We start from the raw sequence: 230,686 nt of genomic DNA, 5'->3' as shown, positions 1-230,686 counted from the left end.
TTTGTAACCACTTGTTCTGATTGATAGCATACCTAACGAAAGTTCTGGAATTGGTATAACACATGAATTGGTGTATTGTAACCATCTTGTCACGATTACCAAGATTTTCCATTGAGAAACAGGCGTTTTTTAGCGTCAATTAACTATCATGGACCCTCTTACAATAATAAGGATTTATCGCCGTGAACTACTCCGTTTCAGCTGATGCTCTAAAAGGTAAAGTCATTCTTGTTACTGGCGCTGGTAATGGCATCGGCCGTCAAGCCGCGCTTTCTTATGCCGAGCACGGTGCAACTGTTATTCTCTTGGGTAGAAATGTGCAAAACCTTGAATCTATCTATGATGAGATTGAAGCAGCTGGCTACCCACAAGCTGCTATCATTCCTCTGGATCTCAAGGGAGCAACTAAGCAAAATTACATTGATATGGCAGAGACAATCGAAGGACAGTTTGGTCGTTTGGATGGCCTATTACACAACGCAGGTGTCTTGAGTTCGCTGTGTCCATTTGATCAAATCAAAGAGGAAGACTTCGACGATATCATGCAGATCAACGTGAAAGCAGAAGTGTTAATGACTCAAGCACTACTGCCTGTGATGCGTAAATCAGAAGCTGGGCGTATTATCTTTACCTCTTCGACCGTCGGCCACTCTGGTCGCGCTTTCTGGGGGCCATACGCTATCTCTAAATTTGCCGTAGAAGGCATGATGCAAGTTTTGGCTGACGAGCTGAGTGATACACCGATCCGCGTTAATGCAATTAACCCTGGTGCCACTCGTACTCGCATGCGTGAAAAAGCATATCCGGGTGAAGATGCGAATACTCTCAAAACGCCATTGGATATCATGCCGCTATATTTGCACTTAATGGATCCAGCGGTTACCGATGTGAATGGTCAGTGCATCGACGCTCAACCGAAGCGTAAATAACGAATTCAGGTTACCTCACATAATCGATTGAAAAGGCAGCAAACGCTGCCTTTTTTCATTTCTCTCTTCATAAAAATCTTGCGACTTTCTGCCACAGAAATATACTGTATATATATACAGGTATTTATTATGCACGATATTATTCAGCACTTAAAAAGCCAGCACCTTGTTTGGCAAGCAAATTTAACGAAAACAGATCCTCAGCAGTTGCGGACTAGTTCCGGGTTTTCTGAATTAGATGATTTGCTCGGCGGAGGCTTTCCACCTCATGGCGTAGTGGAGATGGAATCTATTGGTAGTATTGGTGAATTGCGTTTGCTCGCTCCTTATTTAAAAGCCACCCAGACCAATGGTGTGACTGCATTTATTCAACCTCCCGCGTTAGTGAATTCTCTGTTCTTACACTACATCGGTTTGGATATAAACCAAGTGTGGGTCGTCACTCCAACTCACCCCAAAGATGCTCTTTGGGCTGCAGAGCAATGTCTGAAAAGTGGGGTATGCAGTAATGTTTTATTATGGCAAGAAGAGCTTGAAATACATCAAGTGAAACGCTTACAGGTAGCGAGTGAGCAAGGCACTTGTCCTCTATTTATGCTCAAGCCTAATATGACAAACCGCTTGTCTTTACCTGTGTCACTCAGTTTAAAACTAAAAGGCGACGAGCAAGGGATTAATGTTGAAGTGCTGAAAAGGAAAGGAGGCTGGAATAGAGGTAGCGTTAGTATCGGCTTCCAACACCATTACCCGCAACTGGTGAAACCATCATCTGAAACTCTGCACTCGACTGTGGTCAATTTCCCACTGGCGAACCAAGGTTAGTGATATGGCTTTGTGGATTTACTTGCACTTCCCTCGCCTACAGCTAGACGCACTCTTTGGTGATAACCAAGATCAACCCGTGGTGATTGTCGAAAGCCAACGTTGTCAGATCATTCAATACAACGAGATTGCCGAACAACAAGGTATTAAGCCTGGTATGGGCTTAGGCAGTGCTGCGTCCTTGTGTCGAGATTTACAAGTGCATCCTTATCATCCGCAAACCGAATTAAATAAATTACAAGAGGTAGCTCAGTGGTTGTATTTGATCACATCTGACGTTGTGTTGATGCCAAACCAAGGTATTTTGCTGCGTGCCACACCGATGCTCACCCTATATGGAGGGTTAGACAATTACTGGAATAAAGTCAGTAATCACTTAACTAAACTGCAGTTAAGCTTTCAATTTGGTTGTGGCTTTTCACCTCTGTCGGCCAAGTTAATGGCATTGGCAGGAGCGAACATGCTTAGTGACGATAAATATCTTATCGAACAAATGTTATTCCCATTACCGCTGCCTCTAACCGATTTATCGAGCTCTATGGTTGAAAAACTGCACCGCGTAGGCGTTACTTCCTTAAAAGGGTTACTTGAACTGCCGTTGCAAGACATCGCACGACGCTTTGATATCGATTTGGTGAACTACGTTGGTCGACTGACTGGGCAGTTCAAGCATCCTGTCGACTTTTATCACCCGACCGAATCCTTCCAAGTTTATTTAGAGCTGTTATTTGAGCTCGAAAACGTCCAGTGGATTGAAAAGCCGCTGGCCAAATTACTTCGTCAACTCGAAACCTTTCTTAAATTAAGAGATAAGGTCGCTTTTGAACTGTGTTTAACACTCCACCAGCGTGAGAAACAAGAGCAACACCTTCAACTCACTTCTGCGCAAGGTGATTACCTATGTCAGCGTTGGCAGCAGTTAGCGAGTTTAAGCTTAGAGTCACTCTCGCTCAATGGCCCAGTCACAGGGCTAACGTTAAAAGTCGTCCGTCAAGGTGAGCCTCTTAGTGCATCACGCGATCTCTTTGCTGGGCAAAAAGGGAACATGAATGCTTTAGAGCTGCTCTCTTTACTGCAAGCTAAATTGGGGAAAAGTGCTGTGTTAAAACCCAACATCGCTTGTGATCCTAGACCAGAAAAGGCCAGTCAATATCGCCCGGCGGATGCTCCAGATGAAAAGGATCACGCCATACCATCCATACTACGCCCCGCAATGCAATTGCCCACTCCCATTGCATTGCAAGAGCAAGTCTCTTTGGTCCACGGACCTGAGCGAATCGTTTCTGGATGGTGGGATGGTGATGAGATCATGCGTGATTACTACATTGCACACACCAAGCAAGGCCGCTGGTTATGGATATTTCGCGATCAGCACAAGCACTGGTTTCTTCATGGCTATTTTTGTTAAATCGACAGTTATTTTTGTTGGATCATTATGAGTTACGCGGAACTATTTTGTCAGTCTAACTTCTCTTTTTTGACTGGGGCTTCTCATGCAGAAGAGCTAGTACTCCAAGCTGCTTTCTATCGCTATCAAGCTCTAGCCATAACTGATGAATGTTCGGTCGCGGGCGTTGTCAAAGCCCATGCGACCATCGAACAACATAAACTCGATATCAAACAAATCGTTGGAAGTATGTTTTGGTTAAATGATGAATGCCAAATCGTACTGCTTTGCCCTTGTCGCAAGGCTTATGCCGAGTTGTGTCGTATCATCACAAACGCAAGAAGACGAAGTGAAAAAGGCAACTATCAACTGTTCGAATGGGATTTGATGTCGATTCGACATTGCTTGGTATTGTGGCTGCCCACACATCAAGAGAGTGACCACTATTGGGGACGCTGGCTCAATCAACACCACGCTAATCGTTTGTGGGTAGCGATTCAGCGCCATTTGAGTAACAACGATACTGAGTACATTGCGCACTGCGAGCAGTTAGCACATGAATTTCAATTACCTATAACTGCCTGCGGAGGCGTTCTCATGCATGATGTTGAACGCTTGCCATTACAGCATGTACTTACCGCTATAAAGCATCGGTGTAGCGTCGATAAACTCGGTTTTGATCGTATTTCGAATACAGAACGAGCGCTTCGTCCTTTTAAAAAATTGGTTCGGATTTACAAACCAGAATGGCTGGAAGAAAGTACCTACATCGCCGATTTATGCGAGTTTAAGCTCTCCGATTTAAAATACGAATATCCTACCGAGCTGATCCCAGATGGTTATACACCCGACTCTTACTTACGTATGTTAGTCGAGCGTGGTAAAAAGCTGCGTTTTCCTGAAGGCGTGCCAGCAGAAGTCAATCAAACCATCGAGAATGAACTTGCGCTTATTCAAGAGCTGAAATACCACTACTACTTCCTTACCATCCATGACATCGTAATGTTCGCGAAACAACAAGGCATTCTTTACCAAGGTCGAGGTTCCGCCGCAAACTCTGTGGTGTGCTATTGCCTGGAAATTACCGCCGTCGACCCTCGACAAATCGCAGTCTTATTCGAACGATTTATCAGTAAAGAACGTAAGGAACCGCCGGATATTGATGTGGACTTTGAACACGAGCGCCGTGAAGAGGTTATCCAATATATTTACAAAAAATATGGCCGTGAGCGTGCAGCACTTTCTGCAACAGTGATCAGCTATCGCTTTAAAAGTGCCGTGCGTGAAGTCGGTAAAGCGCTAGGGATTGAAGAGACCCAATTAGATTTTTTCATTAAGAACGTTAATCGCCGAGATCGCAGCCAAGGCTGGCAAGCTCAAATTATTGAACTTGGCTTACAACCAGAATCTCTCAAAGGGCAGCAGTTTATCCAATTGGTCAACGAGATAATTGGCTTCCCACGCCACTTATCTCAGCACGTGGGTGGTTTTGTAATTTCATCTGGCCCTTTATATGAGTTGGTACCTGTTGAAAATGCCTCGATGGAAGATCGCACTATCATTCAATGGGACAAAGACGATTTAGAAAGCTTGAAGCTATTAAAAGTCGATGTGCTCGCACTCGGCATGTTAAACGCCATCAGAAAGTGCTTTCAACTGGTCGAGAAACACCACCAGCGATCCCTCTCTATTTCTGAGATCACTCGCCGACAAGATGATCCACACGTGTACCGCATGATCCAAAAAGCCGACACGATAGGCGTATTCCAAATTGAATCTCGTGCACAAATGAGCATGCTCCCTCGCTTAAAGCCCGCTTGTTATTACGATTTAGTGATTCAAATTGCGATTGTTCGTCCAGGCCCTATTCAGGGTGATATGGTGCATCCTTTTTTAAAACGGCGTGCTCACAAAGAGCCTGTCAGTTATCCATCGGAAGAAGTAAAAAGCGTTCTTGAGCGGACTATGGGCGTCCCAATTTTCCAAGAGCAAGTCATCAAGCTAGCCATGGTAGCAGCTGGGTTTAGCGGCGGCGAGGCCGATCAACTCCGTCGAGCAATGGCATCATGGAAAAAGAATGGCGATCTCGCTAAATTCAGGCCAAAACTGATCAATGGTATGCAAGAGAGAGGTTATGACTTAGCGTTTGCTGAGCGCATTTTCGATCAGATTTGCGGCTTTGGTGAGTATGGCTTCCCTGAAAGCCATTCAGCGTCTTTCGCAGTGCTGGCATATTGTTCTGCATGGTTAAAATATTATTACCCAGCAGAATTTTACACTGCACTGTTGAACAGCCAACCAATGGGATTTTATAGCCCATCGCAATTAGTACAAGATGCCCGCCGACATGGAGTCGAAGTATTGCCGGTGTGCGTCAATCATTCAAAATATCAGCATCATCTCGTCTCACGCCCGAATGGCAGGCTAGGCGTGCAACTTGGTTTTCGCTTGGTGAAAGGCTTTAACGCAGAAAGTGCGCAAAGGCTTATTGAGCGCAAACCACTTAATGGTTACCGCTCGATTCAAGAAGTAAAGCAGATATTAAGAAGCCGAAGTGACATTGAATTATTGGCTTCAGCCAATGCATTTCAGATCCTATCGGGGAATCGTTATAACGCACGCTGGGCAGCAATGGATTCCTTATCTGACCTACCATTGTTTCACAAGGTCGAAGAACCCAGTGTTAGCTACCAAACTCAGCCCTCAGAATATGAAAATTTAATTGAGGATTACGCGAGCACGGGACTATCTCTTAGCCGCCACCCGATTAAATTATTAGAAGAAACGGGCAAACTCCCTCATTTTACCCGCATGAGGCAACTGGCAGAGAAACCGCATAGGTCATTGGTCACAGTGGTAGGCGTGGTAACGGGAAGACAATCTCCAGGCACCGCCGCTGGCGTGACATTTTTTACGTTAGAAGATGACACAGGCAACATTAATGTGGTCGTTTGGCAAGCGACAGCACGAGCCCAAAAGCAAGCGTATTTAGGCGCTAAAGTATTAATGGTGAAAGGCATTCTTGAAAGAGAGGGAGAAGTCACGCACGTTATTGCTGGCAAGTTGATTGATTGCACGCACTATTTGAATAATCTACAAAGTAAATCTCGCGACTTTCATTAGTACAGAGATATTAATAAGCGAGGCGTTAAAAACCAGAGGGAGAGCGGCTCCCCCTCTGATTTCACTATATCTAATCATGCACTTTTAGAAAGCATCTGGCGTAATCGTTCTTGAGCAACTTCAACCAACAGATCTGGTTGGAATTTAGAGATAAAACGATCACAGCCTACTTTTTGTACCATGGCTTCATTAAAGCTGCCGCTCAGAGAGGTGTTCAACGTAATAAACAACTTAGACATACGTGGATCTTGGCGCACTTCATGAGTCAGTTTATAACCATCCATTTCAGGCATTTCAGCATCCGTAATCATCATCAACAGCTCTTTTTCTACGTCTTTCCCTTCATCACACCAGCGTTTTAAAACCGTTAGCGCTTCTAGCCCGTCACGACACTCGATGATATTCATACCCAATTGAGAAAGCGTATCGCGAACTTGATTACGAGCTGTAGAGGAATCATCCACAATCAGAACATTACGCCCGACCATTGCTTGGGCAAGTTCTTGATCAAGAATGTCCGCTGAAATCGTTACATCGTAATGCACGATCTCTGCTAAAACTTTTTCAACGTCAATAATTTCGACAATTTGAGAGGCATCCCCCTCTTTGATTTGCGTGATAGCTGTGAGGTAATTCGAGCGACCAGACGTGGAAGGAGGCGGCTGAATTTCAGTCCATGCCGTATTAATAATATTCTTGACCGGACCGACTAAGAAGCCCTGCACCGTGCGGTTGTACTCTGTCACGATCAAATTTTCTTCTTCCGCTTCACCACGCAAAGCTGGGAAACCTATCGCGCCACGCAAATCAATCACTGGCACTGCTTCACCTCGTAGAGAAGCGACCCCACGAATGTTGTAGTGTGAGCCAGGAAGCTTGGTTAACGGTGGCAGCTTGATGACCTCTTTCACTTTGAACACATTAATCGCAAACAATTGGCGACTATTTAAAGTGAACAGCAGAAGCTCTAGTCGGTTTTCACCAACCAAGTTTGTACGCTGGTCAACCGTATTTAACACTCCGGACATACTACTACCTAAATTATGGATAATTCTTATTTTTACTCGAAATCAATACAGACACATCAATGTTCTAAACCCAAATAACCTTAAGATATTTGTTTTTCGAGCATGGCTTGAAAGTACAACGGTTTCAGCGCATTACTTCCCTTCTATTTGTATCAGACACAAAGTCACTCTACACATTGAAAGCCATTTGGGTTTATTTACTTGAGCTTTTTAGGAAATTACATGAATGGCGCAGATATAGCAATGCAGCACAACTCAAATTCACCTTCTAGTAATAGGCGATCAAAAAGGGTGAGCTGTTAAGCCTCACCCTAAATCATCTAAAAATGTATAGGCTCGACACCTAAGCACTTCATCATGTTTGAAGCAATTAGCCTTCCACAACCTTCATCAATAACTGACCATCGTACAACGCTTGCTTGATCAACGCGGCACCAGGCATTGTTGCTTGCTTATAGAAACGAGATTCCACCAGCTCAAGATCTTGGTGATAAACCGGTAAACTCTGCTCTTCGATACAGCGACGCACCGCAGGATAAAGTACATCTTTTGCTTGGTTAATCACACCACCGATCAAGATCTTCTCAGGGTTAAATAAGTTGATCACAATAGCTATTGCAGAGCCTAAATAGCGTCCAAGCTTTTCAATCACATCAACTGCCAACGGATCACCATTCGCTGCCGCTTCACAAATGCTCTCAATACTCATTTCTTCTTGCTCAGCAAGAATAGAGTCTTCGCCATCAGCAATTCGTCTTACGACTTCTTCACGAATTGCTTGAGAACTGGCAACGGTTTCCAAACAACCAATGTTGCCACAATGACAACGTTTTCCATTTGGATCGATTTGAATATGCCCAAGCTCACCAATGTTGCCGTGACGGCCTTGCAAAACGCGCCCATCCAGAATGATGCCGGCACCTAAACCATGGTGAATAGAGATAAGAACAGAGTTGTCATTGTCTTGAGAGTGGCCGAAAAGCTTTTCTGCTAATGCCCAAGCTCGCGTGTCATTGGCAATGAAAACTGGCAAGCCCGTTGCTTTATATATCTCTGGTCCAAGAGCAAGATTTTCGACATTGTAATGAGGCATTTGCAGCACGACACCTTGCTCTGAATTCACAAGGCCAGGCAGCGTAATTGCAATACTGGTAACACGGTCAAGTTGATCCGCGTAAGTTTGGAAGAATTCATCAATTTCGTAGAGCAGACGCTCAAGCACATCGTCTTGGTCACGTTCGTGTATCTCGATTTTAGTATCGATCAACACATCGCCACCTAGCTCATGCAGAGCAATAGTTAAATAACCTCGCCCCAAACGCATTGACAGAAATTGCCACCCTTCGTTGTTGACCTGCAAACCGACGGCAGGTCGACCACGACTCGTCGCTTCTTGTACTGTGGTTTCATGAATCAAGTGCGCTTCAATTAATTCTCGAGTGATTTTGGTGATACTGGCAGGAGCAAGCTCACTCTGCTTGGACAAATCAATTCGAGAAATAGGACCTTTTAGGTCAATTAGTTTATATACACGACCAGCATTGACCTGTTTGATATGATCAATATGGCCCGGTTGAGCCATGTACATCTTGCACTCCGAAATTCTATAACGAGACAATTTTTTTACTTTGCGAACTAATTGTGAAGTGAATTAATAAATCCCCGTGACAAGCATCACGTATAAACCTGTTTGTTTGTGTATTCAATCAAATAACGAAGAATCTACTCCTGTTAAATTGTTTGAAAAATAACTTATTTTTATTCACTAAATTATGAAGCAACTCCTGTTACAACAGCGCATTCTCTCCAATAGAGGCTGAAGCCTATGGAATATCTGTCTGTTTTACCGGGATTACTCTTAATGTAAACATTCTGTGCATATACTTATACTCAAGCAGCTTTAAGGTGTGGGCTCAGCAACGAGGCGGACCTTGAGAGCGATTGAGGAAAGTAAGGATAGAGTTCAAGTTACCTTTACACATACATTCATCGGAGAATCTATGACTTCCAAACTAAGACGAACAAAAATTGTCACCACGCTTGGTCCTTCAACGGATAAGGACAATGTACTTGAGGAGATCATCAAAGCCGGTGCAAACGTTGTCCGTATGAATTTCTCACATGGAACCAGTGAAGACCACATTCAACGCGCCAAAAAAGTCCGTACTATTGCGGCAAAGCTTGGGCGTCAAGTTGCTATCCTCGGCGACTTGCAAGGCCCTAAAATCCGCGTATCGACCTTTAAAGACGGCCAAGTCATGTTAAATGTGGGCGATAAATTCACATTAGACAGTGATTTACCAAAAGGTGAAGGCAACCAAGAGTCCGTAGGGCTAGATTATAAAGAACTGCCGCAAGATGTGTCACCAAACGACATTCTGTTACTCGATGATGGACGCGTTCAACTGCAAGTCACCAGCGTCGAAGGCAATAAAGTTCATACCCGTGTGATTGTTGGTGGTCCACTATCTAATAATAAAGGGATCAACAAAAAAGGCGGCGGATTGTCAGCCGATGCGCTCACAGAGAAAGATAAAGCCGACATTCTTACCGCCGCAGAAATTCAAGTGGACTACCTTGCTATTTCGTTCCCACGTAACGGCGAAGACATGCATTATGCTCGACGCCTAGCCAGAGATGCGGGCCTCGAAGCCATGCTGGTGGCCAAAGTCGAACGAGCAGAAACCGTCGCGACCAATGAGTCTATTGACGATATTATTCTCGCATCCGATGTGGTGATGGTAGCGCGTGGCGATCTGGGGGTAGAAATCGGCGATCCTGAACTTATTGGCGTCCAGAAAAAGCTGATTCGCCGCGCACGCAGCTTAAACCGCATCGTGATTACTGCGACACAAATGATGGAGTCCATGATTACTAGCCCGATGCCGACGCGTGCTGAAGTGATGGACGTGGCCAATGCGGTTCTAGACGGCACTGACGCCGTGATGCTATCTGGAGAGACCGCAGCAGGTAAATACCCTGTAGAAACGGTCAAATCCATGGCCGAGGTATGTGTGGGCGCAGAAAAAATGTCTGAGGCAAGCCTATCCACTTATCGCTTAGATCGCACCTTCGAAACCGCTGAAGAAACCATCGCAATGGCAACCATGTACTCTGCGAATCACATGGAAGGAATTAAAGCGATGATCTCGTTAACAGAATCTGGCAGGACTGCGTTGATGATGTCTCGCTTAAGCTCTGGCTTACCAATATTTGCCTTATCACGTAATGAATCAACGCTCAATCGAGCTGCACTATACCGAGGCGTGACACCGGTATATTTCGAGTCAAAAAGTGATGCAGGTTTACCGACAGCTCAAGCTGCGATTGCCAGCCTTAAAGAACAAGGGTTCTTGCACAAGGGTGATTTAGTCATGATCACTCAAGGCGATGTAATGGATGTCGTTGGTTCAACCAACTGCATGCGAATTCTGCAAGCATAACCTTTATACCTAACCCTATTAACCACAGAGATTAGGTACGCACACGAATGAGGCTCCGAAAACGGAGCCTCATTTATTTACACTTCACTTTGTATTTAGCTTATGTCGTTAATACAAAAGGTTATGCACTCTCTCTGCCATCAATTTCAATATTCAGTTGGTCATAGAGTTGAACCAGATTAAACCCCGCCTGAAGTCCGAGTTGATAATCATGCTCTAGTGATTCTTGGTCACTTAACAAAGAAGAAGAACGAAGCCCCTCTTTAGGCGCGATTTGTAAAATGAAAGTATCGTCAGGTGGAGCAGATATAAAGGCCTGAGTGAGCTCAAATGTTTGATAGTGAATCATCAGCATGTCGGCTAAACCTGAGTCAAAATTCTCACCGATTAAATGGCTTAAACGATACAAATTATCAGCACCGAACAACCAACGGCCTCCATTCAATAGCATTTTTCCGGCAAGCTTCGATTGATGGGCGGCATTAATTTTTTGTTGGAAGAACGAAGCCCAATCCAACTTCCATCGATTCACTTTTTGCTGCCATGATTGCTGCACCGAATTAATAGACTCTCGATACCACTCGACAGGCACATCCCCTACTTCACTTTGCGCTCTCGCTTCAATCTCCGAGAACGGTTCTGTTCGGATGACAATAATGTTGCGAGCATTCTGACGCCACGCTTCTTGAACAGGGATAGAAGCCGACACACCACCATCAACAAACTTATTGCCATTAACGTCGACAGGTCCGTGGTACAACTTAGGAATCGCGCATGTTGCTAACATGGTGTTAAACCACGTGTCACCCAAGATTGGTAAATATTGATCCGATAGCGTCTCTACATTTGTTACCGCTGCAAACGCACCTCGTCCTCCTAGTGCACTGCGGCCTAAATCAAGATCGAGCTTGTAAGGGAAATCTTGAATCCGCTCTAACGCCCACTCTAAACCCAAGTACTGCTGCTTTCGAATATAACGAAACAGATTAAAAAATTCGGGAGACGTTGTCAGCTCGGTAATAAAAGCTTTGCCCATACCGTGTTGACGACATAAGTAAGAACATAAATTGAGTGCCCCAGCAGAGGTACCGTAGAATTCATCGAAAGGATCAAAGTTGGAAAGTAAAAATGCGTCTAATACGCCAGCGGTAAAAATCCCTCTCTGCCCGCCACCTTGCGTGACTAAAGCAGTTTTTCCATGCCTGAAATGCTCATAAACTTTGACATCAAGCGCAGTGTGGCTTTCTGTGATTATACCGCTGTTACGTATCATAGGCTCACGCCATTTTGTTAAAACACTTAGTAAAAGTAGTTATCTTAAGCCGTTGTAATCGCAATGATGCCAAACGACAAAAGTACTGCAAAAACAGTCACCACGATGATTAACGCGGATTTTAGATCGTGTTCCATAAACACCTCCTTGATATGTAACAAATTAATAACACCAGTGTGAAATATGTTCAAGATTTGCTTAATTTAGTCGCGCAATTTTGACTAACCCATCACAATTAGCTTAGTCATAATAAGGAGATAGGACATGAACCAAAAACTCAGCTGGCTGGTAGGAAGCATACTGCTCAGCACCGCGGTAAGTGCACAAGCCAATATTATCGTTACTCCATTCATAGGCTATACAGGTGGCGGTCAAGTAGAAGACGAAGGTGGCAATACATACGACCTCGATCCCGCAGTGAACTACGCACTTTCAATCGAGACGCCTTTTGAGAAAGGAAGAATTGGATTATTTTACTCCAACCAATCAACAGAACTTGAAAAGTTATCAAATTCGGCAGACATCCATTACCTGCAATTTCAAAGCAGCATGTACTACCCTGTTGCAGAAAACTGGCAAACCTATATTGGTGTTGGCTTGGGAGCCTCTTACACCGATGTTGATTGGGTAGACAAAAAATACGGATTTTCGGCTAGCGCTTTTGCAGGGCTGGAATATGAGTTTTCAAAGAACTTTGCGTTGACAGCCCAATTGAGATGGTTGGGAACGGTCGTTGATAACGATACCTCTGGAGCCTGCACCCTACCTAATGACGGCTCAAACTGCATCATTAAGTTCGATACCGATTGGATGAACCAATTCCAATCAAATATTGGTTTTAGTTTCCGTTTCTAATTTTTTGTACACTTCACTTCGTAGGACTCGCCACAAAGAGTGCTGGGCGAGTCCTACACAAAGCAGATAGAAAATATCATCTAAACATCATCGCTTAGAAAAGTAACGAAGCATTCTCTAGCGGGGTGCGCAAAAGATAGCCGTACGCCCTAGTTCATCAAAATAGTTTTAAACACCAAGTCGATTATTGGATTCTAGTCATTTGTTCCATACAACCAACCAATCCCCCACACAAAACCATAATCAAACTCAAATTTAACAAGATTAAAACCAGACAACGCACCTGAGTTAACATTTAGATTCTATTGCGCTAAGTATTATTAGAAGTTAGTCTGATTAGTGAAAACAGATAAATATTTCAGTTTTATCAAACACACATCAAAACTTTAAGATTAATAATCTACTTTCTCTCACAGTAACCAGAATATAGCTCTATAAAATTATAATAAGCTAGAATTAAGGATAGAAAAGCTGATGGATAACAGCGGTCCTTTCTTCCAACGGTTTGCGCAAATATTACTGTGTTACGGAGAGAGCTTCATTCCTCAGGGAGTCGTATAGGAGTCAAATATGAAGCGAGAACAATGGGGATCCCGAGCGGGATTCATCTTAGCAGCAGTCGGGTCTGCTATCGGTTTGGGAAACATTTGGCGTTTTCCATACATGGCCTATGAAAACGGTGGCGGCGCATTTTTTATTCCTTACATTTTCGCCATGATCACGGCCGGTATTCCATTTATGATCCTTGAGTTCAGTATGGGACAAAAGTACCGAGGCTCAGCACCAAAAACGCTAGCGAAAATTCATTCTAAATTTGAATGGCTTGGCTGGTTCCAAGTTGGTGTTGCAGCAGTTATCGCCGTTTACTATGTTGCAGTTATCGGTTGGTCAATTTCTTACTTTGGGTTGTCGTTCACTCAAGGTTGGGGAACCGATACAAACGCATTTTTCTTTAGTGAGTACCTAAAGTTAGGTGATAACTCACCAACAGACTTAGGCAGTATTCAATGGAAAATTGCCTTATCTATGGTGATTGCTTGGGCTATTACTTACACCGCCATTGCCAAAGGCGTGAAATCAGGGATTGAGCGCGCATCTAAAATCATGATGCCAATACTATTTTTGATGGTGATTTTTTTAATCGGACGTATGGTTTTCTTGCCAGGAGCTTTGGATGGCGTTAACTACATGTTTGAACCCGATTTCAGCAAAATTTGGGATGTGAAAGTATGGGCAGCTGCGTACGGTCAGATCTTCTTTACCCTAAGCATCGGCTTCGCGATCATGCTGGCTTACTCTAGTTATCTGCCAGAAAAGTCAGACATCACGAATAACGCGTTTATGACCGTGTTGATCAACTGTGGCTTCTCCATCCTAGCTGGTATTATGATCTTCTCTGTCTTGGGTTACATGGCTCAAGAACAAGGTAAACCGCTAACAGAAGTGGTATCTGCAGGCGTTGGCCTTGCTTTTGTTACTTTACCTGCGGCAATTAACTTATTACCCGCACCATATATTCTTGGTCCTCTGTTCTTCTTTGCACTGGTGGTTGCTGGTCTAAGTTCGCACATTTCTATCATGGAAGCCGTAACATCCGCCATCATCGATAAGCTAAAGTGGAGCCGAAAAAAAGCTGCAAACGTTGTAATCGGAACTGGTTTTGTGGTTTCTATGGCGTTCGCGACAAATGGCGGTCTATTGCTGCTAGACCTAGTAGACCACTTTGCAAACAACGTTGGCATTATGGTAGGCGGCTTGGTTGAGATTGTATTGATGGCGTGGCTATTGAAACGCGTGCCTGAAGTACGTAATTACGTAAATGAGCGCTCTGATTTCTCTATTGGTCAATGGTTTGAGATCTGTTTACGCTTCGTAACACCGATTATGCTCGCCATTATCTTAGCGACTAAGCTTTATGCTTTATTTACTGAAGGCTACGGTGGTTATGATCTAACTGTAGGCTGGGCACTTATCGCCGCACTATTTATCTTTGGTCTAGTGATTAACGCAGTGAATCGCAAGGAGACAGCGAAATGACAATCAGCGCAATTATTATGATGGTTATTGGTTTAGGTATCACTTGGGGCGGCGCTGCCGTTTGTATCAAGCGAGCCATGGATAAGCAATAGCAGTATTGCATTCCAAACATAAAAAACGCCGGTATTTACCGGCGTTTTTTATGTTTCTTTTATTCTAGAAACTGTATTTGATGCCAACGGCACCACCAAGTTGTAAGTCAGCACCTTTGTAAAGATCTAGCTCTGGGTGTATTTGACCATAAAGATCCCAGCCGCGTGATAAATCCCAGTTCACACCGAGAGGTACACGCACGCCAAACTCATCATCCCATTCATACCAACCACCAACGCCAACATACCAAGTCACAGGCATGTTTTGATCGAATGTTCCACGTTTAGCGATGTAATCAAACGCCATACCATCGTTACCGATAATGCCGCGATACTTATTATCTAACTCAACAACAACACTCAACTGTTGATCGACAGCCATACCAACAGACAAGTTTGTTGGCTCATTTGCCGCCATTGCGGTACTAGAAACTAGTCCTGCTAATAAAATTAATTTGCTCTTCATACACGTTATCAATTATTAAAAAAACATCATGCGTTATTCAAACATAGTGGTGTTTCAATATGTCAACGATGAGTAAGCGCGATGTATGAAAAGACTGGCAAAAGTAAAGATGAGTTTAGGATCACACTCAGAAAGCACTTTTAGCAATGGGAGAGGAACTAAAAAAGGAGGCCGAAGCCTCCTTTTATTCATTGTTATGAATGACGGTGATTAGCCGTGGTTACGGATCCACTCATCCATTTCAGTTTTTAGGTTGTCAGACTTAGTACCGAAGATAGCCTGTACACCACCTGCAACAACTACAACACCAGCAGCGCCAAGTTGTTTCAGTTTGTCTTGGTCAACAGCTGCTGTATCTGCAACCGCGACACGTAGGCGAGTGATACATGCGTCTAGACCAGTAATGTTAGCTTTACCACCGAACGCTGCAACCAGTTCACCACCCATGTCAGAGCCAGAAGTTGCTGCCGCACTTTCTGTTTCATCTTCACGACCAGGAGTTTTTAGGTCAAGTGCTGTAATTACGCCACGGAACACTACGTAGTAAATCACTGCGTATACTAGACCAACAGCAATCATTAGACCCATCTTCTGAGCGTTACCAGATAGAACTAGGAAGTCGATCAGACCGTGAGAGAAAGAAGTACCGTGTACAAAGCCTAGAGTGTTAGAAACAATGTATGCAGAACCAGCTAGTAGAGCGTGGATACCGTATAGTAGTGGAGCAACGAATAGGAATGAGAATTCGATAGGCTCAGTAATACCAGTTAGGAATGAAGTCAGTGCAGCTGACGCCATGATACCCATTACTTTTGCGCGGTTTTCTGGTTTAGCACAGTGAGCAATTGCGATTGCTGCAGCTGGTAGACCAAACATCTTGAACATGTAACCACCCGCTAGCTGACCGAAGCCATTACCAGCAGCACGAGATGCTTCATCAGCAACTAGGTAACAAGTTAGTACGCCGTTTTGAGCTTCACCAGCAGCGTTAACACAAGAACCAGCTTCGAAGAAGAACGGTACGTTCCATACGTGGTGTAGGCCGAATGGGATTAGAGAACGCTCTACAACACCGTAGATACCGAATGCTAGTTGTGGGTTTTGGTGCGCAGCCCAATCAGAGAATGCAGAGATTGCACCGCCAATTGGTGGCCAAATTACAGAAAGGATAACACCAAGGATGATCGCTGCAAAACCAGTGATGATAGGCACTGCACGCTTACCAGCGAAGAAGCCAAGATACTCTGGAAGTTGAATTTTGAAGAAACGGTTGAATGCCCAAGCAGCCACACCACCGACAAGGATACCACCTAGTACACCTGTATCGATTTTCTCAACACCCATAACACCCGCCATTACACCTAGCGTTGCCGTCATGATGCCGTAACCAACGATTGCTGCAAGACCAGCAACACCGTCGTTATTAGTGAAGCCTAGAGCTACACCTACTGCAAATAGAAGTGCCATTTGGCCGAATACTGAGCCACCAGCTTGTTCCATAAGATTAGAAACGATCTCTGGAATAAAGCTTAGATGGGCAGCACCCACACCTAATAAAATACCTGCAACTGGTAAAACTGATACTGGAAGCATCAGCGCCTTACCAACTTTTTGCAGGTTAGCAAAAAGGTTCTTAAACATGTTTATGCTCCTGATAAATTTATAAGTATTATTTGGGCACTAACGGCACACCCCCGTAGCCTAAAGGTTAGCACCCAATGAAAATGTAACCACAACTGCATTATATTTTCCGGCTCTAAATATATATTGATGACCCTCAAACTTTCCACACAGTTACGAAATTTAGTTTCAAAACAAGTCTTGGATCACACCCAAAAACAGCTGATGAAAAGGTTTGCATTGCAGTTATATTACTGTTTTATAAAGAGTTTATTATTTATATAATTAATTTTAAGGCGTAAATAAAATACGCTACAATGTTATTTTTAGTAACAAAATTACATTTGTGATTTTTGAATGTTATTAAATCAACATTTTTAGTAAACATTAAACTCATGAGTATATCTGTTGTTTTTATCAACAAAAAAGGAGCATGCGCTCCTTTTTTATGCTCTTATTGATTTTTCATCGCAAAAAAAGATTTCGGAAATTTTCGGTGGTTTTTTGTGCCACTTCAGAAAGAGAGCACGATTTGAGTTGCGCAATATAAGAAGCCACCTCGACAACATAAGCAGGTTGATTCTCTTTACCTCGGTGAGGGACTGGAGCCAAGTAAGGAGAATCTGTCTCAATGAGAAGCTTCTCTAGAGGTAGAGTCTTCACCACTTCTTTCAACTCTGTAGCTTGACGGAAAGTGATAATCCCCGAGATAGAAATATAAAACCCCAGCTCAAGTGCAGCTTCAGCAAATGGAAGATCTTCTGTAAAACAGTGGATAACACCACCACATTTCTCCGCCCCACCCTTACGCAAAATATCTAGAGTATCCGCACGTGCGTTTCTGGTATGGATAATTAAAGGTTTGTTAAGCTCCACCGCAAGATCAACGTGTTGCTCAAAACGCTCTTTCTGTAACGCTGCCGTTTCTGGCTTATAATGATAATCCAAGCCTGTTTCACCAATGGCAACGACTTTTTCATTCGATGCGTGGTGACGTAGCACGTCCATCGAAAAGTCGCTTTCAACATCAAGTGGGTGTACACCGCACGAAGCATAAACATTCTCATAAGGCTCAATCATTTCCATCATTTTAGGGAAAGAATCCAGCGTAACTCCCACAGAAAGCAGCTCGGTTACCTTTGCTTGTTTAGCTTTGTTAATAACGTCTTCCACATTGATGTGGAGATCGTCGTAATTCAATTTGTCTAAATGACAATGAGAATCTACGAACATAATGCCTCTCGTGATTCAATTAACCAGTTCATTGATAGTAGCTCAAGGTTTAGACCAGGAAAGGCTTGCACCTGAGCTTTGAGGTCCATCAGCGCCTTCGCTGATGAGTACAAACCGTTGTAGTTGTTCGGCTGAAACTTTATAGCGCCAGGAAGCATTTGTGCTTCTGATACACCAAACTGCGCTTTCTGAGCGTCTGTCAGTAAATACCACGCCCAGTCTAGTGATTGCTCCGAGTGTTTAGCCATTAAAGAAGCACACTCAGAAATGTCTGAGGCAGGAGAAGACATCGCCTTAATAAAAGTGCGCTCAAAAGCCAAGTAAGCATCGAGATCGCCATTATTTAACGCATCCAATGTTTTTATAGGAGAGCCCATATTCAGTTTTAAGGCGTAAGCAGGAACTTGCTGCGCCCCTTGTTCGCGCATCCATTGCATCGCTTGTTCCGTTGACGGCGGCGCAACAACCCAGTGTTGGCAACGGCTACGAATCGTTGGAAGCAGGCGCTCCTGATTGTGGGTAACGAGCAAAAACAAGCACTTTGCCCCAGGCTCTTCTAGCGTTTTTAACAATGCATTCGATGCCGATTCATTCATAGAGTCTGCTGGCTCTATAACAAATAGGCGATAACCATTAAGCTGTGATGATTCCTGAGCAAGACGGTTGCAAGCTCGAACTTGGTCCACCGTTATCGCTTTTCCTTCTTTTTCTGGTTTGATCCAGTGTAAATCTGGGTGGTTGTGTGATTGATTTAATTGACAGCTATGACAAAAACCGCACGCTTCACTGGCGTAATTTTGGCAAAGAAGTGCTTGGCTAAAAAACTCGATAAGTTTTTCGATGCCTAAGCCTTGCTCGCTTTGCAATAAAAGCGCACCTGGTATTCTGTCCGACTCTAGCCCTACTTTGAGGTTATCCCATACTGGTTGCAACCATGGATAATCATTTAACATGAGTCACCTAAATTTAAGTTTCACTTATTATTGACGAGCTAACCACTCGTTAAGAGCGTCCCGAATATCACGCGACACGTCTTCGATCGCCTGCTCAGCGTTAATGATAATGATAGAAGGATCAGCATGAGCAATCTCCAAATAACGCTCTCGTGTACGTTCAAAGAAGCTGATATCCATCTTCTCGATACGATCGAGCTCACCACGCCCACGCGCACGCTCAAGCCCAACGCGAGGGTCGATATCCATATAGAGAGTGAAAGCAGGTTTAAAATCACCAAGCGTTGTGTCTCGAAGGTTTTTCATTAGCGACGCGTCAATCTGACGGCCACCACCTTGATAAGCCTGCGACGACATATCGTGGCGGTCACCCACCACCCACTGACCGTTCGCCAAAGCTGGTTTGATCACGTTCTCAACCAACTGGACACGTGCAGCATATAGAAGAAGCAACTCCGTCATGTCTTTAAGTTCTTCGCCTTCATGCTCTTCTTTCACCAGAGCGCGCATCTTTTCTGCTAGCGGCGTGCCTCCTGGCTCACGAGTATTTACGATATTTTCAATACCTGCCGCTTTTAGCGTATCTAAAACGGTTTTAATCGCAGTGCTTTTACCCGCGCCTTCTAGGCCTTCAACGACAATAAAGTTTGCTTTCATCATTTGTTCTTTCTTAGTTCTCTTAAATAGGCTCGAACAGCACGATTGTGCTCTGCAAGGGATTTCGAAAATACGTGTCCGCCCTTTCCACTTGCTACGAAATATAAATAGTTACTGCTTTCTGGATTCAAAGCCGCTTCAATAGAGGCTTCACCTGCCATCGCGATTGGGGTTGGAGGTAAGCCATTGATGGTATAGGTGTTATATGGTGTCGGCGTGCGCAAATCTTTCTTACGAATATTTCCGTCGTAAGCATCACCCATACCATAAATAACCGTCGGATCCGTTTGTAAACGCATGCGTTTGTTCAATCGGTTGATAAACACAGAAGCGACGCGCTCACGCTCAGAGTCAATAGCCGTCTCTTTCTCGATGATAGACGCCAGAATCAAGGCTTCATATTTGTCTTGCAATGGCAGCTTTTCTTGACGAGCTTCCCAGTTAGCATCCAGAATCTTATTGAGTTTTCGATGCGCTCGTTTTAATAACTGGCTTTCACTTGCACCCGCCGTGTAATGGTAGGTTTCTGCTAAAAACAGTCCTTCAAGCTTTTCTCGCTCTATACCCAACTTTGCTGCCATGTCTTTTTCTGATAGATCGGTTAAGTCATGCTCTAAATAAGGAGCACTTTTCAATTGCTCTACCCACTCAGAAAAGCGGCTGCCTTCAACAAAAGTGATCGCAAACTGGTATTCTTTTCCGGTATTCAGGTGCTCCAATGCTTGCGAAAGCGACATACCAGGCTCTAGTTGATAAGTACCCGCTCGCACTTGCAACAGTTCTGGATATAAGTGAGGTATTAAACGGATGTACTCCGACGTTTCAATTACCTCATCTTCAACTAAGGCGCGCATGACATGATGAAAGCTTGTACCACTTTCTACAGTAAACAGCTGAGGTTGTTCCAATAGAATAGGCTTTTCAACGTATTGTTTAGCCTGTGAAATTATATAAAAAACAGCTGCTGCGCCTATCACTGCGATCAGCACAACAAAAGCCAACAGTTTTTTAATCACGTAGTTAAATTCCCTTGCAGTCGTTGAGTCAATTTTCCTATCGGAAATATAGTCTTAGAGTTAGATGCCACTATGCTGCGAATTGGTGCGACACCTAATATTGAGTTACACATGAAAGCCTCGTCTGCGCTCAGCAAATCTGGAAGTATAAAACGCCCCTCGATGACTTCAATATGACTTACTTTTAGTAACTCAAGCACCTTACGACGCATTACGCCCGCAACGCCAGATAAGGTCAGCTCCGGTGTAAATACTTTATTACCTTTAACCCAAAAAAGGTTGGCCATTGTAGTTTCAATGACATGGTTTTGCACATTTAACGTTATTGCATCTGCAAACTCGGTATCGTCGATTTCAGCCTTGGCGAGAATCTGCTCTAAACGGTTGTTGTGCTTGTGTCCAGCAAGTAAAGGTTGAATCCCGAGACGAGTCTCACAAACGCCCAAATCCACGCCTTTTTCTTGCCAAGAAGAGTAATGAGAAGGAAACGCAAAATTGGAGATCGTCACGATAGGGCCTTCAATCCCATTAGGACTATACCCTCGCCCACCAATACCACGGCTAACGTGAATTTTCACCCCAGCTTGTGCGTCAGATAAAGCCGCTTTGCTTGCCCAATCATGCACAACTTGCCAGTCAGGGGAAGAGATCTTCAATGCGTCAAGGCAGGACTTCATACGCTCAATGTGTTCTTGCCAGTAAACCAACTCTCCGTTTTGGGTCAGGATGGTGGTAAAACCTCCATCACCGTATTGGAATGAGCGATCACCCAGTTCTACATGCGTTTGTGGAACTCCATTTACCCAAAACATTCGCGTACCTTCAAATTAGCAGACAACAAATAAAACAAAACGGCTCAATGCTAAGCATCGAGCCGTTAGAATACAAGTTTCGCTTACCTAAATAAGGTTAGATAGTGTTACTCAGCGAACTTTTTGAAGATCAAAGAACCGTTTGTACCACCAAAGCCAAACGAGTTACAGATAGCATATTCCATACCTTCAACTTTGCGCGCAGTGTGCGGCACAAGGTCGATGTCTAGACCTTCTTCTGGATCATCAAGGTTAATCGTTGGTGGAACGATTTGGTCAACCAAAGACATAACCGTGATAATTGCTTCAACAGAGCCTGCTGCACCTAATAGGTGACCAGTCATAGACTTAGTTGATGATACAAGTACTTGCTTCGCACCTTCTTCACCAAGAGCACGTTTCACGCCCTTGATTTCTGCAACGTCGCCAGCAGGAGTAGATGTACCGTGAGCATTCACATAACCTACTTGGGTACCTGTGATGTTCGCGTCACGCATTGCCGCTTCCATCGCAAGTGCACCACCAGAGCCATCTTCGCTTGGAGAAGTCATGTGGTAAGCATCACCAGACATACCAAAACCAACCAGTTCTGCGTAAATCTTCGCGCCACGTGCTTTCGCGTGTTCGTACTCTTCAAGCACCATCATGCCAGCACCATCACCTAGAACAAAACCATCACGGCCTTTATCCCATGGACGAGACGCTTTTTGAGGTTCGTCATTACGAGTAGATAGCGCTTTAGCTGCACCGAAGCCAGCCATGCCAAGAGGCGTAGACGCTTTTTCTGCGCCACCAGCAACCATCGCATCTGCATCGCCGTACGCAATCATTCGTGCAGCATGACCGATGTTATGTAGGCCAGTAGTACATGCTGTAGAAATCGCGATATTTGGACCACGAAGACCACGCATGATAGATAGGTTACCTGCAACCATATTTACGATGGTCGAAGGAACAAAAAATGGGCTAACTTTGCGAGGGCCTTTTTCTACTAATGCAGTGTGACCTGTTTCGATCAGATCTAGACCGCCAATGCCTGAGCCGATAGCAACACCAACTCGAGCCGCATTTTCTTCGGTAATTTGTAAGCCAGAGTTATCAAGAGCTTGAATACCCGCTGCAATGCCGTACTGGATGAAAAGATCCATCTTACGAGCATCTTTTTTAGACATGTACTCTGTGCAATCGAAATCTTTAACAAGACCTGCAAAACGAGTTGAGAAGTTCGTAGCATCAAAGTGCTCGATATTCACGATACCACTTTGACCTTCTAGCAGGGCTTTCCAAGATGATTCTACTGTGTTGCCTACCGGTGACAACATACCCATGCCAGTGACAACTACACGACGCTTGGACACGATATAATTCTCCGGGAATTGAATATTTCTATGAGAGGATAGAAGAAGTTAGAAAGAACACAGGCGGTCTAGGAGACCGCCTGGGAGAGCTAATTACTGAGCGCTGTTTACGTAGTCGATTGCAGCTTGAACAGTAGTGATCTTCTCAGCTTCTTCGTCAGGAATCTCAGTGTCGAATTCCTCTTCTAGAGCCATAACTAGTTCTACAGTGTCTAGAGAATCAGCACCTAGATCGTCAACGAAAGAAGCTTCGTTTTTAACTTCTGCTTCGTCTACACCTAGCTGTTCAACAATGATTTTCTTTACGCGTTCTTCGATGTTGCTCATTTTTCTTTTCCTTTACAGATTTCGCCTAATGCGATGATTCCGTAGTTTATTCGAACTATTGAAAGTTGCAAGGGGGTCCTTGCTGGTCAAACCACAAAATTAGCGAATTTAACCGAATTTCAATACATTTTTGACTTAAATCATGCACAAATCTTGCGCATAAGCATGACAAGTTCATGACAGTTAACTGCAACTATAGGCTATTTTTCACAATGTAAAATAGCTTATTTTGCACAAACTGTCTCATTAAACCATGTACATGCCACCATTTACATGCAAAGTTTCACCAGTAATGTACGCTGCTTCAGGCGAAGCAAGGAAAACTACTGCTGATGCAATTTCACGTGGGTCACCTAAACGACCAGCTGGCACGTTCGACAACGTTGCCGCACGTTGCTCATCATTTAGTGCCTTTGTCATGTCAGTTTCGATGAAACCAGGGGCAACAGTGTTCACTGTTACACCACGAGACGCAACTTCACGAGCCATTGATTTAGTAAAACCAATCACGCCCGCTTTCGCTGCTGCGTAGTTAGTTTGACCTGCGTTACCCATGGTACCAACAACAGAGCCTACGTTGATGATACGACCCGCACGTTTTTTCATCATGCCGCGTAAAACCGCTTTAGACATGCGGTAGATAGGCGTTAGGTTGGTATCGATGATGTCGTTCCACTCATCATCTTTCATACGCATCAATAGGTTGTCACGAGTAATACCAGCGTTATTCACCAGAATATCGATCACACCAAATTCTTCGTTGATCGTTTTTAGTGTCGCTTCGATAGACTCGACATCAGTCACGTTCAGTGCCAGACCTTTACCGTTATCACCAAGATACTCGCTGATAGCAGCAGCGCCACTTTCAGAAGTAGCCGTACCGATAACCGTCGCACCGCGCTCTACAAGAAGTTCCGCGATCGCGCGGCCAATACCACGGCTTGCGCCGGTAACTAGCGCGATCTTACCTTCTAGATTCATCATGTTGTGTTTCCTTTTCTTATCGCAAGTTTTATCGCTTGATGGATTACTTCGCCGCGTCTAGCGACGCAACATCATTCACTGCTGCTGCAGTTAGCGTTTTCACGATACGTTTTGTTAGACCTGTTAAAACCTTACCAGGACCAAGCTCAAGAAGCTGTTCTACCCCTTGCTCATGCATAAGCTCGACTGTTTCAGTCCAGCGAACTGGGCTATGTAGCTGACGAACAAGTGCATCTTTGATTTTTGCAGGATCTGTCTCAGCAACCACATCAACGTTGTTGATAACTGGCAGCTGTGGTGAGTTAAATTCGATAGACTCAAGAGCTACTGCAAGTTTTTCCGCTGCTGGCTTCATAAGCGCACAGTGTGATGGAACTGAAACAGGAAGAGGAAGCGCACGTTTCGCCCCAGCTTCTTTACATAGCGCTCCCGCACGCTCTACAGCGTCTTTGCTACCCGCGATAACTACCTGACCAGGCGAGTTAAAGTTTACTGGAGAAACCACTTCACCTTGCGCTGCGTCTTCACACGCTTTTGCAATCGCATCATCAGCCAAACCGATAATCGCGTACATAGCGCCAGTACCTGCTGGTACCGCCTCTTGCATTAGCTTACCGCGTAATTCAACCAGCTTGATTGCTTCTTTAAAGTCAATCACACCCGCACATACAAGTGCTGAATACTCACCTAGGCTGTGACCGGCTAGGTTTGCTGGTTGCTCTAAACCAAGCTCCTGCCATACACGCCAGATTGCAACAGATGAAGCTAGCAAAGCTGGTTGAGTGCGGAAAGTCTCGTTTAAATCTTCTGCAGGTCCATTTTGAACAAGCGCCCATAGATCGTAACCTAGTGCGTCAGATGCTTCTGCAAATGTTTGTTTTACTACGTCATATTGTTCGCCTAGTTCTGCAAGCATACCTACAGCTTGAGAACCTTGACCTGGAAATACGATAGCAAACTTGCTCATGTTGTTTTCCTTTAAGCAAAGTAAAAAGAAATAAGATGCACCAAGTGCACCTTAAATTTTGAATTCTCGTGAAACTTAGAACTTCACCAGAGCAGAGCCCCAAGTGAAACCGCCACCAAACGCCTCTAGCAATAAAGTCTGCCCGCGTTTAATGCGACCATCGCGCACAGCTTCATCCAGCGCAGACGGTACTGTCGCCGCAGAAGTGTTCCCGTGTCGGTCTAATGTCACTACGACTTGGTCCAAAGACATTGAAAGCTTTTTCGCTGTTGCCGAAATAATTCGATAGTTCGCTTGATGCGGTACTAGCCAGTCTAGTTCAGACTTATGCATGTTGTTGGCTTCAAGCGTATCTTTTACTAGTTTCGATAACTGAGTGACAGCGACTTTGAATACTTCGTTACCTGCCATATGAAGCCATTTGTCAGCATCTTGACCACGCTCAGGTACAGGTAGGCTTAGTAGCTCACCGAATTGACCATCCGAGTATATGTGGGTAGAAATAATACCTGGCTCTTGGCTAGCGCCTACGACAACGGCTCCAGCACCATCACCAAATAGGATAATGGTTGAACGGTCTGTCGGATCACACGTTTTAGACAAAGCATCTGAACCAATAACAAGTACGTTTTTACACATACCCGATTTAATATGTTGGTCTGCAACAGATAATGCGTACACAAAACCAGAACAAGCAGCGGCTAAGTCAAAAGCTGGACAACCTTTAATGCCAAGCTTTGCCTGCACCTGACACGCAGATGAAGGGAAAGTATGGCTACTGCTCGTTGTGGCTACGATAATCAGGTCGATATCGTTTTTATCAATACCCGCCATATCGATAGCGTTTTCAGCTGCGTAGAATGCCATGTCCGCTACAGTCTCATTTTCTGCAGCAATTCGACGCTCTTTAATACCCGTGCGAGCAACGATCCACTCATCACTTGTATCTACCATTTTCTCTAGATCTGCGTTTGTACGCACCTGAGATGGCAGGTAGCTGCCAGTACCTAAAATTTTGCTATACATGAAGACTAATAATGCCTCTCGAGTAAAACCGCTTCCAAACGATCGCTAATACGGCTTGGTACTTGTCGTTTGACCTCGTGTACTGCCTCGCCAAGTGCATTGACAATCGCAGATACATCCGCACTTCCATGGCTTTTTATGACAATGCCGCGCAATCCTAGCAAACTTGCGCCGTTATACTGGTCGGGGTTCAGTGTTTTTAGTTCATTAAATAGCCGAGAAAACAACTTTCTAGCAATCCAACCCTTTATCGTTGACGCCATCATACTGGTTTTAATTTTTTCGATAAAAAGTTGAGCTGTTCCCTCACTGGCTTTTAAGCATACGTTGCCGACAAACCCATCACATACAATGACGTCTGCAACATCATGCAAAATTTGATTACCTTCAATATAACCAACAAAGTTAATCGCGTCGGTCTGAGAAAGCATTTCTGCGCAACGTTTGACTAAATCGTTACCTTTAATCTCTTCTGCGCCAATATTGAGTACAGCAACGCGAGGAGGACAACCTAAGTGTTCTTCTGCTAGTGCACTGCCCATTACAGCAAATTGGAACAAACTATCAGCATCGCACGATACATTCGCACCTAGATCTAGCATCCAAGTACGCTTTCCAGTAATCGTCGGTAAAGCTGAAACTAAAGCAGGACGTTCAATACCAGGAAGTAACTTAAGAATGAAACGCGATAGTGCCATTAATGCACCGGTGTTGCCACCACTAACACAAGCATCCGCCTTCTGCTCAGAAACCAAATCGATAGCCATACGCATGGAACTATTTTGGCTATTACGTAGTGCCAATGAAGGTTTTTCTGAGTTCGAGATAACTTTCTCACTATGAAGAATAGTCAAGCGGGAACTGGTCGAGGTACCGAGTTGAGATAATTGAGACGTGATCAGAGATTGATCACCTATAAGAATCACTTTTAGCTCTGGGAAATGAGACAGTGCCTGCACGGCGGCAGGCACTGTTACGCGTGGACCGAAATCCCCGCCCATTGCATCAAGTGCAACGGTAATACTTTGCAAAGGTTCAACCTTACTTGTTGATAACCTTTTGACCACGGTAGTAACCTTCAGCAGTTACGTTGTGGCGTAGGTGAGTTTCACCAGAAGTCGCGTCTACAGATAGAGCAGCTGTAGTTAGCGCATCGTGTGAACGACGCATACCGCGCTTAGAACGAGTTTTACGGTTTTTCTGTACGGCCATTGACCCTACTCCTATACTATTGGGTTAAAAACCTGAAGAAGAATCGGTTACCACACCTATTACTTTTTCAGACTTTTCAAAACGTCGAATGGATTCGGTTTTTCTTCCTCAATTTCTTCAGGAATCTCACCAAAAACCATGTTATTTGAATCAACGCTACAATCCGCTTCATCGTGCATCGCAATTTGAGGTAATGCTAAGATGAACTCGTCTTCAACCAGTTGTATAAGGTCTAATTCACCATATTCATTTAGATCTACCAAATCATAAATTTCTGGTGCTTCCTGTTCCGTTTTCTCACCGTAGTAAGGAGTAGAAAGGAATTCAACTTCGCACTCATGTGCGAATACCTCATTACAACGCTGACACTCTAAATCGACTTCGATGTTAGCTTTACCAGAGATAACAACGAGTCGCTGTTCATCCATCCCAAATGACAATGAGACTTCTGCGTCGCGTTTTACGCCTTCAGTTGTTTCCGCTAAGCGCTTGAAAAGACTAGCTTGGATGATTCCATCGTAATCTAATCGTTTCTGTGCAGCTTTCGCTGGGTCAACCGTTCGCGGTATTTTTACCTTTTGCATAGGGCGCGAATATTATCTTCCAAATCAAAATTAGTCAAAGAAAAAGGCAAAAAAGTTGTACTTTTTTACGCTTAACATACAGAGCATTAGCCAGAATCATTTTTGATCGATTATCCTATCGGAAATGCTCCCACGAATTGTAATTCAAAATGAAAAATTACCAACTGGTTTTAGCTTCAACCTCCCCTTTTCGTAAACAACTGCTTGAAAAGCTTTCACTACCGTTCATTTGTTTATCACCTGATTGCGATGAAACACCGTTTGACCAGGAAACGCCTCTTGAACTGGTGCAAAGATTGGCCCAAGAGAAAGCAACATCTTGCCAGACGGATAAAGCAAGTTTAGTTATCGGCAGTGACCAGGTTTGTGTCATTAATGGTGAAATCGTTGGCAAACCTTTAAATAGAGACAACGCAATAAATCAACTTTTGTCTCAAAGTGGAAAAGTCATCACTTTCTATACTGGTCTTGCGGTACATAACACCGTCACAAACCATACAGAAGTCGGCTTTGATTCTTTCGAAGTACACTTTAGAGATTTGACGCTTGAACAAATCGAGCGCTACGTCGACAGGGAAGAACCTTTTTACTGCGCAGGCAGCTTTAAAAGCGAAGGAATGGGAATTTGTTTGTTTAACAAATTAGTGGGGAAAGACCCGAACACACTTGTCGGGCTACCACTGATTGATTTGATTGATATGTTGCATGTTCAAGGACTCGATGTCCTTTGATCAAAATTTGATCAAAATATGATAAAAGGGAGCCACAGGCTCCCTTCTTGCATCCGCGAGGAAAACATGGTTACGCGTTTCTTAAACCCGCCAACACTTTTTCTAGCTTCGGTTCCATCGGTGCGTTGATTTCCATCCACTCATCATTTGATGGGTGTTGGAACTTGATGTTTGCCGCGTGTAGGAACAAACGATCTAAACCAACTTGACCTGTGTAAGCATCAAAGCGGCGGTCACCGTAGCGATCATCCCAAGCGATTGGGTGGCCCGTATATTGTGTATGAACTCGGATTTGGTGAGTTCGACCAGTAATCGGACTCGCTTGAATCAATGTTGCTTGTTCAAACTTTTCCAAAATCTTAAAACGCGTTTCAGACGGCTTACCGTTAGGGTTAACACGAACAATACTGTTCACTTCGTTTTTAAGCAGTGGCGCGTTCACAACCTTACAACTGCTTTTCCATTGTCCCATGACAAGAGCTAAGTAAAACTTCTTCACTGTCTTTTCACGAAACTGGGCTTGCAAGTGACGAAGTGCAGAACGCTTCTTAGCAACCAGCAAGATACCTGAAGTATCACGGTCAATACGATGCACAAGTTCAAGAAAGCGAGCTTGAGGACGCAGAGCTCTAAGCGCTTCAATCGCGCCAAACTTTAAGCCACTGCCACCATGCACAGCGGTACCAGATGGTTTGTTTAGAATCAACATATGATCATCTTCGAAGATGATCATATCTTCCAACTCTGCGACTTTGTTTAGTTTCGTACTTGGCGCGACATCGCCATCTTTTTTCTCGACAGTCACCGGTGGAATACGAACGAGATCGCCTGCTTTTAACTTGTACTCTGCTTTTATACGCTTTTTATTTACACGTACTTCGCCCTTACGCACGATTCGGTAAATCATGCTTTTAGGGATGTCTTTTAATTGGTTGCGCAAAAAATTATCAATGCGCTGACCCGCCATATCTTCGTCAATGTCGACGAACTGGACTTTTGTTCTTATTTCGCTCATGGGCGGTATTGTAAACTCAATTTCGCGCGACTTCACATTATTCTTGTCGTAAAAGAAACACTTGATAGTACAAACTGGTCTAAATTTCGCCAAGCTTTTGTTTAAATTATTAAAACTCTCAATCGAGTTCTCAATTTGTTTTCTGTCTTGATCAGTTTACACATCTCAATTGCTTATGAAACAGCCAGTTATAAATTAGAAATTTTGAGTTTAGCGGCAAATTTTCTATCGTTTGCGTGAAAGCAGATTGCTGATAGCCACGCGCACTGCTATAGTTCACAGCTGCTAAGGAAGGTTTGGTTACATTTTATTCATTACCAATCATTTATCCTCAAGCAATGTGAGTAGATCGTTGAAGGTCGAGTGCAGCATTGGCGTGAGACACATCGAATTCAACACTCTTGCCACCCTACTCCTCGCATATTCACGTTGAGTACCTACCGCCCAAATAGCGGGTCACAAGTCTACGTTTCCAACAGAAACCACAAGAGGCTTGTGATGACTGAAGTGCCCGAGAGCATCCCCTTCCAGCCGGGAGGCTGCAAAATACAAGCCATGGGATCAGGCACCGTGAAAGAGCGAAAAAACAGTGGCAAGTCGACAAGAAAGATATAAAAGAAAAGACAACGAGAATTTTCAATGAAAAGAATGTTAATTAACGCAACTCAAAAAGAAGAGTTGCGTGTCGCTCTGGTTGATGGCCAGCGACTTTTCGATCTTGATATCGAGAGTCCAGGTCATGAATCTAAAAAAGCGAATATCTACAAAGGACGTATCACACGTATCGAACCAAGCTTAGAAGCCGCATTTGTTGATTACGGCGCCGAGCGTCACGGTTTCCTCCCTCTCAAAGAAATTGCCCGCGAATATTTCCCTGAAGGTTACACCTACCAAGGTCGTCCAAGCATTAAAGAAGTGCTAACGGAAGGCCAAGAAGTTATCGTTCAAGTGGAAAAAGAAGAACGTGGAAGCAAGGGCGCAGCTCTTACTACTTTCATTTCTCTTGCTGGTAGTTACCTTGTTCTGATGCCTAACAACCCTCGTGCTGGCGGTATTTCTCGTCGAATCGAAGGTGACGAGCGTACTCAACTAAAAGCCGCATTAAGTACTTTGGAACTGCCTCAGGGCATGGGCCTAATCGTACGTACTGCTGGCGTTGGCAAGAGTGCTGAAGAACTTGAGTGGGATTTGAATGTACTACTTAACCACTGGGGTGCAATCAAAGGTGCAGCGGACTCGAACCCTGCTCCATTCTTAATCCACCAAGAAAGTAACGTTATCGTTCGTGCAATCCGTGACTATTTGCGTCGTGATATTGGCGAAATCTTAATTGACAGCAACACCATCTACGAACGTGCAAAAGAGCACATTCAATTGGTGCGCCCTGATTTCCTTAACCGCGTTAAGAAATATGAAGGCGAAGTTCCACTATTCAGCCACTACCAAATCGAAAGCCAAATTGAATCAGCTTTCCAACGTGAAGTGCGTCTGCCATCTGGTGGTTCTATTGTTATTGACCCAACCGAAGCACTAACGTCTATCGATATCAACTCTGCTCGTGCAACCAAGGGCGGCGATATTGAAGAAACAGCCCTAAACACGAACCTAGAAGCAGCCGACGAAATTGCTCGCCAGTTACGTCTACGTGACTTGGGTGGCTTAGTGGTTATCGACTTTATCGATATGACACCTGTTCGCCACCAACGAGAAGTAGAAAACCGTCTACGTGAAGCCGTTCGTCTTGATCGCGCTCGTGTACAAATCGGTCGTATTTCTCGCTTTGGTTTGTTGGAGATGTCACGTCAACGTTTAAGCCCTTCTCTAGCAGAAGCAAGCCACCACATCTGTCCTCGCTGTAGCGGTACTGGAGTCGTTCGCGACAACGAATCTCTAGCACTTTCTGTACTTCGTTTAATCGAAGAGGAAGCACTGAAAGACAATACAGCGCAAGTTCTCGCAGTTGTACCTGTGCCAATCGCTTCTTACTTGTTGAACGAAAAACGTCGTTCAGTGAACCATATCGAACGCATTCAAGAAGTGAAGATTACGGTTGTTCCAAACTCTGACATGGAAACGCCGCACTTCGAAGTTATCCGTGTTCGTGAAGGTGAAGAGTTCGATCTGATTTCTTACCTACTTCCTAAAAAACTGGAAGCAATGAAAGAAGCGGAAGGTAAAGAGCCCGCGGAAGTTGACGTAAAACCTAAACGAATCGAAGAACCTGTTCTTAAAGGCTTTGCGGCTCCTTCTCAAACGGCACCTGCACCAGCAGCTAAACCTGCCCCAGAGGCGAAGAAGAAAGAAGAGAAAGTTGAACAAGAAGAAAAACCTGGACTGTTCAGCCGTTTGTTTAAAGCACTTGGTAGTTTCCTATTCGGCGGTTCTGAAGAGGTAAAAGAAGAACCGAAACCTCAGGAAGAGAAAAAGCCAAATCGCGATAATCGACGCAACAAACGTGATCGCAATGATCGTCGTCGCAATAACAACCAACGCGATAATCGTGAGAACCGCGACAATCGTGATAACCGTGATAACCGACGTCGTCGTAAGCCTCGTGATGAGCAAGCGAATGAGCAAAACGAAGCTCAACAACAAACCAATAAACAGCAAAACCGCAACCAAAAGCGTAAGCCTAAAACTCAACAAGCAGATAAAGCCCAAGAGCAAAAAGCAAATGCAAAAGTAGCGGAAAAAGGCCTGCAGCTAGCGGCAGAAGCTCGAACTGAAACAAAACCAGAAGAGAGCAAACCAAAGCAACAAAACGCGAAAGCAGAAAAAGTGAAGGAGCGTCGTCAACGTCGCAAACTGAACAAGTCTGTACGCGTTAAAGACCAAGAAGCGGTTGAGAAGAAAGCAGAAGAAACGGCGGTTAAGACTCAAGAAACGGTTGAAACCAAAGTTGAGAAGCAAACAGAAGCAGCGGTAGAAGCACAACAAGACAACAAGCAAGCAGAGTCTAAGCAACGTCGTAACCGTCGTTCGCCACGTCACCTGCGTGCAAGCGGCCAGCGCCGTCGCCGTGGTCGCGATCGCCGTCCTAACCCGTTCCGCCTGCGTAAAGGTGGTGTAGCTTCTCCTGAGATGGCTATGGGTAAAGTAATGCCACGCTACATTCCGAAACCAGCACCTAAGAAAGAAGAGCAAGTTAAGGAAGAAACAGTAGCAGCAGTACCTACAATGCAAGGTGGTTTTGCTTGTCCAGAGATGGCTATGGGTAAAGTGATTATTCGCCGCGAGCAACCTGTTGTAACAGAAGCGCCAGTTGTTGAATCAAAGATTCAAGAAACAGTTGAAGCGAAAGTGGAAGCTCCAGTAGTGGAAGCACCTGTTGTGGAAGCAGTAATCGCAGAAAAAACTGAATCGGCAGTAGTAGAAACAGCTTCGGTAGAGCCTATCGTTGAAACTCCCGCGACTGAACCGGTTGATGCCATTGTAGAAACGGCACCTGCTGAAGAGCCTGTGGTTGAAGCAGCAAAAGAGATTGCAGCCGAAGCGCCAGTAGCTAAACCAGAGCCTAAAGTCGAAGCCATTAAAGTTGCGGCTAAGCTAAACGCTAGCGCACCGATGACGAAAGCACCTGGCCCTCAAGAGCTACGCGAAATCACGGTTGCAGCAGCACCGTTCAAAACCGAACGTTACCAAGCTAAAGGTGCGGGTAGCCAAGTGGCTAAAAACCGCGCATCAGCAGAGATGACAAAGCCTAACTTTAACTAGGCTAAATCATTACGTTCAACTGCTTAACGGCATAAATAAATTAAAGGCTACCATCTGGTAGCCTTTTTTATCTTCATATTTGCCCAATAAATTGTTCATATAAATACCAATTCGTGATCACATTTGTACGCCATTATTCGTATCATTCTTGAACTTAATCACACTTTTCGGTAGCATGCGCCGACTCAAGTTTTCGACACCATTCTGATGCTGCTCTTTTAATACTACGGTTTACACTGCAATGTTTGATCAGAAATCAACCACTCAGTGGCTTGTGCAAATACGAATATGTGTCGGGTTTAACTCATTGCAAAGAGAACTTAAAAACAAACATGTTCGAATTTCCCCAATTTTCTAAGCACTCCGTAAAAAATGATGTGCTATCAGGCTTAACCGTTGCGCTAGCATTGGTTCCTGAAGCTGTCGCATTTGCGTTCGTCGCAGGCGTAGATCCGATGGTCGGTCTTTACGCTGCATTCATCGTTGGTCTTATTACTTCCATTTTCGGTGGTCGTCCCGGCATGATCTCTGGTGCAACAGGTGCCATGGCAGTCGTAATGGTTTCGCTTGTCGCGACTCACGGTGTCCAGTACCTATTCGCAGCCATCATGCTCGCTGGTATACTTCAAATTGCCGCTGGTATGTTTAAATTGGGTAAGTTCATCCGTATCGTGCCTCACCCTGTGATGATTGGTTTTGTGAACGGTCTGGCTATTGTTATCTTCCTAGCTCAGTTGGGTCAGTTTAAAGCGCCAGATATCAACGGCATGCTTACTTGGCTACCACAAGACCAAATGCTACTAATGCTTGGTTTGGTTGCGCTAACTATGGCAATCATTCACTTTCTACCAAAAATCACAACGGCTGTACCCTCTTCACTTGTTGCAATCGTAACGGTGACTGCTTTAGTGGTTGGTTTGGATCTGGAAACTCGCACTGTTGTTGACTTCTTGCGTACAATGTCTGGTGATGAAGCGGCAACACTCGCAGGTTCACTGCCGACCTTCTCTATTCCGGCGGTGCCATTTACGCTAGAAACTCTACAAATCATTCTTCCATACGCGATCATTCTAGCGGCCATTGGTCTAATTGAATCTCTGCTAACGCTGACAGTTTTAGATGAGATGACGAACACTCGTGGTCAATCTAACCGCGAATGTATCGGTCAAGGTATGGCAAACATGACTTGTTCTGTGTTTGGTGCTATGGGTGGTTGTGCAATGATTGGTCAGTCGATGATCAACGTAAACTCAGGTGGTCGCGGTCGTCTATCTGGTATCGTTGCTGCTATCGCTCTATTGATGTTTATCTTATTCGCTTCTTCGTTAATTGAAATGATCCCACTCGCTGCTCTGGTGGGTGTGATGTTCATGGTTGTAATTGGTACATTCGAATGGGCAACATTTAAACTAGCGCGTCGCGTACCGAAGCAAGACTTCTTCGTTATTGTTCTTGTGACCGTTGTTACTGTTCTTACTGACCTAGCCGTTGCCGTAGCGGTTGGTGTTATCGTTTCTGCATTAATGTTTGCATGGCAGCACGCTAAGCACATCTATGCTGACACGTGCTTAAACGAGGAAGGTTCAAAAGAGTACAAGATTCACGGTCCTATTTTCTTTGGTTCTGCCGCTAACTTCTTGGAGTTGTTTAACGCGCCTGAAGATCCAAAAGATGTGATTGTCGATTTTGCAGACTCTCGCGTGACTGATCACTCCGCAATTGAAGCGATTGAAACACTAGCAGAGCGTTACAACTCTCAAGGTAAAACACTACACCTTCGCCACCTAAGTCCAGATTGCCGCAAGCTTTTAGATAAAGCGGGTAGCTTGGTTGAAATTAACGTGAAGGAAGACCCAAGCTACAAAGTCGCAACCGACATTCTAGCGGGTTAACACGAATAAAAAAGGATGAGCTCAGCTCATCCTTTTTTCTATTGTCTTCAAGCCCGGCGATTATAGCTTCTTCAAAATCGCGTCTGATGCCTCTTCGATTAAATCAAGCACCAGTTCAAAGCCATCTTCTACACCATAATATGGATCAGGGACTTCGTCGTAACCTGACCCAGAATGACTTAAAAATAACGATACTTTGTGTCGATACTTCAACGGACAAATATCCAATAAATCGGCTAAATTTGCTTTATCTGCGGCTAATATCAGGTCAAACTTTTCAAAGTCATCAATGGTAACTTGACGCGCACGCATTCCTTTAAAAGAGTAACCTCGCTGCTTTCCTGCGGCCATTGCCCTTGAATCCGGTGGGTTTCCTGCGTGGTAGCCAATCGTACCTGCCGAATCAACCTCCACGGCAATACCCAACTCTTGAGCTTTCGCTCTTAACACTGCTTCTCCGGTTGGTGACCGACAAATGTTTCCCATACAAACAACAAGTATTTTCTTCATTTTATTCCCTGAATTATCGGTGGTTTTTCTTCACGATATGTTGGTCTATCATAGCGAGATAAATCAATGAACCCAAATTAGCTTGGGCACAGCACGAAAAGGAATTGAGGAAGTATTATGTCTATCGAAGAAAATAAAGAAGCACGCCATAAGGCTCGCCAACAAAAAGTCAAAGAACAGGTAGACGCAAAAATTGCTGCTGCTCAAGAGGAAAAAGGTCTGCTACTGATCATTACCGGAAATGGTAAAGGTAAATCGACATCAGGGTTCGGTACGATAGCACGCGCAGTAGGTCATGGTTTGAATTGTGCTGTCGCGCAGTTTATTAAAGGTACTTGGGATAATGGTGAGCGCAACCTACTTGAGAAACTCGGCGTTGAATTCCAAGTAATGGCGACCGGCTTTACATGGGAAACTCAAAACAAAGCCGCTGATACCGAAGCAGCGCAAGGCGTATGGCAAGAATGTAAGCGCATGCTCAAAGATGAATCTATCGATGTGGTTCTTTTTGACGAGCTGACGTACATGGTGAGCTACGGCTACATTGATTTAGACGAGGTCGTTGAAGCGCTGAACAACCGCCCTAAAATGCAGTCGGTTGTCATTACTGGTCGTGGCGCTCATCGCACTCTGATTGAAATGGCTGATACCGTTTCTGAAGTGAAGAATGTAAAGCATGCATTTGAGTCAGGCGTCAAAGCGCTGAAAGGTGTCGACTGGTAAAGCTCACCAGCAGAATTAAAAAAGGGTTGGCTAATGCCAACCCTTTTTGCTTTGGCTCGAATCTAATTGAATAGATTCTTTATCAAACCATCGACTGCTTCTTTGGTTTTTTCGTCTTTGATCTTGTCCGTTAGCTTCTCTACGCCACGATCGATTTCTTTCTGAGCTTTCTGCTTCAGAACATCATCGAATACGAGCTTGAATTTAGGATCCGCCCACTTACCAGACACATTGATTGGAATCGTGATATCTTTCAGCTCATCTATATCTTTGCCGCCTTGGCCTTCTAGGCTACCTACGACTGATGTGCTGATAGTAAAGTTAACAGTTTCATTGATGTAGTTTGCGGTGCCTTTACCACGAACACGGAGCAATGGAGACTGAGCTTGCATATTATCCGTTGATACGACACCTTTATTGAGCTTCAATGTCGCCGTCATCGCACTAAAATCTGTTTTCTTAACTTCATTAGTGCCTTCGACTTTTTGCCCTTTAAATTTCGCGTAGTTTTCACGAATCAATTGAGCAACGTTGATGCCATTTACCGCACCGTCAGCAAAATTGATAACAACCGTACCAGAAAGATTCTTCTTGATACCGGTAGGCGTTAGACTCTTACCGGTAACATTCACATCAATGTTACCCGTCCCTTCAAGCTTGTCGTTATCAGCGACATCAATAAGTAACGGTTGAACTTTCACGCCTTTGATTGACTTTTTCACACTGTAAGTCGCTGGTGACTTGCGTGCATCTAACTTCGCTGTCGCTGAGATTGTGCCTTGGTACAGCTTCGAACTAAATGAAGTAAGCTCAAATACGCCACGATTTACAGTGAAGCTCGTTTTTACCGCTTCCATCTTCGCATTTGCCGCTTTGAATTTGTCGATGGTAATGTCACCCTTTACATCTAACGTTTTCAACGCAGACAAATCAGGCTCAACCTCAGACCCAGCTGGAGCACTCTCGCCACCAGAAGCAGGCTTATTACCTTCGGAATCTTGCTGATCTAATCCTAAGAATTCATCAAGATCGATATTTGGGCTGTGGAGAGCAAATCGTACTTTAGGAATATCGCCAAGTGTCACATCTGCCTTACCATCTAAGGCGATAGCATTCGCTGTTAACTTCTCTAGGACAAAACTCAGGTGGTTTTTCGTTAGGTCGAAAGACAGATCAGACACCATGTCGACTTTCATCGGTGACTGAGGTAAAGCATCACCCTCAAAAGTCGATTTAAGAGTTAACTTATCCAACTGCACTTTGCTGATAGCCTTGTCCACGATAAGTTGACCAGCCCCCTGCATATCTAACTTCATACCACCAGCGTCGCCTTTCATGGCATAAGTCAGGTTATTTACTTTATCGAATTCAAACGAATCTAAACCGATCGTTGCCGATTCAATCTTATTGGCAGGGTCAGAGTATGTCGCATCAAAGTTGATGTTCTTTAGCGCGTAGTTTGTCAAACCTTTTTCTAGCTTAAAGTCGGCCTGACCTTTCGCTGTGAACTTTTGGTCATTCATTTCGCCCTTCACGCCAAAATCAGCCGTTGTCCAGTTGTCAAAAGCGAATTCGGAAAGGTTTAATGAGATATCATAAAGTTTGGTGTAACTACCGGCTTGCTTATCCTGCATTTCTAATGAGCCATTAGAAACCGTAACACCAGCAAGATTAATGCTCCAATCAGAGCCAGAAGGCTGCGTTTCACCATTTTGCGTAGGCGCAGTATCGCTCGCTTGCTCTGCTTGTTGTGTTTGGGCTTTCGTCAATGCATCAATATTCTTGCTGCCATCTTTCTTGGTTTCGATATAGAACTCAGCCCCATCAAGCGTGACATTTCCAATTTCAAGTTGTTGACTAAAAAGTGGCATGACAGAGATGTCTACACCAACGGTATCAACTTTGAATAAATTGGGCTTACTAAAGCCTTGTGGGTTTCGCAATTCTGTATATCCCAACTCAAAGCCGATCGATGGGAAAAATTGCCAACTGATATCCCCTTCAATCACCAATTCTAATCCCGTTTGCTTTTGCGCTTGCTCAACAATAATGGGCTTAAACTGGTTAGGATTGACGAAGATGGTTAACGCTAAAATTGCGACCAAAATGACCACAATAGGTATTGCTAGAATTAAGAGCAGTTTCTTCATTTGTTTTTCCTTGCTCGAGTGTTTTTACAATTATAAGCGCAGACTCAATTTACCGCTGACAGTTCCACAAAAGCGTGAAAAATGTCTGGTTTTAACCTGCAACTGACTAATTTAAAAACAAAAAAAGAAGTGGCACTTAAGGTGCCACTTCTTCTCTCAAAAATAAAGCGATATAGCCGTCTAAAGACTTAAGCTTTCAAAAGTCTTGCAATGTGAGCTTTTAATACATCGATTGCGATACGGTTTTTACCACCGCGAGGAACAATAATGTCCGCATATTGCTTAGAAGGTTCGATAAACTGCATGAACATCGGACGTACTGTTTGTTGGTACTGCTTGAGAACAGATTCCATAGTTCGGCCTCGTTCTTCCACGTCACGCTTAACACGACGAAGCAAACAAATATCTAACGGTGTATCCATAAATACTGTCGCGTGCATCAAATCACGAAGACGAGGGTCAGTAAGAAGAAGGATGCCTTCTAGAATGATCACCTTTTTAGGCGTCATTGTGGTCGTGTTACTTGTTCTTGTGTGCTCAGTGTAGCTGTACTCAGGTACTTCTACTGCTTCACCACGTACCAATTTTTCAAGGTGCTCACACAGTAGGTCGTGGTCCAACGCACTCGGGTGATCGTAGTTCGTCTTTACTCGCTCTTCCATGCTTAGGTGGCTTTGGTCGTTGTAGTAGCAATCTTCCGTGATGACACCGATTTGATGATCGCCTACTTTCGCGCGAAGCTCATTATAAATAGTGCTCGCGATCAGACTTTTTCCAGAAGCAGAAGCGCCAGCAATACCTACGATGACGCATTGATTATTATCAGACATTAGTTTGCACCCGATGATGATTTCTAGTCACATAAAAAGATAAACTGCCTGATTATAGGGAGTTCACCCCATAGTTACTAGCTGGAATTAGGGTTTAGTCATAAGTTTCTGCCTGCTCAGAGGATTAACCTCCGAGCAAACGTTAAAATGTGCAATTATCAACCAACAGGCATAGTAAACTTACTTCACCATTGTAAAGCTAATCGCATCTGGTTTTGCTTTGCCTTGCCAAAACATCGTGCTACATACGCGATCGGCAAGCTGCTTGTAATACCCTGCATGCTCACTTTCTGGACGCCTTGCTACTGTTGGCACGCCAGCGTCAATATCTTCTCGCATAGAAATATGAAGCGGAATTTGTCCTAGCAGTGCCAAGCCAAACTCTTGCGACATTTTTTCTGCACCACCCATGCCAAAAATATGCTCTTTCGCGCCACATTGGCTACAAATGTGATAACTCATGTTTTCCACAACACCAATAACCGGGACATGGACTTTGTTAAACATTGCCGCTCCCTTCCTTGCATCGGCAAGGGCTAGGTCTTGCGGTGTAGTGACTAACACACTACCTGTTACCGGAATCTGTTGTGACAACGTCAACTGTATATCACCCGTGCCTGGCGGCATATCAATCACCAAATAATCTAAATCTGGCCAGTCTGTCTCCGTTAATAACTGCGACAACGCTTTTGAAGCCATTGGCCCGCGCCATATTGCCGCTTCTGATTTGTCCACTAGATAGCCGATAGAATGAGTATAGATGCCGTGAGCAAAAATGGGCTCCATCCACTTGCCATCACGAACTTCTGGTTTTGCATCTTCTTGCCCCAACATCATAGGTACAGACGGGCCATAAATATCCGCATCCAACAATCCCACTTTCGCCCCAGATTGAGCAATCGCCAACGCTAAGTTAACCGCAGTCGTTGATTTACCGACCCCACCTTTCGCAGAACTAACGGCAATGATGTTCTTAACACCTTTAACCGGATTGGCCACTTGAGTTTCTAATGCTTTAACTCCAAGGCGAATATTGAATGGGAATTCAGCCACTTTATCTGCGGTTTGTTGCTGTTTAATCCAGTCATGCAATATGGTTTGAAGCTCATTACTTGCGAATGGCAACGTTATCTCAACAGAACCTTGTGCCGTAATCGAAATTGCGCCATGAATATCTGCCCAATTTTCCACCAACTGTGGATGCTGGAATTGGTTAAACCAGTGACAAAAATCTTGTTTTGAAGTGAACTGATGCATAAGTCCTCCTTTTAGATGTCATGCTAACACCGTCCTGCCTCAACCAGAACCCCAAAAAAACTAAGGCATTCCGCAGTTTGACACCTTGGAGTTAGTGAGTTCATGGGGTAGTATTATCCATCAAAATTTATTTATACCTATCAAGAAAAGCGAATATTAAGTATGGCAAACGATCCAAGAAACTTTCCGTCAAGGAAAATGCTGGTAACTTGTGCCCTTCCGTACGCTAACGGTTCGATCCACCTTGGTCATATGCTTGAGCATATCCAAGCGGACATTTGGGTTCGTTACCAACGCCTACGCGGCAACACTGTAAACTTCATCTGTGCTGACGATGCTCACGGCACGCCAATCATGCTTAAAGCGCAACAGATGGGTATTACTCCTGAAGAAATGATTGCCGCAGTTAGCGAAGAGCACCAGAAAGACTTTGCTGGCTTTGATATCAGCTTTGATAACTACCACAGCACACACTCAGATGAGAACCGTGAGCTAGCGTCACACATTTATCTTGAGCTGAAGAAAAACGGCTTTATCTCTAGCCGCACTATCTCTCAGCTGTTCGACCCAGAAAAAGAGATGTTCCTACCGGACCGTTTCGTAAAAGGTACGTGTCCAAAATGTAAGTCAGAAGACCAGTACGGTGACAACTGTGACAACTGTGGCGAGACTTACAGCCCAACAGAACTGATCAATCCTAAATCTGCGGTTTCTGGTGCGACGCCAGTAATGAAAGATTCTGAGCACTTCTTCTTCGACCTGCCTCAGTTTGAAAGCATGCTAAAAGAGTGGACTCGCTCTGGCTCGCTACAAGCTGAAACCGCGAACAAGATGCAAGAATGGTTCGAATCTGGTTTGCAGCAATGGGATATCTCACGTGATGCGCCATACTTTGGCTTCGAAATCCCAGGAGAGAAGAACAAATTCTTCTACGTATGGCTAGACGCACCTATCGGCTACATGGGCTCTTTCAAAAACCTATGTGACAAGCGCGACGATCTAGATTTCGACGAGTACTGGAAAAAAGACAGCTCAGCAGAGCTGTACCACTTCATCGGTAAAGACATCGTTTACTTCCACAGCCTATTTTGGCCAGCAATGCTAGAAGGTTCTGGCTTCCGCAAGCCTAACAACGTATTCGTACACGGTTACGTAACCGTAAACGGCGCGAAAATGTCGAAGTCTAAAGGTACCTTCGTCAAGGCGAGCACTTACCTAGAGCACCTAGACCCTGAGTGTCTGCGTTACTACTACGCGGCGAAGCTAAACAGCCGTATCGACGATCTAGATCTTAACCTTGAAGACTTCACTCAGCGCGTAAACGCTGATGTTGTTAACAAGATCGTTAACCTCGCATCGCGTAATGCAGGCTTCATCGCGAAACGTTTTGAAGGTAAACTGTCTGACAACTTTGCAGAGCCTGAGCTTTACAACGAATTTGTTGCTGCGGCTGACCGTATCGCTGAGCTTTACGAAACACGTGAATTTGGTCGTGCAATCCGTGAAATCACTGCACTGGCAGACAAAGCTAACCAATACGTTGATGAAAAAGCACCGTGGGTTGTAGCAAAAGAAGAAGGCAAAGATCAGGAGCTACAAGACATCTGTTCTGTCGGTATCAACCTGTTCCGTGTACTGATGACTTACCTGAAACCAGTGATGCCTGCACTTGCTGCACGTACTGAAGCATTCCTAAACCAAGAGCTGACTTGGGAAAACATCGCTGCGCCACTAACAGGCCACGAGATCACTAAGTTCAAAGCACTGTTCAACCGTATCGATCCGAAGAATGTTGAAGCGATGATCGAAGCATCTAAAGAAGATGCGGCGGCAGAAATGGCGGCGAAAGAGAAAGCAGAAGCGGAAAAGAACAAGGCTAGCCAAACTGAGCTAGACAAAGAGCCAATCGCTGAAGAGATTGAGTTCGACGCTTTTGCAGCAGTAGATATGCGTATCGCTCGTATCATCTCTTGTGAAGAAGTGCCAAAAGCAAACAAACTGCTTAAGTTCCAACTGGACATCGGTGGTGAAACTCGTCAAGTGTTCTCTGGCATCAAGTCAGCGTACAAACCTGAAGAGCTAGAAGGCAAACTAACGGTAATGGTAGCAAACCTAAAACCTCGTAAGATGAAGTTTGGTATGTCAGAAGGCATGATCCTAGCAGCGGGCCCTGGTGGCAGCGACTTATGGATTCTTGAGCCACACGAAGGCGCTCAACCTGGCATGCGCGTAATGTAAGTTGTAGCTTTACGATCAAATTTAAAAAGTCCTCGCCAGTTCAGCGGGGACTTTTTTTGACTGAATTCACACTTTTGGTGAGTTTGCGCACCAAACTTGTACAGCACCTTTCCCACCACAAGCCTAACTTACTGTTTTAATGGAAGTTAATTAGTGGCATCAAAACTGCAATCTTCCTTGCTAGGTCCAAACACTAACAAGGAGTTGGTTATGTTTGTTTTGATTTCCACATTATTATCTATCGCTATTTTAGCCGGAATATATCACTTATCTTCTAAACGAGAGCAGCAACACGCGCGTAAATATCAGCTGTTAACATTATTGAGAGATGTTGTTCATCTGCTGAGACGCCATCGAGCCGCGACGCACTACTCACTTCAATTTCAACAAAATAACGAACAAGAATTAGAAGTCCTTCATAACGATCTCACCAACAAACTGCATCTTTTGGTCGAAACCTCACGCTTTGAAAATAAACCCATGTATCGCGTGCTGCAGATCAAAGTAGGAAAACTGCTTGAACAATGGAACGATCACAGTGTTGCAAGGAACCAGATGGAGCATGGTAAGTTAATTCGTCATTGCTTGTTCTTGATGGATGAAGTCACGATTGCTTGGTTAGCGGTAGAACAACGAGATGATCTACATAATGAGTACCACATGAACTGGCAAAACATCATGGATAGCTTAGAAACCCTGACTCAATTGAGAATTAGCATTCAAGACTTGGGAGAGCAAGGGGGGAATGAGCGTTTCAAAAATTACGCATCGGTTATGACACGTAAGCTAAATCAATTAGCAGTTATCGCTCCGCTTAGTATCGTTTCTCCTGCTTCCACACGCTCAATACAGACATTAAATAACTATGTGACAGGAAGTCATGTCGATTTAACAGAAGCAGAGCTTTATGGAGTCACATCAGACTTATCATTGACCATCTTCAATACTTACGACCACGTACTTTCAGACATCGTTGAAGCATTGTATCTACCGTTGCCCAAACTCTCTGTAGCAAGATAAGCTCTATACAGTGCCGTGCCAATTGTCACAACAGGAACGTAACTGGTATTTATGGGTAAAAACAAAAAACCGCAGACCTTAGGTTCTGCGGTTTTTAATTCATCTAACTTCTCAGCGCTTAGCTGTCATCTTCTGTGAAGTTCGTTGGTAATTGCTTTTTCATCTCGTTCCAGATTAGCGCACTTTCCATACCATAGTGACGAATCACAACTGGCAGTTGTTCGCGCTGACCACTTTCACAAGTTTCTAGCAACTGATGGTAAAACTTCAGCGCTAGCTCACGGGAAGCTGGGTTTGAGAAGTAATAGCTACCAACGCGATCATAGAGCTTCTTCAAGCCATTAAAAATCAAACCGTAAATCTGATTCCCTGAATGGAATGCTAGGCGTTGGAACAACATGTAGTCGTAAAAGTTGAACGTTTTAGCAATCAAGATTTCTTGACGCTTCCCTTCATCTTTCTCGTTGTCTTCTTTCACGTTCTGTAAGACTTTCTCAGCATAAGGTGAAGAAGCGATGAAATCGTCCCAAGAAGCAGCATTCATTAAAGCTTCACAAGATTCAATTACATTCTTGATCGTGCGCTCAGAGTTCTCTTTATTTGCTTTAAATGCATAACGCATAAAGATAGGGCTGATGTTGGTACGTGCTGCAAGCAAATCTTCTACAATGTTTGTTGCGTTATCTACGTCCAACGTCATCAACGTATCCAAAATATGCAGACCAGAGGTCTCCATAAATTGGTTTACCTTCGTTGGTTTACCGTGTTGGATTGTTAACCAACCATCACGGGCTAGTCGTTGAAGAACCTCTCGTAAAGTCGTTCGAGTAACACCAATTAGCTCAGACAGCTCGCGTTCAGCAGGTAAAATAGAGCCAGGAGGAAAACGGCCGTTCCAAATGCTCTCGATAATATATTTTTCTGCGAATCCCGCAGGGCTTTTCGCCTTTATGACCATTCTACTTTTTATCCAATATTGATTTCTGAGGGTCGATACTACTCATCATACCACTACTTAACGGTTTGAGAAAATTTACGATCAATAATTGAAACGATTCCACAATATAGAGTTAATACTCTATATGTTATGTCAATCTAGGACGGTCTGACGTGCGAGTGAAAGCGGTAAAATCTGAATTTTCGTTTAATTAAACAGCTCACAAATTGCGGAGAAATAAAGACTACTGCGTCACAATTTTATATTCAAAATATGAAAAATTACTTTGTATATCACAGTTAATATTCTTTCTTAATTTGCCTTTTCTCGTCACTGACCGTCATTTAAAATCCAAGAGGATTTTTTTGAGCCTTTCATGATATAGTAACGCCGTTTTGATCGCGTTATTACATTTAAAAAGTCATTTTAGTCGGTAGCATCACGTTTTGTTATTGACTAATAAATGCCTGAGTGTAGAGTTTGCGGTCGAAAGTGAGCGGTGCTTGAGTTCAGGGGAAGTAACTTGGCAAGACTGCAATAAACAAAGGATTGTTGTTTTACTAAGTTATTGTTTTAAAAGACTAGTTAATAAGTCTAACAAACAGATACTTAAGCACTATTGTAGTGTCTATTCATAATTTTGTTATAAAGAGAATTATCATGCCGATATCGCTCGGAAACGCTTTTATCAAGAACTTTCTTGGTAAAGCGCCTGATTGGTACAAAGTTGCCATTATAGCCTTCTTAATAATTAACCCGATTGTATTCTTCCTAATAAACCCATTTGTTGCTGGGTGGTTGCTGGTTGCTGAATTTATTTTCACGCTTGCAATGGCATTAAAATGCTACCCATTACAACCTGGTGGTTTACTTGCTATTGAAGCCATCGCTATCGGCATGACTAGCCCTGCGCAAGTTAAGCACGAGTTGGTGGCAAATATTGAAGTATTACTGCTTCTGGTATTTATGGTTGCGGGTATCTACTTCATGAAGCATTTATTGCTGTTCATTTTTACCAAAATTTTACTTGGTATTCGCTCCAAAACCCTTCTATCACTTGCGTTTTGCTTTGCCGCTGCATTTTTATCTGCGTTTTTGGATGCTTTGACGGTTATCGCCGTTGTTATCAGTGTGGCGATCGGTTTCTACTCTATCTACCACAAAGTGGCGTCAGGTAATCCGATTGGTGACCATGACCACACACAAGATGACACGATCACTGAGCTAACGCGTGATGACTTAGAAAATTACCGCGCCTTTTTACGCTCATTGTTGATGCACGCTGGTGTAGGTACTGCGTTAGGTGGCGTAACCACTATGGTGGGTGAACCTCAGAACTTAATTATTGCAGACCAAGCGGGTTGGTTATTTGGTGAATTCCTAATCCGTATGTCTCCAGTGACGCTACCCGTATTTTTCTGCGGTCTCATCACTTGTGCTCTAGTCGAAAAGCTTAAAGTGTTTGGCTACGGTGCAAAACTTCCTAACAACGTTCGTCAAATCCTCGTTGACTTTGACAATGAAGAGCGCAAAACGCGTACCAATCAAGACGTTGCAAAGCTATGGGTTCAAGGGCTTATTGCTGTTTGGTTGATCGTGGCATTAGCCTTGCATTTGGCTGCGGTAGGCTTAATTGGTCTTTCAGTGATCATCTTAGCGACGGCTTTCACTGGCGTCATTGAAGAGCATTCCATGGGTAAAGCGTTTGAAGAGGCTCTGCCTTTCACTGCACTACTTGCGGTATTTTTCTCGATCGTTGCGGTAATCATCGACCAAGAGTTGTTTAAACCAGTTATCGACGCGGTGCTTGCCGTTGAAGATAAAGGCACTCAGTTAGCTTTGTTCTATGTCGCGAATGGCTTACTATCAATGGTGTCGGATAACGTATTCGTCGGTACGGTTTACATCAATGAAGTAAAAACAGCACTCATTGAGGGTCTCATTACTCGCGAGCAGTTCGACTTACTGGCAGTTGCTATCAACACTGGTACTAACCTACCATCTGTTGCCACGCCAAACGGTCAAGCAGCATTCCTATTCCTACTCACCTCGGCTCTCGCTCCATTAATTCGTCTGTCTTACGGTCGAATGGTTATCATGGCGCTGCCTTACACCATCGTTCTTGCGATTGTCGGGCTAATGGGCATTATGTTCTTCCTAGAGCCTGCAACGGCTTCTTTCTACGATGCAGGCTGGATTTTACCTCATAGTGGTGATCTGACTCCCGTAGTCTCTGGCGGTCACTAAAATTTGAGTTGATTAGGAAACTTATCCACGTTAAAAAGCTCTGAGTATTCAGAGCTTTTTCTATTTCAGACAGGAACAAAAACGTGACTATTTTAAATTCACTTAACCAGTTTTCGAAGGGACGCTTATCGTGGCTGCTGCTTCTGCTATTCGTCGTTTTCTTTGAAGCATGTGCCCTCTATTTTCAGCACGTCATGATGCTTGCACCATGTGTCATGTGTATCTACGAACGAGTCGCGATGATGGGAGTGGGTGTCGCTGCAATCGTTGGTCTTATGGCACCAAATAACCCAGTTTTCCGTTGGCTAGGTTTGATTGGCTGGGGATTAAGCTCTTACAAAGGACTGTTGCTTGCTCAGCAGCACGTTGATTATCAGTTTAACCCATCACCATTCGCGACTTGTGATTTATTCGTAACATTCCCTAGTTGGGCTCCGCTTAATCAGTGGGTTCCTTGGATGTTCGAAGCATACGGCGATTGCTCGAAGATTGTTTGGCAATTCCTCGATTTATCAATGCCACAATGGTTAGTAGTTATTTTCGCTGGCAATTTAATTGCTTTAGCATTAATTGTGATCGCACAATTCTTCCCAGCAAGACGCACTAATCCGATTCGTTAATCCTTCAGAGAAATGATAACGAAAAAAGCCGACCAGATGGTCGGCTTTTTACTGAGTAAACATCGCGGCTATTTAACTTAACCAAGTTAACTCAACCACGTGATTGACCACAACACTGCTTGAACTTTTTGCCGCTCTCACAAGGACAAGGATCATTGCGCCCGATACCTTTGAATGGGTTTAGGCTTTGAGCCTTATTGCCTACCATCAACTCATCCGCGCCTAACGCCACTTCACCAACCATCAAATCAAGCTGGTCGACCAAGTCTGCAAGAGCTGGAGGCGTTTTAATACCGGCGTCGCGCATCTGTTGCTGCGTTGCCGACTCATCGATAGCCAGCATCAAAGTGGTCAGTAATGCTTGTAGCATACGTTGCAATCCATCATTGAGCTCAACGCCTTGCCATTGTTCTTCAATCATTGGCCAAACAGACATAAAGCCTTCGGCAAAATCAGCAAGTTGTTCAGGTTCTTTGCCTGTTAGCTCTAGCACGGAATATTCGTTTCGTTGAATTCGGTTGTGCTGCTTGTGAATTTGCTCTTCTACTGCCGGTTGAATCGCTTTGAATCCTTCACCTAATAGCGGCTCTAACCACTTTTCAGGAGCGAGTGGTTTTGTCGTCAGATTAGCAGCGAGCACTGCGCCTTCGATAAATAGGCAAGATTCATCGATGTGAATTTCGCCTTTCTCAATCAATGTGTATTGCATGACATCTGGTTTCCCATAAATTTGGCGGCATTATACCTCAGAGCATAAAAGCACGTAACCGGGAGTTGCGAGTTTGACTGTATTGAGTGCTTTGAGTCTTTTAATGACAAACTTAGCTGACATCGCTACAATCGCCCTCCTTTTTATCACCAAACTGTATTAGGCAAACTATGCGAGTTGTACTAGGCCCAATGGAAGGCGTTTTAGACCATTTGATGCGCCAAATCCTGACCGAGATAAACGACTATGACCTATGTGTTACGGAATTTGTTCGAGTCATCGACCAGTTATTGCCCGATCATGTATTTCACCGTTTATGCCCGGAGCTGTTGCAAGGTTCTCAAACCGCATCAGGTGTGCCAGTACATGTGCAATTGTTAGGACAAGAACCAAACTGGATGGCTGAGAACGCAATTAAAGCGGCGAGCCTAGGCGCCAGAGGCATCGACATAAATTTTGGTTGCCCAGCCAAAATGGTCAATAAAAGTAAGGGTGGTGCTGCTCTACTTCAGCATCCTGAGCTAATTCACCGTGTGGTTAAAGCTTGTCGAGAAGCTGTTCCAGAGGCTATTCCTGTGACCGCAAAAATTCGTCTTGGCTGGGAAAACCCTGAAGATTGCTTTGAAATTGTTGATGCCATTCAATCTGCTGGTGCAAATGAACTCACCGTTCACGCTCGGACTAAGCAGGGTGGTTACAAAGCGTCTGAGATAAAATGGGATTACATCAACCAAATTCGCGAACGTTTTGATATTCCGCTTATTGCGAATGGCGAAATTTGGAATTATGAAGATGGTCAACGTTGCATTGAAACGACTGGCGTTGACTCTTTGATGGTGTGCCGCGGCGCTTTCAATATCCCTAACTTGGGCAACATGGTAAAACACAACCACCAGCCAATGTCATGGCCCGAGGTGGTTGAGCTACTGATCTACTACTCCAAGTTTGAGATGAAAGGCGACAAAGGCTTGTACTATCCAAACCGTGTAAAACAATGGTTCTCTTACTTACGTCAGGCCTATCCTGAAGCAAAAGATCTATTCAGAGAAATCCGAACGTTTAACAAAGCCGCGCCGATTGTTGAGCATATTCAACGTTATCGTGATGAGTTAAATTCTCAGATTGCATAAAATCTGAGCATTGCAAAGGGCGAACTGCTCGCCCTTTAAGCGCTTAGATCTTCGTAGCAAATCTTATTTTTGCCTGTACTCTTGGCTTGATATAACTTTTCATCCGCCGCTTTAAATAACTCATCAAAGCTTTCCACTCGGTTCTCTTTACTGAACACCACACCGCCAGAGATCGTAAAGCCTTCTTTAGTCACGCGTGTCGAGCGTTCGTCTATGGCTTTTTTTACCCGCTCTAAAATTAGCTTAATGCCTTCCGAGTCTTCGTCGTAAATCGCCAACACAAACTCTTCGCCACCAAATCTTGAGGCGACATCTGTGTGGCGAATATTTTCACGTATACATTTTGCAACTAGCTGAATCGCAGAATCGCCGACATCATGACCATAGGTATCATTGATCTTCTTGAAGTTATCAATATCGAACACTGCTAATGCAACCTGTTTTTTCGTCATCTTATTGCGCCACACGGTTTGCATTCCTCGACGGTTCAACAAGCTCGTCATCGGATCTCTGGCGGCGAGATCTTTAAAATAACGTCGCTCACTATGCATATTCACATAGAACAATACGACTGTGCTCAAAACGTAAATAGAGATCGCAACAATAAGGCTGTATTTTTCGAACACCGCTAGGTTCTTAGCTTCATCCCAAAGGTTGTACTCGTAGTACATGCTGTGATTCGCACTCAATCGATCTAACTCGACTGGTTTGATTCGTGTACTGTTTGAAGGAATGGATTGTAAATTGGAAACCAAATGAAACTTACCAACAAGACCTAACGACGAAGCCATCAACGCATTGACATCAAAATCAATGGACAGCACACCTTGATGCCTCCCTTTTTCGTAAATAGGCACCGTCATACTAATGATTTGACCTTCCATCGAATCCAACATCGGCCCAGGTCCGGCCAAGGTGATGTTCACTTTATCTTGTGCGGTTTTTTGCCAAAATGGGCGCGCTTTTAGCGTTGACCAAAGCTCTCTAGTGAAGTTTTTCGCGTATGTGTCAGGAGACGAAATGACGTAACCACGCTTATCGATGTAATGAATACCAACGATATGGGATTCAATATCGTGCAGAAAAGACAATGACGGTGCAAAACCCGCCTTTTGTTCAGCTAATTGGTTAAGCGTTGAACCTTGCTGACATAAACTTTCATCGCCCACAATCATGTAATCAAGATCAACCGCAGGTAACCCCTCACTGTAGACACTCTCTAGCAACAAGACGTCTATCGGCCAAATATAACAAAGCCCCTTTTTGACTAAAGAATTGTGCTCTTCAGACAATGGGTTAGCGTAATTCGTATAGTTAGTAAAACTATAATCTAAGGCGGTGAGGACTTTAATACCACGGGACATGGCACGATCAATGCGTGCATACTCAGAATCAATATAGCGGTTGAGCGCATCGTAGTAGTTTTTTGTCGTAACAAGCAAAACCACTATACATAATGCGAGAGGGAAAAAGATGACAAATGAGAGACTAAATCGCCTTGAGTTAACCATTGAGTACCATGTATGTGAAAGGTATATCGTCTCTATCAAATAACGCGATTACGCTGTCTTACCAACTGGCAATACATAACGCGCATCGCCAGAAAATCAGATAACCAACAAATGTGTACGTGTTGTAGGAGACTGTTTATATATTAAAGAAGTTTAATCAATATAGAACGTAGTGTCACTTCAGTTGCCACAATTTGAAGCTCTGCGCAGGCATATTGACAGAAAGATGACCCTTATAATTAATAAGTTCGCGTCCATCCAGCAGTGACGAAAGATGGGTAGCCTCCAAACCAAGTTGCCACAGAGGCAAGTCAATTGAACACTCATCGCCACTTAGATTCATCACAACAACGATCGCTTCACTTCCAAGTACGCGCGCATAAGCCAGCACGTTGGTATCGCAATGCAGCCATTGAATACTACCAGACTGTAAAGACTTGTACTGTTTACGTATCGAAATCCATTGCTTGTAAATCGACAGCCATGCTGAGTTTTCAATTTCATTCCAAGGGAAACTGCGACGATTATCTGGGTCCAGCCCTCCCTCTAGTCCGACTTCACTCCCATAGTAAATACAAGGTGTACCGACGTATGTCATGAGCAGAGCAAGTGCGATGTTCATTTTACGCTTATCACCATCAACCAGTGTGATAAAACGAGCAGTATCATGACTATCGAGTTGATTTAGCTGCGATAGCTGATTCGAAAATGGAATTTTTGCTCTGGCTTCGTCCAACCATGCTTTAAACTCCAAACCATCAATGTTGATTGGTTCATACATAATATCTTGCTGCGCGATAAAAGCTCGAACTGGATGAGCAAAACCGTAGTAGTTCATCGCCCCATCCTCTTGATCACCTTGCAGCCACTGTGTTGCTTCAAAAAAGTGCTCACCTAGCACATAGGCATTCGGATTGACTGACTTAGTCGCATGGCGAAACGCTTCAACATAATGAGCATTGTTTTTTGCTCCCTCTCCTTCGCCAAGCATATGAATGACATCAAACCGCCAGCCATCAACCAAGTACGGTGGCTTCAGCCAATACTTGATGACAGACTCTTCACTTTGGTAGATATAGTCACGCACATGTTCATTTTCAAAGTTCAGAACCGGTAAGTTACCAATGCCTTTCCAACCAATGTAGTGGTTGGTTTCGCCTTCGAAAAAGTAGTAATCGCGGAACTTTGACTGCGGATTGCCATACGCCCCTTCTCCTTTTTGTTGGATATCAAACCAAGGATGATGCACTGACGTGTGGTTAAACACCGCGTCTAAGACAATCTTCATATTCTTACCGCGAATCTTCTCACACAGTTCCGCAAACTGAGCATTAGTGCCGAGCATAGGATCAACAGTAAAGTAATCAGTAGTGTCGTATTTGTGGTTACTTGGTGAAGAAAAAATCGGATTGAAGTAAAGCGCTGTTACGCCGAGCTGCTCAAGGTAATCCAACCTCTGCTCTACACCTTTGAGGTCGCCGCCAAAGAATTCACGTGCCCCGGTATTTTGGTGAGAGCCTACCGCTTCTCCCCACGATTTAATGATCGCTTCTGAATCATGCTGAGCATAAGCTTTACGAATGTCAGATTCACTTTTACTAGCAGAAAAACGGTCAGGAAAGATTTGATAGAACACTTGCTCCTGGACCCAGCTTGGTGGTTGATGGTTTACATTCAACTTAAAGTGGAACTCTTTGGGTGGAATACGCTTTTGTACGCCTCGTGCATCGAGCCAGTATTGTTGTCCATCTTTGAGAAGCTTAAACACATAATGTGTTACATCTCGATCTCGATTTGGGCGGAACGATGCTTCCCATAGTAACAATTCCCCAGCAGTTCCTACTTGAGTCATGTCGACCAGACATTCTTCATTGTCCGGCTCAAGACGCACATATACGGAATCAAAATCCAATGTCTCGGTTTTCAGTCTGACTGTGACTTGCTCTTGATTAAAAGCTAAACCATCAATAGTTTGACTATGAAAAATAAATGGCAGGTTCATTATGGGCACTCCTCGTCATCGGATATGCCACTATGTTATTGAAGAATTAGAGACAAGAAATCCTCCTTGCGAGTTGACATATCAGCCAATTTTCCCAAGGAGGATCACACTTAGTAGGCGTAGTGACTTGTCGGATACCGCTTAGTTCAACAAGAGACTGTCATCTGCCAGCTCTTCACCACGCACTTTGGAGAACATATCCAACAAGTCTGGTACTTGCATGTTAGCGCGCTGCTCTCCAGCCACATCAAGCACAATTTCACCTTGGTGAAGCATTACGGTCCTATCGCCACATGCTAATGCGTCTTTCATCGAATGCGTCACCATCATCACGGTTAAATCGAACTCATCGACAATACGTTTAGTTAAGTCGATAACAAACGCCGCCATACGAGGATCAAGCGCAGCCGTGTGTTCATCAAGCAGTAACAACTTACTCTCCGATAACGTCGCCATCACAAGGCTAACGGCTTGTCGTTGTCCACCGGACAGTAAGCCAATGCTATCGCCCAGACGATCTTCTAAGCCAAGCCCTAGGATGCTAATTCGCTCTTGGAACAGCTTGCGACGTTTAGCTGAAAGCGCCAAACCCCAACTGCGTTTTTTACCACGCATGTACGCTAAAGCCATGTTCTCTTCTATCGTTAGCTCTCCACAGGTTCCGGCCAATGGATCTTGAAACACTCGTGCGCATTGCGTCGCACGCTGGGCTACCGTCTGCTTGGTGACGTCTTTGCCATCAATGATCACCTGACCACCTATCATCGGCGTCTCACCTGTTACCGCACCAAGCAACGTCGATTTTCCTGCGCCATTAGAACCAATCACAGTCAGAAACTGATGTTCTGGAACCTCTAAAGAGACACCTTTCAGTGCACGATTTTCCAAAATCGTCCCAGGGTTGAACGTGACCTGAATGTTATTAAGTTCAATCATAACGCCTCCCCAGAACCATTTTTTGATGCCGCTTGTTTAGCATCAGTAACGCGTTGTTTCGCTCTCATGCTCTGTTTTAGCTTTGGAGCAATAAGCGCCACAGCCACCAATACTGCGGTAACCAGGTTGAGGTCTGAAGCTTGTAAACCAAACATGCCAGAGCTCAAAGCGAAAGCCACAGCAAGACGATAAAGTACCGAACCGATGATGACAGCAAATACCGCAACCCAAATTTTTCGCCCGGGAATAAGGGTCTGGCCCAAAATCACAGCAGCCAAACCAACCACAATGGTGCCCACGCCAGAGGTCACATCTGCAAAGCTGTTCGTTTGTGCAAACAACGCGCCTGCGAATCCGACAAAACCGTTGGATAAAGCCAACCCAAAGTAGGTATAAAAACCAGTGCTCGCCCCTTGCGCAGAAACCATACGCGCATTCACGCCCGTGGCTCGTAAACCAAGACCAAAGTCGCTGTTGAGCAAGCGAATCACAAAGAAAGCGGACAAAAGAACTAAGACCCCAACAACCAGAGGACGAATGAACATCGGATCGCCCAAGGCTTCAAACGGCGTGAGAATCGTATCCTCTCCAAGCAACGCCATATTAGGTTTGCCCATAATACGAATATTGATTGAAAATGCCGCGATCATGGTAAGAATGGAAGCTAACAGGTGCAAAATACCACATCGAACAGCCAGAAAAGCGGTTATCCAACCCGTCATACTACCGGCTATCATCGCCATTATTGTCGCAAGCCAAGGATTAATACCTGCGACAATCGCCGTTGCAGCCACCGCCGCTCCCATTGGAAAGCTGCCATCCACACTCAAATCGGGGAAATCGAGAACACGAAATGTAAGATACACACCCAAGGCAACTAGGCCATAAATTAAGCCAATTTCGAGTGCGCCAAAAAAAGCAAATGCAGACATAACTGCTCCTTTCTGCATGTTCAGGCTGACGAATACCAACCTGAACTTAAGACTTCTAACGTATACTCCCATTCTTCTCTAGCAGAATGCTCTACACGAGAAGTCCGGCGAGTATCAATTTTGGGGCAAGCCTCTATCAACAGACGTGACGGCCCTAACCCCAAAAAAGAGCGTTACTTATTGCATGCTTGTCGCACGTTCAACCACAGAACTTGGCAGCTTGATACCGAGCTTAGATGCCGCGCTTTCATTAATTACGAGGTCAGAGCCCGTCGCGACTTTTACATCCAATTTGCCTGGTTCTTGACCATCAAGAATCGCCGCCACGTAATCAGCGGTTTGCACACCAACCTGGTAGTAGTCAAAACCTAAGCCTGCAATTGCTCCTTTTTCGACATATGACGTCGCACCACCAAAGACAGGTTTTTTCGCTTGATTCGCTGCCACAATCATCCCTTCAATCGCACTTGCAACTGTATTGTCTGTTGGGGCGTAAAGAATGTCTGATTTCGCTGCAATCGCTTGAGTCGCAGACTGAACATCAGCACTTTTTAGTGCGGTCGCTTCAACCACTTGTATGCCTTTTGCTTCTGCGCTTTCTTTTAGCAGTTCAACCAAAGTCACGGCATTAGCTTCACCGGGATTAAATACAACCCCGATGCTTTTCACCTGAGGGAGAATTTCTTGGATGAGGTCGACATGCTGAGCAACGGGTGAAAGATCAGACAGGCCAGTTACGTTTTTGCCTGGTTGTTCCATCGACTTAACCAATTTCGCACCGACCGGATCTGTTACCGCAGTAAAGACAACAGGAATAGAGCGCGTTGCCGACACCAAGGCTTGTGCCGAAGGCGTCGCGATACCCACTAACACATCAGGATTTTCGCCGACGTACTGACGGGCAATTTGCACTGCAATCGCAGGGTTACCCTGTGCGGTCTTATAATCAAATTCTAGATTTTTGCCTTCTTCGTAGCCTTTCGCTTTTAAACCATCAAGCAATCCTTGACGCGTCGCGTCTAACGCGGGGTGTTCGACAATTTGTGAAACTGCAACGGTTGCAGTGGCGGCCAGTACATTGGCAGAAGAGAAAATAGCAGTAGCAGATAGAACGGCAGTGGCTAATAAACGTTTCGTTTTCATCATAACTCCTTGATGTGACTTCGTCCTTGTTTCGCGAGCATTCAACATGAATATCGACTCGTGAATTCAAATGTTTGAAGGGGGTAATGTTGTGTTCGTATAACTGTGCACTTCTTGCGCATCTTGTTTTTATTATTACTACTAAGTCTTAGTAAAGAAAAGAAAGATTTAACACTAAAGCAACATTTGTGATCGGGGGACTTCTTCATCCGGAAAGAATCTTTGGTAAACAAAGCTTCGCTCGCTTCATCAACGACCGTCAAAGTAGGTAATAGAGGCAGGATCAAAAATGGAGCGGCTAGTGCACACTCCATTTCAAACAATTTAAATTAGAACCAACGCTCTAGTGACGATTTATCGAGCTGGCGAAACGCTCGGTTCAGTATTATCGCAAGCTCTTTATAACGAGGGCGAGCTTTAACAGGCTCTAGTGCAAAACCTGTTTCCACAATTTTTTGATGCAGCTCCCGATACCAAGATGCCAGAGAAGGCGGCAGTTTCGTGTTGGATCGAGCACCAAGCCACCAAATCCCTTGGAGTGGCAAGCTAATCGCAAACAAGGCGACAACAATAGACTGAGGTAACGCGTGGTAATTGTTGAATGCCATTTGAGTGAGTACGCTGATCGCAGCGACGGCTGGCATGACTTTAATGCCAAAGCGAGTCGCCTTAATGATACGCTGTTCCGGAAATATGGCGCTTAGCTCTTTACGAACCGGCCAGATCTCCATGTAATTCTGGCCATCTTTCAGGCTATGGATCAATCCGACTTTATTACTCATACCGCTCTCTCACTAAAAAATAGTTGAACATTTCAACTGAAGGTACAAAAAATTGATGAAAGTTAATATTCTTTCAAATTTTTTTTGTTATCATTGCTTATTATCGCTATCCTTTGCAGACCCTCAATCTCATTGTTGCTGTTATTTACAATTTAAGCAACTCCGAGATATCTATCTGCACGGATCGCATCATAGTGATGGATGGGTTCATCACTATTTCTTTATATGGAATTAGAACAATTTTTGACCAGGATTAGTACGCAGCCTTCTGGGTATCGGCTATTCTTGTGATTAATTTTTCATTCTTTAACTGATTTTTTATCAGACGAATAACAGGTAGTCATACATGTCTAAGCTAGTTTTAGTTTTAAACTGCGGTAGTTCTTCTCTTAAATTTGCCGTTGTTGATGCCGAGAACGGCGACGAGCACTTATCAGGTCTTGCTGAGTGTCTTCACCTTCCTGAAGCTCGCATCAAGTGGAAACTTGATGGCAAGCACGAAGCTCAACTAGGCAATGGTGCAGCTCACGAAGAAGCACTAGCGTTTATGGTAGAAACTATTCTTGCTTCTAAGCCAGAGCTTAAAGCTAACCTAGGCGCAATCGGTCACCGTATCGTTCACGGCGGCGAGCAGTTCACTCAATCTGCACTAATCACTGATGAAGTTCTAAAAGGTATTCAAGACGCTGCAACATTTGCACCTCTTCATAACCCTGCCCACATCATCGGTATCGAAGCGGCTAAGAAAAACTTCCCAGAGCTGAAAAACGTTGCTGTATTTGACACTGCGTTCCACCAAACTATGCCTGAAGAGTCTTACCTATACGCTCTTCCATACAACCTATACAAAGAACACGGTATCCGTCGTTACGGTATGCACGGTACTTCTCACTTGTTCATCACTCGTGAAGTTGCTGGCCTACTAAACAAACCAGTTGAAGAAGTAAACATCATCAACTGTCACCTAGGTAACGGCGCGTCTGTATGTGCAATCAAGAACGGTCAATCTGTAGACACTTCTATGGGTCTTACTCCACTTGAAGGTCTAGTAATGGGTACTCGCTGTGGCGACATCGACCCTGCGATCATCTTCCACCTGCACGACGCTCTAGGTTACTCTGTTGATCAAATCAACACGATGCTAACTAAAGAGTCTGGTCTTCAAGGTCTAACTGAAGTGACTTCTGATTGTCGTTTCGTTGAAGACAACTACGGTGAGAAAGAAGAAGCAACACGCGCAATGGACGTGTTCTGCCACCGTCTAGCTAAGTACGTAGCTGGCTACACGGCTTCAATGGACGGCCGTCTAGACGCAATCACTTTCACTGGCGGTATCGGCGAGAACTCTGGCCCTATCCGTGAAATGGTTCTAAACCGTCTTGGCATCTTCGGTATCGAAGTAGATAGCGAAGCTAACCTTAAAGCTCGCTTCGGCGGCGAAGGTGTTATCACGACTGAAAACAGCCGTATCCCTGCAATGGTTATCTCTACTAACGAAGAGCTAGTCATCGCTGAAGACACTGCACGCCTGACAGGTCTTTAATTGAATTACTGGCTAGCCACTCGGCTAGCCAGATTTTCATTCAAACGAATTTCTTAGGGGCTCAACTCCTATTCTTCGAGCTTCATGGAATAAGAGTTGAGCTTTTATCCCCCAAATAGCTAAAGGTACTCTACGAATGTCTCGTACTATTATGCTTATCCCTACTAGCGCAGGCGTTGGCCTAACAAGCGTTAGCATGGGTGTTCTTCGCGCTATGGAGCGTAAAGGCGTTAAAGTTTCTTTCTACAAGCCAATCTGTCAGCCACGTTCAGGTGGTGATCAGCCAGATCTGACTTCAACTATCGTTGGCCACAACAGCGATATGAAGATCGGTGAACCAATGGCGATGTCTGTTGCTGAAAGCCTAATCGGTAACGACAACATGGACGAGCTGCTAGAAACCGTTGTTGAACGTTACAACCAAATCAACAAAGACGCAGACGTTACGCTAATCGAAGGTCTTGTACCTACTCGTAAGCACCCATTTGCAAACCAAGTAAACGCGGAAATCGCGGCAACACTTGGTGCAGAAATCGTGCTAGTTGCGACTCCAGGTACTGATAACCCAGCGCAACTGAAAGAGCGTATCGAAGTAGCATGTTCTAACTTCGGCGGCACTAAGAACAAAAACATCTCTGGCGTTATCATCAACAAGCTAAACGCTCCTGTTGACGAAGCTGGCCGTACTCGCCCTGACCTATCTGAAATCTTTGACGATGCAGATAGCGCAAAACAAAACGAATTGAAAGTGATGGAAATCTTCAACACTTCTCCAATTCGTGTACTAGGTTGCGTGCCATGGAGCATTGATCTGATTGCGACTCGTGCAATCGACATGGCTAAGCACCTGAAAGCAGATATCATCAACGAAGGTGACATCAACACTCGTCGCATCAAGAGCATCACTTTCTGTGCACGTTCTCTGCCAAACATGATTGAGCATTTCAAACCTGGCTCTCTACTTGTTACTTCTGCAGACCGTCCTGATGTTATCGTTGCTGCTTCTCTTGCTGCAATGAACGGTGTGGATATTGGTGCTGTACTGCTAACTGGCGGTTACGACATCCCTCGCGAAATCGAAGGTCTATGTAAACCAGCGTTTGACACTGGTCTACCTATCTTCAAAGCACAAGGTAACACTTGGCAGACATCTCTAAACCTACAGAGCTTCAGCATCGAAGTACCTGCAGACGATAAAGAGCGTATCGAGTTCATCAACGAGCACGTTGCTGGTCACATCGACGGTAACTGGATCGAGTCAATGACTGAAGGTACTCAGAAGTCTCGTCGTCTAAGCCCACCAGCGTTCCGTTACCAACTAACTGAACTTGCTCGTAAAGCAGGCAAGCGTATCGTTCTTCCAGAAGGTGACGAACCACGTACTGTTAAAGCGGCAGCCATCTGTGCTGAACGCGGCATTGCAGACTGTGTGCTTCTAGGTAACCCAGATGAAATCCGTCGCGTAGCTGCTCAACAAGGCGTTGAGCTAGGTACTGGCGTAACCATCATCGATGCCGATGCTGTTCGTGAAAACTACGTTGCTCGTCTAGTTGAGCTGCGCGGTGCGAAAGGCATGACTGAAGTTGTGGCTCGTGAGAAGCTACAAGATTCAGTATTCCTAGGCACAATGATGCTTGAGAACGACGAAGTTGACGGACTAGTTTCTGGTGCTGTTCATACTACGGCGAACACTATCGTTCCTCCGTTCCAAATCATCAAGACTGCACCAAATGCGTCTATCGTATCTTCAGTATTCTTCATGCTTCTGCCTGATCAAGTACTGGTTTACGGTGACTGTGCGATCAACCCAGATCCAACCGCTGAACAGCTTGCTGAAATCGCTATCCAATCTGCTGACTCTGCAGCAGCATTCGGTATCGACCCTCGCGTTGCTATGATCTCTTACTCTACTGGTGAATCTGGTAAGGGTGCAGACGTTGATAAAGTACGTGAAGCAACTCGCATCGCGAAAGAGAAGCGTCCTGATCTAGTGATCGACGGTCCTCTGCAGTACGACGCAGCTATCATGGAAAACGTGGCAGCGTCTAAAGCGCCTAACTCTCCAGTGGCAGGTAAAGCGACAGTATTCGTATTCCCAGACCTAAACACGGGTAACACGACTTACAAAGCAGTACAACGTTCAGCTGACCTAGTTTCTATCGGTCCAATGCTGCAAGGTATGCGCAAGCCTGTAAACGACTTGTCTCGTGGCGCGCTAGTAGACGATATCGTGTACACAATCGCTCTAACAGCAATCCAAGCAGACCAAGAAGCTAAATAATCGCTTCTGACATCTAGTTGGACAACTATCCAAAGCCCTCGATTCGTCGAGGGCTTTTTCTATTGTTGGCCACACAGCAAAGAGGCTATGAGCAATAGCACTAATACGCTCTTATGAATATAGCGCCATAAATACCCCAGCCCCAACCACAACACAACCTGTCATCACGGGTGCGATTCGGCGCCAAAGCTTCTTATCCCCTATCGCGATAACCATCCCCATTTTCACAATGGTATTAACCGAAGCGGCAATCAAAATGCCTAACGCAGCAGTGGTCACGCTTAATGTTTGCGTACTTTGACGTCCGAGGGTTAACGAGATCGCATCAACGTCAGTAATCCCTGATAAAGCAGAAAGGATCAACACCCCCGCATTGCCAAACCAGTCAGACAAAGCGTGAGCAAGCAGCATAATCAACGCCAACACGAGGCCAAAGAACAGTGCCGACTGCAAAGCAAGAGGGTTCGTTTGCTTATTTGATTGCTCAATCTGCTCAACTTCACTTCTGCGCCAAATCCACCATGCCGGAATGTACAGCGCAACCATCATCGCCATCACAATTGGCCAAAGCAGTTTCACTAATTGTGGATTGATAACGGACAGTACGATAAGTAAACGAGGGAACATGGTTCCGCAGCTCAAAAGAATACCACTAGCGAGTAACGGGCTGATGCTCGCTTGCTCACGAGAAAGATGGGAAAACTGCAACGTTAATGCTGTCGAAGAGCTAAGCCCCGCAAATACAGACGTAAACAAAATACCTCGCTTCGCCCCGCCGATTTTTATCGCAAAATAACCGACAAAAGAGATACTAGCGATCAACACAACCATCCACCAAATCTCATACGGGTTAAGTGCATTCCAAGGGCCGTAAGATTGATTTGGTAACAGGGGTAACATGACTATCGAGATAAGTAATAAACGCAGTGCTGCGTCTAACTCATACTCTTGCAGTTTTTGTAGCGCTTGATGTAGCTCTCTTTTGTTATCAAGCACCACCGCGGTAATAACGGCCGCTGCTGCAGCCAAAACAGCCTCACCCGACACGGTAAGGTTACCCAGAACAAACACCACCATGATACTAACCACGCCAGTGATGCTCACATCTCCGCTCTTTTTCTGCTGTATAACAAAAGCGATGCAAGTGAGGATGACTAAAGCGATAAGCGCAAAACCAATGAGTAAAGGTGTATAGATGTTGGCGAGAATGCCAACTAAACCACCGAGTAAACCGACTAAAGAAAAAGTACGAATGCCTGCTACACGACTGCCTTCTACGCTATTGCGCATCACCCAGCCACGTTGGGTGCCAACAATTGCCCCTAGTAATAGAGCAATAAGCAGATTCCAAATTAGATGCTCGCCACTGACAAACTCATTGATATCCATGCATCACCCCGTTAAAAAGCGGTTGTTATATCATTAGTTTATTTGAATATGGGTAAGAAGCTGTGACGATGAGAGGATAATCAGAAAATGGCCCCGGTTCCCTGCTTACCATTGCGTCTTATAATTTCATTATTCTTTTATCTACCACCAAAACGTAATAGAACGAAGCGGCCCTCCCTGTTCAATTTATCAGCATTATTTACATTTCAACTGAACTTTCTTACTCGAACTACGTAACGAAGATGGACTGCTATTAAGCAAACTCACACATAAGTAAGGAATACATATGAACAACTCCATCAACAACTCACTGCTAAAGCTTGGTTTAGCTGCAATTCTGTTCAGTTTTTCTTCATTCAGCTTTTCTGCCCCAAGCATTAAAGGCGTTGATCAAGATATGTCCGGAGGAACGGTAACCGCAAAAATGGCTCATGCTGACGACAACGGATGGATGGTAGTCCACCGAACAGACGAATCAATGAAGCCTGGCCCTGTTATCGGCTATGCCCCACTAAAGATGGGACAGAATGAGAACGTGAATGCAATTTTGATGGAACCGGTTGAGTCTGGCGACATGCTGATGCTAATGGTCCACGGAGAAAACGGGGGAATGAAGACTGGCGTATTTGAATATACACTCGGAGCCAAAGAAGATGGACCTGTAAAAGTCGACGGAAAATTAGTGATGGACGTCGTGCGCGCTAAGTAAGACGAGCGCACACTTAAAAGTCACTCTCCTACTCCTAGTATTTAGTTGGCATAAAAGTACTTAACGACATTGCTTACCGTTAAGTACTTTTTCATTTCTGATGGAGGCAACAAACTAGCCAATTATTTCTCTTCCATGAGGAGAGTTTAAGTCTAAATCAGGCCCTTTGGGTACGACTTGCGTCGGGTTAATCCCGGTGTGGCTGAAATAGTAGTGACGTTTAATATGGTAGAAATCCGTGGTTTCTTCGACGCCTTCGACTTGATACAACTCTTTTAAGTATCCTTGAATATTCTCGTAGTCTGCGATGCGCTGCTTGTTACATTTGAAGTGGCCCACATACACGGCATCGAAACGGATCAGAGTCGTAAACAAACGCCAATCAGCCTCAGTAATAGTATTCCCCGCTAAATAACGATGCGTCGCTAGGTGCGAATCGATTTTATCTAGCGCAGAAAATAAAGAATCGAATGCTTCTTCATATGCCTCTTGCGTGGTCGCAAAACCACAGCGATACACTCCATTGTTGACGTTTGGATAAACAAAATCGTTCCACTCGTCAATAACATGCTTTAACTGTTCTGGATAATAGTCATCGTGGTTTCCTGTTAACTCATTGAACTCCGTGTTAAACATACGAATAATTTCTGACGACTCATTCGACACAATCGTATTGGTCTTTTTATCCCAAAGCACAGGCACAGTTACACGGCCTGTGTAATCTGGTTTGGCCTGCGTGTAGATTTGGTGCATACGAGTGTGACCAAATAGTGGCTCAGGAAGCCCCATTTGCCAGCCTTGGCTTAACATATCCGGGCAAACAACCGTGACATCAATATGGGGTTCTAAGCCTTTCAGCTTGCGGAAGATGAGCGTTCGGTGTGCCCAAGGACAAGCAAGAGAGACATACAAATGGTATCGACCAGACTCCGGTTTAAACTCCGCATCAGGTTCGTTTTTAACCCAGTTACGGAATCCGGCATCTTCACGCACAAATTTGCCACCATTTGATTTTGTGTCATACCAGACGTCATGCCAAACACCTTCGACCAACTTACCCATGATTGCGCTCCTCTCATTCTGTTTATGTCTATATTAGCGTTTCCTATCAAACAGAAAATCACTGAACTTAGGACATCATGTTCAAGAAATTCGAATGTATAAATCAGATGCATAAAAAAAGCGCGACCCGATGAAGGTGTCGCGCTTAAGCCCGTCACAGGCTGAATTTATACACTAACGTGCAAACAAGATACCGCGTGAACGTCGTTCCCTTGAATCGTTGGCTTCGTCTTCGCACACTCTTCGGTTGCTTGTGGGCAACGAGTGCGGAACACACAACCCGATGGTGGACTGATCGGCGAAGGAAGGTCGCCTTCCAGCATCTGGATTTTCTTACTGCGTTCAATGTTCGGGTCCGGAATCGGAACCGCTGACATCAATGCGCGTGTATATGGGTGCTTAGGATCAGCAAACAGCGCCTCCGCCTCACCGAGCTCGACAGCATTACCCAAGTACATGACCAAAACACGATCTGAGATGTGTTTAACCACTGACAAATCATGCGCAATGAATACCAGAGAAAGGCCTAGTTCTTTTTGAATCTCTTTAAGCAGATTAACAACCTGAGCTTGAATAGATACATCAAGCGCCGATACTGGCTCGTCACAAATGATCATCTTGGGCTTGAGGATAAGCGCACGCGCAATCCCGATACGCTGGCATTGACCACCCGAGAATTCGTGCGGATAACGGTTGATCACATTTGGTAGTAGACCCACTTTCGCCATCATCTCTTTAACGCGGTCTTTCACTTCCTGCTTAGACAGTTCTGGGTAGAACGTTTCAAGAGGCTCAGCAATAATGTCGCCAACCGTCATACGTGGGTTAAGAGAAGCCAAAGGATCTTGGAAAATCATCTGAATTTCTTTACGCGTTTCACGACGTTGGACGTCTTTCATCTTAGTTAGATCTTGACCCAACCAAACTACTTCGCCATCCGTCGCTTCAACAAGACCGATGATGGCGCGCGCAAACGTCGATTTACCACAACCTGACTCGCCCACTACACCAAGCGTTTCCCCTTCGTATAATCGAACGTTCACCCCATCAACCGCTTTTAGGCTTGAAGGCTTTGACCATGGCCATGCCGATTTTGACGCAATGCTGAAGTGAACTTTCAGCTCTGAAATGTCCAGAATTAGCTTTTTATCTACTGCGTTCATTTGTTCCAAGCCTCCCATTCAGAAAAACATGCGCGCTGACGGCCATCACCAAATGGAGTCAGAATTGGCGCTTCACGCTTACAACGATCCATCACTCGGTGACAACGCTCTTGATAAGGGCAGCCCGGTGGTAGACGAAGCAAGTTTGGTGGATTACCAGGGATGGTTGGCAGAATTTCACCTTCCGTATCAAGGCGAGGGATCGCTTTCAACAGACCCTCTGCATAAGGGTGGCTTGGATTATAGAAGATTTCGTTTACGTTGCCGTACTCCATCGTACGACCTGCATACATCACCAGCACTTTGTCACACGAACCTGCAACAACACCAAGGTCGTGCGTGATCATGATGATCGCCGTGTTGAACTCGTCTTTAAGCTCATTAAGCAGGTCCATGATCTGTGCTTGAACCGTCACATCAAGTGCTGTTGTTGGCTCATCGGCAATAAGCAGTTTAGGGCGACATAATAACGCCATCGCGATCATTACACGCTGACGCATACCGCCTGAAAACTCATGCGGGTACATCGTGATACGCTTACGCGCTTCAGGGATTTTCACCGCTTCCAGCATGCGTACTGATTCTTCAAATGCTTCCGCTTTGCCCATGCCTTTATGCAGCATAAGCACTTCCATCAACTGGTCACTTACCTTCATGTAAGGGTTCAGCGATGTCATTGGGTCTTGGAAGATCATGGCGATCTGTTCAGCGCGAACTTTGTTCAGTTCTTTTTCTGGTAAGTTTAGGATTTCTTTGCCTTCAAACTTTGCGCTACCAGAAATAATACCGTTCTTAGCCAACAGGCCCATGATTGCGAATACGGTTTGAGATTTACCTGATCCCGACTCTCCAACGATGCCTAAGGTTTCGCCTTGGTTGAGGGAGAAGTTCAAATCGTTTACTGCGGTTACGATACCATCTTGCGTGGTGAATTCGACGCGCAGATCTTTGACATCTAATAAGCTCATCATTGCTTCCTTAATCTTATCTTTTAATTATCTGTCTTTTGGATCCAGCGCATCGCGCAGGCCGTCACCAACGTAGTTGAAGCAGAATAGCGTCACAACCATGAACACGGCTGGGAATGCCAGCTGCCAGATTGCCACTTCCATTGTCTGTGCACCTTCTTGTAGAAGAGCGCCCCAACTTGTCATCGGTTCCTGAACACCAAGACCAAGGAATGATAGGAATGACTCCGTCAGGATCATGCTCGGGATAAGCAGCGTAGAGTAAACCGCTACGATGCCCAGTACGTTCGGCACGATATGACGAGTGATAATTTTCCAGTTGCTAACACCACACACATGTGCAGCTTCGATGAACTCTTTGCTACGTAAGCTGAGTGTCTGACCACGTACGATACGCGCCATATCTAGCCATGCGATAGCACCAATCGCGACAAAGATCAGCATGATGTTACGACCGAAGAATGTCACAAGTACGATAACTAGGAACATAAACGGTACCGCGTACAAAATCTCTAGAATACGCATCATCACACGGTCAACTTTACCACCGATAAAACCAGATGCTGCGCCATAGAGCGTACCAATCAGTACGGCTACAAAGGCACCCATGACCCCCACCATCAACGAAATACGACCGCCGATTAGCGTGCGCACGTATAAGTCACGGCCTAGGCTGTCAGTACCAAACCAATGGTCAGCATTCGGTGCAACGTGCATCGCGTACCAGTCAGTATCATCAAAGGTGTGCGGTGCGATCATTGGCAGAATAATCACCGCCAACGTCATTAGAACAAGAAGGAATAAGCTCACCATTGCCGCTTTGTTGCGCATAAAACGGATACGAGCATCTTGCCAAAGACTGCGACCTTCAATCTCCAAGTTTTCGGAGAACTTCTCAATCGCTTCTAGGTTTTCTTTTTTCGTTAACATAACCAAACGTCCCTGTTAGTAGCGAATTTTCGGGTCAATCATTGCAAGTAGAATATCTACAATCGCGTTGAATAAAATGAATAGGAAACCAATCAGGATGGTTACACCCATTACTAGCGAGTAGTCACGGTTAAACGCAGCGTTAACGAATAGCTTACCAATACCTGGTAGACCAAAAATGGTTTCGATAACAACAGAACCAGTGATGATACCTACGAAAGCAGGACCCATGTAAGAAACAACAGGGAGAAGTGCCGGCTTAAGAGCGTGCTTGATGATGATGTAACGGTAGCTTAGACCTTTAGCACGAGCCGTACGAATAAAGTTACTGTTCAGTGTCTCGATCATCGAACCACGCGTAATACGAGCGAAGGTTGCAACATACAGTAGTGACATACCAATGACAGGAAGCACTAAATACTGCCAGCTACCATCTTGCCAACCGCCCGCAGGGAAGATATTCCAGTGAAGCGAGAACAGATAGATAAGAGCAGGTGCCAATACAAAAGAAGGCATTACCACACCGAGCATCGCTGTCGACATGATGGTGTAATCAATCCAAGTATTCTGCTTGAGCGCAGCAATGGTACCGACGGTAACCCCCATAATCAGGGTAAAGATAAAGGCGATGAAGCCCACTTTAGCCGAAACAGGTAAGGCAACCGCGATCAGCTCGTTAACCGAGTAATCAAGGTATTTAAATGACGGCCCGAAATCCCCTTGGATAACATTGGTCAAATACGTAGTGTATTGTTCAAATACAGGTTTATCCAAGCCATATTTAGCTTCGATATTTGCCATTACTTCGGGTGGCAATGGACGCTCTGTCGAGAAAGGGTTTCCCGGTGCAAAGCGCATAAGAAAGAAAGATACGGTGATCAAAACCAACATTGTTGGGATCGCCTCAAATATCCTTTTTGCGATGAATTTAAGCATAAACTCACTCTTTCAGTCTGTGACAGTTAAATTAAAGAAGTCGTCCAATTCTTTTGGACTAAAGATAGGCGCTACATGCAATTTCTCACATGTAGAGCCTCATTTTTATAGTTCTATCGAGTTACGAATTACTCTGTGATGTAGAGATCTTTAGAGTAAATCTTGTCTTCCGCGTTATTTACTGGGAAGCCACCAACTTTCGGTGATAGTAGACGTGATTTCACGTACTGGTAGATAGGTGCGATTGGCATATCTTTTGCCATCAACTTCTCTGCTTCTAGGTAAAGCGCTTGACGCTCTTCGTCAGAAGTTGAAGCAAATGCTTTGTTCATGATTGCATCGTACTCTTTGCTGTCGTAGTGAATACCACCAGTAGTGTTATTACTCATCATCAGCGTTAGGAAAGATGAAGCTTCGTTGTAGTCGCCACACCAACCTGCACGAGCAACCTCAAAGTTGCCAGAATCTTTGGTAGATAGGTAAGTTTTCCACTCTTGGTTTTCTAGCGTAACGTCTAGACCAAGCGTCTTCTTCCACATTGAACCCAGTGCAACCGCAAGTTTCTTGTGGTTCTCTGACGTGTTGTATAGAAGGTTAAATTCAAGAGGGTTGTCTGCACCGTAGCCCGCCTCTTCCAGTAGACGCGCCGCTTCAGCATTACGCTCTTCTTGCGTCATTTTGCCGTATGCAGGAATTTCTGGGTTGAAACCCGCCGTGATTTCAGGCGTTAGGAAATAAGCTGGCTTTTGACCTTGTGCTAGGATCGCATCAGTCACGATATTACGGTCAATCGCATAAGAAATCGCTTTACGTACGCGAACATCATCAAACGGCTTTTTCTTCGTGTTGAAGATGTAGTAGTAAGTACACAAGTTACCCGACACAGACACGTCTTCTGGATGCTCTTGCTTCAAACGCTTGAAGTGCTCTGTAGGCAGTTCATTCGTGAAGTCGATTTCACCTGCTAGGAAGCGGTTCATTTCCGCTACTTGGTTTTCGATTGGCAAGAAAGTAACTTGATCAAGCGTCGTGTTTTCGTTGTCCCAGTATTGTTCGTTACGTTTTAGAACTAAACGCTCGTTTACAACCCAGTTGTCAACTACATAAGCACCGTTACCCACAAAGTTCTCAGGCTTCGTCCATTGATCACCGAACTTTTCAACGGTTGCTTGGTGAACAGGCTTCACTGTTGTGTGGCCCATCATCATCACAAAGTATGGTACAGCAGTGTCTAGCTCAACCACTAACGTGTGGTCGTCAACCGCTTTAACACCCAACTCACTCTTGTCTTTTTTACCCGCAACAATGTCTTTTGCGTTCTTCATCTTGGTGTATTCCATGTACCAAGCGTATGGAGAAGCGGTTGCTGGGTCGACTGCGCGTTGGAAGCTGTATACAAAATCACCTGCAGTAACAGGATCACCGTTAGACCATTTTGCGTCTTCACGTAGGTGGAAAGTGTATGTTTTGTTGTCTTCAGTTTCCCAAGATTCTGCAACACCAGGGATAGTGTTACCGTCCGCATCTTGGTTTACTAGGCCTTCAAGAAGATCGCGAATCACGTGGGATTCTGGAACACCTTGAGATTTATGAGGGTCTATTGTCGCAACTTCTGTACCGTTACCACGCACCAATTCTTGAACAGCAGCAAGTTTTGGCTCTTTAGAATCAGATTTAGCTTCAGGGGCTGGAGCCGGAGCAGGCTCAGCAGCTTGTTTCTCTGCAGGCTTTTCGCCACAACCAGCTAAAGCGAGAGAAAGACCAGCACCAATAAATAAAGCGCGCGTGATTTTATTCTTATACATGCGTAAAACTCCAAATTTTTTCGTTAGCATCCATGACTTCTTTGTAAGGGCCTGGAACGGTCAGAGTTTTAGATTTTTTTAGTGCATTTTCTGAGCACAAAAGCCTAAAACCTTACAAAGACTGCGGCACACATTAGCAATCATTGAAGTAATTTGCCATAAAAATGTAGCAAAAAAACCAATAATCCTGACTAAACCACACATATCTAGCAGTAAACTCTAATCAAAAAGTATTCACCAGCCAAATGGAGACCAGAAGCGACATTCCACAGACAAAACTTTCGATTAATCTATATTTAAACCATTTGATAGCATCTTATGCTAGATATTTACATATTATTTAACATTTATGACAAATGAAGTCTAACAAATAATTGTTTATATATTGGGCTAAAAACTTTTATTGTGAAGAATATCACCAGAGCGAGTACGGGTTGTGTTGAAGTCAAATGAGCAGAATTATGAAGATAAGTACAAAAAAAGCTAAGTGCCATTGACACTTAGCTTTTTTCACTAGAATGAGGAGTGGGTTCTATTTTTCCCAACGCTGTGCAGCTTGGTGATCAGTATCGCGCGAATCAATCCAACGATCTTCACTCGTCGTGCGTTCTTTCTTCCAAAATGGTGCTTTGGTTTTCAAGTAGTCCATAATGAACTCGCAAGCATCAAATGCTGCTCCGCGGTGTGCACTTGAAACACCAACAAAGACGATTTGATCACCGCTATCCATATCACCAACGCGATGAATCACGCGTACGCCCAATAATGGCCAACGTGATTCAGCTTGATCGCAAATGTAGCTCAAGCTCTTCTCAGTCATGCCTGGGTAATGTTCCAAGTGCAAACCAACAACATTATCGCCAAGGTTCATATCTCGAACTTTACCAATGAATGTTACGACAGCACCAGCAGCCGTACCTTCGGATAAACGTTGATATTCGTGATCAACGGAAAAGTCTTCAACTTGTACAGAGACGCGTGGGTCCATCTTAACCTCCGGTTACCGGTGGGAAAAATGCAACTTCATCCCCCGCTTTTACTTCGGTATCAAGTGGGACAATAGATTGATTAACAGCAGCAAGTAGCTTTCCTGGCTCTAAAGCCAAATCCCACTTACCATTTTTATCAGCGCCCTCTTCCACGAGATGTGCGCGAATCGCTTCAACCGTTTCAAATTGATCATCTAATTCGACACTGTCGATACCAATCAGCTCACGAGTCTGAGCAAAAAAAAGTACTTTAATCATGATTCCGCCTTGAAGTGTCCAGATTTTCCACCCGTCTTTTCTAGGAGACGAACTTGACCGATAACCATGTCTTTTTGCACCGCTTTACACATATCGTAAATCGTCAGTGCAGCAACAGAAGCCGCCGTGAGCGCTTCCATTTCTACGCCCGTTTTACCTGCAAGCTTACAAACAGATTCAATACGAACTTTGTTTTCTGACTCAATAGCCTCCAACTGAACTTCGACTTTAGAAAGCAACAGAGGATGACAAAGTGGAATCAAATCCCACGTTTTCTTTGCAGCTTGGATACCAGCAATTCGAGCCGTCGCGAACACATCACCTTTATGATGCTGCCCGGAAACAATCAGTTGCAAGGTTTCTGGGGCCATGTGAACAAATGCTTCCGCACGTGCTTCACGAACCGTTTCAGCTTTTGCAGACACGTCGACCATGTTAGCTTCGCCAGACGCGTTGATATGGGTAAATTGAGTCATTGTTTTTCCTTCGCTTTTAGGAAAGGTTATACAGATAGGTGCGGCATGAAGTTACAAGGGCGATGGCTTGCATCTAACTGCTGCTTGATGATCTTCGTCCAGCCAGTGCGGCACGCGCCTGTTGAACCAGGCATTGCGAAGATAACTGTATGGTTCGCAAAACCTGCAATTGCACGCGATTGGATCGTTGACGTACCAATTTCTTCGTAAGACACCATGCGGAATAACTCACCAAAACCTTCTACTTCTTTATCAAACAGAGGCTTCAGCGCTTCTGGCGTGCTGTCACGTGACGTGAACCCTGTACCACCAGTAATCATGATCGCTTGAACATTGTCGTCCGCAATCCACTGAGAAACAATTGCGCGAATTTTGTACATGTCATCAATAACAATTTGCTTATCGACAACATTGTGACCCGCTTCTTGAGCGTGTTCAACAAGGTAGCGACCAGAGGTATCGTTTTCTTCGGTACGAGTGTCAGATACCGTTAGAACGGCAATATTTGCAGGTTGAAATTTGCTTTCAGCGTGACCCATGTGTTCACCTATTCTCTTTTAACTTTGATACGTTTGGTATCGATTCTAGAAAAGCGAGGGAAAGCTAGCCTATAAATAAGCTTTCCCTACAAAATTTGAGTTGATTTAGCCGCCGATAGATGCCAGATGCGGCGTCATACCCGTATTACCATCGTGCAAGAAGTGACTTACCGACTTAGTTTGTAACTGCGCTTGGATGCGTTCAATAAGCTCGCTTTCTTGCTCGTCACGTTCCAATAGATCACGCAGTTCTACACCGTGGTCTCCAAACAAACACAGATGCAGCTTACCCATCGCAGAGACGCGTAGTCGGTTGCAGCTCTCACAAAAGTCTTTTTCATAAGGCATGATCAGGCCAATTTCACCCTTGTAATCTGGATGAACAAACACTTGCGCGGGGCCGTCATTATGAGAGCGCACTTTAAGCAGCCAACCGTTCGCAATCAACTGATTACGAATTGCTACGCCGGACACATGATGCTTATTGAATAAATCATCCATCTCACCCGTTTGCATCAACTCGATGAAGCGCAGTTGGATTGGACGATCTTTTATCCAGTTGAGAAATGCTGGCAGTTCTTGATGGTTAAGATCTTTCATCAAAACCACATTAACTTTGACTTGCTCATAACCAACTTCAAACGCACGCTCGATACCATTCATCACCTCAGTGAACTTATTTTCACCCGTGATTTGATGGAACATGCGCGGATCAAGGCTGTCCACGCTAACGTTGATGTGAGTTAAGCCCGCTTCACGCCAGTCTGCGACTTGCTTCGCCATGCGGTAACCATTGGTCGTCGTTGCAACTTTTTGGATACCAGGCGTCGTCGCCACTGAGTGGATAATGTCGGTAAAATCTTTGCGTAAACTTGGTTCACCGCCAGTAATGCGCACTTTTGACGTGCCACAATCAGCAAACGCTTTTACGACCCGTTTGATTTCAGGAAGAGATAAAAAAGACGAGTTTTTATTGCCCGAAGGCTTATAGCCATCAGGAAGGCAATAGGTACATTTGAAATTACATACGTCGGTCACAGACAGACGCAAGTAATAGAACTTACGATGAAATTTGTCTTCGAATTGTTGCGCCACGGAACACCTTTCCAAACACGGGAGGCATGGCCATTTCCAATCATGCCCTTGTGACAGTACGCCACTGGCTCAAAACGCTTATCCTCGGACTTAGCAATAGTGAGCTCGGAGTTATGGCAACCAGAGATATGAAACCTCTGATAGCTTTGCGGTGTAAAATACTTAATATTTGTACTGGAATCCAGACTTGAGTGATAAAAAACTCTCTAGAGACACAATTTACCGCTAAGTGAGTACCTTTCAAGCACTCCTTAAGATAAATTGTAGCCGTTTTTTACAAGATTATTAGAAGAACGTAATGAATATCTACACGGATAAAAAAGTGGTCGCTGTTGGCGGAGGTCATGGCTTAGGTCGAATGTTGGCCGCACTACGGGATTTTGGCGGCAATGCAACTGGCATTGTCGCCACAACAGACAATGGTGGCTCAACAGGAAGAATTCGTCACTGCCAAGGTGGAATTGCCTGGGGCGACACACGGAACTGCATTAATCAGCTGATTACAGAGCCGTCGATCAGTTCAATGATGTTTGAATATCGCTTCAAAGGTACTGGCGAGCTTGATGGTCATAACCTCGGTAACTTGATGCTCACAGCGCTCGATAACTTATCGGTCAGACCGTTAGATGCCATCAATCTGATTCGAAACATGTTAAAAGTCGACGTTAACATTCTTCCTATGTCTGAACACCCTTCCGATCTTTCCGCGTTATCCGTGGATGGAAAGTGGGTCACGGGAGAAACGAATGTAGACGAGATGGACACCGATTTACGCCGTCTCGATCTATCACCAGAAGTCCCTGCAACTAAAGAAGCAGTAACTGCACTGGCAGAGGCAGACGCTATTATTCTTGGTCCTGGCAGCTTTTTAACCAGCATCATGCCTCCTTTGCTGTTGCCTGAGCTCGGCAAAGCCATTGCCGCCAATGAGAAAGCAAAAGTCATTTTCGTTGCCAACTTGAGCCCAGAGTACGGCCCAGCCGGACGAATGACCATGGCACAAAAATTAGAATGGTGTGAGCGTGCCTGCCAAGGTAGGAAGATAGACGTGGTTCTAGCAGAGGAAACCGAGCAAGAAGTCTTGAGCCAGTGGAATGTAGTGACGGAATCGTTAGCTTCGTCGAACCGAGATTGGCGTCACGACCGAGATAAACTCAAGCTCGCTATTGAGAGCCAGCTAAGGCTTTCAATTTAAAAAACGCCCTCTAAAGCTAGGGGATGGCTTCAAGTTTACTCGCTGCCAGCAATGAAAAAACCCTTCACGTACGTGAAGGGTTTTGTGTAAGAGCCTCATCAGAACAACGCATTACTGCTGCCAATCCCGGTAAGCGTCGCGTGTTTCGTGCAAAAGATCGAACATCGTTTTTAACTCGTCTGACTCTTCAACTAACTCACCTGCTTTGGCTTTTTTATCTATCGACATCGCCAATTGACAAAGACGGTCTGCTCCAAAGCTCGCTGCGCTGCTTTTTAACGCGTGACTGATTTCTTTTAGGTAACGTAATCTCTCTGTCCCTTGAAACTGAGATAAATTCTCGATGTAGGTATCCATCTCCCCCAAGAAAATATCGAGTAAAACAGGAACATTGTCACTGCCAATCTCCATTGACAGTTCATCGATTTTTTGCTGATTTAATACATTCACACTCATACTTTTTGCCGCTCTTCCTTGCCATTCCAAGCCTGTAACTTGCGGTAAATCGTCGACGGACTGACATCAAGGTATCCCGCCGCTCGGGGGATATTGCCATCACACGCTTCAATCGCTTGCTCTATCGCCATTTTTTCTGTCATCCACAACGGCATAATCTCAGACGCAGTCATCACTTTCGGCTCAATGAATTTCGCCACAGAAGACGGACGGTCAAGCGGTTGATTCAGCGGTGGCGGTAACATATCCAACGTGATTTCTTTACCGTTGTTTAGAACAACGATATTGCGCAGCACGTTTTGTAACTGACGAACGTTGCCTGGCCACTCATAGCTATTAAATCGGTCGATTACATCAGGCGCAAAACGCACGAAGCTTTTTCCTTCTTCGTGCGACATATAGCCTAACAGTGAGTATGCAATTTCAATGACATCTTCACCTCGTTCACGTAAAGGTGGCAAATGCAAAGGAATGACATACAAACGATAGTACAAATCTTCACGGAATCGACCTTCTTGTACCTCTTTCCATGGGTCACGGTTAGTTGCACAAACAAAGCGAACATCCACGCTCTTCATTTTTGAAGAACCCACTTTTTGGAACGTGCCGGTTTGAATAAATCGTAGCAATTTGGTTTGCAAATCTAAGTCCATCTCACACAGTTCATCAAGGAAAAGTGTGCCACCATCCGCTAATTCCGCTGCACCCTGACGATCATTTGCTGCGCCGGTAAAAGCACCTTTCACGTGACCAAACAGTTCACTCTCAATCAAATCTTTTGGAATTGCAGCACAGTTAATCGCAATAAAAGGCTTGTCACCACGCTTGCTTGCCGCATGGATTGCCTCGGCGCATACCTCTTTCCCCGTACCACTTTCACCAGTGATGAAGATGCTCGCTTTACTGCTCGCTGCTGAATCAATCGTACGGTAGACCTGTTGCATAGTTTGGCTGCTGCCAATAAAGCCTTGATAACTTTGATTACCCGGGTTATCAGCCTCGTTTTTTAACTTAGTCGCTTTACGAATCGCATTGTTAACCGTGACACGTAAGCGGTCAGCTTCACACGGTTTGATCAAAAAGTCTTGAGAGCCATGACGCATTGCTTCTACCGCGGTATCGATAGAACCGTGAGCGGTCATAAAAATAATAGGTACGTCTGGATGACTCTTTTTTACAGCGTGTAAAACGTCCATCCCCGTCATATCTGGAAGACGAAGATCGAGCAGAATAAGATCTGGAATTCTATGGTTGAGACTTTCAATGGCATCCCTACCTGTACCGACAATATTGATATCTATACCAAGTGGTGTCAGGTATGAGCGGTACAGTGCCGCAACAGATGCGGTATCCTCAACCATTAAAAGGTAACGAGATTTAGGACCTTCAGATTTTTGTTGCATAACCTAGCTAATATTTTGTTGTGTTTTAAACAATAATCGCATTACGCTTTGCATTTTGCAAATAACATTAGCTAAATTATGGGTAAAAGAAAGGATTCAAAAATAATATCAATTATTTAAAAAATGGCATAAACCATGCTGATAGTTTAGTGACCCCTCGGGTCACCTAGCCAACTGACGTTGTTAGTGAACGTGATGTTCACAAAACAAGCCAATAGACCCGACTGCCTATTGGCTTCTTTTTTTCTGCAAGCAATCTAAAACACTTGGCTAAGCTAGATCATTAAGCTTATTTTTAACTATTTGCGATGAACTGCGCTCTTAGTTTTTCAATCTCGTCACGCTTTTGCGCCGCCAATTCAAACTCTAAATCTTGCGCGTGCTGATACATTGCCGCCTCAAGTCGACTGATTTCTTTTTCCAACTGTTGAGGAGACATGACCTCGTATGTTTGCGAAGGCTCTGCCACTTTCGACAACGGTACCTGTTTAGTATTACGCTGACGTTTAGACTTGGTAATATCGCCCAATTCCATAATATCTTTGATATTTCGTTTGAGCGCTTGCGGCGAAATGCCCATTTCTTCATTGTACGCTTTCTGCTTCTCGCGACGGCGGTTAGTTTCATCCATCGCCTTTTTCATGGAGTTGGTGATTCGGTCAGCATACAAGATCGCCTTACCTTCAAGATTTCGCGCAGCACGACCAATGGTCTGAATCAGTGAACGCTCGGAGCGCAAGAAGCCCTCTTTATCTGCATCCAATATTGCAACCAGCGAAACTTCAGGCATGTCCAAGCCTTCTCGTAGCAAGTTAATTCCCACCAGCACGTCAAACTCGCCAAGACGAAGATCGCGGATGATCTCCACACGTTCTACGGTATCAATATCTGAGTGTAAGTAACGTACCCTAACATCATGTTCGTGCAAGTACTCGGTGAGATCTTCGGCCATTCGTTTGGTCAATGTTGTCACTAGAACTCGCTCATCTTTAGCAGAACGGAGGCGAATTTCAGACAACAAGTCGTCTACTTGGGTCGCTACTGGGCGAACTTCCAATTCTGGGTCAAGCAAGCCTGTTGGACGAACAACTTGATCCGCCACATCGCCTGAAGATTTTTCTAGTTCATAATTTCCTGGCGTCGCAGAGACAAAAATCGTCTGCGGTGCTAACGCTTCAAACTCTTCAAACTTGAGCGGACGATTATCTAACGCAGAAGGTAAGCGAAAACCAAACTCCACCAGCGTTTCTTTACGAGAGCGGTCACCTTTATACATGGCACCAATCTGCGGCACCGTCACGTGAGATTCATCGATGATCAACAAGCCGTCATGAGGCAAGTAATCAAACAATGTCGGTGGCGGCTCGCCTTCCGATCGTCCGCTGAGATAGCGAGAATAGTTTTCGATACCTGAGCAAAAACCTAACTCATTCATCATCTCGATATCGAATTGAGTCCGCTGGCTAATACGCTGTTCTTCCAGTAGCTTGTTGTTGTCTAGAAGCTGTTTTTTGCGTACTTCTAATTCAACCTTAATATTTTCAATCGCTTCAAGAATGCGATCTCTTGGTGTCACGTAGTGCGTCTTAGGATAAATGGTGTAGCGTGGTAAATCTCGCTGTTTCACCACACCAGTCAATGGATCAAAAACACTGATGCAGTCAATTTCATCATCAAACATTTCGACACGAACTGCGTCTTGGTCAGATTCCGCTGGAAAGATATCAATCACTTCGCCACGAACCCGGAACTGTCCTCGCTCAAATGCCACGTCATTTCTTGAATATTGTAGCTCTGCCAAACGTCGTAGCATGTCCCGTTGATCAATCACGTCACCACGACGTAAATGCAACATCATTTGCAAGTAAGATTCTGGGTCACCCAAACCATAGATAGCAGAAACAGACGCAACGATAATCGCGTCTTTACGTTCCAATAGTGCTTTCGTTGCGGAAAGGCGCATTTGCTCTATGTGAGCGTTAACCGATGCGTCTTTTTCAATGAAAGTATCCGTCGTCGGGACATAAGCTTCAGGCTGGTAGTAATCGTAGTAGGAAACAAAGTACTCCACCGCATTATTGGGAAAGAATGATTTCATCTCGCCATATAATTGCGCTGCGAGCGTTTTGTTTGGAGCAAGTAATATTGCAGGTCGCTGGGCTTGAGCGATAACATTCGCTAGTGTGAACGTTTTACCCGATCCCGTTACCCCCAATAGTGTTTGATGTGCCAGTCCAGCATCGAGCCCCTCAAGCAGCTGCTTGATCGCTCCCGGCTGGTCACCCGATGGCTGATAATCGGAGACCAATTCATAGACTTTACTCATACCCTTCCTCAACTTTACTGCGCTTTGGCTGTATATATATACACCTTAGCCAATGAAATCTACGTCTATCGAAAATTTACCCACCATTGTTAATAAATTTTCTTGTTTGTCTAGAATGCTGTAGCCATACAAAACCTACTCTGATATAGTACTTCGCCCTAGCTGAAGAGCCACACCCATTCTTCACATTGCAGTTTCCACAACTTTTCCCCAAAAATTGGCCTAAACACTCTTTATCCCCAAAAGCTAGATTTTCATCCACCTTGAATACATTTTGCTTAACATCAATAAATCTATGTTTTAATTGCATATTCTCTGTATAACTCTGATTAAAAACTCACTAAATAAAAACCAGGTTGCATATAAAAGATCTTTACTCAGATCTCATCAACATAGTTATCCACAAAATTAGTGGATAACTAACCTCACACCTTTACGGACAAGCAGTACAGAAAAGTAAAGCCCTTCCCCCAATATTTTTTGCTAAAAATGTATTTTTTTACTGTTGACAGTAGTTTGGCTGCTCGGTAAGATTCGTTCCGCTTTCAAGCAAAGCAATTCCTCCTTAGCTCAGTTGGTAGAGCGACGGACTGTTAATCCGCAGGTCGCTGGTTCGAGCCCAGCAGGAGGAGCCAAATTCCAGAAAAGTCGTGTCGCAAGACACGGCTTTTTTCGTTTTGAAATCAAAAACTTCTTTCACCATCAATATCTCAAGTGACAACTTAAAATTACTCGCTAAATGTAATTCCCGCCTTCTGAGCAAAAGATTCTTTGAGGAAAGGCAGCACCAGCGTCTTTGTAAAATCCATTCAGCAAACTGTTCAATTTCTTATTAATTCATCAAAATACCTCACATAGACGACTATTTTTCCATCGTGTATGTAAAACCACATCGTTCACTGGTTGTTATTGGTGTCACAAAACACGATAATATCAAGATCGGATTTTAAGAACGTAATAACTATGACCGAATATGTTTTGTTGTTGGTCGGCACTGTGCTGGTGAACAACTTTGTACTGGTGAAGTTTTTGGGCCTATGTCCTTTTATGGGTGTGTCCAAAAAACTGGAAACAGCAATAGGTATGGGCTTAGCGACAACTTTTGTGCTAACGCTCGCGTCAGTGTGTGCGTATTTAGTGGAAAGCTACATTCTTCGTCCACTGGGTATTGAGTACCTTCGAACCATGAGTTTTATTTTGGTGATAGCCGTTGTGGTGCAGTTCACCGAAATGGTTGTGCACAAAACAAGTCCAACACTTTATCGCTTGCTTGGTATTTTCTTACCGCTGATCACTACAAACTGCGCGGTATTAGGCGTCGCGCTTCTTAATATTAATGAGAACCATAACTTTATCGAATCGATTATCTACGGCTTCGGCGCCGCTGTTGGTTTCTCATTGGTGTTGATACTTTTTGCATCCATGCGTGAGCGCATAGCTGCCGCCGACGTACCAGTGCCTTTTAAAGGTGCATCGATTGCAATGATTACAGCGGGTTTAATGTCACTAGCCTTTATGGGCTTTACAGGTTTGGTGAAGTAAACAATGAGTACGATTTTAATTGCGATCATCGCGTTAGCGGTTCTTGCTGCGATTTTCGGCGCGATACTTGGTTTTGCTTCTATTCGCTTCAAAGTCGAGGCAGACCCAATTGTGGATCAAATCGACGCAATCTTACCTCAAACTCAATGCGGTCAATGTGGCTATCCTGGTTGCCGCCCTTATGCTGAAGCGATTGCAAATGGCGACCACATCAACAAATGTCCGCCAGGCGGTCAGGCAACAATCGAAAAGCTCGCCGACTTAATGGGTGTTGAGCCAGAAGAATCTGCGCACGATCTCGACAGCAAAATTCCAACCGTTGCGTTTATCCATGAAGATATGTGCATTGGCTGTACTAAGTGTATTCAAGCGTGTCCAGTGGATGCAATTGTAGGCGGTACAAAAGCGGTTCATACCGTAATTAAAGACGAATGTACGGGGTGTGATTTATGTGTTGCACCATGTCCAACTGATTGTATTGAAATGATTCCTGTGGCAACCACCACGGAAAGCTGGAAGTGGCAACTTAACTCCATTCCAGTACTCAACATTACGGATGCTGCCGACGATGCAGCGAACGTGAAAGATTCAATTAAGTAAGGTTTCGCATGTTGTCTTTGATTGAACAAATTCGTACAGGCTCGCTTTGGGATTTCCCTGGTGGTGTGCATCCGGCAGAAAACAAAAAGCAGTCCAACAAAACTGAGCTCGTTCACGCGGCTATCCCATCAGAAATTGTATTACCGCTAAAACAGCACATTGGTAAGGCTGGTAACTTATTGGTTGCCGAAGGTGACCACGTATTAAAAGGTCAGCCATTAACGCAATCCGAAACTGGTTTTACCGTTCCAGTGCATGCTCCTACATCGGGTACGATCACCGCAATTGAGCCCAGAACCGTTGCTCACCCTTCAGGTCTGAGTGAACTCTGTGCGGTCATTACACCTGATGGTAACGATACATGGTGTGACAGAAAACCCGTCGCGGATTACAAACAAGAAACACCTGACGCTCTGATCGATATTATTCGTCTCGCAGGCATTTCTGGTATGGGTGGCGCAGGCTTCCCTACTGCAAAAAAAATCCAATCAGGTTTTGCTCGTACCGAGATTCTTATCGTTAATGCAGCAGAGTGCGAGCCATACATCACGTCTGATGACAAGCTCATGCAAGAACATGCCGAAGAGCTTATTCAAGGTATCGAAATTGTCGAACATATCCTGACACCAAAGCTCACGATTATTGGCATTGAAGACAACAAACCAGAGGCAATCAAAGCGTTAGAAGCTGCGGCTCTAAACAAAGATATCGTTATTCGCGTTATCCCGACTAAATACCCTTCTGGTGGCGAAAAACAGCTGATCAAAATTTTGACCAATAAAGAAGTACCAAGCGGCGCAATTCCAGCCGATATTGGTATTTTGGTTCAAAATGTCGGCTCTCTTTACTCAATCAAACGCGCAATCATCGATGGTGAACCGATGATAAAACGCGTGGTGACTCTCACCGGTAAAACATTCAAACAACCACGCAATGTTTGGGCATTATTAGGTACACCAGTACAGGCGTTATTGGATGAGTTTGGCTATAAAGCCGATAAGAAGTTACAACGTTTAATCATGGGTGGACCAATGATGGGCTTCACCCTTCCCCACTCTAAAGTGCCGATTACCAAGACAGCAAACTGTATCCTTGCTCCGACTCGTCGTGAGATCTCTCCGCACCAACATGAGATGGAATGTATTCGCTGTAGCCAATGTGCTGAAGCTTGCCCTGCTTCACTGCTACCTCAGCAACTGCAATGGCATGCAAAAGCTGAAGAGTATGACAAACTCGAAGAACTAAACTTAAAGGATTGTATCGAGTGCGGTGCTTGTGCGTTTGTGTGTCCAAGTGAAATTCCTCTAGTACAGTATTACCGCCAAGCAAAAGCGGAAATTCGCACCAGAACACAAGAAGCGGAAGCTGCGGAGCGAGCGAAGCTGCGTTTTGAAGAGAAGAAAGCGCGTATGGAACGCGAAAAAGCAGAACGTGAAAATCGCTTTAAGAAAGCAGCCGATCAGCGACGTAAAGACATGAAATCTTCTGGTGGTGATGATGCGATTGCAGCAGCGATCGCACGAGTGAAAGCTCAGAAGACAGAAACAACAGAAAAAGCAGAGCCAGCCGTTAAGCCTGCCGTCGCTGCAGCCATTGCCAAAGCGAAGGCAAAACAGGCCGCAGCCGCTAAAGCAGGCTCTAGTGAACCTGATAACTCAGAAATGGCAAAACTGCGCGAAGAACGCAAACGTCTAGCCCGCGAACGTAAAGCACAAAAAGAGCAAGGCGAAACGCCAGACAACAACGCTGATGATAAGAAATCGGCAGTTGCAGCAGCCATCGCCCGAGCTAAAGCGAAAAAAGCTCAACAAGAAGAACCAACCGAAACGTTAGAAGCTCAAGCACCTGCTGAGCAAACCGACGATCCGAAGAAAGCCGCGGTTGCTGCTGCCATTGCACGTGCCAAAGCACGTAAAGCGAAACAAGCAGACTCAACTGAAACTGAAGAAGCTGAAACGCCTACTGAGAAAACCGAAGATCCGAAGAAAGCCGCGGTTGCTGCTGCTATTGCTCGCGCTAAGGCTCGTAAAGCGAAACAAGCAGACTCAGCTGAAACGGTAGAAGCAGAAGCGCCTACTGAGCCAACCGACGATCCGAAGAAAGCCGCGGTTGCTGCTGCCATTGCGCGTGCCAAAGCGCGTAAAGCGAAACAAGCAGACTCAACTGAAACGGAAGAAACTGAAGCGCCTGCTGAGAAAGCTGAAGATCCGAAGAAAGCCGCGGTTGCAGCTGCCATTGCACGCGCTAAGGCTCGTAAAGCGAAACAAGCAGACTCAGCTGAAACGGTAGAAGCTGAAGCGCCTGCTGAGCAAGCTGAAGATCCGAAGAAAGCCGCGGTTGCTGCTGCCATTGCGCGTTCCAAAGCGCGTAAAGCTAAGCAAGAAGAACCAGCCGAAACGGTAGAAGCTGAAACGCCTGCTGAACAAGCTGAAGATCCGAAAAAAGCGGCTGTCGCTGCGGCTATTGCGCGTGCCAAAGCGCGTAAAGCTAAGCAAGAAGAACCAGCCGAAACGTTAGAAGCTGAAACGCCTGCTGAACAAACTGAAGATCCGAAAAAAGCGGCTGTCGCTGCTGCTATTGCGCGCGCGAAGGCTCGCAAAGCGCAGCAAGAAGCTAATAAAAATAATACTGAGGAGAACGAGTAGTGTCGTTTTTTATTGCCAGTTCACCGCATACCCACAGCCGTCGTAGTACACCTGACTTAATGAAATGGGTGGCACTTTGTGCTCTCCCAGGTTTAGCGGCTCAGACCTACTTCTTTGGGTGGGGAACGCTTATTCAGCTGATTTTTGCCATCGCAGTCGCTGTATCACTTGAAGCCTTAGTTATGGTCTTCCGTAAACGTTCGCCGATGCGAGCACTACGTGATAACAGTGCGATCGTTACCGCTTGGTTATTAGCCGTGGCTATCCCACCATGGTCTCCGTGGTGGATTATGGTGATCGGACTTATTTTCGCGATCGTAATCGCTAAACACCTATATGGTGGCCTTGGTCAAAACTTATTCAATCCTGCCATGGTCGCTTATGTGGTCTTGTTGATCTCATTCCCAGTGCAAATGACGAGTTGGAGTGCCCCGACGTCACTCATACCTGATCACGTAAATTTTGCAGATACACTCTCTTTAATTTTTACGGGCTATGATTACGACGGCTTATCGCTTCAGCAAGTTCGAACGGGGGTTGACGGCGTGACAATGGCGACGCCACTTGATGCATTTAAAACTGGTATTCATACAGGTGCAACCCCAAGCGAAGTACTGTCGCAGCCAATATTCGATGGCTTAGCTGGCATTGGTTGGCAATGGGTAAATCTTGCCTACTTACTTGGTGGTTTAGTGATGATCAAAAAACGCATCATCCAATGGTATATCCCCGTAGGTTTCCTAGTGAGCCTGACGCTATTTAGCCTCGTGTTCAGCTTACTGACCCCAGGGGAAACTGCGTCGCCAATCTTCCACTTGCTATCAGGTGCAACCATGCTTGGCGCATTCTTTATTGCAACCGATCCCGTGTCGGCGTCGACAACCGTTAAAGGACGTTTGATCTTTGGCGCGCTTATTGGTGCTTTGGTCTTTATCATTCGCAGTTGGGGAGGCTTCCCTGATGGTGTTGCATTCGCAGTGTTACTTGCAAATATGTGTGTGCCACTGATCGATTACTACACCAAACCTAGAACTTACGGTCACTGAGGTAAACATGTTAACCGCTATTAGAAAAAATGGTCTGACACTTGCGATCTTTGCCTGTGCAACAACCGGATTAGTCGCCTTTACTCAGTACCTAACAAAAGACCAAATCAAGATACAAGAACAACAACAATTGCTTTCTGTTTTGAATCAAGTCATTCCAGAAAACATGCATGACAACGCACTCACGCAAGCCTGCACTATGGTCACGTCACCAGAACTGGGGACATTACGTGCGATGCCAGCCTACCTCGCCACGAAGAATGGTGAACCGACAGCAATCGCAATAGAATCCATCGCGCCAGATGGCTACAATGGTGAGATAAAAGTTATTACTGGGATTGACAATCAGGGCAATATTTTGGGGACACGCGTCTTAAGCCATCAAGAAACCCCTGGCCTGGGCGATAAAATTGATCTTCGTGTCACCGACTGGATCCTGAGCTTTACGGGCAAACAAGTCACGGAAAGTAACTGGAACTCATGGAAAGTTCGTAAAGATGGTGGTGATTTCGATCAATTTACTGGTGCAACGATCACGCCTAGAGCCGTCGTAAAAGTGGTGCGAAATACCGTTAACTACGTAAACCAATCTCGTGAAGACATTCTTAGCCAGCCTTTGGGCTGTGAAGGAGAGCAGTAATGAATGAGAATAAATTGCTGATGAAAAACGGTATGTGGAGTAATAACCCTGCTCTCGTACAGCTGCTGGGTCTGTGTCCACTACTAGCGGTTTCTTCCACAATAACCAATGCCTTAGGTCTTGGTATTGCAACCTTACTAGTGCTGGTCGGCTCCAACGTCACGGTTTCTCTTATTCGTAATTACGTACCAAAAGAGATCCGCATTCCTGTATTCGTGATGATTATTGCCTCACTTGTTACCTGCGTTCAGTTATTGATGAATGCCTATGCGTATGGTTTATACCTGTCTCTTGGTATCTTTATTCCTCTGATTGTAACCAACTGCATCATTATTGGTCGAGCTGAAGCATACGCTTCAAAAAATGATGTTGCGCCTGCAGCATTAGACGGTTTATGGATGGGTCTTGGTATGACAAGCGTTTTGGTCGTGCTAGGTGCCATGCGTGAGTTAATTGGTAATGGTACGCTATTCGACGGGGCAGATCTGCTATTAGGAGACTGGGCATCCGCTCTCCGCATCCAAGTTTTCCAATTTGACAACAGCTTTTTGCTAGCGCTTCTTCCACCCGGTGCATTTATCGGTGTTGGTCTGTTGATAGCGCTTAAAAATGTCATCGATAATTCAGTCCAGGCACGTCAACCAAAAGAAGAAAAACCAACCATAGAACGTGCTCGCGTCACCAACGCATAACAAAATAAGGCTCTGTCATAGGAGCCTTTTTCATAAACCGCAGAGACGGTATTGGAAGTCAGCAATGAACAAAATAAAAAGAATCGAAATTCTTGAGCGATTACGAGAAAACAATCCGAATCCTCAAACTGAGCTTAACTGGAGCTCCCCTTTTGAGCTGCTAATCGCGGTATTATTATCAGCGCAAGCAACCGATGTAAGTGTCAATAAAGCCACCGACAAACTTTTCCCTGTCGCTAATACACCGCAAAGTATTCTCGATTTGGGAGTTGATGGCTTAAAAGAATACATAAAGACCATCGGTTTGTTTAACTCAAAGGCAGAAAACACTATCAAGACTTGTAAGATCTTGTTGGAAAAACACAATGGTGAAGTTCCTGAAGATCGTGCAGCGTTAGAAGCGCTACCAGGCGTAGGTCGCAAGACCGCAAACGTCGTGCTCAACACCGCTTTTGGTTGGCCAACCATTGCCGTCGATACGCACATTTATCGCGTGTCGAATCGTACTAAGTTTGCAATGGGCAAAACGGTTGATGATGTCGAGCAAAAGCTATTAAAAGTTGTGCCAAAAGAGTTCAAACTCGATGTGCACCACTGGCTCATTCTTCATGGCCGCTACACGTGCTTGGCGAGAAAGCCTCGCTGCGGTAGCTGCATTATTGAAGATTTGTGCGAATATAAAGAGAAAGTATATCCAGATAGCTAACGCTATTTGAAAATCAAAGCTAGGAGCAAAAAATGTCAAATGGTCGAATTCTCCACACTATGCTTCGCGTAGGTGATCTAGACAAATCCATCAAGTTTTACACTGAAGTTATGGGCATGCAGTTGCTTCGTACGAACGAGAATAAAGAGTACGAATACACACTGGCGTTTCTTGGCTACGGTGACGAATCCCAAGGTGCTGTGATCGAGCTAACTTACAACTGGGGTAAAACTGAATATGACCTAGGTACTGCTTTTGGTCATATCGCCATTGGTGTTGATGATATCTACACAACTTGCGACGCTATCAAAGCGGCGGGCGGTAATGTGACGCGTGAACCAGGTCCAGTAAAAGGCGGAAGCACGCACATTGCATTCGTAAAAGACCCAGATGGTTATATGATTGAGCTTATCCAAAACAAGCAAGCTTCAGCAGGTCTTGAAGGCTAAGCGGCACTTCTAATAATCACTTGTACTGCAAGTTGAACATCGATTACAGGCAGGTCTGCGATCTGCCTGTTCTTTTATAAACAAAACACTTTACTTGATAATAATTATCGTTTAGATTTATTCGCAACTTCGATATGCGGGATTACGATAATGATCAGTGAATGGGAAAAACACACACTTCTAGCCGATACGGCACTTCAACTAGATGACCCTGTTCGCAGCATTCTTCATTACCAGCAAGCCCTAAGCCTGAGTGAAGATATTAGCGAATGTGTGGAAATTGAAGCAGACGAGCGATTATTAATTTCTGTGATTTCTTGTCATAACTTAGCTCAGTTCTGGCGTTGGGCCGGAGACACTGACTATGAACTCAAATACCTTCAGCTGGCTTCAGAGAAAGTCTTAACACTCATCCCACAATGCCCAAATAAAGAATGTGCAAGCTTTATCGACTCAATAGGATGTTGCACTAAAGCATTAATAGACTTCATGAAACGTCACCCTAATCCGGCTATTGCCAAACAGGTTGAAAAAATCGATACCGCAACAAATTGCGAAGTCATTGCCAAATTCCGATTAAACTAACATCCAAATTATACAGCCGGAATCACCGAAAGGTACTTAGCAAAATCCCATTAAAATATTATTAACAACGTCAGTAAATTAAAAACGCCGAAGCTTTCAGCTTCGGCGTTTTTATATTCGTTACACTTGGGTTCGCCCGAGTGATATTACGACTCGGCGGTTTTTGTCTTTTCCTATTGGCGAGCCATTATCTGCAATAGGACGACGCTTGCCGTACCCTTGCACTTGAATTCGATCTTCCGGTAGCCCTAGAGACTGAAAATAATCACGAAGTGACTCTGCACGTCGCTCAGATAAACTTTGGCTCGCACTTTTGCCATCGGTTGAATCGGTGTACGTCGCCACCAGCACGAGATCGATATCTTGATTATGTCGGATATAATCTGCAATTTGTGATAAACGCTTTTTGGAAGCCTTGGTTAACTGATCACCTTGTCTTTCGTAGTGCAAAATCGTAAAGGCAATGTCTTCAAAACTGTATTTCAATAAATTGGAAATACAGTCGCTAAACGCGTTGTACTTATTTTGAAACAGCACGGATGACAATGCGACTTCAATTCTCTGATCTCGGCTCTGCCAATCCTGATAACTAAAGGTCGGATAACGCCCTTTTTCCAGCTCAGACAAAATGCCCCATGCTGTTTGCCCTCCGACATAACCATCAAACTGTTTAAAAAACTTTAGGTTTGTAATTCGATCGGCGTGTTCACCTGGTCGCCAAGGTGGCGGCATAGAAATGAGACTGACGTTACGTGTTTCTCCCATCGGACGACGCATTTTTAACTCAAAGTCTAAATTGATTTTTTTATTCGCACGAGATGAAAATACCGCATCTCCAAAACTTGGAATAGGGTGAACAAGTTGGCATTCTAACGGTGTGTTGACCACCATTTCCCATTGAGATTGCTGTGGAGTGGCAACATAACGTTTGCCCATCACAGCAAAACTGCTTGTGCTAAACAACGAAAATACAACGCCACTAGTAATCAGCCATTTCTTCATCTAAGTACTGTCTCTTAAACGGCAGTCTGTTGCCGTCAATTTGAATCAATAAAACCACTTCACCTGGCATGCAAAAACCTCGCCAACGTGCGAAATATCGTGATATTACAATTAACGTTAATCATGGTAACTCAATCACCCGAAATGCGATCGAGCGTATTGATGAGATGCAAAATAGAATTCCGTTTTTCTCCTAAATTGCGGTTTTTCTCGTCGGTATAATCTGCAATAATGCAGCCTTCGTCACACAAAAATAAGCCGACATGACAATAGAAAATGAAGCTCTGACCTTGAAAAAACGCTTTCGTGGTTATTTCCCTGTGGTAGTAGACGTTGAGACCGCAGGTTTCAATGCTCAAACTGATGCACTTTTAGAAATTTGCGCCGTTACGTTAAAAATGGACGAAGATGGCGTGTTGCATCCGGCATCCACCATTCATTTTCATGTTGAGCCATTTGAGGGCGCTAACTTAGAAAAAGAAGCGCTAGAATTCAATGGTATTCGTGACCCATATAGCCCTCTTCGTGGTGCAGTTTCTGAGCAAGAAGCGTTAAAAGAGATTTATAAGCTTATTCGCAAAGAACAAAAAGCCGCAGATTGCTCGCGCGCAATTATGGTTGCCCATAACGCAGCATTCGACTTAGGTTTTGTAAATGCAGCCAATGAGCGCTGTAAACTAAAAAGAGTCCCTTTTCATCCCTTTGCTACTTTTGACACGGCAACATTGAGTGGCCTTGCTTATGGTCAAACGGTTCTCGCGAAAGCATGCAAAACGGCCGGGATGGAATTCGATAATCGTGAAGCACACTCAGCGCTTTACGATACACAAAAAACAGCAGAATTATTCTGCGGCATTGTCAACAAATGGAAGGCCCTCGGCGGTTGGCCGCTTGTTGACGAAGAATAATAAGTAAACACAACATATTAGGAAAAGTATGAATCCTGTCGTTATATCAGTGTGCGTCATGCTCGTGTTAGCATTGATGCGCGTAAACGTGGTGGTTGCCCTCACGTTTAGTGCCATCGTTGGTGGCCTTGTCGCAGGCATGAGCCTTGGAGACACAGTTGCCGCGTTCGAAAGTGGTTTAGGTGGCGGTGCGACTATTGCTCTAAGCTACGCAATGTTAGGTACTTTCGCCGTTGCTATCTCTAAATCTGGCATCACGGACCTACTGGCAAAAAGTGTTATCAAGCGCTTAAATGGTAAAGAAAACTCGGCGTCAACTACCGGGTTAAAGTACGCGGTGTTAGTCGCGCTCGTTCTTGTCACTATGTCATCTCAGAACGTAATTCCGGTCCATATCGCCTTTATTCCAATTTTGATTCCACCTCTTTTGGGCGTATTCGCGAAACTTAAGCTCGATCGACGTTTGGTCGCGTGTGTTCTTACTTTTGGTTTGATCACACCTTACATGATCTTACCTGTTGGTTTCGGCGGTATTTTCTTAAACAACATTCTATTAAAGAACCTACATGACAACGGTTTGGAAAACGTGGTTGCAAGCCAAGTTCCAACGGCAATGTTACTGCCAGGTGCTGGTATGTTGTTTGGTCTATTGCTGGCGATCTTTGTTAGCTACCGTAAACCGCGCATCTACGAAGAAACGGAGTTGACTGTCGTTCACGAGACAGATCATGCTATCAATAAAAAGCACATCTTGGTGGCCGCTCTTGGCATTGTCGCCGCATTGGGTGTTCAGCTTTACACTGGCTCAATGATTATTGGTGCTCTAGCTGGCTTTATGGTGTTTACTTTTGGCGGTGTGATTGCTTGGAAAGAAACGCACGATGTCTTCACAAAAGGCGTGCATATGATGGCTATGATTGGTTTCATCATGATCGCTGCCGCAGGTTTTGCTGCGGTAATGAAGCAAACAGGTGGCGTTGAGACATTAGTACAGTCTCTCTCTACCAGCATTGGTGATAATAAGCCGCTTGCTGCGCTATTAATGCTAATTGTTGGTCTGTTGGTAACAATGGGTATCGGTTCATCGTTTTCAACCATTCCAATCTTGGCGACAATCTACGTTCCTCTCGCGTTGGCATTTGGTTTTTCGCCAATGGCAACAATCGCGCTAGTTGGTACTGCTGCCGCTTTGGGTGATGCTGGTTCTCCAGCGTCCGACTCTACGTTAGGCCCTACATCTGGTCTAAATGCCGACGGTCAGCATGAGCACATTTGGGAAACGGTTGTTCCAACCTTTATCCACTACAACATCCCACTGATCATCTTTGGTTGGATTGCTGCAATGGTGCTTTAGTACCGTTGTTTGATGGATATACTTAGTTACGAAAAAGCCGCTCATTGAGCGGCTTTTTGTTATTTGAAATCGCGATTATTGCGCTGGCATATTGTCAATAATACGCTCACGTATCAGTTTCAAGGTAGGCTCTGTTGACAGATAATCCACGGCAATCGGGAAATAAGCGTCGTTAATTTGAAGAACCAAGCTAGGGTAAGAATCCACGCCTAGGCTCTTTGCAAGACTCAGTTGATCTTGGAACACACCTTCTAAGAAAGAACCGTCCATATCGTTCTTGAACTGCTGAACATTCAAACCAATTTCTTTAGCTAGCTGCAAGTGAGTCGCTTCTTCATGAGGAGGCATCGCACGTAAGTAATACGCATGTTGAATCGCTTCTAGCATCTGCTCATAAGAATCTTGAAAGCCCGCTGCGATAACTGCGCGACAAGATTGGTAAGTGCTTCTTACTGGCGTACAAAGCTTCCAGAAATCGTAGTTAAACTTGGTGCCCAACTGACGCTCAATCTGCTTCCAAATACCTTCGAGTTTTTGTTGCATCTCTGGTGGCATCGGCAAACTAGTATCTGGCGCAAGACCACCCACCACATACTCAAACTGAATAACGCCTGGCAGTTGCTGTTTCAATTTATCAAGCGTCGGTTTGTAACCCCAACACCAACTGCACATTGGGTCATGCACGTAGTAAAGCTTTATATCCACTTTAATTTTTTAACCTATAAAATCAATTAGTTAAATGAAACAAGAATAATAAATGGCGATAAAGTGGCGACACATTTAAATCTTATTGCTTGGTTTCTGCTTAAGAGTTAACGAGTTTTGCTTGTAACCCTGATAACAATATAGGTCCAGCATTCACTCGTTCCCCTCTTCTTCATCAACACGTAAACAGCGGTTTTGTCCCGTTAACTGCACAGTGATTTTGACATCTGAGTTTAATTATACCGTCTCATAAATTGAAAAACTGCTTTATCTTAATAATTCGCTCTAAAGCCTTATAGAGTAAGGCTCTATGCCCTCTTAATCAGATCTTATCTTCGCTCACCTGATCATCTACATTTCTCACAAAATTCTGAACAATACTTATTTTTCATGCACTTACAAAAGTCACTTTGATCTTTCCAGATCATTAAAATTGGAATTTACTGAAAATATTTTCAATCTTTGAAATTTTCAAAACACTCTCAGTCTAGGCTCTAAGTAGCTCTATTCTCTCGCAAGCCCCGCTATATATATGGTTTCCCACGAGACACTCGAGGAACTCTCCCCACTAAATTTCAGTACACAAAAACTGAAAAAAAACTGTTCGAAAAACCTCGCAGGCGGGTGAGGAGAGTGCGGATTTTGTCATCCGCTCAGTGTATTCCGTGAGTCTATAGCTCTTCCCCGCGACGTATAGACTTCGTCCTGACTTAAACATAAAAAAACGCAGCCATATGGCTGCGTTGGTTGTAAGCTCTTACTACTGGGAGCGTCGTGACTCTTGACCGTCAGAAGTAAAGGGGAATTCAAAGCAAGAGAGAGTGTAAAGCCCTCAGCCGTAATGTCTCTCTCGATGACAGTTAGGACAAAGAGCAACTGCATTTTCAACAGTATCATCACCACCTTTAGCCAAAGCTATGTTGTGATGAACTTCGAGGTATGGTTCATTAGAAGTTCTTTTAATAAAAGGCGCTTTGGTACCACAGCCTTCACATATTCCCTTTGCTCGAAGAAGTACTTCTGCAACAACATCTGGGTTTCGATCGTAAACTACAGTTGTCACAACTCTTACTCTAGGCTTTTTAGGCGCTTTGCTAAGACGTTTCTTTCGTCTCTCTGAGGAGTCGTCCACTGAATCACGAACAGAGGCTTCAAAATGCTCAATATGCTCCTGCTGAGAATATATCGTAGACTCTCCAAATTTCTCTAGTTGAAACCATTTTTCGCCATTATCGTTAAAGTGCTTGATGTATTTGAATTGTCCTTTATAAGCAAACTTCTTTTGCTTATCATTTTGTCTAACAAAAACATGGATTGGTACATTTTGGGAGTTAATAATTGCAAAATTATCGCTGTATGACTCTTTAAAAACACCTTGAATACTCTTCATGTAATACTTAAGGAGCTTTCCAGGAATCAGCCACTCATTTAGGTACTTCCCGCCATTTAAGGTTACCTTGATAGCGATAGCATGCAATTCATCATTCACTTTATGTAACTGTATCCCTCCGCTTCGAGTGTCATACTGGCCGGTAATAGATAGGACTTCACGCCATGAATAATCTTGGTTCTCAATGAAGTCTGAAAAATCGGACACATCAAGTAACCCTGAGGAAAAGCGACTTTCAAACTCAGGAATAATGTCTTCATAAGTTCTTAATCCGGCCAGTTCCAACGCAACTACATTCTCGTCTTTTGTTTTAGTTGTACTAAGTAGGTACCTATAAACATCACCAACTCGTTTGAAGTTAGATACCCAAGGTATCTGGTTTTTCGTAATATCTTTTACTCTTTGAGAGACTAAATTCGATTCAATTGCTGGCTTAAGCACTTTATTAATAACAAAACTTTTTGCTTCTTCTATTTCTTTTTTCACGACTTCTGCCTTTATTATGATTACTTTTCACGATGCTATTAAGTTACGTATTCCGAATATGGTTCAGCTCTTAGGTTATTGTACAACTTAATAAAATTACAAAAATAGAGTCAAGCTATGAGGTGAATAAGTTAGTTGCTAGTCGCTCTAAGGCAACATGGTCCTGTAGTACTTTTAACTACTCTACAAATTTTTCCTCAGTATATTGGAGAGCTAGCTCACTTGTGTTATTTGATCGAGTCTTCCCTTCAACTTCTCACTATCCTCCCCATGACCAGTAATATCATTCGCTTGCACTGGTGTTTTGGTGCTTGCTCGTCCTGGTGCTACACCGCTGTGTGTATGCGTTGCTAAAGTGTCGGCCAATTCTTTAACCACCTGCATTAGCTCCGATAAAAGAATCAACACATTCTCTTGCTTAGAGCCTATCCAAGTCTTAGGTGATTGCAGCCATTGGTGCTCAGCGGCAATACTTCGGCGAAATTTTCCGATGGTCTCAATCAGTTCGCCAGCGGTAGCCGTTTGCATGTTACCCAAGCTTCCTAACACCAGATCATCTCCTGACAACAAATTAATAGCGCCAAGCGCTTCAATAAGCTTCTTACCATTCACTTCTTCAGTACTGTGCTCATTTACAAAAAGCTGATGCTGGCCAAACTCACCTTTATACCGTTCAAATTGGTCTAACTTATCAAACGCTCTCTGATTTTGAGTTTGGTCAGTCTGCAGTGTTGTATTTCCTACGGCATCGACTCGATAACTCACTTCTTCACGTTGCTGTTGTAGTTGTTCACCAGGCTCTATTGAGGGAAGCGCATATTCACGTCCATAAACGCCACGTATGATGGGTCTATCGCTTCGACCATAAGCGAAAGCAATTTCAACCAATGTCCCTTCTAATGGATACGCTAACAATCCGGACTCATGTCCGCTCATGTTAACCGGCAGTGGAATCGAGCGATAAACCGGTACGTTACTATCTGGTTGCAAATTCTCATCTAGAACTTGCACATCAACAGAGAGTCTTGGCCGAAATGGATCAGATATTTTACCCACCGTCGCACTGTCTCTGACCGATTCGACTCGCCCGAACTTTGGCAAGTGAAAGCCTGCTGCTAACTCAGGAAAATGCTGTAGTGTTTCTCGCTTTTTAGGTATGACTTCAGACTGCTCAGCTTTCCAATATGCGGTCATATCATCCTGTATTAAGTCAACCCGATTGACTCGCTTACCATTCACAACACGACCTGGTCTAAGCATAGGAAACGGAACAAAGGTGACACTGTTACCATTTTGACGACTCGTAAACTCTTCAGGTAGTGGCATTGGTTTGCCGTTGAAATGGCTATCTTGATAGGAGCCAAAGTAAACTACCTGGTCAGTATGTTGAAACCAAACACAGTCAGGAATAGAAAAAGCCTTAGCGACCTGATCTAAACATTGATAACCCGTTCCCTGGCAAACAAAGTTTGGGATCGCGGTCTTCATGTATTCTTTATTAGGCAGATTAAACTCGAGACCAGTAAGGTGAGAGAGCGCATCAATAACCTGCTCGGCATTTGGATGCTCTAAACTGAGAGACCAACGTTTACTCAAAATACCTGTCAGTTCTTTTACTGTGATTTTTTGGTAGCCATTAACTGTAGATTGGATTTTATCAACATAGCCCTCAAACCAAGGCGACGTTTTGTTTTCATATCCAATATCAAAACGCACCGGCTCGAATAATTTCAGGGGTTGTGTTGCTTCAATTTCAAAGATGGCCACACTACCCAAAGAAAGCTTTAAGCTCACCATGTTACTTGCCAATTTGACTTCTTCGCCGCTTATATACAAGCGCTTCTCTAACTTCATTGAGTCGCCTCCTCTGCGGTGATGAGTGCCTGTTTCAACCGAGTATTCTCTCGCTGCTCTGGCTTGCTTTGCGCTTTAATCCGCTGCTCTTTTTGCTCGGCGACACTGTTGTACTCCCGAAGCTCAAAAGAAACATTCCAAGCCTGTAGAGTTTCATGTTCTCTTGCTTGAATACGTCCAGTGAACTTCACATTGCGAATTTTAAGTGCAAGCGCAATGTCATTGCCGATTCGATAAATACGTCTAGCATTCGCCTCATCTTTGTCCGAAGCAAACGCATAAAGTTGGGTCAGTGTTTCTATACGAATGAATGGAACACGACCACTAAAGGTAAGCTTTTTGCCTTTGTCACCTTGCTCTGCCACCTCAGTACCAGAAGATTGCCCACTCATGTCCTGGTCTTTAAACTCCATGGACATTTCAACGGTCATCGAGTCTAAGCTAATTGGCACACCATCTAGAGCTAGCATAATAGCTCCTCAAAAAACGTCATAGGTTCATAGCTAAGCAATAAGCTTGCTAATGTAAATTGATAATTGTTGGGCGTTCCCGCTTGATTAAGTCGTGTTGCTATACTTTCCGCATTGCCCTCCACGGAGAACGCATAGATACTTCCTTTTAAGTTCTTCAGGGCGTTGAGCTGAGCCTTGATTTCTTCCATCTTTTTATTGCGTTTCGCTGCCAGTAACTGCAACTTGTCAATTACGTGATGGTCATCGTCTGCTAATGACTCTAGCGTAGCTACTTGGGCACCTTGCCAATGTAAAGCATCATGTAACGGATTAGCGTTGAGTAAAGCCATCGGCTTAAAGCGTGGTAGAGCGATCGCCGCAGGTTGATGGAACTTATCAACGTCATTGGTATTTAAAGCATGACTTTGCCTAGCTACTTGGCACCACTCAGGCATTGGAAACAATGATGTAAGCTCAATGAGCTGCCGAGAGAATTGATTCAATTGAGAGGCCGTTACCATTATCGCAATACCGTGAAGATGGCCATTTGGTCGGTGCCTATCAGCGTAATCCCGCAGCTTATTAGATAGCGTTTTAATTGCAGTACTAGGATTGAGGTAACACCCCGAGTCCAAACGGGTCCCCACTTGAAACTGATATGGCGACACTGTAAGTACGGTTCCTGAGACAAGTAAGGATTGAAGTTCACTACGCAGCTTAAGCAAAGCGCTCGCCTCTTCACTTAAAGAGTGACGCCCGTAATTGGCGTCACTTGTATGGCTGGTTAACCGGTTAATCGCCTCATTCATTGCGGCGCCGACTGCGTCTGTCACGCACTCAGCCTTGGTTTGAATGTTCTGCGAGTAACTTGGCCAATTTAATTGGGAAAGCTGCCACATCATAAACTATCTTCACTCATCAAAGAGTTATTAGTAGGTCGTTGAGGCCTCTCCACCATTGAAACAACATTATCTTTCACGTAATTACGCAGATCTCGACGGTAGACTCTCCAGTGCTCTATAGTTGCGCTTGCACGTGCGTCCGCATCTTCATGTAGTACTATCTGCCTATCTGCAAATAGCATTTCTTGTTCTACCCATAAATTTTCTTTCTCTGCAAAAATCTGAGCTTCTTCGTTAGGTGTATATTGGGGCTCTATATAACTTGAAATAGAGCCAAACTCCCCCTCTAGTGCTCTTCGATGCGCATCACGGCCATACTCCATGCAATCATTAGGGGACATAATAAAATCAACCCACTGTTGGCCAAATTTTGGGACACATTGCACCTGAGCGTGAATTGTCGTCTTATCGTGCGACGTATATTGTAAATTTCTTGCTGTTGTTATTTTCATCATAGTATTCGCTCATAATCCGCTGTAGCAGAAGCTGAAAGAGAGACAACCCCTCCTCTTTTCGCCCAAGTACCCGCTAATACTCTACCTTTCCCACCTCTAGGGTTTTGGTCACACCAGAAAATATTACCTCCCCATTGCGCATCCGTATTTATAGCCAATACAGCACGTGAGTTAACCTTTGTGTGAATAGTTGAGAATGCTTTCAATACTGTCCCAATCGGATAGTCCAGGTGATTAGGGTTGGTGCCCGTATAGACCTTAGGAGGGATTGAGTCACCGATATTCACTTTTTTATTCAGAGCGTTTTGTAATCCTGACACCGTAGAAATCGCTTGAGTGCCAGTATGATTAGCTCGGTTCTTTAAATGTGCATCTGTTTGATTTTTCGTAGCTTGAGTGGCAACTCCATCGAGCTTTTTCTTATCTGCTGCCGTCATTACCCCGGCATGAGATGCCGTCACCGCACTTAAAACCGCATCTTTACCCGTAGAACTCTTGATCGTTTGAGTTGTGGCGTTGCGAGATGCCGTCAAGTTAGTTGCGATATTCGCTTGCGCTCCAGCTTGTATGCCATCCAGCTTCTTCTTATCTGCTGCGGTCATCACCCCGGCGCTCGATGTTGTTGCGGCACTTAAAGTGGCATCTTTACCCGTAGAGCTATTAACCGTTTGAGAATTGGCGTTGCGAGACACGCTCAAGTTAGTTGCTACATTGACTTGAGCCCCACTCTGAATCCCGTCTAATTTTTTCTTATCGCTTGCACTCATCCAACCGGAGGCTGTTTTAGTGGCATTCTTCACATTCTTATTAATGTATGACGCGACAGACTGAAAAACTCGTTTTGCACTCCATAGACTACGGTGTTCATCCTCACCAGCTTCAGCTTGTTGCTGAGTGATAACATCCCACACGCGCCAATCAGTAACATTGCCATGGGAATCAATGCCAGCAAGTCGGGCGATGTAATGTTGTTGACCGTTTTCATCAACGTAATTATTGAGTTCCTTTTTTGAGCTTTTTATTGTCGCTATGTTTTCCCAACGAGAGAGTGCGCTGCCTTGGCGTACCACGTCTAAGTACAAGCCGCAGGGAACGCCATCACTGACCATCACCTCTTTTTTTGACAGCTCAACACGTAACCCTGAGACATAAACAACTCCGGGACTAACAACAAACGTGTTTGACTTTCCTTTAGCGACGACCGAGCAGCCACGAACAAAGGCCGAATGGCCATAATGGTCAAGATTCGCCAAACGTAAATCATCATCAATGCCCATTAAGCGCGCATGAAAATCTATCTGCCAAGTTCCTGGATCAACATGAATATTTGCTATCGCTGCAGCGCCACTGTACTCCTGCGCGACGGACTTAATAGTGGTCATGTTTTCTTCTTTAGTTTCCGTGTTCTTATACACGATCAAGCCACAGGAGTTCTCAACATGCTTGTCATGGAGGTAAATCGCATTGAACTTAAAACTCGGTGTGGTTGACTGAAGAATGACGGAATACACCAACGTATTACTATTAAGTCGCGCAGCCTGGTCTACTTTCTGACGATGCACGATATACGCTTCACTAGGCAGGCCTAGGGCACGGTCAATCGGTGATTCAGCGTCTAAGTTAGGAATATGAGCAAACACAAACTCGTTCATGTCTGTCGTACTACCCGCTGTAATTTTATCCACTAAATAGCGCTCAAACTGAGCAGGGATAATGGTTTGGCTCATACTGTATTATTCCTCTAGTTTTGCACTAAATAGCTGCTGACTTTGGCTGAAACAGGCCGTACGAATGTGCACCTGAATGGGATAAACAACTTCAAATCGATATCGACGGCAAGTTCTCCCATACTGCTCTATGAGCACTTGAACCAACTTGCTGTTTTGCGAGATATCGCCATCACTTAGCTCAATAGTACAAACGTCCCACTGAACTTCGCTTTGACGCTCTTTGAACTTAACGATGCCAATGCCTAACCTTTCAAAAATCCGCTTGAAGCCCGCTACGCTACCTGCGTCTTTGGCGTTCACTTCTGCGTATTTCACTCGCTTTCGAAACAGTGAAAGTGGCTCACTCTCAAACCTTTTGATATCTCTATCCCATGCCATTAATTCCAATGCTTTTTCGTTACAGGTCAACGCATCCATTTGGCGAAGCGGAAATAGCAGACTGCTCCAAACTATCTGGAAGAATGAAAAAACGCCTTTAGATAAAAAGTGAGGTTCTTTGACTTCATCCGCCGTCGTTCTTCCGTCCTGCCACCATGGGATCACAATTTCTGGTAAGCGAGGGGAATGTCGGCTTTGGTCGTAATTTCGAGACTCAAACATCCACGAGTTCCCTAACTGCGAGTGATTTCAATCGAGGCTGTTCTAGCTTGCTGATAATGTCTTTTTGGACTTTTCCGTCTACGGTAAACCTTACCGATTCAACTTCCGTCATGTTCGTATGTATCTCAGTACCAAGCAAAGATAAGCTAAAACGATGCTCAGGTTTCGCGCGTGTCATTTCTGGGTAAGCTGCTGTTTCTCGAAAAGCCGCTCTAATCCTCTCTTCCACTTCAAGAAGTTCATTCACTTTGGTGGCGCTGTCTAAGTTCTCAGCTAAGACGACATCCGCCGTGATCTCATGTTTCGTATCGGGAATGGCTTTACAGGTAAGTACATCACCGTGACCGTGATGCCCTTTAGACATTATGTGCTCATTTAGCTGTTCAAGAACGGTTAGCGGGGTTGGTCCCACTTCCATCAAAATCAATGCTTCTGCTGAACCAGGGGTTATGTCCCCTGTATTTCTAAAATAGATGTTATCACTTCGGATCCCCGCTACGCTGGCGATGATAGAGCGATACACATCATCGATGTGCCATTCACCAGAGCTAGTAAAGGCATTTTGAATACGAAGCGCTAACTCTTCATCAGTCTCTGCGTCAGCACCGAGTACAGAGAGCCAGTCAGGTTCATTCACCGCATCAACAATGCCCGGTATCGCTTCAGGAATAATGTTGAAATACCCCGCCGGCAAGTTAAACGCGGAGCCCGCTTCAAGTGCTTCGACAAGCACCTCACCCTTTAAGTGACCAGCCTCGATGATTCCAGGCTCAATAACTTGAACTTTATACATAACGCCATCTATAGGTAGCGTTTGAATAACCGCCCCTTTCTCAATCGTCACCGCATCAGCAGCATTTGCTTTAGTTAGTGTGATGTAGCCTTGTGCTCTTTGAGCTACTTTCGGCGCGATATTGTGCTCCCATGCTTTTAGGTCCAGAGCCCAACGCTCAGCGGTTGCCACGAACATATTGGGCATAACGTGCTGAGCCAATAGATGTCTAATCAGCCAAACACATGGCGTGACCACTGCAGCGCGAACCCAACGCCAAAACGGTGACATTTCGGAGTCATTCGAAACCTTACTACCAGCCCCCACGACTTCTTGTTTTAGTTTGGTTTCAAAGTCCTTTTCGGTAACTGGCACACCCGATTCACTTAGCACCTGAACAAAATCCGTACTTGGTCGTTTACTCATACTTTCACCTCAAGTTCCCCATATTCATAAGCCTTAGCGGTTAAGGTGATATCACCAGTTTCTGTTTCTCTTGCTGTCGCTGAACCCGGTACCACTCTTACATCTCTCTCAGAAAGTTGCTCAATTTGCACCATTACATCAGCGCGTAACGCTGGGTTTCTTTCAGCAACCAATTGGCGAGCCAATCCTGATTCCATGATCGCGTGCTTAATGTCCTGCGCGATGCTGTATAAATCACTGCACTCTTTAGGCTGTTGGCCTGCGTCCATATCCCAGCCACCCTCGACCACTTTGATATCGTTGTAGCGCTTGCGTTCTGTTAAGTCGTTATCCCACATTGAGCTCATCCCACTCTGCTAATTGGTCTGGTGTTATTCCGTTAGGGGCAGTGATATACACGTCGCCAAAAGAGCTAACTCGACTAGCATCACTGTGATTGGTTGTTTTCATATTGTTCACCACCTGAGGAGGCAATCGTGGCTCGTTGCTCTTCCCTTTATATTCGATAAACGGTTGAGGCGATTGAGTATCTAGATTTGGAGCTTCAACGTTGATGCTTGGCTGAGAAATAACCTGGCTTTCTGCAATTTTGAACGGCGCCATTTGCTCTGGCTTATATCCATAAACGTCTTGGTTCGTCGCTATCGCAGACTCGTAACTCATTTGAGGTTGAAGTAGTTCTAATTGCTTAACTTCTGACGCATCACCCGGAGTTAGGTTCTGTGATATAGGAGTACTGTGTTCAGCTTGGACGGCCGTTGTCATCTCTGGCGTTTCAATTTGGCTCCCCAGTTCAATATCAACACCTGGGATCATATTGAGTAAATCAACGAGCCCTTCGATAGCATGAGCAATAACATCAAACCAAGCCGTATCTTTAAACGCGGAGGTTAAGTCGTCCCACCAATAGATTGCCGCAGCAATACCACCTATAAGCAGCGCTATACCAGCGACAACCCAAGTTAACGGGTTGGCCCAAAGCGCGGCGTTAAATAGCCATGCAGCAGCAGTACTCGCCAGCGTACTAATACGCAGTAGTTTCATGATGCTATTTAAACTCGTCATGGTAACCGTCCAACCAGCAGACATCATTTGCCCGATCCCCATGGCAAGCGACAATGTTGCAATCACCCCGCCAAGAGACAGGCCTGCGATGGCGACATAGCCAAGAATTTCAGCAAGCCAAGGAAATTGGTCCGTCCAACCAACAAGCACCATTAAGCCGTCAGCCATGGTGCCTACAACCGAATTGATTGAAGGAAGAATCGCACCAAATACCGCTGCACGAACCGCAAACCATGCCGCTTCCAACCGTTCCCACTGATCTGTCATGGTGCTGGCCATTTGCTCGGCCTTCGACATTCCCTCGATTTGACCAAGTTGGTCAATACTGCCTGCGAGTCCTTCGGTATCAGCCATTAATAACTTAATCATGCTAACGGCTTCTTCTGAGCCGAATGCCTTTTTCAAATCAGCCGCTTCAGCAACACTTAAGGTGTCACCATATTTACCTTTCAATTGTTCAAGAATATCTAGCATAGGCAGCATCTGACCTTGGCTATCGGTAAACGACAAATTGAGCTTATCTTGAGCGTTGGCCACACCCGCTAAGAATGCTTTGTATTTGGTACCCGCTTCGCTGCCACTCATGGTTGATTGAAGAGTGCCTAAAATCGCCATCTGCTCTTCGATAGCAACGCCTGCACTGGTCGCATTCGCTCCGATGCTAGTAAAAGCACTACTCATGCCTGCGCCTGTAGTCTTAAACATTTCAACAGACTGCGCAGTCATGCCGGCAATCTGTTTGGACCAAATACCAACCCCAATTTCATCAGCTTGATTTTTGAAAACACCATACATGGTGCCCATATAATCCGTAATGGTTGCAGTATCAGCCTTAGTCGCAGCAGCTAAAACGGCAGAGCTTTTGGTGATGTCAGAAAGGCTGTCTCCATCAATATCACCAAATGCTGACTTGATATCATATGAGGCGCCGACAATATCTGTGGCGGACTTCCCGTACTGTACCGATGTCCAAAGTGCGGTCTTTGAAAGCTTCGTGAGATCCTCATCCAGAACCCCTAACGACTTCACTTCGCCTAGCTTTCTATCCATTTCAATCGCTGGCATCAGCGCATTTTGAATAGCAAAGCCCGTGGCGACTAAACCCGCACCACCTGCCGCCATGTTTTGCATGCCTTGCTTACCAGCGTCCATCGAAGCTTGTACTTCTTTAGTAATCCCCTGCAGCGGCTTGGTGACTTGATCAACCAACGCTATGTGCATTAACAATTTTTCCATGCTCATCGCGTAATACTCACTCGCTCTTTATGCCTGTTAATGACTAAACAGTCGGCTGATAGCACTCATTACCGCTCTTTCTTCGCGTTCGAACTGATGTTTGTCCAGCCAGATAGCGCGACTTAAACTTCTTTCGTCGTCTGGTTCACTCGGCAAAAAATGACGACGAAGGGCAAAGGCTTGTTCCAAAGGATTATCTTCAATCCGCTTTGCCCTATCTGTTATTTTTTTAGTGTGATTTCGATACCACCTTTAGAAGCGTTACTTACCGTGGCATAAAGCTCGATAGTTAAGCCGGGAACGCTATCAAGTAACTCAGTGAGCTCATCTTTTTGCTCTGGGTTCACAGTACGCGTTAAGTACGTATAGGCAGGCGCGACTTTGTTGTTAGGCATCATGTCATTGGTATAGTTATTTGCATCCTGTACCGTTGGCGTAAATACGAAGTCAGTGCCACCGATAGCGACTACGACAGGTTTTGATGTAAAGGTAGGTTTAGTCATTTTTACTTCTCTTCTTGTTTTCGTGCTTAGCACGCCATTGCAAATAATCTTCAATCTGGTTATCACACTCAGTCAGTGCGTTTTTCAGCTTGGGAATGTCGTCGGTAACCACTTCTGGCCATGTCCCTTGAACTTGTGGTTTTGAACAGGGCACCAACATTCCAGCAGGTGGCAATTTCATGAACACCTGCGTTGCGACGGTTTCAGTAGGGTTCGCGCAGGCGGTCAGTAACAGTGGCAGGGATATGGCACTGAACGTTTGCCAGCTCTGTTTTAAGTGCTGCCAGGTCTGCATTGAGTTTTTCCTCTGCTGCTATGTGTTGCCGTTGCCGCTGAACTAACATGTTGTTAGCTTGCTCACTTTCACCCTTCAAAAATTCAATGGTGGTTAAGTTGATTTGGTTGTCTGCTTCTGCCTTGGTGAGCTTTTCACTTAATGTGGTTTTCTCTGCTTTGACGGTATGAAGCTGCAGCTTCAGCACCGCGATGGTCGTCACCAACACCGCAAGACCAATCCACTTAATCCATTTCCATGCAGCGATCACGTTCTAATCCTCTTCGAGTGACGAGTCCTTTAAGTACAACGCCCTGACTCTTTACCCACTCCGTAATGTGACCGCAGGCTTTGGGATAATTGCCATGTTTGATTGCTGCGTAAATCCGAGTGTCAGAGCCGTCCTTATTTTTGCGAAACTTGGTACACCCGAAGTTGAAAACAAAGCTGGTAAATGCGTCAAATTGACCCGTGCTCATTTGCGCTCCTGAAATCCTTTCTGCATTGGTCACACATCGTTCGGCCGATTGAATATTTTTCACCCAGTCGATCGCGACTTGCTCCAATGTGATTGGCGTATCTGGCACACCATGAGTATTCCCAATTCCATTAGTAGGAATACCTCCCGGACAAACGTAAGGGTTCTGCCGGCATCCCTCTGCATCACCAATCAACTTCAGTCCTTTAGGGGTGATGCGCAGCGTTCCTAAGTCTCGTTCCGATACCACAACTTGCCCAATGGGCTGCGTCAATTCAGGTCCATAAACAGCCGTACCACCTGTTACCAAGCCGATCACAGCGACGACAGAACAAATGATGCGCTTAGTCAGTTTCACTCAGTGCTACTCCTTTTTCGCTAGCAATACGTTGCATTGCTCGCTTGTGCCAATAGTTCAATCCCAGTGCTGCAAGGCCAATCACTAGTGATAAAATGAAATACCACTGCTCAAATGTCAGCTTGCTGAAAGTCATTCCTGCCAATGACACAAGGTAAGCAACTCCACTGGTTAATTTGTCGAACCAATCTTTCATATCGTTACTCCAACTTAGCCTGGCAAGGTGCGCAAAACTGGCATCCCGCTATAGCTATCTGACGCCCTTCAGGGATAGGGTCACCACATTCAAGGCATTCTTTTGCACTCTCTTGTTCGCTTGTCTGCATAGACTGTTTAAGCTGGTTTGCGATTGCCATTTCAGTAAACTTGGTTTCGTTACTACTAGCATGGTCGATAAAGTCAGGCATTCGTTCTCTCTCTGATAGGCTTAAAGCAAACCGCGGGTATCATCATTACTTAGGTATGAGATGCCATTAATGCGAACAAAGTGAGGGCTCGTCACAAAGCCTTTAAGCTTGCGCTTGGTTTTATCACTGCTGTTTGGATCAACACTAAGTAAATCTGAGATTTGAAGCTTCACACCAAACAGCTCTACTTTGTCTTCATCATCGCCAGTATTTGCATAGAACATACAGTCGTGTGGCTTAATACCGCGCCAACTGCCAGCTTCGCGAGCTTTTTGTTGAAGCTTACGGAAGTTGTTCAAGTCCAGCTCATACTCAACATCACAACTCACAGCTCCATGAGTAAATCCAGTGGGAATGCCGCGCTCTTTATCAACAGCAGACTCATCATTGATGGTTGCTGTAGCCGACTCCACATGAACCAAAATCCCCAGCATGTTTATGTCGAAGCTTCGCCCTGTATAACGAGAATTCATTGTTTACTCCCCTAGTCGTTGATTGAGCATGATGCCGATGGTGATTTTCACTGGGCACTCGTAAGGTGTAACTGCGAGTAGAATTTCAACTTCTTCACTATTAACCCATGTAATGGTGATGTCATCGTCTTGAGGTGGTTTGATTTCACCAGGGAACTCGTAATCACCAATTTTTTTCACTACCGCCATTTCACGGAGGTCTTGAGTAAAATACAGCTTTGCGCTGGCTTCACTGCCTGGTGTGGAATTGAATTCTCGATCAGCAATTCGTGCAATTGCTCGTACCCGCACTTTACGTGCTGCTTTCATGGCGACACGAATGTGACGAATATCTTGATAATCACCACCAGGGACATCTAGCGTACGTCCAGTTGTCCAATATTGTCCCGGATAGTCTGGATACCACATCGGCACAGCGATTCGAGCAGCTTCTAGTGCTTTAAGTGTTGCTAGCTCTAATGGCTTTCCATCCTTATCTTTTGCTAATTTCATACTGCCCAGAATGCTGCCTGTTTTTACTCGTGCCGGTGAATCAGCAATAGATACTTCTTGATTGGCCAACCGACCTGCATAAATGCCAACTGTAGAGTTTCCTTCGTGTACTTGTGGCACTACGGTGATGTATTCACTTGCAATGCTCTTTGGCACATTCATCGTTTGCGCTAACCACTCGGCCCATGTTTCACCGTCCTCGGAATCATTAATTCCTGGTAAGGAACAGATCATGAAAACTTCTCGGCCAAGCTTGGCTTTAAGTTCATGGCGAAATGCGACTGCATCTTCAAGAGTGGACGCTCCAGTATTTGGCTTATCCAACACAACAGCTTCAAAGCTTGATGTCTCATTGGCTTTAAAAACCGCAGCCTGCCAACTATCTGATGGGTTTAAAACGATCACACCGGCAGTCCAGTTCTGTTTCCCATTTAACTGAGCAGCTTTTAGCGTGAGCATGTGTATAGGGTCGATGTTATCGAATGTGCTGTCTGAAAAATCCGTGGTGTTATCCACCATAATTAGGTTGCGCTCTGTTCCTGCAACTGTGCCGTACACAACAAACAGAAAGTGAAATTCAACGCCCGGGATCGGTCCGCGCATCATGTTCAGAATGTTAATAATGACGGTAGGCCATGCCATGTTTAGTTGCTCCTATTTCGATTCATTTCTCGCTTGATAATCATTGCTGCCCGTTTCGGACTAATGCCTATCAATCGGCGTTCTGGGCGATCTACTTCCCACTTACGTGATGGCGTTTTATTTTCCAGATCACTAATCAGTTTTGCGGCTTCAGCGACGGTCATATTCTGAGTAATGAATTTGAGCGTTGGCTTTTTGCCTCTCTTCTGCCTGCCTTGGGGCGGAAGTCTGTAACCTAAGTCGCGTAACTCTTTCGCTTGCTCTCTCGTTGCCGGGTCGGTTTTCTTTGGTTCTTTCGCTTTCTTGGCTTGCTTGAATCGCTGCTGTAATCCGCTTTCCTCTGCTTCACCTGTATGGTGAGCTAGTGCAACGGTTCCTCGTCTTGATGGCCAACCAACAACCAAAACCCGGTTATTGTCTTTTTGAAAATGCTTTAGCTTCTTAGTGAAACCTCTAAGCATTTTTCGCCTGCCGTTTTTGCGCTTTGACCACGCTTTACCGTCTGGGTCACGCTGTGCTCGAATGTTTTTTTTGGTCGTTTTGGTGATGTATTTACCAAGCTCTTTCAGCACTCGGGCTCTGGCTTTTTTCTCAAGCTTTAGCAGCTCGAATTGCTCTTTAACTCGCAAATAACTGCGCTTATCGGCCCGTATCTCATACATTGCGGAGAACTACATTTGATAGCCTTTCCGCCTGCCAAATCTCGTACTCTTCAATCTTCCAGCGTTGACCATTCCAATAGATTGGCCCGTCTGGGTCTGCAGCCACTTTGACGGGTTCTTCAAACATGACTGAGACCAACACTTCGGCGTTTTTCTCATCTTCCAGTACTACGTCTACGTCTGGGTCGTCTAAGTCTTCGATGCGGAAACGGTCAGAATCGTTGTCCATCAACCACGCTCCAACATTGGCGAACAGCACCGCTGGGTCGTATTCTTTGAAAGGGAATTTGTCGAAGTAGAAGTCAGCAACATAACGCTGATACAGCAGGTCAAAACCATGGCCCATGTACTTGGTTTCTAGTTTCAACTCAACCTTGCCCATTTCACATTCCATGCGCTTGGCTATCTTGTCGCCCACAACGCTGATTAAAAATGCGTTTAGATCACGCAGCTTGTAACCTGCTTGGTATTGCGTTCTCATAGCAAATCCACCGATGAACGGTTCAGCCCTTTCATATTTCGAATAATGCGCTGGCTTTCTGAAAGTAATTCAGTGCGCACCTCTACGCTTCTGTCTGCGATGTGATCGCCCTTGTCCTTGGTATGAACAGTTGCAATGTCCGGCAGCAAATCAGCTTTGGCTCTCGCAAATACTGCTGATTCGTATTGATATACAACACGGTTTTTATCATTCATTTTCGGAAAAGCAGGAACATCGCCAGCAGTTGCATACCCCTCTTCCTGATACTTAGCTTTTAAGTCTTCGAGTTGCTGATTAACTTCCGAAACAGCATGAACTAGAGCGATAGCAATACGTTCTGAGTCTTGAGCAGCAGGAATACCGCGACGCTTTTCAAAATCACCGGCATTGATGTTCGGCCAAAAACCGTCATTAGTGATTTCTGTCGCTTGATAATCCGAACCGGAAGATCCCGTAAACATCGTTATTCCTCTTTTAATAAGTGAGCCTCTAGCCACTGGGTCGACGGTATTGAGTTAGCCTATTGGCACTCTTACCTCACCAGCCGAGGCTCGGCGGCGTAGGAGCTGTTACAAGTTTTTGTTGTCTTTAATCGCTCGAATACGTTGTTCTACCTGACCAATTTTGGTTTTCACCCCAATTTTGGCGTACTTCTCATGAGCACACTGCAGTAGCAACAAGGCCTTTTCCAAGGTATCTAAACAACCGATAGACGTCGGTTGCGGTTGTCCTTCTTCATTTCGAAGTAAGTGCAACCCAGAAAATCGATACCACTTGGCATGCACTTCTTCGTGTAGTCGCCATTCGCTCTCAACCTTTTCAAAAACCGCGCTGAAATAAGGCTCGATAGAATGTCCTCTGCCAGACTCTTTTTCCGCCCAAGCTAAAACTTCATCGGCGCACACGGTTGGCCAGTCACGTCGGAAGTTATCTGGTGTAGGTAAATCAAGCGCTATGGCTTTCAAGCACCAATCAATCGCGGTTTCCATGTCGTTGACATCGAACAACCAGATAACCATATTGGTGAAAATTGGGTTCTCGAATACTTCGCCTTTTGCTAGGTAAGCTTCCACGTACGGTTTGTACTTGGGCACCAAAACATCACGCTTATGTTTCACCTTGTCTTCGATAGCATTGAGCTGTTTTAGATACTTGCGGTCTTCTTCAAAATCGATCAGCTTGATGTGCAGGCTTTCGGTATTTGCACTAGCACTCAACTTCGATGCAGAATGACTGACTTGATTTTCTAGAAGCTGACGACGCTGCCTTGCTAAAGGACTAGCCATTAATCACCCCTGCAACGGCTGATTCGACGACTGAAACAGATTCGATAGCAGCGAACTTTTTAAGATTTCCCACAGCGTAACCTTCCATACGGATATGGTTTTGCTTGAAACGAAGCTCATCTTCATCGTTTTTCTGCTTACGCCACTGAGTGCCTTCTTGCGTCAGAATCTGTAGGTTCTTGGTATTGGTAACCCAAAGTTGATCAGCCGGGAAAAATGGTGGTGTGTAAGCCTTTTTGCCAGCAATTGTCTTGGCTAGGCTTTGTGCCGCTTTATGCTCTGTTGGACTATCGGCAGCCTCAAGTAAGCGGTGCTGCTCAGCCGCGACTAGATTCGACCCAACTAAAACAACGAGATCTGGGTCTTGACGATGTTCGGGAGCAATCGTCGTGTTGATTAGATCTTGCGTAAGTGAATCAAGATTCTTGTATGAATCAGTCGCAGTGCCTGTTGGGTCAAGCTTTGCTGATGCGAGTACCTGGCTAGATCTCTTCTCTTTAACAATCGTGAGCCAGCCTTTATTTACATCCTGGCCTAATGGATTTTTAATCGGGTCCGTATTAGTTGCGATAGACGTACCGTTAAAACCGACACGCAACATATCCAATGCAAAACGACGAGAAATCGCGCTTTTCATCATGCTCAACCAGTGACCTTTAGAGCCAGAGTTTGCCCATTGCGTCATAGTTTCCCAAAGGATGTGTGCTCCTGAATCTGTCTTTGTAAGCTCGTAGGTATTACCACTTTGGCCCACTTCCACGCTAAAACGTCCCGAACCAGAGCGACCAGTCGAAAGGCCATCATCACCAACATCAACAACCTGACCTTTGATTTGCTGAACTGGCAGCAATGAAACCATGCCTAGGAAAGCATCCGATTCCATAATTGCTTGACGTAGCTTAGTTTCCATTGGGGGCGTCAAGTTAAACGACTGTGTACCTTGCGGAGCATTTGCGGCGGATAACGTCGCTGTACAAAACTCTTGTAAATAACTGGTAGATAGTGCGTTCAGCATTAAAACATCTCCTTAGATGAGAAAGATTCACTAGCACCTGATGGATCAGGTTCCTGGTCAGGGACTTCTTGTGATAGTTCAGCAAACTTAGTTTCTAGTCCGTTCACTTTCTCAAACAACGGATTTAGCTTTTCTTCCAGCGCAGCGGAAAACTGCTCGACCGTCGCATCTTTGGTTGCTACTTCTGGTGTTTCTGGTTGATCGGGTGTGTTTTGCAAATTGAACTCTTCTTTTAGTTCTTGCTTAAACTCACCTTTGAAAGCAGAAAACTGCTCTTTTAGTGCGACTTTTAATTGTTCTTCGGTCACGTTGGTGCCCTCTGCAGTTGATAGCGTTTCTGGCTCTTCATCGTCAGAAGAGAAAAATTCATTGAATGCCGCAAAAAAGCGGTCTTTGCGAGTAAAGCAATCTGAAAAGTCCACCTCTTCTAAATGGCTTGCTTTGATCTCGGTGGTTTCCCCATGAACACGAGAGAATTGAAGGAGCGATGTTCCTGTGGAGGCTGGGGAGTCAGTCGCAGCTAGGCCCATTAGATAGCAACGCCCTTCCCCCTTGTAGTCGGGATTTGGCTCAATAGATGTGAATAGTTTTTGTTTTTTACGGTTGGCTTCAAGCAGATAGTCATTCGGCTCTAGCTTGGCGAACAGACGTAATTTCCCGCCTTGTTCCTCCGCTTTTACTTCAACCACTCGGCCCCAGTTTTCACCGTAACCGTAAAATCGACGATGCTCAGGCCAAATTAGTGCGGTGTACTCATCCATCGAATAACTAGCGGCCATTTGCTCAATCCAATCACGGGTTATTTTACGCCCGTCGACGGTCGGTCCTTCTGTCGCGATGATTTTCCACTCACTAATCTTTGGCATTTTTGTACTCAAACTTGTCAATCACATACGGTTCGAGCAAACAATACGCCTTTGAATGTGTCGTTTCAGCTACTTCAATTCCTTGTAATTCGGATATATTTACTATCCGAATTCATCCGAACTTTGTTTAGTCATCTGCAAGTTTTCGGCGCGTATGATGCGCTTATGGCATATTCTCCCGAAATACGACAAGCCGCCCGAGCACTCTATTTGAAAGCTTGGACGCCACGTGAAATCGCTACCGAACTGAACCTGAATAATGAGCGCATCATTTATTACTGGGCAGACAAATTCGGTTGGCGCGATATGTTGCGTGAACAAACCATTGATGAAGCGATAGCAAATCGAATTCAAACACTGCTTGAACTTGTTGACCCCAGTAAAAACCAACTAGACATGCTCGATCGGCTTATCAAGCATCACGCTGCATTAAAGAAACAAAGGGCACAAGAAAAGCAGCAAGGTGAGCAACCTTTAAATACAGGGAATAAAAAGCATGACGGTACAAATAGCCGTAACAGCCAGAAATCTAGCAGTAATTCAAAATCGACCAAGAAACGTAAAAGTAAAAAGAATGACATCAGCGAACTGAGTGAAGAGGACTTTGTCACATGGCATGACTCCCTGTTTGCCTATCAGCATGTAATGCGCAACAACATAAAACAGCGTATTCGAAACATTCTTAAGTCCCGCCAGATTGGCGCAACTTACTACTTCAGTGGTGAAGCGTTAGAAGATGCGATTCTGACCGGCGATAACCAAATCTTTTTGTCAGCATCACGAGCTCAAGCGGAAGTTTTCCGCAGCTACATCATTGCTATTGCAAAAGAGTTCTTAGACATAGAGCTGACTGGAAACCCGATCATTCTCTCCAATGGTGCTGAACTTCGCTTTTTATCTACCAATAGCAAAACCGCGCAGAGTTACCACGGCCATGTTTATGTTGATGAGTATTTCTGGATACCGAAGTTTGACGAACTAAACAAACTCGCTTCGGCAATGGCTACCCATAAAAAATGGCGTAAAACCTACTTTTCAACACCATCATCGAAAATGCACCAGGCATATCCGTTTTGGACGGGGGACCAATGGCGAAAAGGCAGAGACTCACGCGCCAAAATTGAGTTTCCAACGTTCGATGAATATCGCGATGGTGGTGTACTTTGCCCTGATAAGCAGTGGCGATATGTCGTCACGATTGAAGACGCTGCAGCAGGCGGCTGTGAACTATTTGATATTGAAGAACTAAAGGACGAATACAGTAAAGACGATTTCGATAACCTGTTTATGTGTATCTTCGTCGACGGCTCTTTGTCTGTATTCAAATTCTCTGACCTCGAAAAAGGCATGGTTGACTCTGCCCACTGGCAGGACTTCAAGCCGAAAACAAAATCACCGTTTGCCGGGCGTGAAGTATGGTTGGGTTATGACCCTAGCCGAACGCGAGACAATGCTTGTTTGGTAGTAATAGCTCCACCGGCAGTTGCAGGTGAAAAGTTTCGTGTCTTAGAGAAGCACTACTGGAAAGGGCTTAACTTCCAGTACCACGTGAGTGAAATTGAAAAGGTATTTCAACGCTACAAAGTCACTTACATAGGCGTTGATACTACAGGCATTGGCGGCGGTGTTTGGGACTTAATTAAGAAAAAGTACCCTCGTGAAGCCCACGCCATACATTACAGCAACGAAAACAAGAATCGCCTAGTAATGAAGATGATCGATATCGTAGAAGCAAAACGACTGCAGTTTGATGCAGAACACAAAGACATTGCTATGGCATTCATGGCGATTAAACGAGTACCGACCAATAGCGGTAACGCTATGACCTTTAAAGCAGAGCGAAGTGAAACAACAGGTCACGCCGATGCGTTTTGGGCCATTTCACACGCCATTATCAATGAGCCGCTAGACCACAACACACCAACGAAATCAACCTGGGCGACTGCAGCATGATCAATCAAAAAGACAAACTAGTACAACAGGAGCAACATGCGGAATCTGTTTATCACATTGATTCAACGCCTGAGGCAATTGACTCAACCAGTTGGATGACTTCATATTCTGAACTTTTCTATAACGACACTGATGGTTACTGGGAACCTCCAATCTCACGCCAGGGCTTAGCAGAAACTTCACGTGCAAACGCCTATCACGGGTCTTTACTTAAAGCTCGAGCAAATTATGTTGCTGCCCGTTTTATTTCAGGTGGCGGTTCAAGACGTCGGCAGATTCAATCTTTTTGTAATAACTACTTCACGTTTGGTGATGCCGCATTTTTAAAAATCCGCGACCACTTCAAACGTGTTGTGCGCTTGTTTCCTCTACCGACCATGTATCTACGTAGACGTAAAAATGGGGACTTCATTTTGCTAGAGCGAGACAACAAGCAACGAGTATACAAAGAGAATGACATCATTTTTTTGCCTCAAGAAGATCTGCAGCAGCAAGTTTATGGACTACCTGACTATCTAGGTAGTTTACAAAGTAGCTTACTAAACCGTGATGCAACGTTATTTCGTCGTCGCTATTACAAGAACGGTGCACACATGGGATTCATTTTTTACGCCACGGATCCAAACCTTAGTGATGACGACGAACAAATGCTGAAGGAAAAAATCGCGAGCTCCAAAGGGGTGGGTAACTTTAGAAGTATGTTTGTTAATATTCCAGGCGGTGCAGAAAAAGGGATTCAGCTAATCCCGGTGGGCGATATAGCGACAAAAGATGAATTTGAGCGAATCAAAAACATCACTGCGCAAGACATTCTCGTAGGGCATCGCTTCCCTATAGGAAAAGCAGGAATCATTCCCCAGGGAACGACTAATCTGGGTGACCCCGTCAAAATTGGCAGTGAGTATGCCAAAGACGAAATCATCCCCGTATGCGAACTAATTATGGATGAAGTTAACAACGATCCCGAGATAAAAAATATCAAAAATCTACATTTAAAATTTGATACTACGTTTGGAGAAAGTCCATAAACCTGTACAAAAACACAGCCCTTTGACGTATCATTATTTGGTCAGTCAATAAGTTAGGTGCTTGTATGAGAGTATTGTGTCCGGAGTGTGGTTGTAAAAGCCGAATTCAAAAATCCAATCGACTATCCAATAGTCATGCCGATTTATATTGCAGTTGTAGTGACCCAGAATGCGGGCATAGTTTTGTGATGAACTTGTCTTATAGTCACACTTTGAGCCCATCGGCAAAAACAACTAGTCAAATGGCTTTTGATTTATGTAAGGCGTTGCCGCCAGAGGCACGACAACAGCTCAAACATCAACTCTCGATACTATAGTGAATCTTGTATAAACGCCGTGCTATCTACTTCAGAAGCCATCTCGACAATGCTCAAGATGGCTTTTTGTTTTTCGGAGTCCAACTGCCCTTTTGTATCAGCCAGTATTAAGCCAGCAATATATGCACCTGCCGCTCTAGTCCTCTCTGTTGCCTCACTATTAGCCACACCATCAATGACGATTTCTAAAGCAGACAACAAGATATCGTTTTGATTTTTATTCGACATATCAACACCCTTACCAATCATCAGTGAAATATACTGTATATCCATACAGTTTTCCACAGTGGTTTTTAGATACAATTCACTCATTAAAAAACTTTGTATCAATAGGCATATGCAAAGCTCTAATCAAAACCAGCAAAAATCATCATCGACCAGCGTCAAAATAGCTCTATTAGCACGCTCAATAGCTGACTAAAAAAATTGGCTTAAATTTAGCATATGAAATGCTGCAGTATAGATTTCTGATTCTTAAATATCTTTTTCAGTCATAAGAATTACAGCACTCGTACTGACGTCAGTACTCATGTTCAAACAAAATTTTAAGCATATTCGTGATAAAAATGCGGCATGAATCACAAATGCAATGAAACCAACATACAACAACAACAAAACAATGATAACTGGATCACTACTGCACAAAAAATAACCACAAAAATAAAACTACTAATGGATTAATCTCCAACTCAATACGAACCTGTTTGCATACCCAAATTGTTGGGGTGCAGTTTTGAAGTATTAGTTCTCCAGCTAACGGGTAGTCTTGGTATTCACCTAACAATAGGAAATATAGAAATGTCTAATCTATTAGAAAGAACTAATGCTTGGCTAGAGCACATCAATAGTGCGGAGAACATTTTGTTGCCGCAAACTATCTTTATGAGGCCCGGAGCTTTGGCTATGCTAGAAAGCGATAGCCTGATAGAAAACCCTGCCAATTCAGAGGCTGTTGGTGACTACAGAGCCCAAGCGGAAAAAGCATCAACACCAGGTACTGCTCCACAGAGCGTGTTTGACGGTATGCAGACAGCCGTTAACATGTGCCGAACGAAGGCTCAATACAATCCTTTAGATCCCGAAGGTAAAGGTAACAGAGCACGCTTCATAGAGTTTACTCAGAATATAAGTTCAATGCCTTTTGTGACTTTGGAATGGGCCACAACAACACAGATCAAACAAAAGAGTCGCAATGCAGATGTCTTAATAAACTCCTTTGTTGATGGTTTTTGGGGTATTACACAAGGAGATAAAGAGCAGATAGTCAAGTCTGTGCGAAATCTAGCATCAGCAGCATTATCTTATGCTGATCAGACAGAGAGGCTATCTAACTTTGCTCAAAATCTTTTACAAGTTGACTCTTCGGGCAATGTAGAGTTCTGCCTATATAGCAGTACTTTCCAAATTTCAGTTTCAGAACATAAAGGCATAATTACTTTTCATTCTGAATACGAACTGTCGCAAGCGATGTATTCTTTGTCACCATCCAACTGGGACTCGGTTAAAGAGCTTTTTGCCAAAGAGTATAAAGTCACCGTTGAGGACTGGATTAAAAATATGACAACCCCAGTGAAAGAAGGCAGCACTATAAGAGCACTCTGTCTAGAAGATAGATAATCCTAGTCTTACTATGTATTACTGATAAGAAGCCCACATCACGTGGGCTTCTTAAAGCTAAAGCCCCAACCACTTTTATAAGGGAATTTGTGTAAATGAAAACTTTATTAAGTGTATTAATAAGTGTACTAACTGTGGTTGGCTGCAGTTCACCAGAAGCCATAACTCAGCAACCTAGTGATATCGTCATTAAGTCAACTTTTAACAGTACAGCTACTTGGAACAAAGGGCAGAAGTTTTTAAACGTAATTGGATCAACTAAGGACCCCAAAGTGGATAATAAGTCTTGGATAGCCCTATACCGAGACAAGTGTGGCATAGACCCCGGGCACAGAAGTGCTACGGGTGCAATGTGTCCTCAAAATGCTCTTGGAGGACACATCGTCAAGTTTGGGCAATCACAACACCCAACAAAGAACTCTTTGGTTTATATAATTCCGATCTGCACAAGCGAAAACAACAAACCAAATGATGAAATGACGGTTGCTACTGATAATACATGCGTAGTTGTACTAAATTATTGGATGAAGTAGAGACTAAAGCCCTCCCAAAAGAGCGCTCTAAAATGGCCTCACTCTCATTTTCGTAATTCTACTTATATTGTGTAACTGCTATTAACTGAATGGATCTGTCAGATTAGATGAGAATACAACGCCACCTAGCTCATTTTGTTCGCACAAACTCTTAAAATGTTCAGTACAATACAGAAAGCTCGCTCCTAGCATCTTTGATTTAAAAACAACCTTTTCTGCAACGTCGCTTTCATTAAATACTAAAACCTCTACACCTGCTAAGCTGCCATATTCAATTTTTTGGATGCACTTATCTTCATCTTCTTGCCCAAACTCCAATGGTGTATACAGGTACCATTCCTCTCCTTTATAGCGAATCGATAAGAACTCGCCTACTTTGCTCAATGGCTCTTTTAAAGATGCATAAGCTTTAGGGGAAAGCACTAAGAAAACCCGTAACCATAAACTGATATCAGGAAGTAATGAGTCTTTCTTGAGAACATCTTCAAACTCAATATCTACTTCACCCCATATACTTTTTAAAGAAAAGTTTTCTAATGGCTGCACAACGATTTTTTCTATTAAATCTATGTCACCTAACTGCCTAGCTACAGAACTAGGCGTAGTGCTCACGATTTTATATTCATTGTGACAGTCGGAAATTTTATAAACCGTCATTAACCTCTCCAGTCCTCATTTTTACTTTCAAGTATGGTCTTAGGGTATGTTCCTTTTTTCAAATGGTTTTTTACTTGAAGGAGAGAGGCTTCAAAAAGCTGCTTATTAAGAGGTGTTAATGAAAATTTTGACGCGATCCAAGATTCATAGTTATAAGTATGTATTGAACGATGCGCTGGAGAGTCAGGGCTTTCCCAGTTTAGGTCTACGTTTTTAGCGTAATTCATCAACCAAACACCATTTTGGGGAGCATTAATACCTATCCTGTGCATATGCATATTGATTCTAGCTGTTTCTATATCAGCCTGACGATGTCGCCCTTTACCAGGTATGATATGGTGAGCTTCATGGCTTAAGGTAGGTTGAGGCTCTCCTGCAGCTGTTAGATTATTCGCAAGCTTTTTAGTCGGGTGGTGCTTCTCTGACAATAGTTCCGACGGTTTCTTATTTAAGTTCTTATCTGTGTAGCTCTTAAGCTTCTCTTCAAGGTCTCTAACTTGCGCATGGGCTATAAGCTCTCTTCTTTTAAGCTTCAAGAAGTCATAATCTCTCTGTTCATGAAAAAACCTTTTTGTTTTTTGCTCTTTAGTTTCTCCTGCTGGCGGAGACTTACGATACTTATCGTAAAAGTCCGTCACTAATTGGTCAAAACGATCAAAAGCTAACTCTGCTGCTGTTGGGTTACTAGGACGATTAGATTTTTTCCCAACACGACTCAAACTATTCTTCATGGCTGCCAACCTAGTCATTGTTTTAAAATGTGATTGGATATCACTTAGAGTAGAAGCGAGCGAATTATCAACACGTTATTCTAGAACTCGGTCATATAAAATATTTCAGCATTGCATTCATTTGCATATTTTAGGAACTGTACTACAAGTTCACATTGACCCGATGACACACTGGAAAAAGCCGCCCTTCGAGATAGTCTGCCGTAATGCTATACCAATAAGAAAGCTCACTTTCATCAACTTCCATGTGTGGTATAGATTCATGTAATAGTGATTGCCAATAGGACTGATTCTCCTTAAATCGCTGATATTCAGATTGATAGAAGTGGCTCGCGTCTTGTTTTATATCACTCAGGTCCAAATCCCTGCAATTCAATGACCACCCTCTTGCACCAGCAGCCCAAACCATAAACTTGTCTACTTTATCCTTAGCCAGTTCTCCCTCAAACGTAATGCAGAAGCGATTGCTCGTATTCACGTGTACTCCCCTGCTATGCAAATTCTGACTCAGCTTTTCGGCCTGCTTTTCCAAACGGATGATTCTCTGATAAAGCTTGTTCTGATACTCCTCAGATTTCTGCTGCTTTTTGGCGATCGCTTTGGCCTTGATGGTTTGCTCTTTGGCATTTCGTAGCTTGCGGATTTGCCGCTTAATTGGCTTTTTCCATTGCTCAAGTTTGTAGCCCAACTCCTTAATTATTGCGGTCATATTGCCAGCTTCAAACGAAGCAAGAGTTTCCCAGGCAGGAGCTCTTGAGCACTTCGCGATATTGTATCGATTTCCCTTGATTAGCCCTTGGTCAGCATTTTCACCTTTAGCGGCATAACCGACTGCTTTGATAATGTAAGAACCGGCGGCTTTGGGCTTTTTGATTCGCTCTAATTTAGCAAACCCGTGCCCCCATATTTTTTCAAGTCGCTTAGCCCAAGGACTAAAGAGATGCTCTGGTACTGTCCAACGTAGCAAAATATGAACGTGTGGATTAGGCTCTCCATCTTCATTGGCTGGACACTCGGCTACCCATATGTAATGGAAATCAGCAGGCAAGTTAGTCGGGCCAACATCGCTAGGCTGAACATGTTTAGCAACTTTCTCCTGAGATAAGTCGCAGTACTTTCGTCCACTATCTTTATCAACTTGGATGGTATGGTCCGCAACCCAGCCGCGTTGATACATTTTCTTTGCGCCATCAAGAAAACGAGAGACTTCTTTACCTATTGTTGTCTCTAAAGTTTTTTCCATCGAGAACTCTTGCTTGGGCTTTTGTTTAAGATCGCAATATGGGCCGACTATGACACTGCCCTGGTTCATAGCTTTAACACGCTTACTATCTAAGGTTGGAAACAGCCAGTATTCTCCACCAATATCCGTGATTGGTTGGTCAACTTTCTTTTCACCACGCTTAGGATGTACTGTCACCATGTTGCGCTTATAGTTTATTGGATGATGTGACCCCATACTGACACACTCACTTCCATCCAACATTCCACCGAATATGGCCATTCGTTGTGCCTTGGTGAAAGTCAGCGTGAGAAAAGTAGAGAAACCACCATGGCAAGCTGCAGTGTAAGCCCCTGCCTCAAAGATTTTAGAAACAGAACGGGACGTCAGCTTTTCCGAGAACCTCTCACCACTGTTTTCCGAAGGCGCAGCACTAGATGGCGTTTCGGTTACCGCCTGAAACTTATAAGTTTCATTCCAAGACCGGTGCATTAGCTGCATTGAAATAGGAATCTTTTTAGGTTCGCCTTGTCCTCGTTTTCCATTCTGATTGAGAATGGCTGGTTTGGAGCGCTCGTTCGTTTCATACAAAGCATCATGGCTAAAGTTGGCGTCGGCATTGCTGATGATATTTTTAGGGCGTAGAGACTTGCTCAGACTCATCAATTGCTTAATTTGCTTGTCTTTTCTGTGGCGAAATTTCTCTGTCGGACTTTTGCGCCCCTTGACTAGCCTATACTCTTCGGCGATTCTCGCCGCCGCTTCGCGGTCGTGTTCCGAGAGGTAATTGACAGATTTATAGAAGTCAGTTCGCTCTTGAAGATCTCGCTCACGCTTAGACTTTCGATTGGGAACGCGGTCATATATCGCTATTTTTTTGACCATTCCGCTATCCAGAAGCGCTTGTTCTTGGTCTGAGTAAATTTTGGAACCTAAAAAACCAGCATTATAGCTGGCGTCATTATTTTTGATTCGGTCCAGGGGCATCACTGCCCCACCGATATAGAGAAGGTCAGACTGGTTCATACTCTATCCCTAATTTTTCTTTCGAAAACTTAACGAATAGTCTCTGTGTATCAGGAGACTTCAGAAAACCTTCGACCTCTTCGAGTCGAATAGTCATAGTTATGCCCCATCCTTCCGGCCCAGCAAAATATGCAATAGCACACTTTTCATATGTCTTTGTTCGTCCTTCCAAAATTTGAATGACATCATCACCGACACTAACTGAAGTGATCCTTTTATTTTTCATACCGCCTCCAGTTCTTGGGTCGTTACCAACATAAAGCCGCCTTTCCCATTGCCTTTGCTCAAAACGCCTTTGGTTAAATGAGTGCAACTGAGGGATACACACGCTTGTTCGATCGCTTGGTCTAGCGAGTCGAAGTCGCCAACCATTACATTGGCAACTTCTTGAGTGTCTTCATGACGGATAACACCGCCAGCTGGACAAAGCATTATTGCGGCGTATTGCATGACTCGAACTCCTGTTCTTCTAAGTAGCGACTCGCCTCATCAATGAAAGAGCGCCCGCCTTCCACCGTTAACTCTGCATCGATAGTCGTGTATCCAGCAGAACGAGTGATCTCATAGCCAGCTTCAATGCAGTCACAACACTCTTCCAATCGATCTTTCAACATTTCAATTAACTGGTTGGCCTCGCTCGAACTAATACTCATGCTGCATCCTCCGATTCCATTTGGTCGCGGCGAACAGCAATAAGTTCAATCAGGTAATCTTCAATATTTAGTAGTTCTTCTAGCGCACGCTCTTTATCAATCAATACAACGTTGTGAGCGTGATTCGTTGTGTTCTCATCAAACACAATCACGTTGAGAAGACTCATTTTTGATGAGTACTCGATACGAATACTGATGACATCTGAGCTATCCAACGCCAAAGCGAACAGACTATTAATAGTTGTTTGGATCGCGAGTTTGTTTGCGACTTCATTTAGATTCATCTTTTATGCTCCTACGCTAAGACGAAAAAAAGCCCCCTGTTACAGGGGCAAAGGCTTGGAGAATTAATGGGTACTACTGAATTGGTAATGCTTGAGGCGTCGAACGTCACCAAGATTGCGATCGAACAACGTTGCGATTTCTTTAATCTGTTGCATGCCGTTCCGGATTTTTTGAAGCTCCAAATCATTAAAGCTTTCAAACTCTCGCACGTGCTCCGAGGCTTTCAGATCACCAGCGACTAAAACCATACCGCGAAAACGTGGTGGCATAGCGTCCCACAACTTTTTCAACTTGCCGCGTGTAGCAGAACCATTGAACAAAGCTTTACAAGCGGCAATGCTCTCGCTGGCGTTGGGTATTTTCTTTTGTTGTTCCTGTTGAATAGCTAACTGACTCATTGACTCTCCTTAGGCTAAGCCCGGAAGTGGCGCACCGTTGGCGAGGAAATCTGTGCCCATTTGCATGAGTGGCTGAAAGCCGGTGGTGCGGTTTTCTAAATCGTTGACGAACAAAACTAAGTTGCCGATGGCCGCTTGAACCTTGGCAATGGTTTTGCGCTTTTGACTGCGAGGTAAACGGTCTGCACTGCACATGTGCATTGCATCGCTAGACAGCTCACCTGAATATTGGTTGTTAAGTAGCGTGCGCTCTAAAAGGTTCTTCTCTTCCCCGTCTTGGGGTAACTGAACCGTCACGACACCTAGGTCAGCAAAGAGTGTGTTCACAATGGTGTAATCGCCGGATTCCTTGCTCAGCAATGCCAAATCCACTGGGTCCAGTTTGTGAGGCTGTTCTGGATTTAGCTTGTTACGCAGCATTCTCCCAGTTAGGCCGATGCGTTGAGCTAGCTTTTCCATATTATGATTGATAGCGAAGTCGCAGCATGCAGCGTTAAAAGATTGCTGTTTGCGTTCGCGGAATCCGCACATAGCGATATTTGCGTCCATGATCCACACTCTTACATGAAAGGCGGTACGAGAATGACAACCAACGAGAACACATTTAGCCACATTGGGCAGTGCGTTTTAGTTGGAATAAGAGAGGAAAAGCCCATTACTTACCCAAGCGCAGCAATGGCTTCGCGTGCCGCCATTTCGTGCATAGCAACCATGTTAATCAATGGCTTATCACGACGTTTGTCTTTTGGCTTGATGATCACGCGACCTTCAGTCACGTATTGTTTGATGGTGCCCATAGGCAAACCAGTAAGGCGGGAGTATTCTTCGTAAGTCACATATGGACTTAGTGGAGGTATCTTGTACGTTAACATGGTGATATCCTTGCATTTATGTCTATCTTCCTCGGTTGTCTCTTGCTTTGGTCGGCGTGACATCCGAAACATACAAGAATTATTGATCGTCATTTTCGAACTTTCAACAAAAAAATGACAATTTAATTCGAAAACGAGAACTTTTAGTCATGAGAATTCGTAAAATAGAACCTTTCGATTATTTGAAAGGCACTGATTTCACAGAAAATTTGAAGCGTTTGACAGGGTGTAAGAACTTTCAAGAAATGGCGTTCGTATATGGCGTACCGAAAAGCACTTTCAGCACTTGGAATACTCATAATCGAACTTCTCATGAACTCATGGTTAGAGCTCACTTAGCTTTGGGAATTCCAATGGTAGAGTTGGCGTTAAAGCCAGAAGATAGGCAGAAGGCTCACTCAGCAACAAAACATACTGCCGAAGACGCGAGCACTACACCTTCACCGCAATACAGCTCAGTCCAGATCAAAAGCTATTGTCTAACCAATGGGGAGCTGTTAGATACTGGTGAACTACCCTACGCTATCCGTAGACTTAACAGCTTTAACCTTAAGCCTGATTCGACGATTGAAATTGAAACTAATGAGGCTTTATACCTAGTTGATAAAGGCTCTACGAACCCAGCTTCAGGCAAATATTTAATAGATATTGACGATACTTTGTCGATCAACCATATCCAGCGCTTACCAGGTAAAAAACTGGCTGTTGTGTTTGGTGATAGCACCGTTGAAGTTTCAGAAAAAGATATAAAAGTAGTTGGCCGCGTAGCGGTAACATTAAGAAAAGAATAATTGTTAAATTGGCTAGGAATAAAAATATGAACTTAAAATTTGTAGCTTTAATCTCTGCACTGCTTATTATAGGGTGCGGAGCAAAAAAAGAATTTGCTGTAAACTCAACCACCGCTTCTGACTTTAGCTACACCATGGCGAACCAACCTGCTGTGTCTATAACAGTAATAAATGATGACAACAATTTTTGTGACTTAATAATCTTCAGAAGTAATGTTCGCGAAGGTTATTCTGTAACTTCAGCGCAGCAAAGTTCTGATGAGCTAAGTGCAAGCTGTAACTGGCAAGGTAACTACTTCGTTCAATCCTCCAAACATCCAACTAAAGCAAACTTAATTCTCCAATCCATTGATGATAAGTCACAAATTGCAACATTTAATGTGGATTTCAAGCTGGTAAACAACAAAACTCTTAAAGATTATTTTGAATTGGAAAACCTTCAGTTCACTGTTTCTGATTTAGAGTTTAAGAATTTAACTACTAAACCAGAAGAATAATCTTCTTAACAGATAAAATGATAGCGCTCTAGGCTAATGGGAGTGGAGTAGACTCGGAAACATGAATCCATTTCAGTTTCTATCTTTTAGCCAGAAGATCCAATGTTAAGCACAATTGGATTCTAGATCGAAGTATCAAAACGAGCACTTAACTTATATAACTAACACTTACAACGGCTAGTAAAACCATGGGCACACAAGCAAGAAACTATTCTCAACTAACGCTAAAAAAACTTTTTGCACTTTCGGGTAATGAATGTGCTTTCCCTGGATGTACTAAGCAGCTGGTAAATCAAACTAACGCAAAAGATTCAAATATCTGTCATATCGAAGCGGCAAATGACGATGGCGAACGCTATAGAGAGGATATGACTGATAAAGAACGCGCCGATTATGAAAATTTGATATTGTTGTGCGTCCAACATCATGATGAAACGAACGACGTTGAAAAATATACGGTAGAAGCTCTGAAACAGATGAAGGACAACCATGAGGCTAGTATTACAGCGAGAAATCTAGGCAAGTCCACCTCTATGCTACAGATTGCTATAAATAAAATAGCGGAACTAGGCTTAAGTTCTCTTAAAGACCGCCAAAGCACAACAGCGTTCAACATTACAAATAAATTAAATCATAACGCTGTAAAATCAAAAAGACGTGTAATCAACGAGCTAAGTGCTTACTACCATAAACTCAACATGCTTTATGATGAACTTGACAAGGCAGGATCTTTGAAAAAAGAGAGCTTATTAGATAATATCCACCACATTTACTTAGAAGCATCAGGAAAGTATGTAGGATGTAGTGATGATTACATGCCCATCATTCAACAAAACTCAGATGCTATCTATGAAGACGTTTTCGATGAGTTACTGAGCCTTATTGATTGCGAAAGTGTCAAGCTTGAAGACTTTGCTCCAGCACTGAGAGTCGTCATGGTAGATGCATTCATGCGCTGTAAGATTTTGGAAGAACCACCAGTCCCAAACGAGTCAAACAATGATTATTAGTAAAAATACTCACCCTGATAAAGACCTATATGTCATAGGTGCTCATATCATTAATGCCCTTAAAAAAATTGAAGGGCATTCTGTTGACTTTTTTAGACTTCACGAAAAAGTGTCTGACGAACACGAAGTATCTATACAATTATTTTCACTATCTGTCAGTTGGTTATATTTATTGGGTGTTATTGATAACGATAACTCGGGGAATATTCAGAAATGTTTTTAAAGTCTTTGGTTGTAAAAAATGGCGAAGAATTACTTAGAAATATCAACTTCCACAAAGGTATAAACCTTATTGTGGATAATACTCCACAAAACGTCATTAAAACAGACTCAGGAAATAGTGTTGGTAAAACGACGGTTCTACGCCTGATTGATTACTGTTTAGATGGTAATGCCAAGAACATATATCATGACCCTGAATTCAATGGTGCAAATGAAAAAGTTAAAGATTTTCTAACAAAAAACAATGTAACAATTACATTAACTTTGACAGAAAACATATTAGATGAACAAGCAAAAACACTGACTATTTGTCGTAATTTTTTACAAAGATCTAGTAAGATACAAACCATTGATGGCGAAAAATACACTAATGATAAATTTTCTTTAGAACTTAAAAAAAGAATATTTAAAACATCATCCGAAAAGCCAACATTTAAACAGTTAAAATCTAAAAATATTAGAGATGAAAAAAACAAACTCATAAATACAATTCGTGTTTTAAGTCCTTATGATACGGATGTAGCTTATGAAGCGTTACATTTATTTTGGTTTGGTGTCGGAACTAACCAAGATAAAGATCTTTTAGTAAGAGAAAAAAACCTTGAAGAACGACTACAAACACGCTTGAGGAAAGAAAACAATTTACCTCAAATTAATCAAAAATTATTAATTGTAGACGATGAAATAGAACAATTAACTGAGAAGAAAAACAACTTCAACCTTAACGAAAATTATGAAACCCAATTAAGTCGCTTAAATGAAGTCAAATCAAATATCAACTCATTGAGTGAAGAAATATCACGATTGGAGATGAGAAAAGAACTTATCGAAGAAAGTGTAGAAGATTTAAGCAAGGGTTTTTCTAAAGCTAACATTCAGTATATCAAAAAGATGTACGAGGATGCTAAGTCACTCATTCCTAATTTACAAAAAACCTTCGAGGATACTTTAAAGTTCCATAATGGGATGATTCAGGAAAAAATAGACTTCATTAGCAAAGACATACCCGCTATCCAAGAAAGCTTATTTTCTAATAAGCAGGAGCTTACAAAGCTATTATCCGAAGAAAAACTACTATCTCAAGCATTAAAAAAATCAGGTGCTGTAGACGAGTTACAAGAAATTATAACTCAACTAAACACATTCCATGAACAAAAAGGGAAGCTTGAAGAGCAAAAGTCAATTTGGGAAAATAGTAATAAAAAACTTGAAAATATCAATAGGAAGCTGGATGACATTTCCACTTCAATTGAATCAAAGGACAGCCTTATTCAAGAGCAAATTGCAAAATTTAATAAAATATTTTCTAGCTTTTCTAGTAGGCTCGATGGAGTACACTCTCTTTTAAGTGCGGAAGCAGATAGTGGTACCTATAGGTTTTCTATTACTAATATTGAAGGTAATCCCGGAACAGGAACAAAGAAAAGCCAAATGGCTTCATTTGATTTATCATACATTGCGTTTGCTGATGATAACGACATCCCTTGCCTTCACTTTGTTTTGCAAGACCAAATTGAGAATGTACATTCAAACCAAATAACCAACTTGTTCACAGAATTAGTCAATGAAGTGAACTGTCAATATGTTCTACCTGTCTTAAGAGACAAGCTACCGGCTTATTTGGATACAGCTCATTTAGAAGTATTATCATTATCTAAAACAGATAAATTCTTTAAGTTGAAATAAGTTCTGCTTTTCAAGTAATCATGTCGATCTGAAATCTAAAATACGACAGTAAAAGCCATCGCCTTGTGAATGTTATCCACAAGGCGATGTTAACCGCATGCGTAAATACTTTCTTGTAATGAAAGACATCCTCTTCAATCAGCATATCGATCACACGATAATTTATACCCACTTCTCGCCAAACCATTCAAGCAACTGTAAACACCATAGATAGTATCAGCCATCTTTTCGTCATTCTTGTTCGTTCATTATCATCTTAAACATTGCAAAAATTGCCACACATAAATACTGTATACAAAAACAGTTGTATTTATCTCATTATGACAATAAGAAACATTAAAGACGGCAGTAAAAAACCTTGGCTTTGCGAGTGCTATCCGCAAGGCCGCACTGGTAAACGCGTTCGTAAGCGCTTTGCGACCAAAGGTGAAGCTACAGCTTTTGAGTTGCATCTAATGAAAGAAGTGGATGATAAGCCATGGCTAGGTTCGAAACCTGACCACCGCAGATTATCTGATTTAGTCGAATTGTGGTTTAAGCTGCATGGTAAGAATCTCAAGTCAGGTGACCATACTCGCCAGCGCTTAGAAAGTATGGTTTTCGACTTGGGCAACCCTATAGGTTCACAGCTTAATTCAAAGCAACTTGCCACTTATCGAGCTAGCCGTGCCAACAAAGGCAGAGGCCAGCAACACAAAGAACTTTCTATCGCTTCGAATAACGTGGATTTTGGGCAGCTAAAAGCGATGTTCAATAAGTTAATAAAGCTTGGAGAGTGGAGACTACCTAATCCAGCTGATGGTATTGAGGCAATCAAAAAACCCGAGTCCGAACTAACGTTTCTGACTGAGCAGGAAATTCACCACTTGTTTGAAGTGGCTCAACAAAGCCCAGTTGGTGATGAACTAACGAAGATATACAAAGTATGCCTAGCGACGGGGGCACGCATTAGAGAAGCGATTTATCTTAAAGGCTCTAACCTGACGAAATATCGTATTACCTACAACAACACCAAAGGCAAACGGAACAGAACTGTACCGATCTCTGAGGAGTTGTATAACCAAATCTATAAGCCAACCAATGATCGCCTTTTCACTTGCGGTTATGGCGTAGCATACAAATGGTTAACTAAAGCCCTGCCCCACTTACCAGAAGGACAAGCGACTCACGTTTTACGCCATACTTTCGCAAGTCACTTCATGACCAATGGAGGCAACATTCTCGTACTGAAGGAAATCCTCGGCCATCAGCATATCGATCACACGATGATTTACGCCCACTTTTCACCAAACCATTTGAGTGATGCGGTGAGGTTTAATCCGCTTACAGCGCTAGATATCTAGTGCTGAGAACAAAAAGGCTTGTAGCGTTCTATTTGCAAGGATATGCTTCGCCAAAAGCGGCCATGGTCAAGAGCACCTCGTCATAATGCAATATCGCGGGGTTTCTCTTTAAATATGACACTACGATTCGCGTTGCTTGTCCGTTAGTAATACCATTCTTGGGAAGACATGCTTCTACTACTTTATTCTTCCCAAGAATACTCATAGTGTTCCTGACTCCTTGTACCATCCCGAAACAGACACCTATACCAAATGGATTGTTCATTTCTTGTGTGTCCATAAACTTCTCCGCTGCTAGGCAATTATCTAACAAGTCATTACCATCGGCATAAGAAGGAAATGAGAATGTTAATAGCATCGCAATACTTAACATGTAGGGGTTAATTCTTTTCATTACTCCTCCGCTAAACTGAGTAACTCAGTAATATTGTCAACATATATCGATAGATGTGTTCAGTATATAAAACCTTGCTCAATATGATCAGGTACCTTGAAAAAAAAACAACTGTATCCATAGATTTACATTAACAATGGGTAAACACCGAAACTAGTAATATGAGTCGTATCCACAAACAGTTAATGAAATACTTCATCATTCTTTTAGCATAGGCTTCAGAGAGCTCGCCCTCTTAGATTGCAGTAAGGCATTCGAATAAATGTATGGCGACAAAATGGCGGCACAAGTCAGATTTCTTCGTTATGCATAAGTCACCATCAGATTGGTGAGTTTCTTACACTCTATATATAGCAAGGGATAGCAGCGATTGGAGAGGTTAGGCAAGGTTACAACATATAATAAAGCTTTATGTTCATTCCACTAACCTAAAAAGAAAAAGGAGCCAGTACGGCTCCTTCGTATTCTATCGCTAAATGTGAGTATTTACGAATTACTCAGCTTGATCTTCAGCGCGCGCTGCAGCTTCTTTGATTAGAGGCTGAAGTTCACCTTTTTGGAACATTTCTAGAATGATATCGCAACCGCCGATAAGCTCGCCTTCAACCCATAGTTGAGGGAATGTTGGCCATTGTGCGTACTTTGGTAGCTCAGCACGGATATCTGGGTTTTGCAGAATGTCTACGTAAGCGAACTTCTCACCACATGCCATTAGAGCCTGTGACGCTTGAGAAGAGAAACCACAGCTTGGCAGTTTCGGTGATCCTTTCATGTACAGCAGGATTGAGTTTTCAGAGATCTGCTGTTTGATTTTGTCGATAGTTTCCATCGCTTCCTCATTCATGGGTTTGAACTTTGTTTATTTGCCACATTCTACTCAATAACGACAGAATAAAAACCATATAATTAATAAGGCTTAAATTCAGATTGCTTGATGGCGAACAATTCCGCACTTCACAGCCGCTAACCCCTTAAAATATTTTCATATCGGGGTTTTAATAAAGTAAAAACTTGCTAAAATACTTAGCAAGTCAGCCTTAAAGGCTACATAGCTATAAAAAACACTGGAAGCAATCGAAAGGTCATCCTTTCAAATCAATGGAGAATCGAGTAATGGCATTTGAACTACCAGCTCTTCCTTACGCGAAAGACGCACTAGAACCACACATCTCAGCAGAGACTCTAGACTACCACCACGGTAAGCACCACAACACTTACGTTGTTAAGCTAAATGGTCTTATCCCTGGCACTGAGTTCGAAGGCAAAACTCTAGAAGAGATCATCAAGACTTCTACTGGTGGCGTATTCAACAACGCAGCGCAAATCTGGAACCACACGTTCTACTGGCACTGTCTTGCTCCAAACGCGGGCGGCGAACCAACTGGCGCAGTTGCTGACGCAATCAACGCAGCATTCGGTTCTTTCGAAGAATTCAAAGCGAAGTTTACTGATTCAGCAATCAACAACTTCGGTTCTTCATGGACTTGGCTTGTTAAGAAAGCTGACGGCTCTCTAGAGATCGTTAACACTTCTAACGCTGCTACTCCTCTAACAGAAGAAGGTACAACACCACTTCTAACTGTTGACCTGTGGGAACACGCATACTACATCGATTACCGCAACGTACGTCCTGATTACATGAACGGCTTCTGGGCACTTGTAAACTGGGACTTCGTAGCTGAGAACCTAGCGAAGTAATTTTACTTCCCCCTAAGTTCAATTTAGTCTTATTTTAAAAGCTCGCTGAACCAGCGAGCTTTTTATTTTTCGCTTAAAAACTCCAATTTAATCTCTTCTTTTTCCTAAAGTTCTTCTCAGACACGCCGTTAAAATGGCATCGAGCGAGGAACATCATGCAAATTCATACTTTAGACAAAGCGGCAATTATTAACGAGCTTCAGTTCGGCAATGGTATCAACCATGCTGTCCACGAAGGACGTCGTGCCGATTTTGCACTGATTTTGTCGATGTTTTCTAGCGATGTACGCGACGTTGTACCTGTAGAGGAAATCAAAGAAGTAGCCACTAGCGAAGATATACTCCGTCAACAACTTGAATTGTCAACGCCTCAAGCTCTTCGTTCTGATAGCAGCAGCTATGAGCTAGCAGCACAGCAAGCAAAACAATTCCACGGTGCAGGTCTACCCTCAGCGAAACTGAGTCACTACTTGAAACCAGACGCCCTGACCTACTTGCCGGAAGATACGTTTAACCTTCCTGAAGACGTTTATCACAACCTATCCGGTCATGAGCGACGCAAATTGGGCGAGCGCAACAAAAACCTCATCCCAGATGCAGGGCTATACAGTCAACTAGTGACGGCTCAACGTCAGTATCAAATTCAACTGCAAGTATAGAGATCATTGTTCAACCAACAGCTTGCAGTATCCACAGTCAGAAATGTGACGCCTTACAAATTACCGCACAATAGTCCTCATCCAAAAGCGTTAGTTTGAAGTCTTTCACACTGAGCCTTTCTAATTTCAACCATGCTAATAGCACAAACCACTGGTGTATTTTTTTCACACAGGGATACAGTGAAGGTGTTATGGATATTAAAGAATCAATTATTCTCGTCACGTCTGCAGGTTCTGTTATAGGAAGGACTTGCGCTAGTCACTTTGCTCACCTTGGAGCGACGTTGATTCTTTGTGACCAAAACTCTAGCGCTCTAAAAGCGAGCTATGAGCAGATTAGTGCCTTCACAGATAAAGTCTATGCGATGAATGTGTGCAGTGATAACACAACGTCCATTAACTTACTGTTTGATCAAATAGAATCGCAGCTGCGTGCGACACCAGACGTGATAGTCAATTGCTGGACGAGCTCTCCCATGCCAGGCTTGATGGCTCCCGAACCTATGAGTACTTACATTGATCACTTGTCTTCTGCAGCACGTTTCCTCTACACCTATGGCCAGGTGGGAGCCGAACGATTTCGCGCTAGAAATAAGAAAGGGGTAATTGTTAACGTCATTTCCCATGACAGCCATGAAGATTTAACGGGAGTCGAAAGCATGGCTGCTTTGGTGTCAGGTTTTACTCACAGTTGGGCAAAAGAGCTCACTCCATTTAATATTCGGGTGGGTGGCGTCATTCCTTCGGTAAACCATACAAGAGAAGAACTTAACGAAAGACACTGGGCCGAGATCCAAGATGAATTGGTTCGCAATACCGCATATATCGTATCAAATGAGTATTTTAGTGGCAGAGTGGTTGCTACAGAAGTATGAATGGACAACGTGTTTGTTGCGTCAATGGATCGCTATTACTCAACTTTCTCAACAAAAAAGCCCCAGTCAAATGACTGGGGCTTTTACTTTTTCCCGGTTAAGGTTTCGTGCTAGCGAAAACCTTACTCACACGACTCTTGATTACGCGTCAGCTTTTTCTTTCTTTGCTTTAGGCGCCGCTTTCGCTGCTTCTTGGTCTGCTTTCTTCTTGATAACTGTTGTACCTTCGAAAGTTTCACCTTCAACGAATGCTTTACCGTAGTAAGAAGCCATTAACACATCTTTAAGTTCGCTAATTAGTGGGTAGCGAGGGTTCGCACCAGTACATTGGTCATCGAACGCTTCAACTGCTAGCTCATCAAGTTTCGCGATAAAGTCTGCTTCAGCTACGCCTGCCGCTTGGATAGACATTGGGATGTCTAGGTTCACTTTTAGCTCATCCAACCATGCTAGTAGACGTTCAATTTTCTGAGCAGTACGGTCACCAGCTTGGCTTAGACCTAAGTGGTCAGCAACTTCAGCGTAACGACGACGTGCTTGTGGGCGGTCGTATTGAGAGAACGCTGTTTGTTTAGTTGGGTTATCGTTCGCGTTGTAACGTACAACGTTAGAGATAAGTAGTGCGTTTGCTAGGCCATGTGGAATGTGGAACTCAGCACCTAGTTTGTGCGCCATTGAGTGACAAACACCTAGGAATGCGTTAGCAAATGCCACACCAGCGATAGTTGCTGCGTTGTGTACTTTCTCACGAGCGATTGGGTCGTTAGCGCCGTTCGCGTAGCTTGAAGGTAGGTATTCTTTTAGCATCTTAAGTGCTTGTAGAGCCTGACCGTCAGAGTATTCGTTCGCAAGAACAGATACGTAAGCTTCTAGAGCGTGAGTTACTGCATCGTAACCACCAAATGCTGTTAGAGACTTAGGCATGTTCATCACTAGGTTAGCATCAACGATAGCCATATTTGGCGTGATTTCGTAGTCAGCTAGTGGGTATTTAGCGCCAGTCTTGTCGTCAGTAACAACCGCAAATGGTGTAACTTCTGAACCAGTACCTGAAGTTGTAGTGATACATACAAGCTCAGCTTTTTGACCCATTTTAGGGAACTTGTAAATACGTTTACGGATGTCCATAAAGCGCATTGCTAGTTCTTCGAAGTGAGTTTCTGGGTGCTCATACATTACCCACATGATCTTCGCAGCATCCATTGGTGAACCACCACCTAACGCTAGGATAACATCTGGTTGGTAGCTAGCCATTTGAGCCGCACCTTTCTCTACAACAGAAAGCGTTGGGTCAGCTTCAACATCGAAGAATGTTTGAACTTCCATGCCTTGAGCTTTAAGTAGGCTTACTACGTCATCTGCGTAACCGTTGTTGAATAGGAAACGGTCAGTTACTAAGAATGCGCGTTTCTTACCTTCTAGGTCGCCTAGAGCAATTGGAAGGCTACCACGACGGAAGTAGATTGACTTAGGTAGTTTATGCCACAACATGTTTTCAGCTCGCTTCGCTACAGTTTTCTTGTTGATTAGGTGTTTAGGACCTACGTTCTCAGAGATAGAGTTACCACCCCATGAACCACAACCTAGAGTTAGAGAAGGCGCAACGTTGAAGTTGTACAAGTCACCGATACCACCGTGAGTAGTCGGGATGTTGATTAGGATACGAGCTGTCTTCATCTTGTCACCGAAGTAACGGATACGGTCAGCGTTAGTATCTTGGTTAGTGTAAAGACCAGATGTGTGGCCGATACCACCGATCTCAACCATAGTTACCGCTTGAGCAACCGCGTCTTCGAAGTTGTCAGCACGGAATAGACCTAGAGTTGGAGATAGTTTCTCGTGAGCAAATGCGTCATCGTAAGAAACTTTACCCAGACCTTCACCAACAAGAACTTTAGTATCTGCTGGAACTTTAACGCCTGCCATTTCAGCGATTGCCGCTGCTGGCTGACCTACGATTTTCGCGTTTAGCGCGCCATCGATAAGAAGAACTTTACGAACTTTTTCTGCTTCTGCTTTGCTTAGTACGTAAGCTTTGTGAGAAGCAAAACGCTCTTTTACTTCGTCGTACACTTCGTCAACGACGATTGCAGCCTGCTCAGAAGCACATACTACGCCGTTGTCGAAAGTCTTAGACATCAGGATAGAAGCCACTGCACGTTTGATGTCAGCAGTTTCGTCGATAACAACAGGAACGTTACCTGCACCTACACCGATTGCTGGTTTACCAGAAGAGTAAGCTGCTTTAACCATGCCTGGGCCACCAGTTGCAAGGATAAGAGCAATATCATCGTGTTTCATAAGAGCGTTAGAAAGCTCAACAGAAGGTTGGTCGATCCAACCGATGATGTCTTTTGGTGCACCCGCTGCTACTGCTGCATCTAGAACCAGTTTCGCTGCGTCGTTAGTCGAGTTTTTCGCACGTGGGTGTGGTGAGAAGATGATACCGTTACGAGTCTTCAGAGAGATTAGAGATTTGAAGATCGCTGTAGATGTAGGGTTAGTCGTTGGTACGATACCGCAGATGATACCTACAGGTTCAGCGATAGTCATAGTACCTAGGTTGTCATCCTCTTCTAGGATGCCACACGTTTGTTCGTCTTTGTATTTGTTGTAGATAAACTCAGAAGCGAAGTGGTTCTTGATTACTTTATCTTCAACAATACCCATACCAGATTCTTCAACCGCTTGTTGAGCTAGCGGGATACGGGCTTGGTTAGCTGCAAGAGACGCTGCACGGAAGATTTTGTCTACTTGCTCTTGAGAGTAAGTAGCGAACTCTTCTTGCGCTTTCTTAACGCGAGCGACCATTGCATCTAGTTCAGCCATATTAGTTACAGGCATAGGGAATCTCCTAAAATTAACAAATATTAAAAACTTTTTACTAAGGCTATTACTTATCGTTTTTACTGTTTATCAGTCACTTAGAAAACAAACGTCTTAGTAAATTGCTTTCAGGACTGAGTATAATATTTCAGAGTGTGAAAAAAATTGACTTGGATCAGTTCTCACGACCTAAATACCACCAAAGTGGTGCCCCATCACACTAAAACGACATAACTCACTGATAAACAAATAAATTAATCTTCACTTTTTATTGAACAAAAAAGAAGCAAATAGACAAATAAATAAAAGAAACTACAACAACCTGTAAAAAAGTTTCATTTTTAGCCAACAAAATTACATGTAGGCCCAATTCCTTGTGCTACTGAGAGTATATCGAACCGAATACATCTCTCTACAAACCACCTTAGTTTTTATCAAAAGTGTGCGAATGTTAACGTTTATGTAAAACAGCACGCTTTGACAGCAACTTTATACGCAACAATTCTTTTCCAGATTAGATACAGTTTATTAAAGAATTAGTTTTTCTCACTAAAACAGTAGGAAATGCGTTAGTTTTTTTCATTTCTTCCAACCCAACTTTTGCCTTACATTACGCCCAAATTACCCCTTCTCCTTTTCACTAATGTGAACTTTAATGAGTACGCAACATGCAAACTTTTGAACTTGCTATCTTCTTGCAGTTTTTTCTTGGTTTGGTCGCCGCAGTAAACCCTGTTGGTATCATGCCTGTGTTTGTGTCACTAACCGGACATATGACACCAGACGAAAAGCGCAATACGGCAACCACAGCGAACGTGGCTGTTGCGATCATCCTGATCATTTCGCTCTTTGCTGGCCAGTTACTATTAGATATGTTCAGCATTTCTCTGGATTCGTTTCGTGTTGCAGGTGGGCTACTGCTGCTTAGCATCGCGTTCTCGATGATGAGCGGTAAACTGGGGGAAGATAAACAAAACAAACAGGAAAAATCAGAATACGTGAGTCGCGAGCAGATCGGTGTTGTTCCTCTTGCGATGCCGCTAATGGCAGGACCAGGCGCAATCAGTTCGACTATTGTTTACGGTGCACGCTACCCAAGCATGTTTGATACGGTAGGCATCAGCATTACAATTGGCTTGTTCTGTCTATGCTCGTGGCTGTTGTTCCGCTCTGCCCCACTGATCGTGCGATTTTTGGGCCAAACTGGTATCAACGTCATTACCCGTATCATGGGTTTGATATTAGGCGCATTGGGTATTGAGTTTATCGCCAATGGTTTACGCAACTTATTTCCAGGATTAGCCTGAGTTTCTATAAAATTGTATGATAGAGCGATTCAACAATGGATCGCTTTGTCATGACGACTGACTCTCTCAAACATACTCTTTATGTCACCATTTTTGGTACTCATACCAAAGCTGGTCGAACCTTCGATATTGCACTCATTATCGCGATTATCAGTTCTCTAATCGTACTGGTCTTAGACTCAATACCATCCGTGCGCGCCGAGTGGGCAAAAGAGCTGAAATACTTGGAGTACTCTTTTACCGGTTTATTCACTATTGAGTATTTTCTCCGACTTTACTGCTCTCCAAAACCAGCGGCCTATGCGAAAAGCTTTTATGGCGTCGTTGATTTACTCGCGATTTTACCTACTTACTTAGCACTGTTTTTCCCTTCTGCCTCCTTTATGGGCGTAATAAGAGCACTGCGAGTAATGCGAATATTCCGCATACTCAAGTTGGTCCGCTATCTTCAAGAGTCCAACATCCTCTTACGTTCTCTACTGATGGCGCGCAGAAAGATTTTTATCTTCTTTAGCTCTGTCGCCATTATGGTCACGATCTTTGGGTCGCTGATTTTCGTCATTGAGGGGCCTGAAAACGGATTTACTAGCATTCCGAAAAGTATTTATTGGGCTATTGTGACCATCACAACGGTTGGATATGGTGACTTGGTACCTCAAACAGATCTCGGAAAAGGGCTTGCCTCACTCACCATGTTGTTGGGTTATTCAATTTTGGCGGTCCCTACTGGTATTTTCACAGCAGAGCTTCACCAAGAAATGCAATCGCACAAAGTATTAGTGAAGTGTCCGAACTGTTCTCACGCCGGGCACGACTCTGATGCGACTTACTGTAAACACTGTGGTAGTGAACTGGCCGATCCTGACAAACGCGTTGTTCGTGGAGAAGACGAAGCATAAAAAAGAGCTCCCTAGGGAGCTCTTTTATTTTGTCATCAAACAAAGGTTGATGTGATTATGCTTTCTCAGAAAGAATAATGCGTAACGTACGACGCAATGGTTCTGCTGCGCCCCAAAGTAGTTGATCACCAACAGTGAAAGCATTTAGGAAGTCATCACCCATTGCCATCTTACGTAGACGACCTACTGGTACGGACATAGTGCCTGTTACTTTTGCAGGTGTAAGTTCTTGCGCAGTAATGTCACGATCGTTAGGAATCACTTTAACCCAGTCATTATGAGTGGCGATGATTTCTTCGATTTCATCCATTGGGACATTTTGCTTAAGCTTGATAGTGAGTGCTTGAGAGTGACAGCGCATCGCACCAATACGGACACAAGTACCATCGATTGGCACAGGCGAGCTTTGTGAGCCCAAAATTTTGTTTGCCTCTGCGCCCGCTTTCCACTCTTCTTTACTCTGACCGTTATCACGTTTCACATCGATCCACGGAATAAGCGAGCCAGCTAGTGGTACACCGAATTTATCGGTAGGGAAAGAACCGCTGCGCATTGTGTCTGCAACTTTTTTATCAATATCTAGGATAGAGCTTGATGGGTTTGCAAGTTCGGAACTTACAGAGTCATTGATAACGCCCATTTGCGAGATCAGTTCACGCATGTTTTGCGCGCCAGCACCAGAAGCGGCTTGGTATGTCATTGCGCTTGTCCACTCAACAAGGCCTTTTTCGAATAAGCCACCTAGACCCATTAGCATTAAACTAACCGTACAGTTACCACCAACAAATGTGTTCGTGCCACCGTGGATGCCTTGTTGGATTTGCTTTAAGTTCACAGGATCAAGCGTGATGATGGAATCTTCCGCCATACGTAACGTAGATGCTGCGTCAATCCAGTAGCCTTTCCAACCGGCTTGTCGAAGTGCTGAGTAAACTTTTTCTGTGTAGCTACCACCTTGACATGTAATTACCGCATCAAGCTGTTTTAAGCTTTCAATATCATACGCGTCTTGCAGTAAGCCTGCGTCTTTTCCTAAGTTAGGAGCAGGAATACCAACTTGAGAAGTACTGTAGAATACTGGTTCGATTAGGTCGAAGTCTTTCTCTTCAACCATACGCTGCATAAGGACTGAACCAACCATACCGCGCCAACCAACTAAACCAACTCTCATCGTATTAACTCTCCATGTATTAAAAAACCTACCCCATAGTTAATTTTTCGCATCAAAATCTCAACCCTTATTTTGTAAATAAGCCTATTTTTTAACCTTTTCCTATGAAAATTCGTGTTAAACGAGATTTTTTAGTGTTTGGTTTGCGATTTCGGCCATTTTTCAAGTAGGGAAAGCCCTGTTACTCCAAATTGGTCTTACCACTCAGTGACAAAATAACACATGAAGCACAATAATTTCACATTACACAACATTTAAAACCAAAAAAGTTAAAACAAACTAACAGTTAATTTCACAAGCAAACGTTTTTGCCGACGAACATCAAGATAAAACACCAAATATTCGAAATATAATTTTTGTTAATGTATGTTATGCGCGATTACAACAAGGAGCGCCTTCCTCTATTGCTCCAAGATTGACAGAGGCACATATGAAGCAAGTTACACCACGCCTACCAAGCTTGATACAGGTATTTATCTCGCTCGGTTTATTTCTACTGCTGGCATTTTCGTTCACTGCCAAGCTAGACCTACCGATCCAGCTAGCGCTGTACATCGGTTGGTTCATTATCATGATATTAGGCATTAAGCTTGGTCATCAGTACAAAGATCTGGAAAAAGCTGCACTAAATGGCATTTCCAATGGACTTGGAGCCGTCTTAATTCTTCTTGCCGTTGGCGCGCTTGTTGGTACGTGGATCTCTGGTGGTATTGTTCCAACCATCATTTACTACGGCCTTAAAGCAATTCACCCTTCTATCTTTTTGCTCGCAACCATGATCATCTGTTCATTGACTGCGCTAGCGACTGGCACCTCTTGGGGCGCTGCAGGTACTGCTGGTATTGCGATGATGGGTATTGGCCAAGGCCTTGGCGTTCCTGCACCAATTACAGCTGGTGCGGTGCTTTCAGGTTGTTACTTTGGTGACAAAATGTCGCCTCTATCGGATTCCGTCATCCTTGCTTCATCTATGTCTAACGTTGAAGTAATGGAACATATTAAAGGCATGCTGCCGATCGCACTCATTAGCTACATTATTACAGGCATTATGTTTACTGCATTTGGTTTCCACTACGCAGGTCAAGTTGACATGAGCCAGGTAGACTCTGTAATTAAAGCGATGGAGCAGCAATTCTACATCACGCCTTACTCATTTGTTCCTGTGATCATCGTATTGTCACTTCTAGCAATGCGTATGCCTTCATTCCCAGTGATCAGTTTTGGTTCTCTGCTCGGTATTATTTGGGCAGTAATGATTCAAGATGTGGACTTCCTAACCGCGTTCAACACCGCTTGGGCTCCGTTTGCGATTTCTTCAGGCGTAGATTTCATTGACTCAATTCTTAACCGTGGCGGCATGTCTTCAATGCTTGGCTCGGTAGCAGTTATCGTATTCGGCCTTGGTTTTGGTGGTCTACTAGATAAAGTGGGGGTGTTAGAAACTATCGCTAAGCTGTTTGAAAAACGCGTTCAAAGTGCAGGTTCACTGGCAACAAGTACAATCGGTACAGCCTTTATGGGGAACGTATTTGGTTCAGCGATGTACGTTTCACTTATCCTGACACCAAAAATCTGTGCGAAGAACTACGATCGCCTAGGCTACAAACGTAAGAACTTGTCTCGTAACGCAGAGTTCGGCGGCACATTAACCTCAGGTATGGTTCCATGGAGTGACAATGGTATCTACATGGCAAGTATTCTGGGTGTTGCGACACTATCTTATGCACCGTTCATGTGGCTAAGCTTTGTATGTATCATCGTGACTATCATCAGCTCCTACATGGGTTGGTTTGTTGATAAATGCGAACCAACGGCGGAAGCAGTTGAACAAGCAGAAGGCGAACTGAAGCAGCAAACCGCTTAAGTTCGCATAGGTAGGAAGAATCTCTCTTTCCGAGTGAAAGACAAAGAAAAAGAGCGCGTGAGCGCTCTTTTTTATATCTCAACCAAACGTTAACTTTGTTTGGCTTGCGTTTTCACTGCTGCACGCTTACCAAACCAATAGCCCAAGCCAAGTGGTGCAAAGAATATAACGGCAATGAACAAGATGAAGTAGATAATGGTACTTTTAACGAGATCAATCAGCTTGGTCATCGCTAAACTGACCACTTCCTGCGAGACTCGGTCCATATCTTGAGCAAACTTCTCACGCTCATGGGTAATGATCTGCGCGATTTCTTGGCGCTCTCTGGCTACCATCAGCTCTAAAGCTTGGCGCTCCTCACCCAATTGAGATAAACGCGCTTGCGTTTTTTGGTCAATATCGTCAACCAAAGGTTGTAACTCTACCGCCATTTGCTCTGCCAAATAGCGCATGTACTCTGGATTGTTATCAATAAAGTCCTTCATCGAATCAGCCGTAACTTGTAAGCTATTTAGCGCAGCATTAACTTTTTCGATGCTGGCAGAGCTATTTAATGCTAATAACTGCGCCTTCCAAGTCATAATTTTGGGGGTCTGTTCTGATACAAGGCTTAGACGATCCGAGACATCCCCTAATGCTTCTGGCATTGTACCTAGCGTAGTCACTGCCTCTTCCTCGCTAATTTGATTCGCATCTAACCACCCACGGTAAGCTGGCGTCCTGATCATACTTAAGTCCGCGAATGGATGTTGCTTAACGAACTCTGCAACAAACGCTTGTGTCTTGATGTACGCTTCTTGTTTCAACAGAGATTGAGCCAGTTTATCCACCTCTTTCGCTAAGTGAGCAGAAACTAACTTTGCCTCATCTGTCGCAAATAGTTCATTACCAGGGCCAGTCGTAAAGAATTGATCCATCTGTAGCGTAAAAGTCCAAGTATCAATAAGTGCTGCCATTGGCGAGACTTGGTATGCTGCTGCTTGAAGACCTTCTTCAGCATTTATCTTCCAAAGCAAAATATAAGATTGATGGACTTTATCATGCGGCTCATATTGATCGTGCAATGCATCAGCAGCTTGCTCTACCTGAGCAAAAAACTGTTGCGCATACTCACGAGCCAGGAGACGCATATTAAGCTCTTGTTTGGTAAGAGGGACGGTTTGACTCTCGATTTTCACTTCTAACAGGGAGCACCCTGAAAGCATCACAACCAACCCTATCAACATCATTGAAGACAATCGACGAACGGACATGAAAGTACCTTTAACAAATTGTATGGAACAGGAATAAAGCGAACTAAGTCATATAGTTCGGGCCTTTAATACCCCAACTCTGATGATTGTAAGTCAGAGCAATATCAATCTGTTAGCGCTTCTTGTATCTTTTCACTATTGAGAACGTGGTTAGCGAAAAGTATGGTTTGCTTTAGGACATCATCTAAACGTGTCAGTTTCTCTTCCGGCACTTTTTGCCCTTGTTTAATCAACAGTTCAATATCACCCGAAATGCAGTGCAATGGCATTGCCCCTAAACTTCCCGAGACCCCTTTAAGACTATGAGCCGCTCTTTGCGCTTGCTCTTTATCCTCTTCTAATAGCCGATGCATTTTTGAACCATCGCCAGAGTGATCCTGAATAAAGACTTCAAGTAACATTCGCACCGCGCTTTCATCTCCCGATAGCGAGTCCAGCATCTTATTGATATCTATATACGGCTCACGTTCCACGACTTCCACTTGCGATATGTTCGGCTCATTAGGGCTCTGTTCGTTAACTTGGCTGCTTTGAGAGATTTCGGACTGAGCAGAAAAAACAACATAAGACCCACCAACTTGCTCAGACTCTTTATCCTCTGCTCTTGATGGTATTAGCGGCTGAACGGTTCTTTGGGAGAAAAGCCCCCATGAAATAAGAGAAAGAAATAAACCACTGATTACTGACAACCAAGTAACAAAGGTCATCAACTTTTGTTCCAACTGGTCATTTATCGAAGTTAACTGGTTCGGGAAATCAGGATTAAGCAGTTGATTAACTAGATAGCTGCCTTGCGCCTTGGCAGATAGCGCGCTTGAAGTCTGGGCTAGTTGACGCTGAAAAGCACTTCGCTCTTGAGGAGAAAGCGTGTCCGACTCGATAAAGAGTCGGTCTAAATCACGATAAGTATCGCTATTCGTTGCTGAGTCACTAAAAATAGACTCCAAAACAAGTGCGCCTAAGCGATAGTACATTGATTGAATTTGCTCAGAGTTTTCATCTCGGGCGCGGCTTGTTCGCAACTGCTCGGCTAATGAGACTAGCTCACTGTCACTTCCTACAAAGGCTCGAGCACTTTCTAAAAATCGATCGGTCGCATAAAGCAATTGAGTAATATCTGGTGTGATTTTTCCTTCAGAAAACTCACTTTCAAGCTGTAAACGAACTGCATAGGCTAACTGAAGTTTTAGTGAAACTTGGTCGACGTGCTTAACACGATAAGGCAGATCAAAGTTAAAAAAGTGTCTGACTTCTTCGACTTTGCTTCCTAGCTCATTCACTGTTGAAATGGTTTGAATCGTTTGTTTGGCTTGCAACCAAATCCCTAGCGCTAAAACACACCATAACACGAACCAGAACCAAACAAACCGCCCCATTCCTTCTTTTAGCTTCAGCAACACTCGCCCCTCGCGTATCTCCATTAATTACAAGCATATACTATGGATGTTTCTTATTCACATAAAAAAGAGAGCCATTGGCTCTCTTAATTTGACGATACGGTTTTAGTTGCGACTCAACTGATCTTTTAGATTTGGTGGCGTACCTTTAATCGTTAAGGTATCCGTCTCTGGGTCATAAAAAATACGCTCGCCAAGCAATAGGCTATCAAAGCTAATATTCAAGCCACCGCCAGCACCAACAAATTTAGTCAGTTTGCGAACCGTCGCACGGTCACCAGGGAAAGATTCTTCAAGCTCGTACCCTTGCTCTTTGGTAAAATCCATAAAGCTTGTGCCATCTTGGCTTGGAGGAAGCTCTCCAGAAAGCTCTGAGATTTGAACCTCATCACCAGATTTAATTTGCTCATTACAGTAGTCGTAAACTTGCTTTTTATACTCGTTCACTTCTTGCTTTTCTAGCTTCGAATCAGCACAAAAATCATCCACCGCCTGCATTAACACTAAGTTTTGTTGTTTAGTATCTAAGCCGATGTCCGCTTGCAGGAAATCTAGGAAGAAATCCGCTACTTTACGGCCGACGCGTCCCTTGATGTATTGCAAGTAACGATTAGATTCCTTGTCAGTGTCGTAGCTCGACAAGTCAATTCGTGCCGCAATATCCATTTTGGTGATATCTAGGTAATCCGTCGCACTGATGTCCAAACCTTCGGTCACTTTTAAACTTTGGTTCATTGGTAAGATACCGATGAACAAGTAGTCCGTTGCTAAACTCTGATACTCAGCGAAAACCAAAATACCTTCATCCGCAAATGGGTACTTAATCAACTCTTCTTTCAAGCGATTTGCACTAATTTGTGAGAAGTCGTAAAAATCTCGCTCTCCTTTGCGCATTTCTTGAAGCCAAAATTGAAATTCGCTGTCTGACTGGAAAGAGCCAAAACCTTTACCAGCTTTAGAATGGAATACTCGGTGAAGCTCAGCGACTAAGTTTTCAGTAGATGCATCGTTCTCTAATGATGCTGGACGAAAGTTTACAACTAGCTCGTCCTGATCGTTTTTGCACAGTTGATGCAGAATAACGTTTGAAAGATGAAGGCTCATAGTGATTTTATCTTGCTACAAGGTTTTAGTTGATGGGCATTGTAGGTTATCATAAGCCGCTTTTACTATCATTATTAGAGTCTTTATGCCGATTACATCTAAATATACTGACGAGCAAGTAGAGAAAATTCTTGCTGAAGTAGCAACAGTTCTTGAAAAACACGCTGCTTCTCCTGAGTTGACGCTAATGATTGCCGGAAATATCGCAACCAATGTCTTAAATCAACGTGTTGCTGCTTCACAACGTAAAGCGATTGCTGAAAAATTTGCTCAGGCGCTGATGTCTTCTTTAGAAACACCAAAAACACACTAATAACGGACAATAGAACACATACATGGTAGACAGCGGAAACTCATACGGCGAACGTGTATCTCGACTGGTTGGTTGGGGTCACTGGTTTGCATTCTTCAATATCGTTGCATCGATGTTGATAGGCACACGCTACATTGTTCAGTCTCCTTGGCCCGAGACGTTACTTGGTCAGTTTTATCTGGCGGTTTCTTGGGTTGGTCACTTTGGCTTTCTAGTTTTCGCGCTTTACTTGCTCGTTCTATTCCCGTTAACGTTTATCCTGCCATCGCGGAAATTGTTCCGTTTGGTGGCAGTGATTTTCGCGACCGTTGGGCAAACCATATTATTGATTGATACCCAAGCGTATCAGTCGATCAATTTGCACTTAACTCCTGTCGTTTGGGAGTTACTATTCAGCGAAGATAAAAGTGCACTCAGCACTGATCTACAACATCTGTTTGTTGTAATGCCGCTGATCTTCCTTATTCAGCTCGCTCTATCCGAATGGGTATGGCGAAAACAGCGCAAACTATCTCATAAGCACGTAGGACGTCCTCTAGCAGCTGTATTTTTCCTCAGCTTTATGACCAGCCATTTGGTTTATATTTGGGCAGATGCATACTTCTACAATCCAATTACCAGTCAGCGTTCAAACTTCCCATTGTCTTATCCGATGACGGCGAAGAGTTTTATGGAAAAACATGGTCTACTTGACCGTGAGGAATACCTAAAACGCTTAGCGGAAAATGAAGGCAACGTAGAGTTAGTCAATTACCCTCTGGAAAAGCTAGAGTTTAACCGTCGAGTCAATAAGCTCAACGTGTTGATGATCAGCGTAAACAACCTGCGTGCAGACGCGCTGAATCCAGAAGAGATGCCTAACCTCTATGAGTTTGCCGAAAACAATCAGAACTTCCGTAATCATTACAGTTCAAGTAATGATACTTACGGGGCTTTTGGTTTGTTCTACGGCTTACCAACCAGTTACGCCTCAAGCATCAAGGCGCAAGGTGCTTCGCCAGTGTTACTCGATGTACTGAAAGATCAGGGTTACAACTTCGGCCTATTCAGTGGCAGCGGGTTTGAAGATGATCTCTACTCAGAGATTATTTTCCGCGACTTAAAACTAGCGGAAGACCTCGATGGCACACAAGCTCATACCGATAAGCAATCTATCGCGAACTGGAATACATGGTTAACAGAGAAAGCGAGTCAACCATGGTTTAGTTACATCGAAGTCACCACCGTTGATAATTTTGAATCGATCCCTTCAAATAATGACGAAGAAATGTCCGCAAGTGATCGCTTCAAAAAAGCTTATGAATATGCGGTGAAATCAGCGGATAAAACCGTCGCTAGCATTATTGATGAGCTTGAAAAAAATGGACTATTGACAAACACCATCGTGATTATCACTTCTAATCACGGTAGTGAGTTTAACGAAACCAATACGAACAGCTGGGGCGCAAACAGCAACTACAGCCGTTATCAGTTACAAGTTCCTATGGTAATCCAATGGCCAGGAATGTTGGCTGGTGAATTTAATCACAGCACAAGCCACTTGGACCTTTCGGTCACGTTGTTGCAGGATATGCTCGGCGTATCTTCCAACCCATATGATTACAGTAGTGGTCGTAACCTATTTGACGAAAGTCGTCGCCGTTGGATCCTAGCGGGTGACACTCGTGAGCTTGCCTTAATTACTAGCTCACAAACCACAGTGATCGATAAGTTTGGCAACTACAAGTTGTATGACAAAAATTACAAACGACTTCGAGATGATGCACCGAAGTTGCCAGTTTTGATGCAAGGTTTAACTGAGTTACAGCGTTTTTATTCTAAAAACGATTAATACCTAGCAATCCATATACTATTCAAACTCCCCTTTTTGGGGAGTTTGTGTTTATTTAAACAACACAAACCACAAATTTGCGCAGTAAACATCCAATCAGTTCAACTAGGGGTTTACAACATTTTCAAAGCCTTATATTATGCGCCTCAACAACGGAGAGATGGCTGAGTGGTTGAAAGCACCGGTCTTGAAAACCGGCATACGTTAATAGCGTATCTAGGGTTCAAATCCCTATCTCTCCGCCACATTTAGAAAAAGCCCGCTAAGAAATTAGCGGGCTTTTTCGTATATCCAGATTTGAAAAGATTTGTACAAATCCCTCCTTGAATACAAGCTAAGCAATCGCCACATTCAGAAAGAACCCACTAGAAAATTAGCGCCCTTTTCGTTCCAGTGTCCCGTTCTGAATCAGGTTGATACTCACGTCTAGTTGTATTTACTTACCAACAAAAACTTCTTTAGCGGCATTAATGAGCTGCAAATGGATTGGGACGAGGTCTCCATGATTCGTTCGATATCCACCTCCGACGACAGCTGCGACAGGGATACCTCGCGATTTCATTGTTTGCATTAAAAATCTATCACGCTCTAAAATCCCTTGCGTCGACACATCAAAATATCCAAGCTCATCGTCTTGATGTATATCAACACCAGCATCGTAGATAACTAAATCAGGGCGATGAAGATTAAGTGCCATATCGACCACTTCTTTAAACGCCATTAAAAAATCCTCATCACCTGTTCCTCGCACCAAAGGCACATCTAGATCAGACTGAGGCTTCCTAGCCGGGAAGTTTTTGTCACAGTGGAAAGAAAGCGTGATGATATCTGGCTCATCGTGACACAAAGTTGCTGTTCCATCCCCATGGTGAACATCACTATCAATGATCAATACTTTATCGACATGCTCGACTTCGAGCGCTTGCCTGGCCGCGATCACTAAGTCATTAAATAAACAAAAACCACTGCCAAACTCTTTGTGTGCGTGGTGATACCCGCCACTCAAATGAATGGCCACACCATACTCAAGTGCTTTATTTGCGGTCAAAGCCGTGCCCGCCGCTGAAGTTAGCGTTCTGGTAATGAGAGACTCACTCCAAGGAAAACCTATTCGGCGCATTTTCGCAGCTGGCATGTTTCCATTCACTAGCAAGTCGACGTATTCCTGGTCATGAACACGTTTTACTTCCTCAACAGTTAATGCTTCTGGCTGGAAAAACTGCACGTGTTCTTTCCAGTTATCTTTCTCCATATGTACCAATACCGATTCATAGAGGTACTGGTACTTCATAATTGGGTAACGATGCCCCTCTGGCAACTCAAGTTGAGAATAAATCGGGTGGTAGATAAATGGCAGCATGAGAAATTCTTAATAACAATGGTAACGAAATAGTATCAACTTCAAGGGTTGAATAAAATGCAATTTAATTGATAATGATTTTCAATATCAATTAAATTTAATATACATATGAATTCTACTTTCTTTGCTATTCTCGGCGCACTGTTTGGCTCTCTTTGTGCTCTGTCCCTATTTTCATCTTTCGTTGTTGGTGCGTGGTGGCTGGTTGATTTCATTGCGCTTAGCTAACACAATGACTTTCAACTGAAATCAAAAAAATATAGGTGTTTGTATGAGTCAAACCGTCTTTATTACCGGAGCAAATCGCGGCATTGGCCTTAGCTTAACTGAGCTGTACCTGAAGCAAGGCCATCAAGTACACGCTACTAGCCGTTCCTTAGAGAACAGTTCAGAACTACAAACTCTAGCCTCACATTACAGCAATCTAGTTTTGCACGAACTGGATGTCACTCACTACGAACAAGTCGCTAAGCTTGCCGATAAACTCCCGGCCATCGACTTACTCATTAACAATGCAGGATATTATGGCCCCAGGGGATATGGCTTTGGAAACACTGACGTAGAAGAATGGCGTAAAGTCTTCGAAGTGAACACCATTGCACCGTTAAAACTGGTTGAGCACTGTTACCCACGTTTACAACAAGGCAAGATGAAAAAGATTGCTTGTATCTCATCAAAAGTGGGGAGCATGACCGAAAATACGTCCGGTGGCGGTTATATTTATCGTTCATCGAAAGCGGCGCTAAACTCGGTTGTTAAAAGCTTGAGTAATGATTTAACACCTGAAGGATTTACCGTTTTAGCGCTTCATCCTGGTTGGGTAAAAACGGCAATGGGCGGGCCAAATGCATTGATCGATACGCAAACCTCCGCGCAGGGCCTAGCGAACGTGATAGAGCTGAGTACACCGCAACTTTCAGGTCGATTTATTAACTACGATGGTACTGAGCTACCTTGGTAGCGGCGTTAAGAAACAACCATCAATAAACCAAATAACACCTAAGCTAGGCTTCATAATCGTGACTTGGTTGGCAAACATAATGTTCATCGGCGATCTACCAGCATAATTCGCGCAATCTAACTTGAATTTATCTATATCCAATCCAGACTTATGAAAAAGTAGAACAATTAAGGAGAAGGCACGATGGCAGCAGATAGGGATTTGGTTAATTTTAGCGAAGAGCATGAGCTAAACTACTGCTTGAGAAGTGCTGGTAAACGCCAAACTCAAGCGAATCGAGATACATTAGTTGACTTGGGCAACCAGGTGAAAGAGGTTCTGGACAAACGCGTGTTAACTCAAGGTGAAGTAAGAGGCGCGATCCAAAACCACGGTGACCTATTCGAGTAATCTATTTTCAAGCATGCGCGGTGTTTAATTACGCCGCGCTTGTCCTATGCCCGCTTACCTTTGGCTGCACCAGATTTAGTTGCGCCACCACTCTTTGAATAACTACGCTTTTTACGTTTAAACGCAGGACGTTCCACTTTGGGTAGATGACGCAATGAATCAGGGATCGGCCCTGCTTTTACTTGTGCCATCAAGCCATCAATGCGTTGCTCTAGTGCTTGCATAAACGGCTGATATGCCTGATTTCTCTCTGCCATACCTTGTAACTGGTGCTCCCAATGAGCCGTCATATCTGGGTACGTTGAATCCTGTGGCAAGGCATGAATGAGACCTCTTCCCGCAGGAGAGCTGAGAATTGATTTACCTTGACGCGTGAGCAGTTGGCGTTTGAACAGCGTGTCCAAAATACCAGCGCGAGTCGCTTCCGTACCTAGCCCATCAGTATCACGAAGGATTTTTTTCAGTTCTTTATCCGCAACGTAACGGGCGATCCCGGTCATCGCTTGCAACAGCGATGCTTCGGTAAAGTGCTTTGGTGGCTCGGTTTTTCGGTCTTTTATTTCCCCTTCACGACAAGTTAACACGGTGCCTTCTGGTAACGGTGGTACGGCATCAATACCTTCATCTTCCTTGTCAGTTTTGCCCATTAGCGCTTTCCAACCCGGCGAAACTAACTGACGACCTTTCGCGATAAACGTACCACCAGCGATATCGAAAACTAATTTCGCTTCTGCGTAAACCGCCGCCGGATAAAACTGCATGAGATACTGGCGCGCAATCAATTGATACACTTTCATCTCATTGCCCGAAAGCGCATTCACATTAGCTTGTTTTGGTGTAGGGATAATCGCATGGTGCGCATCCACTTTTTTATCGTTCCAGGCTTTGGACTTTAATGTTAAGTCTGCTCCCTGAACGGCACCTTGCAGCTCTTTTGCGTTATTCGCAATAGCTGTTGTCACCGTCCCTGCTTGTGAGTAGTGTTCCATCGGTAAATAGCGACAATCTGAACGTGGATAAGTGATCAGCTTGTGCTTTTCATACAATGCCTGACAAGTATCTAGCACTTGTTGCGCACTCATGCCATAGCGCTTTGCTGCATCGATCTGTAAAGCAGATAATGAATAAGGTAGTGGTGCGGATTGCTTGGTTTGCTTCTGTTCCGACTCCGTCACTTTCGCGGGTTGATTTGCAATGCGGTTTGCAACGTTTTCCACTAACTTACGGTTTAACACTCGCCCTTCTTCATCCTGCCAAGGCTTGCATGCCTCACTTGGCTTCCAACGAGCACGAATATCAAAAGTACCATTGGCATCTTGATATGGGATCAGAGCATGTAGGGTAAAATAGTCCTTCGGTACAAAGTTTTCGATTTCCTCATCACGACGCACCACTAAGCCAAGAACTGGCGTTTGCACTCGCCCTACCGAGAGAACACCTTGATACCCTGCTTTTTGACCAAGCAAGGTATAAGCACGAGACATGTTCATGCCATACAACCAATCAGCCCGAGAGCGAGCCAATGCAGAAACTGAAAGTGGGATAAACTCGCGATTACTGCGCATAGAACTGAGTGCACGTTTAACCGCAGGTAAGTTCAAGTCGGAAATCAGCAAACGCTGTGTGGATTCCTTCTTGGTTTTAGATAACTTGCAATAGTCGAGAACTTCATCAACTAACAGCTGACCCTCTCGGTCTGGGTCTCCTGCATGAATGACTTCGTTAGCTTCTTTGAGCAATTTACGAATCACTGTTAATTGCTTACTTGCGCTTTTCCTCGGTCTGAGCTGCCATTGCTGCGGAACAATTGGTAAATCTGCCATATTCCACTTTTTATAACGCTCATCATAAGCGTCAGGTTCGACTTGTTCGAGCAAATGGCCGATACACCAAGTAACGATATCCCCGTTCCCACAGCGGATGAATCCTTGATCTTTCTTTTGAGGGTTTGGCAGTGCAGCGGCAATCGCACGGCCTAAGCTTGGTTTTTCAGCAATAAACAGACGAGACATAACGTTTTGGAAATAAATATAATTAGGGCCACATTAACGAATGTAGCCCTAATAAATCAAGAAAAACTGTATAAATAAACAGTCAAGTTTGTTTAAGTTTTCAGTTATAGAAATTCAACAAACTGAGAGAGGTCACGCTCAGGAACTTTCATCGGTGTGCAACCAGGCGTACCTAGGTACAAGAAACCAACAATCTCATCGTCGCCTTCTAAACCAAACGCTTGATGAACTTCTGGATGGAACATCCACTTACCTGAGCGCCAAAATCCTTGAAAGCCTTGCGCTACCGCTGCCATCTGCATGGATTGTACGGCACATCCCGCAGATAAGTGTTGCTCTAGTGCAGGCACTTTCTCATGTTCCGTAACTTTAGCAATCACCGTGATCACCATTGGCGCACGAAATGGCGCATTTTTCACCTTTTCGACCACCGCTTCATCACTATTTTCAGCTTCTGCCGCTTTTACCAAGATATCTGACAGTTTTTTCAAACCATCGCCCTGTGCGATAACGAAACGCCAAGGGGTTAATCCCGCATGGTCAGGCGCACGAAGGCCTGCACGAATGATGTTCTCAAGCGCTTTACCTTCTGGTGCAGGCGCAGATAACTTCGCGATAGATCGGCGATTGAGCAAAAGATCGAGAGCGTCCATGAAAGAATCCTTATCGAATATCGTTGTTATTTTGTTTACGCCACTTTAGCACAATCTGCTCCTGCGAATAACAACCGGTTTTCTGTGGGCTTGATAACGTGCTTCACTTAACATCAAACTGGATTTAATGTTAATTTATTCGCGAAATGAATAAGTTGAACATAGGCAGGTTGATGAACAAGGATAAACAAAACAGCATTTACGAAAAGATCGTTAATGACGAAGATGCCCGTGCCTGTAAGGCGATTCCTGAATCAGCTTGTCATCAAGTTCCCGGCAACTTTCTTAAAATCATTCTTGCTCAGTTTTTAACGAAGGTCGGCGATGCGTTAATCAACCCCAAAGTCACGTTGCCGTGGATACTACAAAGTCTCGGGGCACCGGTTTACTTAATTGGTTGGCTCGTTCCTATTCGTGAATCAGGTTCCCTTATCCCACAACTTAGCATCGCGCACTACATCCGACGCATTCCAGTAAGAAAATGGTTCTGGGTAATTGGCAGCATCTTGCAGGCTCTTTCCATATTTGCAATCGGAGTGGTCGCATTAACTCTGACAGGAGCTGCTGCGGGTTATGGTGTAATTGCATGTCTTGTGATCTTCAGCCTCTCACGCGGTTTAAATTCCGTCGCATCAAAAGATGTGTTGGGAAAAACCATCCCCAAAAACCAACGAGGTCAAGTCAACGGCTGGTCTTCAAGCGCTGCTGGCCTTGTTACGTTGCTTTTCGCTAGCCTTCTGGCACTAGCCTGGCTATGGGACGTAGAGCCGACGGAGCGCTTTTACAGTCTGAGTTTAGGGTTAGCGGGCGCCATATGGCTTATTGCGGCATTAGTTTATGCACGAATTAATGAGTATGCCGGTGAGGTAGACGGTGGTCGAAATGGCGTCCTTGAGGCATTTAAACAACTCGCGTTACTTAAAACAGACGTGACCTTTCGTCGATTCGTTATCACGCGGACACTATTTTTATGTTCTGCGCTGAGTGCACCGTACTACATTGTGCTGGCACAGCAATCTCTCGGTGGACAGCTCTGGGTGCTAGCTCTCTTTATGTTTGCGAGTGGCTTGGCCTCCTTTGTGTCAGGTCCTTTCTGGGGAAGAATGTCCGATCGCTCTAGCCGCAGTGTGATGGTCATCGGCGCAACGATGAGCGCGCTACTTGGCGTTGTTTTATTTGTTTACGATACGTGGGTCACCGCTAGCCAAAGCTTCCTATTCGTGATTCCTCTGCTCTACTTTTGTGTGTGCATTGCCCACGACGGAATACGAGTCGGACGAAAAACCTACTTAGTTGATATCGCGGAAGGTGACAAACGGACAAGCTATGTAGCCGTGAGTAACACGGTAGTTGGGATAATGCTGCTTCTAATGAGTTCTCTTGGTGTTATGTCGAACTTTTTGAGCCTTTCAGCTGTGGTGTTAGTGTTCTCTTTTATTACTCTTGCTGGCGTGGTAATGGCCAAACAACTGCCAGATATCAGTGACTAGTTCTATACAAAAAAGCTGCGCTCAAAGCGCAGCTTTCATAGTAAACACACATTGAAAGACTAAAGTTTTACCGCCAATTTAACACCTTGACGAATCGCACGCACAGCATCAAGTTCACCCGCATGGTCAGCTCCGCCAATGATATGAATCTTTTCTCCAAGTTCAGACCATTTATCTTCAAATGGACGTACAGACTCTTGCCCCGCACAAATGATAACTTTGTCTGCATTAAGTAACTGCGCGCTTCCGTCTACATGTATGTGCAAACCTTGATCATCAATTTTATCGTAAGACACGCCACCGACTAAATGTACGCCCCGTTTTTCAAGGGTACGTTTATGGATCCAACCTGTCGTTTTACCCGGACCTTTACCTACACGACCTTTACGACGCTGAAGCACCCAGACTTCTTTATCGCTGACCGCATCAGGGTAAGGGTATAAACCACCCGGTTGAGACATCTCTTTGTCGATTCCCCATTCATGCAACCAGTCATCCAACGTTTGTCCAACTGGCTCTGTGAGCATGGTCGCGACATCTACGCCAATACCACCAGCACCAACGATAGCCACTTTCTCACCGACTGGCGTTTTGTCTCGAATGAGAGTTTGATAGTCGACGACTTTCTCTGGGTTATCAATTCCATCAATATTGACTTTACGTGGCTCAACACCCGATGCCATCACTATCTCATCGTATTCTGTGAGTAAGTCATAGTTCGCTTCCGTCGATAAGTGCAGATTCACGCCTGTTTCATCAATACGGTTAGCGAAATATCGTATCGTCTCTCGAAACTCTTCCTTGCCAGGGATCTGCATCGCAAGACGGAACTGACCACCGATGCGGTCGTTCTTTTCGAACAAATCAACCTTATGGCCACGTTCAGCCAGTGTAGTCGCACAAGCCAAGCCCGCAGGGCCTGCACCAACAACTGCAATGTTTTTCTTCTTAAAGGCTGGTTCAACAACAATTTCGGTTTCATAGCACGCTAGAGGGTTCACTAAGCAACTGGCGCGCTTACCTTTAAACACGTTATCTAGACACGCCTGATTACAACCAATACACGTATTGATAAGCTGCGCTTTTTCCTGTTCGGCTTTAGCAACAAAGTAAGGATCAGCCAAGAATGGGCGCGCCATCGAAACCATATCGGCATGCCCAGAAGATAGAATACGTTCTGCTTCGTCTGGCGTATTTATTCGGTTACAAGTGATGATAGGAACCGAAACGTGAGGCTTAACTTTTTCCGTAACCCACGTAAACGCACCGCGTGGTACTTGAGTCGCAATGGTAGGAACTCGAGCCTCGTGCCAACCGATACCCGTATTGATAATCGTGACGCCAGCCTCTTCAAGCGCTTTCGCCAATTCGATAACGTCTTCAAATGTGCTGCCCTGCTCGACAAGATCCAGCATAGAGAGACGGAAAATGATGATGAACTTGTCGCCCACCGCCTTACGAACCGCTTTGACAATTTCTAGCGGAAAACGCATACGTTTTTTGTAACTGCCACCCCAATCGTCGTAACGCATGTTCGTGCGCTTACATAAGAATTGGTTTATCAGGTAACCTTCCGAGCCCATTAACTCGACGCCATCATAACCAGCAAGCTGGGCTAACTCAGCGCTGTTCGCAAAGGCATCAATGGTTTTCTTAATCTGGCGGTCGCTCATTTCACTCGGAGCAAACTTTGCAATTGGCGCTTTAATGCCAGACGCACTTTGCGAGAATGGATGCATGGCATAACGCCCAGCATGAAGAATTTGTAGGGCAATTTTGCCACCGTGCTTGTGCACCGCTTCTGTCACAACTTTGTGGGCCTTGGCATGCTTTGGCTTGCTGAACTCAGCACTCAATGGGTGCAAACGACCGCGTAAGTTCGGAGAAAAACCTCCGGTTACAATCAGTCCAACACCGCCTTTCGCGCGTTCTTCATAGAAAGCCGCGAGCTTCTGTAATCCTTCTTTGTGCTCTTCTAAGCCCGTGTGCATTGATCCCATCAGGACTCGGTTTCGTAATTGTGTAAAACCGAGATCCAGTGGCTTTAATAGGTTTGGGTACATGGCAGACATCACTTAACATCCATTGTTATTATCATGGTCTGACCAGATTAAGCCCGCTCAACCAAAAAATCAAACAAGCGTTTACATTTTTGTAACACCGATCAATCTCGCGTGAAAATATGCCAATTGTTGAGTGGTCGTGATAAGCTAAAAAAATGTTATCTTTTGAGATCTTAGAGATAAGAACCCATACTTTGTTAGACTCGGCGTAACTATCTCGTTATGGAGACAAGATGAAAAAACTCTTCAAATTTATTGGTTTGATATTTAAAGGGATATGGAAGAGCATCACCTTTATCAGACTCGCACTGGCAAACCTGATCTTCTTGCTGATGATTGCCGTTTTCTACTTTGCTTTTACTTATACCGGAGACGGTCAACCCGTCGTCGAAAAAGAGTCGGCATTGGTGATGAACCTTTCAGGTCCGATTGTCGAACAAAGACGCTATGTAAATCCAATGGACTCTTTTGCTGGTTCCCTTTTGGGCAATGAGTTACCGAAAGAAAACGTCCTTTTCGATATCGTTGATACTATTCGCTACGCGAAAGACGATCCTAAAGTGTCTGGATTAGTGCTAGCACTGCGAGACATGCCAGAAACAAATCTCACGAAATTACGTTACATCGCGAAAGCGTTGAACGAATTTAAAGCGTCAGGTAAACCCGTTTACGCCGTAGGTGATTTTTACAACCAAAGCCAATATTACTTGGCAAGTTACGCTGATAAAGTTTACCTAGCACCTGATGGCGGCGTATTGATTAAAGGTTACAGTGCCTATTCAATGTACTACAAAACGTTATTGGAAAAGCTCGATGTTTCTACTCATGTTTTTCGCGTAGGTACTTATAAATCCGCTATCGAACCTTTTATTCGTGATGACATGTCCGATGCCGCGAAAGAGTCTGCAACACGCTGGGTTACTCAGTTGTGGAGTGCTTTTGTTGATGACGTAACCACAAACAGAAATATTGATGCGAAAGTGCTTAACCCAACCATGGATGAGCTGATTGACGAAATGAAGTCAGTGAATGGTGATCTTGCTCAGCTCGCGGTTAAAATGGGCTTGGTTGATGAACTCGCGACACGCCAAGACATTCGCACTCTATTTGCCAAACAGTTTGGTAGTGACGGCAAAGACAGCTACAACGCGATTGGTTACTACGACTACCTTGCAACGATTCGTCCTGATTACACACTACCTCAGCACGATATCGCCGTTGTTCTAGCAAGTGGCGCGATTATGGATGGTCAACAACCTCGTGGTACTGTCGGAGGTGACACCGTCGCAAGCTTGCTGCGTCAAGCACGCAATGATGAAAAGGTGAAAGCGGTCGTGTTGCGAGTAGATAGCCCTGGGGGTAGTGCCTTTGCCTCTGAAGTGATTCGCAACGAAGTAGAAGCACTGAAACAAGCAGGCAAGCCAGTTGTTGTATCCATGTCGAGTTTAGCCGCTTCTGGTGGTTATTGGATTTCAATGAGCGCAGACAAGATCGTTGCTCAGCCAACAACACTGACGGGTTCCATTGGTATTTTTAGTGTCATCACCACGTTTGAAAAAGGCTTTAGTAAGTTAGGCATTAATACTGATGGCGTTGGCACATCGCCGTTCTCTGGTGACGGCATTACCACTGGCCTTTCTGACGGCGCGTCTCAAGTATTCCAATTAGGTATCGAGCACGGTTACAAGCGCTTTATTTCTCTAGTTGGCGAGAATCGCGATATGTCTCTAGAGGAAGTTGACAAAGTTGCTCAAGGTCGAGTTTGGACTGGCCAAGACGCACTATCCTTTGGTCTTGTCGACCAGATGGGTGACTTTGATGATGCCGTAGAACTAGCGGCAAAACTGGCGAATGTGACCGATTACGGCATTTACTGGGTAGAAGAACCGCTTTCTCCCACTGAACTATTTTTACAAGAGTTCATGAAACAGGTGAAAGTCTCTCTAGGTATTGATGCAACCAGCTTGCTACCAAAAAGTCTTCAACCCGTAGCTCAACAGTTCGAACAAGACGCAAGCTTGCTACAAAGCTTTAACGATCCTAAAGGTCAATACGCATTTTGTTTGAACTGCCAAGTGCAGTAGCTTTTTCACTAATATTACAAAGGGTATCTCTACTTGAGGTGCCCTTTTTATTACGCTCAACATCTCCTCAGATGACTTTCTGATGCTGTGCGCATAGCCTCGCATCTCAAGGTTATTTAGGTATATAATCCCCGCCTCTGTTCCCCTACATGAAAGAAAAAACGATGACTAGAAAACACATCTACATCGCTTACACCGGTGGCACCATCGGAATGCAAAAATCGGATCACGGCTATGTGCCTATTGCTGGCTTTATGGAAAAGCAACTAGCAAGCATGCCAGAGTTTCACCGTCCTGAAATGCCGAATTACACTATCCACGAATACGATCCTCTGATTGACTCATCAGATATGACGCCTGCCGACTGGCAGCAGATTGCGGATGATATTCGTGACAACTATGACAAATACGATGGTTTCGTCATCCTACATGGTACTGACACCATGGCATACACAGCATCTGCATTGTCTTTCATGCTTGAAAACCTTGGCAAGCCAGTGATTGTTACGGGTTCACAGATCCCTCTTGCGGAGCTGCGTTCTGACGGTCAAGCAAACCTATTGAATGCTCTGCATATTGCCGCAAACTACCCGATCAACGAAGTGACTTTGTTCTTCAATAATCAGTTGATGCGTGGTAACCGCAGCACAAAATCTCATGCGGACGGTTTTAATGCCTTTACTTCACCAAACCTTCCTCCACTACTGGAAGCCGGGATCAATATTCAAGTAAGCAACAGCGTAACCGTTGGTGCACAACCAGAAGGTGAATTTAAGGTTCACAACATCACACCACAACCAATCGGTGTGATCACCATGTACCCTGGTATATCACATGAAGTTATTCGTAATACGCTTCGTCAGCCTGTAAATGCGATGATTCTGTTGACTTTTGGTGTGGGCAATGCGCCTCAAAACCCTGAGCTACTGGGCCACCTTAAAGAAGCCTCTGAGCGCGGCGTTATTGTCGTGAACCTGACTCAATGTTTGGCAGGCAAAGTGAATATGGGCGGCTACGCCACGGGTTGTGCACTGGCAGACTCTGGAGTTATCAGCGGCTTTGACATGACGCCAGAAGCGGCACTAGCAAAACTGCATTACCTTCTAAGCCAAAACCTTTCTTACGAAGAAGTGAAAGAGAGAATGCAGCAAGTACTGCGTGGTGAGATGAGCCTGTAAATTCAAGCTTACTACGATCTAAAAAGCCCAATAGAGATTGGGCTTTTTTCTTTTAAAGTCAAAGTAGTAGCGGTAAACGACACCCTGTAAAAATCAAAGGTTCGCTTAATCAATGTTCGGATTGACACGAACAATGTCGCTCTCTTCTCCGCTAAATTGTTTTTTAAGTTCTTGCTTCGATTTAAAGCTGATTTCACCACCTGCCGCAACCGTCATGTGCTGCGCATCAGTATTATGTTTTGATTGATACAACATCACAGCTTGCATACACGAATCTCGCTGCTCTTTAGAAAGTGTTGTACCCTCAGGCCATCTTCCCGTTTCTACTGCATAGACTAAGCGATCATAAACTTCTGGAGTCATCGCTTGTAATAGTTGTTCTGCGTCCATAATGTACCTTCTTATTACATTCTATTTACAGAACATAACGGGTTAAGAAACTGAGTCAAGAATACGAAAATGAATTGGTGTAACGGATCACAAGCAAAGCCATGAAAAGAACACACTGGTTACTTCTCGGCCTCACAAGTCTCGCACTAACGGGCTGTTTCGAAGGTAACGTGACAACCGAAGAGTTGTGCCAAAAAACACCAGAGCTGCGCTGCAAACAGCTCAATATGGATGACGGGCAATGTCGAGTTCCCAGAACAAACTTAGTATGGCATCGGTTTGAGCAACTGAAACATCCATCAGAAGCCAGTCAAATTATCGAATACGGTCTGGTCGCTGAATATAGGAAATGCTTAGAACTCGCCTCTCAGATCACACCTATTGATCAAAGTGCTCTCAAGAGACAGCGTTTTAACGCTTTGGTACACAGTATTGATGAGCTAGAACGCATCGTAAACGAGTTAAAAAGCTCAGAAGACCCCGCTACTTTGTATTTTTTGTGGTCTCAAACGGGTGACATCCAAGCTCGTCGCGCATTTTTACAAATGGAAGGCTCACCCAAGTTAAATACTGCTGAGATGCAATATGCATTAGCTACTTTCTATACTAATCGAGATGCTAAGAAAACGTTGATACTGCTGAATAAAGCGTTGTCTTTATCGGATGAAGACAACCTTAATCCGATCATTCTCAAATCAATGGCAAGCATTCATCAAGGGCTTGGAGAAAAAAAGCGCGCGTATCTGTGGGCAATGGTTGCAAAAAGATTCGACGTCCCGCTTGCTGATGAAAAGCAGCTCAAGCGTATGTTTAATTTTAGTCATGCAGAGCAATATCAGCAGCTAGATGAATTAGCTGAATCGGTGGCAAAAGCCATAGAGAGAGGGAACTACTCTCCAGCAATGATATCCAAAGAGATATAAACGAAAAAACTCCCGCAATTGGCGGGAGTTTTTCTTTGGGTGAAACTACACTCTGTTTTCTACTTACAACAAATCGTATTGAAAGGATAAAACACTATCGAGCACAATTTTGTCGTTATTGTTCTGATTTGTTGAAAATTAACGACACTGAATTAACACAAAAACGCTCACCCGTGGTCTGTGGGCCATCTTCAAAAACGTGCCCTAGATGGCTATCACATGCGGCACAACGAATCTCTGTACGTACCATTCCGTGACTCAGATCTTCTAAATAGCGCACCGCTTGATCATTGATGGGCGCATCAAAACTTGGCCAACCACAGCCAGAGTCATACTTGTTATCAGAGACAAAGAGAGGGGCATTGCAACAGGTACAAGCATAAACACCCGTCTCTTTATTATGCAGTAGTTTACCGCTGAAAGGCGGTTCTGTACCTTGCTCTCGGCAGACACGAAACTCTTCTTCAGAAAGTTGCTCACGCCACTGCTCATCTGACTTCGCCACTTTTTTCCCGTTTTGTTCCACGACTTTCTGCTCCTTCTTTACTGTTTTTGGTATTGACTTTTTTAGCAAAAAACTTGCTTCTCTTAACAGTTGTAGCACATACTTTCTCACCAGGACACCATGCGTAATTAATTTGATAAGAGCACTTATCTCACCAGTTATATTACGCCAACTGGACTACAGAAGAATCAGTTAAAAGTTTAAAAAACGAACATTTGCGAAGAATTGTTAAAAAAAGCGTCGCTTTTTTTTGACTTTAAACAAGTTAAGTCCGATTATCACTTGCAGATGTTTACTGGATTCTGTAATTTTACTACCAGTTATCTTTAATCAGAAATTAAGTTGTGGAGCAACTATAATGACTATCAAAGTAGGTATTAACGGTTTTGGCCGTATCGGTCGTTTCGTATTCCGTGCAGCGCAAGAGCGTGCTGACATCGAAGTTGTAGGTATCAACGACCTTATCGACGTAGATTACATGGCATACATGCTTAAGTACGACTCAACTCACGGCCGTTTCAACGGTACTGTTGAAGTTGAAGGCGGTAACCTAATCGTTAACGGTAAAACTGTACGTGTTACTGCAGAGCGCAACCCAGCGGACCTTAAGTGGGACGAAATCGGTGTTGACGTTGTTGCAGAAGCAACTGGTCTTTTCCTAACTGACGAGACTGCACGTAAGCACATCGAAGCTGGCGCGAAGAAAGTTGTTCTAACTGGTCCTTCAAAAGACGCTACTCCAATGTTCGTAATGGGCGTTAACCACGCTACTTACGCTGGTCAAGACATCGTTTCTAACGCTTCTTGTACTACTAACTGTCTAGCGCCTATCGCTAAAGTTCTTAACGACAAGTTCGGTATCGAATCTGGTCTTATGACTACAGTTCACGCTACTACAGCAACTCAAAAAACTGTAGACGGTCCTTCTGCTAAAGACTGGCGCGGTGGTCGTGGTGCTTCTCAAAACATCATCCCATCTTCAACTGGTGCTGCTAAAGCTGTAGGCGTTGTTCTTCCAGAACTAAACGGCAAACTAACTGGTATGGCTTTCCGCGTACCAACAGCTAACGTTTCTGTAGTTGACCTAACAGTTAACCTAAAAGAGGGCGCATCTTACGAAGCTATCTGTGCAGCAATGAAAGAAGCTTCTGAAGGCGAACTAAAAGGTGTTCTAGGTTACACTGAAGATGCAGTAGTATCTCAAGACTTCATCGGTGAAGTTCAAACTTCTGTATTCGATGCTAAAGCTGGTATCGCTCTAACTGATAACTTCGTTAAAGTTGTATCTTGGTACGACAACGAAATCGGTTACTCAAACAAAGTTCTAGACCTAATCGCTCACATCTCTAAGTAATTAGATAGTTAGCAATTAGCGAATAACTTCGTTAAAGAAAAGGCGGCTCTAGAGTCGCCTTTTTTGTATCTGGAATTTGAGAGAATACCTCGGCGCTGTTGCATTGTATTTGCGACGGATGTCGAAACCCTACTTTCCCCAATGATAGGAAACAGCACATGGATTTAAAAACTCTCCCAGCTCTAACCGTGTTATCTGATAACGTTACTGTCGTTGAAATTGATCAGGTCAAAGTAGTACGTGTTATTCATGAGAAAGCGACAGCAGGCATATCCTTACATGGTGGTCACGTTGTTTCGTTCACTCCTGCTGGTCATGAAGATTTGATTTGGATGAGCGAGAAGGCGATTTTCGACGGGAAAAAAGCCCTGCGAGGCGGCATTCCCGTTTGCTGGCCATGGTTTGGCCGTATTGCAGCACCGGCTCATGGTTTCGCACGTACTGCTGAATGGGAGCTGGTTGAACATCGCGAGAACGATAACGGCGTGATTGTTGAACTTGCTCTGTTCCCGACAGAAGAAATCCACGATATTTGGCCACATATGTTTGACGCTCGTTTAGTGGTTGAAGTTGGCGATGAGCTAAAAGTGACACTCAAAGTCATGAACATCGATGACGAAGCTTGGACCTTCTCTGGCGCGTTACATACTTACCTAAACGTTGGAGACATTAAGCAAGCACAAACAACAGGCATGGGTGCCGAGTACATTGATAGCTTGAAAGCTGATGCGGTATGCCAAGGTGGTGATGTTCTGCAACTCACAGACACCATTGATCGCGTTTACACGCAACCAGAAGCGAAAATTTTGGTAAAAGATCCGGAACTGAATCGTACATTAAGCGTGGAAAACCATGGTCATAACTCCGCGGTACTTTGGAACCCTTGGGCAGAAGGTGCACAAGGTATGGCTGATATGGCTGACGATGGTTACCAAACCATGCTGTGTGTTGAATCTACTGTTCACGCTCCAAGTATCGAGCAAGGTAAAACGCTCCAGCCAGGTGAGACTCATGAACTTGTCACTGTAATTTCAGTGCAGTAGTTATAACCAGATCAAAGGTCGGGAATACCCGACCTTTTTTGTAATAAAAGCCCCGACTAGATGGTCCTCTCTCAACTAACTTATTGGTTATCAGTCACTTTTGACTATTTCATTAATAAATATCAAAAAATTCGATCATATAAACCGATAGCATGCCGATACAAAACTCATAAATAATAAAAATATCAGGAACTGATCTATGTTAGAGAGATACCGAAATCAAAGTGTCGGATTCCAGTTAAAGCTGGTTATCACTTTGTGTCTATTCATTGCTTTCAGCAGTATTGCTGCGCTTGTTTACCGTAACGCTTCCGATGTTCTACTGGAAAGCACCCTTAAAGAGCACCAATCTAAAGTAGAGTCGATGGCAAAAACCATTGCTGGCCAATTCGATGCTTATCTGCATACCGCTAAAGTGCTCGAGTCCACTTTTCGTAATGGCTACCTTGCCGGTGTTTATGTCGAAAACTATACCGTTGATTTCATGGGTCACGAAATACCAAACATCACTCAATACAGTGAAAACTTAATTAACGACACAAAGCTGGTCGATAGCTTCACACGTGATACCGGTGCTATCGCGACTTTATTCGCGCCTTTGGGAGATGACTTTATCCGTGTATCTACCTCACTAAAAGATCCACAAGGTCAACGAGCAGTGGGAACCACGCTAGGTCTCGACCACCCAGGTTATCAGCAACTAAAAGCTGGTCAGCCATATTACGCTCAAATAAAGTTGTACGGCGAACGATACATTACCTATTACTCTCCAATTAAAGATGCTACAGGAAAAGTTGCAGGGTTATCGTTTATTGGTTTGCCTGTAGATCAAGCAACACAAACGCTATTCGATGCGCTAGAGGAGATTAAATGGGGCGATACTGGCTATACCATCATTGTCGACAACGACGACAACAATCTTGGTAAGTACCTACTCCATCCGACCAAAAGTGCAACCGACCCTTCAATCACAGAAGTTCGTGACTACGAGGGTAATAAGCCTTTCCATAAAATTTTTGAACAAAAGAGCGGATTAATTCTCTACCCTTACCAATTCGGCTCAACAGTCGGCGAAAAGTACTTAGTGTTTACCGAAGTACCAGGCTGGAACTGGAAACTACTGGGTGGTACGTTCATCAAAGAAGTGACCAAAGGCAGTGATACACTACTCAAACTTATCGCCATCATTTCTTCGGTAGCGGCAATCATTACTTTTGTTGTACTGACACTTTTCTTGAATCGCAGCTTAAAACCTCTGACCGTTCTAAACTCCTATATGACTCGCTTGGCGGGCGGCGAGGTCAGCTTGAACGTCCCAGCGTCTCGTAAAGCATCAAAGAATGAAATTACGAACTTGAGTTCGGGTGTTGCCAGTATGGCAGGTCAGCTCAATGAACTTGTTGGCAAGATCCGTTCAACAAGCGACTTAGTGGAGAGCAACTCCACCAGCGTTGCCAACGATGCCCATAGCAATTTGACCCAAGCCGACCGACAACAACAAGAAGTCGAGCAAGTTGTGACAGCGATTGAAGAAATGGCCTCTTCCGCTCAATCTGTCGCACAACAAGTCGAAAGCATTGCGGAAAACGTACGCTCAGCGAATACCGATAGTCAATCTGGTCTCGCGATTGTGGAAGGCGTATGTATCGATGTTGCTCAACTTAACGATCAGTTGGATCAATCAGCAGCGGCTATCGAGCAAGTCAATCGCGATAGTGAGAGTATTCAAACCGTCACGAAGATGATTGATGAGATTGCAGAGCAAACCAACCTACTTGCGTTGAATGCAGCCATTGAAGCCGCACGAGCAGGTGAGCAAGGTCGTGGCTTCGCAGTTGTAGCAGATGAAGTGCGCACACTTGCGCACCGTACACAAAGCTCAGTTCAGGATGTAGTTGAAATTATTGAGAAGCTAAAAGGCTCTACTCACAATGCAGTTAATATGATGACCGACAGCCAACGCAGTGCCAATCAGGTCTTAGACAAAGCACAAGACGCAGGTACAGCATTAGAGGCCATCGCAGTACAAGTCCAGTCGATAGCGTCTCAAGCCGACGCCATTGCTGCGACCTCAGAAGAGCAAGCGCAAGTATCCCAAGAAATTGCTGCAAATGCCCATTCTATCAGTGAGCTAAACCGAGAAAGCCGCGACACCAGCGCGAAAACCTCGCAAAGTGCCATTGAACTGCAACAACAAGCTCGGAACTTGAAAGAGCAAGTCGACTTCTTCCACTAATACTGAATAAGAGCCGATTCCATCGGCTCTTTTTGTTTCACTTGAGACCACGCTTTTTGATAGAATTTGCCGCCCTACTTTCTGTTCGAGATCGTCATGAACTATCAATGCCCTTTATGCCACCAAACTCTAGCGTTAAATGAAAAAACGTTTAAGTGCGAAAACAATCATCAGTTTGACTTAGCAAAAGAAGGCTACGTTAACTTGATGCCAGCGCACCACAAACGTTCTAAAGATCCTGGTGACAATAAAGAGATGATGCAAGCTCGTCGTCGATTCCTTGAAGGGAATTACTACAACCCAATGCGCCAAGAGGTTGCGCAGCTGTGCGCGAAATACACTGAGGGAACCGATCATCAGTTATTAGATATTGGTTGCGGCGAGGGTTACTACACGGATCAAGTGCAGAAAACGATACAAACGCAAACGGACGATGCGACTATATATGGATTGGACATTTCAAAAGTTGCGATTCGTTATGCGGCGAAGCGCTACACACAGTGTCACTTTAGCGTCGCTTCTAGCCATCGGCTTCCTTTCGCGAATGAATCCTTAGATGCTATTTTGCGCATTTATGCCCCTTGCAAGGCAGAAGAGCTGCAACGCGTTGTAAAAGAGAACGGTGTGGTCATCACGGTGACACCTGCAAGCCGTCACTTATACCAACTACGTGAACGCATTTATCAAGATGTTCGTCTTCACAGTGAAGAGCCAGAACATATTGAAGGATATGAATTAGAGCATCAACAACATCTTAACTATGTTATGAATTTGAAGGACGGGGCCGCATTCGATTTATTGCAAATGACGCCATTCGCATGGAAAGCAACCGATGCACTTCGTGAAGAGTTGAAGTCCGCTACACTCTATCAATGTGAGGCTGATTTTATGCTACGCGTATATCGCAAAAAGTCCACTCAGTAATAATAGTGGCAGACAACAAACGCAAATAGTTATCATTTATATTGATTCATTGCTCAGCCTCCATTAATATCATCCGGACATTTTTGGAGGCTTTTCAATGCGCTTTTCTATTTTAAGCTTGCTCTTTGCTGGCTTACTTACTGGTTGTTCTTCTGTTCCGTCAACTAACTCTCACCCTACCTCTGCGGAAGTCACTACTTTTTACGACTACCAACTTTACACTCCTTCTGGCGAGCACATCGCTCTAAGTGAACTACCAAAAGAGCTGCAACAAGCAGATGTCATTCTTATTGGTGAATGGCACACACATGCCGGCGTTCATCGCTTTCAAACAGATATGCTCAAACAACTTTCATCTTATGACCGCCCACTCGCGTTATCAATGGAACAATTTACCCGCGACAAACAACCTGTTGTTGACGCTTACCTGCGTGGGGAAATCGGTGAACAGTACTTGATGAAACAAGCCAATGCTTGGCCCAATTATGAGAGCGACTATCGCCCTCTCGTTGAGTTTGCTAAGCAGAAAAATCTCCCGGTGATTGCAGCGAATGCACCAAAGGGCATTGTCCGATGTATTGGTCGACAAGGGCTAGATTACATTAACAAGCTCGATGATGATCAGCGGATGTTCATTGCACAAGCCATCAACACTGGTAGTAGTCCGTACAAAGAAAAGTTCATGGCATCCATGCATCACGGTAAGCCAGAGCAGACGGAAAAACAGTTTGCAGCTCAAGTTACTTGGGATGAAACTATGGCGGAATCTATCGTTAGCTACCTAGACGACAACCCAGGCGCTCAGGTTGTCCATGTTGCGGGCAAGTTTCACACCGAGCAAGGGTTGGGTACGGCTGCATCCATCTTAAGCCGCAACCCGAGCTTAAAAGTGGTTGTAATTAGCCCAACAGATAATGTGCTTGCTGATCATACTGATTATCAGTTAGAGGTTCTTGCACCACCAGTACGGTATGTACAAGATGCTCACCGCATGGCGGCATATCAACACCTCACTAAGCGCAATAGCGATCTTCAATGTAAGTAGCTGGTCTCCAATTTAAGTTACTACCTTGTCGTTGCGTTGCATCATCACACTGCTCCGAGTTCATAGAGTGACAACGGTCTGCTTCCTGCTGGTCTATTTTTTGCTAATGATCACGAATAGAAACCAGAAGCGGCAAAAGCAGACCTGTTTTTATCCAAATAGCTTCAGAAATAGACTTTGCCGCCGATAGTAATATAACTGCTTTTTACCCGCACTCAGTGAACGAGTGTCGATGTTCCAAGGAGTATTCGATGAATCCAGTAGGAAGCACTTCTGTTAATAGCTATGCCAAACAATCTGTCGCCTCTAAGCAAACAAGTATTGCACAAGAGGAAGGCATCGCTTCGCCGCTAAAAGTCGAACACAATAAGGTGACACTGTCTACTGAGGGCAAAGCGCTCCTCGCCGCTCTGCAGCAAATCGAACACGACAGTAAGAGAGTAGAAGCAGAAGATAAATCTGTTGGTGAAAAAGTGGAGTCCTTTACACATGGCGCACTTGGCATGGATCACCCTGACAAAATCGAGGAAGAAGAAGACGGCTCATACTCTGCGGGTCAATACCTTTCTGCGGCCCTCACTGTCGGTGGCATCATATTAGCGTTGGTCTAATAATCGTTACGACAATAAATCCTATTTGAATAAATCACTAACTGCAGCCCATAATTTGATACGTCAAAGAACGATATGTCGTAAACGTAGGTTATATACTCCTCAATTCGACCGCTCTTATGACCTTAGAACGCATACTCGTTTATTGCTCCCTAAACTAGGTTTCTTGTGAAGGCACTGAATGGATAACTTTAGTCCATGCTTTCAACTCCTAAGCGTAATCCAAGCCCACGTTTGTGGGCTTTCTTCTTTCTAAATTCACAAACGTTAGAGGCTGATTCACTTTTTCTACAAACCCAAGCAAAGACGACAATTTAGTTAAACTTTTATTACCGACATAAAATCTTCATAAATCATTGTTTTAATGCCAGCGCTTTCAATAAACAAGGAAAATATAATGAAGCGCTTAGTATCTCCAATCGTTACCGCAGTGGCAGCATCAACCCTCTCTTTTAATGCACTCTCGGCCGAAATCAAAAACGTTATTCTGATGATCGGCGATGGCATGGGGCCTCAACAAGTTGGTCTACTAGAGACTTACGCCAAACACGCACCTAACTCGATTTACAAAGGCGAAACTACCGCGTTGTATAAACTCGCTCAAGAAGGTGTGATTGGATCATCACTGACCAATCCAGAAGACGCGATTGTCGTCGACTCTGCGTGCTCCGCAACGATGCTAGCAACAGGACTACCTACCGCTTCTGAAGTCATTGGCATTGATAGCCAAGGCAACCACGTTGAAACCATTTTGGAAAAAGCCAAAAGCAAAGGTAAGGCTACGGGTCTCGTCTCTGATACACGTATGACTCATGCAACGCCAGCCGCATTTGCCGCTCATCAACCACACCGTTCTCTAGAAAACAGTATTGCGGCGGACATGCTAGAAACTGGCGTAGACGTGATGATGTCTGGCGGACTTCGTCATTGGATTCCAAAGTCGACAAACGACAAGGGAGAGACATACGAGCAACTTGAAAAGCTCACTGAAGGTAATGTCTACCTAAAGTCGAAACGTAAAGATGAGCGCAACTTGCTTACTGAGGCGCAAGACCAAGGTTACAACCTGGCTTTCAGCCGCGATATGCTCACACAAGCTAAAGGTGACAAATTACTTGGACTTTTTGCTTACTCTGGCATGAACGATGGTATTGCCTACAGTCAAAGCAAAAACGATCCAAAACGTACGCAGCCATCACTGAAAGAAATGACCACCAAAGCAATCGACATCCTTTCAAAAGACAAAGATGGCTTTTTCTTAATGGTTGAAGGCGGTCAAATTGACTGGGCTGGCCACAGTAACGATGCGGGTACGATGCTGCATGAAATGATCAAGTTCGACGAAGCGGTAGACTCGGTTTATGAGTGGGCAAAAGGCCGTGATGACACACTGATCATTGTTACCGCTGACCACGAGACCGGTTCTTTCGGCTTTAGTTACTCATCAGCAAACTTGCCTAAACCGCAAAAACGCGATGGCGAAGCATTCAAAAATCAAGATTACGCGCCAAACTTCAACTTTGGTAAGTTCGAGATCCTTGATGGTTTATACAACCAAAAGAAAAGCTACTACGGCATGATCAGTGAGTTCCAAGCGCTTGATAAGAAAGAGCAAACCCCAACGAAGTTTGCAGAAGTCGTGAACGCAAATAGCGATTTTTCGATTACGCCTGAGCAAGCTGAACGCGTACTAGCAAGTAAACCAAATCCATACCGACTCGCTGGACACAAATACTTAAGCGAAGAGAACGTTCCTACAATCAATGACTTTGATGCGTTCTTTCCTTACAACGACCGTGGCAACTTGCTAGCTCGTGAGCATGCAACAAAGCAAAACACAGTATGGGGAACGGGTACTCATACGCATACCCCAGTCAACGTATTTGCTTGGGGGCCGGCAGAAACTATCCTTCCGGTATCAAAAATCATGCACCACTCTCAGTTAGGTGAGTACTTAAAGCAACAAATCAAATAATCGGCTTGCACTTACTTCACGACTCGTGATGTTCAAACGCTCTCGTAAGGGAGCGTTTTTTTATACATGAAAATAGTTGACGTTTTAAACAATAAACCTCAATAATTATAGGTCTTTGATTATATGAATGAAGAAAATGTGCGAAATATTTGCTAAGCAGCCCCAAGACAACTACCAGTTCATCACCCGCTCTATCCGTATTGATGGTCACGCCACAAGTGTAAAACTTGAAGCAAGCTTTTGGACGATTCTTGAGGAAATTGCTAACGCTCAAAACATGACTGTTCCTAAGTTTATTAGTACGGTCTATCAAGAAGCGCTCGAATACAATGGTGAAGTAAACAACTTTGCCTCCCTACTCCGCTGCGCCTGTCTCACTTACGCTCGCCAACCTAAAGAGACGATTCGTCAAGCACTGACACAACTAAACACTTAATGACAACCAACCGCTGACCAACCTACCAATAACCCTCTTAGGCTATGCAACAGAGTTGTAAGCCATTGAGCATGTTCTAATTTGTCGTACTAGAGTACTACCCAGACTCCTTTTGAACTCGCTAACCTATGCGGACTATCAAGGAGTACCCATGACAAAAATGATTCACACCATGATCCGAGTCAGCGATCTGGACCGTTCTCTACAATTTTACCGCGACGTACTTGAGCTAGAAATCAAAGACCAATACATCTTTGATGGTTTTTCTCTAACCTATCTAGCCAACGAAGAAACTGGCTTTGAATTAGAGTTGACACACAATCACGATCAAACTGAGCCTTACACTCACGGCTCAGGCTACGGTCACCTTGCTGTCAGCGTAGAGGACATCGAACAAACTCACAAACGCATTAAATCTCTCGGTATTGAAGCGGGTGACATCAAAGCTTTTGATCACCAACAAAAACATTTGGCAACGTTCTTTTTTGTGACTGATCCTGATGGTTACAAAATTGAGTTCTTACAACGCCAAGGGCGTTACCTATAACAAAAAGAGTAAACATCATGATTCACTTGACTGCTACCTTTCACGCACAACCGGGAAAAGAACAGGAACTGAAAGCAGTGCTTACCCGGGCACTTGAACCCACTCGCAATGAAGAAGGTTGTGTTCGTTATCAATTATTCCAAGATAAAGACAATGCGTGCCACTTCGTTTTTCAAGAGCAATTTAAAGGCCAACAAGCGTTCGATCTTCATGGTGAAACAGAACACTTTGCTCTTTTGATTAGCCAAATAGACAACTTGCTAGAATGCGAACCGAAATTGGTGTTCTTTAACGAACTGTAAAAACACCGCTTAATGCAAATAAAAAGGCACTCTTTCTAGAGTGCCTTTTCGTACTGTTTTGGCTGTGATTACGCGTCTTGTTTCTCTACCATGTGCAAATGCACATCTTGTTGTGGGAAAGGAATCGAAATGCCTTCTCGGTCAAAGCGCAGTTTCACTTCTTTTGTCACATCCCAATACACGTCCCAATAATCATCAGTTTTTACCCAAGGACGAACAATAAAGTCTACAGATGATGTGTTTAACGTATGCACTTTGATCATCGGCTCTGGTGTACGAAGTACTGCAGGGTGAGAAGTAATGATATCAGACAGCACTGACTCGGCTTTCAGCAAGTCATCCGCATAACCAATGCCAAACACCATATCCACACGGCGAATGCGCTCGTGTGTGACGTTCTTAATCACATCTCCCCAAATTTTACTGTTAGGTACAATAATAATTTGGTTATCAAACGTACGGATTGTGGTGTTCACCAAACTCATATGGCTTACCTTACCATCCACACCACCAGCATACACAAAGTCACCAACATCAAATGGGCGATAAATAAGCAACATCATACCCGCCGCGAAGTTGGACAAGGTGTCTTGTAAGGCGAAGCCGATAATCACACCAGCAATACCAAAACCGGTTAGGATCGGTGCTAGGTTCAATCCGAGCTGAGATAGGCCCACCATGATACCAATCACCCACACGAATTTGCCGGACATTGAGATAAAGAAGTCCTGCATCAAGTGTGAGAGTTTTAAGTTTTTCGATGAAACCGCCTTGCTGACCACTTTGCGCGTTAACTTCGCAAGCCCACGAGCGATCAATAAAATCAGCGCAAATACAAACAACTGGAAAATGTGCTGTGGCGCATTTTCGGCAAACCAGTCTAGCGCAGAGTTGGACCAATGGCTCAGTATTGACCACACTACTTTGGTATTCAGTAAATCGTGGGTGATATTCCCTGTCACTTCGAAAATTTGGCGTTTGTATTCGGACGTTTCTAAACCGACTTTATCGCCAATCGAAATTAAATTGCGTAGGCTTTCCGTCGCAATATTCAGTCTTTGTTTAGTAATAAGCTGACTTAGCTGCAGTGACGCTTTTTCCGATTCAGGGCTTGACGAAAGTTGAGAGCCGATGATTTCACTTTGCTGGCTCAAGTACTCAATTGAGGCAGACAGCAAACGCATACGTTTATCAACTTTATCCTTTAGTTCCGCTTCTGCGCGCTCATTTTGAGCCCCTAACTCTTTCAGCCAAGCAAGGTTTTGCCAACTTGAATCGAAGCTGACATCGAGGTAATGCTGTAACTCTCGGTAATCATTAACAAGAGCAAGTTTCTCTTCATCCTTGGCTTTATTTAAATCTTCAACGACTTTCTTTATTTTTTCCGACAGATAGTTCGTGGCGTCCTCGGAGTATTTTTCCTGCTTTTTAACCAAGGAGATCAATTTGTCACGAGGGATAGTTTCACGTTCAATCGCTGATGCTAACTGACTTCTTAACTCTTCATTTTTTTGGAACAACTGCAGTTGAAGCGCGTCGCGCTCATCACCACTCGCTTGCGAGAGACCTTGGGATAAATCCACAATTTCTCGATTCAAGTTATCAATAGAAGTTTCGGCAGCAGAGGGCTCTGGCGTATCCTGAATATCTTTCGCATTGATGACCATCGGGGCCATCATACCGAGGATGAGCGCGAATAATGCCACCCAAGATGTCAGGCGTATTTTCTGGGGAAAATGAAACGTCATGTTTACCTCTTAGGGAACAGTTCTGATCAAAACGACCAAGAATAGAAGTGTAAAGCCTTGAAATTATATACCTAAGTTTACAACACTAAATAATAAACTGAGCAGCATTTCGTTAGTTGGGCGTCAAAGTTGAGAAACCCAATAACAAACAAGCCTTTCATTATTAGATGAAAGGCTTGTGTAAATTTAACTACGGGCGATTGGGGTGATTCAGAATATGGTCTTCCCAATCCACCACATCAATCTCGTATACCACTTTATTGCGGACACTTTCGCCCGCCGCGTGCATCGCAGATTTCGAGCCCGTAATCAACGGATGCCATTCTGGTAAAGGCTGCTTTTCAGCCAACAGGCGATAAGCGCACGTATGCGGCAGCCAAGTAAAATCGTCGATGTCTTCGCGCGTCAGCTTGGTGCACTCTTCACCCGAAGTAAAACGATTTGGGTAATCCTTACAAGAACACGTTTTGCTATTTAGCCAGCTACAGGCCACATTGGTGTAATAGATTTCGTCGGTATCTTCGTCCATTAGCTTATGCAGGCAACATTTACCACAACCATCACAGAGAGATTCCCATTCCTCTTCTGTCATCTGCTCTAACGATTTACTTTGCCAAAATGGAGTGCTCATACTTCAGGTCTCACCAAGGGAATTTAGGGGGCGATTTATACCCCTCTCGACGCAAAAGTTCAAGTTTTGAGAAGATCTCGAATCATTCACACATAACAGTAGAGATATTCAACTACTTTCGCTTTACTGTTCTATTCTTAAACAAGTTTCCATTACTCAATTGATCAAGAACGCATTAAGGAGTTTTCATGGGTATTATTTCTTGGATTATTTTGGGCTTAATCGCCGGTGCACTCGCAAAATGGCTCATGCCAGGAAAAGATGGGGGTGGCTGGATTGCGACAATGCTACTCGGTATTGCTGGGGCGTTTGTCGGCGGCTTTCTTGGCGGTATTCTGGGTTTCGGCGGGGCAACTGGCGTAAATATCGGTAGCAGCATCACCGCAACGCTAGGCGCATTTATTCTGCTGTTTGTTTACAACCGCTTCTTGAGATGATCACAACGGTTTAGAAGCCAAAAGGAGCACTCTATTGAGTGCTCCTTTTTATTTTTTCTTAGGCGACTCTTCCAATCCACGTCAAAATGACCATAATTGCCCCTCAATTTTTAAGAGGTTTACATTATGGATTGTCGATTAGGATGCGGAGCTTGCTGTATTGCGCCAAGTATCTCTTCACCGATACCTGGAATGCCCAAGGGCAAACCAGCAGGTGTTCGTTGCGTACAACTCAACGATGATAATTTGTGTAAGCTGTTTGGTAAGCCTGAGCGCCCCAACGTTTGTCACGATTTTAAACCGTGTCCGGTTGTGTGTGGCAAAACCAACCAAGAAGCGCTCGACAACATCACTGAGCTAGAGCAACTTACTTAATCTATTCAGAGCCCCCGTTTAGTCGTTACCAAGCTCTCGTAAGTACAAGTAGATGGTATCGCGCGAGATGCCAAGATGGTTTGCAACCATTAAAACAGCATCTTTGTATTTAAAAATGCCTAAGCCGTGCAGTCGCGTCACCAGTTCACGGTTACGTTTAGAAGGCGCAATGGCTTCATTTTCCCACACTTCTGTTTGTACGGTTTCTATCGTGCTGATGATGGTTTCATCGATATTACGCGCAAACGTTTCTGGTGAGCGAGCACCACCAACACAACACTCGGTGTGTTGCTGAGGCAGCATTGCCTTTAAAAATGCCTGCATCGGTGCATCCATATCCACGTTGATACACAGCAAACCAATCGGTTTGTTTTTTGGATTTCTGACAATGGTCGTAATGGAGTGCAAGGTCTTTCCGTTCGACGTTTTCGTCAGGTACGAATCAGAAACGTCCTTGCCCTCTCTTAACTTCATTCTCGCTAAGTTGGTAATTGGGGCACCTTCACTGCGTTCCGTCACGTGCCCATTTGCGATTTTGATGATTTCCGGCGCTTCGGCATCTAAGCTGTGGAGAACCACTTCAGTGTGTTCACCATACATACGTGCAATGCCATCCACGACGTTTTTCATAGAGTTCAAAATATCGAGATCACTCTTGGTGAGTTTCTTTAGTAGCAATGTTACTTCCCTTAGCAAAAACTGGAGGTTAGGCCGACATAATATCGATAATAGATTTGTCAGTATACGGCATACCGAAACGAACCATTGAGCCAACATTTCTTATCGTTTGCTCAACTTCTTCGCCTACTATACCTTGATTCTTAACACTGTGGTTACCCATCGCCATCAAATATGAGCGCACCGCCGTTGTCGACGAAGTGCACACTTTCATCGCACAAGAAGACTTCGCACCATCGCACACCATACCTGAACTATCGCTGATGACGTTTTGAATGGCGTAGCATGATTGCTCAAATGTACCACCAGCTAAATACACCAGCGCCATAGATGCCGCCGCACTGGTAACAGTGTTGCCACAAAATGCGGATAACGGTGGGTAATAAGATTTGATGTAAATAGCCCCTAAATGACTCATGATCAACGCGCGAGCCAGCTGTTCTTCATCGTTTTGGAATACTTCTGCCGCAACTACAACTGGCATTGTGGCAGCGATACCTTGGTTACCACTGCCGAAATTGCTCATGGCTGGCAACGTCGCCCCTCCCATGCGAGCATCAGACGCCGCGGATGTCATCATCTGTATACGACTCATTAAGTCATTACCCAATAAGCCTTGCTCGATGTTGCCTTTTAGCGTGCGTCCAATTTCTAGGCCGTAACCTCGGTCGATACCCTCTTGAGCCAGCAAGGTATTAAGCTCTGCAGCTTGGAGAATGAATTTGATCTCTTCAAAAGGCGCTTGAGTGGCAAACTCATAGATTTGTTTGATCGAAATATCCACACCTTCACAAACGGAAGCGGTCGCAACGCGTTGCTGTGATGGGGCATCAAAAATCACGTCGCCATTACGCATGATCTGAAGAATGTTGGTGTGACCGCCACTGATCGTGACCGAAACAACATCGTCACCAGAGGTGAGCGTTACGCTGCAATAAATGAATTCTTGCGTATCCACGCGCGCTACAGTTACTCGCTCTTCATCTATCAATTGTTGCGCAGCAGCGACATCCTGCTCATTAATCCGAGCCAACACTTCCAGTTCTGCTGTTGGGTCACCGGCTAATGCACCAACTGAGGCGGCAATTTTGAGGCCTATCTTGCCCGTTCCGGGTACGAAAACACCCATCGAGTTTTTAAATAGGTTGTCTGAAACACGCACCTCTATCGCATCAATATCGGATGTGCCCAACTCTTTTCTAGCAACTGCTGCCGCGTACGCAGCAGCAATGGGTTCTGTACATCCTAATGCAGGTTTCACAACTTGCTTAATGATTTGGATATATTGTGTCCATTGCTGGTTCATGCTCTGTTCTCCGTATTACTTTTTATGAGCAATCGCTTCGACTTCAATTAACACGCCAAGAGGCAAATCTTTCACTGCGAAGCAACTGCGTGCCGGACAATCTTGTTGGAAAAACTCTGCGTAGACCTTGTTAAACTCGGCAAAGTCATTAATATTCGATAGGTAACACGTTGTTTTTAAAACAGTATCGATACTGCCACCACCAGCCTCTAAAACGTGCTTCAAGTTAGTAAGAGATTGATGACTTTGTGCACTAATGCCGCCTTCAACTACTTTTCCTGTTGCCTTATCAACGGGTAATTGGCCAGAAGTAAAAATCAAATCGCCATAGCTAGTGCCATGTGAATAAGGTCCGATAGCAGCAGGCGCGTGTTCAGATGAAATCAATTTTTTCATTTTTAAATCCTCACATAAATTTTATTTTTTATTAATAAGTTTCTAATTTAACTTCCGTATTAGCGTTATTTTTTCAATTAAATATGAACCAAACAACTAGATCAGATCACAAAATTCGTTAAAAACTCCAATTTATTTGAACTTCCTCGCCAAGATCTCAAATTTATCTGAATTTTCCACAAAAAAATTGGTGATATGCATTTTCTCAATTAAATTTGAGAAAAATTCATACTAACAAGAGAAACAATAAAATGAGCGTGACAGCACCTACACAAACCTTACCCATCGGTAAAGAGCCACCGCACGTAAAAGCAGGCATGGCCCTAGATGAGTGGAAAGCCGCGATCAAGTTTGATAGCACAGACTGGGGATGGGTGATCATGAGTATCGGCATGGCAATCGGCGCCGGTATTGTTTTTTTACCAGTAAAAGTTGGCGTATTGGGCCTTTGGGTATTCTTGGCCTCTGCCGTAATCGGCTACCCAGCGATGTACTTGTTCCAACGCCTTTTCATCAACACTCTCTCAAGTTCACCAAAGTGCCAAGATTACGCTGGCGTCATTTCCGGCTACCTTGGTAACAAATGGGGGGCGTTATTAGGTGTGCTCTACTTCATCATGTTGGTGATTTGGGTCTTTGTTTACTCAACAGCTATCAACAATGACTCGGCATCTTTCCTACATAGTTTTGGCATCACGGAAGGTTTATTGTCTGAAAACCCGCTATATGGTCTGGCTTTAGTGTGCGCGCTGGTCGCTATTGCATCTCGTGGTGAAAAGATTTTGTTTAAGGTCAGTACTGGTCTTGTACTGATTAAACTTTGTACCGTTGCATTACTTGGCGTCATGATGATCGAAAAATGGGATGTAGCGAATGTCGGTGCAATTCCAGAAACAGGCGCTGGTTTGAAAGATGCAATTGAGCTACTGCCGTTTACTCTAACGTCTATTCTCTTCATTCAAAGCTTGAGCCCAATGGTGATCTCATACCGCTCAAAAGAAAAATCGATTGAGGTTGCTCGCTTTAAAGCCATGCGCGCAATGAAAATTGCTTTCGGTATCTTGTTTGTGACCGTCTTCTTCTACGCGATTTCCTTTACGCTTGCGATGTCACATGAACAAGCGGTTAAAGCAGCAGAAGAGAACATCTCTGCTCTTGCGATGGTTGCGCAAGGTATGGACGGCACGACGCTAAAACTAATGAGTTTGATGCTGAATATTTTCTCAGTAATGACTGCGTTTTTTGGCGTGTACTTAGGTTTTCGCGATTCTTGCCAAGGTCTAGCGATGCTGGCTCTAAAAAAGGTCATGCCTGAAGAGAAAATCAACAAAGACTTGGTCACCAAGGGAATCATTCTCTTTGCGATTCTCATGGCGTGGGGTGCAATTGTATTGAATCTACCAGTTCTGAGCTTCACATCAGTATGTAGCCCTATCTTTGGTTTGATTGGCTGTTTGATTCCAGCTTACCTTGTCTATCAAGTGCCTTCTTTACACAAATACAAAGGCGCGTCGCTTTACTTGATTATTGCGACTGGTATTTTGTTGTGCGTATCACCTTTCGTCGCATTTAGCTAAAACCTACTTTGCCTTGGCTGTTACTCAGGTAGTGATGGCCAAGGCAACCTTAAAATTCAACCTCTCCTCTCCTTGCTTTTCTCTCATCCTTGAGAACTCTTGCCACATACCGTCCTATTTGCAGTCTTTACGCGATCTCCCTCACACTTTATTGACAATTCTCGACTATGTTCAGCGGGTCATTTAAGTAGAAATTAGGAAGTAACATGAACAAGTATTTGGCAGAGGCTTTTGGTACGTTCTGGCTAGTATTGGGCGGCTGCGGTAGCGCAGTGTTGGCTGCAGGTTTCCCAGATGTGGGTATTGGTCTGCTGGGCGTTGCTCTGGCCTTTGGTTTAACCGTTTTAACCATGGCATTTGCAATCGGTCATATTTCAGGTTGCCACTTGAACCCGGCAGTGACGGTTGGTCTTTGGGCTGGCGGTCGTTTTGAGACAAAAGACGTTGCGCCTTACATCATCGCACAAGTGCTCGGTGGGCTTATCGCTGGTGGCATTCTTTATGTCATCGCGACAGGACAAGCTGGATTCGATGTTGTGGGTTCTGGCTTTGCCGCCAACGGTTATGGTGAACACTCGCCGGGTCAGTACTCCATGCTTGCTGCGCTAGTTTCTGAAGTCGTGATGACGATGATGTTCCTTATCGTGATCATGGGGGCGACAGACAAACGTGCACCTCAAGGTTTTGCACCTATAGCGATTGGTTTGTGTCTGACTCTTATTCACCTGATCAGCATTCCTGTGACAAACACCTCAGTAAACCCGGCTCGTAGTACAGCAGTCGCAATGTATGTGGGTGACTGGGCAGTTTCTCAATTATGGCTGTTCTGGATTGCGCCTATTTTGGGTGGTGTACTTGGTGCAGTCATCTACAAAAACCTTCTTGGTAAAGAATCGAACGATTAATCGTTCCCAACTCACAAGGTCAAAAAAGCCGCTGAATTCAGCGGCTTTTTATTAAATTCTGTGTCGACCTAACAGCGAGTGTGACAACGTCGTGCCATCGACAAGCTCAAGTTCTCCACCGACAGGCACACCATGCGCGATGCGGCTGGCATCAACTTGGTGTTCTTTACATAGCTCTGCGATGTAATGTGCAGTGGCTTCGCCTTCAACCGTCGGGTTTGTTGCCAAAATCACTTCGGCTATATCACCGCGACGTAAGCGGTAATCCAGCACATCCAATCCAATATCACTTGGACCAATACCGTCTAGTGGTGACAAATGTCCCATAAGAACAAAGTATCGACCAGAATACTGGCCCGTTGCTTCGACTGCAGCAATGTCTGCCGGGCTTTCTACCACACAAATTTGACCATTTTCTTGGCGTTTTGGGTTAGTACAAATATGACAGACTTCTTCTTCGGTGAAGGTTCGACACTCAGTACAATGACCGATTTCTGTCATTGCCTGGCTAAGCGCATCTGCAAGTTGCAAACCGCCTTTTCTATCGCGCTGTAACAAATGAAAGGCCATACGCTGCGCCGACTTGGGGCCAACCCCAGGTAGACAACGTAAGGCCTCCATCAATTGCTCCAGCATATGACTGGTACGCATTAAAAGTCCGCTTAATTAAATATCAGCAGATTAGAATGGCATTTTCATACCTGGTGGTAGTTGCATACCGCCAGTTACAGAAGCCATTTTCTCTTTTTGAGTTTCTTCAACACGGCGGGCCGCATCGTTGAACGCCGCAGCGATCAAATCTTCAAGCATTTCTTTGTCGTCTTCCATCAAACTTTCATCGATGTCAACACGACGTACGCTGTGACTACCAGTGATAGTAACTTTAACTAGGCCAGCACCAGACTCGCCAGTTACTTCCATATTCGCGATTTCTTCTTGAAGCTTTTGCATGCGATCTTGCATTTGCTGGGCTTGCTTCATTAGGTTGCCCATACCGCCTTTACCAAACATGTTTATCTCTCTGGTTTAATGAGGTGTTGCATCAATTAATGGGGTTATACCTTTGGGTTTTCAACCCCATTCCATTCGATTATTAGATAGGGCGCACACTATCTTTATCAAGCTCTGCAGCAAAACGACGTTCAATAAATTGAACATTTGGATCGTTTTCTAAACTATTCAGAGCTTGCTGTAATTTCTCTTGATAGAGCCTATCTCTAAGTTCAAGTGGTGTTTCTCCACTCTCCCCTATTTCGATGCTCATGTGACACTCTTCACCTAACACGGTATTAAGTGCTTTAAGCAATTCGGCTTGAGCTCTATCAGTATTCAAATGAGCTTGGCTGCTTCTCAATAGTAACGAAACGGTTGTTCCTTCCTTACTATAATGAGAGTTTAGCGCAAGTTGCTCTACCAGCTTAGGGATCTCCATTAAACTGATTAGCTTCGCCCATTCATTATGTTCTAACGATTCATCGATGAGCTTTTGTGCCATTTCAGGCGTTTTCTCATGCTCAAGTGCCTGCTTGAGCTGCGTAGGTGTCAGTTTTGTATTCACTTTTGTCTCAACAGGCTTGCTTGGACGCCAGCGATACGCTTCCTCAACTTGTGGCTCCGTCGACTTCGGAGCTGAGTTTGGCGACACCTGCGCGGAATTGCCATGCAATTGCGCTACTCGGTCGATAACCGATTCTGGTTGTGCAGATGCCGCTTTAGGCTTTTTTGAGCCACCATTTTGAGGAGTGTTCTGTTGTAGGCCTTGACGCTGAGAACGTAATTGGTGACGTAAACCGCTTAGACCACCGCGCGCCGGTGTTGAAACGCTCTCTTGCACTTGTTGAGGTGGCGTTTCATGCTGCGGCGCTGGGTTTTCGCTCATCGGCGGCGCCATATCATACTGTGGCGGAACCGTCTCATATCCACTCGCGTGATACTCAGGTTGTGAATTAGATGAAGGTTGAGGCGCCACTTGTGGTGTGCTTTGCGCTGGACTCGGCTGCTGAGTTCGAGGAGCAGCTACTGTCTGAGCTGGTGCAGTCTTTGGTTGACTGGCACTTTGAACTGGGGCTGAAGCTGGTTCGCAGTTACTAGAAACAATATTTGCCCCACTGTTATTTGATGGGCGGAACGCCATCATACGCAGCACAATCATTTCCAGACCGACTCGCCCGTTTGGCGAGAGAGTCAAATCTTCACGACCTTTCAATGCAATTTGGTAGTAAAGCTGAACGTCTTGCGGACTTAGTGCTTTACTCAACAACTCGATTTTTTCTGCATCTGGCTGCGCTCGGTCTAGCGACGCTGGCAGCGCTTGATACATCGCAATTCGATGAAGCTGTGTTGCGACTTGCTGCAACAAACCATCCCACTCAACACCATTTGCTGCTAATTGCTGGATTTTATCCATGGCTTGTTGAGGTTGCTTGCTGCTGATTGACTCCAGCAAGTGAATCGCTTGGTCGGTATCAATCGTCCCCAACATGTGGCTGACAATATCGGTTTGCACCGTACCGTTACCTAAAGCAATTGCTTGATCGGTCAAGCTGAGAGCATCACGCATACTGCCATCTGCAGCATGTGAAATCATACCCAGTGCTTTTGGTTCTGCCGATACTTGCTCTTGACCCAAAATGTAGTCAAGTTGCTGATGAATATCATCAACGCTGATCGGTTTGAGATGGAACTGTAGACAACGCGACAATATAGTAACAGGCAGCTTTTGTGGATCGGTTGTCGCGAGTAAGAACTTCACATACTCTGGCGGCTCTTCCAGGGTTTTCAACAACGCATTGAAAGAGTGACGCGATAGCATGTGTACCTCATCGATGAGGTACACTTTAAACCGTCCACGAGCAGGTTTGTATTGAACGTTGTCTAACAGTTCGCGAGTGTCTTCAACTTTAGTACGTGATGCCGCGTCGATTTCAAGAAGATCGACAAAGCGACCTTCATCAATTTCACGACAAGTATCGCACTTACCACAAGGTGTCGCGGTAATACCGGTTTCGCAGTTCAAGCCTTTGGCAAACAACCTACCGATACTCGTTTTACCCACACCACGAGTCCCGCTGAACAGATAAGCATGGTGTAAACGGTTTTGCGCCAGTGCGTTTTCCAACGCCGTCAGGACATGTTTTTGTCCGACAACTTGGTCAAACTGATTAGGACGCCATTTTCGCGCTAAAGCTAAATAACTCATTGAATGTATTAATGTCCTTCAAAATCGCAAATGCTGTATACGTTTAGACCTAGTGCTTCTAAACGTTTATCACCACCGATTTCTGGTAGGTTGATAACGAACGCAGCGTGCTCAACTTCACCGCCCAGTTGGCGAATCAGCTTAGTCGTCGCTTCAATAGTACCGCCCGTTGCCAATAAATCGTCGACAACCAGTACTTTGTCGCCTTCAACGATGGCATCTGTATGGATTTCTAGTGTGTCAACGCCGTATTCAAGCTCATAAGATTGAGCAACAGTAGGACGTGGTAGCTTGCCTGGTTTACGCACTGGTACAAAACCAACACCTAGCTCAAGCGCTAAAGGCGCACCAAATAAAAAGCCACGAGCTTCCGTACCCACAACCTTGGTAAAGCCCATATCTTTGTAACGTTCAACAAGTAAGTTGATCGTCGCTTGGTATGCTTTTGCGTCTTCAAGAAGGCTCGTCACATCACGAAATAGAATGCCTGGCTTTGGGTAGTCTTGGATGCTTTTGATGCTAGATTTGATCAGTGAAATTGTTTCTGTAGTCATAATACCGATTTACTTAGATTGGCTCATCGCCCTCTCTAATCGCAGTATCACGAGGGCAACGAACAATAGGTTTTCACCACTATGTGCTTATTTTCGTAAGAGTCACAGGCGCTGAAAATACAAACGCCCACTCGAAGAGCGGGCACACTATTCTCTACAATCTTAGTGATTTTCTTCTCTGTCAGCAACCAACTCAATCACAGGCAGACGCATAAACCAGCCGAGTAAAACGATTAGCATCACTAAAAGACCAATTTTCACCCAAACAAGGGGAACAACAACGATTGAAACCATGAAACTAAGTGCAATAAAAATGGCGCCACGCTGTTTTACTTTTGAAGTAACAGCCCGGTGCTTATGCCAATTATCGAGAATCGGTCCAAACGTTTTGTGGTTATGTAGCCAATGATGAAATGCGGGGCTACCACGCATAAAACATGCACTAGCAAGTAGAATGAAAGGAGTGGTGGGTAAAAGCGGAAGGGCTATGCCGGCAATGCCGAGCACAATACAGAGTCCACCAACGGTATTGAAAAAGTAACGCTTAATACGAATGGTGAACTCCGGTACAAAATAGCTAGATTAAAAGCCTGCGTAACCATTCATTACACGAAGCCAGGTTAGCGTTGCAGGTAGTGTTGGAATTAAAAGTACTGCAATGAAACCTAAAAAGTAAAAAATATTATAAGGCTCTTTAAAATCTTTGTCTGCCATGATGTATCTTCTCACTAGTTGACTTTGCTTCTCCCAAGGCACAGCGTTAAATTATCGTTGCACAAATGGGTCATTATTGTTTTAGGCGTTGACTATACCTTAAACAGCCAAATCTAAACACCAGCAAAAAGTAAGGTTATTGTTCGAGCATTTGTTGTTTTTTGTGGTTCTAAAAAGACAATAAGCAGCGCCAAGACGCTGCTTATTGTGTTATGAAGTCAGAATTATACCAGTCGTGATTTCCGGGCAATATTTAAGCTAAAACTTGAAGAACCTAAACAACCAATGGATAGCTGACCAGCAACACCTAGCGGTAAATCTCGGGTTATGAAGTTTTTCATACTTCCTGCCCCTAAACAGTTACCTGCCGCGATATGTTGATTAGTATTTCCGTCAGACCAATGACTATCTAAACCCGCAGGCAGGATAGAAACGGAGGACGAAGCCAGATCAGCGACACCAAATACAGCATTAACCGCACCAGCGCACTCTGAACACTCGATTCCTTTTTCAATGATCCCTACCATATCCTTCAGATCAGCACTGAAACTCTTCAAATTACGCAGGTAATCGTCAAACAAAGCCCTAACAAGCAATGTCGTCGCGACACCATCATTACTCTGGGAAGCAGAGTCAACGAGATAGAACGCAAATTGCCCGTTCATTAACCAACGATAATCAAACACCAGTGGCATAACGTCCGTCGATTGCAATAAACGGTATGAGCAGCGCCAATCACCTTGAGAAGCATCTTTCTCTGGCAATAGAGCATGCAGTAAATCTCTTGCAGCACTCGGGTTCTGCTGCAAATACTCTAGATGCCAGTGAAGCTCTTGCTCATCTGGGATTTCGCCACCGTCATCGACTCGGAACCACTGACTTGAAAAGTCTCGCTGTTCTGAGAAATGGCTATCGGTATCTTCGAGCGTATTGTCTATCGCCTGAGATAGGTGCTCATAATTACCTATCGGTTTAGGAAGAAAATCTTTAATACCAAATCGCAACGCTTTCGCGACATCGGACATTTCATCCGTGCCGGATACCACGATAAGCGGCAAGTATGGATATTCAAGACTGACTTCTTCGACGAATTCAATGCCATCTAATACCGGCATCGATAAATCACACAAGATAAGATCGGGTTGGCATTCCCTGAGTTGTTGAAGCGCCTCTAGGCCGTTTTCAGCTTCTACTACTTTAAAACCCTGACTTTCTAAATAAGCATTGGTTACTTTACGAAATATTGGATCATCATCCACCAACATAATTAGTTTTTGATTAACCACTTCCTGTGCCGAGACCATTGCCGTTTGACTGTGAGTCTTAAACATACCTTTACACCTCACAAAGCTAAGTCAAAAAACAGATTTATTATTAAGTCATTATTTTTGTTGTGTTTACATCCGGCGAAACGTTGCGCAGCAAGACTTGAGGCCGTTCCGCCTTGTTATAAAACGTAGCTTGAAAACGGCGTTTATACAAATATTACGGGGTATAACAGTATTTACTCAAACAGGGTTGCTGTGTTCAAATGATGCAACATGTTGACTTAAAGCAAGCTTTGATCACAAAGTTAATTATAAATTAGCCGTAATCGGTAATTTAATGTGTCTGGAAATATGAAATTAGATGACTTAAACCTGTTTCGACTGGTTGTCGAAAATGGGAGCTACACCGCAACTTCGCGAAAAACCATGATCCCGGTTGCGACCATCACCCGACGCATTCAAGCGCTAGAAGACTCTGTCAATCTTCGACTGTTGAACCGTCACGCTCGCAAACTCTCGCTTACAGAAGCCGGGGAACGTTTTTACCATGAGTGCTCTCCTTTGCTACAAAGGCTAACCACGGCAGCAGAGGAAATCACTGACGACTGCCGAGGAGCATCAGGCAAGATTAAGATATCGGCGCCTTATAACTTAACTAAGCGCATGATGATGCCGATGTTCAACAGCTTTATGAAGCAGTATCCGGACATCAATATCGAACTAACGACAGAAAATAATGCAGACAAGCTTGACCCGACTGAATGGGATGTCATTTTTCGAGTGGGGCCCCAACGTGATTCTAGCCTGATCGCACGCAAGATTGGCGAAGTGAAGGATATTCTTGTCGCAAGTCCTGACTACCTTGCCTCGAATCCGGCACCAAACCACGCAGAAGAGCTCTCTAACCATTCATTGCTAAAAGGCTACCCTCTTATCAAGTGGACCTTAATTAATAGCAAAGGCGAGTCTGTCGTAAACGTTGATCGTGGTCGCTTTCAGGCGAATGCACTAAATGTAGTACGCAGTGCTTGTTCCGAAGGTTTAGGCATCACGCTAATGCCAGATGTCATGATCAAAGAATACATCGAAAGCGGCGATTTGGTACGCATACTGCCAGATTGGAGTGCAAACCCGCGCGACATTTATATGCTTTACAACCACAAAGATCACCTGCCAGAGAAAGTTCGTCTCTTTATCGACTTTGTGATCGCTTACAACATTCACTAATTCGATAGCGAATACAAAAAACCAGAGCCGGAGCTCTGGTTTTTTTACGCCTCAAGAAACGCCTATTATGCGCCTTCGTTATGCAGCTCTAGGTTTGCTAAATCCTGTTGGATTTCAAGTTGTGTTTTCGCATCATCGTTACGAAGACCATCTAAGAAGTCTAGGTATTGTTGGTCAATATCACCCGTTACGTATTCGCCGTTAAACACGGATGTATCGAACTGAGTAATATCTTGGTTTCCAAGGCCGACAGCCTCAACCAAATCTTCTAGACGTTGATAAATCAATGCATCAGCACCAATCTGCTTACAAATTGTATCGTTGTCGCGGCCATGAGCAATAAGCTCGGTAGCACTTGGCATATCAATACCGTACACGTTCGGGAATCGAACTTCTGGTGCTGCTGATACCATGTACACTTTCTTCGCACCAGAATCACGTGCCATTTCGATGATTTGTTCTGACGTAGTACCACGAACGATAGAGTCATCCACCAGCAACACATTCTTATCTTTGAACTCCGAGCGAATTGCATTCAACTTGCGACGTACAGATTTCTTACGTTGTTGCTGACCAGGCATGATAAACGTACGTCCCACGTAACGGTTTTTCACGAAGCCTTGGCGGTAAGGGATATCGATCGCTTGAGCGATTTGAAGTGCGATGTCGCACGACGTTTCAGGGATAGGAATAACGACATCAATATCAAGATTTGCGTAGTCTTCACGAATACGTTCGCCTAGCTTTTTACCCATTTCAACGCGAGCACTGTATACCGAAATTTTATCGATGAACGAGTCTGGACGAGCAAAGTACACGAACTCGAAAATACAAGGGTTCAGCTTAGGATTATCTGCACACTGCTTCGTGTACAGTTCACCATCAAACGTTGCGTAGATTGCCTCACCAGGTGCAACATCACGGACAAAATCAAAACCGACGGCATCCAATGCTACCGATTCAGACGCAACCATGTACTCCGCTCTGCCATTAACTTCACGCTTACCTAAACACAGCGGGCGAATACCGTGTGGGTCACGAAACGCAATCATACCATGACCGATAATCATGGCAGTCACAGCGTAAGCACCACGAATTGTGCGATGCACATTGGTGACTGCGCGGAATACGTCTTCTGTCGTGACATTTCCTTTTACTGAGTCAATTTCGTGTGCCAGTACATTTAGTAATACTTCGGAGTCTGAAGTGGTATTGATATGACGGCGATCTTTTTCAAACAGCTTTTGACGAACTTCGTTAGCGTTGGTCAAGTTGCCATTGTGGGCAAGTGTAATACCGAAAGGAGAGTTTACGTAGAAAGGTTGAGCTTCTGAAGCGCTTGAGCTGCCTGCTGTTGGGTAACGAACATGACCAATTCCGACCTCGCCTTGCAGGCGCTGCATATGTCTTGCTTCAAATACATCCTTGACTAAACCGTTCGCCTTGCGCAGACGAAAACGATTGCTTTCTATGGTACAAATACCAGCGGCATCTTGGCCACGATGCTGTAACACCGTTAACGCGTCATAAATAGACTGGTTTACAGGCGTTGTGCCCACGATTCCAACAATACCACACATGTCCTAATCCTCGATTTGCGACAGTAGCTGGCACTACTAGATAGTGCCAGACAGAAAACTTGATGTTGCTTGTAAATGCTCGAAGAATGGGGCGATGATACGGCTGAACTCAGGGATCAACTGTGAATCTTTCCACCAATCCGAGCTTGGGAATGCAGTAAACGCATCCATAAAAAACAGCACCGCAGAAACAATTAAGACTCCGCGTAGACCACCAAATACAATCCCAAGAATTCGGTCCGTACCTGATAGCCCTGTTTTTTGTACCAGTTGACCAATGACGTAATTCACCACTGCACCAACTACCAAGGTCGCGACAAATAAAGCCGCAATCGCCGCTCCGTTACGAAACATGTCATCTTCGATGTTGGTGAAGTACACCGCCAATTTGGCGTAGTAGTTGCTGGAGATAAAAAACGCTCCAAACCAAATCACCAAAGACAAAGCTTCTTTAGCAAAACCGCGAACTAAACTGATCAGAGCTGAAAATCCGATCACACCTAAAATGATAAAATCTATCCAATTCATGTTTTCTTCATCTTAAGTTGGCGCGCATTTTAACAGAAAAAATGCTGACGCAAACGTTTTCTTATGGATTTAATGGCTTAAATTTAAGCAATTGACCTTTTGAGCCTGTAATTTTTTGTAATTCCTTGACTTGTCGTTCAAGTTTACTTTTTGACACATCAGGACCAACAATCACTCTCGTAAACTCGTTTTCTTTCTTTGTATGAGCTTGATAGCCACGCTTTTGCAAATCAGCGACAAGCGCGACCGCATTTTCGTGATTCTTAAGCGCCATCAACTGAATGATCCAAGCAGAATCTTCATATTGATTTTTTTCTTGCACAGGACGAGTGGCCACCTCAACTTGCTCTGGCTGTTTGATGACCTCTGGTTTAGGCGTCGGCGTTGGGTCAGGCTCAGAAGCAGCCACTTGGGCGCCCTCTTGCTCCTGCACCACCGCTTCAACTGGAGAGTCCGGTAACGCTATGTCGTCTTCCACTGGCTCTAATATTTCGAAGTTTTCCACATCACTATCAAGTTCAGGTTTGATAGGAATACTGGCAAATTCTTCTTTGTAGTGCAGTTTCTTACCATCTAGCACATCGGGAAGAACAATCACTCCGACTGCGACTAGAATGATGGTGCCGACTAAACGACTTTGGAATTTACTTGCCATCAAAATACCTTTGCTTATTTATTCTTTGATTGCCAATGTTCCAATACCTCTCCGACAGTATGGAATGAACCAACCACCAGAATGACGTCTTCTTGCTTTGCGTGGCTTCTTGCATTCTCAAAGGCGTCAACAGGGTTTTCAAAATGAACTTGCCCATCGGGTAAGTATTGGCACAACTCTCCAGCAGTCGCCGCTCTCGGTCCGGTTAGCGACGCTGGATACCATTGTGTTGCAATTGGAGTTAGCGCTTCAATGGTTGCTTTAATGTCTTTGTCATGCAGCATCGCGACTACAATATGGATATTCTTACCCAAATATTGGTGCTTCACTTTCTCTACCAAATACTCAGCAGAGTGCGGGTTGTGCGCGACATCAAGGATTATCTCCGGCTCATGATGCAATATCTGCATACGCCCTGCCAGGCGAGCATTATTCAAGCCATTGACAATGTTTATGTCAGTGATTTGCAATTCCGATGCTCCCAACGCCATCAATGCTGTTGCCGCGTTTTGTAGCGGTAACGATGGGACAGGTAAATCCTCTAACGCAAATGCGCCACTGCTCCACTTCCAACCATTGTTAGTTAGTTGGTAATCATACTGAATACCAACTTGGAAGAACTCAGAGCCAATATCGTCAGCATGAGCTGCCACGGTCGCCGGTGGCGTTGGTTGACCACAAATTGCTGGCTTCCCTGGACGGTAAATGCCTGCCTTTTCAAAACCAATGACATTGATGTCATCACCAAGCCAATCCACATGATCGATCGCTAAGCTCGTAATAACAGAAACATCATGGTCAACAACGTTGGTGGCGTCTAGACGGCCGCCAAGTCCTACTTCAAGCAACACAACGTCGACTTTCTCTGCTTGGAAAATACGTAGCGCAGCAAGCGTACCGAATTCAAAGAGGCTAAGGCTGATATCACCACGCTGCTTTTCTACATAGTCGAATGCTTCACAGTGCTTTGCATCTACAACGTCGACGCCATTAATGCGTACACGCTCGTTGTAACGAATCAGGTGCGGAGAGCTGTAAACACCGACTGAATAGCCAGCATCGAGTAAAATGGCTTCCATTAACGCACACGTTGAGCCTTTGCCATTGGTGCCGGCAACAGTGATTACGGTTGGAGCTGGTTTGGTAAGATTGGCTTTGTTTGCTACCGCTTGGACACGGTCTAAGCCTAGATCAATTGCTGAGGAATGAATATTTGCTAAATAATCAAGCCACATCTCTAATGAAGATGTGGCTTGAGGAATTGGGTTTTGGGTCATCTAACTTTAACCATTAAATTCTTTGGTTTTTATGTTAGTTGATACTTTACCCTTTTTCGTCCGCTTCTGGTACAGAATATGGTTCTTCATTTGGAGATTCGTTAACCGAAACCACCAAAGGAGACTTGTGGTTAGTCATCTTAGCGATTAGACCACCCACACGCTGACGCATTTCACGACGGTCAACGATCATATCAATCGCACCGTGATCAAGCAGGAACTCACTACGCTGGAAACCTTCAGGAAGATCTTCACGCACTGTTTGCTCGATAACACGACGACCAGCAAAGCCAATCAGCGCCTTAGGTTCACCGATGTTGATATCACCCAACATAGCCAAACTTGCTGATACACCACCCATTGTAGGGTCAGTTAGAACCGAAATAAACGGCAGACCTTTTTCTGATAGACGCTCAAGCGCAGCACTGGTTTTTGCCATTTGCATAAGAGACATCAATGCCTCTTGCATACGAGCGCCACCACTTGCTGAGAAACAAACAAGTGCACAGTTGTTTTCAATTGCTGCATCCACCGCTTTTACAAAGCGAGCACCAACAACTGACCCCATTGACCCGCCCATAAAGGAGAACTCAAACGCACACGCCACAAGGGGCAGACCAAGCAGTTCACCTTGCATCACAACTAGCGCATCTTTCTCTCCGCTGTTTTTTTGTGCTGCAGAGATACGCTCTTTGTATCGCTTAGAATCTTTAAACTTCAGTTTATCCTGTGGCTCAAGTTCGGTACCTAATTCAACTCGATTGCCTTCATCTAAAAACGTTTCCAAACGACGACGCGCTTTCATGCGCATGTGATGGTTACACTTTGGACAAACTTCTAGGTTACGCTCTAGTTCAGCATGGTATAAAACCTGTTCACAAGAGGTACATTTAGTCCACACACCTTCTGGGATAGAAGCTTTGCGTGAACTTACTAGGTTGCTTTTCTCTAAAATCTTTTCAAGCCAACTCATGGAAGACCTTTTCTCTCAACTCTTCCGCTTCATTGCGAAAGATATAAATTCGACATAATACCGACGGATTAAACCATATCTTGCAGCTACTGTAGATAAAAAACTGGTTGTACCTATTTTTGATATCATAAATAGCGTATGTTTTCCGCTCACATTCAATGTAAACACTACCGATATTTTGAAATAAGTTTGTAAAATTAGTTCAAATTATCTGGCAAAAACAGTGGACCGATCGGCACTTCAGGTAACCCAAATTCTTCTGGATAGTCTACATCTACCAGGTACAGACCTTCCGCTTTCGCTGTCGCACCCGCTAGTTTGCGATCTTTAGCCTCTAGCAACCATTTGATCCATTCAGGGCTCTCTTCACCACGTCCAACCTTTATCAAGCTACCCGTGATGTTACGAACCATATGATGCACGAACGCATTGGCTTTAATATCAATAACCACATAGTTCCCATGGCGCGTAACGTTCAGATGCATCAAGTTTCGAAATGGGCTACGAGACTGACAATGCGCCGCACGAAACGACGTAAAATCATTTTCACCAAGCAGATACTGCCCTGCCTCATGCATTTTTTTCTCGTCGAGCTCACCATGATAGTGGCTCACACCAGAGTTTAAGATGCCAGGCCGTAAAGCATGATTGAAAATAATGTAACGATAACGGCGCGCTGTCGCTGAGAATCGTGCATGGAAATCATCTGGGACTTCCTTAGCCCAACGAACCGCTATATCACTTGGCATGTTCGCGTTTGCGCCCATGGTCCAAGCTACCATTTTTCGAGTAACGTTGGTATCAAAGTGCACAACTTGTCCTGTGCCATGCACGCCAGCGTCTGTCCGACCAGCACACTGAACTTCAACTGGGTGATTAGCGACAACGGACAATGCTTTCTCTAGCTCTTCTTGGACACTTTTCACTTCTCTTTGGCGCTGCCAACCAAAGTAGTTTGTACCGTTGTACTCGATACCTAATGCGATTCTCATCTTAACCTTCGAACTCTAAAATGGGGCGGGAAGTATATACTCAAGTCACCTCAAGTTGCCAGTTTCAACAAGGATGACGTAGAGGTAGCATCATACTAGCGAGACACAAAAAGGGTAGCTAACGCTACCCTTTTCGATTTATCGGCCATTAATGGCATCAATCAAGCTCTTTGCTTCGCGGCGAATATCATCTTCACCGTAAACAATCGCCTCTTCTAGTAATTTTATCGCCCCTTGAGAATCGTTCATCTCGAGATAGATTTTAGCAAGATCCAGTTTTCCAGCAGCTTCAGCGTTGCTATCTACGTCAACATCGCCGATCTCACCGATAACATCTGGAAACTCGTTCAATCCGACATCAAGCTTCAGATCTTCCTCTTCGAACTCACCACCTTCTTTATCGACCTGAGCCATCAATTCATCAATCGTCATAAATTGATTTTTCTTCGGGTCGAAGTCATCCAAGTTGCTTTGCTCTGCCCAGTTTTCTTGCGCGATCTCTGGCTGACTTAGTGCGTCACTCGAATTCCAAACATCACGCTGGTCCTCAGGCACATCTTCCGTAGAACTTACGCTATCGGCAGCGGGTTTAAAGCCATCCCAATCATCTCCAACATCAAGCATGGTTTCAAAATCCATACCTGCGCTTGCGATGGTGTCACTGTCTAACTGACCTTCAAATACCTCTGAACTTGCGTCTTCAGCAAGAAGGTTAGCCATTGAAGATTCATCATCTAAGTCACTTAGCGGCTCACCCTCTATCGCCGTTGGCTGCACTTCTGGTTCAGTATCAAAACCGTTTTGCTGCGCAAAAACTTCAAACAAAGCATCATGATCGTTATCGGCTTGAAGAGTTGGTCTCGATGTCTCAGCTTCAACATTAGGAGTCTCTGGCGCACTCTCATTCATTGATGCGAGAACATCTTCCTCATTGAACCCAGGAAGGTCTTGGTCGTCAAAACTTAGCTCTTCATCCTCACCGGAGATTGGTTCTATATCTGCGGTTTCAGAACTCGGTAATTCTGGCTCTTCTTCCATAGATGCCAAGGCGTCTTCTTCACTGAACTCTGGTAGATCGAGTTCATCAAAATCGAACTCTTCTTCTGCTTCAGTAGCCGACTCAGCTTCAGAGCGCTCAGGCTCGATAGACTCTGATTCATCTAACGCAGATTCGTCTGCCATGGACGCCAATGCATCCTCTTCACCAAACTCTGGCAGTTCGAGTTCATCGAAATCGAACTCTTCTTCTGCTTCAGTCGCCGACTCAGCTTCAGAGCGCTCAGGCTCGATAGATTCTGGTTCATCTAACGTAGGTTCGCCTGCCATGGACGCCAATGCGTCCTCTTCGCTGAACTCTGGCAGTTCGAGTTCGTCGAAATCGAACTCTTCTTCTGCTTCAGTCGCCGACTCAGCTTCAGAGCGCTCAGGCTCGATAGATTCTGGTTCATCTAACGTAGGTTCGCCTGCCATGGACGCCAATGCATCCTCTTCACTAAACTCTGGCAGTTCGAGTTCATCGAAATCGAACTCTTCTGCTTCAGTAGCCGACTCAGCTTCAGAGCGCTCAGGCTCGATAGACTCTGATTCATCTAACGTAGGTTCGCCTGCCATGGACGCCAGTGCGTCTTCTTCGCTGAACTCTGGTAGATCGAGTTCATCAAAATTGAATTCATCTTCTGCTTCAGTCGCCAACTCAACTTCAGAGCGCTCAGGCTCGACAGGCTCTGGTTCATCAAACGCAGGTTCGTCGGCCATGGATGCCAGTGCATCTTCTTCACTGAACTCTGGTAGTTCGAGTTCATCAAAATTGAACTCTTCTTCTGCATTGGTGGCCGAATCAGTTTCTGATGCTAGCTCTGAACTTTCTGGCTCACTTTTTTTACCCGAGTTTTGTTCTTGTTCTGGTTGAGTTTCACTTTCTAGTTCAGGCTCATCCAGTAGCCAATCTTCTTCTTGTGGAACACCAAATTCATTTTCTACTGTATTTGGTGTCGGAGTGAACGCTGGAGCGTCTTCTACTGTCTCAACTTGAGGCGGCACTTTAGCATCAGGCTCTACTGATGCATCTTGCGTTGACTTAGAATTGGCATCCTCTTCTTGTTGTGGCGAAGATTCCTCTATCTCAGCTTGCGGCTCTTCAACTTGTTGTTGCGCTAAATCATCTTCAGTATCAAATAGCGCATCCAGTTCAGCAGAAAAGTCCGCGTTTTCTTGCTCTGTAGGCTGAAGCTCTTCACTGTCTGACTCAAACAAGTCGTCTAGCTCGCTCATTAAAGGATCGTTCTCTGGTGAGAGGTCCTCTAAATCACCCAGAAACTCATCGCTGCTAAATGGCTCTGAAGCAGTTTTTGGCTCGGTTAATGGTTGCTCTGGCGCTGTTTGTTGCGGGTCTGGTTGACTGTCACTTAATAAAGCATCGATGTCCAAACCAGACTCAATTTCCGGCTCTTCATGGGTTGGCTCTGACTCAGCTATTGAAGATGGCTTTTCTTCGCCGTCTGGTTCGCCAAAACCAAGTGAAGCGAGTAACTCTTCCTCTTCCGATTTAGTCTGTGCAGGGCTTTCGTCCTCTCGAATCAGATCATCAAACGGGTCTAACTCAGTCTCAGTTCCTGTCTCTTCATCAAGTTCGGATGTGACGTCATCAATGAGTTCATCCAGTAAATCTGTGCTATCTGCATCTAACTCTTCAATCGAGTCATCACCTTCAAAACCAGAGAGTGCTTCTAGCTCATTCAGTGGGTCAAACTCGTCGTCTGTTTCATCTTCGTCAAAATCGATCAGTTCATCGAGTAAGTCCGTACTGTTTTCATCTAGAACGGCGTCTTCGCTGGCGTCACCTTCAACTTCTGTCGACTCAGTAACAGGCTGCTCGTATTGAGCTAATAGCTTATCGATATCGTCATCAGATGCCTCTCCTGCGCTAAAATCATCATCCGATACGGGCTGTTTTAGTTCAGGTTCATCGGTATCTAGGTCGAAGTCGTCATTGCCAAGTTCCGCAAACAAGTCATCAAGCATATCCTGATCGACAGTGTCACTTGGTAACTCTTCTGACGGCTCATCTGCTGCAAGTAGTTCCGCAAATGCGTCGTCTGAAAGCGAGTCTGCCTTCTCGTTCGTATCATCTGAAAGATCGAAGCCAGCCTCATCGTCATCGAGCACTTCTAGTTCTGGAGCAACCTCATCTAAGGCTCGCTCCATCTCTTCTAAACCAAGCGCTTTTTCTTCGCCGTTAACTTGGATACCATTGTTCGATGACTCAAACTCATCCAGACCAACATCCAGGTCGCCGTCATCACCGATACCCGCAAATGGGTCATCGTCCCCTTCTAGGTTGAAATCCAGTTCTTCATCGTCAAGGTTGGCAAAGACGTCTTCTTCTAAATCTGGCTTCTCTTCTTGTGTAGCCTGAGTATTTATATCTTCATCTGCGAACAACTCATCATCAAGTGTGAGTTCTTCATCCAGCTCGTCCGTCGCCGCTAAACCAATTGGCGCAGCTAATGGATCGGTTTCCTGAGGCGATTGCGCAGCAGGCTCTTCCTCTTTGTTTTTAGAACGGCGACCAAGCAACATCACAACCAACAGTGCCAGCAATGCACCTGGAATAAGCGCCGCTAAGCCGACAAGCCAACCATTAGACAAAATCTTGTCAATCGTACTTGGCTGCATGCGTTGTTGCTCAGCAAGGCGCTGGCGCTCTTCAGCAAGCAGTTTCTCGACTTCCGAGCGAATGCGTTCTTCGTCATTCAGCTCATTTTTCAAGGTTTCAACTTCGCTTTGCACTTCTGACAACATTAAGCGAAGACGATGGTTCTTCTCTTCCAATGACTCTAATTCACTTTGTGAGCCTTGAAGTTTGTCTTTTAACGCACTGACCTGCTTTTCACCCTGCGGAGAGGTGTTCACAGGTGGCGCAGGAATAACTGGTATTGTTTTTTGAACCGGTTTTGGTTCCGCAGCTACAGTGGTTTCTGGTTTAGGAGCAACAGGCTTGGGTTCTACTTTTATTTGTGGCTTTGGTTGCTCGGCGACGCGTTGCGCTGGCGTGGCTCTATTTGTCGGCTTCGGCTGTTTTAACTTAGCCTCGTGCGCCTTCATGATCGCAACAGCTTGCTCTGTAGTCGCGCTTTGCACTTGCTCTAGAGACGGTACTCGTAGTCGACTCCCTGGGATCAACTCATGAATGTTTTGGTTCTCAAACGCTTGAGGGTTAATTCGATAAATGGCAAGAAGCGTTTGTTGAACGGTAACACCGCGTGAAGGTCGTAATTCTGAAGCGATCGACCATAGTGTTTGATTTTCACCAGTCGGACCAAAGAAACGTGACGGCTGAGTATTTGCAGGAGGAGCAGGTAATGCTCGCTCAATATCTTCAGCATAGCTCGGAGATGATTGCACTTCACCAGACGGTCCAACAAGACGAATTCCTTCGGCTTGAACCACTGATGATGTCTGAGTCGCGCTCATCAACACAAGGGCTGCTAACAAACGCTTATAATTTTGACGCATAGAAGGCTCAGTTTTGTGCTAAATACAATTTGAAATGGTGATCGGTTAAATATATCGGATATCACATGCAAAACTATAGCGTTGAGAATAAAAAATGTGTGGCTCTCGCCATATTCGTACTAATCTCACACTATTTTGTTCCGTTCGTACAAAAAAGCCTCGCACAGTGCGAGGCTTTGAAATGAACTGTAAGTGACTTAGTAGTAATCGCGGATCAGGACTTCAGCGATTTGTACCGCGTTAGTTGCTGCGCCTTTACGCACGTTATCCGCCACAACCCACAAGTTTACCCCACTGTGGTGGCTGATATCGTTGCGGATACGACCAACCATAACATGATCTTTACCTCCCGCATCACGCACTTGTGTCGGGAAGTCATCACCGTGGAAGACTTCGATACCGTCAGTTTGCTCAAGCAAGTTAACTACTTCTTGTGCATCGATTGGAGAGCGAGTCTCAATGTGAAGCGCTTCAGCATGACCATAGAATACCGGCACACGCACACACGTTGGGTTTACTGTGATTGATGGATCGTTAAAGATCTTCTGTGTTTCCCACACCATTTTCATTTCTTCTTTGGTGTAGCCGTTTTCCATCATCTGATCGATTTGTGGAATACAATTAAACGCAATCTGTTGAGAGAATTGCTTCTTATCCGCCGGCAGACCGTTTAGAAGCTTAGCCGTTTGACCTGCTAGTTCGTCAATGCCCGCTTTACCCGCACCAGATACGGATTGGTATGTAGATACGTTAATACGCTCAATACCCACTGCATCGTGAATTGGTTTTAGTGCCACCAGCATTTGAATGGTCGAACAGTTTGGGTTCGCGATGATGTTACGGTTACGAAACTCTGCAATCGCTTCTGGGTTTACTTCTGGCACAACAAGAGGAATGTCGTACTCGTAACGGAAGTGTGAAGTGTTGTCGATAACGATAACACCTTCATCTGCCGCTATTGGCGCCCATTTTTCAGATAGTTCACCACCAGCAGAGAACAACGCAATATGAGCTTGAGACCAATCAAACTCTTCAACGTTCTGTACACGAACCGTTTTGCCATTAAAGCGATAAGTCTTGCCTTCGCTACGCTCACTTGCCAATAAGTGAATGTCACCCACTGGGAATTTACGTTCTTGAAGCACTTCTAAAATTGTTTCACCGACCGCACCGGTCGCACCTAAAATGGCAACATTATATTGCTGGCTCATTGACTTACCTCAATCTGAAAACCTAGTTCTGCTAATGGAGCAAGGTTACATGTTTTGTTACCCACTAGCGTGACAGCGCTGTATTCACGGCGATCCCAGTAGTTTTTACGCATCAGGTCAAAAGCGCCTGGCTTACTGATCTCACGACGGAAAAGAGCGTCATCTCTACGCACATCATAGATTAACTGCGTGATGTTATGCAGTGTTGCTTCATCCCAAGCTCTGTCCAATACCATAGTTGGAACAGGCGCGGTTGGCAGTAAATCGCTGGCATGCGCACGTAATTCGTTATTTAAGAACTCACAGTAGCTGTTGAAAATCATCGTCGTACCGCGAGCTTTCCCTTCCAAGCCATAGCCTGCAACGTGAGGGGTTGCGAATGCTAGCAGAGGCAGAAGCTCCATATCAACCTCTGGTTCAAATTCAAATACGTCAAGCGCCGCGGTAAAACCGTCGTTTTTCAAAAGACGTTGCTTCAATGCCTCGTTATCAACGATTGGACCTCGCGCGGCGTTAATCAAAATCTGATCACCACGAAGCGAGTTTAAAACCGTTTCATCAATTAAATGATGAGTTGGATATGGGCCATCTTTGGTGATTGGCGTATGTAGTGTAATGATGTCTGAGCTTTCAATCAGTTCTGTCAACGGAGTAAAGCTACGAGGATCACCAACCTCTTGTTTGAATGGGTCATTGATGAGAACTTTAATCCCCATGCCTTTCAAACATTTCTCTAGGTAGCTACCTACTTGGCCTGCACCAATAATACCTACCGTCTTGTCAAATACCGAGAAGCCTTGTTGCTGAGCGAGCACCATCATCACGCTGAACGCGTATTCCGCCACACCCACTTTGTTACAACCCGGCGCAGCGGTGAAGAATATACCTTTCTCTTTTAAAAGCGCTTGGTCGACATGATCCATACCTGCTGTTGCGGTACCAACAAACTTTAGCTTGTTTGCTTTGCTGATTAGATCGGCATTCACTTTGGTTACCGAGCGAATCATTAGGGCATCAACATCCACTAAATCATCAGCCGTCAGTGTACGACCTGGTTTTAGAATCACTTCACCGAGTTGGCTGAATAGCTCTTCAGCGTACGGCATATTTTCATCAACAATAATTTTCATAGCGCCAGCGTTTTAACATCCATTTGTATGAGTTCGTTTATTCGCAAGATGCGAAACTAAAACGATTGTGCCCTTTTCCCGAAAAATCTCAAGAAATAACCCTAATAAACCTCAAGGAGATTGGCTCCAAAGAAATCGTTTAACGGGAAGCAACGTAAAAAGCAGAAATTGAGAAAAGAAAAAGCCCGGCTAAATAGCCGGGCAAAGTTCCAGAACAAAAGGATCCTATCCCGCTCTCCATGGGATAGAGTCTGCGTCTGTTCGATCAGTGTGACTGATCAAGCTCTGGAAACTGGATTGTTGACGCTGTTCTCACTCACGTGGCGCGCCAACAAATTCAGTTAACCTTGGTACTTTTTAATAACCAAAGTTGCGTTTGTGCCGCCAAAGCCAAAGCTGTTTGACATTACGGTTGTTAACTCTGCATCACGTGCTTCTGTCACGATGTCCAGACCTTGAGCTGCTTCGTCCAAGTTTTCAATATTGATGCTTGGAGCAATGAAGTTTTTGTCTAGCATAAGTGTTGAGTAAATCGCTTCGTGCACACCAGCGGCGCCTAGTGCGTGACCAGTCATTGCTTTTGTTGCAGAGATTGCTGGGCTGTTCTCACCAAACAATTGTTGGATCGCACCAAGCTCTTTCACGTCACCAACTGGTGTCGACGTGCCGTGCGTGTTGATGTAATCCACACCGTCAACGTCTTGCATCGCCATCTTCATACAACGGATCGCGCCTTCTCCTGATGGTGCTACCATGTCGTAGCCATCTGAAGTCGCACCGTAACCTACGATCTCACCGTAGATTTTCGCGCCACGTGCTAGAGCGTGCTCAAGTTCTTCGATAACCAGCATGCCGCCACCGCCAGAGATAACGAAACCATCACGGTCCGCATCATACGTACGAGATGCTTTGTCTGGAGTGTCGTTGTATTTCGTTGACAGCGCACCCATGGCGTCAAACATCATGGTTTGAGACCAATCAAGCTCTTCACCGCCACCCGCAAAAACAATGTCTTGTTTACCAAGTTGAATAAGCTCCATCGCGTGACCGATACAGTGTGCAGAGGTAGCACATGCAGAGCTCATTGAGTAGTTCACACCACGAATCTTAAATGGCGTAGCAAGACAAGCGGAAACCGTAGAAGACATAGTACGAGGAACCATGTAAGGGCCAACTCGTTTTACGCCTTTTGCGCGCATCGTATCTGTCGCTACCGTTTGGTTATATGCAGAAGCACCGCCAGAACCCGCAACGATACCGGTACGATCGTTTGAAACCTGATCCTCTGTAAGACCAGCGTCTGCGATTGCCTGCTCCATTGATAGGTATGCATAAGCAGCCGCATCACCCATAAAGCGCATCTGCTTACGGTCGATGTGTTCCGCCGGGTTGATTTTTAGGTCACCCCATACTTGCGAACGAAGACCGTGTTCTTTGAACTGCTCAGATGCAGTGATGCCAGATTTGCCCGCTTTAAGAGACGCTAGAACTTCTTCGACGTTGTTACCGATACTTGAAACAATACCCATACCGGTGATTACGACTCGTTTCATTATGACATTCCTATAATTCAAAAATCCGCTAGATGATAACTAAGATAGTCAACAAAAGTGGTCAGCTTTCCCATAAATTCGTACAATCGCCCCATTCTTACCGCGCCAAATCACAAATTTGCACCATTATGACTTCAATAAAAAACGCAGAACTTGGTTGGAACGAAGCTGGTACTCCGGTTTCAGACCAATTTGATGATGTTTACTTCTCTAACGTAAACGGTCTTGAAGAGACACGCTACGTTTTCTTAAAACAAAATCATCTCCCAGAAAGATGGCAGGAATTTGACCAAAGACGTTTTGTCATTGGTGAAACAGGATTTGGCACGGGATTAAACTTCTTAGCAGTATGCCAGTGGTTTAGTGAGTTTCGTCGTCAGCATCCAGACGCAACATTGAAAGAGCTGCATTTTATTAGTTTTGAAAAATACCCGCTAAGCCAAGCGGATTTAAAGAAGGCGCATGAAGCTTGGCCTGAGCTAGCTGAGTACGCGGAAAAGTTACAAAAGCACTACCCTGCCGCCGTGCCGGAATGTCATCGCATTATTTTAGAAGACGGCGCAATCACACTCGACCTTTGGTTTGGTGACATCAAAGACTGCATGCCGCAAGTGCCTTATGGCGAACAAGGACTGATTGACGCTTGGTTCTTAGATGGATTCGCACCAAGCAAAAACCCAGAGATGTGGAACCAAAATCTGTTCAACAACATGGCTAAGTTAGCCAAGCAAGACTGTACAGTTGCCACTTTTACCGCAGCGGGCTTTGTGCGTCGAGGATTGAACGAAGCAGGCTTTGCAATGAAAAAAGTCAAAGGCTTTGGCACCAAGCGTGAAATGATCGCAGGTTCGATGGAACAACGCGAAAAGCAGTCGAACCATCTTCCGTGGTTCAATCGCACGGCGTCCAGCAATCTTGATTCGATTGCCATAATCGGAGGCGGTATTGCCAGCGCGGCGTTAGCGAAAACGTTGGTTCGTCGTGGCCAAAACGTCACGCTTTACTGCAAAGACACTCAACCAGCCGAAGGAGCGTCGGGTAATCGTCAAGGGGCCGTGTATCCATTGTTGAACGGTCCTCATACTGGTGTTTCGCGTGTGTTTGCGCCTGCATTTTTGTTTGCAAGACAATTTATTGAACAAGCTGCGGAGTCGGTTACATTCGATCACGATTGGTGTGGTGTAACTCAGCTAATGTGGGATGAAAAATCTGCTGATAAGCTGGAAAAGATGCTTGCAGGTAATTTTCCTTCTGAATTGATTCAAAAACTGTCCGCCGAGGAAACTGCGAATACTATCGGATTACCTATCGATATGTCGTCTGTGCACTACCCAATGGGAGGGTGGTTGTGCCCTGCCGAGCTAACGCGTGGGTTAATCAAACAATTAGAACAGACATCGTTACTCTCAACGAAGTTTGAACATCACGTTGAAGCATTAAATTGGGATGAAGAGCATCAGCTTTGGACACTAACGGTCAATGGTCAAACATTTGAGCACTCAACCGTTGTGATTGCGAATGGCCATGAGTTCCAGACATTGAGCCAAACCGCTTCCCTGCCGATGGGACAGGTGAAAGGGCAAGTCAGTCATGCTCCGGCAACCGAAACGCTGAGTCAATTGAAAACGGTGCTGTGTTACGACGGCTACATGACACCTGTAAACCCAAACAATCAGCACCTGTGCATAGGCGCGAGCTACGATCGCAGTCACCTAGACTACGAATTTGATGAAAACGCTCAGAAGGATAACGCAGAAAAATTAGTGAAATGCGTACCGAACCAAGAATGGCCAAAAGAGGTAGATATCAGGGGCAATCGATCTCGCCAAGGTATTCGTTGTGTTAGCCGAGATCACTTACCATTTGTCGGGAATGTGGGTGACTTTGAGACTATAAAAACGCAATACGCCAACTTACAAAATCAAAAAGCAGAAGAGGTAGAAACCGTTCATCAGTACACTAACCTATTCTGCTTCTTAGGTTTAGGATCTCGTGGGCTGAGCTCTGCACCATTGTTAGCTGAAGTGTTGGCATCACAAATCTGTGGGGACCCGCTGCCATTACCTGTTGATGTATTGACCGAACTTCATCCAAGTCGAATGTGGGTTCGTAAACTAAGAAAAGGCAAAGCCATTACTGAGCTGTAAGAGTATTCTCTCGTTTACATTCCCGACGCAAATATGTGTCGGGAATCACTAACTCATTAAGTCACTCGTGTTGAAATTACTTCAGCTGTGCAATTGCCTGTTTCACTTGTTCTGCCACTTCCGGATTTACCGCCTCACCAGACTCCACGTCAAAGTTCTCGTAGAAGCTCGGCACAGATAGCGATGCTTTCACATCTGCTCCGAAAAATTGCGCGGAACCTGTTGCCGCCGCAAGAACGCTCTGTGCGCCACCCGGGCCAGGAGAAGTTGCTAAGTAAACGACCGGCTTGTTTTGGAATACGTTGCGCTCAATGCGCGTTGCCCAATCAAACAGGTTTTTATACGCTGCTGGGTATGAACCGTTATGCTCTGCAAAGGAAACAACAATAGCGTCAGCCTCAGCCAAATCACGTAAAAATGCGACAGCACCTTCAGCTTGACCAATTTCTTTTTCTTTGTCTTCGCTAAACATCGGTACTTGATAATTGTTTAAGTCTAAAACGTTCACGTGAGCGCCTTCGACTTGGTTTGCTGCGTAAGTAGCAAGTAATTTGTTGATTGAGGTAGAGCTGGTAGATGCACCAAATGCGACAATTTTCATGGTTGTAATCCTTTGTTCACGTTTTATGCTGATCAGAATAAAAGTTGGACAGTTTCGCTACAACCACAAAAATTTTATGGAGAGGTTCGAATTTTTCGAAGTAGTAAATGACTTAGACTAATAAATGGAGAACGACGTTCGGAGATTAAGCCTGAGCCTGCAGTTCTTGCCACAAGTCACTGACGATCACGCGATCTGCTGGGCTTAATTCGGTACGAGCGTCTTCCAAACTGCTCTCAATGCGTGACTTCAGCTCAGTAATATCGCTAATGCCTTCTTCTTCACAAGATGCCGCAGACAAAGAGATGTGACCACGTAGATAACCACCAGCAAACAATTCATCGTCAGATGCTGTTTCAATTCGAGCATCAATCAGTTCCAGTAGTTTTTCTTCAAATTCAATAATCATGGTGTATCTCTGAGGTTATTTGAGGTTATTTAACGCAAAAGTCTGACGCTTCCAGCGGCTTGGTTTGGTAAAACGCACGCAGAGCATCCGAAAGCATTTTCACTCGCAAAGGCAAGCCAGCTTCCAAAATACCCAACACTTCTTTATGCACTTTCTGCATAAAGCCGAGCCTATCTGGTTCAAAATCGCCGTGTAGATTGTCACAACTCACCGTAAAAGGGAAGCCAGCACTTTGTGCCAGAATCCATTCATAAGCTTGCGGTCGCACTTCAACTTTCTCAAACTCCGCTTGAACTTCTGCCGTGCGCCCATCGGGTTCATACCAATAGCCAAAATCTTCCAGCAAACGACGCTCTGGCCCTGCCACACACCAATGCGAGATTTCGTGTAATGCGGAGGCATAAAAACCCCGAGCAAAAATAATCCGATGATGAGGATGTTCATCATCAGCAGGAAGATAAATAGGCTCATCACCACCTAACTCCAATTTCGTATTAAATTGGTCTAAAAAGGTGTCATTAAAAATGGTAATAAGGTCTTGGTATTCGTGGGTCATCGTCGAGTTTGTACTTCAGTTTGACATGCGCTGGGTATTGTCGCTGTTTTTATCTATTAGGTAAAGATGCTCCCACAGTTTTGGTTATTAGTTGAATTTATCTGAACATCGCTTTCTCCATATAATTTCTCATTCGTCAGCGTACTCATTTGCTACTACACTCTCGCCTTATTTTGATGCTGCTCAAACTGCTGTTTTTTAAGCGGTTTGATTACAGGCATGTTGCTGGTTTTAATCACTTTTTAAGAATGATAAAACCTTTTGTAAGTGTTGTTGCTGCGCCTACGATGATTCATGTAGAACGTAGTGACTTTTTACGTTGAGTGTCTCCCTATGTTGCTAAGTGTGTTGTATATCATTGGTATCACGGCTGAAGCCATGACAGGTGCGTTGAGTGCTGGTAGAAGAAAAATGGACTGGTTTGGTGTTATGTTGGTGGCCAGTGCAACGGCCATTGGTGGTGGCACCGTACGTGACATTTTACTGGGACACTACCCTCTTGGTTGGGTAAAAAACCCAGAGTTCCTAGCAATCACGTGTATTGCGGGTGTACTTACCACAGGCTTAGCGAAATGGGTGATTAAGCTAAAAGGTCTATTCATCCGCCTTGATGCATTAGGTCTAATCGTGTTCAGCATCATCGGAACTAAGATTGCGATGGGCATGGGCTTACACCCTGGGATCTGTATGGTTTCAGCGCTAGTAACGGGTGTATTCGGTGGGCTACTCCGCGACTTAATCTGTCGCCAAACACCGTTGGTGCTGCATGAAGAACTTTACGCTTCTGTCGCTCTTATCGCATCAGGAATGTACTTAGCGCTATTAGAATTTAATGTTCCCGATGTAACAGCCACTATCATTACACTGATCACCGGTTATATGCTGCGTATGGCCGCGGTACGTTTTAAGTGGCGTCTCCCTTCTTTCAATTTGGAAACGGAAGGCTCACTCCATTAAGCAAAAACTACTTAAACAAAAAAGGTTGCCTGATAAAATTGTGCCACCCGCGATTAAGTGAGTGGCATAATTTTATATTCAGTCATCCTGAACAGCGACGAAGGAGCATGATTCAGGATCTATTATCCGAGCACTCTGTTGTCAGAGATGTTTCTTTCTCTTTTCATCGCGCTGAAATTAGATTCCTAGTCTCGCTATAGCTCGCTGGAATGACACAAAGCTCTTAAATCTTCGGTGTTTCAGTTGTTACGCCATGGTTTTGACCACGATGACGCAGCAAATGATCCATCACCACAATCGCTAGCATCGCTTCAGCTATTGGTACGGCACGAATACCCACACAAGGATCATGACGGCCTTTGGTGATCAACTGAGTTGGCTCACCTTCTTTTGTGATGGTCTCACCCGGAACTGTGATGCTTGATGTTGGCTTAAGCGCAATGTTAGCCACAATGTCTTGACCAGTTGAGATACCGCCAAGAATACCGCCCGCGTGATTACTGCCAAAACCTTCAGGAGCAAGCGTATCACGGTGTTGACTGCCTTTTTGGTTTACCACATCAAAGCCATCACCAATCTCAACGCCTTTCACCGCATTAATGCTCATTAGCGCGTGTGCAATGTCGGCATCAAGACGATCAAATACAGGTTCACCAAGACCAACAGGCACGTTAGTTGCCACAACCTGAATTTTCGCGCCAATTGAGTCGCCTTCTTTTTTCAGGTCACGGATAAGTTGGTCAAACGCTTCTACCTTGTCCACATCTGGGCAAAAGAACGCGTTGTTTTCGATTTCGTTCCAATCTACCTTGTCGATAGAAACATCACCCATTTGTGATAAATACGCGCGAATCTCAACACCAAACTCATCTTTCAAGTATTTCTTCGCGATTGCACCCGCCGCCACACGCATTGCGGTTTCACGAGCAGACGAACGGCCGCCGCCTCGATAGTCACGGATGCCATACTTTTGGTGGTAAGTATAATCAGCATGACCCGGACGGAATTTATCTTTGATGTCCGAGTAATCTTTTGAGCGCTGATCGGTGTTTTCAATTAGCAAACCGATCGATGTGCCTGTGGTTTTGCCTTCAAAAACACCAGAAAGAATTTTAACTTCATCCGGTTCACGACGTTGTGTGGTGTAACGTGATGTGCCTGGACGACGGCGGTCGAGATCGATTTGCAGATCTGCTTCTGTAATTTCTAACCCCGGAGGACATCCGTCTACGATACATCCCAGTGCGATACCGTGACTTTCCCCGAATGTCGTCACTCGGAAATGTTGTCCGATACTGTTTCCTGCCATTACTTCCTCAAGTTTTTATCGCTACGCCCTCTCAAACCAGAGCGCAACTGCTTTCCAATTCTTCGTGGATTCATAGTGGCTTTATTACGTTTTGATGTAAAGAGTTAATATCGGCGAGTTATGCATAAAAAAACACCGAGCATAAAGCTCGGTGTTTTGACGTTTAGTGCAAGACCCTATTAGTCTTTGTACAGTTTGAACTCTTCGGCACACTCAACCAGCTGGTCACGCGTTAGCATGAATACGCCGTGACCGCCGTTCTCAAACTCAATCCAAGTGAACGGAATCTTTGGGTACTGTTCCATCATATGAATCATTGAGTTGCCAACTTCACAGATAAGAATGCCGTTATCTGTTAGGTAGTCTGGTGCGTTTGCAAGAATACGACGCACAAGTTTTAGGCCATCCGTACCGGCTGCTAAACCAAGCTCAGGTTCGTGTGTGAACTCGTCTGGCAGGCTGTTCATGTCTTCTTCATCCACATATGGTGGGTTAGACACGATCAAGTTGTACTTCTCTTTTGGTAAGTCGCGGAACAAGTCAGAGCGAATTGGGAACACTTGCTGCTCCATACCATGATCTTGTACGTTTTGCTCCGCGACTTGTAGTGCGTCCGTTGAGATATCAATCGCATCCACTTCAGCTTCAGGAAAAGCGTGCGCACAAGCAATCGCGATACAACCAGAACCCGTACATAGGTCCATGATGCGCGTAGGCTCTTCCACCAACCAAGGTTGGAATTCAGCTTGAATCAACTCACCAATTGGAGAACGTGGCACGAGTACACGCTCGTCAACGAAGAACTCAAGACCGCAGAACCAAGCTTTGTTGGTTAGGTATGCAGTTGGTGTACGTTCATTGATACGTTTTACTACACGCTCAACAATACGCAGACGCTCGCTTGTGGTTAGGCGAGAGTTTAATACGTGCGGAGGCACATCAATCGGCAAGTATAAGGTTGGCAGGATAAGCTGAACCGCTTCATCCCACGCATTATCAGTACCATGACCGTAAAACAGGTTCGCTGCGTTAAAGCGGCTTACCGTCCAACGAATCATATCTTGAAGGGTATGCAGCTCCGATACCGCTTCTTCTACAAAAATCTTATCCAAAATTGCCTCCGAAAAGCGCTACAATACTGCCAATAAAAGTTTATTAATGAAATTGTTTACCTAATGAGCAAAAAAGACACCGAACACGATGACGATTTCGCCTTGTTTCAGGAAGCAGTACAGGGCGTAAAAAAGTTGCGACAGGATACCATAATCCAGCAACCAAAAAAAAATACTAAGCAAAAAGAAATCAAGCGCTCCAACCGTGAAGCGAATGATTCTGAGTTTTACTTCTCCGACGAGTTTGTCCCTCTCTTAAATGAAGAGGGCCCAACTCGTTATGCACGTGACGACGTCTCCACTTATGAAGTTAAACGTCTACGTCGCGGCGTGTATGTACCGGACGTATTCCTCGATATGCACGGCATGACACAACAAGAAGCTAAACGCGAACTTGGTGCGATGATCGCCTACTGCGTCAAAAACGAGATTCACTGTGCGTGTGTGCAACATGGCATTGGTAAACACATCCTGAAACAGAAAGCGCCACTTTGGTTAGCACAACACCCAGACGTAATGGCTTTCCACCAAGCGCCACTAGAATTCGGCGGTGATGGTGCGTTGTTAGTTTTGCTCTCGATTCCAGAAAAGTAACTAGCTCACTGTAGAAGCAATTAAACAAAAAGGCAGGAAATTTCCTGCCTTTCTTCATTCTATATCTAATGTTTAAATGCTTATTTGGTTTCGACGCTTATGGCGTAATATGCCACAGCACTTCACCGTTTTGCGTTTGTAGATCGTATTCAATACACACTAGACCTGATGTAGGAAACATCGGTGGTGCCATGTCTTTTACAAACTCTGAAGTGAGATAACCAACCAAAGGCAAGTGAGAGACAAGCAGAAGCGAGTCTAGTTTTTCCACTTCAATCAATGCACTTGCAAAATCAAATACATGCTCAGATTGGCCGTAAGGTGTAATATCTTCACAAGTTTCGATGCTTTTTGCAGCAAAATACTCGCTGATCTCTTGCCAAGTTTGTTGAGCTCTAATGTACGGACTCACCAACACTTTATCGAATTGCGCAAAACCTTGTTCTTTACAGGCTCTCGCAACCGCTTCTGATTCGACTCTGCCTCTTGGGGTCAATTGTCGTGCTGCGTCTGAATCTGCAAAATGCTCGGCTTCGCCGTGACGCATGATGAATATTTTCATGTTATTTCCTAGGGATAGCTAACGCTACCAAAAGGTTGACTGCTATCTTTATTAGATAGACGGGGCTAACTTTAATAATGACGAAACAAAAATACTGATATAATTATCTGTTCATTATACCAATTCGCTTGCTAAAGATAGCGACTTTCTTAACAATCTATTAAAAAGAATGTACTCAGTTCATCACAGTATTTAACTGTGCTATGAGTTCAGAGCATTCATTCAAACAGTTCTTCCCCATACGCAAACGCGATGGGCCTGTGCAGAAGTCTACGAATAACAAAAATACGGCAAGCAGTATTTGTCGAAACGCAAACTTTGCGCCCCCTAGCTAGGGGTTCATAATTACTGTAATGCGAAATCTGGAGACGCATCGTGCATCTAAGTCCTAACGATTCAAATCAATACCGCTACATTACCTTGAGCAATGATCTGCGTGTACTGCTGATTCATTCCGAGACAGCTCAACAGTCAGCAGCTGCTCTAGCAGTGAACGTTGGACACTTCGACGACCCAAAAGATCGCCAAGGTCTGGCACACTATTTAGAACATATGCTTTTTTTGGGTACGGAAAAATACCCTAAAGTGGGCGAGTTTCAAAGCTATATTAGCCAGCATGGAGGAACAAATAACGCTTGGACGGGTACTGAGCACACTTGTTTCTTTTTTGATGTTACTCCGAATGCCTTTGAAAATGCCTTAGATCGATTTAGCCAATTTTTTACCGCACCATTGTTTAACGAAGAAGCTTTAGACAAAGAACGCCAGGCTGTCGACTCCGAATACAAACTCAAACTTAATGACGATTCTCGCCGCCTGTATCAAGTCAACAAAGAAGTCATCAATCCAGATCACCCTTTCTCTAAGTTCTCAGTCGGCAACCTAGATACATTAGGTGACCGAGATGGTAAATCCATCCGCGATGAAATTGTCGAGTTTCACCACTCTCAATACTCTGCCGATCTCATGACGTTGACGCTCTTTGGGCCGCAGTCGCTCGATGATCAGCAAGCGTGGGTAGAAGCCATGTTTGCCAATATCCCAAATCACCACCTTCGTGGAAAATCGATTGATGTCCCCATTAGCACCAAAGAAAGTACCGGGATTTTAGTTCAAGTTGAACCAATCAAAGAATTTCGAAAACTCATTCTCACCTTCCCAATGCCGGGAATGGATAAGCACTACGGCGTTAAACCACTCTCTTACTTCGCGCATTTACTCGGCTATGAAGGCGAAGGCAGCTTAATGCTCCAGCTAAAAAATGAGGGCTGGATTACGTCGCTTTCTGCGGGAGGCGGCGCAAGTGGTAGCAACTATCGAGATTTTACGGTTAGCTGCACACTCACCCCACAGGGTCTCAACCACGTTGACGACATCATCCAAGCGGTTTTTCAATACCTCTCGATGATCAAACAAGACGGCCTAGATGAATGGCGCTATCTCGAAAAACAAGCGGTGCTTGAGTCGGCGTTTCGTTTCCAGGAACCATCTCGACCAATGGATTTGGTTAGCCATCTTGTTATCAATATGCAGCATTATCAGCCAGACGATACCATTTATGGCGACTACAAAATGGCGGGCTATGATGAACAACTGCAACGTTCGTTGCTGCAATACTTAACCATCGATAATGTCCGCGTAACCCTGATTGCAAAAGGACTGGAATACAACCGTACTGCCGAATGGTACTTTACTCCGTATTCCGTCACGCCTTTTAGTGATGAACAACGCCGCTTCTATCAACAAATCGATCCAAGCTGGCAGTTCGTCTTACCAGAAAAGAACCCTTATATTTGCTACGATCTCGATCCCATGCCGTTCGAAAATGGTGGTTCACTACCAGAGTTAATTGAAGATCTCGAAGGCTTCCGACTTTGGCATTTACAAGACGATGAATTTCGCGTGCCAAAAGGCGTTGTATATGTCGCTATCGACAGCTCTCATGCTGTTGCATCACCGAAGAACATTGTCAAAACGCGCCTATGTGTCGAGATGTTCCTCGATTCGCTAGCAAAAGAAACCTATCAAGCGGAAATCGCAGGGATGGGTTACAACATGTATGCTCACCAAGGCGGGGTTACCTTAACCCTCTCAGGGTTCAGCCAAAAACTGCCTCAATTGTTGGAAATGATCCTGCACCGTTTTGCTTCTCGAGATTTCAGCCCTGCACGCTTTGAAACCATCAAGCAGCAACTGTTACGTAACTGGAGAAATGCTTCACAAGATCGTCCTATTTCGCAGCTGTTTAACGCACTTACAGGGCTACTTCAACCCAATAACCCGCCTTTCGCAACCTTAGTCGAAGCGCTAGAAGAAATCGAAGTCGATGAACTCTCAGTATTCGTAGAATCAATTCTTGCAGAGCTGCACGTTGAAATGTTTGTTTACGGAGATTGGCAGCGTCAACAAGCGCATGACATGGCGACGACCTTAAAAGATGCCCTAAGAGTAAAAGAGCAGCGTTATGAAGAGGCGCTCCGCCCACTCATCATGCTGGGAAAAAACGGCAGTTTTCAACGTGAAGTACATTGTAACCAGCAAGATTCGGCGGTCGTTATTTACCATCAGTGTGAGGATATTGAGCCTCGTAGCATTGCTCTATACTCATTGGCGAACCATCTCATGTCGGCAACATTTTTCCACGAGATCCGCACAAAACAGCAATTAGGTTACATGGTGGGCACTGGCAATATGCCACTTAACCGTCATCCGGGTATTGTGCTTTATGTGCAGTCACCCAATGCAGCGCCTGCCGAGCTGGTTACCTCAATCGATGAGTTCTTAAATGCCTTTTATATGGTGCTGTTAGAACTGAACGATTACCAGTGGCATAGCAGTAAGCGCGGCTTGTGGAATCAAATAGCGACGCCGGACACCACACTGCGAGGTCGTGCTCAGCGTCTTTGGGTTGCAATAGGAAACAAAGACACCGAGTTTAACCAACGTGACAAGGTACTTGCTGAACTGAAGAAATTGACCCGAGCAGACATGATTCGCTTTGTCGTTAATGAGTTGAAACCTCGCACGGCAAACCGATTGGTCATGCACTCTCAAGGGCAATCGCATTCGGACGCTCCGCGCATCCACTTAGGGCAAGAAATTGGATCGATTGAAGAGTTCCAACTTAGGCCAAAAGATTGCGGCTTAGGATGATCTAATTGCGCAGTAATAAAATTATCGATTAGTAAGTATATACCTACAAACCAATGAGGTTGTGGGTCTCATAAATAGAATCGACACCATAATTGGCAGAAAATTGAAATTACGCTATTGCGGCTTATGCTCTAATTACCACACTAAAAATAAATTAATGAGGTAATCATGAAAAAAGCACTACTACTTGCGGCTATTATACTGCCACTGGCATCTGCACACGCTGAAATCTCGGTGAAAGGTGATGGTTTTGAGCTAAGTAACGACTGTGTCCGCCTAAGCGGAGACAATGTTTCCATCAAATCAGATGATTGCTCTTCAAAACAGTGGAAAGATAAAGACAACAAAGGCAACAGCAGCGTTCACGGGGACGACAACCCAGGTAAAGGCCACAATAAAGATAAAAAAGACAAGAAGAAGTAACTGTTTCTTATTTATGAAAAAGGCTTGCCACTGGCAAGCCTTTTTCTTTACCGAAGCAACGCTTAATAGAATGTGGTTCCTTCTCCAGCTCGAGTAAGCAAACCATCACACGGTGCGTAACGATCGCCGTACTTCGATGCAAACTCATTCATTTTCTCAACCAGTTCTTTAATGCCAAACTGATCCATATAACGGAACGGACCACCCAAGAACGGTGGGAAACCAATACCAAATATCGCGCCAATATCACCGTCACGTGGCGAGCGAATGATGCCGTCATCCAAACAACGTACCGCTTCATTCAGCATTGGCAGCACACAGCGCAACGCAATATCGTTATCACTTAGCTTAGATTCAGGGTCGAGCTTAAGCAGCTTGTAGATGGATTTATCGACATCTTTCTTCTTACCTTTGTAAGTGTAGAAACCTTTCCCGCTCTTACGTCCTTTGCGACCGTCATTCAATAAGATATCGAACACGTCAGGTCCTTTGAATCGCTCACCTAACTCGTTGACCAGAATCGGCATAATTTTCGCGCCAATGTCGACACCGACTTCATCCAGTAAGGTAATTGGGCCGACAGGGAAACCAAAGTCAAGCAACGCCGTATCAATCTTTTCGATCGGTTCGTTAGCCAGCAGAATATGTGCCGCTTCGTTCATGTATGGCGCAAGAATGCGGTTCACGTAAAAGCCCGCTTTGTCTTTCACTACGATCGGGGTTTTACCTTGCTTTTTAGCAAGTGCAACGACTGTTGAAATGGTTTCATCTGATGTCGTTTCATGCGGAATCACTTCCACCAACGGCATTTTTTCTACCGGACTGAAGTAATGCAAACCCACTACGTTTTCTGGACGCTCCGCTTTTTCTGCAATTTTGTGGATTGGTAACGAAGAAGTATTGGTCGCAAAGATGGTTTCCGGCTTGGCATTCGCTTCAATATCCGCCACCATTTTTTGTTTAAGATCTAAGTCTTCAAAAACGGCTTCAATTACGACATCAATATGATTAAAGCTGGTAAAGTCGACACCGCCAGACAGTTGCAACATTTTCGCTTGCAGATCGGCTTTTGATAGAATGCGACGTTTACGCTGTTTCTCGAATAACTTGTAGTTATAGTTGAGTGCGTTTAGAACGCCATCGTTGCTGACGTCTTTGATGCGGACAGGCACCTTCGCTTTTGCAACAGACACATGGCTGATTCCTGCGCCCATCAAGCCACCGCCAAGCACGCCAACTTTATGAACTGGCGCGGGTTTCGCATCCGTACCATTTTCTTTCTTCATTTCCGTTGTCGCAAAGAAGATAGAACGGAGCGCTTTTGATTCAGAGCTCATCACAAGCTCACCGAAGCGTTTCGCTTCAAGCTCTTGTCCTTGGGCGAAACCTTTCTCTAAACCATGCTGAATAACGTCTAAAATCGCGACCGTTGCAGGATAGTTACCACGAGTTTTCTGATTGGTTTTCTTCGCTGCCTGTTCAAACACAAACTTGCGCCCTAACCCGCTACCCGACATCACTTTTTCTTTCGTGGATAGCTTTTTCGTACCCTTGTTTTTACCTTTGTCGATAAACTGTTTTGCTACGTCGAGCAAAATGGTATCTGGGACACAGGCGTCCACAACGCCCAGCTTTTTAGCTTTCTTCGCACGAAGTTGTTTACCCGTTAAGATCAAGTCCAGTGAAGGTAACAGGCCAATCAAACGCGGCAGACGCTGCGTACCGCCGGAACCTGGCAGCAATCCAAGCTGTACTTCTGGTAGGCCTAAACGCGTTTTATCTGAATCCGTACAAATACGATAATCACATGCAAGAGCAAGCTCTAGGCCACCGCCTAAACATGGACCGTGAATAGCGGCAATCACAGGATATGGTAAGTCCGATAGCTGCTGGAATAGCTCTTGACCTTGCCTCGCTAATGCTTCTGCTTCACTTGCGGTCGTGCACGCTTCTAGCATGCGAACATCGGCTCCCGCGACGAAGTTGTCCGGTTTTAGGGAATGAATGATCATCCCTTTGATGCCACTGGCGTCTTTTAGCTGAGCAAAAATTTCTTTCATGTCATCAGCAAAAGCCGCCTGTAGCGTATTCATTTTTTCATTAGGTACGTCAATCGCTAACCAAGCAATGTTCTGCTCATCAACTTTTAGACTAAATGCTTTTTGCTCGCTCATTACTCAACCTCCAGAATCATTGCTGCGCCAAGACCGCCAGCTGCACATGCGGTATTCAATGCAATACCGCCACCACGGCGTTTCAGTTCACGTAGGGTTTGCGTCATCATTCGTGCACCTGTCGCCGCGAATGGGTGACCGTAAGCGATTGAGCCACCAAGCACGTTAAACTTATCCATGTCGATTTCACCGATCGCTTTCGAACGACCTAGATTTTCTTGAGCAAACTTATCTGAAGCAAACATCTTCACATTCGCCAATGCTTGCGCAGCAAACGCTTCGTGCATGTCGATCAACGTCAGATCAGACAGTTCCAAGCCTGTATTTTCTAGCACTTTCGCAGTGGCATAAGTCGGTCCCATCAGCATGTCCTTTTCCACACCAATCGCTGAAAATGCGTAGCCGCGGATGTAGCCAAGAATCTCCATGCCAAGCTCTTTCGCTTTACCTTCGCGCATCAACATCACTGCCGCACCACCATCAGTCAGTGGCGTACTGTTAGCTGCCGTAACACTGCCATACTGGCGATCAAAGGCAGGTCGAAGTTTGGCGTACCCTTCTACGGTTGAGTCGTGACGGACATTGTTGTCTTCCGAAATCCATTTTTTGTATGGTTCGGGAAAAGCCGTCATCACTTCACCTTGGATCTTACCTTCTTTCCAAGCTTGGGAAGCCAGCGTATGAGAGCGATGTGCAAGCGCATCCTGCTCTGCACGAGAAATACCATGCGTCTTTGCCATTTGCTCCGCAGTTTGTCCCATCGACAAGCCCGTCGAGTATTCGGCTACTGCAGGAGGCACTGGCATAAGGTCTTTAAAGCTCAAGTTTTTGAGGATGCTAAGCTTCTGACCCATTGTTTTTGTCTTACTTAGAGCAAGCAGATTAGCGGCCAGTTTCTTAGATACGCCAATAGGCAGGACGGAAGAAGAGTCTGCACCACCAGCAATACCGATATCGATGGTTCCCGCCATGATGCTTTCTGCGACATTGACCGCCGCTTGAAAACTCGTTGCACACGCACGAGTCACACTGTAAGCATCAGTATGGATGTTCATACCGGTGCCTAACACAATTTCTCGTGCGATGTTTGGCGCTTCAGGCATTTGTACTACTTGTCCAAATACCACTTGTTCGATTAACTTCGGATCAATATCTGTTCGAGCAAGCATTTCGCTTACTACCATTTTCCCTAAATCGACCGCTGGCACTTGGCTAAATTCCGTGCTTTGACGAGCAAAGGGAGTTCGAAGCCCCGCGACAATAGCGACACGCTCACCATTGCGTGTTTTTACTTCCTGCTTGCCCATTGTTTCTCCTTAAATACAAGAGGTCTGACCTGATGTATTGTAATGAATTTGTTAAATTTATCAAACATGCGTTTAAATAAACGTGAAGCAAGTAGATCAATTACTCTACTTCTTTGATTCTTATGCGATTAATAATGATTAACTATAGAGAGTTAAAACGGTAAGAGGTATATGGAAGGTAAAATCGAAGCAAAAAAAAACCACACATAACTGTGTGGTCGGAATATCTATAAAACAATTAACTTACGCCAATTGAAAATTAATCAGTTTCCTGATTAGGAGAAAGTAAAGTCAGCCTTCAAAAGGAAGTGTCATCTTGCTCAACATGTTAGTCGCAATGACTAACGAGATGACAAGATGTACTATAACCCCTTCACTGCTTGATATTTTGAAATAGATCAATTTTATAGTGATTTTACGAGCTTTAAGCACATCTAAAAGGCTCAGCGATGCAAACCGATTCAAAAATTCACCGCTAGCAGTCTCTTTTTATGTCCCATCGAATGAACTTATCCAAACCATTGATTACTAATGATGATATTGTTAACAATCTTTACCAATTCATGTTCGATGATATTTGGCATTTGCGTATACACTTTTAAGTAACCACGTGTCAAAGGTTATCTAAGACACACGCTCAACCGAAACCACGAGGCTATTGAAAAGTAAAGTCATGCTCAGAACAAATAAGAAACTCACAGAGCGAGGATGGAGGCTCCTGTGGCCATATTAAAAATGTTTGGAAAGAAAAATTCCAACAGTCCGGTCAACTCTGATATGGACAAGCAAAGAAAATACGAAGCGCTCGTCCGAGGATACCATCGTGACTTATATCGCTACGCATACTGGTTGTGCAAAGATAAAGCGATAGCGGAAGATCTAGTTCAGGAAACCTGTCTTAGAGCTTGGAAGTCACTCGATAGCCTTCAGGACGAAAAAGCTGCCAAGTCTTGGCTCATCACCATATTGAGACGAGAAAATGCGCGCCGCTTCGAACGTAAACAATTTGATTTAGTTGATATCGATGATTACGGCAATGATGCTAAAGTCAGCGATGACCCACATCATCAGCAAGAATGGCTGCAAGCGCAGATCATGAAACTCGATGTTGAATACCGCGAGCCTTTATTTCTCCAAGTTGTCGGTGGTTTCAGCGGAGAAGAGATTGGCGACATTCTTGATTTAAATAAAAATACAGTGATGACTCGATTATTTCGCGCTCGTAATCAACTCAAAGAGATGTTGGATTCTCAAGATACTAAGAGAGGACAAAAGAATGGATGATTTAGAATTTCGTCGTCGTATTTTGTCGGATCCAAAACAAAAGGATGAAGAGATTCTGCAAGCTTTAGCTGGTAGCGACACCAACAATAAGTTTGTTGATGACGTTTTGGATCTCGACGTAAAAATTAAACAAGCCATGAATGTGGATGTACCTGAAGATCTCGCTGATAAGATTTTATTTAGTCAGACGTCGAGTGCACTTGATGAAGAGAAGGTCGTCAGACCAAACTTTGTGCGCAAAGCAATGGCACTTGCCGCTTCTATTGCGTTCACCGCAGGATTATTAGTTGGTCAAGTAAACTGGGGAAATGTTTTGGTTTCTCCAGCACAAGCCAGTTTAGCGGATACCGCGATGAAACACGTTATTCATGAAGAACCTTTTGTTCGTCATCTTGATGAGAATGTACCGAGCTCGCAAATTAATGCGAAAATGTCGCCATTTCATTACCAGTTTAGTGAAAGCTTTCCATATCACGTTTACTACCTAAACCACTGCGGTTTTGGCGAATCCAATGCGGTGCATATGGTATTCCAAGGTCCAAAAGGTAAAGTAACGTTATTTATTACTGGTATTCCTAGCGAACAAAGTACCGACTTTAATAAGGATGGCATGACCGGAATCGTTCAGCCCGTCGGGAGTTCAAGCCTGATTTTAGTCGGAGAAGAAGGTGAAAATATTGATGCTATCGCTACGACTCTTGCATCAATGATTAAACCGATGTAATAACTTCGACGATTTCCAGCCTTAAAAAGGTTAAATGCCGCTAAATGATCTTATTTAGCGGCATTTTTGTATAAATAGAACACAAAACATTCACCATCGCTATAGCATTTAGAGCTTAAACTCTAAATTATGCATTTTAAGTGCAACTTCCCGTCTTTTAGACATCATTTCTGCAATTTTTATTCAATTTTATCCAATGGTCGGATTTGTCCAAGCAACTATTGATACTACTATCTGCGCCACTGAGCAAAAGCTCAATTTATCGTCCAAAGAGACGAATCTAATAAGGAAAAACAAATGACTCAGAACACGCGTCTGTTTAAAAAGACTCTCCTAGCAGTAACGGTAGCTTTTGCCTCAGGTCAATCGATGGCAGCGGGTTTCCAAATCAACGCTCAATCAGCAACTGGCATCGGCCGTGCATTTGCTGGTGATGCAGTAATCGCAGATAACGCCGCGGTAATGGCTCGTAACCCAGCAGCAATGGCTCTATTTGACAAAATGGAGCTTTCGCTAGGTTTCGAAAGCATTACTTCAATGATTGAAGTGAAAGATGCGAAATATAACGTTAATACTCCTTTGGGTTCCAGTACTGTTAATGTTGCTGACACTGATGATGTGGGTGATACGTCAATAGCTCCAAACATTCACTTAATCGTTCCAGTAAATGACAAGTTTGCATGGGGCGTAAACGCATACTCTAATTTCGGCACTAAAACTGAATTTTCAGATAACTACACCGCAACCGAGTACGGTGGTCTTACGGATGTAAAAAGCTTCAACTTTGGCTTTGCGGGTTCTTACCGTTTAAACGAACAATGGAGCTTTGGTGCTGGTTTAGATTTAATCTACGGCCAAGGCACAATGAAGCGTACAACTAGCTCTTCAGTCCCAGGGGTTGGCGGTCAAAAAATTCTGGACGTAGATAAAGCTGATGGTTGGGCTGTTGGTTTCAACGTTGGTACTGTGTACGAACTAGATGAAAACAACCGTTTTGGTCTAGCGTATCGTTACAGCCCTGAATTTACGGCGAAAGACGACAAAGGTCAGGAAATCACGCTACCTCTACCAGATATGGCCGAGTTTTCTGGTTTCCACAAAATCCAAGACACTAAGTTTGCTGTACACTACAGCATCCAATACATCGGTTGGAAAGATTTCGACCAAATTGATTTTGAGAACCTAAATCAGGGTTTACTTAAAGGTGGTTACTCGAAAGACTATCAATGGCAAGATGGCTGGCACTACGCAATTGGTGGTACTTACTACCTAAACAACAACTGGACACTTCGTGCTGGTTACATGTACGACACAAGCGCTCAAGATAAAGTAACGTCTATCTCGGTACCAGATTCAGATCGCCAGTGGTTCTCAACAGGTTTCTCTTACCATATTGATAATAGCTCAAACATCGATTTTGGCTTCACATACTTGTTAGGTGAAGATGTAAAAGTTAATGAGAATACTCAATTAGCTCCTGGTCTTTCTACCGGTGTAACAGCAACAACTCATGCTGACGCAATTCTATTCGGCTTACAATACAGCCGTAGCTTCTAAACGCTTCGCTGTTAGTTAGTAGAAAAATACTTTATATAAAAGGCTGGATTTCCAGCCTTTTTTCATATCTGCGATTTATTGCCCACTCAATTTGAGTGAACACGTGTATCTAAATCTCACAATTAGGACGCACAGCTGTTCGCTGAATTCCATTTACAAGCCCTTCACAGTTAGATTATTAGGCCACCAAATCAACACTTGAAAGCATAATATTCCAAATGACTACTTGTGCTGGATTTTCATTTCTAAAGTAAAAACTCTACCTTTAAACTTTCGTCCCACGTTATAAACAAATCAGCGAACATTCGAATGAAAACCAACAAGACTCTTCTATCAACAGCAGTGGCATTAAGCCTACTTGGCACAACGGGCATGGCTAACGCAGCAGGTTTCCAACTTGCTGAATATTCTGCAACAGGCCTAGGTCGAGCATATGCTGGTGAAGCAGCAATGGCTGACAACGCAAGTGCACAATGGCGTAACCCAGCAATGCTAACTTATTTGGAAGGCACTCAAGTGTCCGTTGGTGCAATCTATGTGAACCCAAATATTGATATTGAAGGTGATGTAAACTTCCACGGTAGTACTTCTTCTGCATCTTCAGATGATTTCGCACATGATGCAATCATTCCAAACTTCTACCTATCACACCAATACAATGAGAAATTCGCGATTGGTTTGGCATTTGGCACCAACTACGGCATGGAAACCGATTTAGGTAAAGGCTTTGGTGCATCACACTTCGGTAACGAAGCAAGCGTAACGACAATGGAAGCGAACTTAAACGCAGCTTACAAAGTCAATGAATCAATCAGCGTTGGTGGTGGTATCCGTTACATCATCGGCGAAGGCAGCTTTGGCGCAGCAGCACCTAAGAATAACGTTGTAGGACAGCACCCTGTCACTGGCGATCCTATCAGTGTTCCTCAAGGTACCGCTCTAAAATACATGGAAGGTGACGATACCGCTTGGGGCTGGCAAGTTGGTACTGCGTGGCAGGTCAATGAAAATAACCGTATCGGCTTCGCGTACAAATCTGAAGTTGAACTGAAGCTTGAAGGCCATGCTGAAGGTCTTGGTTTTGGCTTCGGTACTAAGCTTTCACAACTACGTGACAACGGCTACATGTACCTAAACCTGCCTGCAACGGCTGAGTTGGCAAGCTTCCACCAAGTAACAGACCAACTTGCGTTACACGCAAGCTTTAACTGGACGGATTGGAGCTCTTTCGAGAAATTGGAAGCACGTCTAGATACTGCTGGCACGCATATGGTTAAAGTAGAAAACTGGGAAGATAACTACCGCTTTGCTGTTGGTGCTACTTACCAGCTTGATCCTAAGCTAGCACTACGTACTGGTATTGCGTACGATACTTCAGCGGTAAGCGACAAAAACCGTACGATCACTATTCCAGAAACTGACCGTACTTGGCTAAGTATTGGCGCAACGTACGATTGGACGAAAGACTTCAGCCTAGACGCTGGCTTCACCTATATTTTCGCGAAAGACGCACCAATCGTTGAGTCTCGTGGTTACAAGTCAGACGACGCTGCAGAACAAGTCGGCGGCCAATTCGTAGGCGAAACTACGGGTAATGTTTGGCTAATCGGTGTTCAAGCAAACTACCGTTTCTAACCAAACAGCAAAAATACAAAAAAGGCTTAGCATCAGCTAAGCCTTTTTTATTTGTATATTGTAAAGAACAGCGCTTAAAAGTCTTCTAGGTATTCGTCTAAATACTCTTCTTCTTCGATGTTCACTTCTTCGACGGTTTCAACTTCTGCTTTAAAGTTTTGACGCTGAATATAAACATCGCGAGTAAGAATATATGGATCCGGCGACGAGTCTAACTGTGCTTCTTGCGGTACTAATAAAGCACGCTTCTCCATGCCTTCAAACGCCCACTTACCCAAACTCGCCCAGAAGTTGAGGTAAGAGAGGGGTAAATACGTACTATCTACGGTATCTGTCACTTCACGTAAGGTATACGGACCATATCCTGGAATCATGAAGTAAGGGCCATTTCCAACACCATAGTGGCCAACTGCATCACTGAACGCTTTCTCGTCGTATTTCGTAATACCCGCGGCACTTGCAATATCGAATAAACCGAAAATACCAAACGTCGAGTTAATCCAAAAACGGTTAAAGTGGTCCACGGCTTTCGTGCCGTTACCCATGACTAAGTTATTAACCATGCTGGCTGGCTCATCTAAGTTCGACAAGAAGTTAGCGATACCGGAACGAATAGGAACTGGCGTGTATTCCACATACGCAAGTGATACAGGACGAACCAAATACGGATCTAAATATTCGTAGTTGATTTCCCACATGGTTCGGTTAAAGCCTTCCAACGGGTCATACACATCAGAAGTCGTTTGATTTGTTTCTTGTCCTGTTACTGCTTCATCAGGCGCACTTGAACAGCCAACCAGTCCAACTACAAGCAGTAACAAGAAGGTAGATTTACCCTTGTTATACATTTTATTTTCCATAACGACTATTAATGTACCTAAGTCACCCAATGAACAGTTGTACGTATGTTGAGCAGTATACGTAGTAAAGATGACTCAGATATGGGAATAAATAAAGGCCAGCAGTCGCTGGCCTTCGGTATTCTACTCGATCGTTTAAAGTCATACCACTAAAGGCAACAGACTCTACCCCGTTGTCATATTTCAGAGACAGACGCTAACGATTAATATTGCTGGTCAATGGTCACTTCAACCGGCGTGCCAAATTCAACGACGTCACTCTCTCCGTGCCAATCTTGGTCACGCGTTGCTACGTTACCGTCAGAGTCCACACGCACACGCACAATTAGCTTGTCGAGTGAAGATAGTTTTTGCCCCTGCATCATGGCATTACCATCATCTAATACGACTGTACGAGGGAAAGTACCCAGCGGATAGCGAGCTGCCGCAACAGGCATTGGTGAGCCATCTGCACGATGTACCGACACAATGAGAACTGCGTTTGGATCTAACTGAGCATTTGGTGCCACATTAATTGTCACAGCGACACTCTTATCCGGTGAAACCGCTTCGCCCATTTGCTTACGAGCACTCTCAATACTGCGTGACAACATCTCGTAGCGGCTATCTTCTGGACCAATCATTTGCTGCATGATTCCCCAGTACTTGATCGCTGCCGGAAAGTCTTGACGCTCAAACGCATCGAACGCTAACAAAGAAAACACACGCAGATCGACATAGTCTTGCTGCATCAGCTTGCCGAGTAATGATCGAGCCGTCGCTTGATCCATTTCCTCTTGAGACAGCATCAGAGCTTGTGCATAACCCAACATCACATCAGGATCTTTGGGCTCTAGGCGATATGACTTTTCCATCGCATCGATAGCAGTCGTGACATCACGATTTGCTAACGCAATACGACCTAGCAGTAACCAACCTGTCGAGTCTTCCGGCTGGTAATGTAAGCGAGTTCGAAGGGCAAGGGTCAAATCCGCCATTTCATCGTCACTCAACGGCTCAGAAGAAGCCGACATCAGCTTTTTCGATAACTCAGGTAGATTTGCAGACACTTCTTGCCACTGAACAATATCTTCTGACGCGCCAAATTTGTAATACAAGCCATAGCTCAACGCCACCGTCAGAATTACTGATGGGACTAAAACCGCTATTGGTGAAACCTTGGTTTCTTTTTGCGCTTTATCACCAGGAATATCGTCAAGGAGAGACTGCTTTAGATCAGAAATCAGTTCGTCTTCGCTTTCCACCAGCCCTTCGTCGGTTTCTTCTGCAAGCTCTGATAGACGGTCTTTATAAAATGCCTTGTTGAGCTCATCGCGTAACACATCATCATTGTTCGCTTTCTGTTTAAGCAGCGGCAAAGCCACCAGCGCACAAGCGATCAGCGTAAGAACAACGGTGGAAATCCAAAATAGTGTCATTACTTCTTATCTCCGTTGTTCTCTTCTTCAAGCAATGCTTTTAAACGAGCCTCTTTTTGCTCATCCCATTGCTCGTCACTGCTCGCTTTTGCCTTAACTTTAGATTTACGGCTACGCAGTACAATCAAACCAAAACCACCCAATACCACAGCGAGTGGCCCTAGCCACAAGATCGCAGTAGCAACCGTAAATGGTGGGTTGTAAGTCACGAAGTTACCGTATCGGGCGATCATGTAATCAACAATCTCATCTTTGGACTTACCTTCTTTGGTCATTTCGTACACCTTATGGCGTAAGTCCTGAGCAAGTTCAGCGTTAGAATCCGAGATCGTGTTGTTCTGACATTTAGGGCAACGGAGCGTATGGCTTAACTCTTTGAACTGCTGTTCTTGTTCCAAATTATCAAACTCGTACACTTCAATGGCCGCATGAGCAGCAAGAGATAATGTCATCGCAGCAAAAACGGCAAGAATTAGCTTTCTCATTGCTTCGCCTCCTCAACCAATTTGTTGTAAAGCGGCTCCAGTGTTTCTGACCAATTACGTGGGTTTACATCCCCTACATGGCGATAGCGAATCACACCATTTGCATCAATAATGAATGTTTCTGGAGCACCATAAACGCCAAGGTCAAGGCCAAGCATACCACTGCCATCAAATAGGCTGATCAAGTACGGGTTGCCGAGATCATTCAGCCAACCTATTGCTTTATTACGATCATCTTTGTAATTCATACCGATGATCTTAACGCCCTTACCCGCCAATTCGTTTAGGTATTTATGCTCTGCATAACACGTTGGGCACCACGTTGCCCAAACGTTCAAGAGCAACGGTTCACCTTTAAAAATTGATTGGTCGTACTGTTTTCCAGGCTCAGCCAGGTCTTCTAAATGAAATTCAGGAACTGGCTTGCCAACCAAAACCGACTCCAATTTCGTTGGATCATCGCCCTCTTGGTTACGCATTAATTGGGTTGCGAAAATGCCCGCTAGAATCATGAAAGCGACAAGCGGAATAAATAAGATTTTCTTATTCATGTTATGCCTCCTGCTCTTTTGACTTCGCGTTTTTCTTCGGCGATTTACGGAAGCGGTAGCGTTTATCAGAAATCGCTAGTGCGCCGCCTAATGCCATAATCAAAGAGCCAGCCCAAATCCAACGAACGAACGGTTTATAGTAAATACGAACAGCCCAAGATCGGTTGTCGTCTAAACGTTCACCCATTGCAATGTATAAGTCGCGGCTAATACCACGGTCAATGGCAGCTTCAGTCATCATAGACTTAGCCGTACGGTAGAAGCGCTTCTCAGCGTGAAGCGTATTCACGTATTTGCCATCATGTGTGATCTCAAAATCCGCGATGTAGCCATCGTAGTTTGGACCATCTTTATCACGCAGGCCTGAGAAGTAGAAATCATAACCTTGAATTTGGAAATGTTCGCCAGGTGCTAAACGTACATCACGCTCGATGCTGTAGTTCTGTACCATCGAAATACCGATAACAGATACCGCCAGACCAACATGACCCAACATCATCGCCCAGTGGCTACGCTGCAGCTTGCGAACGCCTTCACTAAAGCTATGACGGTGCGTTGCACGCTCATATAGTTCAAAGCCATGCATTGCAATAATCCAAATCGCCATTACCCAACCAATGTAAGCCATGGTTGAGAAGAAGTCGGCAAACAGGAACACGCATACCGCAGCCAAGGCGAAAGCAAGCACACCTGAAATGAGCATTGGTTTCACAAGTTTAGATAAATTGTCTCGCTTCCAACGGATAAGTGGACCAATACCAAGTAGGAAAGCAAATGGCATCATCAACCACGCAAACAGCATGTCGAAGAATGGCGCACCGATAGAAACCGACCCCAAACCAAGCTGCTTATGTACGAGCGGCAACAGTGTCCCCACTAACACCACAACAAGTGCTGCGATAAGTAATACGTTATTGGCTAAGAGCGCGTTTTCACGAGAGACTAAGTCGAAGTTACCTCGTACACGCACTGCCGCCCCTTTCACGGCAAACAGCAGTAAAGAACCACCGATAACGAAAACTAAGAAACCTAGAATAAACATACCGCGCGACGGGTCAGACGCGAACGCGTGCACCGATACTAAAATACCGGAACGGACTAAGAATGTGCCCAACAAACTCAACGAAAATGCAGAGATTGCCAATAGTACCGTCCACGCTTTAAATGTGCCGCGTTTTTCTGTCACGGCAAGAGAGTGCATTAATGCGGTACCCGCTAACCAAGGCATGAATGATGCGTTTTCTACTGGATCCCAGAACCACCAGCCACCCCAGCCAAGTTCGTAGTAAGCCCACCAAGATCCTAGTGCGATACCGAGTGTTAAAAATACCCATGCAGCGGTTGTCCAAGGACGAGACCAACGGGCCCAAGCCGTATCAAGGCGTCCGGTCATTAGGGATGCGATCGCAAAGGAGAAGGCAACCGAGAAACCAACGTAGCCCATGTAAAGCATTGGCGGGTGAACAATCAAACCAGGGTCTTGAAGCAGAGGGTTCAAGTCACGCCCGTCAACCGGGAAGAAAGGCAACGTACGTAAGAATGGGTTTGACGTTAAGATGATAAACAGTAGGAAACCCACTGAGATCATGCCCATTACGGCAAGTACACGTGCAACCGACTCTTGCGGCATACCACGACTGAATGTCGCTACAGCGACAGTCCAAGCAGCTTGGATTAAAACCCATAGCAACAGTGAACCTTCGTGTGCACCCCATACTGCGGTTAAACGGTAGTACCAAGGAAGCTGACTATTCGAGTTGCTCGCCACATACTGTAACGTGAAGTCGTTGGTATAAAATCCCCAACATAAAATGGCGAAAGAGAACAACAGCATCAGGAACATAGACCAAGATAGCGGTCGCGCTGTGTTCATGAGCATGGTGTTATTATTCGATGCTCCCCACAATGGCAATACGCTCAGCAGCACTGCCATTGCAAGCGAAAGAATGAGAGCAAAGTGACCGATTTCAGCAATCATTGGCCGCTTCCTTGTTTCTGTTCGGTGCTGTATTGAAGCGGTTCATGCGTTTTCTTCATCGCTTCCGCAATTTCTGGCGGCATGTATTCTTCATCGTGCTTCGCTAGGACCTCAAATGCCTCAACTGTCGTGGCATCTTTCAGTACACCTTGAGCCACAATACCCTGCCCTTCACGGAACAAGTCAGGAAGAATACCGTCATAAGTAATCGTCACTTTAGGACCGACATCGTGCAGGTCAAAACTCACTTTCAAAGAATTAGGATCTCGACGAACCGAGCCCACAACCACCATACCACCGATACGTAGACGCTGGCCTACTTCTGGCTTGGTGCCATCTGGCTTACCATTAACCAATTCCGTTGGAGTGTAGAAAAGGTCCATATTTTGGTTAAGCGCATAAAGTATCAAACCAATGGTGGCACTAATACCGATAAAGATCGCTAGTACGATACCTAGCCTCTTTTTGCGTCTCGGGTTCATAAGGTGTTCTCCATGTTCTTCGCTGCGTCGATACGAGCTTGACGGTCAATTTTTGCTTTCACTTCTTTCAATAATGCATCACCGCGGCGAAGGCTAGTGATCAGAAGAATCAGCATGGATAAGAAAGTAATACCAAACGCACTCCATACGTATGATGCGTAGCCACCCATGGCAAAAAAGTCGCTCAGAGATTCAAAATGCATAATCAATTACCTCACTGAGTTTGTTCTGTTGCGAGTTTGCGCACCCAAGGGCGGTGACTTTCTTTACTGATGATTTCGTTACGAAAACGTACCATCGTCACTGCACCAAAGAAGAACGCAAAGCCAAAGATGTTTAGCAATAACGGCCAAAGCATGTCGGATGAAATAGAAGGTTGTTCAAATTTCGTGATCGTCGCGCCTTGGTGAAGCGTGTTCCACCACTCTACGGAAAAGTGAATGATCGGAAGGTTAACAACGCCTACGATCGCTAAAATACCCGCCGCTTTTGCGGCTGTTTTCTGATCGTCAAACGCGTGATAAAGCGCAATAACACCAAGATAGAGAAATAGAAGAATCAACTCTGAAGTAAGACGCGCATCCCATACCCACCAAGTGCCCCACATTGGCTTACCCCAAACGGCACCAGTAAGTAGAGCAATAAAGGTAAATACCGCACCAATCGGCGCCATCGCAAGTGCCGCCATATCAGATAGACGTACTTGCCATACTAAGCCAATAAATGCCGCAATCGCCATCGACATATAAACGCCCATAGACCAAATAGCTGATGGGACGTGAATGTAGATGATTCGGAAACTGTCACCTTGTTGGTAATCTGAAGGCGCAAATGCAAGCCCCCAAACCGTACCAACCGATAAGCATACGAGGGCCAATACAGAAAACCAAGGCAGAAACTTACCACTCAAACGGTAAGCGGTTTCTGGCTTGGCATAAGGATGTAGCCATTTCCACATGTTTTGTTCTCACTCTTACTTCAGGGACACTGTCTAAAGGGTTGAGACCGTAGCAGTGCTTTAATAATAATTCTTTGATCAAGCGCCGCTTCATTGGCACTTTATTGAGTTAGTTAACACTAACTCTCAATGCGGCACTAATGGCAAAAGGCGTTAACGTCATCGCTCCCATTAGCATCGCACCTAAAATTGCTAGTTGACCGTTATACGCCATACCAAGCGCGGCGGCATCAATTGCTGATGTTGCGAAAATCAAAATTGGGATGTAGAGCGGAAGAATAAGCAAACTCAAAAGAACGCCACCCTTTTGCAACCCAACCGTCAAAGCCACACCAATAGCTCCAATAAAACTTAGTGTCGGTGTACCGATCATCAAGGTTAGTACAACAGATAGCCAAGTATTGAAATCGAGCGAAAGTAAAACCGCCAATAATGGGCTAATTAGGATCAGAGGTAACCCTGTTAACAACCAATGTGCTATGACCTTTGAAACCACTACAAGTTGCAATGGCATCGGCATTAGCATCATTTGTTCCAATGCACCGTCTTGAAAATCATCACGAAATAGACGCTCTAATGATAATAAGGCGGATAGCAATGCGGCAACCCAAACAATGCCCGCTGCAATACGTGCTAACAAATTTGGTTCAGGCCCGATACTAAGAGGAAACAGAGTAATAACAATAATAAAGAACCAAAGCGGGTTCAGAATGTCTGCCTGACGGCGAAATGCTATCAATAGCTCGCGGCGAATGATGGTGGTCATAGATGGAATCATATCAATCACCCAACTTTATTTTTCTAAGTTTCGGGCTGTCCGAAAACATATCTTGATGCGTCGTCAACACGACAATACCGCCATTATCAGCGTGACTTGCGAACAAAGATTCAAGCACTTTGACGCCTTGCTTATCGATGGCGGTCAACGGTTCATCTAAAATCCATAAAATTTGCTTACTGAGCCATAACCTCGCTAGTGCCACTCGTCGTTGCTGACCTGCGGAAAGCTGTGCTACAGGCACATCTTCTCGACCAGCTAAACCAACTTGAGTTAAAGCAGTGAAGATTTCTTCGTCAGAAGAGCGGTTATTTTGAATAGATTGGTAAAAACGTAAGTTTTCTAGTGCGGTAAGCTCTCGTTTAACTCCAGTTTGATGCCCTAAGAACAGCAGATCTTGATGGAAAACATCACGAGATTTTTCAACCTCTTCTCCTTTCCACTTAATGATGCCTTCTTCTCTATCACCTAAACCTGTCACAATACGTAGTAACGTAGTTTTGCCAGTACCATTGCGCCCTTCTATCTGGACCAATTCACCAGGCTTAATTTCAAACTGCAGGTTTTCAAACAGGACCCTCTCATCACGGATCGCTGTCAGGTTAGATACTTCTAACATAGAGCTTCAACTAAAAAATGAACGAAGCGCTATATTAGCACAGCTTAGTTATGACAAAACAGGATAAGAGGGCTGGGATGTATGTAAGTTCATGTATTTTTGTTAATTAATCGTCACACTTTAATAAAATTAACTATAAGTAGTTATAAGCTCTCATTTTAACTTGGGGAGCGAGTGCTAAGAATGAAGAGAGCTCAAGGTAACCTAGGGCTGTATTGCAAAAAGATAATTAGTAACCGAACACAAAAAAAGAGGCTTATCGCCTCTTTTTATCGCTTTAAAACCTTTAGCGTCCACGCGTCGGGTATTCTGCATCATCTGATGGCTGACCGCTTAGTGGTGGAATTTTCTCTTTTCCCGCCAGTTTTTTCTGTAGTGAAAGCATCAATTCCGCTTCAGCTTTTGGCAGTTCACACTCTTCAATGAGCTCATTGATATCTGCACCAAGCTGTACCATTTTAGAAGCTCGACTGTACAAGCGACCATCAGTATCAGCGTGCTCGAGTTCACGAATTCTCTCGTTTAGGTGCTGAATAATGTCTTGTTGTTCCGTTACTTTTTGTCCAAGACCAACGACAACCGAACGCACTTCGAGTAACTGCTTACTCAACTTTTGTACTTCTTTATCTACATGTCGAGACTGTGCTCGTTGCTGGTCTACTTGCTTTTGCAACCCCGAGCGAATGCGCAGTTGCAAAACAACCAACACCAACACGATAAAAGCGACGCCACCCGCAAGGAATGGAACAGATAAAAGAATCTCTTCAGCCATCATTATTCAGCCCATTATAGGTGAGCCATCTCGTCCCATTCGTCATCCGTTAGGAGCTTGTTCAAATCCACAAGGATAAGAAGTTTGCCGTCACGGTTGCTCACACCTTGGATGAACTTCGCGCTTTCATCAGTACCAACAGAAGGCGTCGTGTCAATTTCAGAAGAACGTAGGTAAACCACTTCTGCCACACTATCTACCAAAATACCAATCACTTGACGCTCAGACTCGATCACAATAATACGAGTATTATCTGTAACTTCGCCTTCCATCAGGCCGAAACGCGAACGCGTGTCGATAACAGTAACCACGTTACCACGCAGGTTGATGATACCCAGAACATAATCTGGCGCACCTGGAACGGGTGCAATTTCAGTATAACGAAGTACTTCACGAACTTGCATTACGTTGATGCCGTACGTTTCTTCTTCTAGCTGGAACGTCACCCACTGAAGAACTTCGTCATTCGATGCATCTTTCTTCACTTCTACTTCAAAAGCTTGAGACATAGTTAATCCTCGTTAATGTCGTTCCCGACTTAAATCTAATTCAGTGATTTGACATCTAAACCGGCGTTTAGCATGTCAATGAGCGCCTGGACATGAATTAAGGCGCACATTTTTTCTTTTACCATGCCCGCTAGCCAAGGGCGCTTACCCGCCTGTTCACGCCAGCGAACCTTGTCGATATTGAGCGTTTCCGTACCCATTAGTTGGTTACTGGCCAGCCCCCACATGCTCTCTCCAAGCATGACAACGTATTGGTAATTATCTTTGTAACTGTCATCGCGAAGCTTATCTGCCATCACCCATTTCGCGGTATCGACGACATCAAACTGTTGCTCACGATTTGTTTGTAGCCCCAAATACCAGGCGGGCTTTCCTATCAAATGGTTAAGCTCGCTGATGCGATGAATACCACCTAACTCATCAAGCGGTACGGCAAACGTGACATCATTCACATCAAAGTAAAGCACTTGAAAATCTTCACTTCGCTTCGTGCTTTCCCAGACCGTTGGTATTTCGGAACCTGTTTGTGTCTCGAGCTCGGTATCAACGTTCGATTCTATATTGACATCATGCTCAATCACCGATTGAGGTTCAACCAGTTCTGGCTGAGTTCCCTCAAAAACTGGCGCATCAATCACCCAGTCTTGTATCTCTTCAACTGTTTGTAACTCGGACGCCTCACTAACGGTTTGCACTTCTGGCTCAGCCGCTTTTATTTCTGCTGCAATATCAATCGTATTTTGTTCAAGAATACTATCAATATCTAACTCGGCTACAGGGTTGCTTGCTTCAAGCTGACTTAATAACCTTTGCACATCTTCCAGATTTGGGGCTTCCAATTCTGGCGGGTACGCTTCTTGAAACTGGTAAGTTTCCGGCTCCGAGTATTGAAACTGCAATTCTGGCTCTGGCTCTGGCTCTGGCTCTGGCTCTGGCTCTGGCTCTGGCTCTGGCTCTGGCTCTGGCTCTGGCTCTGGCTCTGCAGATGATATTTCTTGAGCCAGCAAGTCAAGCTCTTCCTCAAGAGTCGTTGCTTCAGCCTCATCACCCAATAGCGCATTAAAGTAGTCATCAAGCGCTTGTTCACTGGAAAGCACGTCGTTACTGCTCATCGAACGCTAACCTCTCCAGGTAAATCAATAACTGTTTATACGCAAACACACCACGACTACCAGATGCAAAATGCGATGCTGGCAAATGCTTTAAACTAGCATCACGGAACTTGGTATCAATCGGCACCGCAGAGGTCCATACTTGATTTGGGTAATCTTTCTTCAGTTGCATCAATGTCTGCAAAGACGCTTTGGTGCGCTTGTCATACATCGTTGGAACGATAGTCACTTTGAAACCACCCGGACGAGACTTTTGCATAATGGTTAACGTGCGCATCATGCGTTCCAAGCCTTTCATCGCCAAAAACTCGGTTTGAACGGGAATCAAAATTCGGTCACTGGCGGCCAGTGCGTTCACCATCATCACACCAAGAATTGGCGG

General features: G+C 44.5%; 221 protein-coding genes, 2 tRNA genes and 1 riboswitch (1 of these 224 only partly in view). Of the genes, 82 read left to right on the top strand and 141 right to left on the bottom strand.

Annotated features, from left to right (window positions below; all coding sequences use genetic code 11):
- Positions 1 to 182: 182 nt before the first annotated feature.
- From FKN08_RS02645 to FKN08_RS02630, 4 genes are all read left to right on the top strand, one after another.
- Positions 183 to 929, top strand: coding sequence for a YciK family oxidoreductase (locus FKN08_RS02645; RefSeq protein ID WP_046874431.1), 747 nt, complete (start codon positions 183 to 185; stop codon positions 927 to 929).
- 129 nt (positions 930 to 1,058) lie between these two features.
- The gene (gene imuA, locus FKN08_RS02640; RefSeq protein WP_170891268.1) at positions 1,059 to 1,751 is read left to right on the top strand and encodes a translesion DNA synthesis-associated protein ImuA; all 693 of its coding nucleotides are present in this window, start codon (positions 1,059 to 1,061) and stop codon (positions 1,749 to 1,751) included.
- A gap of 4 nt (positions 1,752 to 1,755) precedes the next feature.
- On the top strand, positions 1,756 to 3,159 hold the full coding sequence (locus FKN08_RS02635) for a DNA polymerase Y family protein (RefSeq protein WP_170891266.1): 1,404 nt from the start codon (positions 1,756 to 1,758) through the stop codon (positions 3,157 to 3,159).
- A gap of 27 nt (positions 3,160 to 3,186) precedes the next feature.
- Positions 3,187 to 6,261: an error-prone DNA polymerase gene (locus FKN08_RS02630; RefSeq protein WP_170891264.1), complete on the top strand. Its 3,075-nt coding sequence runs from the start codon at positions 3,187 to 3,189 to the stop codon at positions 6,259 to 6,261.
- A gap of 74 nt (positions 6,262 to 6,335) precedes the next feature.
- Here FKN08_RS02630 and FKN08_RS02625 read toward each other — a convergent pair whose 3' ends face one another.
- Both FKN08_RS02625 and FKN08_RS02620 read right to left on the bottom strand, forming a co-directional pair.
- Entirely contained in the window at positions 6,336 to 7,289 is a 954-nt protein-coding gene (locus FKN08_RS02625) for a chemotaxis protein CheV (protein WP_170891262.1), read from the bottom strand.
- Between the two features lie 370 nt (positions 7,290 to 7,659).
- Entirely contained in the window at positions 7,660 to 8,877 is a 1,218-nt protein-coding gene (locus FKN08_RS02620; RefSeq protein ID WP_005398213.1) for an ROK family protein, read from the bottom strand.
- 412 nt (positions 8,878 to 9,289) lie between these two features.
- On the opposite strand from FKN08_RS02620, the gene pyk reads away from it, so the two are divergent.
- Positions 9,290 to 10,732 carry a pyruvate kinase gene (gene pyk / locus FKN08_RS02615; protein ID WP_005398214.1) on the top strand — a complete coding sequence of 481 codons (1,443 nt, stop codon included), beginning with the start codon at positions 9,290 to 9,292 and terminating at the stop codon, positions 10,730 to 10,732.
- 121 nt (positions 10,733 to 10,853) lie between these two features.
- On the opposite strand, the gene FKN08_RS02610 is transcribed toward pyk, so the two are convergent.
- Both FKN08_RS02610 and FKN08_RS02605 read right to left on the bottom strand, forming a co-directional pair.
- Complete coding sequence (locus FKN08_RS02610) at positions 10,854 to 12,005, bottom strand: patatin-like phospholipase family protein (protein WP_170891259.1); 1,152 nt, start codon at positions 12,003 to 12,005, stop codon at positions 10,854 to 10,856.
- A 44-nt stretch (positions 12,006 to 12,049) separates the two neighbouring features.
- A complete protein-coding gene (locus tag FKN08_RS02605) occupies positions 12,050 to 12,142 on the bottom strand; it encodes a YnhF family membrane protein (RefSeq protein ID WP_005372970.1) in 93 nt (30 codons plus the stop codon).
- A 127-nt stretch (positions 12,143 to 12,269) separates the two neighbouring features.
- Between FKN08_RS02605 and FKN08_RS02600 the strand changes: the two genes are divergently transcribed.
- The 3 genes from FKN08_RS02600 to FKN08_RS02590 all read left to right on the top strand — a co-directional run bounded on the left by FKN08_RS02600 (position 12,270) and on the right by FKN08_RS02590 (position 14,989).
- Positions 12,270 to 12,860: an outer membrane beta-barrel protein gene (locus FKN08_RS02600; protein WP_047010036.1), complete on the top strand. Its 591-nt coding sequence runs from the start codon at positions 12,270 to 12,272 to the stop codon at positions 12,858 to 12,860.
- A gap of 570 nt (positions 12,861 to 13,430) precedes the next feature.
- The gene (locus FKN08_RS02595) at positions 13,431 to 14,897 is read left to right on the top strand and encodes a sodium-dependent transporter (protein WP_005398219.1); all 1,467 of its coding nucleotides are present in this window, start codon (positions 13,431 to 13,433) and stop codon (positions 14,895 to 14,897) included.
- Entirely contained in the window at positions 14,894 to 14,989 is a 96-nt protein-coding gene (locus FKN08_RS02590) for a MetS family NSS transporter small subunit (RefSeq protein ID WP_005372963.1), read from the top strand. The genes FKN08_RS02595 and FKN08_RS02590 overlap by 4 nt, the downstream gene beginning before the upstream one ends.
- 64 nt (positions 14,990 to 15,053) lie before the next feature.
- Here the strand turns inward: FKN08_RS02590 and FKN08_RS02585 are convergent, their stop codons facing one another.
- From FKN08_RS02585 to yceD, 15 genes are all read right to left on the bottom strand, one after another.
- A complete protein-coding gene (locus FKN08_RS02585; protein WP_005396996.1) occupies positions 15,054 to 15,455 on the bottom strand; it encodes a hypothetical protein in 402 nt (133 codons plus the stop codon).
- Positions 15,456 to 15,665: 210 nt separating this feature from the next.
- Positions 15,666 to 17,096 (bottom strand): PTS glucose transporter subunit IIBC, encoded by a 1,431-nt coding sequence (ptsG, locus tag FKN08_RS02580; protein ID WP_006743155.1) that lies wholly within the window; start codon positions 17,094 to 17,096, stop codon positions 15,666 to 15,668.
- A gap of 444 nt (positions 17,097 to 17,540) precedes the next feature.
- Complete coding sequence (locus tag FKN08_RS02575) at positions 17,541 to 18,308, bottom strand: YchF/TatD family DNA exonuclease (RefSeq protein WP_170891257.1); 768 nt, start codon at positions 18,306 to 18,308, stop codon at positions 17,541 to 17,543.
- Positions 18,299 to 19,261 (bottom strand): DNA polymerase III subunit delta', encoded by a 963-nt coding sequence (locus FKN08_RS02570; RefSeq protein ID WP_104969633.1) that lies wholly within the window; start codon positions 19,259 to 19,261, stop codon positions 18,299 to 18,301. Before FKN08_RS02570 ends, FKN08_RS02575 begins: the two co-directional genes overlap by 10 nt.
- A gap of 27 nt (positions 19,262 to 19,288) precedes the next feature.
- Entirely contained in the window at positions 19,289 to 19,921 is a 633-nt protein-coding gene (gene tmk, locus FKN08_RS02565) for a dTMP kinase (protein WP_031780597.1), read from the bottom strand.
- A complete protein-coding gene (gene mltG, locus FKN08_RS02560; RefSeq protein ID WP_170891255.1) occupies positions 19,918 to 20,934 on the bottom strand; it encodes an endolytic transglycosylase MltG in 1,017 nt (338 codons plus the stop codon). Before mltG ends, tmk begins: the two co-directional genes overlap by 4 nt.
- Positions 20,931 to 21,746 (bottom strand): aminodeoxychorismate lyase, encoded by an 816-nt coding sequence (gene pabC / locus FKN08_RS02555; protein WP_085343543.1) that lies wholly within the window; start codon positions 21,744 to 21,746, stop codon positions 20,931 to 20,933. Before pabC ends, mltG begins: the two co-directional genes overlap by 4 nt.
- Before the next feature lie 107 nt (positions 21,747 to 21,853).
- A complete protein-coding gene (gene fabF, locus FKN08_RS02550) occupies positions 21,854 to 23,104 on the bottom strand; it encodes a beta-ketoacyl-ACP synthase II (RefSeq protein ID WP_005396984.1) in 1,251 nt (416 codons plus the stop codon).
- Between the two features lie 93 nt (positions 23,105 to 23,197).
- Positions 23,198 to 23,431, bottom strand: coding sequence for an acyl carrier protein (gene acpP, locus FKN08_RS02545; protein ID WP_004406112.1), 234 nt, complete (start codon positions 23,429 to 23,431; stop codon positions 23,198 to 23,200).
- A gap of 246 nt (positions 23,432 to 23,677) precedes the next feature.
- Positions 23,678 to 24,412 (bottom strand): 3-oxoacyl-ACP reductase FabG, encoded by a 735-nt coding sequence (gene fabG / locus FKN08_RS02540; protein WP_031780596.1) that lies wholly within the window; start codon positions 24,410 to 24,412, stop codon positions 23,678 to 23,680.
- A gap of 46 nt (positions 24,413 to 24,458) precedes the next feature.
- Positions 24,459 to 25,382, bottom strand: a complete 924-nt coding sequence (gene fabD, locus FKN08_RS02535; RefSeq protein WP_012841591.1) for an ACP S-malonyltransferase — start codon at positions 25,380 to 25,382, stop codon at positions 24,459 to 24,461.
- A 75-nt stretch (positions 25,383 to 25,457) separates the two neighbouring features.
- A complete protein-coding gene (locus FKN08_RS02530; RefSeq protein ID WP_005396980.1) occupies positions 25,458 to 26,408 on the bottom strand; it encodes a beta-ketoacyl-ACP synthase III in 951 nt (316 codons plus the stop codon).
- Positions 26,409 to 26,413: 5 nt separating this feature from the next.
- Positions 26,414 to 27,439: a phosphate acyltransferase PlsX gene (plsX, locus tag FKN08_RS02525; protein ID WP_012841590.1), complete on the bottom strand. Its 1,026-nt coding sequence runs from the start codon at positions 27,437 to 27,439 to the stop codon at positions 26,414 to 26,416.
- 10 nt (positions 27,440 to 27,449) lie between these two features.
- Entirely contained in the window at positions 27,450 to 27,620 is a 171-nt protein-coding gene (gene rpmF / locus FKN08_RS02520) for a 50S ribosomal protein L32 (RefSeq protein WP_005396978.1), read from the bottom strand.
- Between the two features lie 59 nt (positions 27,621 to 27,679).
- Positions 27,680 to 28,204 (bottom strand): 23S rRNA accumulation protein YceD, encoded by a 525-nt coding sequence (gene yceD / locus FKN08_RS02515; RefSeq protein WP_005396977.1) that lies wholly within the window; start codon positions 28,202 to 28,204, stop codon positions 27,680 to 27,682.
- Positions 28,205 to 28,353: 149 nt separating this feature from the next.
- Between yceD and FKN08_RS02510 the strand changes: the two genes are divergently transcribed.
- Positions 28,354 to 28,935 carry a nucleoside triphosphate pyrophosphatase gene (locus FKN08_RS02510; protein ID WP_005396976.1) on the top strand — a complete coding sequence of 194 codons (582 nt, stop codon included), beginning with the start codon at positions 28,354 to 28,356 and terminating at the stop codon, positions 28,933 to 28,935.
- Between the two features lie 70 nt (positions 28,936 to 29,005).
- On the opposite strand, the gene rluC is transcribed toward FKN08_RS02510, so the two are convergent.
- Positions 29,006 to 29,950, bottom strand: coding sequence for a 23S rRNA pseudouridine(955/2504/2580) synthase RluC (rluC, locus tag FKN08_RS02505; RefSeq protein WP_139059464.1), 945 nt, complete (start codon positions 29,948 to 29,950; stop codon positions 29,006 to 29,008).
- Positions 29,951 to 30,589: 639 nt separating this feature from the next.
- On the opposite strand from rluC, the gene rne reads away from it, so the two are divergent.
- Both rne and FKN08_RS02495 read left to right on the top strand, forming a co-directional pair.
- The gene (gene rne / locus FKN08_RS02500; protein WP_170891253.1) at positions 30,590 to 33,664 is read left to right on the top strand and encodes a ribonuclease E; all 3,075 of its coding nucleotides are present in this window, start codon (positions 30,590 to 30,592) and stop codon (positions 33,662 to 33,664) included.
- Between the two features lie 332 nt (positions 33,665 to 33,996).
- Positions 33,997 to 35,556, top strand: coding sequence for a SulP family inorganic anion transporter (locus FKN08_RS02495; RefSeq protein ID WP_005396973.1), 1,560 nt, complete (start codon positions 33,997 to 33,999; stop codon positions 35,554 to 35,556).
- Positions 35,557 to 35,616: 60 nt separating this feature from the next.
- Here the strand turns inward: FKN08_RS02495 and FKN08_RS02490 are convergent, their stop codons facing one another.
- On the bottom strand, positions 35,617 to 36,066 hold the full coding sequence (locus FKN08_RS02490; RefSeq protein WP_170891251.1) for a low molecular weight protein-tyrosine-phosphatase: 450 nt from the start codon (positions 36,064 to 36,066) through the stop codon (positions 35,617 to 35,619).
- A 117-nt stretch (positions 36,067 to 36,183) separates the two neighbouring features.
- Between FKN08_RS02490 and cobO the strand changes: the two genes are divergently transcribed.
- Complete coding sequence (gene cobO, locus FKN08_RS02485) at positions 36,184 to 36,789, top strand: cob(I)yrinic acid a,c-diamide adenosyltransferase (protein ID WP_005396966.1); 606 nt, start codon at positions 36,184 to 36,186, stop codon at positions 36,787 to 36,789.
- Between the two features lie 62 nt (positions 36,790 to 36,851).
- Here cobO and FKN08_RS02480 read toward each other — a convergent pair whose 3' ends face one another.
- From FKN08_RS02480 to apbC, 3 genes are all read right to left on the bottom strand, one after another.
- On the bottom strand, positions 36,852 to 38,939 hold the full coding sequence (locus tag FKN08_RS02480) for an AsmA family protein (RefSeq protein ID WP_170891249.1): 2,088 nt from the start codon (positions 38,937 to 38,939) through the stop codon (positions 36,852 to 36,854).
- A 188-nt stretch (positions 38,940 to 39,127) separates the two neighbouring features.
- Positions 39,128 to 39,769: a uridine kinase gene (gene udk / locus FKN08_RS02475; protein WP_005396962.1), complete on the bottom strand. Its 642-nt coding sequence runs from the start codon at positions 39,767 to 39,769 to the stop codon at positions 39,128 to 39,130.
- 180 nt (positions 39,770 to 39,949) lie between these two features.
- The gene (apbC, locus tag FKN08_RS02470; RefSeq protein WP_170891247.1) at positions 39,950 to 41,026 is read right to left on the bottom strand and encodes an iron-sulfur cluster carrier protein ApbC; all 1,077 of its coding nucleotides are present in this window, start codon (positions 41,024 to 41,026) and stop codon (positions 39,950 to 39,952) included.
- Between the two features lie 162 nt (positions 41,027 to 41,188).
- Here apbC and metG point away from each other — a divergent pair, with 162 nt between their 5' ends.
- Both metG and FKN08_RS02460 read left to right on the top strand, forming a co-directional pair.
- On the top strand, positions 41,189 to 43,264 hold the full coding sequence (gene metG / locus FKN08_RS02465) for a methionine--tRNA ligase (protein WP_046874415.1): 2,076 nt from the start codon (positions 41,189 to 41,191) through the stop codon (positions 43,262 to 43,264).
- A 210-nt stretch (positions 43,265 to 43,474) separates the two neighbouring features.
- Positions 43,475 to 44,284: a hypothetical protein gene (locus FKN08_RS02460; protein ID WP_046874414.1), complete on the top strand. Its 810-nt coding sequence runs from the start codon at positions 43,475 to 43,477 to the stop codon at positions 44,282 to 44,284.
- Positions 44,285 to 44,402: 118 nt separating this feature from the next.
- Here FKN08_RS02460 and fadR read toward each other — a convergent pair whose 3' ends face one another.
- Positions 44,403 to 45,242: a fatty acid metabolism transcriptional regulator FadR gene (gene fadR, locus FKN08_RS02455; protein WP_170891245.1), complete on the bottom strand. Its 840-nt coding sequence runs from the start codon at positions 45,240 to 45,242 to the stop codon at positions 44,403 to 44,405.
- Positions 45,243 to 45,881: 639 nt separating this feature from the next.
- Here fadR and nhaB point away from each other — a divergent pair.
- Both nhaB and dsbB read left to right on the top strand, forming a co-directional pair.
- Positions 45,882 to 47,468: a Na(+)/H(+) antiporter NhaB gene (gene nhaB / locus FKN08_RS02450; RefSeq protein WP_005396952.1), complete on the top strand. Its 1,587-nt coding sequence runs from the start codon at positions 45,882 to 45,884 to the stop codon at positions 47,466 to 47,468.
- 83 nt (positions 47,469 to 47,551) lie between these two features.
- Entirely contained in the window at positions 47,552 to 48,088 is a 537-nt protein-coding gene (gene dsbB / locus FKN08_RS02445; protein ID WP_005396949.1) for a disulfide bond formation protein DsbB, read from the top strand.
- A gap of 91 nt (positions 48,089 to 48,179) precedes the next feature.
- Here the strand turns inward: dsbB and FKN08_RS02440 are convergent, their stop codons facing one another.
- Positions 48,180 to 48,797, bottom strand: coding sequence for an SEC-C metal-binding domain-containing protein (locus tag FKN08_RS02440; protein WP_139059461.1), 618 nt, complete (start codon positions 48,795 to 48,797; stop codon positions 48,180 to 48,182).
- 170 nt (positions 48,798 to 48,967) lie between these two features.
- Between FKN08_RS02440 and dusC the strand changes: the two genes are divergently transcribed.
- The gene (gene dusC, locus FKN08_RS02435; RefSeq protein ID WP_047010055.1) at positions 48,968 to 49,927 is read left to right on the top strand and encodes a tRNA dihydrouridine(16) synthase DusC; all 960 of its coding nucleotides are present in this window, start codon (positions 48,968 to 48,970) and stop codon (positions 49,925 to 49,927) included.
- A gap of 35 nt (positions 49,928 to 49,962) precedes the next feature.
- Here dusC and FKN08_RS02430 read toward each other — a convergent pair whose 3' ends face one another.
- The 6 genes from FKN08_RS02430 to yfbV form a co-directional block, all read right to left on the bottom strand.
- Positions 49,963 to 51,438: a GGDEF domain-containing protein gene (locus FKN08_RS02430; RefSeq protein WP_170891243.1), complete on the bottom strand. Its 1,476-nt coding sequence runs from the start codon at positions 51,436 to 51,438 to the stop codon at positions 49,963 to 49,965.
- Positions 51,439 to 51,613: 175 nt separating this feature from the next.
- The gene (gene malZ / locus FKN08_RS02425; protein ID WP_170891240.1) at positions 51,614 to 53,440 is read right to left on the bottom strand and encodes a maltodextrin glucosidase; all 1,827 of its coding nucleotides are present in this window, start codon (positions 53,438 to 53,440) and stop codon (positions 51,614 to 51,616) included.
- Between the two features lie 141 nt (positions 53,441 to 53,581).
- The gene (locus FKN08_RS02420) at positions 53,582 to 54,376 is read right to left on the bottom strand and encodes an ABC transporter ATP-binding protein (protein ID WP_005396631.1); all 795 of its coding nucleotides are present in this window, start codon (positions 54,374 to 54,376) and stop codon (positions 53,582 to 53,584) included.
- Positions 54,373 to 55,308 (bottom strand): ABC transporter permease, encoded by a 936-nt coding sequence (locus FKN08_RS02415; protein ID WP_005396632.1) that lies wholly within the window; start codon positions 55,306 to 55,308, stop codon positions 54,373 to 54,375. The genes FKN08_RS02420 and FKN08_RS02415 overlap by 4 nt, the downstream gene beginning before the upstream one ends.
- 177 nt (positions 55,309 to 55,485) lie before the next feature.
- Positions 55,486 to 56,451 (bottom strand): ABC transporter substrate-binding protein, encoded by a 966-nt coding sequence (locus FKN08_RS02410; RefSeq protein WP_047010059.1) that lies wholly within the window; start codon positions 56,449 to 56,451, stop codon positions 55,486 to 55,488.
- A gap of 329 nt (positions 56,452 to 56,780) precedes the next feature.
- Positions 56,781 to 57,233 carry a terminus macrodomain insulation protein YfbV gene (gene yfbV, locus FKN08_RS02405; protein WP_005380809.1) on the bottom strand — a complete coding sequence of 151 codons (453 nt, stop codon included), beginning with the start codon at positions 57,231 to 57,233 and terminating at the stop codon, positions 56,781 to 56,783.
- Between the two features lie 346 nt (positions 57,234 to 57,579).
- On the opposite strand from yfbV, the gene FKN08_RS02400 reads away from it, so the two are divergent.
- Positions 57,580 to 58,776, top strand: coding sequence for an acetate kinase (locus FKN08_RS02400; RefSeq protein ID WP_005396635.1), 1,197 nt, complete (start codon positions 57,580 to 57,582; stop codon positions 58,774 to 58,776).
- A 136-nt stretch (positions 58,777 to 58,912) separates the two neighbouring features.
- Positions 58,913 to 61,057, top strand: a complete 2,145-nt coding sequence (gene pta, locus FKN08_RS02395; protein ID WP_005396636.1) for a phosphate acetyltransferase — start codon at positions 58,913 to 58,915, stop codon at positions 61,055 to 61,057.
- A gap of 111 nt (positions 61,058 to 61,168) precedes the next feature.
- Here the strand turns inward: pta and FKN08_RS02390 are convergent, their stop codons facing one another.
- Positions 61,169 to 62,446, bottom strand: coding sequence for a DUF4010 domain-containing protein (locus tag FKN08_RS02390; RefSeq protein WP_170891238.1), 1,278 nt, complete (start codon positions 62,444 to 62,446; stop codon positions 61,169 to 61,171).
- A 286-nt stretch (positions 62,447 to 62,732) separates the two neighbouring features.
- Between FKN08_RS02390 and FKN08_RS02385 the strand changes: the two genes are divergently transcribed.
- Positions 62,733 to 63,155, top strand: coding sequence for a hypothetical protein (locus FKN08_RS02385; RefSeq protein ID WP_005396638.1), 423 nt, complete (start codon positions 62,733 to 62,735; stop codon positions 63,153 to 63,155).
- 114 nt (positions 63,156 to 63,269) lie between these two features.
- On the opposite strand, the gene FKN08_RS02380 is transcribed toward FKN08_RS02385, so the two are convergent.
- The 11 genes from FKN08_RS02380 to moaA all read right to left on the bottom strand — a co-directional run bounded on the left by FKN08_RS02380 (position 63,270) and on the right by moaA (position 73,376).
- The gene (locus FKN08_RS02380) at positions 63,270 to 64,217 is read right to left on the bottom strand and encodes a glutathione S-transferase family protein (protein ID WP_065646643.1); all 948 of its coding nucleotides are present in this window, start codon (positions 64,215 to 64,217) and stop codon (positions 63,270 to 63,272) included.
- A 167-nt stretch (positions 64,218 to 64,384) separates the two neighbouring features.
- The gene (oppF, locus tag FKN08_RS02375) at positions 64,385 to 65,398 is read right to left on the bottom strand and encodes a murein tripeptide/oligopeptide ABC transporter ATP binding protein OppF (protein WP_006742812.1); all 1,014 of its coding nucleotides are present in this window, start codon (positions 65,396 to 65,398) and stop codon (positions 64,385 to 64,387) included.
- Positions 65,377 to 66,348 (bottom strand): ABC transporter ATP-binding protein, encoded by a 972-nt coding sequence (locus tag FKN08_RS02370; RefSeq protein WP_005396641.1) that lies wholly within the window; start codon positions 66,346 to 66,348, stop codon positions 65,377 to 65,379. Before FKN08_RS02370 ends, oppF begins: the two co-directional genes overlap by 22 nt.
- A 27-nt stretch (positions 66,349 to 66,375) precedes the next feature.
- Positions 66,376 to 67,278 carry an oligopeptide ABC transporter permease OppC gene (gene oppC, locus FKN08_RS02365; protein WP_005396642.1) on the bottom strand — a complete coding sequence of 301 codons (903 nt, stop codon included), beginning with the start codon at positions 67,276 to 67,278 and terminating at the stop codon, positions 66,376 to 66,378.
- 15 nt (positions 67,279 to 67,293) lie between these two features.
- Positions 67,294 to 68,214 carry an oligopeptide ABC transporter permease OppB gene (gene oppB / locus FKN08_RS02360; protein ID WP_006742810.1) on the bottom strand — a complete coding sequence of 307 codons (921 nt, stop codon included), beginning with the start codon at positions 68,212 to 68,214 and terminating at the stop codon, positions 67,294 to 67,296.
- A 128-nt stretch (positions 68,215 to 68,342) separates the two neighbouring features.
- A complete protein-coding gene (locus FKN08_RS02355) occupies positions 68,343 to 70,019 on the bottom strand; it encodes an ABC transporter substrate-binding protein (RefSeq protein WP_005396644.1) in 1,677 nt (558 codons plus the stop codon).
- Positions 70,020 to 70,551: 532 nt separating this feature from the next.
- The gene (moaE, locus tag FKN08_RS02350; protein ID WP_170891236.1) at positions 70,552 to 71,007 is read right to left on the bottom strand and encodes a molybdopterin synthase catalytic subunit MoaE; all 456 of its coding nucleotides are present in this window, start codon (positions 71,005 to 71,007) and stop codon (positions 70,552 to 70,554) included.
- A gap of 1 nt (position 71,008) precedes the next feature.
- Positions 71,009 to 71,266, bottom strand: coding sequence for a molybdopterin synthase sulfur carrier subunit (moaD, locus tag FKN08_RS02345; RefSeq protein WP_005396646.1), 258 nt, complete (start codon positions 71,264 to 71,266; stop codon positions 71,009 to 71,011).
- Entirely contained in the window at positions 71,263 to 71,742 is a 480-nt protein-coding gene (gene moaC, locus FKN08_RS02340; protein WP_005396647.1) for a cyclic pyranopterin monophosphate synthase MoaC, read from the bottom strand. The genes moaD and moaC overlap by 4 nt, the downstream gene beginning before the upstream one ends.
- A gap of 26 nt (positions 71,743 to 71,768) precedes the next feature.
- Positions 71,769 to 72,281 (bottom strand): molybdenum cofactor biosynthesis protein B, encoded by a 513-nt coding sequence (gene moaB / locus FKN08_RS02335; RefSeq protein ID WP_005396648.1) that lies wholly within the window; start codon positions 72,279 to 72,281, stop codon positions 71,769 to 71,771.
- 105 nt (positions 72,282 to 72,386) lie between these two features.
- Entirely contained in the window at positions 72,387 to 73,376 is a 990-nt protein-coding gene (gene moaA / locus FKN08_RS02330) for a GTP 3',8-cyclase MoaA (protein WP_005396649.1), read from the bottom strand.
- Positions 73,365 to 73,499: riboswitch (molybdenum cofactor riboswitch) on the bottom strand. Its footprint overlaps the gene before it by 12 nt.
- A gap of 175 nt (positions 73,500 to 73,674) precedes the next feature.
- Here moaA and FKN08_RS02325 point away from each other — a divergent pair.
- On the top strand, positions 73,675 to 74,571 hold the full coding sequence (locus FKN08_RS02325; RefSeq protein WP_006742807.1) for a YvcK family protein: 897 nt from the start codon (positions 73,675 to 73,677) through the stop codon (positions 74,569 to 74,571).
- A gap of 111 nt (positions 74,572 to 74,682) precedes the next feature.
- Here the strand turns inward: FKN08_RS02325 and luxU are convergent, their stop codons facing one another.
- The 3 genes from luxU to uvrB all read right to left on the bottom strand — a co-directional run bounded on the left by luxU (position 74,683) and on the right by uvrB (position 78,756).
- Positions 74,683 to 75,027: a quorum-sensing phosphorelay protein LuxU gene (luxU, locus tag FKN08_RS02320; RefSeq protein WP_170891234.1), complete on the bottom strand. Its 345-nt coding sequence runs from the start codon at positions 75,025 to 75,027 to the stop codon at positions 74,683 to 74,685.
- Positions 75,024 to 76,430: a quorum-sensing sigma-54 dependent transcriptional regulator LuxO gene (gene luxO / locus FKN08_RS02315; RefSeq protein WP_005396653.1), complete on the bottom strand. Its 1,407-nt coding sequence runs from the start codon at positions 76,428 to 76,430 to the stop codon at positions 75,024 to 75,026. Before luxO ends, luxU begins: the two co-directional genes overlap by 4 nt.
- A gap of 295 nt (positions 76,431 to 76,725) precedes the next feature.
- Positions 76,726 to 78,756 (bottom strand): excinuclease ABC subunit UvrB, encoded by a 2,031-nt coding sequence (gene uvrB, locus FKN08_RS02310; RefSeq protein WP_065646646.1) that lies wholly within the window; start codon positions 78,754 to 78,756, stop codon positions 76,726 to 76,728.
- 559 nt (positions 78,757 to 79,315) lie between these two features.
- On the opposite strand from uvrB, the gene FKN08_RS02305 reads away from it, so the two are divergent.
- The 10 genes from FKN08_RS02305 (at position 79,316) to FKN08_RS02260 (ending at position 87,661) form a co-directional block, all read left to right on the top strand.
- Positions 79,316 to 79,391: transfer RNA gene (locus FKN08_RS02305), tRNA-Asn, on the top strand.
- A gap of 328 nt (positions 79,392 to 79,719) precedes the next feature.
- Positions 79,720 to 80,298 (top strand): electron transport complex subunit RsxA, encoded by a 579-nt coding sequence (gene rsxA, locus FKN08_RS02300; protein WP_005380762.1) that lies wholly within the window; start codon positions 79,720 to 79,722, stop codon positions 80,296 to 80,298.
- 3 nt (positions 80,299 to 80,301) lie between these two features.
- On the top strand, positions 80,302 to 80,898 hold the full coding sequence (rsxB, locus tag FKN08_RS02295; RefSeq protein WP_005396655.1) for an electron transport complex subunit RsxB: 597 nt from the start codon (positions 80,302 to 80,304) through the stop codon (positions 80,896 to 80,898).
- A gap of 8 nt (positions 80,899 to 80,906) precedes the next feature.
- Positions 80,907 to 83,543 (top strand): electron transport complex subunit RsxC, encoded by a 2,637-nt coding sequence (gene rsxC / locus FKN08_RS02290; RefSeq protein ID WP_170891232.1) that lies wholly within the window; start codon positions 80,907 to 80,909, stop codon positions 83,541 to 83,543.
- Complete coding sequence (gene rsxD / locus FKN08_RS02285) at positions 83,543 to 84,589, top strand: electron transport complex subunit RsxD (protein WP_065646477.1); 1,047 nt, start codon at positions 83,543 to 83,545, stop codon at positions 84,587 to 84,589. The genes rsxC and rsxD overlap by 1 nt, the downstream gene beginning before the upstream one ends.
- A 7-nt stretch (positions 84,590 to 84,596) precedes the next feature.
- Positions 84,597 to 85,229, top strand: a complete 633-nt coding sequence (gene rsxG, locus FKN08_RS02280) for an electron transport complex subunit RsxG (protein WP_006743364.1) — start codon at positions 84,597 to 84,599, stop codon at positions 85,227 to 85,229.
- Positions 85,229 to 85,921, top strand: a complete 693-nt coding sequence (locus FKN08_RS02275; protein WP_054867993.1) for an electron transport complex subunit E — start codon at positions 85,229 to 85,231, stop codon at positions 85,919 to 85,921. Before rsxG ends, FKN08_RS02275 begins: the two co-directional genes overlap by 1 nt.
- 64 nt (positions 85,922 to 85,985) lie before the next feature.
- Entirely contained in the window at positions 85,986 to 86,627 is a 642-nt protein-coding gene (gene nth, locus FKN08_RS02270) for an endonuclease III (RefSeq protein WP_042522463.1), read from the top strand.
- Positions 86,628 to 86,659: 32 nt separating this feature from the next.
- Positions 86,660 to 87,076 carry a lactoylglutathione lyase gene (gloA, locus tag FKN08_RS02265; protein WP_005380739.1) on the top strand — a complete coding sequence of 139 codons (417 nt, stop codon included), beginning with the start codon at positions 86,660 to 86,662 and terminating at the stop codon, positions 87,074 to 87,076.
- 150 nt (positions 87,077 to 87,226) lie between these two features.
- Positions 87,227 to 87,661, top strand: coding sequence for a DUF2753 domain-containing protein (locus FKN08_RS02260; RefSeq protein WP_005384886.1), 435 nt, complete (start codon positions 87,227 to 87,229; stop codon positions 87,659 to 87,661).
- A 120-nt stretch (positions 87,662 to 87,781) separates the two neighbouring features.
- On the opposite strand, the gene FKN08_RS02255 is transcribed toward FKN08_RS02260, so the two are convergent.
- Positions 87,782 to 88,663, bottom strand: coding sequence for an OmpA family protein (locus tag FKN08_RS02255; protein ID WP_012841571.1), 882 nt, complete (start codon positions 88,661 to 88,663; stop codon positions 87,782 to 87,784).
- 263 nt (positions 88,664 to 88,926) lie between these two features.
- Between FKN08_RS02255 and rnt the strand changes: the two genes are divergently transcribed.
- A complete protein-coding gene (gene rnt, locus FKN08_RS02250) occupies positions 88,927 to 89,571 on the top strand; it encodes a ribonuclease T (protein WP_012841569.1) in 645 nt (214 codons plus the stop codon).
- Positions 89,572 to 89,599: 28 nt separating this feature from the next.
- Complete coding sequence (locus FKN08_RS02245) at positions 89,600 to 90,925, top strand: Na+/H+ antiporter family protein (RefSeq protein ID WP_005396535.1); 1,326 nt, start codon at positions 89,600 to 89,602, stop codon at positions 90,923 to 90,925.
- Positions 90,926 to 91,000: 75 nt separating this feature from the next.
- On the opposite strand, the gene FKN08_RS02240 is transcribed toward FKN08_RS02245, so the two are convergent.
- The 25 genes from FKN08_RS02240 to FKN08_RS02120 form a co-directional block, all read right to left on the bottom strand.
- Complete coding sequence (locus FKN08_RS02240; protein WP_047010070.1) at positions 91,001 to 91,630, bottom strand: DsbA family protein; 630 nt, start codon at positions 91,628 to 91,630, stop codon at positions 91,001 to 91,003.
- 832 nt (positions 91,631 to 92,462) lie between these two features.
- Positions 92,463 to 93,506: an HNH endonuclease signature motif containing protein gene (locus FKN08_RS23660; RefSeq protein WP_170891230.1), complete on the bottom strand. Its 1,044-nt coding sequence runs from the start codon at positions 93,504 to 93,506 to the stop codon at positions 92,463 to 92,465.
- A gap of 213 nt (positions 93,507 to 93,719) precedes the next feature.
- Positions 93,720 to 95,360 carry a hypothetical protein gene (locus tag FKN08_RS02230; protein ID WP_170891228.1) on the bottom strand — a complete coding sequence of 547 codons (1,641 nt, stop codon included), beginning with the start codon at positions 95,358 to 95,360 and terminating at the stop codon, positions 93,720 to 93,722.
- The gene (locus FKN08_RS02225) at positions 95,357 to 95,830 is read right to left on the bottom strand and encodes a DNA-binding protein (protein ID WP_170891226.1); all 474 of its coding nucleotides are present in this window, start codon (positions 95,828 to 95,830) and stop codon (positions 95,357 to 95,359) included. Before FKN08_RS02225 ends, FKN08_RS02230 begins: the two co-directional genes overlap by 4 nt.
- Positions 95,824 to 96,714, bottom strand: coding sequence for a hypothetical protein (locus FKN08_RS02220; protein WP_170891223.1), 891 nt, complete (start codon positions 96,712 to 96,714; stop codon positions 95,824 to 95,826). Before FKN08_RS02220 ends, FKN08_RS02225 begins: the two co-directional genes overlap by 7 nt.
- A complete protein-coding gene (locus FKN08_RS02215; RefSeq protein WP_170891221.1) occupies positions 96,711 to 97,169 on the bottom strand; it encodes a hypothetical protein in 459 nt (152 codons plus the stop codon). Before FKN08_RS02215 ends, FKN08_RS02220 begins: the two co-directional genes overlap by 4 nt.
- Entirely contained in the window at positions 97,166 to 98,896 is a 1,731-nt protein-coding gene (locus tag FKN08_RS02210) for a phage tail protein (RefSeq protein ID WP_170891219.1), read from the bottom strand. The genes FKN08_RS02215 and FKN08_RS02210 overlap by 4 nt, the downstream gene beginning before the upstream one ends.
- A gap of 6 nt (positions 98,897 to 98,902) precedes the next feature.
- The gene (locus FKN08_RS02205) at positions 98,903 to 99,499 is read right to left on the bottom strand and encodes a phage tail protein (protein WP_170891217.1); all 597 of its coding nucleotides are present in this window, start codon (positions 99,497 to 99,499) and stop codon (positions 98,903 to 98,905) included.
- Complete coding sequence (locus tag FKN08_RS02200; RefSeq protein WP_170891215.1) at positions 99,492 to 100,697, bottom strand: baseplate J/gp47 family protein; 1,206 nt, start codon at positions 100,695 to 100,697, stop codon at positions 99,492 to 99,494. Before FKN08_RS02200 ends, FKN08_RS02205 begins: the two co-directional genes overlap by 8 nt.
- Positions 100,694 to 101,035: a DUF2590 family protein gene (locus FKN08_RS02195; protein WP_170891680.1), complete on the bottom strand. Its 342-nt coding sequence runs from the start codon at positions 101,033 to 101,035 to the stop codon at positions 100,694 to 100,696. The genes FKN08_RS02200 and FKN08_RS02195 overlap by 4 nt, the downstream gene beginning before the upstream one ends.
- On the bottom strand, positions 101,025 to 103,004 hold the full coding sequence (locus FKN08_RS02190; RefSeq protein WP_170891213.1) for a phage tail tape measure protein: 1,980 nt from the start codon (positions 103,002 to 103,004) through the stop codon (positions 101,025 to 101,027). Before FKN08_RS02190 ends, FKN08_RS02195 begins: the two co-directional genes overlap by 11 nt.
- Positions 103,005 to 103,219: 215 nt before the next feature.
- Positions 103,220 to 103,501 (bottom strand): putative phage tail assembly chaperone, encoded by a 282-nt coding sequence (locus tag FKN08_RS02185; protein WP_017821180.1) that lies wholly within the window; start codon positions 103,499 to 103,501, stop codon positions 103,220 to 103,222.
- Entirely contained in the window at positions 103,494 to 103,682 is a 189-nt protein-coding gene (locus tag FKN08_RS02180) for a hypothetical protein (RefSeq protein ID WP_017635439.1), read from the bottom strand. Before FKN08_RS02180 ends, FKN08_RS02185 begins: the two co-directional genes overlap by 8 nt.
- Positions 103,683 to 103,704: 22 nt before the next feature.
- Positions 103,705 to 104,046 (bottom strand): hypothetical protein, encoded by a 342-nt coding sequence (locus FKN08_RS02175; protein WP_052764199.1) that lies wholly within the window; start codon positions 104,044 to 104,046, stop codon positions 103,705 to 103,707.
- Positions 104,021 to 104,611, bottom strand: coding sequence for a lysozyme (locus tag FKN08_RS02170; RefSeq protein ID WP_017635441.1), 591 nt, complete (start codon positions 104,609 to 104,611; stop codon positions 104,021 to 104,023). Before FKN08_RS02170 ends, FKN08_RS02175 begins: the two co-directional genes overlap by 26 nt.
- Positions 104,598 to 104,807: an HP1 family phage holin gene (locus FKN08_RS02165; protein ID WP_017635442.1), complete on the bottom strand. Its 210-nt coding sequence runs from the start codon at positions 104,805 to 104,807 to the stop codon at positions 104,598 to 104,600. Before FKN08_RS02165 ends, FKN08_RS02170 begins: the two co-directional genes overlap by 14 nt.
- A 4-nt stretch (positions 104,808 to 104,811) precedes the next feature.
- Complete coding sequence (locus FKN08_RS02160; protein ID WP_017635443.1) at positions 104,812 to 105,018, bottom strand: TraR/DksA C4-type zinc finger protein; 207 nt, start codon at positions 105,016 to 105,018, stop codon at positions 104,812 to 104,814.
- A 20-nt stretch (positions 105,019 to 105,038) separates the two neighbouring features.
- Positions 105,039 to 105,491, bottom strand: a complete 453-nt coding sequence (locus tag FKN08_RS02155; RefSeq protein ID WP_017821175.1) for a phage protein — start codon at positions 105,489 to 105,491, stop codon at positions 105,039 to 105,041.
- A 3-nt stretch (positions 105,492 to 105,494) separates the two neighbouring features.
- Positions 105,495 to 106,625 carry a DUF2586 domain-containing protein gene (locus tag FKN08_RS02150; RefSeq protein ID WP_170891211.1) on the bottom strand — a complete coding sequence of 377 codons (1,131 nt, stop codon included), beginning with the start codon at positions 106,623 to 106,625 and terminating at the stop codon, positions 105,495 to 105,497.
- Positions 106,626 to 106,627: 2 nt separating this feature from the next.
- The gene (locus FKN08_RS02145) at positions 106,628 to 107,287 is read right to left on the bottom strand and encodes a phage virion morphogenesis protein (RefSeq protein WP_042522476.1); all 660 of its coding nucleotides are present in this window, start codon (positions 107,285 to 107,287) and stop codon (positions 106,628 to 106,630) included.
- A complete protein-coding gene (locus tag FKN08_RS02140) occupies positions 107,280 to 107,768 on the bottom strand; it encodes a phage tail protein (RefSeq protein WP_170891209.1) in 489 nt (162 codons plus the stop codon). The genes FKN08_RS02145 and FKN08_RS02140 overlap by 8 nt, the downstream gene beginning before the upstream one ends.
- Positions 107,765 to 108,229 carry a head completion/stabilization protein gene (locus FKN08_RS02135; RefSeq protein ID WP_104971984.1) on the bottom strand — a complete coding sequence of 155 codons (465 nt, stop codon included), beginning with the start codon at positions 108,227 to 108,229 and terminating at the stop codon, positions 107,765 to 107,767. The genes FKN08_RS02140 and FKN08_RS02135 overlap by 4 nt, the downstream gene beginning before the upstream one ends.
- 108 nt (positions 108,230 to 108,337) lie before the next feature.
- Positions 108,338 to 109,054, bottom strand: a complete 717-nt coding sequence (gene gpM, locus FKN08_RS02130) for a phage terminase small subunit (RefSeq protein WP_104971985.1) — start codon at positions 109,052 to 109,054, stop codon at positions 108,338 to 108,340.
- Positions 109,047 to 110,069 carry a phage major capsid protein, P2 family gene (locus FKN08_RS02125; protein ID WP_104971986.1) on the bottom strand — a complete coding sequence of 341 codons (1,023 nt, stop codon included), beginning with the start codon at positions 110,067 to 110,069 and terminating at the stop codon, positions 109,047 to 109,049. Before FKN08_RS02125 ends, gpM begins: the two co-directional genes overlap by 8 nt.
- Positions 110,069 to 110,935, bottom strand: coding sequence for a GPO family capsid scaffolding protein (locus FKN08_RS02120; protein ID WP_053808826.1), 867 nt, complete (start codon positions 110,933 to 110,935; stop codon positions 110,069 to 110,071). Before FKN08_RS02120 ends, FKN08_RS02125 begins: the two co-directional genes overlap by 1 nt.
- A 165-nt stretch (positions 110,936 to 111,100) precedes the next feature.
- On the opposite strand from FKN08_RS02120, the gene FKN08_RS02115 reads away from it, so the two are divergent.
- From FKN08_RS02115 to FKN08_RS02105, 3 genes are all read left to right on the top strand, one after another.
- Positions 111,101 to 112,888: a terminase family protein gene (locus FKN08_RS02115; protein WP_104971987.1), complete on the top strand. Its 1,788-nt coding sequence runs from the start codon at positions 111,101 to 111,103 to the stop codon at positions 112,886 to 112,888.
- Positions 112,885 to 113,916 carry a phage portal protein gene (locus FKN08_RS02110; RefSeq protein ID WP_170891207.1) on the top strand — a complete coding sequence of 344 codons (1,032 nt, stop codon included), beginning with the start codon at positions 112,885 to 112,887 and terminating at the stop codon, positions 113,914 to 113,916. The genes FKN08_RS02115 and FKN08_RS02110 overlap by 4 nt, the downstream gene beginning before the upstream one ends.
- Before the next feature lie 65 nt (positions 113,917 to 113,981).
- Positions 113,982 to 114,233, top strand: a complete 252-nt coding sequence (locus tag FKN08_RS02105; protein ID WP_080773762.1) for an ogr/Delta-like zinc finger family protein — start codon at positions 113,982 to 113,984, stop codon at positions 114,231 to 114,233.
- Here FKN08_RS02105 and FKN08_RS02100 read toward each other — a convergent pair.
- A complete protein-coding gene (locus FKN08_RS02100) occupies positions 114,228 to 114,506 on the bottom strand; it encodes a hypothetical protein (RefSeq protein WP_017821166.1) in 279 nt (92 codons plus the stop codon). The genes FKN08_RS02105 and FKN08_RS02100 overlap by 6 nt on opposite strands.
- A gap of 525 nt (positions 114,507 to 115,031) precedes the next feature.
- Here FKN08_RS02100 and FKN08_RS02095 point away from each other — a divergent pair.
- Positions 115,032 to 115,850, top strand: coding sequence for a hypothetical protein (locus FKN08_RS02095; RefSeq protein ID WP_047010086.1), 819 nt, complete (start codon positions 115,032 to 115,034; stop codon positions 115,848 to 115,850).
- Between the two features lie 614 nt (positions 115,851 to 116,464).
- Here FKN08_RS02095 and FKN08_RS02090 read toward each other — a convergent pair.
- From FKN08_RS02090 to FKN08_RS02045, 10 genes are all read right to left on the bottom strand, one after another.
- Positions 116,465 to 117,040, bottom strand: a complete 576-nt coding sequence (locus FKN08_RS02090; RefSeq protein ID WP_053808821.1) for a hypothetical protein — start codon at positions 117,038 to 117,040, stop codon at positions 116,465 to 116,467.
- The gene (locus FKN08_RS02085) at positions 117,040 to 117,771 is read right to left on the bottom strand and encodes an AHH domain-containing protein (protein ID WP_047010089.1); all 732 of its coding nucleotides are present in this window, start codon (positions 117,769 to 117,771) and stop codon (positions 117,040 to 117,042) included. The genes FKN08_RS02090 and FKN08_RS02085 overlap by 1 nt, the downstream gene beginning before the upstream one ends.
- 142 nt (positions 117,772 to 117,913) lie before the next feature.
- Positions 117,914 to 120,019 (bottom strand): hypothetical protein, encoded by a 2,106-nt coding sequence (locus FKN08_RS02080; RefSeq protein ID WP_170891205.1) that lies wholly within the window; start codon positions 120,017 to 120,019, stop codon positions 117,914 to 117,916.
- A complete protein-coding gene (locus FKN08_RS02075) occupies positions 120,006 to 120,245 on the bottom strand; it encodes a hypothetical protein (RefSeq protein WP_054576242.1) in 240 nt (79 codons plus the stop codon). Before FKN08_RS02075 ends, FKN08_RS02080 begins: the two co-directional genes overlap by 14 nt.
- Positions 120,242 to 120,469, bottom strand: a complete 228-nt coding sequence (locus FKN08_RS02070) for a hypothetical protein (protein WP_104974954.1) — start codon at positions 120,467 to 120,469, stop codon at positions 120,242 to 120,244. Before FKN08_RS02070 ends, FKN08_RS02075 begins: the two co-directional genes overlap by 4 nt.
- Positions 120,451 to 120,672 (bottom strand): hypothetical protein, encoded by a 222-nt coding sequence (locus FKN08_RS02065; protein ID WP_170891203.1) that lies wholly within the window; start codon positions 120,670 to 120,672, stop codon positions 120,451 to 120,453. The genes FKN08_RS02070 and FKN08_RS02065 overlap by 19 nt, the downstream gene beginning before the upstream one ends.
- A complete protein-coding gene (locus FKN08_RS02060; protein ID WP_170891201.1) occupies positions 120,669 to 120,956 on the bottom strand; it encodes a hypothetical protein in 288 nt (95 codons plus the stop codon). The genes FKN08_RS02065 and FKN08_RS02060 overlap by 4 nt, the downstream gene beginning before the upstream one ends.
- Before the next feature lie 63 nt (positions 120,957 to 121,019).
- Entirely contained in the window at positions 121,020 to 121,355 is a 336-nt protein-coding gene (locus FKN08_RS02055; protein ID WP_170891199.1) for a hypothetical protein, read from the bottom strand.
- Between the two features lie 9 nt (positions 121,356 to 121,364).
- Positions 121,365 to 121,904 carry a phage regulatory CII family protein gene (locus FKN08_RS02050; protein ID WP_170891196.1) on the bottom strand — a complete coding sequence of 180 codons (540 nt, stop codon included), beginning with the start codon at positions 121,902 to 121,904 and terminating at the stop codon, positions 121,365 to 121,367.
- A gap of 110 nt (positions 121,905 to 122,014) precedes the next feature.
- A complete protein-coding gene (locus FKN08_RS02045) occupies positions 122,015 to 122,227 on the bottom strand; it encodes a hypothetical protein (protein ID WP_017821157.1) in 213 nt (70 codons plus the stop codon).
- A 149-nt stretch (positions 122,228 to 122,376) separates the two neighbouring features.
- Here FKN08_RS02045 and FKN08_RS02040 point away from each other — a divergent pair, with 149 nt between their 5' ends.
- The 6 genes from FKN08_RS02040 to FKN08_RS02015 all read left to right on the top strand — a co-directional run bounded on the left by FKN08_RS02040 (position 122,377) and on the right by FKN08_RS02015 (position 127,776).
- On the top strand, positions 122,377 to 123,018 hold the full coding sequence (locus tag FKN08_RS02040; RefSeq protein ID WP_170891195.1) for a phage repressor protein CI: 642 nt from the start codon (positions 122,377 to 122,379) through the stop codon (positions 123,016 to 123,018).
- A gap of 26 nt (positions 123,019 to 123,044) precedes the next feature.
- Complete coding sequence (locus FKN08_RS02035; protein WP_170891193.1) at positions 123,045 to 123,515, top strand: hypothetical protein; 471 nt, start codon at positions 123,045 to 123,047, stop codon at positions 123,513 to 123,515.
- Positions 123,516 to 123,703: 188 nt separating this feature from the next.
- A complete protein-coding gene (locus tag FKN08_RS02030) occupies positions 123,704 to 124,525 on the top strand; it encodes an ABC-three component system protein (RefSeq protein WP_170891191.1) in 822 nt (273 codons plus the stop codon).
- Positions 124,515 to 124,748, top strand: coding sequence for an ABC-three component system middle component 6 (locus FKN08_RS02025; protein ID WP_170891189.1), 234 nt, complete (start codon positions 124,515 to 124,517; stop codon positions 124,746 to 124,748). The genes FKN08_RS02030 and FKN08_RS02025 overlap by 11 nt, the downstream gene beginning before the upstream one ends.
- Complete coding sequence (locus FKN08_RS02020) at positions 124,739 to 126,433, top strand: DUF2326 domain-containing protein (protein ID WP_170891188.1); 1,695 nt, start codon at positions 124,739 to 124,741, stop codon at positions 126,431 to 126,433. The genes FKN08_RS02025 and FKN08_RS02020 overlap by 10 nt, the downstream gene beginning before the upstream one ends.
- A gap of 320 nt (positions 126,434 to 126,753) precedes the next feature.
- On the top strand, positions 126,754 to 127,776 hold the full coding sequence (locus FKN08_RS02015; RefSeq protein ID WP_170891186.1) for a tyrosine-type recombinase/integrase: 1,023 nt from the start codon (positions 126,754 to 126,756) through the stop codon (positions 127,774 to 127,776).
- Between the two features lie 28 nt (positions 127,777 to 127,804).
- Here the strand turns inward: FKN08_RS02015 and FKN08_RS02010 are convergent, their stop codons facing one another.
- Both FKN08_RS02010 and FKN08_RS02005 read right to left on the bottom strand, forming a co-directional pair.
- On the bottom strand, positions 127,805 to 128,170 hold the full coding sequence (locus tag FKN08_RS02010; RefSeq protein WP_170891184.1) for a Rap1a/Tai family immunity protein: 366 nt from the start codon (positions 128,168 to 128,170) through the stop codon (positions 127,805 to 127,807).
- 493 nt (positions 128,171 to 128,663) lie between these two features.
- Positions 128,664 to 128,999, bottom strand: coding sequence for a Grx4 family monothiol glutaredoxin (locus FKN08_RS02005; protein ID WP_017635833.1), 336 nt, complete (start codon positions 128,997 to 128,999; stop codon positions 128,664 to 128,666).
- Positions 129,000 to 129,283: 284 nt separating this feature from the next.
- Between FKN08_RS02005 and sodB the strand changes: the two genes are divergently transcribed.
- From sodB to FKN08_RS01990, 3 genes are all read left to right on the top strand, one after another.
- Positions 129,284 to 129,868 (top strand): superoxide dismutase [Fe], encoded by a 585-nt coding sequence (gene sodB, locus FKN08_RS02000; protein WP_005396533.1) that lies wholly within the window; start codon positions 129,284 to 129,286, stop codon positions 129,866 to 129,868.
- A gap of 155 nt (positions 129,869 to 130,023) precedes the next feature.
- Complete coding sequence (locus tag FKN08_RS01995) at positions 130,024 to 130,527, top strand: VC2046/SO_2500 family protein (RefSeq protein ID WP_170891181.1); 504 nt, start codon at positions 130,024 to 130,026, stop codon at positions 130,525 to 130,527.
- 191 nt (positions 130,528 to 130,718) lie between these two features.
- Positions 130,719 to 131,402, top strand: coding sequence for an SDR family oxidoreductase (locus tag FKN08_RS01990; protein WP_046874522.1), 684 nt, complete (start codon positions 130,719 to 130,721; stop codon positions 131,400 to 131,402).
- A 141-nt stretch (positions 131,403 to 131,543) separates the two neighbouring features.
- On the opposite strand, the gene adhE is transcribed toward FKN08_RS01990, so the two are convergent.
- Complete coding sequence (gene adhE, locus FKN08_RS01985; protein ID WP_046874521.1) at positions 131,544 to 134,246, bottom strand: bifunctional acetaldehyde-CoA/alcohol dehydrogenase; 2,703 nt, start codon at positions 134,244 to 134,246, stop codon at positions 131,544 to 131,546.
- 650 nt (positions 134,247 to 134,896) lie between these two features.
- On the opposite strand from adhE, the gene FKN08_RS01980 reads away from it, so the two are divergent.
- The gene (locus FKN08_RS01980) at positions 134,897 to 135,535 is read left to right on the top strand and encodes a YchE family NAAT transporter (protein WP_005396528.1); all 639 of its coding nucleotides are present in this window, start codon (positions 134,897 to 134,899) and stop codon (positions 135,533 to 135,535) included.
- A gap of 35 nt (positions 135,536 to 135,570) precedes the next feature.
- Positions 135,571 to 136,434, top strand: a complete 864-nt coding sequence (locus tag FKN08_RS01975) for an ion transporter (RefSeq protein WP_170891179.1) — start codon at positions 135,571 to 135,573, stop codon at positions 136,432 to 136,434.
- A gap of 55 nt (positions 136,435 to 136,489) precedes the next feature.
- On the opposite strand, the gene asd is transcribed toward FKN08_RS01975, so the two are convergent.
- The gene (asd, locus tag FKN08_RS01970; RefSeq protein WP_170891177.1) at positions 136,490 to 137,605 is read right to left on the bottom strand and encodes an aspartate-semialdehyde dehydrogenase; all 1,116 of its coding nucleotides are present in this window, start codon (positions 137,603 to 137,605) and stop codon (positions 136,490 to 136,492) included.
- Positions 137,606 to 138,035: 430 nt separating this feature from the next.
- Between asd and nhaC the strand changes: the two genes are divergently transcribed.
- Complete coding sequence (gene nhaC / locus FKN08_RS01965) at positions 138,036 to 139,469, top strand: Na+/H+ antiporter NhaC (protein ID WP_005396525.1); 1,434 nt, start codon at positions 138,036 to 138,038, stop codon at positions 139,467 to 139,469.
- Positions 139,470 to 139,558: 89 nt separating this feature from the next.
- On the opposite strand, the gene FKN08_RS01960 is transcribed toward nhaC, so the two are convergent.
- The 3 genes from FKN08_RS01960 to yejK form a co-directional block, all read right to left on the bottom strand.
- Positions 139,559 to 140,722 (bottom strand): chemotaxis protein, encoded by a 1,164-nt coding sequence (locus tag FKN08_RS01960; protein ID WP_170891176.1) that lies wholly within the window; start codon positions 140,720 to 140,722, stop codon positions 139,559 to 139,561.
- Positions 140,723 to 140,826: 104 nt separating this feature from the next.
- Positions 140,827 to 142,143, bottom strand: a complete 1,317-nt coding sequence (locus FKN08_RS01955; RefSeq protein WP_170891174.1) for an Hpt domain-containing protein — start codon at positions 142,141 to 142,143, stop codon at positions 140,827 to 140,829.
- Between the two features lie 81 nt (positions 142,144 to 142,224).
- Complete coding sequence (gene yejK / locus FKN08_RS01950; protein WP_005396521.1) at positions 142,225 to 143,223, bottom strand: nucleoid-associated protein YejK; 999 nt, start codon at positions 143,221 to 143,223, stop codon at positions 142,225 to 142,227.
- A gap of 85 nt (positions 143,224 to 143,308) precedes the next feature.
- On the opposite strand from yejK, the gene FKN08_RS01945 reads away from it, so the two are divergent.
- The 3 genes from FKN08_RS01945 to FKN08_RS01935 all read left to right on the top strand — a co-directional run bounded on the left by FKN08_RS01945 (position 143,309) and on the right by FKN08_RS01935 (position 145,612).
- Positions 143,309 to 143,536, top strand: coding sequence for a YejL family protein (locus FKN08_RS01945; RefSeq protein WP_005380722.1), 228 nt, complete (start codon positions 143,309 to 143,311; stop codon positions 143,534 to 143,536).
- 22 nt (positions 143,537 to 143,558) lie between these two features.
- Positions 143,559 to 145,367, top strand: coding sequence for a DUF3413 domain-containing protein (locus FKN08_RS01940; RefSeq protein WP_046874519.1), 1,809 nt, complete (start codon positions 143,559 to 143,561; stop codon positions 145,365 to 145,367).
- 154 nt (positions 145,368 to 145,521) lie between these two features.
- Positions 145,522 to 145,612 (top strand) — tRNA-Ser (locus FKN08_RS01935).
- 191 nt (positions 145,613 to 145,803) lie between these two features.
- Here FKN08_RS01935 and FKN08_RS01930 read toward each other — a convergent pair.
- Positions 145,804 to 146,727, bottom strand: coding sequence for a histone deacetylase (locus tag FKN08_RS01930; protein WP_170891172.1), 924 nt, complete (start codon positions 146,725 to 146,727; stop codon positions 145,804 to 145,806).
- A gap of 271 nt (positions 146,728 to 146,998) precedes the next feature.
- Here FKN08_RS01930 and FKN08_RS01925 point away from each other — a divergent pair, with 271 nt between their 5' ends.
- Both FKN08_RS01925 and FKN08_RS01920 read left to right on the top strand, forming a co-directional pair.
- Positions 146,999 to 147,688, top strand: coding sequence for an SDR family oxidoreductase (locus FKN08_RS01925; RefSeq protein WP_145532801.1), 690 nt, complete (start codon positions 146,999 to 147,001; stop codon positions 147,686 to 147,688).
- Between the two features lie 183 nt (positions 147,689 to 147,871).
- Entirely contained in the window at positions 147,872 to 148,078 is a 207-nt protein-coding gene (locus FKN08_RS01920) for a hypothetical protein (RefSeq protein WP_005380717.1), read from the top strand.
- Positions 148,079 to 148,122: 44 nt separating this feature from the next.
- On the opposite strand, the gene FKN08_RS01915 is transcribed toward FKN08_RS01920, so the two are convergent.
- Both FKN08_RS01915 and FKN08_RS01910 read right to left on the bottom strand, forming a co-directional pair.
- Complete coding sequence (locus FKN08_RS01915) at positions 148,123 to 150,090, bottom strand: DNA topoisomerase III (protein WP_074191645.1); 1,968 nt, start codon at positions 150,088 to 150,090, stop codon at positions 148,123 to 148,125.
- Between the two features lie 104 nt (positions 150,091 to 150,194).
- Entirely contained in the window at positions 150,195 to 150,743 is a 549-nt protein-coding gene (locus FKN08_RS01910; protein ID WP_005396515.1) for an NAD(P)H nitroreductase, read from the bottom strand.
- A 173-nt stretch (positions 150,744 to 150,916) separates the two neighbouring features.
- On the opposite strand from FKN08_RS01910, the gene FKN08_RS01905 reads away from it, so the two are divergent.
- Positions 150,917 to 152,233, top strand: coding sequence for an MFS transporter (locus FKN08_RS01905; RefSeq protein WP_170891171.1), 1,317 nt, complete (start codon positions 150,917 to 150,919; stop codon positions 152,231 to 152,233).
- 59 nt (positions 152,234 to 152,292) lie between these two features.
- Here the strand turns inward: FKN08_RS01905 and FKN08_RS01900 are convergent, their stop codons facing one another.
- A complete protein-coding gene (locus tag FKN08_RS01900; protein WP_170891169.1) occupies positions 152,293 to 154,305 on the bottom strand; it encodes an NADPH-dependent 2,4-dienoyl-CoA reductase in 2,013 nt (670 codons plus the stop codon).
- A gap of 224 nt (positions 154,306 to 154,529) precedes the next feature.
- Between FKN08_RS01900 and sppA the strand changes: the two genes are divergently transcribed.
- Positions 154,530 to 156,380: a signal peptide peptidase SppA gene (gene sppA, locus FKN08_RS01895; RefSeq protein ID WP_047010130.1), complete on the top strand. Its 1,851-nt coding sequence runs from the start codon at positions 154,530 to 154,532 to the stop codon at positions 156,378 to 156,380.
- Positions 156,381 to 156,544: 164 nt separating this feature from the next.
- Positions 156,545 to 157,558 (top strand): asparaginase, encoded by a 1,014-nt coding sequence (gene ansA / locus FKN08_RS01890; protein WP_170891167.1) that lies wholly within the window; start codon positions 156,545 to 156,547, stop codon positions 157,556 to 157,558.
- 105 nt (positions 157,559 to 157,663) lie between these two features.
- Here the strand turns inward: ansA and FKN08_RS01885 are convergent, their stop codons facing one another.
- Positions 157,664 to 157,948, bottom strand: a complete 285-nt coding sequence (locus FKN08_RS01885; RefSeq protein WP_005380700.1) for a DUF1315 family protein — start codon at positions 157,946 to 157,948, stop codon at positions 157,664 to 157,666.
- Positions 157,949 to 158,049: 101 nt separating this feature from the next.
- Here FKN08_RS01885 and FKN08_RS01880 point away from each other — a divergent pair, with 101 nt between their 5' ends.
- Positions 158,050 to 158,871, top strand: a complete 822-nt coding sequence (locus tag FKN08_RS01880; RefSeq protein WP_170891165.1) for a DUF2989 domain-containing protein — start codon at positions 158,050 to 158,052, stop codon at positions 158,869 to 158,871.
- Positions 158,872 to 158,986: 115 nt separating this feature from the next.
- Here the strand turns inward: FKN08_RS01880 and msrB are convergent, their stop codons facing one another.
- Positions 158,987 to 159,397, bottom strand: a complete 411-nt coding sequence (gene msrB, locus FKN08_RS01875; protein WP_047010128.1) for a peptide-methionine (R)-S-oxide reductase MsrB — start codon at positions 159,395 to 159,397, stop codon at positions 158,987 to 158,989.
- A gap of 337 nt (positions 159,398 to 159,734) precedes the next feature.
- On the opposite strand from msrB, the gene gap reads away from it, so the two are divergent.
- The 10 genes from gap to FKN08_RS01825 all read left to right on the top strand — a co-directional run bounded on the left by gap (position 159,735) and on the right by FKN08_RS01825 (position 169,849).
- Positions 159,735 to 160,730: a type I glyceraldehyde-3-phosphate dehydrogenase gene (gap, locus tag FKN08_RS01870; RefSeq protein ID WP_012841556.1), complete on the top strand. Its 996-nt coding sequence runs from the start codon at positions 159,735 to 159,737 to the stop codon at positions 160,728 to 160,730.
- Between the two features lie 158 nt (positions 160,731 to 160,888).
- Complete coding sequence (locus FKN08_RS01865; protein WP_012841555.1) at positions 160,889 to 161,773, top strand: D-hexose-6-phosphate mutarotase; 885 nt, start codon at positions 160,889 to 160,891, stop codon at positions 161,771 to 161,773.
- Between the two features lie 199 nt (positions 161,774 to 161,972).
- On the top strand, positions 161,973 to 164,009 hold the full coding sequence (locus FKN08_RS01860; RefSeq protein ID WP_170891163.1) for a methyl-accepting chemotaxis protein: 2,037 nt from the start codon (positions 161,973 to 161,975) through the stop codon (positions 164,007 to 164,009).
- Positions 164,010 to 164,105: 96 nt separating this feature from the next.
- Complete coding sequence (gene rlmA, locus FKN08_RS01855; RefSeq protein ID WP_170891161.1) at positions 164,106 to 164,933, top strand: 23S rRNA (guanine(745)-N(1))-methyltransferase; 828 nt, start codon at positions 164,106 to 164,108, stop codon at positions 164,931 to 164,933.
- 97 nt (positions 164,934 to 165,030) lie between these two features.
- Positions 165,031 to 165,978 (top strand): ChaN family lipoprotein, encoded by a 948-nt coding sequence (locus tag FKN08_RS01850; protein WP_170891159.1) that lies wholly within the window; start codon positions 165,031 to 165,033, stop codon positions 165,976 to 165,978.
- Positions 165,979 to 166,229: 251 nt separating this feature from the next.
- On the top strand, positions 166,230 to 166,589 hold the full coding sequence (locus FKN08_RS01845) for a hypothetical protein (protein WP_170891157.1): 360 nt from the start codon (positions 166,230 to 166,232) through the stop codon (positions 166,587 to 166,589).
- A 397-nt stretch (positions 166,590 to 166,986) separates the two neighbouring features.
- Positions 166,987 to 168,564 (top strand): alkaline phosphatase, encoded by a 1,578-nt coding sequence (locus FKN08_RS01840; protein WP_170891155.1) that lies wholly within the window; start codon positions 166,987 to 166,989, stop codon positions 168,562 to 168,564.
- 136 nt (positions 168,565 to 168,700) lie between these two features.
- Positions 168,701 to 169,000 (top strand): ribbon-helix-helix domain-containing protein, encoded by a 300-nt coding sequence (locus tag FKN08_RS01835; RefSeq protein WP_031780613.1) that lies wholly within the window; start codon positions 168,701 to 168,703, stop codon positions 168,998 to 169,000.
- Positions 169,001 to 169,151: 151 nt separating this feature from the next.
- Complete coding sequence (locus FKN08_RS01830; RefSeq protein ID WP_005397245.1) at positions 169,152 to 169,547, top strand: VOC family protein; 396 nt, start codon at positions 169,152 to 169,154, stop codon at positions 169,545 to 169,547.
- Between the two features lie 17 nt (positions 169,548 to 169,564).
- The gene (locus tag FKN08_RS01825) at positions 169,565 to 169,849 is read left to right on the top strand and encodes a putative quinol monooxygenase (RefSeq protein ID WP_170891153.1); all 285 of its coding nucleotides are present in this window, start codon (positions 169,565 to 169,567) and stop codon (positions 169,847 to 169,849) included.
- 68 nt (positions 169,850 to 169,917) lie between these two features.
- On the opposite strand, the gene FKN08_RS01820 is transcribed toward FKN08_RS01825, so the two are convergent.
- Positions 169,918 to 171,597 (bottom strand): mechanosensitive ion channel family protein, encoded by a 1,680-nt coding sequence (locus FKN08_RS01820; protein WP_053808793.1) that lies wholly within the window; start codon positions 171,595 to 171,597, stop codon positions 169,918 to 169,920.
- 190 nt (positions 171,598 to 171,787) lie between these two features.
- Positions 171,788 to 172,228 carry a YcgN family cysteine cluster protein gene (locus FKN08_RS01815; RefSeq protein WP_005384948.1) on the bottom strand — a complete coding sequence of 147 codons (441 nt, stop codon included), beginning with the start codon at positions 172,226 to 172,228 and terminating at the stop codon, positions 171,788 to 171,790.
- Positions 172,229 to 172,416: 188 nt separating this feature from the next.
- Here FKN08_RS01815 and FKN08_RS01810 point away from each other — a divergent pair, with 188 nt between their 5' ends.
- Together FKN08_RS01810 and FKN08_RS01805 are read left to right on the top strand one after the other, a co-directional pair.
- Complete coding sequence (locus FKN08_RS01810) at positions 172,417 to 172,665, top strand: GlsB/YeaQ/YmgE family stress response membrane protein (RefSeq protein ID WP_170891151.1); 249 nt, start codon at positions 172,417 to 172,419, stop codon at positions 172,663 to 172,665.
- Between the two features lie 126 nt (positions 172,666 to 172,791).
- Positions 172,792 to 173,040, top strand: a complete 249-nt coding sequence (locus tag FKN08_RS01805; protein ID WP_025574470.1) for a YkgJ family cysteine cluster protein — start codon at positions 172,792 to 172,794, stop codon at positions 173,038 to 173,040.
- Positions 173,041 to 173,058: 18 nt separating this feature from the next.
- On the opposite strand, the gene FKN08_RS01800 is transcribed toward FKN08_RS01805, so the two are convergent.
- Genes FKN08_RS01800 through FKN08_RS01790 form a run of 3 tightly spaced genes read right to left on the bottom strand, consistent with a single transcriptional unit; the run spans position 173,059 to position 175,420 of the window.
- The gene (locus tag FKN08_RS01800; RefSeq protein WP_005397228.1) at positions 173,059 to 173,718 is read right to left on the bottom strand and encodes a PAS domain-containing protein; all 660 of its coding nucleotides are present in this window, start codon (positions 173,716 to 173,718) and stop codon (positions 173,059 to 173,061) included.
- A gap of 28 nt (positions 173,719 to 173,746) precedes the next feature.
- Positions 173,747 to 175,024 (bottom strand): L-serine ammonia-lyase, iron-sulfur-dependent, subunit alpha, encoded by a 1,278-nt coding sequence (locus FKN08_RS01795; RefSeq protein WP_170891149.1) that lies wholly within the window; start codon positions 175,022 to 175,024, stop codon positions 173,747 to 173,749.
- Between the two features lie 15 nt (positions 175,025 to 175,039).
- Positions 175,040 to 175,420 (bottom strand): RidA family protein, encoded by a 381-nt coding sequence (locus FKN08_RS01790; RefSeq protein ID WP_005397224.1) that lies wholly within the window; start codon positions 175,418 to 175,420, stop codon positions 175,040 to 175,042.
- 317 nt (positions 175,421 to 175,737) lie between these two features.
- Between FKN08_RS01790 and FKN08_RS01785 the strand changes: the two genes are divergently transcribed.
- Positions 175,738 to 176,997, top strand: coding sequence for an amino acid permease (locus tag FKN08_RS01785; RefSeq protein ID WP_048625843.1), 1,260 nt, complete (start codon positions 175,738 to 175,740; stop codon positions 176,995 to 176,997).
- A 206-nt stretch (positions 176,998 to 177,203) separates the two neighbouring features.
- The gene (gene aqpZ, locus FKN08_RS01780; protein ID WP_006741734.1) at positions 177,204 to 177,902 is read left to right on the top strand and encodes an aquaporin Z; all 699 of its coding nucleotides are present in this window, start codon (positions 177,204 to 177,206) and stop codon (positions 177,900 to 177,902) included.
- A 51-nt stretch (positions 177,903 to 177,953) separates the two neighbouring features.
- On the opposite strand, the gene recR is transcribed toward aqpZ, so the two are convergent.
- The 7 genes from recR to FKN08_RS01750 all read right to left on the bottom strand — a co-directional run bounded on the left by recR (position 177,954) and on the right by FKN08_RS01750 (position 183,700).
- Entirely contained in the window at positions 177,954 to 178,553 is a 600-nt protein-coding gene (gene recR / locus FKN08_RS01775) for a recombination mediator RecR (RefSeq protein WP_031780610.1), read from the bottom strand.
- 30 nt (positions 178,554 to 178,583) lie between these two features.
- Positions 178,584 to 178,913, bottom strand: a complete 330-nt coding sequence (locus FKN08_RS01770; protein ID WP_005380618.1) for a YbaB/EbfC family nucleoid-associated protein — start codon at positions 178,911 to 178,913, stop codon at positions 178,584 to 178,586.
- 82 nt (positions 178,914 to 178,995) lie between these two features.
- Positions 178,996 to 181,101, bottom strand: coding sequence for a DNA polymerase III subunit gamma/tau (gene dnaX, locus FKN08_RS01765; protein WP_170891148.1), 2,106 nt, complete (start codon positions 181,099 to 181,101; stop codon positions 178,996 to 178,998).
- 8 nt (positions 181,102 to 181,109) lie between these two features.
- A complete protein-coding gene (gene apt, locus FKN08_RS01760) occupies positions 181,110 to 181,655 on the bottom strand; it encodes an adenine phosphoribosyltransferase (protein ID WP_005380615.1) in 546 nt (181 codons plus the stop codon).
- A 162-nt stretch (positions 181,656 to 181,817) separates the two neighbouring features.
- Positions 181,818 to 182,210 carry a YbaN family protein gene (locus FKN08_RS01755; RefSeq protein ID WP_041852909.1) on the bottom strand — a complete coding sequence of 131 codons (393 nt, stop codon included), beginning with the start codon at positions 182,208 to 182,210 and terminating at the stop codon, positions 181,818 to 181,820.
- Positions 182,211 to 182,237: 27 nt separating this feature from the next.
- Positions 182,238 to 182,369: a hypothetical protein gene (locus FKN08_RS23890; RefSeq protein ID WP_005380608.1), complete on the bottom strand. Its 132-nt coding sequence runs from the start codon at positions 182,367 to 182,369 to the stop codon at positions 182,238 to 182,240.
- Positions 182,370 to 182,593: 224 nt separating this feature from the next.
- Entirely contained in the window at positions 182,594 to 183,700 is a 1,107-nt protein-coding gene (locus FKN08_RS01750; RefSeq protein WP_005397213.1) for a response regulator, read from the bottom strand.
- A gap of 288 nt (positions 183,701 to 183,988) precedes the next feature.
- Here FKN08_RS01750 and FKN08_RS01745 point away from each other — a divergent pair, with 288 nt between their 5' ends.
- Positions 183,989 to 184,864 carry a LysR family transcriptional regulator gene (locus tag FKN08_RS01745; RefSeq protein WP_005397211.1) on the top strand — a complete coding sequence of 292 codons (876 nt, stop codon included), beginning with the start codon at positions 183,989 to 183,991 and terminating at the stop codon, positions 184,862 to 184,864.
- Between the two features lie 65 nt (positions 184,865 to 184,929).
- Here the strand turns inward: FKN08_RS01745 and purF are convergent, their stop codons facing one another.
- From purF to fabB, 10 genes are all read right to left on the bottom strand, one after another.
- Positions 184,930 to 186,444 (bottom strand): amidophosphoribosyltransferase, encoded by a 1,515-nt coding sequence (gene purF, locus FKN08_RS01740; RefSeq protein WP_005397209.1) that lies wholly within the window; start codon positions 186,442 to 186,444, stop codon positions 184,930 to 184,932.
- Between the two features lie 36 nt (positions 186,445 to 186,480).
- A complete protein-coding gene (locus FKN08_RS01735) occupies positions 186,481 to 186,972 on the bottom strand; it encodes a CvpA family protein (RefSeq protein WP_005380590.1) in 492 nt (163 codons plus the stop codon).
- A gap of 61 nt (positions 186,973 to 187,033) precedes the next feature.
- Positions 187,034 to 187,627: an SPOR domain-containing protein gene (locus tag FKN08_RS01730; protein ID WP_005397207.1), complete on the bottom strand. Its 594-nt coding sequence runs from the start codon at positions 187,625 to 187,627 to the stop codon at positions 187,034 to 187,036.
- Between the two features lie 14 nt (positions 187,628 to 187,641).
- The gene (gene folC / locus FKN08_RS01725; protein ID WP_170891146.1) at positions 187,642 to 188,904 is read right to left on the bottom strand and encodes a bifunctional tetrahydrofolate synthase/dihydrofolate synthase; all 1,263 of its coding nucleotides are present in this window, start codon (positions 188,902 to 188,904) and stop codon (positions 187,642 to 187,644) included.
- A gap of 46 nt (positions 188,905 to 188,950) precedes the next feature.
- Positions 188,951 to 189,877, bottom strand: coding sequence for an acetyl-CoA carboxylase, carboxyltransferase subunit beta (accD, locus tag FKN08_RS01720; protein ID WP_005397203.1), 927 nt, complete (start codon positions 189,875 to 189,877; stop codon positions 188,951 to 188,953).
- 197 nt (positions 189,878 to 190,074) lie between these two features.
- Entirely contained in the window at positions 190,075 to 190,869 is a 795-nt protein-coding gene (gene truA, locus FKN08_RS01715; RefSeq protein WP_047010110.1) for a tRNA pseudouridine(38-40) synthase TruA, read from the bottom strand.
- A gap of 138 nt (positions 190,870 to 191,007) precedes the next feature.
- A complete protein-coding gene (locus FKN08_RS01710) occupies positions 191,008 to 195,384 on the bottom strand; it encodes a FimV/HubP family polar landmark protein (RefSeq protein ID WP_170891144.1) in 4,377 nt (1,458 codons plus the stop codon).
- A gap of 197 nt (positions 195,385 to 195,581) precedes the next feature.
- Positions 195,582 to 196,595 (bottom strand): aspartate-semialdehyde dehydrogenase, encoded by a 1,014-nt coding sequence (locus FKN08_RS01705; RefSeq protein WP_005397941.1) that lies wholly within the window; start codon positions 196,593 to 196,595, stop codon positions 195,582 to 195,584.
- On the bottom strand, positions 196,592 to 197,725 hold the full coding sequence (locus tag FKN08_RS01700) for a 4-phosphoerythronate dehydrogenase (RefSeq protein ID WP_170891142.1): 1,134 nt from the start codon (positions 197,723 to 197,725) through the stop codon (positions 196,592 to 196,594). The genes FKN08_RS01705 and FKN08_RS01700 overlap by 4 nt, the downstream gene beginning before the upstream one ends.
- 341 nt (positions 197,726 to 198,066) lie before the next feature.
- Positions 198,067 to 199,278 carry a beta-ketoacyl-ACP synthase I gene (gene fabB / locus FKN08_RS01695; RefSeq protein WP_006741726.1) on the bottom strand — a complete coding sequence of 404 codons (1,212 nt, stop codon included), beginning with the start codon at positions 199,276 to 199,278 and terminating at the stop codon, positions 198,067 to 198,069.
- Positions 199,279 to 199,406: 128 nt separating this feature from the next.
- On the opposite strand from fabB, the gene mnmC reads away from it, so the two are divergent.
- Positions 199,407 to 201,425: a bifunctional tRNA (5-methylaminomethyl-2-thiouridine)(34)-methyltransferase MnmD/FAD-dependent 5-carboxymethylaminomethyl-2-thiouridine(34) oxidoreductase MnmC gene (mnmC, locus tag FKN08_RS01690; RefSeq protein ID WP_170891139.1), complete on the top strand. Its 2,019-nt coding sequence runs from the start codon at positions 199,407 to 199,409 to the stop codon at positions 201,423 to 201,425.
- A gap of 76 nt (positions 201,426 to 201,501) precedes the next feature.
- Here the strand turns inward: mnmC and FKN08_RS01685 are convergent, their stop codons facing one another.
- From FKN08_RS01685 to FKN08_RS01675, 3 genes are all read right to left on the bottom strand, one after another.
- Positions 201,502 to 202,026: an NADPH-dependent FMN reductase gene (locus FKN08_RS01685; RefSeq protein WP_012841544.1), complete on the bottom strand. Its 525-nt coding sequence runs from the start codon at positions 202,024 to 202,026 to the stop codon at positions 201,502 to 201,504.
- Between the two features lie 145 nt (positions 202,027 to 202,171).
- The gene (locus tag FKN08_RS01680) at positions 202,172 to 202,435 is read right to left on the bottom strand and encodes a YfcL family protein (protein WP_005380548.1); all 264 of its coding nucleotides are present in this window, start codon (positions 202,433 to 202,435) and stop codon (positions 202,172 to 202,174) included.
- Positions 202,436 to 202,460: 25 nt separating this feature from the next.
- A complete protein-coding gene (locus tag FKN08_RS01675) occupies positions 202,461 to 202,991 on the bottom strand; it encodes an elongation factor P hydroxylase (protein WP_012841543.1) in 531 nt (176 codons plus the stop codon).
- A 333-nt stretch (positions 202,992 to 203,324) separates the two neighbouring features.
- Here FKN08_RS01675 and FKN08_RS01670 point away from each other — a divergent pair, with 333 nt between their 5' ends.
- Positions 203,325 to 203,948, top strand: a complete 624-nt coding sequence (locus FKN08_RS01670) for a trimeric intracellular cation channel family protein (protein ID WP_012841541.1) — start codon at positions 203,325 to 203,327, stop codon at positions 203,946 to 203,948.
- Between the two features lie 223 nt (positions 203,949 to 204,171).
- Here FKN08_RS01670 and aroC read toward each other — a convergent pair whose 3' ends face one another.
- Together aroC and prmB are read right to left on the bottom strand one after the other, a co-directional pair.
- A complete protein-coding gene (gene aroC, locus FKN08_RS01665) occupies positions 204,172 to 205,257 on the bottom strand; it encodes a chorismate synthase (protein ID WP_005397911.1) in 1,086 nt (361 codons plus the stop codon).
- Between the two features lie 179 nt (positions 205,258 to 205,436).
- Positions 205,437 to 206,369: a 50S ribosomal protein L3 N(5)-glutamine methyltransferase gene (gene prmB, locus FKN08_RS01660; protein WP_170891137.1), complete on the bottom strand. Its 933-nt coding sequence runs from the start codon at positions 206,367 to 206,369 to the stop codon at positions 205,437 to 205,439.
- Positions 206,370 to 206,432: 63 nt separating this feature from the next.
- Here prmB and smrB point away from each other — a divergent pair, with 63 nt between their 5' ends.
- Entirely contained in the window at positions 206,433 to 206,963 is a 531-nt protein-coding gene (gene smrB / locus FKN08_RS01655; protein ID WP_170891135.1) for an endonuclease SmrB, read from the top strand.
- Positions 206,964 to 207,060: 97 nt separating this feature from the next.
- On the opposite strand, the gene sixA is transcribed toward smrB, so the two are convergent.
- The gene (gene sixA, locus FKN08_RS01650; RefSeq protein ID WP_005397904.1) at positions 207,061 to 207,525 is read right to left on the bottom strand and encodes a phosphohistidine phosphatase SixA; all 465 of its coding nucleotides are present in this window, start codon (positions 207,523 to 207,525) and stop codon (positions 207,061 to 207,063) included.
- A 375-nt stretch (positions 207,526 to 207,900) separates the two neighbouring features.
- On the opposite strand from sixA, the gene FKN08_RS01645 reads away from it, so the two are divergent.
- Positions 207,901 to 210,678, top strand: a complete 2,778-nt coding sequence (locus tag FKN08_RS01645; RefSeq protein ID WP_170891133.1) for an insulinase family protein — start codon at positions 207,901 to 207,903, stop codon at positions 210,676 to 210,678.
- A gap of 168 nt (positions 210,679 to 210,846) precedes the next feature.
- Positions 210,847 to 211,101: a hypothetical protein gene (locus tag FKN08_RS01640; protein WP_046875551.1), complete on the top strand. Its 255-nt coding sequence runs from the start codon at positions 210,847 to 210,849 to the stop codon at positions 211,099 to 211,101.
- A gap of 62 nt (positions 211,102 to 211,163) precedes the next feature.
- Here the strand turns inward: FKN08_RS01640 and fadJ are convergent, their stop codons facing one another.
- Entirely contained in the window at positions 211,164 to 213,275 is a 2,112-nt protein-coding gene (gene fadJ, locus FKN08_RS01635) for a fatty acid oxidation complex subunit alpha FadJ (protein ID WP_170891131.1), read from the bottom strand.
- A complete protein-coding gene (gene fadI, locus FKN08_RS01630) occupies positions 213,275 to 214,582 on the bottom strand; it encodes an acetyl-CoA C-acyltransferase FadI (RefSeq protein WP_005394284.1) in 1,308 nt (435 codons plus the stop codon). Before fadI ends, fadJ begins: the two co-directional genes overlap by 1 nt.
- A gap of 708 nt (positions 214,583 to 215,290) precedes the next feature.
- Here fadI and FKN08_RS01625 point away from each other — a divergent pair.
- The 4 genes from FKN08_RS01625 to FKN08_RS01610 all read left to right on the top strand — a co-directional run bounded on the left by FKN08_RS01625 (position 215,291) and on the right by FKN08_RS01610 (position 219,782).
- Positions 215,291 to 215,866, top strand: a complete 576-nt coding sequence (locus FKN08_RS01625) for a sigma-70 family RNA polymerase sigma factor (RefSeq protein WP_029836529.1) — start codon at positions 215,291 to 215,293, stop codon at positions 215,864 to 215,866.
- On the top strand, positions 215,859 to 216,590 hold the full coding sequence (locus FKN08_RS01620) for a DUF3379 domain-containing protein (RefSeq protein WP_170891130.1): 732 nt from the start codon (positions 215,859 to 215,861) through the stop codon (positions 216,588 to 216,590). Before FKN08_RS01625 ends, FKN08_RS01620 begins: the two co-directional genes overlap by 8 nt.
- Positions 216,591 to 216,887: 297 nt before the next feature.
- A complete protein-coding gene (locus FKN08_RS01615) occupies positions 216,888 to 218,147 on the top strand; it encodes an outer membrane protein transport protein (protein WP_047010320.1) in 1,260 nt (419 codons plus the stop codon).
- Positions 218,148 to 218,456: 309 nt separating this feature from the next.
- Complete coding sequence (locus FKN08_RS01610) at positions 218,457 to 219,782, top strand: outer membrane protein transport protein (RefSeq protein WP_170891128.1); 1,326 nt, start codon at positions 218,457 to 218,459, stop codon at positions 219,780 to 219,782.
- Between the two features lie 74 nt (positions 219,783 to 219,856).
- Here the strand turns inward: FKN08_RS01610 and FKN08_RS01605 are convergent, their stop codons facing one another.
- The 14 genes from FKN08_RS01605 to FKN08_RS01540 all read right to left on the bottom strand — a co-directional run.
- On the bottom strand, positions 219,857 to 220,630 hold the full coding sequence (locus tag FKN08_RS01605; protein ID WP_170891126.1) for an MlaA family lipoprotein: 774 nt from the start codon (positions 220,628 to 220,630) through the stop codon (positions 219,857 to 219,859).
- Between the two features lie 215 nt (positions 220,631 to 220,845).
- Entirely contained in the window at positions 220,846 to 222,060 is a 1,215-nt protein-coding gene (gene ccmI, locus FKN08_RS01600) for a c-type cytochrome biogenesis protein CcmI (RefSeq protein WP_145473592.1), read from the bottom strand.
- Positions 222,060 to 222,545: a cytochrome c-type biogenesis protein gene (locus FKN08_RS01595; protein ID WP_005380519.1), complete on the bottom strand. Its 486-nt coding sequence runs from the start codon at positions 222,543 to 222,545 to the stop codon at positions 222,060 to 222,062. The genes ccmI and FKN08_RS01595 overlap by 1 nt, the downstream gene beginning before the upstream one ends.
- Complete coding sequence (locus tag FKN08_RS01590) at positions 222,542 to 223,096, bottom strand: DsbE family thiol:disulfide interchange protein (RefSeq protein ID WP_005380518.1); 555 nt, start codon at positions 223,094 to 223,096, stop codon at positions 222,542 to 222,544. The genes FKN08_RS01595 and FKN08_RS01590 overlap by 4 nt, the downstream gene beginning before the upstream one ends.
- A 1-nt stretch (position 223,097) precedes the next feature.
- Positions 223,098 to 225,074, bottom strand: coding sequence for a heme lyase CcmF/NrfE family subunit (locus tag FKN08_RS01585; RefSeq protein ID WP_170891124.1), 1,977 nt, complete (start codon positions 225,072 to 225,074; stop codon positions 223,098 to 223,100).
- Positions 225,071 to 225,556 (bottom strand): cytochrome c maturation protein CcmE, encoded by a 486-nt coding sequence (gene ccmE / locus FKN08_RS01580; RefSeq protein WP_005380516.1) that lies wholly within the window; start codon positions 225,554 to 225,556, stop codon positions 225,071 to 225,073. The genes FKN08_RS01585 and ccmE overlap by 4 nt, the downstream gene beginning before the upstream one ends.
- Positions 225,553 to 225,759 carry a heme exporter protein CcmD gene (gene ccmD / locus FKN08_RS01575; protein WP_005380515.1) on the bottom strand — a complete coding sequence of 69 codons (207 nt, stop codon included), beginning with the start codon at positions 225,757 to 225,759 and terminating at the stop codon, positions 225,553 to 225,555. The genes ccmE and ccmD overlap by 4 nt, the downstream gene beginning before the upstream one ends.
- A gap of 11 nt (positions 225,760 to 225,770) precedes the next feature.
- Positions 225,771 to 226,514 (bottom strand): heme ABC transporter permease, encoded by a 744-nt coding sequence (locus FKN08_RS01570; protein WP_005394301.1) that lies wholly within the window; start codon positions 226,512 to 226,514, stop codon positions 225,771 to 225,773.
- 109 nt (positions 226,515 to 226,623) lie between these two features.
- Positions 226,624 to 227,292, bottom strand: coding sequence for a heme exporter protein CcmB (gene ccmB / locus FKN08_RS01565; protein ID WP_170891122.1), 669 nt, complete (start codon positions 227,290 to 227,292; stop codon positions 226,624 to 226,626).
- 1 nt (position 227,293) lies between these two features.
- Entirely contained in the window at positions 227,294 to 227,911 is a 618-nt protein-coding gene (ccmA, locus tag FKN08_RS01560) for a cytochrome c biogenesis heme-transporting ATPase CcmA (RefSeq protein WP_012841536.1), read from the bottom strand.
- A 286-nt stretch (positions 227,912 to 228,197) separates the two neighbouring features.
- Positions 228,198 to 228,683 carry a DUF2802 domain-containing protein gene (locus tag FKN08_RS01555; RefSeq protein ID WP_170891679.1) on the bottom strand — a complete coding sequence of 162 codons (486 nt, stop codon included), beginning with the start codon at positions 228,681 to 228,683 and terminating at the stop codon, positions 228,198 to 228,200.
- 14 nt (positions 228,684 to 228,697) lie between these two features.
- Positions 228,698 to 229,192 carry a chemotaxis protein CheW gene (locus tag FKN08_RS01550; RefSeq protein WP_005380507.1) on the bottom strand — a complete coding sequence of 165 codons (495 nt, stop codon included), beginning with the start codon at positions 229,190 to 229,192 and terminating at the stop codon, positions 228,698 to 228,700.
- 35 nt (positions 229,193 to 229,227) lie between these two features.
- Positions 229,228 to 230,304, bottom strand: a complete 1,077-nt coding sequence (locus FKN08_RS01545; protein ID WP_170891121.1) for a chemotaxis protein CheW — start codon at positions 230,302 to 230,304, stop codon at positions 229,228 to 229,230.
- Positions 230,294 to 230,686, bottom strand: the 3' portion of a protein-coding gene (locus FKN08_RS01540) for a ParA family protein (protein ID WP_006741712.1). Its footprint extends 387 nt past the window's final position; 393 of the gene's 780 nt are visible here — the last part of the coding sequence; its start codon lies off the right edge, out of view; its stop codon occupies positions 230,294 to 230,296. Before FKN08_RS01540 ends, FKN08_RS01545 begins: the two co-directional genes overlap by 11 nt.

It is taken from the genome of Vibrio sp. 1-2 (7-a) (assembly GCF_013048515.1).
In the GTDB taxonomy this organism is placed as follows: domain Bacteria; phylum Pseudomonadota; class Gammaproteobacteria; order Enterobacterales; family Vibrionaceae; genus Vibrio; species Vibrio diabolicus.
This window is presented reverse-complemented; position numbering and strand designations above follow the sequence as displayed.

Bases quoted from the DNA above. Each gene is read 5' to 3' on its own strand.
- FKN08_RS02125 (WP_104971986.1), bottom strand. From the start codon at position 110,069: ATGCTGAACGCACTATCTACCAGTTATTTACAAGAGTTTTGTACAGCG.
- FKN08_RS02530 (WP_005396980.1), bottom strand. From the start codon at position 26,408: ATGTATAGCAAAATTTTAGGTACTGGCAGCTACCTGCCATCTCAGGTG.
- FKN08_RS02230 (WP_170891228.1), bottom strand. From the start codon at position 95,360: ATGAAGTTAGAGAAGCGCTTGTATATAAGCGGCGAAGAAGTCAAATTG.
- FKN08_RS02085 (WP_047010089.1), bottom strand. From the start codon at position 117,771: ATGAAGAATAGTTTGAGTCGTGTTGGGAAAAAATCTAATCGTCCTAGT.
- FKN08_RS02110 (WP_170891207.1), top strand. From the start codon at position 112,885: ATGATCAATCAAAAAGACAAACTAGTACAACAGGAGCAACATGCGGAA.
- fabG (WP_031780596.1), bottom strand. From the start codon at position 24,412: ATGAATCTAGAAGGTAAGATCGCGCTAGTTACCGGCGCAAGCCGTGGT.
- FKN08_RS01995 (WP_170891181.1), top strand. From the start codon at position 130,024: ATGCAAATTCATACTTTAGACAAAGCGGCAATTATTAACGAGCTTCAG.
- FKN08_RS01920 (WP_005380717.1), top strand. From the start codon at position 147,872: ATGGCAGCAGATAGGGATTTGGTTAATTTTAGCGAAGAGCATGAGCTA.
- tmk (WP_031780597.1), bottom strand. From the start codon at position 19,921: ATGATGAAAGCAAACTTTATTGTCGTTGAAGGCCTAGAAGGCGCGGGT.
- fadI (WP_005394284.1), bottom strand. From the start codon at position 214,582: ATGGGCAAGCAGGAAGTAAAAACACGCAATGGTGAGCGTGTCGCTATT.
- FKN08_RS01850 (WP_170891159.1), top strand. From the start codon at position 165,031: ATGCGCTTTTCTATTTTAAGCTTGCTCTTTGCTGGCTTACTTACTGGT.
- FKN08_RS01845 (WP_170891157.1), top strand. From the start codon at position 166,230: ATGAATCCAGTAGGAAGCACTTCTGTTAATAGCTATGCCAAACAATCT.
- FKN08_RS01670 (WP_012841541.1), top strand. From the start codon at position 203,325: ATGTTGCTAAGTGTGTTGTATATCATTGGTATCACGGCTGAAGCCATG.
- FKN08_RS02245 (WP_005396535.1), top strand. From the start codon at position 89,600: ATGAATCCTGTCGTTATATCAGTGTGCGTCATGCTCGTGTTAGCATTG.
- fadJ (WP_170891131.1), bottom strand. From the start codon at position 213,275: ATGAGCGAGCAAAAAGCATTTAGTCTAAAAGTTGATGAGCAGAACATT.
- yfbV (WP_005380809.1), bottom strand. From the start codon at position 57,233: ATGAGTAATAAAGTCGGATTGATCCATAGCCTGAAAGATGGCCAGAAT.
- FKN08_RS02040 (WP_170891195.1), top strand. From the start codon at position 122,377: ATGAGAATTCGTAAAATAGAACCTTTCGATTATTTGAAAGGCACTGAT.
- imuA (WP_170891268.1), top strand. From the start codon at position 1,059: ATGCACGATATTATTCAGCACTTAAAAAGCCAGCACCTTGTTTGGCAA.
- FKN08_RS02100 (WP_017821166.1), bottom strand. From the start codon at position 114,506: ATGGATATACAGTATATTTCACTGATGATTGGTAAGGGTGTTGATATG.
- FKN08_RS01570 (WP_005394301.1), bottom strand. From the start codon at position 226,514: ATGTGGAAATGGCTACATCCTTATGCCAAGCCAGAAACCGCTTACCGT.
- FKN08_RS02205 (WP_170891217.1), bottom strand. From the start codon at position 99,499: ATGTTTGAGTCTCGAAATTACGACCAAAGCCGACATTCCCCTCGCTTA.
- FKN08_RS02160 (WP_017635443.1), bottom strand. From the start codon at position 105,018: ATGCCTGACTTTATCGACCATGCTAGTAGTAACGAAACCAAGTTTACT.
- udk (WP_005396962.1), bottom strand. From the start codon at position 39,769: ATGTCTGATAATAATCAATGCGTCATCGTAGGTATTGCTGGCGCTTCT.
- uvrB (WP_065646646.1), bottom strand. From the start codon at position 78,756: ATGAGTAAAGTCTATGAATTGGTCTCCGATTATCAGCCATCGGGTGAC.
- FKN08_RS02070 (WP_104974954.1), bottom strand. From the start codon at position 120,469: ATGCAATACGCCGCAATAATGCTTTGTCCAGCTGGCGGTGTTATCCGT.
- FKN08_RS02140 (WP_170891209.1), bottom strand. From the start codon at position 107,768: ATGAGAACGCAATACCAAGCAGGTTACAAGCTGCGTGATCTAAACGCA.
- rluC (WP_139059464.1), bottom strand. From the start codon at position 29,950: ATGAGCGAAATAAGAACAAAAGTCCAGTTCGTCGACATTGACGAAGAT.
- FKN08_RS02460 (WP_046874414.1), top strand. From the start codon at position 43,475: ATGTTTGTTTTGATTTCCACATTATTATCTATCGCTATTTTAGCCGGA.
- FKN08_RS02195 (WP_170891680.1), bottom strand. From the start codon at position 101,035: ATGTGGGATAACGACTTAACAGAACGCAAGCGCTACAACGATATCAAA.
- FKN08_RS01735 (WP_005380590.1), bottom strand. From the start codon at position 186,972: ATGAATTGGATAGATTTTATCATTTTAGGTGTGATCGGATTTTCAGCT.
- FKN08_RS02370 (WP_005396641.1), bottom strand. From the start codon at position 66,348: ATGAGCTTATTAGATGTCAAAGATCTGCGCGTCGAATTCACCACGCAA.
- FKN08_RS01840 (WP_170891155.1), top strand. From the start codon at position 166,987: ATGAAGCGCTTAGTATCTCCAATCGTTACCGCAGTGGCAGCATCAACC.
- FKN08_RS01550 (WP_005380507.1), bottom strand. From the start codon at position 229,192: ATGTCTCAAGCTTTTGAAGTAGAAGTGAAGAAAGATGCATCGAATGAC.
- FKN08_RS01745 (WP_005397211.1), top strand. From the start codon at position 183,989: ATGAAATTAGATGACTTAAACCTGTTTCGACTGGTTGTCGAAAATGGG.
- oppC (WP_005396642.1), bottom strand. From the start codon at position 67,278: ATGTTAACGAAAAAAGAAAACCTAGAAGCGATTGAGAAGTTCTCCGAA.
- luxU (WP_170891234.1), bottom strand. From the start codon at position 75,027: ATGAGTGTGAATGTATTAAATCAGCAAAAAATCGATGAACTGTCAATG.
- FKN08_RS01620 (WP_170891130.1), top strand. From the start codon at position 215,859: ATGGATGATTTAGAATTTCGTCGTCGTATTTTGTCGGATCCAAAACAA.
- cobO (WP_005396966.1), top strand. From the start codon at position 36,184: ATGTCTATCGAAGAAAATAAAGAAGCACGCCATAAGGCTCGCCAACAA.
- FKN08_RS01675 (WP_012841543.1), bottom strand. From the start codon at position 202,991: ATGACCCACGAATACCAAGACCTTATTACCATTTTTAATGACACCTTT.
- FKN08_RS02630 (WP_170891264.1), top strand. From the start codon at position 3,187: ATGAGTTACGCGGAACTATTTTGTCAGTCTAACTTCTCTTTTTTGACT.
- FKN08_RS01825 (WP_170891153.1), top strand. From the start codon at position 169,565: ATGATTCACTTGACTGCTACCTTTCACGCACAACCGGGAAAAGAACAG.
- FKN08_RS02225 (WP_170891226.1), bottom strand. From the start codon at position 95,830: ATGCTAGCTCTAGATGGTGTGCCAATTAGCTTAGACTCGATGACCGTT.
- FKN08_RS02090 (WP_053808821.1), bottom strand. From the start codon at position 117,040: ATGACGGTTTATAAAATTTCCGACTGTCACAATGAATATAAAATCGTG.
- FKN08_RS02440 (WP_139059461.1), bottom strand. From the start codon at position 48,797: ATGCAATACACATTGATTGAGAAAGGCGAAATTCACATCGATGAATCT.
- FKN08_RS02585 (WP_005396996.1), bottom strand. From the start codon at position 15,455: ATGAAGAGCAAATTAATTTTATTAGCAGGACTAGTTTCTAGTACCGCA.
- FKN08_RS02325 (WP_006742807.1), top strand. From the start codon at position 73,675: ATGAATATCTACACGGATAAAAAAGTGGTCGCTGTTGGCGGAGGTCAT.
- FKN08_RS02260 (WP_005384886.1), top strand. From the start codon at position 87,227: ATGATCAGTGAATGGGAAAAACACACACTTCTAGCCGATACGGCACTT.
- FKN08_RS01835 (WP_031780613.1), top strand. From the start codon at position 168,701: ATGTGCGAAATATTTGCTAAGCAGCCCCAAGACAACTACCAGTTCATC.
- nhaC (WP_005396525.1), top strand. From the start codon at position 138,036: ATGAAGCAAGTTACACCACGCCTACCAAGCTTGATACAGGTATTTATC.
- asd (WP_170891177.1), bottom strand. From the start codon at position 137,605: ATGAGAGTTGGTTTAGTTGGTTGGCGCGGTATGGTTGGTTCAGTCCTT.
- fabD (WP_012841591.1), bottom strand. From the start codon at position 25,382: ATGAGCAAGTTTGCTATCGTATTTCCAGGTCAAGGTTCTCAAGCTGTA.
- FKN08_RS02510 (WP_005396976.1), top strand. From the start codon at position 28,354: ATGAAAAATTACCAACTGGTTTTAGCTTCAACCTCCCCTTTTCGTAAA.
- pyk (WP_005398214.1), top strand. From the start codon at position 9,290: ATGACTTCCAAACTAAGACGAACAAAAATTGTCACCACGCTTGGTCCT.
- FKN08_RS01705 (WP_005397941.1), bottom strand. From the start codon at position 196,595: ATGAGCCAGCAATATAATGTTGCCATTTTAGGTGCGACCGGTGCGGTC.
- sodB (WP_005396533.1), top strand. From the start codon at position 129,284: ATGGCATTTGAACTACCAGCTCTTCCTTACGCGAAAGACGCACTAGAA.
- FKN08_RS02050 (WP_170891196.1), bottom strand. From the start codon at position 121,904: ATGGACGCAAATATCGCTATGTGCGGATTCCGCGAACGCAAACAGCAA.
- FKN08_RS02045 (WP_017821157.1), bottom strand. From the start codon at position 122,227: ATGTTAACGTACAAGATACCTCCACTAAGTCCATATGTGACTTACGAA.
- FKN08_RS01860 (WP_170891163.1), top strand. From the start codon at position 161,973: ATGTTAGAGAGATACCGAAATCAAAGTGTCGGATTCCAGTTAAAGCTG.
- FKN08_RS01555 (WP_170891679.1), bottom strand. From the start codon at position 228,683: ATGGCTGAAGAGATTCTTTTATCTGTTCCATTCCTTGCGGGTGGCGTC.
- FKN08_RS01770 (WP_005380618.1), bottom strand. From the start codon at position 178,913: ATGTTTGGTAAAGGCGGTATGGGCAACCTAATGAAGCAAGCCCAGCAA.
- FKN08_RS01930 (WP_170891172.1), bottom strand. From the start codon at position 146,727: ATGCTGCCATTTATCTACCACCCGATTTATTCTCAACTTGAGTTGCCA.
- fadR (WP_170891245.1), bottom strand. From the start codon at position 45,242: ATGGTCATAAAGGCGAAAAGCCCTGCGGGATTCGCAGAAAAATATATT.
- FKN08_RS02185 (WP_017821180.1), bottom strand. From the start codon at position 103,501: ATGACTAAACCTACCTTTACATCAAAACCTGTCGTAGTCGCTATCGGT.
- moaB (WP_005396648.1), bottom strand. From the start codon at position 72,281: ATGGGTCACGCTGAAAGCAAATTTCAACCTGCAAATATTGCCGTTCTA.
- FKN08_RS01900 (WP_170891169.1), bottom strand. From the start codon at position 154,305: ATGTCTGCCATGTACCCAAACCTATTAAAGCCACTGGATCTCGGTTTT.
- FKN08_RS02115 (WP_104971987.1), top strand. From the start codon at position 111,101: ATGGCATATTCTCCCGAAATACGACAAGCCGCCCGAGCACTCTATTTG.
- FKN08_RS01955 (WP_170891174.1), bottom strand. From the start codon at position 142,143: ATGGAGATACGCGAGGGGCGAGTGTTGCTGAAGCTAAAAGAAGGAATG.
- moaD (WP_005396646.1), bottom strand. From the start codon at position 71,266: ATGATTAAAGTACTTTTTTTTGCTCAGACTCGTGAGCTGATTGGTATC.
- FKN08_RS02595 (WP_005398219.1), top strand. From the start codon at position 13,431: ATGAAGCGAGAACAATGGGGATCCCGAGCGGGATTCATCTTAGCAGCA.
- FKN08_RS02400 (WP_005396635.1), top strand. From the start codon at position 57,580: ATGTCTAAGCTAGTTTTAGTTTTAAACTGCGGTAGTTCTTCTCTTAAA.
- gloA (WP_005380739.1), top strand. From the start codon at position 86,660: ATGTCAAATGGTCGAATTCTCCACACTATGCTTCGCGTAGGTGATCTA.
- rpmF (WP_005396978.1), bottom strand. From the start codon at position 27,620: ATGGCCGTACAGAAAAACCGTAAAACTCGTTCTAAGCGCGGTATGCGT.
- aroC (WP_005397911.1), bottom strand. From the start codon at position 205,257: ATGGCAGGAAACAGTATCGGACAACATTTCCGAGTGACGACATTCGGG.
- purF (WP_005397209.1), bottom strand. From the start codon at position 186,444: ATGTGTGGTATTGTTGGAATCGTGGGCACAACGCCTGTAAACCAGTCT.
- FKN08_RS23890 (WP_005380608.1), bottom strand. From the start codon at position 182,369: ATGGCAGACAAAGATTTTAAAGAGCCTTATAATATTTTTTACTTTTTA.
- FKN08_RS01625 (WP_029836529.1), top strand. From the start codon at position 215,291: ATGGAGGCTCCTGTGGCCATATTAAAAATGTTTGGAAAGAAAAATTCC.
- FKN08_RS01730 (WP_005397207.1), bottom strand. From the start codon at position 187,627: ATGGCAAGTAAATTCCAAAGTCGTTTAGTCGGCACCATCATTCTAGTC.
- folC (WP_170891146.1), bottom strand. From the start codon at position 188,904: ATGACCCAAAACCCAATTCCTCAAGCCACATCTTCATTAGAGATGTGG.
- FKN08_RS01810 (WP_170891151.1), top strand. From the start codon at position 172,417: ATGGGTATTATTTCTTGGATTATTTTGGGCTTAATCGCCGGTGCACTC.
- mnmC (WP_170891139.1), top strand. From the start codon at position 199,407: ATGACTTCAATAAAAAACGCAGAACTTGGTTGGAACGAAGCTGGTACT.
- FKN08_RS01940 (WP_046874519.1), top strand. From the start codon at position 143,559: ATGGTAGACAGCGGAAACTCATACGGCGAACGTGTATCTCGACTGGTT.
- FKN08_RS02155 (WP_017821175.1), bottom strand. From the start codon at position 105,491: ATGAATTCTCGTTATACAGGGCGAAGCTTCGACATAAACATGCTGGGG.
- truA (WP_047010110.1), bottom strand. From the start codon at position 190,869: ATGAGAATCGCATTAGGTATCGAGTACAACGGTACAAACTACTTTGGT.
- oppB (WP_006742810.1), bottom strand. From the start codon at position 68,214: ATGCTTAAATTCATCGCAAAAAGGATATTTGAGGCGATCCCAACAATG.
- apbC (WP_170891247.1), bottom strand. From the start codon at position 41,026: ATGCATCAGTTCACTTCAAAACAAGATTTTTGTCACTGGTTTAACCAA.
- adhE (WP_046874521.1), bottom strand. From the start codon at position 134,246: ATGCCTGTAACTAATATGGCTGAACTAGATGCAATGGTCGCTCGCGTT.
- FKN08_RS02010 (WP_170891184.1), bottom strand. From the start codon at position 128,170: ATGAAAAGAATTAACCCCTACATGTTAAGTATTGCGATGCTATTAACA.
- FKN08_RS01640 (WP_046875551.1), top strand. From the start codon at position 210,847: ATGAAAAAAGCACTACTACTTGCGGCTATTATACTGCCACTGGCATCT.
- FKN08_RS02150 (WP_170891211.1), bottom strand. From the start codon at position 106,625: ATGGCATGGCCTACCGTCATTATTAACATTCTGAACATGATGCGCGGA.
- FKN08_RS01680 (WP_005380548.1), bottom strand. From the start codon at position 202,435: ATGATTATTGAATTTGAAGAAAAACTACTGGAACTGATTGATGCTCGA.
- FKN08_RS02420 (WP_005396631.1), bottom strand. From the start codon at position 54,376: ATGATTGAACTTAATAACATTCAGGTCACGTTCAACCCTGGGACGATT.
- FKN08_RS01750 (WP_005397213.1), bottom strand. From the start codon at position 183,700: ATGTTTAAGACTCACAGTCAAACGGCAATGGTCTCGGCACAGGAAGTG.
- sppA (WP_047010130.1), top strand. From the start codon at position 154,530: ATGAAAAAACTCTTCAAATTTATTGGTTTGATATTTAAAGGGATATGG.
- pta (WP_005396636.1), top strand. From the start codon at position 58,913: ATGTCTCGTACTATTATGCTTATCCCTACTAGCGCAGGCGTTGGCCTA.
- FKN08_RS02105 (WP_080773762.1), top strand. From the start codon at position 113,982: ATGAGAGTATTGTGTCCGGAGTGTGGTTGTAAAAGCCGAATTCAAAAA.
- apt (WP_005380615.1), bottom strand. From the start codon at position 181,655: ATGACTACAGAAACAATTTCACTGATCAAATCTAGCATCAAAAGCATC.
- FKN08_RS02215 (WP_170891221.1), bottom strand. From the start codon at position 97,169: ATGATGAAAATAACAACAGCAAGAAATTTACAATATACGTCGCACGAT.
- yceD (WP_005396977.1), bottom strand. From the start codon at position 28,204: ATGCAAAAGGTAAAAATACCGCGAACGGTTGACCCAGCGAAAGCTGCA.
- FKN08_RS01795 (WP_170891149.1), bottom strand. From the start codon at position 175,024: ATGAACCAGCAATGGACACAATATATCCAAATCATTAAGCAAGTTGTG.
- nth (WP_042522463.1), top strand. From the start codon at position 85,986: ATGAACAAAATAAAAAGAATCGAAATTCTTGAGCGATTACGAGAAAAC.
- FKN08_RS02200 (WP_170891215.1), bottom strand. From the start codon at position 100,697: ATGAGTAAACGACCAAGTACGGATTTTGTTCAGGTGCTAAGTGAATCG.
- recR (WP_031780610.1), bottom strand. From the start codon at position 178,553: ATGCGTACCAGTCATATGCTGGAGCAATTGATGGAGGCCTTACGTTGT.
- oppF (WP_006742812.1), bottom strand. From the start codon at position 65,398: ATGGGAGGCTTGGAACAAATGAACGCAGTAGATAAAAAGCTAATTCTG.
- FKN08_RS02570 (WP_104969633.1), bottom strand. From the start codon at position 19,261: ATGTTAAATGATTATCCATGGTTGCAACCAGTATGGGATAACCTCAAA.
- FKN08_RS02255 (WP_012841571.1), bottom strand. From the start codon at position 88,663: ATGAAGAAATGGCTGATTACTAGTGGCGTTGTATTTTCGTTGTTTAGC.
- FKN08_RS01830 (WP_005397245.1), top strand. From the start codon at position 169,152: ATGACAAAAATGATTCACACCATGATCCGAGTCAGCGATCTGGACCGT.
- FKN08_RS01615 (WP_047010320.1), top strand. From the start codon at position 216,888: ATGACTCAGAACACGCGTCTGTTTAAAAAGACTCTCCTAGCAGTAACG.
- FKN08_RS01785 (WP_048625843.1), top strand. From the start codon at position 175,738: ATGGCCCTAGATGAGTGGAAAGCCGCGATCAAGTTTGATAGCACAGAC.
- aqpZ (WP_006741734.1), top strand. From the start codon at position 177,204: ATGAACAAGTATTTGGCAGAGGCTTTTGGTACGTTCTGGCTAGTATTG.
- FKN08_RS02145 (WP_042522476.1), bottom strand. From the start codon at position 107,287: ATGTATGAGATACGGGCCGATAAGCGCAGTTATTTGCGAGTTAAAGAG.
- rsxG (WP_006743364.1), top strand. From the start codon at position 84,597: ATGTTAACCGCTATTAGAAAAAATGGTCTGACACTTGCGATCTTTGCC.
- FKN08_RS01925 (WP_145532801.1), top strand. From the start codon at position 146,999: ATGAGTCAAACCGTCTTTATTACCGGAGCAAATCGCGGCATTGGCCTT.
- rsxA (WP_005380762.1), top strand. From the start codon at position 79,720: ATGACCGAATATGTTTTGTTGTTGGTCGGCACTGTGCTGGTGAACAAC.
- FKN08_RS01820 (WP_053808793.1), bottom strand. From the start codon at position 171,597: ATGACGTTTCATTTTCCCCAGAAAATACGCCTGACATCTTGGGTGGCA.
- FKN08_RS02590 (WP_005372963.1), top strand. From the start codon at position 14,894: ATGACAATCAGCGCAATTATTATGATGGTTATTGGTTTAGGTATCACT.
- FKN08_RS02605 (WP_005372970.1), bottom strand. From the start codon at position 12,142: ATGGAACACGATCTAAAATCCGCGTTAATCATCGTGGTGACTGTTTTT.
- FKN08_RS02060 (WP_170891201.1), bottom strand. From the start codon at position 120,956: ATGAATCTAAATGAAGTCGCAAACAAACTCGCGATCCAAACAACTATT.
- FKN08_RS02190 (WP_170891213.1), bottom strand. From the start codon at position 103,004: ATGAGCATGGAAAAATTGTTAATGCACATAGCGTTGGTTGATCAAGTC.
- rnt (WP_012841569.1), top strand. From the start codon at position 88,927: ATGACAATAGAAAATGAAGCTCTGACCTTGAAAAAACGCTTTCGTGGT.
- ccmA (WP_012841536.1), bottom strand. From the start codon at position 227,911: ATGTTAGAAGTATCTAACCTGACAGCGATCCGTGATGAGAGGGTCCTG.
- FKN08_RS02135 (WP_104971984.1), bottom strand. From the start codon at position 108,229: ATGTTTACGGGATCTTCCGGTTCGGATTATCAAGCGACAGAAATCACT.
- FKN08_RS02430 (WP_170891243.1), bottom strand. From the start codon at position 51,438: ATGGTTAACTCAAGGCGATTTAGTCTCTCATTTGTCATCTTTTTCCCT.
- smrB (WP_170891135.1), top strand. From the start codon at position 206,433: ATGAGCAAAAAAGACACCGAACACGATGACGATTTCGCCTTGTTTCAG.
- moaE (WP_170891236.1), bottom strand. From the start codon at position 71,007: ATGGACCCACGCGTCTCTGTACAAGTTGAAGACTTTTCCGTTGATCAC.
- FKN08_RS02600 (WP_047010036.1), top strand. From the start codon at position 12,270: ATGAACCAAAAACTCAGCTGGCTGGTAGGAAGCATACTGCTCAGCACC.
- FKN08_RS01710 (WP_170891144.1), bottom strand. From the start codon at position 195,384: ATGCGTCAAAATTATAAGCGTTTGTTAGCAGCCCTTGTGTTGATGAGC.
- FKN08_RS02495 (WP_005396973.1), top strand. From the start codon at position 33,997: ATGTTCGAATTTCCCCAATTTTCTAAGCACTCCGTAAAAAATGATGTG.
- FKN08_RS02480 (WP_170891249.1), bottom strand. From the start codon at position 38,939: ATGAAGAAACTGCTCTTAATTCTAGCAATACCTATTGTGGTCATTTTG.
- FKN08_RS02625 (WP_170891262.1), bottom strand. From the start codon at position 7,289: ATGTCCGGAGTGTTAAATACGGTTGACCAGCGTACAAACTTGGTTGGT.
- acpP (WP_004406112.1), bottom strand. From the start codon at position 23,431: ATGAGCAACATCGAAGAACGCGTAAAGAAAATCATTGTTGAACAGCTA.
- FKN08_RS02380 (WP_065646643.1), bottom strand. From the start codon at position 64,217: ATGGGTAAGTTGGTCGAAGGTGTTTGGCATGACGTCTGGTATGACACA.
- FKN08_RS02055 (WP_170891199.1), bottom strand. From the start codon at position 121,355: ATGAGTCAGTTAGCTATTCAACAGGAACAACAAAAGAAAATACCCAAC.
- FKN08_RS02015 (WP_170891186.1), top strand. From the start codon at position 126,754: ATGACAATAAGAAACATTAAAGACGGCAGTAAAAAACCTTGGCTTTGC.
- FKN08_RS01700 (WP_170891142.1), bottom strand. From the start codon at position 197,725: ATGAAAATTATTGTTGATGAAAATATGCCGTACGCTGAAGAGCTATTC.
- FKN08_RS02635 (WP_170891266.1), top strand. From the start codon at position 1,756: ATGGCTTTGTGGATTTACTTGCACTTCCCTCGCCTACAGCTAGACGCA.
- FKN08_RS01610 (WP_170891128.1), top strand. From the start codon at position 218,457: ATGAAAACCAACAAGACTCTTCTATCAACAGCAGTGGCATTAAGCCTA.
- FKN08_RS01685 (WP_012841544.1), bottom strand. From the start codon at position 202,026: ATGAAAATTGTCGCATTTGGTGCATCTACCAGCTCTACCTCAATCAAC.
- gpM (WP_104971985.1), bottom strand. From the start codon at position 109,054: ATGGCTAGTCCTTTAGCAAGGCAGCGTCGTCAGCTTCTAGAAAATCAA.
- FKN08_RS02275 (WP_054867993.1), top strand. From the start codon at position 85,229: ATGAATGAGAATAAATTGCTGATGAAAAACGGTATGTGGAGTAATAAC.
- FKN08_RS02210 (WP_170891219.1), bottom strand. From the start codon at position 98,896: ATGAGCCAAACCATTATCCCTGCTCAGTTTGAGCGCTATTTAGTGGAT.
- fabB (WP_006741726.1), bottom strand. From the start codon at position 199,278: ATGAAACGAGTCGTAATCACCGGTATGGGTATTGTTTCAAGTATCGGT.
- FKN08_RS02610 (WP_170891259.1), bottom strand. From the start codon at position 12,005: ATGATACGTAACAGCGGTATAATCACAGAAAGCCACACTGCGCTTGAT.
- FKN08_RS01790 (WP_005397224.1), bottom strand. From the start codon at position 175,420: ATGAAAAAATTGATTTCATCTGAACACGCGCCTGCTGCTATCGGACCT.
- FKN08_RS01605 (WP_170891126.1), bottom strand. From the start codon at position 220,630: ATGTATAACAAGGGTAAATCTACCTTCTTGTTACTGCTTGTAGTTGGA.
- FKN08_RS01585 (WP_170891124.1), bottom strand. From the start codon at position 225,074: ATGATTGCTGAAATCGGTCACTTTGCTCTCATTCTTTCGCTTGCAATG.
- moaC (WP_005396647.1), bottom strand. From the start codon at position 71,742: ATGACTCAATTTACCCATATCAACGCGTCTGGCGAAGCTAACATGGTC.
- accD (WP_005397203.1), bottom strand. From the start codon at position 189,877: ATGAGTTGGCTTGAAAAGATTTTAGAGAAAAGCAACCTAGTAAGTTCA.
- FKN08_RS02020 (WP_170891188.1), top strand. From the start codon at position 124,739: ATGTTTTTAAAGTCTTTGGTTGTAAAAAATGGCGAAGAATTACTTAGA.
- rsxB (WP_005396655.1), top strand. From the start codon at position 80,302: ATGAGTACGATTTTAATTGCGATCATCGCGTTAGCGGTTCTTGCTGCG.
- FKN08_RS01905 (WP_170891171.1), top strand. From the start codon at position 150,917: ATGAACAAGGATAAACAAAACAGCATTTACGAAAAGATCGTTAATGAC.
- FKN08_RS02385 (WP_005396638.1), top strand. From the start codon at position 62,733: ATGAACAACTCCATCAACAACTCACTGCTAAAGCTTGGTTTAGCTGCA.
- FKN08_RS02080 (WP_170891205.1), bottom strand. From the start codon at position 120,019: ATGAACCAGTCTGACCTTCTCTATATCGGTGGGGCAGTGATGCCCCTG.
- FKN08_RS01595 (WP_005380519.1), bottom strand. From the start codon at position 222,545: ATGAGAAAGCTAATTCTTGCCGTTTTTGCTGCGATGACATTATCTCTT.
- FKN08_RS02030 (WP_170891191.1), top strand. From the start codon at position 123,704: ATGGGCACACAAGCAAGAAACTATTCTCAACTAACGCTAAAAAAACTT.
- FKN08_RS01980 (WP_005396528.1), top strand. From the start codon at position 134,897: ATGCAAACTTTTGAACTTGCTATCTTCTTGCAGTTTTTTCTTGGTTTG.
- FKN08_RS01590 (WP_005380518.1), bottom strand. From the start codon at position 223,096: ATGAATAAGAAAATCTTATTTATTCCGCTTGTCGCTTTCATGATTCTA.
- luxO (WP_005396653.1), bottom strand. From the start codon at position 76,430: ATGCAACAAAAATCTGAAGGTCCTAAATCTCGTTACCTTTTAATGGTT.
- FKN08_RS01815 (WP_005384948.1), bottom strand. From the start codon at position 172,228: ATGAGCACTCCATTTTGGCAAAGTAAATCGTTAGAGCAGATGACAGAA.
- nhaB (WP_005396952.1), top strand. From the start codon at position 45,882: ATGCCGATATCGCTCGGAAACGCTTTTATCAAGAACTTTCTTGGTAAA.
- FKN08_RS01880 (WP_170891165.1), top strand. From the start codon at position 158,050: ATGAAAAGAACACACTGGTTACTTCTCGGCCTCACAAGTCTCGCACTA.
- rne (WP_170891253.1), top strand. From the start codon at position 30,590: ATGAAAAGAATGTTAATTAACGCAACTCAAAAAGAAGAGTTGCGTGTC.
- FKN08_RS01910 (WP_005396515.1), bottom strand. From the start codon at position 150,743: ATGGACGCTCTCGATCTTTTGCTCAATCGCCGATCTATCGCGAAGTTA.
- ansA (WP_170891167.1), top strand. From the start codon at position 156,545: ATGACTAGAAAACACATCTACATCGCTTACACCGGTGGCACCATCGGA.
- FKN08_RS01990 (WP_046874522.1), top strand. From the start codon at position 130,719: ATGGATATTAAAGAATCAATTATTCTCGTCACGTCTGCAGGTTCTGTT.
- FKN08_RS02390 (WP_170891238.1), bottom strand. From the start codon at position 62,446: ATGGATATCAATGAGTTTGTCAGTGGCGAGCATCTAATTTGGAATCTG.
- FKN08_RS02075 (WP_054576242.1), bottom strand. From the start codon at position 120,245: ATGAAAAATAAAAGGATCACTTCAGTTAGTGTCGGTGATGATGTCATT.
- pabC (WP_085343543.1), bottom strand. From the start codon at position 21,746: ATGTTTTGGGTAAATGGAGTTCCACAAACGCATGTAGAACTGGGTGAT.
- gap (WP_012841556.1), top strand. From the start codon at position 159,735: ATGACTATCAAAGTAGGTATTAACGGTTTTGGCCGTATCGGTCGTTTC.
- ccmE (WP_005380516.1), bottom strand. From the start codon at position 225,556: ATGAACCCGAGACGCAAAAAGAGGCTAGGTATCGTACTAGCGATCTTT.
- ccmB (WP_170891122.1), bottom strand. From the start codon at position 227,292: ATGATTCCATCTATGACCACCATCATTCGCCGCGAGCTATTGATAGCA.
- ptsG (WP_006743155.1), bottom strand. From the start codon at position 17,096: ATGTTTAAGAACCTTTTTGCTAACCTGCAAAAAGTTGGTAAGGCGCTG.
- FKN08_RS02490 (WP_170891251.1), bottom strand. From the start codon at position 36,066: ATGAAGAAAATACTTGTTGTTTGTATGGGAAACATTTGTCGGTCACCA.
- FKN08_RS01915 (WP_074191645.1), bottom strand. From the start codon at position 150,090: ATGTCTCGTCTGTTTATTGCTGAAAAACCAAGCTTAGGCCGTGCGATT.
- FKN08_RS02095 (WP_047010086.1), top strand. From the start codon at position 115,032: ATGTCTAATCTATTAGAAAGAACTAATGCTTGGCTAGAGCACATCAAT.
- FKN08_RS02410 (WP_047010059.1), bottom strand. From the start codon at position 56,451: ATGAAAACGAAACGTTTATTAGCCACTGCCGTTCTATCTGCTACTGCT.
- FKN08_RS02165 (WP_017635442.1), bottom strand. From the start codon at position 104,807: ATGAAAGATTGGTTCGACAAATTAACCAGTGGAGTTGCTTACCTTGTG.
- sixA (WP_005397904.1), bottom strand. From the start codon at position 207,525: ATGAAAATATTCATCATGCGTCACGGCGAAGCCGAGCATTTTGCAGAT.
- FKN08_RS01945 (WP_005380722.1), top strand. From the start codon at position 143,309: ATGCCGATTACATCTAAATATACTGACGAGCAAGTAGAGAAAATTCTT.
- FKN08_RS01960 (WP_170891176.1), bottom strand. From the start codon at position 140,722: ATGTCCGTTCGTCGATTGTCTTCAATGATGTTGATAGGGTTGGTTGTG.
- FKN08_RS01545 (WP_170891121.1), bottom strand. From the start codon at position 230,304: ATGAGCAGTAACGACGTGCTTTCCAGTGAACAAGCGCTTGATGACTAC.
- ccmI (WP_145473592.1), bottom strand. From the start codon at position 222,060: ATGACACTATTTTGGATTTCCACCGTTGTTCTTACGCTGATCGCTTGT.
- metG (WP_046874415.1), top strand. From the start codon at position 41,189: ATGGCAAACGATCCAAGAAACTTTCCGTCAAGGAAAATGCTGGTAACT.
- dnaX (WP_170891148.1), bottom strand. From the start codon at position 181,101: ATGAGTTATTTAGCTTTAGCGCGAAAATGGCGTCCTAATCAGTTTGAC.
- FKN08_RS01885 (WP_005380700.1), bottom strand. From the start codon at position 157,948: ATGGACGCAGAACAACTATTACAAGCGATGACTCCAGAAGTTTATGAT.
- FKN08_RS02575 (WP_170891257.1), bottom strand. From the start codon at position 18,308: ATGTTCGTAGATTCTCATTGTCATTTAGACAAATTGAATTACGACGAT.
- FKN08_RS01865 (WP_012841555.1), top strand. From the start codon at position 160,889: ATGGATTTAAAAACTCTCCCAGCTCTAACCGTGTTATCTGATAACGTT.
- FKN08_RS02120 (WP_053808826.1), bottom strand. From the start codon at position 110,935: ATGCCAAAGATTAGTGAGTGGAAAATCATCGCGACAGAAGGACCGACC.
- FKN08_RS02025 (WP_170891189.1), top strand. From the start codon at position 124,515: ATGATTATTAGTAAAAATACTCACCCTGATAAAGACCTATATGTCATA.
- FKN08_RS02180 (WP_017635439.1), bottom strand. From the start codon at position 103,682: ATGAAATTGCCACCTGCTGGAATGTTGGTGCCCTGTTCAAAACCACAA.
- FKN08_RS02220 (WP_170891223.1), bottom strand. From the start codon at position 96,714: ATGATGTGGCAGCTTTCCCAATTAAATTGGCCAAGTTACTCGCAGAAC.
- FKN08_RS02065 (WP_170891203.1), bottom strand. From the start codon at position 120,672: ATGAGTATTAGTTCGAGCGAGGCCAACCAGTTAATTGAAATGTTGAAA.
- FKN08_RS01805 (WP_025574470.1), top strand. From the start codon at position 172,792: ATGGATTGTCGATTAGGATGCGGAGCTTGCTGTATTGCGCCAAGTATC.
- FKN08_RS02005 (WP_017635833.1), bottom strand. From the start codon at position 128,999: ATGGAAACTATCGACAAAATCAAACAGCAGATCTCTGAAAACTCAATC.
- rsxC (WP_170891232.1), top strand. From the start codon at position 80,907: ATGTTGTCTTTGATTGAACAAATTCGTACAGGCTCGCTTTGGGATTTC.
- FKN08_RS01975 (WP_170891179.1), top strand. From the start codon at position 135,571: ATGGATCGCTTTGTCATGACGACTGACTCTCTCAAACATACTCTTTAT.
- ccmD (WP_005380515.1), bottom strand. From the start codon at position 225,759: ATGCATTTTGAATCTCTGAGCGACTTTTTTGCCATGGGTGGCTACGCA.
- yejK (WP_005396521.1), bottom strand. From the start codon at position 143,223: ATGAGCCTTCATCTTTCAAACGTTATTCTGCATCAACTGTGCAAAAAC.
- FKN08_RS02415 (WP_005396632.1), bottom strand. From the start codon at position 55,308: ATGTCTGCATTTGCTTTTTTTGGCGCACTCGAAATTGGCTTAATTTAT.
- rlmA (WP_170891161.1), top strand. From the start codon at position 164,106: ATGAACTATCAATGCCCTTTATGCCACCAAACTCTAGCGTTAAATGAA.
- dusC (WP_047010055.1), top strand. From the start codon at position 48,968: ATGCGAGTTGTACTAGGCCCAATGGAAGGCGTTTTAGACCATTTGATG.
- FKN08_RS02355 (WP_005396644.1), bottom strand. From the start codon at position 70,019: ATGTATAAGAATAAAATCACGCGCGCTTTATTTATTGGTGCTGGTCTT.
- FKN08_RS02035 (WP_170891193.1), top strand. From the start codon at position 123,045: ATGAACTTAAAATTTGTAGCTTTAATCTCTGCACTGCTTATTATAGGG.
- FKN08_RS02620 (WP_005398213.1), bottom strand. From the start codon at position 8,877: ATGTACATGGCTCAACCGGGCCATATTGATCATATCAAACAGGTCAAT.
- malZ (WP_170891240.1), bottom strand. From the start codon at position 53,440: ATGAACCTGCCATTTATTTTTCATAGTCAAACTATTGATGGTTTAGCT.